Annotated in this window: 216 protein-coding genes, 5 tRNA genes, 3 rRNA genes and 2 pseudogenes (2 of these 226 only partly in view); 97 read left to right on the forward strand and 129 right to left on the reverse strand. The window is 69.2% G+C overall.

Features of this window, described 5'->3' with window-relative positions; translation table 11 throughout:
- A protein-coding gene (locus QMG86_RS24735) for a helicase HerA-like domain-containing protein (RefSeq protein WP_281875061.1) crosses the window boundary here: on the reverse strand, nt 1–690 show its beginning. 1,005 nt of this gene lie to the left of the window's left edge; the window shows 690 of its 1,695 coding nt (coding positions 1–690); its start codon is at nt 688–690; its stop codon lies off the left edge, out of view.
- A 201-nt stretch (nt 691–891) separates the two neighbouring features.
- On the opposite strand from QMG86_RS24735, the gene orn reads away from it, so the two are divergent.
- The 3 genes from orn (at nt 892) to QMG86_RS24750 (ending at nt 2,106) form a co-directional block, all read left to right on the forward strand.
- On the forward strand, nt 892–1,530 hold the full coding sequence (gene orn, locus QMG86_RS24740) for an oligoribonuclease (protein ID WP_434085652.1): 639 nt from the start codon (nt 892–894) through the stop codon (nt 1,528–1,530).
- A gap of 54 nt (nt 1,531–1,584) precedes the next feature.
- Nucleotides 1,585–1,660: transfer RNA gene (locus QMG86_RS24745), tRNA-His, on the forward strand.
- Between the two features lie 194 nt (nt 1,661–1,854).
- Nucleotides 1,855–2,106 (forward strand): hypothetical protein, encoded by a 252-nt coding sequence (locus QMG86_RS24750; protein WP_281875063.1) that lies wholly within the window; start codon nt 1,855–1,857, stop codon nt 2,104–2,106.
- A gap of 66 nt (nt 2,107–2,172) precedes the next feature.
- Here the strand turns inward: QMG86_RS24750 and QMG86_RS24755 are convergent, their stop codons facing one another.
- On the reverse strand, nt 2,173–3,408 hold the full coding sequence (locus QMG86_RS24755; protein WP_281875064.1) for a L,D-transpeptidase: 1,236 nt from the start codon (nt 3,406–3,408) through the stop codon (nt 2,173–2,175).
- A 274-nt stretch (nt 3,409–3,682) separates the two neighbouring features.
- On the opposite strand from QMG86_RS24755, the gene QMG86_RS24760 reads away from it, so the two are divergent.
- From QMG86_RS24760 to QMG86_RS24775, 4 genes are all read left to right on the forward strand, one after another.
- Nucleotides 3,683–3,755: transfer RNA gene (locus QMG86_RS24760), tRNA-Lys, on the forward strand.
- Nucleotides 3,756–4,458: 703 nt separating this feature from the next.
- Nucleotides 4,459–5,097, forward strand: a complete 639-nt coding sequence (locus QMG86_RS24765) for a transglycosylase SLT domain-containing protein (protein ID WP_281875065.1) — start codon at nt 4,459–4,461, stop codon at nt 5,095–5,097.
- A gap of 178 nt (nt 5,098–5,275) precedes the next feature.
- Nucleotides 5,276–5,590, forward strand: coding sequence for a hypothetical protein (locus tag QMG86_RS24770; protein ID WP_281875066.1), 315 nt, complete (start codon nt 5,276–5,278; stop codon nt 5,588–5,590).
- Nucleotides 5,591–5,682: 92 nt separating this feature from the next.
- Nucleotides 5,683–6,216, forward strand: coding sequence for a DnaJ family domain-containing protein (locus QMG86_RS24775; RefSeq protein WP_357440756.1), 534 nt, complete (start codon nt 5,683–5,685; stop codon nt 6,214–6,216).
- A 19-nt stretch (nt 6,217–6,235) separates the two neighbouring features.
- Here the strand turns inward: QMG86_RS24775 and QMG86_RS24780 are convergent, their stop codons facing one another.
- Complete coding sequence (locus QMG86_RS24780) at nt 6,236–6,700, reverse strand: MarR family winged helix-turn-helix transcriptional regulator (RefSeq protein ID WP_195084787.1); 465 nt, start codon at nt 6,698–6,700, stop codon at nt 6,236–6,238.
- 58 nt (nt 6,701–6,758) lie between these two features.
- Between QMG86_RS24780 and QMG86_RS24785 the strand changes: the two genes are divergently transcribed.
- Nucleotides 6,759–7,736, forward strand: a complete 978-nt coding sequence (locus QMG86_RS24785) for a pirin family protein (protein WP_281875068.1) — start codon at nt 6,759–6,761, stop codon at nt 7,734–7,736.
- A gap of 135 nt (nt 7,737–7,871) precedes the next feature.
- Nucleotides 7,872–8,168, forward strand: coding sequence for an excalibur calcium-binding domain-containing protein (locus QMG86_RS24790; protein ID WP_195077436.1), 297 nt, complete (start codon nt 7,872–7,874; stop codon nt 8,166–8,168).
- A gap of 63 nt (nt 8,169–8,231) precedes the next feature.
- Here QMG86_RS24790 and QMG86_RS24795 read toward each other — a convergent pair whose 3' ends face one another.
- A complete protein-coding gene (locus tag QMG86_RS24795; protein WP_040865367.1) occupies nt 8,232–8,453 on the reverse strand; it encodes a DUF3618 domain-containing protein in 222 nt (73 codons plus the stop codon).
- A 165-nt stretch (nt 8,454–8,618) separates the two neighbouring features.
- Here QMG86_RS24795 and bcp point away from each other — a divergent pair, with 165 nt between their 5' ends.
- Nucleotides 8,619–9,092: a thioredoxin-dependent thiol peroxidase gene (gene bcp / locus QMG86_RS24800; RefSeq protein ID WP_281875070.1), complete on the forward strand. Its 474-nt coding sequence runs from the start codon at nt 8,619–8,621 to the stop codon at nt 9,090–9,092.
- A 62-nt stretch (nt 9,093–9,154) separates the two neighbouring features.
- Here the strand turns inward: bcp and QMG86_RS24805 are convergent, their stop codons facing one another.
- Nucleotides 9,155–10,375 carry a hypothetical protein gene (locus QMG86_RS24805; RefSeq protein ID WP_281875071.1) on the reverse strand — a complete coding sequence of 407 codons (1,221 nt, stop codon included), beginning with the start codon at nt 10,373–10,375 and terminating at the stop codon, nt 9,155–9,157.
- A gap of 297 nt (nt 10,376–10,672) precedes the next feature.
- On the opposite strand from QMG86_RS24805, the gene QMG86_RS24810 reads away from it, so the two are divergent.
- Complete coding sequence (locus QMG86_RS24810) at nt 10,673–11,293, forward strand: TetR/AcrR family transcriptional regulator (RefSeq protein WP_223522150.1); 621 nt, start codon at nt 10,673–10,675, stop codon at nt 11,291–11,293.
- Nucleotides 11,294–11,329: 36 nt separating this feature from the next.
- Here QMG86_RS24810 and acpS read toward each other — a convergent pair whose 3' ends face one another.
- Together acpS and QMG86_RS24820 are read right to left on the reverse strand one after the other, a co-directional pair.
- Complete coding sequence (acpS, locus tag QMG86_RS24815; protein ID WP_043688517.1) at nt 11,330–11,767, reverse strand: holo-ACP synthase AcpS; 438 nt, start codon at nt 11,765–11,767, stop codon at nt 11,330–11,332.
- A 76-nt stretch (nt 11,768–11,843) separates the two neighbouring features.
- Entirely contained in the window at nt 11,844–21,161 is a 9,318-nt protein-coding gene (locus tag QMG86_RS24820; protein ID WP_281875072.1) for a type I polyketide synthase, read from the reverse strand.
- 386 nt (nt 21,162–21,547) lie between these two features.
- Here QMG86_RS24820 and QMG86_RS24825 point away from each other — a divergent pair.
- Together QMG86_RS24825 and QMG86_RS24830 are read left to right on the forward strand one after the other, a co-directional pair.
- Nucleotides 21,548–21,629 (forward strand) — tRNA-Leu (locus QMG86_RS24825).
- Between the two features lie 543 nt (nt 21,630–22,172).
- The gene (locus QMG86_RS24830) at nt 22,173–22,685 is read left to right on the forward strand and encodes a Dps family protein (RefSeq protein ID WP_281875073.1); all 513 of its coding nucleotides are present in this window, start codon (nt 22,173–22,175) and stop codon (nt 22,683–22,685) included.
- Between the two features lie 78 nt (nt 22,686–22,763).
- Here the strand turns inward: QMG86_RS24830 and QMG86_RS24835 are convergent, their stop codons facing one another.
- Nucleotides 22,764–23,960 carry a phosphotransferase gene (locus QMG86_RS24835; RefSeq protein WP_281875074.1) on the reverse strand — a complete coding sequence of 399 codons (1,197 nt, stop codon included), beginning with the start codon at nt 23,958–23,960 and terminating at the stop codon, nt 22,764–22,766.
- 178 nt (nt 23,961–24,138) lie between these two features.
- On the opposite strand from QMG86_RS24835, the gene QMG86_RS24840 reads away from it, so the two are divergent.
- Nucleotides 24,139–26,955, forward strand: a complete 2,817-nt coding sequence (locus QMG86_RS24840; protein ID WP_281875075.1) for a helix-turn-helix transcriptional regulator — start codon at nt 24,139–24,141, stop codon at nt 26,953–26,955.
- A gap of 31 nt (nt 26,956–26,986) precedes the next feature.
- On the opposite strand, the gene QMG86_RS24845 is transcribed toward QMG86_RS24840, so the two are convergent.
- From QMG86_RS24845 to QMG86_RS24860, 4 genes are all read right to left on the reverse strand, one after another.
- The gene (locus QMG86_RS24845) at nt 26,987–28,357 is read right to left on the reverse strand and encodes an ABC1 kinase family protein (protein ID WP_281875076.1); all 1,371 of its coding nucleotides are present in this window, start codon (nt 28,355–28,357) and stop codon (nt 26,987–26,989) included.
- A 94-nt stretch (nt 28,358–28,451) separates the two neighbouring features.
- Complete coding sequence (locus QMG86_RS24850; protein WP_281875077.1) at nt 28,452–29,696, reverse strand: PucR family transcriptional regulator; 1,245 nt, start codon at nt 29,694–29,696, stop codon at nt 28,452–28,454.
- A gap of 272 nt (nt 29,697–29,968) precedes the next feature.
- On the reverse strand, nt 29,969–30,598 hold the full coding sequence (locus tag QMG86_RS24855) for a TetR/AcrR family transcriptional regulator (protein ID WP_281875078.1): 630 nt from the start codon (nt 30,596–30,598) through the stop codon (nt 29,969–29,971).
- Between the two features lie 206 nt (nt 30,599–30,804).
- On the reverse strand, nt 30,805–31,308 hold the full coding sequence (locus QMG86_RS24860; RefSeq protein ID WP_281875079.1) for an SPW repeat protein: 504 nt from the start codon (nt 31,306–31,308) through the stop codon (nt 30,805–30,807).
- A 127-nt stretch (nt 31,309–31,435) separates the two neighbouring features.
- Here QMG86_RS24860 and QMG86_RS24865 point away from each other — a divergent pair, with 127 nt between their 5' ends.
- Nucleotides 31,436–31,882: a MarR family winged helix-turn-helix transcriptional regulator gene (locus QMG86_RS24865; RefSeq protein ID WP_281875080.1), complete on the forward strand. Its 447-nt coding sequence runs from the start codon at nt 31,436–31,438 to the stop codon at nt 31,880–31,882.
- Here the strand turns inward: QMG86_RS24865 and QMG86_RS24870 are convergent.
- Nucleotides 31,784–33,088 carry an MFS transporter gene (locus tag QMG86_RS24870; RefSeq protein ID WP_281875081.1) on the reverse strand — a complete coding sequence of 435 codons (1,305 nt, stop codon included), beginning with the start codon at nt 33,086–33,088 and terminating at the stop codon, nt 31,784–31,786. The genes QMG86_RS24865 and QMG86_RS24870 overlap by 99 nt on opposite strands.
- 211 nt (nt 33,089–33,299) lie before the next feature.
- Between QMG86_RS24870 and QMG86_RS24875 the strand changes: the two genes are divergently transcribed.
- The 3 genes from QMG86_RS24875 to QMG86_RS24885 all read left to right on the forward strand — a co-directional run bounded on the left by QMG86_RS24875 (nt 33,300) and on the right by QMG86_RS24885 (nt 34,663).
- Nucleotides 33,300–33,470, forward strand: coding sequence for a CopG family transcriptional regulator (locus QMG86_RS24875; RefSeq protein WP_281875082.1), 171 nt, complete (start codon nt 33,300–33,302; stop codon nt 33,468–33,470).
- Nucleotides 33,467–33,808 carry a VOC family protein gene (locus QMG86_RS24880; RefSeq protein ID WP_281875083.1) on the forward strand — a complete coding sequence of 114 codons (342 nt, stop codon included), beginning with the start codon at nt 33,467–33,469 and terminating at the stop codon, nt 33,806–33,808. Before QMG86_RS24875 ends, QMG86_RS24880 begins: the two co-directional genes overlap by 4 nt.
- A 63-nt stretch (nt 33,809–33,871) precedes the next feature.
- Nucleotides 33,872–34,663, forward strand: a complete 792-nt coding sequence (locus tag QMG86_RS24885; RefSeq protein WP_281881116.1) for a class I SAM-dependent methyltransferase — start codon at nt 33,872–33,874, stop codon at nt 34,661–34,663.
- 18 nt (nt 34,664–34,681) lie between these two features.
- Here QMG86_RS24885 and QMG86_RS24890 read toward each other — a convergent pair whose 3' ends face one another.
- The gene (locus QMG86_RS24890) at nt 34,682–34,873 is read right to left on the reverse strand and encodes a DUF6011 domain-containing protein (RefSeq protein ID WP_281875084.1); all 192 of its coding nucleotides are present in this window, start codon (nt 34,871–34,873) and stop codon (nt 34,682–34,684) included.
- Nucleotides 34,874–35,025: 152 nt separating this feature from the next.
- On the opposite strand from QMG86_RS24890, the gene QMG86_RS24895 reads away from it, so the two are divergent.
- The 3 genes from QMG86_RS24895 to QMG86_RS24905 all read left to right on the forward strand — a co-directional run bounded on the left by QMG86_RS24895 (nt 35,026) and on the right by QMG86_RS24905 (nt 37,052).
- Entirely contained in the window at nt 35,026–35,442 is a 417-nt protein-coding gene (locus tag QMG86_RS24895) for a hypothetical protein (RefSeq protein ID WP_281875085.1), read from the forward strand.
- Between the two features lie 172 nt (nt 35,443–35,614).
- Nucleotides 35,615–36,571: a serine/threonine-protein kinase gene (locus tag QMG86_RS24900; protein WP_281875086.1), complete on the forward strand. Its 957-nt coding sequence runs from the start codon at nt 35,615–35,617 to the stop codon at nt 36,569–36,571.
- A gap of 58 nt (nt 36,572–36,629) precedes the next feature.
- Entirely contained in the window at nt 36,630–37,052 is a 423-nt protein-coding gene (locus tag QMG86_RS24905; protein WP_281875087.1) for a hypothetical protein, read from the forward strand.
- 31 nt (nt 37,053–37,083) lie between these two features.
- On the opposite strand, the gene QMG86_RS24910 is transcribed toward QMG86_RS24905, so the two are convergent.
- On the reverse strand, nt 37,084–37,809 hold the full coding sequence (locus QMG86_RS24910) for an NPCBM/NEW2 domain-containing protein (protein WP_281875088.1): 726 nt from the start codon (nt 37,807–37,809) through the stop codon (nt 37,084–37,086).
- A 397-nt stretch (nt 37,810–38,206) separates the two neighbouring features.
- Here QMG86_RS24910 and QMG86_RS24915 point away from each other — a divergent pair, with 397 nt between their 5' ends.
- A complete protein-coding gene (locus QMG86_RS24915) occupies nt 38,207–39,271 on the forward strand; it encodes an SEFIR domain-containing protein (RefSeq protein ID WP_281875089.1) in 1,065 nt (354 codons plus the stop codon).
- A gap of 38 nt (nt 39,272–39,309) precedes the next feature.
- Here the strand turns inward: QMG86_RS24915 and QMG86_RS24920 are convergent, their stop codons facing one another.
- From QMG86_RS24920 to QMG86_RS24930, 3 genes are read right to left on the reverse strand one after another with little or no spacing between them, the layout of a single operon-like run.
- Nucleotides 39,310–40,056: a B3/B4 domain-containing protein gene (locus QMG86_RS24920; RefSeq protein ID WP_281875090.1), complete on the reverse strand. Its 747-nt coding sequence runs from the start codon at nt 40,054–40,056 to the stop codon at nt 39,310–39,312.
- Complete coding sequence (locus QMG86_RS24925) at nt 40,053–40,403, reverse strand: Rieske (2Fe-2S) protein (RefSeq protein WP_281875091.1); 351 nt, start codon at nt 40,401–40,403, stop codon at nt 40,053–40,055. Before QMG86_RS24925 ends, QMG86_RS24920 begins: the two co-directional genes overlap by 4 nt.
- Nucleotides 40,400–41,485, reverse strand: coding sequence for a 3-methyl-L-tyrosine peroxygenase-related protein (locus QMG86_RS24930; RefSeq protein WP_281875092.1), 1,086 nt, complete (start codon nt 41,483–41,485; stop codon nt 40,400–40,402). The genes QMG86_RS24925 and QMG86_RS24930 overlap by 4 nt, the downstream gene beginning before the upstream one ends.
- Nucleotides 41,486–41,811: 326 nt before the next feature.
- Here QMG86_RS24930 and QMG86_RS24935 point away from each other — a divergent pair, with 326 nt between their 5' ends.
- On the forward strand, nt 41,812–44,064 hold the full coding sequence (locus tag QMG86_RS24935; protein ID WP_281875093.1) for a helix-turn-helix domain-containing protein: 2,253 nt from the start codon (nt 41,812–41,814) through the stop codon (nt 44,062–44,064).
- Between the two features lie 32 nt (nt 44,065–44,096).
- On the opposite strand, the gene QMG86_RS24940 is transcribed toward QMG86_RS24935, so the two are convergent.
- Nucleotides 44,097–45,020, reverse strand: a complete 924-nt coding sequence (locus QMG86_RS24940) for an SDR family NAD(P)-dependent oxidoreductase (RefSeq protein WP_281875094.1) — start codon at nt 45,018–45,020, stop codon at nt 44,097–44,099.
- A 135-nt stretch (nt 45,021–45,155) separates the two neighbouring features.
- Between QMG86_RS24940 and QMG86_RS24945 the strand changes: the two genes are divergently transcribed.
- Complete coding sequence (locus QMG86_RS24945; RefSeq protein ID WP_281875095.1) at nt 45,156–46,019, forward strand: helix-turn-helix transcriptional regulator; 864 nt, start codon at nt 45,156–45,158, stop codon at nt 46,017–46,019.
- Nucleotides 46,020–46,082: 63 nt separating this feature from the next.
- Here the strand turns inward: QMG86_RS24945 and QMG86_RS24950 are convergent, their stop codons facing one another.
- Nucleotides 46,083–46,694, reverse strand: coding sequence for a TetR/AcrR family transcriptional regulator (locus QMG86_RS24950; RefSeq protein WP_281875096.1), 612 nt, complete (start codon nt 46,692–46,694; stop codon nt 46,083–46,085).
- Between the two features lie 77 nt (nt 46,695–46,771).
- Here QMG86_RS24950 and QMG86_RS24955 point away from each other — a divergent pair, with 77 nt between their 5' ends.
- From QMG86_RS24955 to QMG86_RS24970, 4 genes are all read left to right on the forward strand, one after another.
- The gene (locus QMG86_RS24955; RefSeq protein WP_281875098.1) at nt 46,772–47,779 is read left to right on the forward strand and encodes a GlxA family transcriptional regulator; all 1,008 of its coding nucleotides are present in this window, start codon (nt 46,772–46,774) and stop codon (nt 47,777–47,779) included.
- A 224-nt stretch (nt 47,780–48,003) separates the two neighbouring features.
- Nucleotides 48,004–48,606 carry an alpha/beta hydrolase gene (locus tag QMG86_RS24960; RefSeq protein ID WP_281875099.1) on the forward strand — a complete coding sequence of 201 codons (603 nt, stop codon included), beginning with the start codon at nt 48,004–48,006 and terminating at the stop codon, nt 48,604–48,606.
- A 40-nt stretch (nt 48,607–48,646) separates the two neighbouring features.
- Complete coding sequence (locus QMG86_RS24965) at nt 48,647–49,612, forward strand: alpha/beta hydrolase (protein ID WP_281875100.1); 966 nt, start codon at nt 48,647–48,649, stop codon at nt 49,610–49,612.
- A gap of 37 nt (nt 49,613–49,649) precedes the next feature.
- A complete protein-coding gene (locus QMG86_RS24970) occupies nt 49,650–50,369 on the forward strand; it encodes an alpha/beta fold hydrolase (protein WP_281875101.1) in 720 nt (239 codons plus the stop codon).
- Between the two features lie 46 nt (nt 50,370–50,415).
- Here QMG86_RS24970 and QMG86_RS24975 read toward each other — a convergent pair whose 3' ends face one another.
- The 3 genes from QMG86_RS24975 to ilvD form a co-directional block, all read right to left on the reverse strand.
- Nucleotides 50,416–51,852 carry a hypothetical protein gene (locus tag QMG86_RS24975; protein WP_281875102.1) on the reverse strand — a complete coding sequence of 479 codons (1,437 nt, stop codon included), beginning with the start codon at nt 51,850–51,852 and terminating at the stop codon, nt 50,416–50,418.
- Nucleotides 51,849–52,472 carry a TetR/AcrR family transcriptional regulator gene (locus tag QMG86_RS24980; RefSeq protein ID WP_281875103.1) on the reverse strand — a complete coding sequence of 208 codons (624 nt, stop codon included), beginning with the start codon at nt 52,470–52,472 and terminating at the stop codon, nt 51,849–51,851. Before QMG86_RS24980 ends, QMG86_RS24975 begins: the two co-directional genes overlap by 4 nt.
- Before the next feature lie 101 nt (nt 52,473–52,573).
- Nucleotides 52,574–54,280, reverse strand: coding sequence for a dihydroxy-acid dehydratase (gene ilvD / locus QMG86_RS24985; protein ID WP_281875104.1), 1,707 nt, complete (start codon nt 54,278–54,280; stop codon nt 52,574–52,576).
- A 129-nt stretch (nt 54,281–54,409) separates the two neighbouring features.
- On the opposite strand from ilvD, the gene QMG86_RS24990 reads away from it, so the two are divergent.
- The gene (locus QMG86_RS24990; protein ID WP_281875105.1) at nt 54,410–54,790 is read left to right on the forward strand and encodes a helix-turn-helix domain-containing protein; all 381 of its coding nucleotides are present in this window, start codon (nt 54,410–54,412) and stop codon (nt 54,788–54,790) included.
- Here QMG86_RS24990 and QMG86_RS24995 read toward each other — a convergent pair.
- From QMG86_RS24995 to QMG86_RS25010, 4 genes are all read right to left on the reverse strand, one after another.
- A complete protein-coding gene (locus QMG86_RS24995; protein ID WP_159842512.1) occupies nt 54,787–55,380 on the reverse strand; it encodes a ClpP family protease in 594 nt (197 codons plus the stop codon). The two genes, QMG86_RS24990 and QMG86_RS24995, sit on opposite strands and share 4 nt — an antisense overlap.
- A 370-nt stretch (nt 55,381–55,750) precedes the next feature.
- On the reverse strand, nt 55,751–56,356 hold the full coding sequence (locus QMG86_RS25000; protein ID WP_159842514.1) for a ClpP family protease: 606 nt from the start codon (nt 56,354–56,356) through the stop codon (nt 55,751–55,753).
- 325 nt (nt 56,357–56,681) lie between these two features.
- A complete protein-coding gene (locus tag QMG86_RS25005) occupies nt 56,682–58,232 on the reverse strand; it encodes a hypothetical protein (RefSeq protein ID WP_281875106.1) in 1,551 nt (516 codons plus the stop codon).
- 388 nt (nt 58,233–58,620) lie between these two features.
- Complete coding sequence (locus QMG86_RS25010) at nt 58,621–59,223, reverse strand: TetR/AcrR family transcriptional regulator (RefSeq protein ID WP_281875107.1); 603 nt, start codon at nt 59,221–59,223, stop codon at nt 58,621–58,623.
- Between the two features lie 90 nt (nt 59,224–59,313).
- Here QMG86_RS25010 and QMG86_RS25015 point away from each other — a divergent pair, with 90 nt between their 5' ends.
- From QMG86_RS25015 to QMG86_RS25025, 3 genes are all read left to right on the forward strand, one after another.
- Nucleotides 59,314–60,522 carry an acyl-CoA dehydrogenase family protein gene (locus tag QMG86_RS25015; RefSeq protein ID WP_281875109.1) on the forward strand — a complete coding sequence of 403 codons (1,209 nt, stop codon included), beginning with the start codon at nt 59,314–59,316 and terminating at the stop codon, nt 60,520–60,522.
- Nucleotides 60,519–61,574, forward strand: coding sequence for a phosphotransferase family protein (locus tag QMG86_RS25020; protein ID WP_281875110.1), 1,056 nt, complete (start codon nt 60,519–60,521; stop codon nt 61,572–61,574). The genes QMG86_RS25015 and QMG86_RS25020 overlap by 4 nt, the downstream gene beginning before the upstream one ends.
- An 82-nt stretch (nt 61,575–61,656) precedes the next feature.
- On the forward strand, nt 61,657–61,863 hold the full coding sequence (locus tag QMG86_RS25025; RefSeq protein ID WP_281875111.1) for a DUF397 domain-containing protein: 207 nt from the start codon (nt 61,657–61,659) through the stop codon (nt 61,861–61,863).
- Between the two features lie 26 nt (nt 61,864–61,889).
- On the opposite strand, the gene QMG86_RS25030 is transcribed toward QMG86_RS25025, so the two are convergent.
- Together QMG86_RS25030 and QMG86_RS25035 are read right to left on the reverse strand one after the other, a co-directional pair.
- Nucleotides 61,890–63,158 carry a lipase family protein gene (locus QMG86_RS25030; RefSeq protein WP_281875112.1) on the reverse strand — a complete coding sequence of 423 codons (1,269 nt, stop codon included), beginning with the start codon at nt 63,156–63,158 and terminating at the stop codon, nt 61,890–61,892.
- Nucleotides 63,159–63,273: 115 nt separating this feature from the next.
- Nucleotides 63,274–63,942 carry a DUF8176 domain-containing protein gene (locus QMG86_RS25035; RefSeq protein ID WP_281875113.1) on the reverse strand — a complete coding sequence of 223 codons (669 nt, stop codon included), beginning with the start codon at nt 63,940–63,942 and terminating at the stop codon, nt 63,274–63,276.
- A gap of 168 nt (nt 63,943–64,110) precedes the next feature.
- On the opposite strand from QMG86_RS25035, the gene QMG86_RS25040 reads away from it, so the two are divergent.
- On the forward strand, nt 64,111–64,257 hold the full coding sequence (locus tag QMG86_RS25040; protein ID WP_281875114.1) for a heavy metal-binding domain-containing protein: 147 nt from the start codon (nt 64,111–64,113) through the stop codon (nt 64,255–64,257).
- Here the strand turns inward: QMG86_RS25040 and QMG86_RS25045 are convergent.
- Nucleotides 64,254–65,063 (reverse strand): APH(3'') family aminoglycoside O-phosphotransferase, encoded by an 810-nt coding sequence (locus tag QMG86_RS25045; protein ID WP_281875116.1) that lies wholly within the window; start codon nt 65,061–65,063, stop codon nt 64,254–64,256. The genes QMG86_RS25040 and QMG86_RS25045 overlap by 4 nt on opposite strands.
- Before the next feature lie 136 nt (nt 65,064–65,199).
- On the opposite strand from QMG86_RS25045, the gene QMG86_RS25050 reads away from it, so the two are divergent.
- Nucleotides 65,200–65,697: a MarR family winged helix-turn-helix transcriptional regulator gene (locus tag QMG86_RS25050; RefSeq protein WP_281875117.1), complete on the forward strand. Its 498-nt coding sequence runs from the start codon at nt 65,200–65,202 to the stop codon at nt 65,695–65,697.
- Between the two features lie 9 nt (nt 65,698–65,706).
- On the forward strand, nt 65,707–68,274 hold the full coding sequence (locus tag QMG86_RS25055) for an MFS transporter (RefSeq protein ID WP_281875118.1): 2,568 nt from the start codon (nt 65,707–65,709) through the stop codon (nt 68,272–68,274).
- A gap of 298 nt (nt 68,275–68,572) precedes the next feature.
- Here the strand turns inward: QMG86_RS25055 and QMG86_RS25060 are convergent, their stop codons facing one another.
- Nucleotides 68,573–69,592 carry a crotonase/enoyl-CoA hydratase family protein gene (locus QMG86_RS25060; RefSeq protein WP_281875119.1) on the reverse strand — a complete coding sequence of 340 codons (1,020 nt, stop codon included), beginning with the start codon at nt 69,590–69,592 and terminating at the stop codon, nt 68,573–68,575.
- Between the two features lie 109 nt (nt 69,593–69,701).
- On the opposite strand from QMG86_RS25060, the gene QMG86_RS25065 reads away from it, so the two are divergent.
- A complete protein-coding gene (locus tag QMG86_RS25065) occupies nt 69,702–70,301 on the forward strand; it encodes a TetR/AcrR family transcriptional regulator (RefSeq protein ID WP_281875120.1) in 600 nt (199 codons plus the stop codon).
- A 220-nt stretch (nt 70,302–70,521) separates the two neighbouring features.
- Nucleotides 70,522–71,427 (forward strand): cutinase family protein, encoded by a 906-nt coding sequence (locus tag QMG86_RS25070; protein ID WP_434085498.1) that lies wholly within the window; start codon nt 70,522–70,524, stop codon nt 71,425–71,427.
- 272 nt (nt 71,428–71,699) lie between these two features.
- Here QMG86_RS25070 and QMG86_RS25075 read toward each other — a convergent pair whose 3' ends face one another.
- Nucleotides 71,700–72,224: an Rv3235 family protein gene (locus tag QMG86_RS25075; protein ID WP_281875121.1), complete on the reverse strand. Its 525-nt coding sequence runs from the start codon at nt 72,222–72,224 to the stop codon at nt 71,700–71,702.
- Between the two features lie 207 nt (nt 72,225–72,431).
- Here QMG86_RS25075 and QMG86_RS25080 point away from each other — a divergent pair, with 207 nt between their 5' ends.
- From QMG86_RS25080 to QMG86_RS25095, 4 genes are all read left to right on the forward strand, one after another.
- Complete coding sequence (locus QMG86_RS25080) at nt 72,432–73,655, forward strand: alpha/beta hydrolase (RefSeq protein ID WP_281875122.1); 1,224 nt, start codon at nt 72,432–72,434, stop codon at nt 73,653–73,655.
- A gap of 102 nt (nt 73,656–73,757) precedes the next feature.
- On the forward strand, nt 73,758–74,852 hold the full coding sequence (locus QMG86_RS25085; RefSeq protein WP_281875123.1) for an LLM class flavin-dependent oxidoreductase: 1,095 nt from the start codon (nt 73,758–73,760) through the stop codon (nt 74,850–74,852).
- Complete coding sequence (locus tag QMG86_RS25090; protein ID WP_281875124.1) at nt 74,849–75,454, forward strand: FMN reductase; 606 nt, start codon at nt 74,849–74,851, stop codon at nt 75,452–75,454. The genes QMG86_RS25085 and QMG86_RS25090 overlap by 4 nt, the downstream gene beginning before the upstream one ends.
- Nucleotides 75,455–75,525: 71 nt before the next feature.
- A complete protein-coding gene (locus QMG86_RS25095; RefSeq protein WP_281875125.1) occupies nt 75,526–76,074 on the forward strand; it encodes a YceI family protein in 549 nt (182 codons plus the stop codon).
- 45 nt (nt 76,075–76,119) lie between these two features.
- Here the strand turns inward: QMG86_RS25095 and QMG86_RS25100 are convergent, their stop codons facing one another.
- The 3 genes from QMG86_RS25100 to QMG86_RS25110 all read right to left on the reverse strand — a co-directional run bounded on the left by QMG86_RS25100 (nt 76,120) and on the right by QMG86_RS25110 (nt 79,353).
- A complete protein-coding gene (locus QMG86_RS25100; RefSeq protein WP_281875126.1) occupies nt 76,120–76,935 on the reverse strand; it encodes a DUF72 domain-containing protein in 816 nt (271 codons plus the stop codon).
- An 87-nt stretch (nt 76,936–77,022) separates the two neighbouring features.
- Complete coding sequence (gene glpK / locus QMG86_RS25105; RefSeq protein ID WP_281875127.1) at nt 77,023–78,540, reverse strand: glycerol kinase GlpK; 1,518 nt, start codon at nt 78,538–78,540, stop codon at nt 77,023–77,025.
- Between the two features lie 48 nt (nt 78,541–78,588).
- The gene (locus tag QMG86_RS25110) at nt 78,589–79,353 is read right to left on the reverse strand and encodes an IclR family transcriptional regulator (RefSeq protein ID WP_281875128.1); all 765 of its coding nucleotides are present in this window, start codon (nt 79,351–79,353) and stop codon (nt 78,589–78,591) included.
- Nucleotides 79,354–79,609: 256 nt separating this feature from the next.
- On the opposite strand from QMG86_RS25110, the gene QMG86_RS25115 reads away from it, so the two are divergent.
- Genes QMG86_RS25115 through glpD form a run of 3 tightly spaced genes read left to right on the forward strand, consistent with a single transcriptional unit; the run spans nt 79,610 to nt 83,710 of the window.
- Nucleotides 79,610–80,419: an MIP/aquaporin family protein gene (locus tag QMG86_RS25115; RefSeq protein ID WP_281875129.1), complete on the forward strand. Its 810-nt coding sequence runs from the start codon at nt 79,610–79,612 to the stop codon at nt 80,417–80,419.
- 38 nt (nt 80,420–80,457) lie between these two features.
- Entirely contained in the window at nt 80,458–81,978 is a 1,521-nt protein-coding gene (gene glpK / locus QMG86_RS25120; protein WP_281875130.1) for a glycerol kinase GlpK, read from the forward strand.
- Nucleotides 81,979–82,030: 52 nt separating this feature from the next.
- Nucleotides 82,031–83,710, forward strand: coding sequence for a glycerol-3-phosphate dehydrogenase (glpD, locus tag QMG86_RS25125; protein ID WP_281875131.1), 1,680 nt, complete (start codon nt 82,031–82,033; stop codon nt 83,708–83,710).
- 49 nt (nt 83,711–83,759) lie between these two features.
- On the opposite strand, the gene QMG86_RS25130 is transcribed toward glpD, so the two are convergent.
- A complete protein-coding gene (locus tag QMG86_RS25130; protein WP_201298045.1) occupies nt 83,760–83,924 on the reverse strand; it encodes a hypothetical protein in 165 nt (54 codons plus the stop codon).
- A gap of 118 nt (nt 83,925–84,042) precedes the next feature.
- Here QMG86_RS25130 and QMG86_RS25135 point away from each other — a divergent pair, with 118 nt between their 5' ends.
- Complete coding sequence (locus tag QMG86_RS25135) at nt 84,043–84,717, forward strand: class I SAM-dependent methyltransferase (protein ID WP_281875132.1); 675 nt, start codon at nt 84,043–84,045, stop codon at nt 84,715–84,717.
- A gap of 10 nt (nt 84,718–84,727) precedes the next feature.
- Here QMG86_RS25135 and QMG86_RS25140 read toward each other — a convergent pair whose 3' ends face one another.
- From QMG86_RS25140 to QMG86_RS25150, 3 genes are read right to left on the reverse strand one after another with little or no spacing between them, the layout of a single operon-like run.
- On the reverse strand, nt 84,728–85,990 hold the full coding sequence (locus QMG86_RS25140; RefSeq protein ID WP_281875133.1) for an acyl-CoA dehydrogenase family protein: 1,263 nt from the start codon (nt 85,988–85,990) through the stop codon (nt 84,728–84,730).
- A gap of 8 nt (nt 85,991–85,998) precedes the next feature.
- Nucleotides 85,999–86,997, reverse strand: a complete 999-nt coding sequence (locus QMG86_RS25145; protein ID WP_281875134.1) for a phosphotransferase family protein — start codon at nt 86,995–86,997, stop codon at nt 85,999–86,001.
- Nucleotides 86,994–87,290, reverse strand: a complete 297-nt coding sequence (locus tag QMG86_RS25150) for a DUF6285 domain-containing protein (RefSeq protein WP_281875135.1) — start codon at nt 87,288–87,290, stop codon at nt 86,994–86,996. Before QMG86_RS25150 ends, QMG86_RS25145 begins: the two co-directional genes overlap by 4 nt.
- A gap of 328 nt (nt 87,291–87,618) precedes the next feature.
- On the opposite strand from QMG86_RS25150, the gene QMG86_RS25155 reads away from it, so the two are divergent.
- Nucleotides 87,619–88,791: a L,D-transpeptidase gene (locus QMG86_RS25155; protein WP_281881120.1), complete on the forward strand. Its 1,173-nt coding sequence runs from the start codon at nt 87,619–87,621 to the stop codon at nt 88,789–88,791.
- Between the two features lie 625 nt (nt 88,792–89,416).
- Here QMG86_RS25155 and QMG86_RS25160 read toward each other — a convergent pair.
- Nucleotides 89,417–89,887 (reverse strand): winged helix-turn-helix transcriptional regulator, encoded by a 471-nt coding sequence (locus QMG86_RS25160; protein WP_281875136.1) that lies wholly within the window; start codon nt 89,885–89,887, stop codon nt 89,417–89,419.
- Between the two features lie 101 nt (nt 89,888–89,988).
- Between QMG86_RS25160 and QMG86_RS25165 the strand changes: the two genes are divergently transcribed.
- Entirely contained in the window at nt 89,989–91,242 is a 1,254-nt protein-coding gene (locus QMG86_RS25165; protein WP_281875137.1) for a cytochrome P450, read from the forward strand.
- A 397-nt stretch (nt 91,243–91,639) separates the two neighbouring features.
- Here QMG86_RS25165 and QMG86_RS25170 read toward each other — a convergent pair whose 3' ends face one another.
- From QMG86_RS25170 to QMG86_RS33645, 3 genes and pseudogenes are all read right to left on the reverse strand, one after another.
- A complete protein-coding gene (locus QMG86_RS25170) occupies nt 91,640–92,293 on the reverse strand; it encodes an SDR family NAD(P)-dependent oxidoreductase (RefSeq protein ID WP_281875138.1) in 654 nt (217 codons plus the stop codon).
- A gap of 37 nt (nt 92,294–92,330) precedes the next feature.
- Nucleotides 92,331–92,783 carry an SRPBCC family protein gene (locus QMG86_RS33640; RefSeq protein ID WP_350356417.1) on the reverse strand — a complete coding sequence of 151 codons (453 nt, stop codon included), beginning with the start codon at nt 92,781–92,783 and terminating at the stop codon, nt 92,331–92,333.
- Nucleotides 92,784–93,230: 447 nt separating this feature from the next.
- Nucleotides 93,231–94,292: pseudogene (locus tag QMG86_RS33645) on the reverse strand (FUSC family protein); the annotation flags it as partial.
- A gap of 229 nt (nt 94,293–94,521) precedes the next feature.
- On the opposite strand from QMG86_RS33645, the gene QMG86_RS25180 reads away from it, so the two are divergent.
- Both QMG86_RS25180 and QMG86_RS25185 read left to right on the forward strand, forming a co-directional pair.
- Nucleotides 94,522–95,940: an amidase gene (locus tag QMG86_RS25180; RefSeq protein WP_281875140.1), complete on the forward strand. Its 1,419-nt coding sequence runs from the start codon at nt 94,522–94,524 to the stop codon at nt 95,938–95,940.
- 86 nt (nt 95,941–96,026) lie between these two features.
- Nucleotides 96,027–96,836, forward strand: a complete 810-nt coding sequence (locus tag QMG86_RS25185; protein ID WP_281875141.1) for a class I SAM-dependent methyltransferase — start codon at nt 96,027–96,029, stop codon at nt 96,834–96,836.
- A gap of 1 nt (nt 96,837) precedes the next feature.
- Here QMG86_RS25185 and QMG86_RS25190 read toward each other — a convergent pair whose 3' ends face one another.
- The 7 genes from QMG86_RS25190 to QMG86_RS25220 form a co-directional block, all read right to left on the reverse strand.
- Nucleotides 96,838–97,845, reverse strand: coding sequence for a cation diffusion facilitator family transporter (locus tag QMG86_RS25190; protein WP_281875142.1), 1,008 nt, complete (start codon nt 97,843–97,845; stop codon nt 96,838–96,840).
- 133 nt (nt 97,846–97,978) lie between these two features.
- Nucleotides 97,979–98,347 (reverse strand): fluoride efflux transporter CrcB, encoded by a 369-nt coding sequence (gene crcB / locus QMG86_RS25195; protein ID WP_281875143.1) that lies wholly within the window; start codon nt 98,345–98,347, stop codon nt 97,979–97,981.
- Nucleotides 98,344–98,826 (reverse strand): fluoride efflux transporter FluC, encoded by a 483-nt coding sequence (locus QMG86_RS25200; RefSeq protein ID WP_281875144.1) that lies wholly within the window; start codon nt 98,824–98,826, stop codon nt 98,344–98,346. Before QMG86_RS25200 ends, crcB begins: the two co-directional genes overlap by 4 nt.
- A gap of 59 nt (nt 98,827–98,885) precedes the next feature.
- Complete coding sequence (locus tag QMG86_RS25205) at nt 98,886–99,335, reverse strand: universal stress protein (RefSeq protein WP_281875146.1); 450 nt, start codon at nt 99,333–99,335, stop codon at nt 98,886–98,888.
- A gap of 58 nt (nt 99,336–99,393) precedes the next feature.
- Nucleotides 99,394–100,746, reverse strand: coding sequence for a flavin monoamine oxidase family protein (locus tag QMG86_RS25210; RefSeq protein ID WP_281875147.1), 1,353 nt, complete (start codon nt 100,744–100,746; stop codon nt 99,394–99,396).
- An 86-nt stretch (nt 100,747–100,832) separates the two neighbouring features.
- Nucleotides 100,833–101,414 carry a TetR/AcrR family transcriptional regulator gene (locus QMG86_RS25215; RefSeq protein WP_281875148.1) on the reverse strand — a complete coding sequence of 194 codons (582 nt, stop codon included), beginning with the start codon at nt 101,412–101,414 and terminating at the stop codon, nt 100,833–100,835.
- A 6-nt stretch (nt 101,415–101,420) separates the two neighbouring features.
- A complete protein-coding gene (locus QMG86_RS25220) occupies nt 101,421–102,107 on the reverse strand; it encodes a crotonase/enoyl-CoA hydratase family protein (protein ID WP_281875149.1) in 687 nt (228 codons plus the stop codon).
- A 227-nt stretch (nt 102,108–102,334) separates the two neighbouring features.
- Here QMG86_RS25220 and QMG86_RS25225 point away from each other — a divergent pair, with 227 nt between their 5' ends.
- Nucleotides 102,335–103,570 (forward strand): phthiocerol/phthiodiolone dimycocerosyl transferase family protein, encoded by a 1,236-nt coding sequence (locus QMG86_RS25225; RefSeq protein ID WP_281875150.1) that lies wholly within the window; start codon nt 102,335–102,337, stop codon nt 103,568–103,570.
- Nucleotides 103,571–103,655: 85 nt separating this feature from the next.
- On the opposite strand, the gene QMG86_RS25230 is transcribed toward QMG86_RS25225, so the two are convergent.
- From QMG86_RS25230 to QMG86_RS25245, 4 genes are all read right to left on the reverse strand, one after another.
- A complete protein-coding gene (locus QMG86_RS25230; protein WP_281875151.1) occupies nt 103,656–104,864 on the reverse strand; it encodes an ROK family transcriptional regulator in 1,209 nt (402 codons plus the stop codon).
- 29 nt (nt 104,865–104,893) lie between these two features.
- On the reverse strand, nt 104,894–106,129 hold the full coding sequence (locus QMG86_RS25235) for a sugar ABC transporter permease (protein ID WP_281875152.1): 1,236 nt from the start codon (nt 106,127–106,129) through the stop codon (nt 104,894–104,896).
- On the reverse strand, nt 106,126–106,899 hold the full coding sequence (locus QMG86_RS25240; protein WP_281875153.1) for an ATP-binding cassette domain-containing protein: 774 nt from the start codon (nt 106,897–106,899) through the stop codon (nt 106,126–106,128). The genes QMG86_RS25235 and QMG86_RS25240 overlap by 4 nt, the downstream gene beginning before the upstream one ends.
- A gap of 72 nt (nt 106,900–106,971) precedes the next feature.
- Entirely contained in the window at nt 106,972–108,051 is a 1,080-nt protein-coding gene (locus QMG86_RS25245) for a sugar ABC transporter substrate-binding protein (RefSeq protein ID WP_281875155.1), read from the reverse strand.
- A gap of 406 nt (nt 108,052–108,457) precedes the next feature.
- Between QMG86_RS25245 and QMG86_RS25250 the strand changes: the two genes are divergently transcribed.
- From QMG86_RS25250 to QMG86_RS25260, 3 genes are read left to right on the forward strand one after another with little or no spacing between them, the layout of a single operon-like run.
- Nucleotides 108,458–108,781 carry a hypothetical protein gene (locus QMG86_RS25250; RefSeq protein WP_281875156.1) on the forward strand — a complete coding sequence of 108 codons (324 nt, stop codon included), beginning with the start codon at nt 108,458–108,460 and terminating at the stop codon, nt 108,779–108,781.
- A complete protein-coding gene (locus QMG86_RS25255; RefSeq protein ID WP_281875157.1) occupies nt 108,778–110,100 on the forward strand; it encodes a hypothetical protein in 1,323 nt (440 codons plus the stop codon). The genes QMG86_RS25250 and QMG86_RS25255 overlap by 4 nt, the downstream gene beginning before the upstream one ends.
- Entirely contained in the window at nt 110,087–111,079 is a 993-nt protein-coding gene (locus QMG86_RS25260) for a DUF8176 domain-containing protein (protein ID WP_281875158.1), read from the forward strand. Before QMG86_RS25255 ends, QMG86_RS25260 begins: the two co-directional genes overlap by 14 nt.
- A gap of 324 nt (nt 111,080–111,403) precedes the next feature.
- Here the strand turns inward: QMG86_RS25260 and QMG86_RS25265 are convergent, their stop codons facing one another.
- Complete coding sequence (locus tag QMG86_RS25265; protein WP_281875159.1) at nt 111,404–111,814, reverse strand: nitroreductase family deazaflavin-dependent oxidoreductase; 411 nt, start codon at nt 111,812–111,814, stop codon at nt 111,404–111,406.
- Between the two features lie 114 nt (nt 111,815–111,928).
- Here QMG86_RS25265 and QMG86_RS25270 point away from each other — a divergent pair, with 114 nt between their 5' ends.
- Both QMG86_RS25270 and QMG86_RS25275 read left to right on the forward strand, forming a co-directional pair.
- The gene (locus tag QMG86_RS25270; RefSeq protein WP_281875160.1) at nt 111,929–112,585 is read left to right on the forward strand and encodes a response regulator transcription factor; all 657 of its coding nucleotides are present in this window, start codon (nt 111,929–111,931) and stop codon (nt 112,583–112,585) included.
- Nucleotides 112,582–113,745 carry a sensor histidine kinase gene (locus QMG86_RS25275; protein ID WP_281875161.1) on the forward strand — a complete coding sequence of 388 codons (1,164 nt, stop codon included), beginning with the start codon at nt 112,582–112,584 and terminating at the stop codon, nt 113,743–113,745. The genes QMG86_RS25270 and QMG86_RS25275 overlap by 4 nt, the downstream gene beginning before the upstream one ends.
- 51 nt (nt 113,746–113,796) lie before the next feature.
- Here QMG86_RS25275 and QMG86_RS25280 read toward each other — a convergent pair whose 3' ends face one another.
- Nucleotides 113,797–114,174, reverse strand: a complete 378-nt coding sequence (locus tag QMG86_RS25280; RefSeq protein ID WP_281875162.1) for a hemophore-related protein — start codon at nt 114,172–114,174, stop codon at nt 113,797–113,799.
- A gap of 166 nt (nt 114,175–114,340) precedes the next feature.
- On the opposite strand from QMG86_RS25280, the gene QMG86_RS25285 reads away from it, so the two are divergent.
- Nucleotides 114,341–115,153 (forward strand): DUF1460 domain-containing protein, encoded by an 813-nt coding sequence (locus tag QMG86_RS25285; RefSeq protein WP_281875164.1) that lies wholly within the window; start codon nt 114,341–114,343, stop codon nt 115,151–115,153.
- A 33-nt stretch (nt 115,154–115,186) separates the two neighbouring features.
- Here the strand turns inward: QMG86_RS25285 and QMG86_RS25290 are convergent, their stop codons facing one another.
- Nucleotides 115,187–116,692 (reverse strand): flavin-containing monooxygenase, encoded by a 1,506-nt coding sequence (locus tag QMG86_RS25290; protein WP_281875165.1) that lies wholly within the window; start codon nt 116,690–116,692, stop codon nt 115,187–115,189.
- 69 nt (nt 116,693–116,761) lie between these two features.
- On the opposite strand from QMG86_RS25290, the gene QMG86_RS25295 reads away from it, so the two are divergent.
- Together QMG86_RS25295 and QMG86_RS25300 are read left to right on the forward strand one after the other, a co-directional pair.
- Nucleotides 116,762–117,799, forward strand: coding sequence for an AraC family transcriptional regulator (locus QMG86_RS25295; RefSeq protein ID WP_281875166.1), 1,038 nt, complete (start codon nt 116,762–116,764; stop codon nt 117,797–117,799).
- A 136-nt stretch (nt 117,800–117,935) separates the two neighbouring features.
- Nucleotides 117,936–119,870, forward strand: coding sequence for a UvrD-helicase domain-containing protein (locus QMG86_RS25300; protein WP_281875167.1), 1,935 nt, complete (start codon nt 117,936–117,938; stop codon nt 119,868–119,870).
- 9 nt (nt 119,871–119,879) lie between these two features.
- On the opposite strand, the gene QMG86_RS25305 is transcribed toward QMG86_RS25300, so the two are convergent.
- Nucleotides 119,880–120,854, reverse strand: a complete 975-nt coding sequence (locus QMG86_RS25305; RefSeq protein WP_281875168.1) for an RNA polymerase subunit sigma-70 — start codon at nt 120,852–120,854, stop codon at nt 119,880–119,882.
- A gap of 156 nt (nt 120,855–121,010) precedes the next feature.
- Here QMG86_RS25305 and QMG86_RS25310 point away from each other — a divergent pair, with 156 nt between their 5' ends.
- The 3 genes from QMG86_RS25310 to QMG86_RS25320 all read left to right on the forward strand — a co-directional run bounded on the left by QMG86_RS25310 (nt 121,011) and on the right by QMG86_RS25320 (nt 122,622).
- On the forward strand, nt 121,011–121,400 hold the full coding sequence (locus QMG86_RS25310) for a PPOX class F420-dependent oxidoreductase (RefSeq protein WP_281875169.1): 390 nt from the start codon (nt 121,011–121,013) through the stop codon (nt 121,398–121,400).
- Between the two features lie 62 nt (nt 121,401–121,462).
- On the forward strand, nt 121,463–121,837 hold the full coding sequence (locus tag QMG86_RS25315) for a hypothetical protein (protein WP_281875170.1): 375 nt from the start codon (nt 121,463–121,465) through the stop codon (nt 121,835–121,837).
- Nucleotides 121,838–121,893: 56 nt separating this feature from the next.
- Nucleotides 121,894–122,622, forward strand: coding sequence for a VIT1/CCC1 transporter family protein (locus QMG86_RS25320; protein ID WP_281875171.1), 729 nt, complete (start codon nt 121,894–121,896; stop codon nt 122,620–122,622).
- A 74-nt stretch (nt 122,623–122,696) separates the two neighbouring features.
- Here the strand turns inward: QMG86_RS25320 and QMG86_RS25325 are convergent, their stop codons facing one another.
- Genes QMG86_RS25325 through QMG86_RS25335 form a run of 3 tightly spaced genes read right to left on the reverse strand, consistent with a single transcriptional unit; the run spans nt 122,697 to nt 123,496 of the window.
- Entirely contained in the window at nt 122,697–122,870 is a 174-nt protein-coding gene (locus QMG86_RS25325; RefSeq protein ID WP_281875172.1) for a CsbD family protein, read from the reverse strand.
- Between the two features lie 9 nt (nt 122,871–122,879).
- Nucleotides 122,880–123,035 carry a DUF6131 family protein gene (locus QMG86_RS25330; RefSeq protein WP_169813002.1) on the reverse strand — a complete coding sequence of 52 codons (156 nt, stop codon included), beginning with the start codon at nt 123,033–123,035 and terminating at the stop codon, nt 122,880–122,882.
- 23 nt (nt 123,036–123,058) lie between these two features.
- A complete protein-coding gene (locus tag QMG86_RS25335; protein WP_281875173.1) occupies nt 123,059–123,496 on the reverse strand; it encodes a hypothetical protein in 438 nt (145 codons plus the stop codon).
- Nucleotides 123,497–123,609: 113 nt separating this feature from the next.
- Between QMG86_RS25335 and QMG86_RS25340 the strand changes: the two genes are divergently transcribed.
- The 4 genes from QMG86_RS25340 to QMG86_RS25355 all read left to right on the forward strand — a co-directional run bounded on the left by QMG86_RS25340 (nt 123,610) and on the right by QMG86_RS25355 (nt 125,145).
- On the forward strand, nt 123,610–123,804 hold the full coding sequence (locus tag QMG86_RS25340; RefSeq protein ID WP_159842630.1) for a hypothetical protein: 195 nt from the start codon (nt 123,610–123,612) through the stop codon (nt 123,802–123,804).
- Between the two features lie 117 nt (nt 123,805–123,921).
- Nucleotides 123,922–124,206, forward strand: a complete 285-nt coding sequence (locus QMG86_RS25345; protein WP_281875175.1) for a hypothetical protein — start codon at nt 123,922–123,924, stop codon at nt 124,204–124,206.
- Between the two features lie 70 nt (nt 124,207–124,276).
- Nucleotides 124,277–124,546 (forward strand): cytochrome P450 family protein, encoded by a 270-nt coding sequence (locus tag QMG86_RS25350; protein ID WP_281875176.1) that lies wholly within the window; start codon nt 124,277–124,279, stop codon nt 124,544–124,546.
- Between the two features lie 164 nt (nt 124,547–124,710).
- Nucleotides 124,711–125,145 (forward strand): hypothetical protein, encoded by a 435-nt coding sequence (locus QMG86_RS25355; RefSeq protein ID WP_281875177.1) that lies wholly within the window; start codon nt 124,711–124,713, stop codon nt 125,143–125,145.
- 140 nt (nt 125,146–125,285) lie between these two features.
- Here the strand turns inward: QMG86_RS25355 and QMG86_RS25360 are convergent, their stop codons facing one another.
- On the reverse strand, nt 125,286–126,287 hold the full coding sequence (locus QMG86_RS25360; protein WP_281875178.1) for a DUF418 domain-containing protein: 1,002 nt from the start codon (nt 126,285–126,287) through the stop codon (nt 125,286–125,288).
- Nucleotides 126,288–126,404: 117 nt separating this feature from the next.
- Here QMG86_RS25360 and QMG86_RS25365 point away from each other — a divergent pair, with 117 nt between their 5' ends.
- Nucleotides 126,405–126,896 carry a MarR family winged helix-turn-helix transcriptional regulator gene (locus QMG86_RS25365; protein ID WP_281875179.1) on the forward strand — a complete coding sequence of 164 codons (492 nt, stop codon included), beginning with the start codon at nt 126,405–126,407 and terminating at the stop codon, nt 126,894–126,896.
- On the forward strand, nt 126,893–127,273 hold the full coding sequence (locus QMG86_RS25370; RefSeq protein ID WP_281875181.1) for a DUF5313 family protein: 381 nt from the start codon (nt 126,893–126,895) through the stop codon (nt 127,271–127,273). Before QMG86_RS25365 ends, QMG86_RS25370 begins: the two co-directional genes overlap by 4 nt.
- A gap of 221 nt (nt 127,274–127,494) precedes the next feature.
- Here the strand turns inward: QMG86_RS25370 and QMG86_RS25375 are convergent, their stop codons facing one another.
- Nucleotides 127,495–128,583, reverse strand: a complete 1,089-nt coding sequence (locus QMG86_RS25375; protein WP_434085497.1) for a calcium:cation antiporter — start codon at nt 128,581–128,583, stop codon at nt 127,495–127,497.
- Between the two features lie 71 nt (nt 128,584–128,654).
- On the reverse strand, nt 128,655–129,050 hold the full coding sequence (locus tag QMG86_RS25380; protein WP_281875182.1) for a nitroreductase/quinone reductase family protein: 396 nt from the start codon (nt 129,048–129,050) through the stop codon (nt 128,655–128,657).
- Between the two features lie 507 nt (nt 129,051–129,557).
- Between QMG86_RS25380 and QMG86_RS25385 the strand changes: the two genes are divergently transcribed.
- Nucleotides 129,558–130,238: a phosphate signaling complex PhoU family protein gene (locus QMG86_RS25385; protein WP_281875183.1), complete on the forward strand. Its 681-nt coding sequence runs from the start codon at nt 129,558–129,560 to the stop codon at nt 130,236–130,238.
- Between the two features lie 48 nt (nt 130,239–130,286).
- Nucleotides 130,287–131,201, forward strand: coding sequence for a homocysteine S-methyltransferase (gene mmuM / locus QMG86_RS25390; RefSeq protein ID WP_281881122.1), 915 nt, complete (start codon nt 130,287–130,289; stop codon nt 131,199–131,201).
- A 74-nt stretch (nt 131,202–131,275) separates the two neighbouring features.
- Here the strand turns inward: mmuM and QMG86_RS25395 are convergent, their stop codons facing one another.
- Together QMG86_RS25395 and QMG86_RS25400 are read right to left on the reverse strand one after the other, a co-directional pair.
- Nucleotides 131,276–132,136 (reverse strand): RNA polymerase sigma factor, encoded by an 861-nt coding sequence (locus QMG86_RS25395; RefSeq protein ID WP_281875184.1) that lies wholly within the window; start codon nt 132,134–132,136, stop codon nt 131,276–131,278.
- A 64-nt stretch (nt 132,137–132,200) separates the two neighbouring features.
- Complete coding sequence (locus tag QMG86_RS25400) at nt 132,201–133,073, reverse strand: haloalkane dehalogenase (protein WP_281875185.1); 873 nt, start codon at nt 133,071–133,073, stop codon at nt 132,201–132,203.
- A 686-nt stretch (nt 133,074–133,759) separates the two neighbouring features.
- On the opposite strand from QMG86_RS25400, the gene QMG86_RS25405 reads away from it, so the two are divergent.
- Complete coding sequence (locus QMG86_RS25405) at nt 133,760–134,482, forward strand: HNH endonuclease family protein (protein ID WP_281875186.1); 723 nt, start codon at nt 133,760–133,762, stop codon at nt 134,480–134,482.
- A gap of 2 nt (nt 134,483–134,484) precedes the next feature.
- On the opposite strand, the gene QMG86_RS25410 is transcribed toward QMG86_RS25405, so the two are convergent.
- Entirely contained in the window at nt 134,485–135,501 is a 1,017-nt protein-coding gene (locus QMG86_RS25410) for a zinc-dependent alcohol dehydrogenase family protein (protein ID WP_281881124.1), read from the reverse strand.
- The gene (locus QMG86_RS25415) at nt 135,501–135,944 is read right to left on the reverse strand and encodes a hypothetical protein (RefSeq protein ID WP_281875187.1); all 444 of its coding nucleotides are present in this window, start codon (nt 135,942–135,944) and stop codon (nt 135,501–135,503) included. The genes QMG86_RS25410 and QMG86_RS25415 overlap by 1 nt, the downstream gene beginning before the upstream one ends.
- A gap of 86 nt (nt 135,945–136,030) precedes the next feature.
- On the opposite strand from QMG86_RS25415, the gene QMG86_RS25420 reads away from it, so the two are divergent.
- Nucleotides 136,031–136,822: a helix-turn-helix domain-containing protein gene (locus QMG86_RS25420; protein WP_281875188.1), complete on the forward strand. Its 792-nt coding sequence runs from the start codon at nt 136,031–136,033 to the stop codon at nt 136,820–136,822.
- A gap of 55 nt (nt 136,823–136,877) precedes the next feature.
- Here the strand turns inward: QMG86_RS25420 and QMG86_RS25425 are convergent, their stop codons facing one another.
- The 4 genes from QMG86_RS25425 to QMG86_RS25440 form a co-directional block, all read right to left on the reverse strand.
- Nucleotides 136,878–138,080 (reverse strand): FAD-dependent oxidoreductase, encoded by a 1,203-nt coding sequence (locus QMG86_RS25425; protein WP_281875189.1) that lies wholly within the window; start codon nt 138,078–138,080, stop codon nt 136,878–136,880.
- A gap of 180 nt (nt 138,081–138,260) precedes the next feature.
- Entirely contained in the window at nt 138,261–138,905 is a 645-nt protein-coding gene (locus QMG86_RS25430) for a PadR family transcriptional regulator (protein WP_281875190.1), read from the reverse strand.
- Nucleotides 138,906–138,966: 61 nt separating this feature from the next.
- Nucleotides 138,967–140,997: an MDR family MFS transporter gene (locus tag QMG86_RS25435; RefSeq protein WP_350356347.1), complete on the reverse strand. Its 2,031-nt coding sequence runs from the start codon at nt 140,995–140,997 to the stop codon at nt 138,967–138,969.
- A 75-nt stretch (nt 140,998–141,072) separates the two neighbouring features.
- Nucleotides 141,073–141,714: a TetR/AcrR family transcriptional regulator gene (locus QMG86_RS25440; RefSeq protein ID WP_281875191.1), complete on the reverse strand. Its 642-nt coding sequence runs from the start codon at nt 141,712–141,714 to the stop codon at nt 141,073–141,075.
- A 131-nt stretch (nt 141,715–141,845) separates the two neighbouring features.
- On the opposite strand from QMG86_RS25440, the pseudogene QMG86_RS33770 reads away from it, so the two are divergent.
- From QMG86_RS33770 to QMG86_RS25460, 5 genes and pseudogenes are all read left to right on the forward strand, one after another.
- A pseudogene (locus QMG86_RS33770) lies at nt 141,846–141,911 on the forward strand (hypothetical protein); the annotation flags it as partial.
- Between the two features lie 85 nt (nt 141,912–141,996).
- The gene (locus QMG86_RS33775; RefSeq protein WP_434086123.1) at nt 141,997–142,569 is read left to right on the forward strand and encodes a lipase family protein; all 573 of its coding nucleotides are present in this window, start codon (nt 141,997–141,999) and stop codon (nt 142,567–142,569) included.
- Nucleotides 142,500–143,348: an SDR family NAD(P)-dependent oxidoreductase gene (locus tag QMG86_RS25450; RefSeq protein WP_434086214.1), complete on the forward strand. Its 849-nt coding sequence runs from the start codon at nt 142,500–142,502 to the stop codon at nt 143,346–143,348. Before QMG86_RS33775 ends, QMG86_RS25450 begins: the two co-directional genes overlap by 70 nt.
- A 154-nt stretch (nt 143,349–143,502) precedes the next feature.
- Nucleotides 143,503–143,973, forward strand: coding sequence for a transcriptional regulator (locus QMG86_RS25455; RefSeq protein ID WP_281875194.1), 471 nt, complete (start codon nt 143,503–143,505; stop codon nt 143,971–143,973).
- Nucleotides 143,970–144,335 carry a DUF3817 domain-containing protein gene (locus tag QMG86_RS25460; RefSeq protein ID WP_159842672.1) on the forward strand — a complete coding sequence of 122 codons (366 nt, stop codon included), beginning with the start codon at nt 143,970–143,972 and terminating at the stop codon, nt 144,333–144,335. Before QMG86_RS25455 ends, QMG86_RS25460 begins: the two co-directional genes overlap by 4 nt.
- A gap of 10 nt (nt 144,336–144,345) precedes the next feature.
- Here QMG86_RS25460 and rdgB read toward each other — a convergent pair whose 3' ends face one another.
- From rdgB to clpS, 10 genes are all read right to left on the reverse strand, one after another.
- Nucleotides 144,346–144,957, reverse strand: a complete 612-nt coding sequence (rdgB, locus tag QMG86_RS25465) for an RdgB/HAM1 family non-canonical purine NTP pyrophosphatase (protein WP_281875195.1) — start codon at nt 144,955–144,957, stop codon at nt 144,346–144,348.
- A complete protein-coding gene (rph, locus tag QMG86_RS25470) occupies nt 144,957–145,727 on the reverse strand; it encodes a ribonuclease PH (RefSeq protein WP_281875196.1) in 771 nt (256 codons plus the stop codon). Before rph ends, rdgB begins: the two co-directional genes overlap by 1 nt.
- A 597-nt stretch (nt 145,728–146,324) precedes the next feature.
- Entirely contained in the window at nt 146,325–147,089 is a 765-nt protein-coding gene (locus QMG86_RS25475) for a cyclic nucleotide-degrading phosphodiesterase (RefSeq protein WP_281875197.1), read from the reverse strand.
- A gap of 68 nt (nt 147,090–147,157) precedes the next feature.
- Entirely contained in the window at nt 147,158–147,883 is a 726-nt protein-coding gene (locus tag QMG86_RS25480; RefSeq protein ID WP_281875198.1) for a rhomboid family intramembrane serine protease, read from the reverse strand.
- A gap of 65 nt (nt 147,884–147,948) precedes the next feature.
- A complete protein-coding gene (locus tag QMG86_RS25485) occupies nt 147,949–148,911 on the reverse strand; it encodes a cysteine synthase (RefSeq protein WP_281875199.1) in 963 nt (320 codons plus the stop codon).
- Between the two features lie 8 nt (nt 148,912–148,919).
- Entirely contained in the window at nt 148,920–149,192 is a 273-nt protein-coding gene (locus tag QMG86_RS25490; RefSeq protein ID WP_063051456.1) for a MoaD/ThiS family protein, read from the reverse strand.
- Between the two features lie 33 nt (nt 149,193–149,225).
- Complete coding sequence (locus tag QMG86_RS25495; RefSeq protein WP_159842684.1) at nt 149,226–149,645, reverse strand: M67 family metallopeptidase; 420 nt, start codon at nt 149,643–149,645, stop codon at nt 149,226–149,228.
- A gap of 502 nt (nt 149,646–150,147) precedes the next feature.
- Nucleotides 150,148–151,209, reverse strand: a complete 1,062-nt coding sequence (locus QMG86_RS25500; RefSeq protein WP_281875200.1) for a P1 family peptidase — start codon at nt 151,207–151,209, stop codon at nt 150,148–150,150.
- A 60-nt stretch (nt 151,210–151,269) separates the two neighbouring features.
- Nucleotides 151,270–151,839, reverse strand: a complete 570-nt coding sequence (aosR, locus tag QMG86_RS25505; RefSeq protein WP_281875201.1) for an oxidative stress transcriptional regulator AosR — start codon at nt 151,837–151,839, stop codon at nt 151,270–151,272.
- A 22-nt stretch (nt 151,840–151,861) separates the two neighbouring features.
- A complete protein-coding gene (gene clpS / locus QMG86_RS25510) occupies nt 151,862–152,212 on the reverse strand; it encodes an ATP-dependent Clp protease adapter ClpS (protein ID WP_281875202.1) in 351 nt (116 codons plus the stop codon).
- Between the two features lie 183 nt (nt 152,213–152,395).
- On the opposite strand from clpS, the gene QMG86_RS25515 reads away from it, so the two are divergent.
- Complete coding sequence (locus QMG86_RS25515) at nt 152,396–153,646, forward strand: nicotinate phosphoribosyltransferase (protein ID WP_434086215.1); 1,251 nt, start codon at nt 152,396–152,398, stop codon at nt 153,644–153,646.
- Nucleotides 153,647–153,648: 2 nt separating this feature from the next.
- Here QMG86_RS25515 and QMG86_RS25520 read toward each other — a convergent pair whose 3' ends face one another.
- A complete protein-coding gene (locus QMG86_RS25520) occupies nt 153,649–153,840 on the reverse strand; it encodes a hypothetical protein (RefSeq protein WP_281875204.1) in 192 nt (63 codons plus the stop codon).
- A gap of 150 nt (nt 153,841–153,990) precedes the next feature.
- On the opposite strand from QMG86_RS25520, the gene QMG86_RS25525 reads away from it, so the two are divergent.
- The gene (locus tag QMG86_RS25525; protein WP_281875205.1) at nt 153,991–154,557 is read left to right on the forward strand and encodes an isochorismatase family protein; all 567 of its coding nucleotides are present in this window, start codon (nt 153,991–153,993) and stop codon (nt 154,555–154,557) included.
- Between the two features lie 57 nt (nt 154,558–154,614).
- Entirely contained in the window at nt 154,615–156,663 is a 2,049-nt protein-coding gene (locus QMG86_RS25530; RefSeq protein WP_281875206.1) for an ATP-dependent DNA helicase, read from the forward strand.
- Nucleotides 156,664–156,824: 161 nt separating this feature from the next.
- Here QMG86_RS25530 and QMG86_RS25535 read toward each other — a convergent pair whose 3' ends face one another.
- The 4 genes from QMG86_RS25535 to glgP all read right to left on the reverse strand — a co-directional run bounded on the left by QMG86_RS25535 (nt 156,825) and on the right by glgP (nt 162,094).
- Nucleotides 156,825–157,220, reverse strand: coding sequence for a RidA family protein (locus tag QMG86_RS25535; protein ID WP_281875208.1), 396 nt, complete (start codon nt 157,218–157,220; stop codon nt 156,825–156,827).
- Nucleotides 157,221–157,356: 136 nt separating this feature from the next.
- Nucleotides 157,357–157,890, reverse strand: a complete 534-nt coding sequence (locus tag QMG86_RS25540; RefSeq protein ID WP_281875209.1) for a DoxX family protein — start codon at nt 157,888–157,890, stop codon at nt 157,357–157,359.
- A gap of 161 nt (nt 157,891–158,051) precedes the next feature.
- Nucleotides 158,052–159,413: an NCS2 family permease gene (locus QMG86_RS25545; RefSeq protein WP_281875210.1), complete on the reverse strand. Its 1,362-nt coding sequence runs from the start codon at nt 159,411–159,413 to the stop codon at nt 158,052–158,054.
- Nucleotides 159,414–159,520: 107 nt separating this feature from the next.
- Nucleotides 159,521–162,094 carry an alpha-glucan family phosphorylase gene (gene glgP / locus QMG86_RS25550; RefSeq protein WP_281875211.1) on the reverse strand — a complete coding sequence of 858 codons (2,574 nt, stop codon included), beginning with the start codon at nt 162,092–162,094 and terminating at the stop codon, nt 159,521–159,523.
- A gap of 423 nt (nt 162,095–162,517) precedes the next feature.
- On the opposite strand from glgP, the gene QMG86_RS25555 reads away from it, so the two are divergent.
- The 4 genes from QMG86_RS25555 (at nt 162,518) to glgB (ending at nt 167,874) form a co-directional block, all read left to right on the forward strand.
- Nucleotides 162,518–162,829, forward strand: coding sequence for a hypothetical protein (locus tag QMG86_RS25555; RefSeq protein ID WP_281875212.1), 312 nt, complete (start codon nt 162,518–162,520; stop codon nt 162,827–162,829).
- Between the two features lie 150 nt (nt 162,830–162,979).
- Nucleotides 162,980–163,621 (forward strand): LysE family translocator, encoded by a 642-nt coding sequence (locus QMG86_RS25560; RefSeq protein WP_281875213.1) that lies wholly within the window; start codon nt 162,980–162,982, stop codon nt 163,619–163,621.
- Between the two features lie 99 nt (nt 163,622–163,720).
- Nucleotides 163,721–165,724, forward strand: coding sequence for an alpha-1,4-glucan--maltose-1-phosphate maltosyltransferase (locus QMG86_RS25565; RefSeq protein ID WP_281875214.1), 2,004 nt, complete (start codon nt 163,721–163,723; stop codon nt 165,722–165,724).
- Nucleotides 165,721–167,874, forward strand: a complete 2,154-nt coding sequence (glgB, locus tag QMG86_RS25570; protein ID WP_281875215.1) for a 1,4-alpha-glucan branching protein GlgB — start codon at nt 165,721–165,723, stop codon at nt 167,872–167,874. The genes QMG86_RS25565 and glgB overlap by 4 nt, the downstream gene beginning before the upstream one ends.
- Nucleotides 167,875–167,896: 22 nt before the next feature.
- Here the strand turns inward: glgB and QMG86_RS25575 are convergent, their stop codons facing one another.
- From QMG86_RS25575 to QMG86_RS25585, 3 genes are all read right to left on the reverse strand, one after another.
- Entirely contained in the window at nt 167,897–168,745 is an 849-nt protein-coding gene (locus QMG86_RS25575; protein WP_281881126.1) for a tetratricopeptide repeat protein, read from the reverse strand.
- Between the two features lie 61 nt (nt 168,746–168,806).
- Nucleotides 168,807–169,175: a DUF3817 domain-containing protein gene (locus tag QMG86_RS25580; RefSeq protein WP_281875217.1), complete on the reverse strand. Its 369-nt coding sequence runs from the start codon at nt 169,173–169,175 to the stop codon at nt 168,807–168,809.
- Between the two features lie 599 nt (nt 169,176–169,774).
- Nucleotides 169,775–170,953, reverse strand: a complete 1,179-nt coding sequence (locus QMG86_RS25585) for an acetyl-CoA C-acetyltransferase (protein ID WP_281875218.1) — start codon at nt 170,951–170,953, stop codon at nt 169,775–169,777.
- A 129-nt stretch (nt 170,954–171,082) separates the two neighbouring features.
- On the opposite strand from QMG86_RS25585, the gene mce reads away from it, so the two are divergent.
- A complete protein-coding gene (mce, locus tag QMG86_RS25590) occupies nt 171,083–171,556 on the forward strand; it encodes a methylmalonyl-CoA epimerase (protein ID WP_281875219.1) in 474 nt (157 codons plus the stop codon).
- Between the two features lie 86 nt (nt 171,557–171,642).
- Nucleotides 171,643–172,644, forward strand: coding sequence for a coiled-coil domain-containing protein (locus tag QMG86_RS25595; RefSeq protein WP_281875220.1), 1,002 nt, complete (start codon nt 171,643–171,645; stop codon nt 172,642–172,644).
- 473 nt (nt 172,645–173,117) lie between these two features.
- Here QMG86_RS25595 and QMG86_RS25600 read toward each other — a convergent pair whose 3' ends face one another.
- The 29 genes from QMG86_RS25600 to argS all read right to left on the reverse strand — a co-directional run bounded on the left by QMG86_RS25600 (nt 173,118) and on the right by argS (nt 205,878).
- Nucleotides 173,118–173,426 (reverse strand): Rv1322 family protein, encoded by a 309-nt coding sequence (locus tag QMG86_RS25600; protein ID WP_281875221.1) that lies wholly within the window; start codon nt 173,424–173,426, stop codon nt 173,118–173,120.
- A gap of 46 nt (nt 173,427–173,472) precedes the next feature.
- Nucleotides 173,473–174,162 carry an endonuclease NucS gene (gene nucS / locus QMG86_RS25605; RefSeq protein WP_159842722.1) on the reverse strand — a complete coding sequence of 230 codons (690 nt, stop codon included), beginning with the start codon at nt 174,160–174,162 and terminating at the stop codon, nt 173,473–173,475.
- 37 nt (nt 174,163–174,199) lie between these two features.
- Complete coding sequence (locus tag QMG86_RS25610; protein WP_281875222.1) at nt 174,200–174,931, reverse strand: rhomboid-like protein; 732 nt, start codon at nt 174,929–174,931, stop codon at nt 174,200–174,202.
- Between the two features lie 162 nt (nt 174,932–175,093).
- Nucleotides 175,094–175,210 (reverse strand): 5S ribosomal RNA (rrf, locus tag QMG86_RS25615).
- Between the two features lie 127 nt (nt 175,211–175,337).
- Nucleotides 175,338–178,452 (reverse strand): 23S ribosomal RNA (locus tag QMG86_RS25620).
- A gap of 321 nt (nt 178,453–178,773) precedes the next feature.
- A 16S ribosomal RNA gene (locus QMG86_RS25625) occupies nt 178,774–180,292 on the reverse strand.
- The 16S, 23S and 5S rRNA genes sit together here, the layout of an rRNA operon.
- A gap of 508 nt (nt 180,293–180,800) precedes the next feature.
- Nucleotides 180,801–182,060 carry a UDP-N-acetylglucosamine 1-carboxyvinyltransferase gene (murA, locus tag QMG86_RS25630; RefSeq protein WP_159839192.1) on the reverse strand — a complete coding sequence of 420 codons (1,260 nt, stop codon included), beginning with the start codon at nt 182,058–182,060 and terminating at the stop codon, nt 180,801–180,803.
- A 216-nt stretch (nt 182,061–182,276) separates the two neighbouring features.
- A complete protein-coding gene (locus tag QMG86_RS25635; RefSeq protein ID WP_281875223.1) occupies nt 182,277–182,858 on the reverse strand; it encodes a cob(I)yrinic acid a,c-diamide adenosyltransferase in 582 nt (193 codons plus the stop codon).
- 50 nt (nt 182,859–182,908) lie between these two features.
- On the reverse strand, nt 182,909–183,331 hold the full coding sequence (locus tag QMG86_RS25640; protein WP_195088340.1) for a DUF2550 domain-containing protein: 423 nt from the start codon (nt 183,329–183,331) through the stop codon (nt 182,909–182,911).
- A gap of 247 nt (nt 183,332–183,578) precedes the next feature.
- A complete protein-coding gene (locus tag QMG86_RS25645) occupies nt 183,579–183,956 on the reverse strand; it encodes a F0F1 ATP synthase subunit epsilon (protein ID WP_159839198.1) in 378 nt (125 codons plus the stop codon).
- A gap of 6 nt (nt 183,957–183,962) precedes the next feature.
- Entirely contained in the window at nt 183,963–185,411 is a 1,449-nt protein-coding gene (gene atpD, locus QMG86_RS25650; RefSeq protein WP_281875224.1) for a F0F1 ATP synthase subunit beta, read from the reverse strand.
- 76 nt (nt 185,412–185,487) lie between these two features.
- Nucleotides 185,488–186,459 carry a F0F1 ATP synthase subunit gamma gene (locus QMG86_RS25655; protein ID WP_063022903.1) on the reverse strand — a complete coding sequence of 324 codons (972 nt, stop codon included), beginning with the start codon at nt 186,457–186,459 and terminating at the stop codon, nt 185,488–185,490.
- A 132-nt stretch (nt 186,460–186,591) separates the two neighbouring features.
- Nucleotides 186,592–188,229 (reverse strand): F0F1 ATP synthase subunit alpha, encoded by a 1,638-nt coding sequence (gene atpA, locus QMG86_RS25660; RefSeq protein ID WP_281875225.1) that lies wholly within the window; start codon nt 188,227–188,229, stop codon nt 186,592–186,594.
- 53 nt (nt 188,230–188,282) lie between these two features.
- On the reverse strand, nt 188,283–189,092 hold the full coding sequence (locus QMG86_RS25665; protein ID WP_281875226.1) for a F0F1 ATP synthase subunit delta: 810 nt from the start codon (nt 189,090–189,092) through the stop codon (nt 188,283–188,285).
- Between the two features lie 19 nt (nt 189,093–189,111).
- Nucleotides 189,112–189,672 carry a F0F1 ATP synthase subunit B gene (locus QMG86_RS25670; protein ID WP_195088333.1) on the reverse strand — a complete coding sequence of 187 codons (561 nt, stop codon included), beginning with the start codon at nt 189,670–189,672 and terminating at the stop codon, nt 189,112–189,114.
- 5 nt (nt 189,673–189,677) lie between these two features.
- Nucleotides 189,678–189,926, reverse strand: a complete 249-nt coding sequence (locus tag QMG86_RS25675) for an ATP synthase F0 subunit C (protein WP_039796339.1) — start codon at nt 189,924–189,926, stop codon at nt 189,678–189,680.
- Nucleotides 189,927–190,004: 78 nt separating this feature from the next.
- Nucleotides 190,005–190,832: a F0F1 ATP synthase subunit A gene (atpB, locus tag QMG86_RS25680; protein ID WP_159839362.1), complete on the reverse strand. Its 828-nt coding sequence runs from the start codon at nt 190,830–190,832 to the stop codon at nt 190,005–190,007.
- A gap of 289 nt (nt 190,833–191,121) precedes the next feature.
- The gene (locus tag QMG86_RS25685; protein WP_281875227.1) at nt 191,122–191,577 is read right to left on the reverse strand and encodes a Cg1360 family ATP-synthase-associated protein; all 456 of its coding nucleotides are present in this window, start codon (nt 191,575–191,577) and stop codon (nt 191,122–191,124) included.
- Between the two features lie 11 nt (nt 191,578–191,588).
- Complete coding sequence (locus tag QMG86_RS25690; RefSeq protein ID WP_063022915.1) at nt 191,589–192,746, reverse strand: glycosyltransferase family 4 protein; 1,158 nt, start codon at nt 192,744–192,746, stop codon at nt 191,589–191,591.
- The gene (locus QMG86_RS25695; protein WP_281875228.1) at nt 192,743–193,411 is read right to left on the reverse strand and encodes an L-threonylcarbamoyladenylate synthase; all 669 of its coding nucleotides are present in this window, start codon (nt 193,409–193,411) and stop codon (nt 192,743–192,745) included. The genes QMG86_RS25690 and QMG86_RS25695 overlap by 4 nt, the downstream gene beginning before the upstream one ends.
- A 555-nt stretch (nt 193,412–193,966) precedes the next feature.
- A complete protein-coding gene (gene prmC / locus QMG86_RS25700; protein WP_281875229.1) occupies nt 193,967–194,845 on the reverse strand; it encodes a peptide chain release factor N(5)-glutamine methyltransferase in 879 nt (292 codons plus the stop codon).
- 25 nt (nt 194,846–194,870) lie between these two features.
- Nucleotides 194,871–195,941 (reverse strand): peptide chain release factor 1, encoded by a 1,071-nt coding sequence (gene prfA, locus QMG86_RS25705; protein WP_281875230.1) that lies wholly within the window; start codon nt 195,939–195,941, stop codon nt 194,871–194,873.
- Between the two features lie 81 nt (nt 195,942–196,022).
- A complete protein-coding gene (gene rpmE, locus QMG86_RS25710) occupies nt 196,023–196,253 on the reverse strand; it encodes a 50S ribosomal protein L31 (RefSeq protein ID WP_039796334.1) in 231 nt (76 codons plus the stop codon).
- 633 nt (nt 196,254–196,886) lie between these two features.
- On the reverse strand, nt 196,887–198,848 hold the full coding sequence (gene rho / locus QMG86_RS25715) for a transcription termination factor Rho (RefSeq protein WP_281875231.1): 1,962 nt from the start codon (nt 198,846–198,848) through the stop codon (nt 196,887–196,889).
- Nucleotides 198,849–199,263: 415 nt separating this feature from the next.
- Entirely contained in the window at nt 199,264–200,217 is a 954-nt protein-coding gene (thrB, locus tag QMG86_RS25720; RefSeq protein ID WP_281875232.1) for a homoserine kinase, read from the reverse strand.
- A 25-nt stretch (nt 200,218–200,242) separates the two neighbouring features.
- Complete coding sequence (gene thrC, locus QMG86_RS25725) at nt 200,243–201,364, reverse strand: threonine synthase (protein ID WP_281881127.1); 1,122 nt, start codon at nt 201,362–201,364, stop codon at nt 200,243–200,245.
- Between the two features lie 23 nt (nt 201,365–201,387).
- On the reverse strand, nt 201,388–202,677 hold the full coding sequence (locus QMG86_RS25730; protein ID WP_281881128.1) for a homoserine dehydrogenase: 1,290 nt from the start codon (nt 202,675–202,677) through the stop codon (nt 201,388–201,390).
- Between the two features lie 62 nt (nt 202,678–202,739).
- Nucleotides 202,740–204,161, reverse strand: a complete 1,422-nt coding sequence (gene lysA, locus QMG86_RS25735) for a diaminopimelate decarboxylase (protein WP_281875234.1) — start codon at nt 204,159–204,161, stop codon at nt 202,740–202,742.
- Between the two features lie 58 nt (nt 204,162–204,219).
- The gene (gene argS / locus QMG86_RS25740; RefSeq protein ID WP_281875235.1) at nt 204,220–205,878 is read right to left on the reverse strand and encodes an arginine--tRNA ligase; all 1,659 of its coding nucleotides are present in this window, start codon (nt 205,876–205,878) and stop codon (nt 204,220–204,222) included.
- Between the two features lie 93 nt (nt 205,879–205,971).
- On the opposite strand from argS, the gene QMG86_RS25745 reads away from it, so the two are divergent.
- The 3 genes from QMG86_RS25745 to QMG86_RS25755 all read left to right on the forward strand — a co-directional run bounded on the left by QMG86_RS25745 (nt 205,972) and on the right by QMG86_RS25755 (nt 208,308).
- Nucleotides 205,972–206,892, forward strand: a complete 921-nt coding sequence (locus QMG86_RS25745; protein WP_281875236.1) for a thioredoxin-like domain-containing protein — start codon at nt 205,972–205,974, stop codon at nt 206,890–206,892.
- Between the two features lie 629 nt (nt 206,893–207,521).
- A complete protein-coding gene (locus QMG86_RS25750; RefSeq protein WP_350356418.1) occupies nt 207,522–208,130 on the forward strand; it encodes a DUF305 domain-containing protein in 609 nt (202 codons plus the stop codon).
- Between the two features lie 105 nt (nt 208,131–208,235).
- Nucleotides 208,236–208,308 (forward strand) — tRNA-Arg (locus QMG86_RS25755).
- 69 nt (nt 208,309–208,377) lie between these two features.
- On the opposite strand, the gene QMG86_RS25760 is transcribed toward QMG86_RS25755, so the two are convergent.
- The 3 genes from QMG86_RS25760 to QMG86_RS25770 form a co-directional block, all read right to left on the reverse strand.
- Nucleotides 208,378–208,662 carry a hypothetical protein gene (locus QMG86_RS25760; protein ID WP_281875237.1) on the reverse strand — a complete coding sequence of 95 codons (285 nt, stop codon included), beginning with the start codon at nt 208,660–208,662 and terminating at the stop codon, nt 208,378–208,380.
- Nucleotides 208,663–208,854: 192 nt separating this feature from the next.
- Nucleotides 208,855–209,232 carry a hypothetical protein gene (locus QMG86_RS25765; protein ID WP_281875238.1) on the reverse strand — a complete coding sequence of 126 codons (378 nt, stop codon included), beginning with the start codon at nt 209,230–209,232 and terminating at the stop codon, nt 208,855–208,857.
- Between the two features lie 70 nt (nt 209,233–209,302).
- Entirely contained in the window at nt 209,303–209,677 is a 375-nt protein-coding gene (locus tag QMG86_RS25770; protein ID WP_281875239.1) for a hypothetical protein, read from the reverse strand.
- Nucleotides 209,678–210,190: 513 nt separating this feature from the next.
- Here QMG86_RS25770 and QMG86_RS25775 point away from each other — a divergent pair.
- Nucleotides 210,191–210,844: a L,D-transpeptidase family protein gene (locus tag QMG86_RS25775; RefSeq protein WP_281875240.1), complete on the forward strand. Its 654-nt coding sequence runs from the start codon at nt 210,191–210,193 to the stop codon at nt 210,842–210,844.
- 245 nt (nt 210,845–211,089) lie between these two features.
- On the opposite strand, the gene QMG86_RS25780 is transcribed toward QMG86_RS25775, so the two are convergent.
- Both QMG86_RS25780 and QMG86_RS25785 read right to left on the reverse strand, forming a co-directional pair.
- Nucleotides 211,090–211,773 (reverse strand): hypothetical protein, encoded by a 684-nt coding sequence (locus QMG86_RS25780; protein ID WP_281875241.1) that lies wholly within the window; start codon nt 211,771–211,773, stop codon nt 211,090–211,092.
- Nucleotides 211,774–212,252: 479 nt separating this feature from the next.
- Nucleotides 212,253–212,627 (reverse strand): hypothetical protein, encoded by a 375-nt coding sequence (locus QMG86_RS25785; RefSeq protein WP_281875242.1) that lies wholly within the window; start codon nt 212,625–212,627, stop codon nt 212,253–212,255.
- 140 nt (nt 212,628–212,767) lie between these two features.
- Between QMG86_RS25785 and QMG86_RS25790 the strand changes: the two genes are divergently transcribed.
- From QMG86_RS25790 to QMG86_RS25815, 6 genes are all read left to right on the forward strand, one after another.
- The gene (locus tag QMG86_RS25790) at nt 212,768–213,169 is read left to right on the forward strand and encodes a nuclear transport factor 2 family protein (protein WP_281875243.1); all 402 of its coding nucleotides are present in this window, start codon (nt 212,768–212,770) and stop codon (nt 213,167–213,169) included.
- Between the two features lie 143 nt (nt 213,170–213,312).
- Nucleotides 213,313–213,924, forward strand: a complete 612-nt coding sequence (locus tag QMG86_RS25795) for an Rv0361 family membrane protein (protein WP_281875244.1) — start codon at nt 213,313–213,315, stop codon at nt 213,922–213,924.
- Nucleotides 213,925–213,928: 4 nt separating this feature from the next.
- Nucleotides 213,929–215,350, forward strand: coding sequence for a metallophosphoesterase (locus tag QMG86_RS25800; protein ID WP_281875245.1), 1,422 nt, complete (start codon nt 213,929–213,931; stop codon nt 215,348–215,350).
- 107 nt (nt 215,351–215,457) lie between these two features.
- Nucleotides 215,458–216,480, forward strand: a complete 1,023-nt coding sequence (locus QMG86_RS25805; protein ID WP_281875246.1) for an iron ABC transporter substrate-binding protein — start codon at nt 215,458–215,460, stop codon at nt 216,478–216,480.
- 2 nt (nt 216,481–216,482) lie between these two features.
- Nucleotides 216,483–218,036: an ABC transporter permease gene (locus QMG86_RS25810; RefSeq protein WP_434085496.1), complete on the forward strand. Its 1,554-nt coding sequence runs from the start codon at nt 216,483–216,485 to the stop codon at nt 218,034–218,036.
- Complete coding sequence (locus QMG86_RS25815) at nt 218,033–219,085, forward strand: ABC transporter ATP-binding protein (RefSeq protein ID WP_281875247.1); 1,053 nt, start codon at nt 218,033–218,035, stop codon at nt 219,083–219,085. The genes QMG86_RS25810 and QMG86_RS25815 overlap by 4 nt, the downstream gene beginning before the upstream one ends.
- 73 nt (nt 219,086–219,158) lie before the next feature.
- Here the strand turns inward: QMG86_RS25815 and QMG86_RS25820 are convergent.
- Nucleotides 219,159–219,233, reverse strand: a tRNA-Cys gene (locus QMG86_RS25820).
- Between the two features lie 114 nt (nt 219,234–219,347).
- Between QMG86_RS25820 and QMG86_RS25825 the strand changes: the two genes are divergently transcribed.
- The gene (locus QMG86_RS25825) at nt 219,348–219,899 is read left to right on the forward strand and encodes a MarR family winged helix-turn-helix transcriptional regulator (protein WP_281875248.1); all 552 of its coding nucleotides are present in this window, start codon (nt 219,348–219,350) and stop codon (nt 219,897–219,899) included.
- Nucleotides 219,900–220,024: 125 nt separating this feature from the next.
- Complete coding sequence (locus QMG86_RS25830; protein WP_281875250.1) at nt 220,025–221,071, forward strand: Hsp70 family protein; 1,047 nt, start codon at nt 220,025–220,027, stop codon at nt 221,069–221,071.
- Between the two features lie 37 nt (nt 221,072–221,108).
- Here the strand turns inward: QMG86_RS25830 and QMG86_RS25835 are convergent, their stop codons facing one another.
- From QMG86_RS25835 to QMG86_RS25850, 4 genes are all read right to left on the reverse strand, one after another.
- Nucleotides 221,109–221,936: an enoyl-CoA hydratase gene (locus QMG86_RS25835; protein ID WP_281875251.1), complete on the reverse strand. Its 828-nt coding sequence runs from the start codon at nt 221,934–221,936 to the stop codon at nt 221,109–221,111.
- Nucleotides 221,933–222,832, reverse strand: coding sequence for a 3-hydroxyisobutyrate dehydrogenase (gene mmsB / locus QMG86_RS25840; protein WP_281875252.1), 900 nt, complete (start codon nt 222,830–222,832; stop codon nt 221,933–221,935). The genes QMG86_RS25835 and mmsB overlap by 4 nt, the downstream gene beginning before the upstream one ends.
- The gene (locus tag QMG86_RS25845) at nt 222,832–223,890 is read right to left on the reverse strand and encodes an enoyl-CoA hydratase/isomerase family protein (RefSeq protein WP_281875253.1); all 1,059 of its coding nucleotides are present in this window, start codon (nt 223,888–223,890) and stop codon (nt 222,832–222,834) included. Before QMG86_RS25845 ends, mmsB begins: the two co-directional genes overlap by 1 nt.
- Nucleotides 223,891–224,185: 295 nt before the next feature.
- Nucleotides 224,186–224,554, reverse strand: the end of a protein-coding gene (locus QMG86_RS25850) for an acyl-CoA dehydrogenase family protein (RefSeq protein WP_281875254.1). It continues 771 nt past the right edge of the window; the window shows 369 of its 1,140 coding nt (coding positions 772–1,140); its start codon lies off the right edge, out of view — the gene reads right to left on this strand; the stop codon is at nt 224,186–224,188.

Raw genomic sequence — 224,554 nt, forward strand, 5'->3', positions numbered from 1 at the left:
CAGGTCCAGCAGCGCGAGCCCGTTGCGGTCGGCCCAGTGGAAGATCAAGCCGAGGGTCGACTCCTGCGTCTCGTTCAGCTCGAGCACCTTGCTCAGCAGCACCGGGCCGAAGGAGCTGATCGTCGCGCGGACCGGAAGTCCCGTCCCGGTGGTACCCAGCGAGACGAACTCGGTCGGGAAACCGGTCGGCGCCCAGTCCGCGGCGCCGGTCTCCGCGCATCGCGCCGCGAGTCTCTCGTCCGACCGCCCCGGTTCGGCCAGCCCCGACAGGTCGCCTTTGATATCGGCCAGCACCACCGGAACCCCGGCGCTCGACAGCTGCTCCGCGATGCCCTGGAGGGTTTTCGTCTTCCCCGTGCCGGTTGCTCCGGCCACCAGACCGTGCCGGTTCATCATCCGCAGGGGAATGCGCACGCGCGCATCCGGATCCACCGTCCCATCGACCACGACGGCGCCCAGTTCCAGCGCAGCGCCCTCGAAGGCGTACCCCGCGGCGATCGCCTGCGCGGCGGACGCCTCTTCTCCGTCGATGGACGGTTCGTCTCGTGCTGCCGAACCGGCTCCGGTAGCGGTCCGCTCGGCCAGCTCGCGTTCCGCGGCCTCCGCGGCCGCGGCCGCCTCCGCCGCGATGCGCGCCGCTTCGTCGGCCGCCTTGCGCGCCGCGGCCGCCTTCTCCTGAGGAGTGGTCATCGCGCGTCCTCCGTCCTGGCTCCGCCGGAACTGCGTTACCCGATGTTTGCTGCTGCACCTAAAACACCGGGTGCCGATCTGGGAGAACTGTATCCCCGCCGGTCGGCTTCGGGGCGAGATCAGCTGCCACACGGTTGCCGCGCCGTACCGCAGGCGCCGGTCCCACGCCCGGATAATGTTGCACGGGTGTCCGACAAATACATGGTGTGGATGGATTGCGAGATGACCGGCTTGCGCTTGGACAGCGACAAGCTGATCGAGGTGGCCGCACTCGTGACCGACAGCGATCTCAACATCCTCGGCGAGGGCGTGGACATCGTCATCCACGCCGACGACGACGCGCTGGCCGCGATGCCCGCGGTGGTCGCCGAGATGCACGCGCGCTCCGGGCTGACCGACGAGGTCCGCCGCTCCACCGTCACCCTCGAAGAGGCCGAGCAGCGCGTGCTCGACTACATCCGCGAGTACATCCCCACCCCGCGCACCGTGCCGCTGGCCGGTAACTCGATCGCCACCGACCGCGGTTTCATCGCCAGGGACATGCCCCTGCTCGATGCCCACCTGCACTACCGGATGGTCGACGTGAGCTCGATCAAGGAACTGTGCCGCCGCTGGTACCCGCGCATCTACTTCGGCCAGCCGGAGAAGGGCCTGAGCCATCGCGCGCTGGCCGACATCCAGGAGTCCATCCGGGAACTGGAGTACTACCGGCGAACCGTGTTCGTCGCGCCGCCCGGTCCGTCCACCACCGAAATCGCCGCAGTCGCCGCCGAGGTCTCCGAGAGCGCCGCACAACGGACCGAATCGGCGCAGGTCAACGGCTCGCCAGACGCCGATTAGGGAGTGGGCGGGTTGACACGCTAATATCTAGCCCGCCGGTTCTTACCGGCGATGGTGAGCGTAGTTCAGTTGGTAGAGCACCAGGTTGTGATCCTGGCTGTCGCGGGTTCGAGTCCCGTCGCTCACCCCACGAGCCCGGGTGGCTCCGAGAGATCGGAGTCACCCGGGCTTTTTCGTTGCGCCACAATCCCTTCGCCGCTCCCGCGCCGGCACAATGTGAAACGAATACCCTCCAGAATCTGCCCCGCCTCCGTAGACTGCGGTGCACAGGGGACGGCGTCGCTGGGGCGCTCTCCCGGTTCGACCAGAAAGACACACCTCGTGATGCGTTCTGCGGTGATCGCGGCCTTCGTCGGCGCCACCCTCCTCACCGGATCCAGCGGAACCGCCGTCGCGGGCATCGGGCTACCCCCGCTGCCCGAGTCCGGTTCGGCGTCGAGCGGCTCGGCCGGCGGCCTGGCCACCACGGGCTCCGCCGGCAGCGGTTCGGCGGGCAGCAAGCTGCTGTGCGCCGCCACGGGCAGCGCGATCGCGATCCTGGGCGACGCTCAGTTGGGCTGCGACATGCTGCCCTGACGCCCCCGAAACGCCGAACGGGCCACCGGATTCGCTCCGGTGGCCCGTTGGTTGTTCCGCTGTGGCTCAGCGATTGTCGTCCGCGTTGCCCGCCTTCCAGACCGGCCACGGGATGTTCCAGTCACCCAAGCCGTCCACGCCGGACAGGGTGCCGCCCACGGTGTTCTTCACGATCGTGATGTCACCGCGTTTGGCGTTCTGGAAGACCCACTGCGCATTCGCCGGGCTGAGGTTCAGGCAGCCGTGACTGGTGTTGCTGTAGCCCTGCGCACCGACCGACCACGGCGCCGAGTGGAAGAAGATACCGCTGTAGGACAGTCGCGTCGCGAAGTCCACCGGCGTCTTGTACCCGTCCGGCGAGTTGACCGCCACGCCGTAGGTCGAGGAATCCATGATGATCTTCTCGTGCCGGTCGGCGACGATGTAGATGCCGTTGTCGGTGGGCGTGCTGTCCTTGCCCATCGAGGTCGGCATGGTGCGGATCACCTGACCGTTCTGCTCGACCGTCACCTGCTTGGTGTTGTCGTCGGCGGTGAAGATCACGGCGTCGCCGATGGTGAAGAACGAGTGGATGTTGTCCTGCCCGAACAGACCGTTGCCGAGATCACGCCCATAGACGTTCACGTCGATGGTGACCTTCGTCCCCGGCGCCCAGAAATGCTCCGGCCGCCATCGCACCTCGCGATTGTTCACCCAGTAGAACGCGCCCTCCACCGGCGGCTCCGTGGTGATCTTGATCGCCGACTGCGCGGCCTTCCGATCGGGGATGTTCTCGTCGAACTGGACGGCCACCGGCTGGCCGATACCGACCACCTCGCCCTCGCCCGGGACCAGGTAGGGCTTGGTCTGATTACCGGGAGAACTGGTGGTGAAGCTCAGCGTCGCCGAGTTCGCGCCGCCGAGCCCGATCGCGTCGGCCTTCAATCGGTAGGTCTTGCCGTAGCCGAGCACCTCGGTGGTCTCCCACGACCGCCCGTCGGCGGCGAGCTTGCCCTCCACCGCCTTGCCCTGCGGGCTGACCAAGGTCACGTTGGTGAATTTGCCATCCTCCACCTTGAACGCCAGCGGGACGCCCGGCGAGACGCCGACCTCCCCGTCCTTCACCGGCGACAGCAGCTTGGGCTTGATCAGTTCCGTGATGGGGTTGCGGTCGATGGCCACCTGCGCCGCATCCTTGGCGTCGGACGCCGAACATCCCGTCGATGCCAGTGCGGCGACCGCGACGACGATCACCGGTCCCGCGATAGTGCGCAACCAACGTGCGGCCGGCTTGCGCTTGTGCCGACCTGGACCAACACTCATTTCAACCCCGTTTCAAAGTCTCCCGACCGCCACGCCGCTCACCCCGCCGCGTACGCGGGCGGTCGGAACCACAATCGGACATTCTGCCAGTGCGTCACGTTCGCGCCAATGTGAACACCTTGTCCGTCACTGCAGCGTTACCACCTGTAGATCACCCTGGCGATCCCCCGCGTTACCGGCGCGGGAGCGCATCGCATCACCGCCGGTCAGGGCACGATTTCACTTCTGCGGCCCTGGCCTGTTAAGGTTTGTCCCGCACCGGAACACGGAGCACGCGCCATTAGCTCAATTGGCAGAGCAGCTGACTCTTAATCAGCGGGTTCGGGGTTCGAGTCCCTGATGGCGCACAACACGAGAACCGTGCCCTTGCCGTATTCGTCGGCAAGGGCACGGTTTTTTCATCCCCGCGCGCCCAGCCGCCGTGACATGACCGTGACCTGGGCTTTTTCCCAGAAGCCCCAGTGGTCTCAATTCGGACAGCGGTACGCCCCCGAGGCGGCCGAAATCCAGCTATTCGGCCGAAAAGTTCTGTGATGTACAGCACAAGAGGTTTAGCAGCAAACTCCCAGCTTGGATAACGATTCGGCTACCGCGTCCTGGGCTTTCCAAGATCGACAGCATCTGCCATTCAAGATTCGTTCACCCTCTGTTAACCAAGCGTGACCATTCTGCAATCAGGTCACAAAGCGACCTGAAGTTTGGTCAGCCCGAGGAGTTGTAGACACCGATTCGGTAACGATCACACGGCAGGCAGTTGCCCGCCAGTGATCAGCGGAGCGGAATCCGGCAACGGACCCGCGAACCTACTTCCGCCCGTCTCTTCGCATCGAGGTGCGAAGTCCCGCGCGACACCGCGGCCGAGCCCCAGCGAGGGCGATCCGGCGCCGCACGAACCGCGTCGCGTTCCGGGGACGTGAACGTCCCCCACAACAAAACCACACAACAGCACATGGCCGTTTTCGGCGCGCGTCCACGAGCGTACGCCGCAGGATCCGTGCTGCCCAACTGCGGCCGGATCGAGTAAGTCCCCGATCAAGGAACCGATTCGCAATGCCTGACAGACGCCTTTCCACCCTTCGCCGCCCCTCGTTCCGCGAAACCGTCACCGTCGCGGTCGCCGCCGCCGGTGTCGTTGCCGTGGCCGCCTGCTCCGCGGCGTCCGTTGCCGATGACAGCGTCCCGTCTCGCATCGCCATGGTGGCCGAGCAGCAGCCGGAGGCCGCGCCCGCTCCGGTCGCCGAGCAGGCCGCCGCACCGGTCGCGGAGGCGATCCCGGCGCCGTTGCCCGCTCCGGCTCCGGCTCCGGCTCCGGCTCCCGCCCCCGAGCCGGTCCCGGCCCCGATGCCCGCCCCGGCCCCGCCGGTCTACGCGAACAACCTGGACGGCTGGATCCGCCAGGCGCTGGACATCATGCAGGCTAACGGCATCCCCGGCACCTACGAGGGCATCCACCGCAACATCATGCGTGAGTCGACCGGCAACCCCCAGGCCATCAACCTGTGGGACTCCAACGCCGCCATGGGCATCCCGTCCAAGGGCCTGCTGCAGGTGATCGACCCCACCTTCGCCGCCTACCACGTCGCGGGCACGCCCTTCGACATCTGGGATCCGGTGGCCAACATCGTCGCCGCCTGCAACTACGCGGCGCACCGCTACGGCTCGATGGACAACGTCAACAGCGCGTACTGAGCCACAACCGCCACGCAGCCTCCCCATCCACGGATGGGGAGGCTGCCGGCGTATTCCGGCCCTTCCGGCCCGGCGGCCGGGCGCAGCTCCGTGCTCCTCGGCCAGGCGCAGGCCGTCGACGGACGACGTCCGGCCGCGTCCGTTATGGTCGAGGCACCTGCGACCCCGTGGACATCCCGTGACCGACTACGCACACAACGACGCGGCGGCCAAGAGCCGCGCCGAGAAAGCGCGACGGCTGGCGAGCTATCTCTGGCACCGCGGCATCACCGGTCCCGAGGTGCTCGCGATGCCCGCGCCCGTCCGGCGCAAACTGGCCAGGGCCGCCGCGACGAATCCGCCGAGCACCGACGAGACCTGGACAACGGTGGCGCGGCTGCTGGCGGAGAAGGACGACTGGGCCGCCCGCCATCCGGGGCATCCCGCTGCCCGGCGCGAGCACACCGACGAGAAGCTGCTCTGGGTGAAGCCGCCGATCCGGCCGTGGTCCTGATTGTTTCTAAAATAGTTGCGACACAATACTTTCCACGTCTACTACAAACTTCCGTAGAGTGGTGCCATGCACCCGCCGCCCCGGCCGTCACGATGACCGAGCGCAAGCCGCCGAAGCAGACCTTCGAATCGTGGGTCGACAAGCAGATCCGCGAGGCGGCCGAGCGCGGCGAATTCGACAACCTCCCTGGCACCGGCAAACCGATCCCCGGGGCGGGCACGGCTTACGACGAGGACTGGTGGCTGCGCGGATATCTGCGCCGCGAAGGCGTCGGCAGCGAGGCGCTGCTGCCACCGTCGCTGCTGCTGCGACGGGATATCGAGCACCTGCCCGACGAGGTGCGCGACGCGACCAGCGAACGCCAGGTGCGGGCGGCCGTGAGCGAGCTCAACAAACGTATCGTGGACTGGCTGCGGATGCCGGAAGGACCGTTCGTGCCGATCGCTCCGGTGAACGCGGACGAGATCGTCGAGCAGTGGCGGAACGCGCGCGGGGCCGCGCGGCCGAGGCGCGAGCAGTCGAGCAGCCGGAGCGCAGCGCCTTCCCCAGCGCAGGCCGACGAGGTGACAGTTCGTCCCCGCCGCCGGTGGTGGCGGCGGCGAAGAAACGGCACCGACGCCGGGTAGCTCGGCGCCATCCCGCCGCTCACGCGCCGAGTTCGGTCACTTGCTCCACCTCGGCGATCACCTTGTCCGCCAGCGCGCGCAGCACCTGAGCCTCGTCCGCCGTCATCGGCTCCACGAAGACGCGACGGACCAGATCGACATGATTCGGGGCGGCTCGCTCCAGCGCCACCCGCCCTTCCGGCGTGAGCTGAACGATGATGCCGCGCGCATCCTCCTCGGCGGGCCGCCGCTCGACCAGGCCGCGCGCATCCATCCTGGCCAGATGCTTGGACAACCGGCTCTTCTCCCAGCACACCTCCGCGGCCAGTTCCTTGGCGCGCAGACAGCCGTTCGGGGCGGCGGACAACGCCACCATCAACTCGTAGTCCGCCAGGGACAGGCCGTCCTCGGCCAGCCCGGCGGAAATCGCCCCGTCCAAACGCTGGCGCAGCCGCACATAGGCCTGCCAAGTCGCCTGCTCGTCGTCACTCAACCACCGGACCATGGGAATGAAGTGTAGTCGCGGTTGGTTGACATGGACACCAACTCCTCAGGAGGTTCCGATGCCCGCCGTGACCGTTCCCGACATCATGGTTCTGCCCCGCCTGCCCCGCCCCGACGCGACCCTGCGCGAGCGGCCGGTCCGAAGCGTGGTCACCGCGCACACCCAACGTGAGGGCGCGGGATTCGAGGTGCGCAGGCCGTTCCCCAGCATGGATCTGCGCACGGCCGATCCCTTCATCCTGCTCGACCAGATGGGCCCGGTCGCCTACGAACCGCACGAGGCGAAAGGCGCGCCCTGGCATCCACACCGGGGCTTCGAGACGGTCACCTACATGCTCGACGGCACCATGGTGCACCACGACTCGCACGGCGGCGGCGGCGTCATCGGCGAAGGCGACACCCAGTGGATGACCGCGGGCTCCGGCATCCTGCACGACGAGGTGCCGCCGGAGGCGATGGTCGCCTCGGGCGGGTGGTTCCACGGCATCCAGCTGTGGGTGAACCTGCCGCGCGCGCTCAAGTTCGCCACGCCGCGCTATCAAGATCTGCGCGCACGCGAACTGACCCTGGTGAGTTCGCACGACGGCGGCGCGCTGGTGCGGCTCATCGCCGGGGAGGTCGGCGGATTCACCGGTCCCGGATCGACCTACACCCCGATCGCCTACGCCCACGCGTCGATCACGCCCGGTGGGATCCTCGAAACACCGTGGCCGCAAGAGTTTACGGCGATGGCGTACGTGCTGTCCGGCAGCGGTGGCGTCGGCGCGGAACGCAGGCCGCTGCGCGAAGGACAGCTGGCGGTCTTCGGACGCGGCGACGCGATCAGCGTGACAGCCGATGCGCGCCAAGACAATCGGACCGGAGCGCTGGAAGTGTTGCTGCTCGGCGGACAGCCGATCCGGGAACCGGTGGTGCAGTACGGGCCGTTCGTGATGAACACTCGCGCCGAGATCATCGAAGCGATGGAGGACTACCAGGCCGGACGCATGGGAAACATCCCCGCGGAGCACATCCGCGGCGCCGGGACCACCGCCTGAGCGACGACGATGGGCGCGATCCCCTAATGCCCTAGTTCCATCCCCCCGAGGTTGACAAGAGAGCGGCCCGTCACAACAGTGGATGCGGCGTCCGGTCGGACGCCCATCCACCGCAGCAACCACACAGAGGAATACATGAACGTTCGCCGGCTCTCCGTCAGCGCGGCCGTCGCGGGATTGACCTTTCTCGCGGCTCCCGCCGCCCTAGCCGCCCCTCCGTCCGGATCCGCCGGAACCGGCTCCTCGGCCGTCGACACCGGCTCCGCCGCGACCGGCTCGGCCGGTCTGTCGCAGACCGGTTCGGCCGGTGGCGCCTTCGCCAACTGCGACGACGCCCGTGCCGCCGGCCGTGCGCCGCTGTTCCGCGGCGAACCCGGCTTCGGGCCGCATCTGGATCCCGACGGCGACGGCTTCGCCTGCCCGACGGTCTGAACCGACCGCGAAACGACGACACCCGGTGGGCGATGCCACACCGGGTGTCGTCGTATTTCCAGCTCAGCGGAAGATCTTGAGCAGCACCAGCCCGACCACCAGTGCGGCGGCGCCGATCAGGCTGTACTTCACCTTCGGCTCGTTCAGCTTCCCGACCACGATCTGCTTGGTGTCGTCCGCGATGCGATGCGGGTCCGCGCGTACCGCGAGTTCGTCGAGCGTGCTCGCCAGCCGAGTGCGGGCGGCCTCGATCTCCTGCTCGATCCGCTCGGTATCCCTTGCCACGTTCCACCCTCCTGTTGTCGATTGCCGCACCCGGTGCACGATCACGCCGCATGTCCGGCCGTCCGTGCGGCACCCGGGGCTCGCGGACGAGTCTATCCGCCGCCACGCCGCGCCAACCGGCCGCGCGAGGATCTCCGGTCACCGCCTTCGGATACCGTGCTGGAGGTGACCACCAACCAACGACTCTCCCCGGGCGACACCGCCCCCGGCTTCACGCTCCCCGACGCCGACGGCAAGAACGTCTCGCTGTCGGACTACCGCGGTCGCAAGGTGATCGTGTACTTCTACCCCGCCGCGAGCACGCCCGGCTGCACCAAGCAAGCCTGCGACTTCCGCGACAATCTGGCCGACCTGGACGGCGCGGGCATCGACGTGGTGGGCATCTCGCCGGACAAGCCCGCCAAGCTGGCCAAGTTCCGCGACGCGGAACAGCTCACCTTCCCGCTGCTGTCGGATCCCGACCGCACCGTGCTCACCGCCTGGGGCGCGTACGGCGAGAAGACCATGTACGGCAAGACGGTCGTCGGCGTCATCCGCTCGACCTTCCTGGTGGACGAAGCGGGCAAGATCGCCGTCGCGCAGTACAACGTCCGCGCCACCGGGCACGTCGCCAAGTTGCGTCGCGACCTGTCGGTGTAGCGCGGACGACGAAAAGCCCGGCGCCGCAGGGACACCGGGCCGAGGTCGTCCTGCGGCTCGGTTCAGGCCTGCCAGACCTGCTGGGCGGCCCATTGCGCCATCAGACGGAGATGCTCGTCCCACCAGTCGGCGGCTTCCGGGGTGAACGCGGCGGGCGGCGGCGCCTCACCGGGGAACAGCAGCGCGCCGTCGGGCGCGCCCACCTTGCGATCGGACGGGAGCCCGGTACCCGGTACCAGCGGCTCAGTGCCCTCCGCCTCCGCCGCCGGCCCGTCCGTGGCGTCGGCCGCGACCAACGGCAGCGGAAGACTCCGCGGGGCAGCACCCCAGCCGTGCTGGGGCAGCTGCGCCCCAGCCGTGGAGGCGGAGCCGACCGACCCGTCCGCCTCGGTGTCCGCGAGCGGCACCGGCTCGGTCGCGTGGCCCGCACCGGTGCCCTCGATCCGGGCGTCCGCCGCGACGACGGTCGGCAACGGCTGTGCGGAATCGTTCAGCAGGTAGCTCCCGCCGACGACCATTCCGCTGGCCAGCACACCGGCCGCGGCGAACACCGCCACCCCGCCGCGCCCCCGCTGCGGCTCGCTCACCGGTCCGGCGTAACCGTCCTGCTCCAGCCGCGCGCTCAACGCCGCACCGGCGGCCGACGCGAAAGCCCCCACGGTGCAGGGGATCACCGGCACCCCGAACGTCTCGACCGCCGTCAGCACCGCCGACCCGGCGCCCGCCGAACCGATCAGCGCCACCGCGTCGGGTCGCGCGGCGGCCGCCTCCAGTTGCTCCCCCGTGGCCGCGACGCTCACACCGAGCGACCGCGGCGTCGCCCGGCCCGCCTGCCCCACCGCGGCGAGCACCCGGCGGCGGCCGCGATCGACCAGGGTGAACGCGTGGTACCCAGGCACCACCTCGCAGATCAGCAGGTTGTCGTAGGCGTCGAGCCAGGTCATCATGCTCGCCACGCTCAGGTGGGCCGATTTCACCGACACCATCGAGGCGCTGTGCCACGGACCGGCCGCCAGCCGGGTCACGATGGCGCGCCGCTCCGCGGGGTCCCGGTAGGCGACCGCCACGCCGCCGACCTCCCGCTCCGCGCCGAGCCCGGCGGTCAGCGCGCTGAGCGCCGTCTCCACCGCCGCGGCCACCTCCGCCTTGCCGTCCCCGTCCGTTCGCACCACCCGGCGCAGCAGCACCCGGTCGGCCAGCTTCTTGCCGTCGGCCAGCGCCACCGCGTGCACGGCACCGCGTTCGGTCGAAACGCCGAGAGTCACCACAGATTCAGCCACCACTGATCACGCCTTCCCTCTGTGCATTGACCGAGCTCACGGGCTTGCCGAAAGCCATGAGCCCCATGGATTCCCCTGCTCGGAACACACGTCGCGATGCACGCGCGCTCGGTAAGTGTTCGGCACCACATCGGTTACGGATGGGTAGCGGAAATCGAGTCGCCGGGACGCGAACGGCGGATGCGCGTATCGCACGCTTGTCCCTACCGTTAGCCTGGATGCGTGGAAGTACGCGCGGAGGCCAGGTCGAAGCACCGTCTGGACCCTGCGTTGGAGCTGCAGGACGACCCACAGGAGCTCATGCCGCGACGCCGGCCGACGCAGGAACGCAGCAAACGAAAGTTCGACGCCTTACTCCAGGCGTCCAGGGAACTGCTCGTCGAGGTCGGGTTCGAGTCCTTCACCTGTGAAGAGGTGGCGGCCAGGGCGGAGGTGCCGATCGGCACGCTGTATCAGTTCTTCGCCAACAAGTACGTCATCGTCTGTGAGCTGAACCGCCAAGACCTGGTTGCCGTTTCCCAGGAGCTGGCCGACTTCCACGGCGAGATCCCGTCCTTGGACTGGCTGCGGCACATGAACCAGTTCGTCGACCACCTGGCCAACCTCTGGATGACCGACCCGTCCCGGCGGGAAGTGTGGCTCGCCATGCAGTCCACGCCGTCCACCCGGGCCACGGGCGCTATCCACGAGAAGCAGTTCGCCGAGGTCGTGTCGCAGATGCTGCGACCGCTCACCCCGCGCACCCCGCGGGCGCGGCGCACGATGATGGCCGAAGTGCTGGTGCACGTGGTCTATTCGATGCTCAACTTCTCGGTGCAGGACGAGCAGAGCAGCGCGGAAGCGGTCGCCGAACTGAAGCGGCTGATGGTCGCCTACCTGCTCGTCGCGGAGAAGGAATCGCGCACCGGCAGCGAACGATGACGGTGGTCCCGGCGGGAACCGGGACCACCGCGCGGCTCACCCGGCGTTGTCGCGGCCTTCGATGAGGTCGGCCAACTCGCCCGGGTCCTCGAGCACCACCATCGCGGCGGCCGTGTCGCCGTCGTGGGTCAGCGACAGGTGAACCCGTACCCGGGGCAGGAATTCGGCGGCCAGGCCGTGCAGCTTGATGCTCGGCCTGCCCCACGCGTCGTTGACCACTTCGATCAGCGGATAGGGGTTGTCCCCGATCTGCGGGCGGCGGGCGAACCGAGACGATGCCCAGGCTTTGAGCACCGCCTCTTTCGCCGCCCACCGCGCCGCGTAGCTGCGCGCCGGGTCGGTCCCTTTGCTCTGGCAGTAGCGCCGCTCTCCCGCGGTGAAACTTTCCCGGAGCATGGTTGTTCCAGCGCGTTCGAGCTGTTCGGCGAACTCGGAGATGGTCACCAAGTCCAAGCCGATACCGAGGATCGTCATAGGCGGGCAGCCTACGACGTGCTCGACGAGCCCGCGCGCGGACCCGGCGCGGCGAGTTGCCCCGCCGCCCTTCCGGTTACGCGCATCCGATGCCCTTGGCCCGGTAGGCGCCGTCCTGCGCCAGGCGCGCGTCCGGCGAGAGCAGCACGTCGGCCTCCAGCTCGCGCGCCCGCTTGGCCGGGGTGCCGTCCCCGCCGAGCCTGCGATCCGCGGGACGCTCGTACAGCGGCGCGCCGCCGCACATCGCCTCCACGAACCGCTGGCGCCCGGACAGCTGCCGCTCCTGCGCCTTACGCTGGTACTCCTCCCGCTTCTCCGGCGCGATGGCCTGGATGAACGCCTCCGGGTGCACGACCGCCAGCAGACCGTTCACATGGCCGAACCCGAGCGAGGTGACCAGACCGGCCTTGAGCGGAAGGCGATCGCCCAGCCGCAACGGCTCGCGCAGCCACACCAGGTGCGGGAAGGCCAGCATCTTCTCGTCCACGCAGTCGAGGCTGCGGTTCGGCGGGATCACGCCCTGCTCCAGCACCTGGCACAGGCCGATGAGCTGGAAGGCGGCCGCGCCGCCCTTCGCGTGCCCGGTGAGGGTCTTCTGCGAGACGACGAACAGCGGAGCTCCGTCCGAGCGTCCGATGGCCGTGGCGAGGCGCTCGTGCAGCTCGGACTCGTTCGGGTCGTTGGCGGCCGTCGAGGTGTCGTGCTTGGACACCACGGCGATCTCGTCCGGGGTCACGCCCAGCTTGCGCAGCTCGGTCGCCAGCCTGGACTCACTCCCGCCGCGACCGGCGCCCAGCGCGCCCAGGCCGGGAGCCGGGATGGAGGTGTGCACGCCGTCCGCGAAGGACTGCGCGTAGGCGACCACGCCCAGCACCGGCAGGCCCATCTCCAGCGCGACGCTGCCGCGCGCCAGCAGGACCGTTCCGCCACCCTGCGATTCGATGAAACCACCGCGGCGGCGGTCGTTCGCGCGGGAGAAGTACCGGTCGCTGATGCCCTTGGCGCTCATGGCCGCGGAATCCGCGGTGGCCGACATGTCACCGAAGCCGACGATGCCTTCGATGCCGAGGTCGTCGTACCCGCCGGCCACGACCAGATCGGCCTTGCCGAGCCGGATCTTGTCGACACCCTCCTCGACCGACACCGCGGCGGTGGCGCAGGCCGCCACCGGGTGCACCATCGCGCCGTAGCTGCCGACGTAGGACTGCACCACGTGCGCCAGCGCCACGTTCGGCAGCGCCTCCTGCAGGATGTCGTTCGGGCGCGACTCGCCGAGCAGATTGTCGATGTACAGCGAGCGCATCGAGGACATGCCGCCCATGCCGGTGCCCTGCGTGTTGGCGACCAGCGAAGGATGCACCCAGCTCAGCAGCTCGGCGGGGCTGAACCCGGAGCCGACGAACGCGTCCACCGTGCAGACGATGTTCCACAGCGCGACCCGGTCCACCGAAGCGGCCATGTCGGGCGAGATGCCCCAGATGGTGGGGTCCCAGCCGGTGGGGATCTGGCCGCCGACGGTGCGCGAGAGCTTGGCCCGGCGCGGCACGCGGATCTCGGTGCCTGCCTTGCGCGTCACGGTCCAGTCACCGGAGCCCTCGACCGGCGTGATCACCGTGTGCTCCGGATCGGCGGCATGGAAGGCGCGCGCCTCGGCCTCACCGCCCACCGTGAACGACAGGTCCTGGTCGAGGAAGACCGAGGTCATCAAGGGGGCCGAATTGTCGGTCATGGCGCCGTCGTCTTCGTAGCGGCGCACACCGCAGCGGGCGACCACGGCGTCGTGATAGCGCTCGGCCAGCTCGTGCTCGGGCACGTAGTCACCGGACGCGGCGTCATACCAGCCCGGCTTCGGGTCGTTCTCCCAGGTGACCATGCCGGTGGTCCAGGCCAGCTCCAGCACGCCCGCGGCCGACAGCTCGTCGGAGACCTCCATCTCGAAGCGGGTGCGCGCCGAGCCGTAGGGGCCCAGCTCCCCCGCGCCGACGATGACCACCATGTCGGCCGGATCCGCGGTCACCTCGCCCCACTCGGGCACCGGCAGCGCGGAGGTCACGGTCGGCGGCGCGGGCAGCGCGGCGATGGTGCGGCCCGGGTCGGCGTCGGTCTCCTCCTCCGCCTGCTCCGCGGCCTGCTTGGCCAGCGCGGGCAGATCCAGCTTGGCCCTGGCCAGTCCACCGGTCAGGTCGATCTGCTGCGGGCCGGTCACGGTGACCTGACGGGCCCGCGAGGTGCACCACTTGAGCAGTTCGTCGGCCATCTCGGCGGTGGACCAGGTCTGCACGCCCGCCTTCTCGACCGCCTCGACCATCGGGTCGTTGTGACCCATCAGACCGGTGCCGCGCACCCAGCCGATCAGCGCGTGCACCAGGGTGACCCGGGCCGACCACGACTTCTCGGCCCGCCACTTGGCGACCACCGCGTCCAGCGCCGCCTTCGACTCGCCGTAGGCGCCGTCGCCGCCGAACATGCCGCGGTTGGGCGAACCGGGCAGCACGACATGCAGTTTCCCGTCCACATCGTGCTCGGCGCCCAGCTTCGACAGACCGCCGATCAGCCGTTCGACCGACCAGAGCAGCACGCGCATCTCCATCTCGGCGCGCGCGCCCGCGTCGGCGAGATCACCGGCCACCCGCGGCGCCGCGAAGGGCAGCAGCAGGGTGGGCGTCATCGCGTCCTTGATCTTGATCTTCGCGCCGCCCGCGCTGTCGACCTGCTCGGAGCCGATCCAGTCGATCAGGGCGTCGATGTCCTGGTAGGACGCCATGTTCGCGGGCACCACCCACAGCGCCGCGCCGTGGCGGGCGTTGTCGCGGTACAGCTTGCGGTAGAAGGCGAGGCGCTCGTCGTTCAGCGTCGAGGTGGTCACCACCACCGTGGCGCCGCCGCCGAGCAGCCTGCCGGTCACCGCCGCGGCGATGGATCCCTTGCTGGCGCCGGTGATCACCGCGATGTCCGAGGACCACAGGCCCGGCTCTTCGGTGCTCAGCGCCGCCTCGGCGATGCGCTCGTACAGCCCGGCGAGCACCGAACGCGCCTCGTGCTTCGCGCGCTCGCGCCACCAGTTGGCCTGTGCCGCAACGGCTTCGCCCGCTCCCAGGAATCCGGTGACCGGTCCGTTCGCGCTGCCCGAGTCGTCGGCCAGCCACAGCCGGGCCAGATCCTCGCGCGCCGTGGCCCAGCGGTCGTCCAGCAGGACCGCCTTGCGGGCGTCGAACGCGGGCGCGACCAGACGCGGCCAGTCCGAACCGAGTTCGGCCGACACCAGGTCGACCAGCGAGTCGTCGGTCGCCTCGGGCGCCGAGACCCGCTCGGACAGGCCGAGCTGTTCGAGCACGACGCGCGCGGCCGTGGCCAGCACGCCGTCACGCCCGGTGATCTGCTCGGTGAACTCACCCAGCGCGGCGGCGTCGACGGTCGCACCGCCACCGCCGCCCGCCGACGGCAGCGACACCGCGACACCGCGGCGGGCCGCGACGGCCTGCACGGCCGCGTCGATGGCCGCGTCGACCGAGGCGGCGTCGCTCAGCGCACCGGAGACCAGTCCGCCCAGGTCGCCGCCGCGCACGCTGGTGCCTTCCCTGGTGCCCAGCGACACCTCGGCGGTCACGTGGCTGGCCCACCCGTCACCGAGTTCCCAGACCTTCGTGACCCGCTCGGCGATGGCGGCCGGACGCTTGCCGGACGGGCCGAACACCTTGCGCAGATGGTCGCCGATGGCGTCGGTGAGCACCGTGCCGAAGGGACGATAAGTGCGGGCGAGCCGCTCCACCGTCGCGGACAGCGCGCCCATGTCGGCGTCGGCCGCGCCGTCGATCGCACCGAGCGAGAGCTCGGAGCCGAGGTCGACCAGCAGCTGGTTGCGCCGCGACGACACGCCGTCGCACAGGCCCTCGATGGTGTCCACCGGGCCGATCTGGTCCAGCCGCAGCTTGGTCCACAGCGCGATCAGCACGCGGGTGGCGTCAGCGGCGGTGAACGCGATGTCGTCCGGACGCGGGCCGCCCGAGCTCGGGGCGGGCGCGGCCACGGGGGCGGCGGCGACGGCCGCTGCCGGAGCCGCGGCGGCCGCGACCTCTTCGACCGGCTCGTCCACCGGCGCGGGGTCGGTGTCGGTCGCGTAGACGATGGCCGCCTCGCGCTCGATGTTGAGCACCTCGACGGTGGCGCCGCCGAACGCGGGCAGCTTCAGCGTCTGGGAGGCCAGGTTGGCCACCGTGGGCGTGGCGCCGAGACCGATCTCGACGAACCGCTCGATGCCGAGGCCGCCCTGGGCGGGATCGGTGAACAGCAAGTCCTGGGTCTCGATCCAGCGCACCGGGCTGGCGAACTGCCAGGCGAGCAACTCGATCAGCACCACGCGGCACAGCTCGGTCGGACGGGCGGCCCAGCTGTCGAAGTCGGCCAGCACCTGCGCGAGCGGTTCGGACGGCACCAGGTCCGCGATCTCCTGAACGAACGCCCGCTCGAGCGAGAACAGCCTCGGCACCAGGTTCGGGATGTAGCGGCCGACCAGGGTCTCCGGGCGCAGATCCACCGGCAACAGCTGCTCGAGCTTCTGCCGGAACTCCGGAACGCCCTTGCGCAGCACGGTCGAGTGGAACGGCACGTCGATGCCGGGGACCAGGATGAACGCCCGCTTGCCGCCGAATTCGGCACGGCGGCGGTCGATCTCCTCCTCCAGCGCGTCGAGTCCGGCCACCGTGCCCGCGATCGCGTACTGCGACCCGCGCAGGTTCAGGTTGACTACCTCGAGGAACTCCCCGACCCGCTCGCCCACTTCCTTGACGAAGCCGACGACCTCCGCGTCGGGCAGACCGATCTGCGAGGGCCGGATCGCGGCCATCCGGTAGTCGCTGCGTCCCTGCGCGTCCCGCGGCACCAGCTCGTGCATCGCGGACCCGCGCTGGAACACCACCTCGAGCACCGCCTCCAGCGGCAGCACTCCGGCGACGGCGGCGAGCGCGTTGTACTCACCGACCGAGTGGCCCGCGAGCAGCGCGTCCTCGACGAACGCGCCGGCCTCGCGCAGCTCCGCCACCTGGGCGACACCGAGCGTGGCCATGGCGACCTGGGTGAACTGGGTCAGGTGCAGCACGCCGTCCGGGTGCCGGTGCTCGACGCCACGCGCCTTCAGGTAGGTCGGGTTGTCGCGCACCACGGCCAGGATCGAGAAGCCGAGTGCGGCACGCGTGTGCTTGTCGGCGCGGTCCCAGATCTCCTTGGCGGCCTTCGACCGGGAGCGGGCGTCCAGCCCCATCCCCTTGCGCTGGATGCCCTGCCCGGGGAAGGCGTAGACGGTCTTCGGCGCAGCGGTGCGACCGGTCGCGGTCATCACCAGTTCGCCTTCGGCCCGGCAGGAGACCTCGACGATCTCGCTGCCCGCGTCGACGGCGACCCGCTCGACGCGCACATCGATCTGCGCACCGGGGCGGACCATGCCGAGGAAGCGGGTGGTCCACGCGGTCAGCGTCCGCGCGGGCACCGAAGCGGCCGGATCCACCGCCGACACGACGTGCTGCGCGGCGGCCGACAGCCACATGCCGTGCACGATCGGGCTGCCGAGCCCGGCGAGCTTCGCGGCGGCATCGCTGGTGTGAATCGGGTTGTGGTCGCCGGAGACAGCGGCGAAGGCGTGCATCGTGCGCGGCGCCACGATCGTCACGTCGCGACGGCGCCTGCGCGGGGTGTCGGTGGCCGCGTCGGACACCGTGCCCGCCGCGCGCGGCGGATCGGTGAGTTCACCCGCGCCGGTACGCCCCCGGATCGCGAAGCGTTCGGTGAGGGTGGCCAGCACCGGCATCGACATCCCGGTCTCGGGCTTGTCCAGCATGGCGGTGATCCGCACGTGCACCTCGACGACGCGGCCGAGGTCGGTGTCCAGGGTCTCCCCGGCCTCCGCGCGCACCGCCAGCACGCTGGTCTCGGCGGGCAGTTCACCGGCGAGGTGCACCTGGTGATCCAGGTGGACCAGGTCGAGCATGCCCTCGATGACGCTCTCGCCCTGCGCGGTGCGGGTCGCGCCGAGCACCGCGAACACGGCGGGCCAGCAGGCGCCGACCAGCACGTCGGGCACGGTGCGGCCGAGCGTGCTCAGCGTGGCGGGCAGGCCGGAGCCGGTCACCCCGGCGTGGTCGGCGATCAGATCCGGCGTCCAGGCCAGGTTCACATGCGCGACCTTGCCCTTGACCTCGGGCAGATCCTGGCCCGCGGCGAGCGCGAGCAGCGCGGACATGGCCTCGTCGGCGTCTGCTTCGGTGACCACCGGAGCGCCGCCGTTGTAGATCGAGGTCGGCACGGTGATCCGGATGCGCACCGCGTTGCCCGCCAGCAGCGGAACGGTCAGCTCCAGGTACGCGTGCTCCGGCTCGGGGCCGGTGGTCTCGGCCAGCGTCGCGCCGCTGGGCGGGTGCACCGCGCCCTTGCCGTCGACGACCCATTCGGACAGGTCGCCGAGCCGGTGCACCGGGCTGATCGTGGTGCGTCCGGCCCACTGCACGTCGGGGGCGGCGAGCACGGCGTCGATCGGGCCGCTGGTGACGCCCGCCGTACGGCGCGCGTCCACCGGGGCGGGCGTCACGCCGGCGCGCACCAGGGAGTAGGCGGTGTCCTGCTCGAAGCGATCGAGCAGCTCACCGACCGGCTCGTCGACCCGGGTGATGCCCGCGACGGAAACGGTGCCGGGAATGACGCACACCTGATCGGCCGAGTAGCGCGGATCGTGCGCCTGCCACAGCGAATCCGAGCGCCACCAGCGGCGCACGTCGGCGTCCACCACCGGCACGAAGTTCACCGGCTTGCCCGGGGTCTTGCACAGCGCGATGAAGAACGGGACGTCGGCCGGGTGCAGCAGGGTCTGCGCCGTGGCGGGGTAGGCGTCCTTCAGGGCGCACAGCGCCGCTACCGGGTCCTCGAAGTCGTCGTCGCTCGCGAACAGCGTCGGGATCTCGCCGCGATCGGCCGGATGCAGCCGGGATTCGGTGCGGCGCACCATCTCCGCGAACCGGTCGCGCCAGGTGATGTCCAGCCACACCGAGCGGGTGGCCTCCGCGATCGCGTCGCCCAGGTCGCTGCCGCAGTCGAAGTCCTTGCGGCGGTCCAGTCCGACCGCGAGCTCGACGTAGCGCTCCAGCCAGTCCTGGTAGGTCATGGTGGCCAGGTCGCCGAAGTACGGCTTGGCGGTGGAGTTCAGCGCCGTGATGATCTCGTCGCGGCGTGCGGCGACCGCGTCGGCGTCGCCCGCGACCTCGTCGAGCAGGCGGCCGGTGCGCGAGGCGGCGTTGTCGATCTCGTGGATGTCGGCGCCCAGCTGACTGCGGCCCGAGGCCATGCCGCCGGACGCGGTGCCCGCACCGACCCAGTCCGGGGTGCCGGGGGTGTCCACCAGCAGTTGCTTGACCTCCGGCGCGGTGGTGGCCTCCAGCGTCGCCATGGCCGCCGTGCCGACCAGCACGCCGTCCAGCGGCATCACCGGATAACCGTGCCGCTCCGCCCACTGGCCGGTGAGGTACTCCGTCGCCCGCTCGGGCGTGCCGATGCCGCCACCGACGCAGACCACCACGTTGGCGCGGTTGCGCAGTTCGGCGTAGGTGTCCAGCAGCAGGTCGTCGAGGTCCTCCCAGGAGTGGTGGCCACCGGCCTTGCCGCCCTCGATGTGCATGATCACCGGGTAGTCCGGAACCTCGTCGGCGATCCGCAGCACGGCCCGGATCTGGGCGACCGTGCCCGGCTTGAAGGCGACGTGCGCGATGCCCGCTTCGGTGAGCTCGTGGATCAGCGCGACCGCTTCCTCCAGCTCCGGAATGCCCGCGGTCACGATGACGCCGTCGAACGGGGCGCCCGCCGCACGCGAGCGCTGCACCAGCCGCTTGCCGCCCAGCTGCAATTTCCACAGGTACGGATCGAGGAACAAGGAGTTGAACTGCACCGAGCGACCCGGGTGCAGCAGCTTCTTCAGCTCGGCCACCCGGTCGGCGAAGATCTGCTCGGTCACCTGGCCGCCGCCGGCCAGCTCCGCCCAGTGGCCCGCGTTCGCCGCGGCCGCGACGATCTTCGCGTCGACCGTCGTGGGGGTCATGCCAGCGAGCAGGATCGGCGAGCGGCCGGTCAGTTTGGTGAAGGCGGTCTCGACCACGATGCGCCCGTTGGGCAGCCGCACCGGGCGCGGCGCGAACGCCGACCACGGGGCCGCAGGCTCCGGCGCGGCGCCGGGAGTGAGCAGGCTGCGCTGCCCGGCGCGGGTGGCGGCCGCGACGATGCCGAGGCCGGTGCCCTTCAACGTGCCCGCGGTGACGCGGGACAGCAGGTCGCCCGGACCCAGGTCCAGAATCCATTGCGCGCCCGCGGCGATCACGCCCTCCACGGCCTCCACCCAGTCGATCGGATCGACCAGGATCTGCCGCGCCAACCGGCCCGCCAGCTCGGTGTCCAGCCCGCACTGGGCGGCCCAGCTGCTCACCAGGTCGACGGTGTCGGCCAGCGCCGGGTGGTGGAACGCCACGTCGACGGCCACGTCCTCGAAGACCGGCGCGAACACCGAGCCACCGCGCACCTTGGCGTCACGCTCGCGCGCCTGCTCGTCGTGGATCTGCGCGCACCGCTGGCGCACCCGCTCGAGTTGCGCGGGCGGCCCGGAGAGCACCGCGCGCCGACGTCCGTTGCGGATCGAGACCACCACGCTCGCGGCGGGATCGGCTCCCTCGCACACCTCGGCCACCACGGTGCGCAGCTGCTCGGGATCGACATTGGACACCGCGACCATCGGCGAGCGCTCGCCCACCGGCATCAGCCCACGTCGCCGCGCCACCAAACCGGCTGCTGCGCCGATCATCTGGGCCACCGCGAGCAGCTCGGCGTCCCGCGCGCCACCGGCTTCGACCGCCGCGGCGGCGAGCAGGCCCTGCGAGTGCCCGACGATCGCGACGGGCGCGTGCTCGGCCGGATCCAGACCTTGCAGCCGCAGCGCCCGCACGGCCGCCACCTGGGTCAGCAGCACGCCAGGCATGGACACCGCGGCCGATCGCAGCACCGGCTCGGCCGGAGCGGCGGAGGTCTCGCCCTCCTCGGTGTCGGCGAGCTCGTTCTCCAGCATCCAGCCGATCGGATCGAAGCCGACCGGACGCACCACCAGCAACTGCGCCGCCACCGGCTCGAGCAGCGTGGCCGCCTCGTTGACCAGCGCGGTCAGCTCCGGCTCCAGCGCGCTGTCGCGCCCGATCTCCTCCAGCTCACTCAGCCACTGGGCACCCTGTCCCCCGAAGGCGAGCGCGTACGGCACGCCGCCGAGCAGACGATCCAACAGCGGCGACCGCGCCCCGCCCGACGCGGCCTTCCCGGCGGCGGCAACCACCTTCGTGCTCTGTCCGGATTCGGTCTTGGTGCTCTCGTTGATCGTCAAGACGCTTCGACTTCCTTCTCCATGCGACATGCCTCGGCGACACGCCGGTCCCTACCGGTTCACGAGTGATCGCGGGTGATCGGCCTGATACGGGCGAGGATGGCACAGAATCATGAGGAAATCCTCACGTTTGCCCCCGGGCGTGGCCGCTACTTAGGAGTATTGCGGTACGTATGTACCAGAATAGTGGTGAACATGACTCTGCCTCATGTTTGAAGCCGCTGGTCCATCGGGTTACCAACGCGTACGAAACATGAGTGCCCCTCATATTGACGTTTGCCAAATCGTTATAATCCCAGGTGGGGTTACTGGCCAGTACGCCACGCCAACCCAATGCTTCGCTATGACCGATTGGCCCGGTAGAGTTTGGACGGTCGTACCATCAAGCGCGAGTGGCGAAATTGGCAGACGCGCCAGATTTAGGTTCTGGTGTCCACGGACGTAGGGGTTCAAGTCCCCTCTCGCGCACCTATTCCCGTCAGTCGTGACACTTTTTCGTGCCGCGTGTTGGAGCACACTCGCACACACGGAGGCCATCAGTGAAACACACTCTGACCTGGACCGATTGCTGACACGTCTGCCAGATCGCGACACATCGCCGCCTGCGAAAGGTTTGCTGGCGCGGGTGATCAGCGGTGATCGCGCCGGTCATCCCACCGCAGTCGCCGTTGCAGGAATTCATTTACGGACCGCAGGTCACGAACCGCGCGGTTCGTACCGCTGCCGTCAGCCAGCGTGGGCACGCAGCTGTGCCCACGCTGCGAGGTTGGAGCGCAGGCCGCGTCGGCCAATGCTGCGTCACGTAGTAGATCGCACCGAAAGCAGCCAGGAAGAACAGCGAGATTCGCACCCGGGAACGCGCGATTGCGGCACCGTAGAGCAGCGACGGACCACCGCCCGGCGGAGCGGGTCATACAGGTGCTGGGAGTGACCCAGGCTACAGTGAAATCTGGAATGATTCCAATCTAAGTCGTGGTTCTACCCACCGAAGGATTCGAAAGGAGTGCAACCATGACCGCAGCACCTCGGGCTCAGCAGCGGACCAACCGGCGTCTAGCCGACGATGTCCGGAACTTCACCGGCTCGTCCCGGCTGGCGGGCAGTCTGCAGCGCGTGCTCGTCGATCTCATCGAACTGCACTTGCAAGGCAAGCAGGCGCACTGGAACGTCGTCGGAAGCAACTTCCGTGACCTGCATCTGCAGCTCGACGAGCTCGTCGACGCGGCCCGCGAGAGCAGCGACACCATCGCCGAGCGGATGCGCGCGCTCGACCTCGTGCCCGACGGGCGCTCCGACACCATCGCCGCGACGACGAGCCTCCCGCCGTTCCCCGCCCAAGAGGTGAACAGCGCCGACGTCGTCGATTTGATCACCACACGGACCTACGCGGCGATCGACACCATCCGCGACGTGCACGACGACGTGGACGCCGAGGACCCCAGCACCAGCGATCTGCTGCACCAGATCATCGAGTCGCTGGAGAAGCTGGCGTGGATGATCAAGTCGGAGAACCGCAAGGTCTGAGCGCGGGTCACGCACGCCCACGCCCGCCGTCACCGTGTGTTCGAACGTGCGGCAGCGGCTACTGGCGATTTGCGCGGCTTACCCCTCCTCCAGGGCGTTCACGGCGTCGAGGTCCAGTACCGCGTTGGCGGTGCGCTCGATGATGCCGAGGCTGATCTCGTCCGGTTGGTATTTCGGCTGAATGGCGCTGTGGCCGATAGTCGCCAACCAGATGAAATACGGATACAGGGCCTGCTGCCGATAGGCCAGCCACGCCGCGTCGAAATCGGGCGCCGGTGCGCCGCAGTCCGCGAGGCGGTCGAGATAGACGGCCAGCAGCTCGCGCTCCCAGGCCCGCCGGTCGGGCACGGCGAGACCGGAGCCGATCACATAGGCGACGTCATATGCCCAGCTGCCTCGCAAAACGACCTGCCAATCGGTGAATCCCATCCGGCCGCTGGAAGTCATGTAGGTATTGCCGATGTGGCTGTCGCCGTGCAAGAAAGTCTGCGCACCGGTGCCCGCGATCTCCAGGGATCGTTGCAGCGCGCGATAGAGCCGATCGTGGTCGCCGGCCAGTGTTTCCGGTAGCACCGTCGCTGCCCGCCGGGCTCCCACGCGTGCGCGTTTCGACATGCCGATCAGCCGGTCGAGATTGGCGAAATGCGCCTGCGGTGGCTTCAGCCACCGATGCCGCGCCAATTCGGCGTCGTTCCAGTAGCGGGCGTGCCAGGTCGCCATCGTGCACAACAGATCAGCCATCTGGGCATGGTCGATCGGTGTCCGCGGTGTGCAGAACAGCGCGCCTTTGGTGCTGCCGATGTCCTCGAGCAACGAGATCGACCGGCCCGAGCGATAGTCGACGGCACTGTGGTAGCCCCGGGGCGCCTCGATGTCCAGGGCCGACCGTAGGTGGGTGAAGAATCCCGGCTCGCCGCCGATGATTCCAGCCAGGTCCAAGGTGAGGCGCTGCTTGAAGTCCGCGGTGGTCTTGGCGAACAAACGCTCCGGCAGGTTCGCCGCGCGGCCCGCGGCGTTGTAGGCCACGCCGAGCTTCCAGCGGGTGGACGTGCCCGCGCTCACGTCCTGGGTCTCGAACGATTCGACTTCCGCGCGGGGGTGATTCGCGCACAGCACGGCGGTCAGCCATTCGACGGTCACCTCACGGGCGGTCACCGGGATATCGCTCGCCGTCCGGGCCCGACGCCGCGACAGCGTCTCCTTGGTGACGTGACCACCGATGCGGGCGATCCCCCGCAGGATCTCCAGTACCGGAGTGGAAGCTGTGGACGCCAACGCGTATCTCCTCTGCTTGCCGGATGATGCTGCGCCCGCCCGAGCGTCGTCGGGCACGCCCTCGGGACGGTATGGCAGCTGGACTCCGAGAACATCCGTCGAACCGGGAAGAAATATCCGTACGGTCGTTCCCGGCAGCGCCGCCGCTCCCGGCCGGGAAATGCTTAAGCTCACCCACATGCAGAAGTCCGCCGCGACAGTGTTCCTCGGTCGGGACGCCGAGCTGGAGCACTTGGTGGCATCGGCCCGTCGAGTTGCGATGGGACAGGGCGCGGTGGTGCTCGTGGAGGGCGAGCCAGGCATCGGGAAGACGGCACTGCTGGACGCGGCCGCGACCCGATTCGCGGAAGCGGGCCTGCGAGTGCGCACCGGCGCCGCCAGGGAACTGCAGCGCGACGTGCCGTTCGCCGCGGTGCGCTCCTGGCTCGCCGTCGAGGGCACCGCGCCGTGCGGCGGTCCGGATCCGAGTCGCCCGCTGCGGCACAGCGCGGATCGCGCGGGCGACGCCGCGGCGACCCACGAGTTCGCCGTCACCGAGGCCATTGTGGAGCGCGTGGACGCTTGGTGCGCCGTCGCTCCGGTGGCGCTGATCGTGGACGACATCCATTGGGCGGACACGTCGAGCCTGTCGGTACTGCGGCGGCTCTGTGCCCTCGTCGACGCGCAACCGCTCCTGCTGGTACTCGCGTCCCGGCCGCTGCCGCCGGATCCGGGGTTCGCCGCGTTGACGGCCGAACTCGAGGAACGCCAGGCCCCGACGATCCGGCTGGGCGCGCTGCCCGGCCCGGCTGCGGCGGGGCTGGTGCGGCACTTGGTCGGCGCTTCCCCCGGCCCGGCGCTGCTACGCATGGTGGCCGGTGCGCGCGGAAATCCGCTTCACATCACCGAAGTGGTGGCCGCACTGCTGCGTGCGGAGGCGATCGGGGTGATCGCCGAAATCGCCGCTCCGGCGGTGCCGGACGCCGGCGAACCCGCGTCCGCCTCGCTGGCGGAGGCGATCATCCAGCGGCTGGAACTGCTGTCGGGTCGCACTCGGGACGTGCTGCCGATGGCGGCTGCCCTGGGACCCGTCGTCAATGTGGGGGAACTGGCGGCGGTACTGGACACCCCACTTCTCGACGTCTGGCGGGCGGTCACCGAGGCGGTGGACGGCGGGCTGCTCACACGGATGAATTCCGAGCTGGTGTTTCGCCACGACCTGGTGCGTACTGCGCTGGCAGACCAGTTACCCGCTTCACTGCGTTCGGATCTGCTGCGCAAGGCCGGGCAGGCCCTGCAAGTTACCGACGCGCCGATCGAACGAGTCGCGTACTACCTGTCGGCGAGCGGCCACGAGCTGGACCGGAGGAGTTCGGAGTGGCTGGTGGCCGTCGCGGGCAAGCTGATTGTGCGGGCACCCGAGCTGGCGGTGCAACTGCTGAGCCGAGCCGCGGCCGCGACCGAACTCGACGGCGCCGGCCGCAACCTCCTGATCCGCTGGCAGACGCGGGCGCTGCTGTGGAACGGCCGCGCCGCCGAGGCCGAAGCCGTGGTCCGCACCGCGCTGCGCGCTCGACCGGAAGACGACCGCGATGCCGAACTGACCTGGCTGCTGGTCCAGGCCTGCCAGTCCCAGGGCCGGTTGGCCGACGCCGTCGCGGTTGCCGAGACGGCGCTGTCCACCACGAATCTCCGCGCCGAGGACGCAGGCCGGCTCCTGGGCATGTGCGGACTGGACAACTTCTTCCTCGAGCGTTTCGAGGCGGCGGAGGCCGCCGGCCTTCGGGCCGTGTCGATGGGGCGGAGCACCGGTAACCCGCTCGCGACCGGATACGGCCTCATGGCGCTGGGCGCGGTGCGCTACACCCAGGGCTTTCTGGACGAGGCGCTGGATCTGAGCACCCGGATCCGCACGATCTTCGAAGACGGCACCGGATCGGACCAGTTCGATCCGTACGTGCTGTACGCGCACTGCTTGATCGAACTCGATCGGCTCGCCGACGCCGAAGAGACGCTGAAGACTGCCATCGGGCACAACCGCCGGATGCACGGCGTCTACCTGTCCGCCAACTTGCTCGCGAAAGCGCGGCTGTACCTGCTCGACGGCCGCTGGGACGACGCGCTGGCCGAGTGCGCGGCGAGCGTGGAAGCGCCCGACGTCCTCGGGTACGCGCCCGTCGCGCACTGCCTGGCGGCATTGATCGGCATCCACCGCGGCACGTGCCTGCCGGACCCCGCGGACATTCCCGTGCCGGACGACCGCTTGGGCAGCACCGGCTACGCCCAGCTGCGTCCCTGGGTCGAGGCGTTGACGCAGGAGGCCCGCGGCCACCCGGAGCGAGCGCTGGACCTACTCGTCGACGCCCATCATCGGCTGGCCGACGGTCTGACCGCGTCCACCCTGCACTACATCTTCCCGGACATCGCTCGGCTGGCCGCGGAGGTCGGGGACGACGCCGCGGCGCGCACGGTGGTCGCCGGCGCGGACGAGTTGCTGGCGCGGCAGAAGACCGCCGGACGCACCGGAACCGCCCTGCTCTGCCGAGGTCTGGCGGCAGCCGATCCGGTAACCCTGGTCGCGGCCGCCGACGCGTTCCAGCAGTCCGGATGGCCGCTGTACGAAGCGCAGGCGCACGAGAACGCCGCCGTGCTGCTCGCCGCTTCGGGACGAGAGGCCGAGGCTCGCCGCGCGCTGGCGACGGCGATCGGGATCTACGGTCGACTGGGCGCGTCGTGGGACAGCGCCCGTGCGGCCGCGCGCGTGCGCCCACACGGTATCCGGCTGGGGGTGCGCGGTCCACGCAACCGCCCGAAAACCGGCTGGGCCGCACTGACCGAGACCGAGCGCAAGGTCGCCGCGCTGGTGACCGAGGGTTGCTCCAATTCGGATATCGCAGCGCAGATGTTCTTGTCGCGCCGCACGATCCAGTCCCATGTGTCCAGCATCCTGACCAAACTCGGCCTACGCTCGCGGCGCGAGGTCGCCGCCGCCATGCCACGTTCGGTGTTGCCGTGACCGTGGTGGGTGTCCTGCGACGACAAGGGGTTCACCGGTGCTCGCGCCACTCGGCTATCGCCTGGCCGATCTCGGTGGCCGGGGGCTCGTGGTAGAGCCACTCACGAGCGAGGCGATGCCAATTGTTGGTCACTCGCAATCGGCCGAGCACGGCGAAGGTGAACAGGTCCGCGCGGCGGGAGAAGACGTGCTCCGGCGGCAGCGATTGATGCCGCATACCGCGGAATTCGGCGGCTCGCGGGTCGATCGCGAGGATCACGGCTCCGGTCGCGACGTCGGGCGTGATGGTGATCTGCTCGTCCAGCAAATGCCAGCCCGCCGCGGCCCACACGTAGTCGAGGCATTCCTGTGTGCTGACGCCCGCCTCCGGATCGATGATGCCGCGGCCCACCCACGCCTCGTACAGGTCCTCGGCGCGGTGTTCCCCGGCCGCCCGCAGGCACGCGCGCTCGAAATCGACATGCACGGGATCCATGCGGTCGTAGAGTCCGAAATCGACGAACGCCAGCCGGCCGTCGTCCGCGAGCAGAATATTTCCGGGATGCGGATCACCGCAGAACTCGTTGTCGCGGAACAGCGAACTGATGTAGAAGCGGTAGATCAACTCGCCGAACCGATCGCGCTCCGCCTCGGGCAGAGCCTGGATCTGCTGGAACGTCCTGCCCTCGACGAACTCCGTCACCAGAACGTGTCTCGTGCAGTGCTCCTGGATGCTGTCGGGCACCATGATGAACGGATGGTCGCGGTAGCGCGAAGCCACCCGGTGCTGGGTCCTGGCTTCGCGCGGGTAGTCGAGTTCGTTTCCGATGTTGCGGGCGATCTCCTCCAGCACGGCGCTGTCCGCCGCGCTCGGGAGGATGGATTTCCACAGCCTGCTGAGCACTTCCAGATTGCGCATGTCCGCGTGGATGGCCTCCTCCACGCCGGGGTACTGGACCTTGACCGCCACCGCGCGTCCGTTGTGCAGCCGTGCCCGGTATACCTGCCCGATCGACGCCGCGGCGATCGGTGTCTCGTCGAAATCGGCGAAGATCCGCGCCGGTGGCCCGAGATCGTCCTCGATGACCTTCAGCATCGCCGCGAACGGCACCACCGGGGCCCGGTCGCACAATTCGGCGAGCTTGGTCCGGAACAGTTCGCGATGGGCCGGCGGAATGAGGTCGACGTCCAGCACCGACAACATCTGGCCCAGCTTCATCGCCGCGCCTTTCATGCTGCCGAGCACCGTGACGAGCTGCTGCGCCGTTGTCAGCGTGGAACGTTGGGCGAGTACCCGTCGGGCTTCCTCGGTTCTGCCGACCATCGACAACCGGTTTCCGACACCACGAACGGCTTGTCCCGCGGCCAGCCGGCCCAGCCGGCCACCTCGGGCCAAACGTCCTTTGGGCACTCGATCTGTCACCGCATGCACCTCCATGAGCGTCCGCGGCGTATGTCACACGAGCGGAGATTGTTCGCACTGCGACGTCAGTTGTCGAGTGCCGAGCGGCTGGGCACTAGCGCGCGGCCATTCGCCGAGTCTCGGCCTGTGGACGTTCCGCGCCGCCGTTGGTCCAGACGATCAGTGCCGAGTGCAGGTACCACAGTCCTCGTGCGTCGGAGGGGTCCAGGCCGGTGAGTTCCGCGATTCGTCGTAGCCGGTAATCGACGGTGTTCGGATGGACATTCAGCCGCCGAGCCGTGCGCTGCCGATTCAATTCGTTGCCGATGTGAATCCGGAGCGTCTCCACCAAGTCCGGATAATCCATCAGCGGCGCGAGCTGGGTGCCGAGTACGTCGCGGCCGATGCCGGGGCGGGTCAGCTGATACTGGAGCGCCAGCTCGGTGAACCGGTGCAGGCCGGGTCCGCGTCCGAGTTGCTCGACCGTGTCGAGCAACTCGTGGGCTTGCACAGCGGCGGCGGCGACCTGGTGCGGTTCGGCGGGGACGACGGTGGCCGTGATCGGCACGCGCGCCGCGTGCGAGAGTTTGCCGACCACGGCGTCCAGGTCGGGGGCGACGGACCGGGTGGCGGGAATGAGGATCGTTCCTCCGTCCACCGAGAGCAGCGACAGGGCTTGGCCGTCGAACAGATCGGCGAGGCTGGACTGCAGGCGGCGGAGTTTGCGCCGCGCGACGACTTGGCCGTCGAGCTGGGGAAGGCTTTCGTCGGGATGAGCCGGTACCGCCACGGCGAGCACCATGTAGGTATCCGCGATCGGTATGCCGCATTCGCGCGCCATCGCCGAGGTCGCATGGCCGCCCAGCAGCGCGGAGGTCAATGTGAGTACCGCGGTTCGGTCTTCGGCCGCACCGGCTTTGCATTCCCGCACATAGGCTTTGCTGATGGTGGCGGTGATCAGACTCAGCAATTCGAGCGTGGTGGCAGTGCCGGAGACTATGTCGACGCGGTCCGAGGCGCCCTTCTCGGCGAACAGCATCTCCAGCCCGAACTCGAATCCCACATGGACCGCGTGCAGGATCGCGTCGATGGAGATCCCTTGCCGAGCCCACCCCGCTGCCGCGGTCAGCAGCCCCTCGGTGCGGTCGGCCGAAGCCTGCGCGCTCACCCGCTGACCCGCCCACTCCAGGCACATCCGGACCACCACGGGGATCGTCGCGTCGGCTGGGCCGCCCGGTAGCACGGCGGAATCCTTCAGGTGCCCGACAATCTTTTTCGTCCATGCGTCGGTGTCGCGCAAAGGTGACCGCACCGGCCGCGCTGTAGCCGGTTCGAAGTGGGCGATTCTGCCGATCGTCACGGGTGACCTCCTCGTCGCCGTCGAGCCACGGTGGCGTCGGATTCGCCGCTCGATACGGAGAAGCGCCGACCTCCAGCGTCCGCAGCACCACTGCTATCCGCTCCGTCACAAACGGTAAACCGCAGGACAACTCAGCTGCTACTCCCCTTCGGACACCCTCCGTACGCCCGCGAGAAAGGGCTCGGACCAGGAAAGATAGTGAGCTGCTCGCCGATTCGGAAAGCTCCCGCCCCCACATACATGGTCAGGTGCTCACTTTTGCCGCGGGCACTTCACACGGCCGCGGCGCCTACCTCGGCCTCCATCCATGCCCCGATCATGCGCCCGGTCATCTCGATCGCCTCCCTGCGCGCACCACTGTCTACCTCGATTGCCGACGCGCGCAGCACTGCCGCGAAGCCGGTGTTGATGATGACGAACGTCATCACGTCGTAGCGGTGATCGTCGCCCGGACCGAGCACCTGGATCAGCAACACCTTGACCAGCAGGCGAAGCCGCGGCTCGAACTCGGGGATCCCGCTGCTGTAGAAGTGCACGCCCGCGACCAGCGCGCGCACCAACTTCGCATTGGCCACCAACTCCTCGCTGATGACCTCCAGGATGTCGGTGACGATCCGCGGGACGGGTTTGCCCGACAGGTCGAACACGCGCTGGGTGAAGCGCCGCTCCACCGTTTCGAGCAACCGCTCGAGCAGCTCGTCCACCAGAACCGCCCGATCCGCGAAGTACCGGTAGACCGTGCCGATGCTGACACCGGCCTCCGCCGCGATCCGGTTCGTCGAGGTGTTGGCGATACCGCGCTCCCCGAACAACCGCGCGGCCGTATCCAGAATGTGCTCCCTCGTCGCCTTCGCCCGCTCCTGAGTCGGACGACGACGTTGGCCGACAGCCTTCGGCGGCACCACACCTCCCGCCCCGCAACCAAAACTGAGCGTCGCTCATCTTAGCGGGAGCGAACGGCGTCCCGATATAGGAACTTTCGGTTACGGGCGATTTCGTTCGCCGTGCCGGTCGCCGCGTCCTTGCACATCGCCGCGCCCGGTCAGGGCTTCATCGGCCGGGCGAGCGGCTGCACGCCACGCCCGGCCGATGCCGGTACGACTTCCTCTCACCGCGTGGAAGATTCCGGCCCCAGTCCGGACGGTCGCCGGATCCGAGTGTCGTCCGCGCGAGGCGCCTCGCCGGTGAGCCGCCCGGTGCGGCTCATCCCGAGGACCATCGAGCCCAGGCCCAGCAGCAGCGCGAGCGCGCCGGCGACGACGTTGTTCCAGATCGTCGATGTGGTGTCGACGTTCCCGCTGACCACCCACGGGGACACGATCAACCAGAGGCCGATCAGTGGCGCGGCCCAGACGATGCCGTGCGTCCGCCCGTACACCGAGGCGAATCCCAGGGCCAGCATCGCCAAAGCGATACCGCAGACGAGATTGTTGACGGTCAAGGTCGAGAACCCGTTGAACCCGACAACCCACGGCGAGATCGCGATATATAGCCCGGTCAAGAACAGCAGCCCGGTGACCGCCTGCGCGTCCGGCGCTTCCGAAGCGCGCTCGTACTTCTCCCGCAACTCCACGATGTCGGGATGCCGACTCATCATGGTTTCACTACTCATGTTCTCCACCACCTTCGGACGTAGTGGCGAATCGAGGCTCTCGAGCCGGACGGCCTGCGCTCGGTCGCGGAACACGGCCCGGGTAGTCGCCACTCACTCGTATATCATGCCGTGATACTATCACCCCATGATGGAAGGGTCGATGCCCTCGCCTGCCCACCCCACCGACCAGGAGTACGCGCGGCTGCTGGCGCTCCGGAGCGGGCTTCGGCAGCACCTGCGCTGGAGTGAGCGCCGGGCAGCCGAAGTCGGGCTCACCGACACCCAGCATCAGCTGCTGCTGGCGATCCGAGGGCACGCGGGTCCGGACGGGCCCAGCGTCGGAGAGATCGCCGGATACCTGTGCGCCCGCCACCACAGCGTGGTGCAACTGATCGATCGCACCGAGCAGCTCGGCCTCGTCGCCCGCACGCGTGGGCAGGGCAACGACCGCCGCGTCGTCCATCTCACGCTCACCGAGGCGGGCAAGGAAACGCTAGCCCTCCTCGGCGCCACGCATCTGGAGGAGTTGCGGCGACTGACCCCGCTCATCAGTGCGCTGGACGATCCCGCTGCCCTCCCGCAAGCCGGATGAGCGCTCGGCGGGACGCCGCGGCAGCAGGAGCGGCGTGGCGAGGAGCAGGAGCCCGGCCAGGGCGATCGACCCACGCGGGCCGGTGAGTTGGGCCAGGAGGCCCCACGACACGGTGAGTACGGCGATGCCGATGGAGCTGGTGATCGACCAGGCGGCGAGCACCCGGGCGTGGCGGTCGGCATCGGTGTTGCGCAACCGGTAGGCGGCGAAGACGGAATTGAAGAGGCTCACGCAGAGGATCAGCCCGAATTCGGCGACCATCACGATCACGAGCCCGGTCACGCCCGGCTGGACGAACGCGAGGCCGAGGGGCCAGCAGACTCGGAGCGTGCCACAGACGCGCAGCACCGCCTGCTCGCCGTAGCGGGAGACGACCCGTCGGGCGAGTCGCGACCCGATGAGGCCGCCGATACAGGGAACCGCGAACGCCAGCCCGTACTCCCAGACCGGGAACCGCAGCTCCGCGAGCATCAGCACCGACAGCAGCGGCTCCGCGGCCATGATCAGGCCGTTGACCAGGACGGTGTTGAAGAACAGTCGCCGCAGCGTGTGGTGGGTCAGGATGTAGCGCCATCCCTCGACGATGTCGCCCCACCGGCGCGTCCGGGTGGTCGGCGGATTCGGGAGCCGCTCGGGCTCCCGGATGACGGTCAGGGCGAGCGCCGAGAGGAGGTAGCTCGCAGCGTCCACGGCAACGGTCGCCACCGGCCCCAGCAGCCCGATAGCGGCGCCGCCCACGGGCGGTCCGACGACGGTGGCCGACCAGGTGGTGGACTCGAATCGGCTGGTGGCCAGTAGCAGCCGTTCGGCGGGGACGACGGTTTTCAGGTAGGCGCCACTGGCGGCGGTGAACGCGATCTTCGCCGCCGCGGTGACGATGGCGACCAGCAGAAGCTGCGCGAAGGTCAGCACACCCAGCCAGTAGCCGAGCGGTACGGACGCCAGTGCCGCGAACCGGACGACGTCCATGGCGATCATGATCGGCCGCTTGGCCCGGAACTCCATCCACGGCCCGAGCGGAACCGCCAGCAGCGCCCCGATCGCCAGCCCGGCGGACGACAGCACCGCCACCTGCGCCGAGCCTGCGTTCAGCACCGTGATGGCGACGACCGTGAACGCTCCGAACCCGAGCCCGGTCCCGTAGGCGCTGACGGCGTAGGCCGCCCACAACCATCCGAACGACCTTCCGAGGTTCGCACCGCACATATCCGACACCTGCTCTCCCGCCTGAACCACGTTGTGTGGTCAGGGGATTGAAGCCGATCGGTGGGCGCGGACACCAACAACGGATCAACCGCGGGACACAACAATTAGTTGTGGAAGCTGGTCCCTTCCCTTTCCCCCTACGTACCGAGTCCGGCCGGTCGCTCACAGTGAGACCCTGGTGGCTAGCATGCTAACTTGCTAGCATTGCCCGGTGGGCGAGGAAGTCAAGCAGTTCAACGTCTACCTGCCGATCGAACTGATCAAGCAGGTCAAATTTCGGGCGATCGAGTCGGAGATGTCGTTGTCGGCGCTGGTGACCGCCGCGCTGCGCGCCTACCTGGACGACCAACCGAACCCACCGTCAGGAGAGGATCGACAATGACCACCGAGGGCATCGAGGCCGTGTTCCTGGAGACCCATAACTGGGGCCGGATGGCGAAGTTCCTGCAGGGATTGGGATTCACGGTCGAGTTCGAGACCGACCACCACTCCGGCCAGTTCCGCAACGGCGACGGCCCCTATGTCTTCGTCGCCGAGGTCCCGGCGACGCAGCCCGCACGCAGCCGGCTGGTGCTGAAGGTGGCGAGCGCCGAGGAACGTCCGGGCGCGGGCGTCGAGATCGTCACCGGCTTCGAGCCGACCCATTACGGGACCCAGGAGATGACCGTCCGAGACCCGGACGGACGGACGTGGAGCCTGCAGGCACCGGGCAAGGAGTAAGCAGTGGCACACGAGACCATCGCCCCGGACAGCACCGCGGTCCGGGTAGCACTGTGGCGCGCGATGCACGTCCTGGACGACGCGCCCCCGCACGTGTTCGACGACCACGTCGGCCTGCGCCTGGCCGCGCCGGAGGACGGCTGGCGGGAGCGCCCGGACATGGAGCCGCGCAGCACCGCACCGATGCGCGCCGGAATAGTCGCACGCGCACGGTTTCTCGAGGATCTCCTCGCCGACCAGGCCGAGCGCGGCGTGGATCAGTACGTCGTACTCGGCGCTGGGCTGGACACCTTCGCGCAGCGCAGGCCCGAGTTCGCCGCTCGATTCACCATTTTCGAGGTCGATCAGCCCGACCCGCAGGCATGGAAACGGCGGCGGCTCACCGAACTCGGGTTCGGCATACCGCCGTGGCTGCGGTTGGTGCCGGTCGACTTCGAGGTGGACGCATGGTGGCAGCGGCTGATCGAAGCAGGGTTCGACCCCACTCGCCCGGCGTTGGTCGCCTCCGCCGGTGTCTCGATGTACCTGACCCGCGAGGCGAACATCGCGACGCTGCGGCGACTGTCGACACTCGCGCCGGGCTCCACCCTGGCCACCACGTTCCTGCTGCCGCTCGAACTCGTCGACCACGATGAGCAGCGCATGCGCCGGTTCGCCGAAGAGGGCGCCCGCCGATCCGGCACGCCGTTCCTCAGCTTCTTCCGGCCCGGCGAAATGGTGCGGCTGGCCCGAGACGCCGGGTTCGCCGCCACCCGGCACATCTCCTCCGCCGAGCTGACCGCCCGCTACTTCGCCGAGCGCACCGACGGCCTGCGCCCGGCCGAATCAGAGCAGATCCTCGTGGCGACAACCTGATTCACCGCAGCAGTCGGTTCACGCCGCGACGTCGAACAAGGTCAACTCGCGCGGCTGCCGTGCGGATTCGGCGCGCAGCTCCGCGCGCTCCCGAATCGCGCACGTCGGTCCGATCCCCTCCGCGACCGATTGCGGGGACAGCAGCCAACCGTGACAACGACGGCAATGCGCGACCAGTCTCACCTCGGGGCGGTCATCAATGGCGGCCACTTCGTTCTCCTCTGGCCAGGCGACTACATCGTCAGTTTGGCACGAGGCACCGACAGAATTCGTCGCCGAAGACGACGCGAGCAGCGGACGCGCCCACCGGTTTTTCGCAGCCGCATGCGTTCTCGCGGGCGTGCTGAGGAAAGATGATGCCCATGACCGCATCTCGACTGTTTCGTTCGTTGGTGGGTACCGTGCCCGCGGTGCTCGCCGTCGTCAGCTTCACCGCGGCCGGAGGGGTCTCGACGGCCCAGGCCGCACCCGGCATTCCCGGGGTTCCCGGCGTGGTGCAACGCCTGCAGATCGCTCCGGGCCAGAACAGCACCGAAGCCACCGGCAACGTCGCGCAGGGCAAGTCCGACAGCTACTCCATCGCCACGGCGCCGGGACAGCGCCTGAGCTTCGACGTGAGCGGCAACGCCCGCGTCTCGGTGGCTCCGCTGATCGGGCCGCAGGTCGCGAACGAGGTTCCGCACGCCGACCTCGTCGCCGACGGCAACGACTACCAGATCGTCGTCTCCTCCGCCGACGGCGGGGCGGCCGGTTACACCTTGAAGGTCACCCTCGTCTGACGCTCGACCGATTCCGCCCGCCGGCCTGACGGGTCACGACCGTCAGGCCGACGGGCTGCCCGTCATCGAACGGCGGGCGCCATCCGGTAACTCCCCCGACGACGCAGTGCCGTTGGGCACAACGAAAGCGAACAGCGGCGTACGGCCGAGGTCGGCGCACTATGGTGGGGCGGTGCCGCTCGAACCAGGTGACCAGTTTGCGGGATTCGTCGTGCGAGCCCGGCTGGGACACGGGGGCAGCAGCGAGGTGTACCTGGCCGAGGACCCGGAGTGGTCGCGACCGGTGTCGCTGAAGATCCTGGGACCGGAGGACAGCCGGTCGCCCGAGGCCCGCGCTCGATTCGTGCACGAGTTCGACATCTTGTCGGCGCTGCGGCACCCCGACATCGTGCGGATGTACACGCACGGCGAAACCGACGGCAGGTTGTGGTCGGCCCACGAGTACGTGGCAGGCGCGACGGTGTCGACCTTGGTGCCGTCGCCGCGTCGGCGCCCGGACCTGCGGCAGGTGCTCCACGTGCTGACCCACGTCGCGGCGGGGTTGGACTTCGCGCACGCCAACGGAGTGGTCCATCTCGACGTGAAACCGGCGAACGTTCTGGTCGGCACGGACGAACCGGCGACGGTGAAGATCTCCGATTTCGATTCGGCCCGATGGTTGCACCGGCCCGAGCCGCCGTTGGCCAGCCACGGGTTCGTCGTCGTGTCCGTGCCCTACGCCGCGCCGGAACTGCTGCTTGCGGACACGGTGTCCCCCGCGACCGACCAGTACGCGCTGGCTTGTTCGGCCGTCGAGTTGCTCACCGGCCACACGCCGTTCTCCCGGGCGAACCTCATGGCCACCGCCGAGGCGCAGCTGCACGAACCGCCCCCTCGGCTGGCCGCCCGCCACCGCTGGATCCCGCCCGAAGTCGACGTGATCCTGCATCGGTCGCTCGCGAAGGACCCCGGTGAGCGCTACGACTCGTGCGCCGAGCCCATCCGCCTGCTCACCGAGGTTCTCGACGGCGTCGACCCGCGCCCCCTCGCTCCCGTGCTGAGCCGATGGAAGGCGGCCCGATCGCACCTGCGGAACTCCGCCCTCGGACGGATCGGCGGCAAAGCGACCTTCGGCTCCGCCCCGAGGTAGCACGCATGATTTGCCGGTTTTCTTGCGAGGAGCCGGTGCCGCGGTCACGCTGAAAGGTATGCGGACCCGCGATATCGAGGTCGGGTGCACCTATATGGTGCTGGTCCCGCAGCGCCTGCCACGCAGTCGGTACCCCGACTGCGACCAGCCGGGCTCCCTCACTTGGGCATGGTCCTGGCTGCGCGGCGGCCGGTTCCGGCTCACCGTCACCGGCATCGATCACACCAGCGATCCGATCACCGTCGAAGGCTTGCGGATCACCGCGAACTCGCGCATCGCGGTGGTGCTGACCCCCGAACAAGCCCAGGATCTCGGTTTGCCGGTCGGTATGTTCCGAGTGCGCGGGACCTTGTTCGACGGCGAGGACCGGCCGGTGCGCCTGCCCGAGGTGGAACCACTCCGAGTCCCTGCCCGCTGGCTGCGACCGGTCGAGCAGCCGTGCTTCACGCACCGCGATATCGACTGCTTCCCCTACCTCTGAGACGGGTGGCGAACGTCCGCGCCGGGACGAACTAGCGTTTCCGCCCGGGCGGTGCGGAGCAATGGACCCGCGGACGGCCCCACGCGTTCTTCGCGTCCTGCGAGCGCCGAGCGTCGAACAGGGTCAGGCGGATCTTCCCCGAGATGTCGAGATTCACTTCTTCGGCCGGATCGGTCATCGACTTCTCGGTGGTGAACGCGTCCTGGTCGTCGACCCGCACGACGAATCGCCCGACCCCGGTGGACGACGGTGAATCAGAATCCTTGCCGATCCAGACCGAGAACCGATCGCACTGCCCGCCGATCGTCCACGTGGCCCGATTCATCGGATCGGAAGCGCTGGAAGGGTAGTACCCCACGATGCTGCTCGGAAAGGACATTGCGCCGATCCGGATGGGATCGACCGGGTCGAATCCGTTCGCCCAGCTGACCGATTGATACTCCACCAAGTCGTACCACCCGTCGCTGGAGGGAGCAAAGGCGGCCGACGTCGCCGACGGGGACGGCCGGACGGTGGAGGTCGAGGTCGCCGCGGCCGACGACGTGGTCGACGTGGGCTGCGGGGTATTCGTCGCCGATGGTGCGATCGCGGGCACCCGAGGCGTTGTCGTGGTGGCCGGTGGCAGCGCGGACGGTTCATCACCGCGGATCCGGTCGACGAACGACAACGCGCCGTCGAGATTGGCGAGCCCGACTACCACGAGGGCGACGACACCGAATACGGCAACCCACACGGGCTTTTCTTTGACGAAGTTCACGAAGACTCCAGCTTTGTCGACTGAACGGGGAGCAGCCGAAAAGCGCTCGCCGGGGCAAATCATAGAGCGACGCGGACCGATCCTCATCATTTCGCATTTTTAGATTTCTGAACAAACGATGGATACCGCTTCGAAGTCGATTGTGTTCCACGTGGTCACCCGGGTATCGACCCGCCTTTGTCGCCCCTTTCCGGCAAAAAATTCGCTAGACGAAGCACATCCGGAGCGGTCTGTTTATTTCCGGGGTATGGTCTGCGTGGAAATACCGCCCCGGCGCCGCCGGGCACGGCCGTCCCGAGTTATTCTCGTCGAGCGCGGACACGCCCTATCGCCGGGCCGCGATTCCGCGGGCACGAGTTCGGGTCGCGCGCAGGAACTTCGATGAGGAGGTGCTCGGATGAGCACGGACGGCCAGGCGGTCGATACCGCGCCCGACGGCGACCCGGCCGCACCCCGGGTGTTCGTTTCCTATTCACACGATTCGGACGAGCACAAAGAGTCGGTGCGACAGTTCTGCACATTCCTCCGCGAAACGGCCGGCGTGGACGCACACCTGGACGTCTGGTATGACGACGGGCGGCGCGATTGGTCACTGTGGGCCATCGACCAGCTCACCGGAGCCGACTTCATTCTGATCATCGCCTCACCCGAATACAAACGTCGCGCGGACGGCGCGGCACCGGCCGACGAAGGGCGCGGAGCCCAGTTCGAGGCCGCTATCATCCGGGACAATCTCACCAGGAACTTACGGAAAGAAACCAGGCGCGTGCTCCCGGTGGTGTTGCCGGGACGATCCGTGGAGGAAATTCCCACCTTTCTGGCCGCGCATTCGACCACTCGATACGAAGTGGACGAGTTCACGCTCGAGGGCATCGCCGATCTGCTGATCGCGTTCACCGGAATACCGAAGCACCCGATGCCGCCGCGCGCCCGGTTCGTCGGCTCGCCTTTCGCGAGCCGGACGCGGGCACCGAGCGCGTCCACCACCACCACCTCGTCTCCCCCGAGGAAGCGACTGCTCACCGCCGCCCTGCAGCCGGTCACCCGCGGGCCCGACCTCTATTTCGGCAGCGCGGACTTGAACGGCGAACACTACGGCGCCAGCATCGTGCACCGCTGCTCGATGTTCTGCGGTGATCCACGCAGCGCGATCGAGTACAACCTGGGCCGGGAATTCCGCTTCTTCGAGGCGACGGTCGGCGTCCTCGATGATGCCGAGGACGCAGGCCAGATCGGCTACTTCCAGGTCTTCCTCGACGACGACCCGCAGAAGCAGGTCCGGGCGACGCACGGCGACCCGAGCCACATCCGGTACGAAGTGACCGGCGTCCTCCGGTTGCGGCTCCTCGCGTATCGGCCCGATACCGTGGCCGGCCCGATGCTGGCGGGCGCGATGCTCGTCGGCGGCCGCCGCGCAAAGTTGCCCGCTCTCGCGTGGGGCGATCCGGCCCTGTTCCGCTGACGCCGGAACCGCGATACCGGCGCCTCCCACGGCGACGGTCAGAAGGTCAGCGTGGTCGATCTGTGGGTCGCGTCGAGCAGATCGATCGCCACCTGGCCGCCGGCGTATTCGGCGACCAGTTTCGCCAGTTCGACCGCGATCGCCATCGCGTCCACGTCCGGCAGATCCGGCAGGACATCCACGTTGTAGAGCAGATTCCGCGAATCCGGCTTGATCGCCGTGTGCTCCGACTGCCGCCACACCCAGCGGCGCGTGAGGACCGTGTTGCCCTCGGCGAGGATCACCTCCCCGGCGATCGGCCGCTCCGAGGACGTCGAACCGAAGGCGGAGAAGGTCTCGCCGCCGGTCGCGAGACGCAGCATGATGTCGCCGTCGACGTCGTCGAGCGCATGGCCGCCGATGGGAACGAGATGACGCAGGCTGATGACGGTCCCGATGTCGATGAGGCGGCCGAGGGACGACAGCGAGCCGCGGATCGCCCGGCGGGCCAGCGCCTCCACCGACGGCCGGAAGTCGCTCGGCCGAGCTCCGAAGGCACGGAATGCCTCTCGCCAGGGATGGATGCGGTGATCGGCCGCGACGGCGGTGATATCGATGGATTCCCGCAGGTCCGCGCAGGCTCGCTGCAACGCCGCGACCAGCGGTGGCTGGGACTCGCCGTTGCGGACGTTGCGGGCGACGAGGACGCCGACCCGGTAGGACGGATGCCGCTCGAACACGGCGTCGTCGACGGCATAGCGGATGGTCTTGCCGAGGAAGTGCGGCGTCGGATTCTCGGTGTTCACGTGGTTTCCTCCAGATCTGTTGCGGTGGGCAGGGTCGGGTCCACCGGGAATACCGGGAGGACCTCGCAGGTATCGGCTCTCGTGCACCCGCCGTCGGAGAGCCGGTAGGCATGCGCATGGGCCAGGCAGGTGACGACGCCGAGGCCGAAATCCGGCAGGCCGCGGCGGGCGAGGTCGGCACCCTTGTGCGGGCAGAACCGCGCGACGGCGAAGGACTTCCCGCCGCTACGGAAGATGGCGTACTGGCGTCCGTTCACGGTCGCCTGGAACGTGTCGTGCCAGACCGATCGAGGTGCGCGGCGAACGGAATCAGGATCGAACTCGAGGGGCTCACCGGAGGCGTTCACGCTTCGTACTCCCGGTTCGCCCTGCGCTGTTCGGCGAGGTCACGGAGCACCTCCACGGCGGGCACCAAGTCCACGTGACTCGGCAGCTCGGCGCGATTCGCGTGCGAGAGCAACGAGGGTTCGGTTCCCCCGACCTTGGCGGCCGCGATGAGGATGTGGTGTTCGACGTCCTGGATCTCGATTTCGGTGAATACGGCGTGCGCGGCCCGCACCACCGTCGATTCGCGAACCGGCGTAGCGGCCAGCGCGATGCGCAAGCCATCGATCGCCCGGCGCAGCCGGTGGTAGTCCAGGTTCTGCGTGCCGGAGAAGCCGGTCTCGCGTCCACTGAGCACGGCCATCGAGGGGCGGACGTGCCGCAGATAGAGCTCCGCGGGAAAGGCGCCGGCGAACCACATCGCGGCAGTGGTCGCCCGCAAGTAGCGCGCGGCGGCCAGAAGGGCATCGGCGGTCGCGCCGTCGTCCCCGGCCACCGCACGCGCTTGCGCACGCTGAATCTCCGCGAGACAGAAGACAGTCGACAGGTTGAACAGGTGATGCCCGATGATCCAGCGGTATTCCGCTCGCACCTCGACGGAGGCATCGGCGAACGGCTTGCCCGCGACGCGGGACGCCGTCTCGCGCACGGCCACCGACGTGGTCGCGCACCACCCCAGCATCTCGCCGATCGCGTCGAGCGCGCTGATGCTCTCGTCCAGGGCGATCGGGGCGGTGGACATCTCGGCCAGCACCGCCGCGCCGGTGACCACGATCTGCGCGGCCAGCACGTCGCGAGGCAATTCGGCCACCCGCACGAATCCGAAGTAGTGGTCGTAGTCGATGCTTCCCTCGACTTCGGATGTGGTCTCCACCTGGGCGACCACCGGAACGCCGGCCGGCATCAGCGCGCCCAGCTCGGCTCCGGCGGCGGCCAATTCCGCCGAGACGGCGGACGGAGTGGGCATCTGCTCGCGCAGCCGTCGCGTGAGCGCGCGCAGTCGCGCGGCGACCGGCGACAGCGCGGGATTGCGCGGCCGGACGATGCCCGTCGCGGGCTCCGGCAGCACCGACGTGAGCGGCAGGACGAGGGAAGGGCACGACAAGCTCTGATAGTTGCCGTCGGTATCATCCCGTGTCGTCGTATCGTGCCGACGGCGAATGGTCATTATCTGGGGCACCGGTTCTCTCGCCTTCGTCTCTTGGCTGCGGCAGCGCGGTTCGCGACAATTGATGCGCCTGGCGTTTGCCAGTTTCCAGTCGGCTGATCCGATAAGGGAGGGGTTGCGTGATGGCGGTCGGATCGCAACCCGCAACCCCGCCGAACCACCCGCCACACCGCGGTCCGCGAGAGGCAGCCGACGCAGCGGGCCCGGCCGCGAGCAGACGAGCCTTCGGCCGGGAACTCCGGCGGTGGCGCGAGTTTCGCGGCATGTCGCAGGCCGAGCTCGGCAATCTCGTTCATTGCGACAAGTCGGTGATCAGCCGCATCGAGGCCGGACAGCGACCGGTCTCCCCGAATTTCATCGCCTCCTGTGAGCGCGAACTGGCCACCGGCGGTGCCCTGCTCGCGCAAGCGCCCGCGCCGAAGGCGCACAGCGCGGCACAGCCCGTGTCACTGGCCGAGCTGGGCTTGCCGCCCGCGCCCAGGCTCGTCGGCCGCGCGTCGCAGCTCGCCGAGATGCTCGCGGTGCTCGCGGGGGACGAGGCGCACCGGAATTCCGCGCGGATCTGCCTGATTCGGGGTATGGCCGGGGTCGGCAAGACCGCACTCGCATTGCACGCCGCCCACCAGCTGATGCCCGTCTTCACGGACGGATGCGTCTACCGCGATCTGGGCGGAGACACGACCGGTGTCAGCCCGACGCGCCCGGAGGACCTGCTGGAATGGCTGCTGCGGCATCTGCGGGTCGACGCCAAGGCGATGCCGGTGGGGCTCGCGGATCGGGCCGCACTGTATCGCGGGCGCACCCGGGGCAAACGCATCCTGCTGGTGCTGGACAACGTGCGGCACAGTGATCAGGTCATGTCCGTGCTTCCGTCCGAGGCCGGCTGCGCGGTGATCGTCAACACGCGCCATCGGCTCGCCTCCGTCGATGCCGCGGTCCATATCGACCTGGATCCGCTGCCCCGTGCCGACGCCCGAGACCTGTTGCGGCAGACCGCCACGCCGAACGCCGTACCCGACGACGACCCTGTCCCCGTCGAGGAGGTCGAGCAGATCGTCGAACGATGCGGCGATCTGCCCCTGGCCATTCACATCGCGGCGAGTATGTACCGCCGCAAACCGCACCTCGGGTTCCGCGGCGTGCTCGAGCATCTCACCGCCCATGCCGAAGGCATCGACACCTTCTCCGACGGGGACCGCAGTGTCGCCACGGTTCTGCGTACGGCACTGGCGGAACTCGGTGAATCGGAGCGCCACTTGTTCCGGCTGCTGTCGGTGCACCCGGGCCGGCGGTACACCCCCGAAGTAGCCGCCGCGCTGGCGGGCACATCCGTACGCCAGGGCAGGCAACAGCTCGACGCCCTCTGGGACCGGCATCTTCTCGTCGCCGGAGACGGCGAGGGCTACGGCATCCACGATCTGCTGCGCGAGTTGTCCGCCGACGAAGCCACCGCACTCTCCGACGCCGAACGCGGCGCGGCGTTACGGCGGGTCCTCGCGCTCTACCTCCGAACCGCCGACGCCGCCGACGCGCTGATCGCACCGCATCGCAACCGGGTGCCACTGCCCGGAGAGATCGGCGACGAGGTCGCCGCGCGGTTCACCGACCCCGCCGCTGCGCTGGAATGGCTCGACGCCGAAGAGACCACCCTGGTCGCCCTCGCCCGTGCCGCCCGGGCGCATCGACATGACGAATACGCATGCCACCTGGCGCACATCCTGCGCGGCTACTTCTTCCACACCCGCCGCTGCGACCCCTGGATAGCGACCCATGAGGACGCGCTCGAGTGCGCTCGCCGCTCGCACGACCGCTGGTGGGAGGCGACCACCTCCAACAATCTCGGTCTGGCCTTCGCCATGCGCCACGACCTCGACGACGCCTCCCGGCACTATCGGCACGCGCTGGCCCTGCTCACCGAATTGGGCGACGACATCGGCGCCAGTCATACGCGGGGACACCAAGCCTGGATCCATTACTTGCGCGGGCAGTACAGCGAGGCGGTCGAGCAGGCACGCGCCGCGCTGGCGGTCTATCGGCGGCACGGCATGCGCCGCAACGCCGCCATCATGATGCGTGAGATCGGCTGCTCGCTGGCCGCGCTGAACCAGGCCGAGGAAGCCGCCGAGCACCTCGAACCCGCGATCGCCGAATTCGACGCGCTCGGTCTGGACCTCGACATGAGCATGGCGCTCAACTGCCTCGGCGAGCTACATCTGCGCAGCGATCCGGCCGACGCGTCGGCGCGGTTCGGCGCGGCGCGGCGAACGGCACGGGCTTGCGGCAGCCGCATCGAGGAAGCACGGGCCTTACGCGGTCTGGGTAGCGCGGCGGCACTGCTCGGACGTTCGAAACCCGCACGCGCGTATTGGTCGTCCGCGTTGACGCTGATGGAGCAGTTCCGGCTTCCGGGCTCGGACGACGTGCGCCGGCTCATCGCGGACCACGCGGCCGGTTCCGCCCACGCGGGATCGAGCAAAGGGGGTCCCATGGACGCCCACGTGAATCCGCCGCGCTGAAAGCCTGTCTGCGCAGCGCGGCGCTCCCCCGATCAGAGGGCGTAGGGCGCGATGAAACGCTCGAGGGCGTCCCAGAGTCCGGCTTCGCGCCGCGGGTCGTACGACTCCTCCGACGAGCGGTCCACCCGGCCGCGGTCGACGTAGGCGCCGGTCGGCGCGGCGGTGGCGCCGACGACGACGTCGGCGAGGTAGCGCCCGGCGGCCGCGCGGCTGGTCGCGAACGGCGTGAGGGTGAGCACCGGCAGGATGCGGCGCATCGCGAACCGGGACGCCGGACCCGCGTTGCGGGCGAGGCCGGTGCCGGGGACGAACCCCGGGTTGAAGCCGATGACCTCGATCCCGGACCGCAGGCGGCGTGCGTACTCGTGCACGAGGTAGATGGCGGCGAGTTTGCTCGTCGAGTACGCGGTGCGTCCGGCGGCGGTGGTACGCGGCTCGGGAAACGCGCCTGGGCGAGCGAGGACGTCCGGGGGCTGCCAGACCGGGCCGGGCACCATACCCAAGTTGTGCCGCAAGTCGCCGAAGTGGGTGTCGCTCACGGTGATCACGATCCGGGCCGGGGCGTCGAAGCGATCCTCGAGCAGGCGGATGAACAGATGGTTGGCGAGCACGTTGACGGCGAAGGTGGACTCGAATCCGCCGGGCCCCTCGGTGAGCGCGTTCGTGTACTGCATTCCCGCGTTGCCCACGAAACCGCGCAGCGGCGGCAGCTCGTCCCGGTCGAGCCTGCCGCGGATCTCGGCCACGGCCGAACGCACGCTGTCCGGTGCGCCGAGGTCGACCTCGACGTGCGACACCCGCTGCCCCCCGGCGCCCAGTTCGGCGGCCAGTCGTGCGCCGGTGGAGCCGCGGGCGGCGACGACGAGATGCGCCTGCGGTGACGCGCGGAGGATGCGCTCCGCGGCGACGCGGCCGATCCCGCGACTCGCCCCCGTCATCACGATGGTCGACGGCATGGAACCTCCTGCACTGTGGGCCCGATCGGTCGTCTTCGATGGTCGTCGCCCTGGCTGTGGGCTGCCAGTGCCGTGCCCGTCACCAGGACTGCCGGTACCCAGGCTGCCGCGACGCGCGGCAGACAGAATGGAGGCGTGGCTCGTTCTCGTTCCGATTTCGGCGCGCTGCTGCACGCCTGGCGCGACCGCCTGTCGCCCGTCGACGCCGGTTTCCCGGTGACGGCCGGCCGGCGTGCCCCGGGACTGCGCCGTGAGGAGCTCGCGCAGCTCGCCGGGCTGTCGGTCGACTACATCCTGCGCTTGGAGCAAGGTCGCGCCCGCAATCCGTCGGCGCAGGTGGTCGGCGCGCTCGCGCGGGCTCTGCAGCTGTCCCGGAGCGAGCGCGACGAGCTGTACCGCAAGGCCGGTCTGCTGCCGCCGCAGGACGGAACGATCGGCACGCACGTGCCCCCTGGCGTCCAACGGCTCACCGCGCGTCTCGGCGACGTCCCGATCGGGGTGTTCGCCGCCGACTGGACACTCGTGTGGTGGAACGGCATGTGGAGCGCCCTGCACGGCGACCCCTCGACGGTCCCCGCCACCGAGCGCAACCTCGCGCGTGCCGTTTTCGGCACCGGCGCGGCGCGGGCTTCGGTCCGTCCCTTCCGGTCCGACCGCGCGGAAGGCGCGTTCGCGGCGTCGATCGTCGCCGATCTGAAGGACGCGGTGTCCCGGTATCCCGCCGACGCCGGGCTCGATCGCCTCGTGCGGGATCTTCGCACCGCGTCCGGCGCTTTCGCGCAGCTCTGGACGACGGCGACCGCGTCCAAGCACACGTCCGACCGGAAGACGATCCGGCACCCCGAGGTCGGCGACATCACCCTCGACTGCGACGTCCTCGTCGTTCCAGGCGCCGACCTTCGCATGGTCACCTACACGGCGGCGGACGGAAGCGACGACGCGGGGAAGCTCGACCTGCTCCGCGTCACGAACGACCGCGCGGCCGGTACGCCGCCCTGACCCGCGACGTTGGCACGGTGCGCGTACCGGCGTGCGCGTCGGTGGTCGGCGCCCTGGACCCGGTCAGCGCACAGGCTGATCGGCCCAAGCCTGCGGCAGTGCCGCACAAGACACGTCGGCGATCTCGTGCAAGCGCTGCGGGGGAAAACCCAAACGGCTCAATTGGATCAGGCCCTGGGCGACCATCACGACATTGGCGCTGACGGCCGAGAGCGTGGCTTCGTCGCCGGCTCCGGCGTCGTGCATGGCGGGGCGCAGCCGGTCGGCGACGCCCTGCTCCATGGCCGTGGTGGTCCGGGTCCCGATGGTGGCGACCTCGGGGATCCGGGTGGCGAGCTGGGCGATGCTGTTGATCATCAGACACCCGCGCCGATCCGGCTGCGCGGCACAGTCTTCGATGATCGCCTGGTACAGCGCGCGCACCGCGGAGCGCGCCGAACCGCCCGCCGAACCGATGGCCTCGCGGACCAGACGCGCGCGGCGCTCGCAATAGCGTTCGAACGCCACCAAGAACAGGCCGCGCTTGCTGCCGTAGGCGGCGTAGATGCTCCCGTTCCCGACGCCGGTCGCCAGCGAGACGTCTTCCACCGACGTGCTGTCGAAACCCTTCGACCAGAACAGCTCGGTCGCGGCGTCGAGCAGGCTCGATTCGTCGAACTGTCGCGGCCGTCCCATGCGCTCACCGTACCAATCGGTGTGCGAGGTCCGGCACATCACTTGTTCTGGAGGCTCGCCTCCACAATACTGTTGACATGTCCCACAACTTCGCCGCCTCGCCCAGCAAACGGGTGGGCATTCTGGTCTTCGACGGCGTGAAGATGCTCGACTTCGTGGGGCCCGCGGAGGTGTTCGTAGAGGCGAATCAATCGGTGGCGGGGTACGAGGTGGTCCTGGTCTCGGCCGATGGCAAGGACGCCCAGACCTCGATCGGCGCGCGGGTCGAGGTGAGCTGCGCGGCCGCCGAGGCGGGCCGTTTCGACACGGTGGTGATCCCGGGAAGCGAGCTGCCGCCGGGCAAATTCGTGACGCCGGCGGTGCTGGCGGCCGCACGGCACCTGTCCTGCAACACGCGGCGGTTGGCATCCATCTGCAGTGGCGCGTTCGTGCTGGCCGAACTGGGCCTGTTCGACGGCAGACGCGCGAGCACGCACTGGAAATTCGCGGCCGACCTCGCGCGGCGCTACCCGTCCATCGAGGTGGACCCCGACGCCATCTTCGTGCGGGACGGCAACCTCTACAGCTCGGCCGGGGTCGCGGCGGGCGTCGATCTCGCACTGGCCCTCGTCGAAGAGGACCACGGCGCCGACGTCGCGCGGAACGTGGCGCAGGCGCTGGTGGTCTACATGCAGCGCGCGGGAGGGCAATCCCAGTTCTCCGCGTCGCTGAGCGGACCCGTGCCGCGCAGCCCGCTGGTGCGCGGAGTCGTGGACTTGATCTGCGCGGATCCGGCCTACCCGCACACCGTGCAGACCCTCGCCGCGCACGCGCGGGTCAGCGTCCGGCATCTGACCCGGCTGTTCCGGGCGGAACTCGAACGCTCCCCCGCGGAGTACGTCGCGTTCATCCGCTTCGGCACGGCCCGGGACATGCTGCACGCCGGGTACAGCGTGACGGAGACCGCGATGGCCGCGGGATACGGCACCAGCGAGGCGTTGCGCCGCGCGTTCGTGGCGCGCCTGGGCGTCTCCCCGAGCAAATACCAGCAACGCTTCCGGTCGACCGCCAGGGCGGAGCCGGTGATGGAGCAGGCCGTGTCCTGATCAGAGGCATTTGTGGCCCGTGCGGAGGGGCGCGCGCATGGGTGTCCGGCCGAGACTGGGTCGGCCACAGCGCCACTCGTCGTGCGCTGGAGAAAGGAACGCTATGTCCGCCCCGGCAAGTCCGACCATCGTCCTGGTGCACGGCGCTTTCGCCGATGCCTCGAGCTGGTCCCCGGTCACCGAACGGCTGCTCGGCCAGGGGCCATCGCGTCCTGGTTCCTCCGGTGTTCAATCGCAGCCTCGCGGCGGACGCGGCCTACATCAGGTCGTTCGTGGAGCGGATCGACGGCCCCGTGCTGCTGGCCGGGCACTCCTACGGCGGGGCCGTCATCACCGTCGCTGGCGTCGCCGACAACGTCGTGGGCTTGGTCTACGTGTCCGGCTACGCCCTCGAGGAGGGCGAGAGCCTCGGTCAGCTGCAGGGCGGGTTCCCGGACTCCGACCTGGCGGCCAACCTCGTCTACGCGCCGTACCCGATCGAGGGCGCCGAGCCCGGCACGGACGTCTCGGTCGAGATCAGCGCCTTCCCGGAGGTTTTCGCCGCGGGCCTCGACGCGGCGAAGGCCGCGGTGCTCGCGGTCTCGCAACGGCCGTTGTCCGCCATCGCGTTCAACGAGCCCGCCTCGGCGGCCGCGTGGAAGACCAAACCGGCCTGGGGCATCGTGTCCAGCGCCGACCGAACCATCAATCCCGAGGTCGAGCGATTCGGCTATCGGCGAGCCGGATTCCGCGCGGTCGTGGAGATCGATGGACCACACCTGGTCATGCAGACCCACCCCGGCGAAGTCGCGGCCGTCATCACCGACGCGATCGCCGCGTCGGCCTGAGCCACCGCAGTTCCCACACCCCTATCAGAGAGGCACGATCATGTCAGGAAACCCGCTGGGCATCTCGCTCGAACCCGCGGCGCAGGAGTTCGTCGACGCGACCGCACAGCCGCCGTTCCTCTACCAGCTCCCGCCCGAAGAGGGCCGCAAAGCGGTGGACGGCGTGCAGGACTCGCCGATCTTCAAGCCCGAGATCGACGAGGAGTGGATCACCGTCGAGGGCGGGCCGACCGGCTCGGTGCGGGTTCGGATCGTCAAGCCGCAGGGCGCTACCGGGACATTGCCGGTGATCGTCTACACCCACGGCGCGGGATGGGTGTTCGGCGACGCGCACACGCACGACCGCCTGGTGCGCGATCTCGCCGTCGGCACGAACGCGGCCGTCGTGTTCCCCGAGTACGACCGGTCTCCGGACGTGCGCTACCCGGTGGCCAACGAGCAGTCCTACCGCGTCGCCCAATGGGTCACCACCCATGGCGCCGAGAAGGGCCTCGATTCGTCCCGCATCGCGATCGCGGGCGACTCGGTCGGCGGCAACATGGCCATCGCGCTGACCCTGATGGCCAAGGAACGCGGCGATGTCTCCTTCGTTCAGCAGGTGCTGTTCTACCCGGTGACCGACGCCAATTTCGACACGGGCTCCTACGAGCAGTTCGCCGAGGGGTACTTCCTCACCCGCGAGGGCATGAAGTGGTTCTGGGATCAGTACACCACCAGTGCGGACGAGCGCGCGCAGATCACGGTGTCCCCGCTGCGCGCGACCACCGCGCAGCTGGCCGGGCTGCCGCCCGCGCTGGTCATCACCGCCGAGGCCGATGTGCTGCGCGACGAGGGCGAAGCCTTCGCGGGCAAGTTGCGCGCCGCGGGCGTGCCGGTCACCCAGGTGCGCTACGGCGGGATCGTGCACGACTTCGTGATGGTCAACTCGCTGCACGACACCCATGCCGCCAAGGCGGCGGTGGCGCAGGCCGTCGCGACTTTGCGGTCCGCCCTGTACCCCGCCTGAGCCGTACCCGACGATCCGATTCGGAGGAATCACACTCGTGAGCACCGAGCCCACCAGCCCGACCATCGTGCTTGTCCACGGCGCGTTCGCCGACTCCTCCAGCTGGAACGGGGTCATCGAACGGTTGCGCGCACAAGGACATTCCGTCATCGCGGCCGCCAATCCGTTGCGCGGCCTCGACAGTGACGCCGCCTATGTTGCCTCGGTCCTCGACACCGTGGAAGGGCCGTGCGTTCTGGTCGGCCATTCCTACGGCGGGAGCGTCATCACGGTTGCCGCCGCCGGGAAGAGCAATGTCGAAGCGCTCGTCTACATCGCCGCTTTCATTCCCGACGAAGGCGAGAGCGCGCTGCAATTGACCGACAAGTTCCCCGGATCGACGCTCGGGCCGACCACCCGGGCCGCGGCCTACCCGCTTCCGGGCGGGGGCACCGGCACCGAGCTCTACATCCGGCAGGAGGAATTCCACCGGCAGTTCGCCGCCGACGTGCCCGCCGCCACCGGCGAGCTGATGGCCGCGACCCAGCGGCCGGTCGCCCTCGACGCCCTGCAACAGCCCGCCACCGCAACCGCGTGGCGGGATATCCGGTCGTTCGCGCTGCTCACCAGCGAGGACAAGAACATTCCGGTGGAAGCGCAGCGGTTCATGGCGCAGCGGGCGGGCGCCGATGTCGTCGAGGTCTCGGCCTCGCACGCGGTCTCGGTGTCGGCTCCCGACGTGGTCTGCGAGTTGATCGCCCGAGCCGCCGCGAAGTAGCTCCGAGCGGTCCGCGCGGCGCGATCGCGCCGCGCGGATCGCTGCCTCAGAAATCGATGACAGCGGTGGCGAAGCCGTCGATCGCCACAACGGGCTCGCCGAGCGGTGCGGCTCGCAAACCATCGAACCCCACCTGCTCGACAGAAATCGGTACGGACGTCGCGATGGTGACCGTCAGGGGTGCGTCGAACTTATTGACCAGCAGAAGCTTTCGTCTGCCGGAAGCGGTGACGAAAGCTCGTGCGTGAAAGCGTGGATCGGGGTAGGCGGTGCTGGTCGCGGCCAGCTGATCGCCCGGGCCGAAATGCCGCAGCAATAAGGCCAGGGCTTCGTAACGCAGGTTCGGGGCGCCGGTCTCCCAGTCGATCAGCGATGTGCCGGGGATCATGCCGGGGTAGTCCATGAATTCGGCGATGCCGACCAAGTCGACCCCGAGCGCGACCAGCTCGGCCCAGAGGTAGGACTGCACCGCGGCGCTGAGTGCCCAGTAATCATCGGGAATCTCCGGGCTCGGATTCATGAGGTCGGCCGGGAACGTGCCGATCTCGTTGATGAACGTCGCCGCGTCCGGCGCGAGCCTGCGCCGGATACCTTCGATGAACCGTGCCTGGTCCAGGAAACCATCCGCTCGCGCGAAGAAGATGTCGCGCAAGTGCGCGGCCGGCGCGTTGCCCTCCGGCCCGAACGGATTGACGATGTCCGGCTGGGCGTAGAAGTGGTAGGAGAAAGCGTCGACCGGAACGCCGGGACGATGATTGGCCGGATCCAGGAAATTCCAGTAGTACTCGGGATTGCGGTGGATGTGGCTCAGCGACAATCCGACGAATTTCATCTCGGGATCCAGCGGGCGAAGACGTTCCACGACCGCGTCATAGAGTCTCGTGTAGGCCTCCGGTCCGATCCGGTGCCCGAGGTCCGGCTCGCACAGGACTTCCCAATATGCGAAGCGGTAATGATGCCCCGACTCGTGGCGACGCCCCAGTTCGTCGGTGAACCCACCCGCGATATACCAACTGGCGACACGGTAGAAGTAATCCGCCACCTCGGTGAAGGTGGGATCGCGGAATTCGGTGCCCCGCTCGTAGTCCCAATGGATCTCGTCGCGGTTCTCCGCTACGGCCACGGGCTCGTCGGTGCGGAACATCCAGGCCGGAATGGTCGCGAAATTCGCGACGACCGGCCGGCCTTCCGCGGCGTCCATGAAGTCCTCGACCAGGGGATCGAGCAGCTGGAAATCCCAGAATGTCTCGGTCGCCGTGGGCGGGGTCAGCTCGGCGACCGAGATGCGCGGGTGGGAATACCACGGCAGGAACCGAACGAGGTCGGCGTCGAGCGCGCGCAGCGCGGCGAAGGCTTTGTCGTGGATCGGCGAATTCCGGCGCAGCGGCGGAGCGGTCCACACGTGCGTTGTCAGTGTGGTGCGCGAGGTGCCGGTGGTGGCGGTCCAGTCGATGCGAACCGGATTCGCGGGTGCGCTTGTCATTTCGTTGTGCTCTTCTGTTGTGGAGGCGGGAATCCGAGTGCAGGCAAGAGAGCTTGATCGACGATGGCCGCCCGGACGCGCTCGTCGGGCCACCGTCCGGTGTCGATCTGATGCTTGATCACCAGCGCCTCGCCGATATCGCTCACGATCGGTGTGATCAGCGCGGAGTCGATCTGCCCCAGTGACGCGTAATGGTCGAGCACCGTCCGGGTGAATCGGCCGCCACGCAGGTCGAAGACATTGTGGTAGAGCGCCTCGACCAGGTCGGGCCGCCGCTGCCGTTCCGCGAGGACGGCAGCGGCGGCTGCTCCGGTCGGCGCGGACAGCCACTGCGTCAACTGCTCCAGTGCGCGCAGCAGGTCGCCGCGCAGGTTGCCGCCCGTGGGGGACGGAACTTCGACCGGATACGCCTGCGCCAGGGCCTCGATCAGCAAGTCCTCGACTGTCGGCCAATGCCGGTAGAGCGAGGTCTTGGCCACACCCGCGCGACGCGCGACTCCCTCCATCGCCAACCGCGCCACCCCCGCCTCGGCGGCCTCGGCGATGACGGCCGCATGACAGTCGGCGCGTAACTCGCGCTGGGTCCGGCGCCCCTTCTCAACGGGCTTTCTTGCGTTCACAACGCAAATATAGATACGGCAAAGTAGCTAGTCAATTGTAGCTACAAAAATATAGCTTAGCGACCTCGTTGTGCGGTTGTGACCGCAGAGTCGCGCGGGCGTCAGCCGCAGACGGCACCGATCGAGGCCGAGCCGACCAGTTTCGTGTACTTGGCCAAGACGCCGCGCGTGTAGCGAGGCGGCAGTGGTGCCCAGCCGTCCCGGCGGCGCGCGAGTTCGTCGGCGTCGACCAGCAGGTCGAGAGTGCCCGCGGCGACGTCGAGCCGGATGGGGTCACCGTCGCGCACGAAGGCGATCGGTCCGCCGTCCACGGCCTCCGGGGCGACATGCCCGACACACAGGCCGGTGGTGCCGCCGGAGAACCGTCCGTCGGTGAGCAGCAGGACGTCCTTGCCCAGGCCCGCGCCCTTGATGGCCGCGGTGATGGCGAGCATCTCGCGCATTCCGGGACCGCCTTTCGGTCCCTCGTACCGGATGACGACCACGTCGCCCGCCGCGATCGTGCCGTCTTCCAGCGCGTCCATCGCCGCGCGTTCCCGGTCGAAAACCCGTGCCGTGCCGGCGAATACGTCGGAATCGAAGCCCGCCGACTTGACGACGGCGCCGTCCGGAGCGAGCGAACCGGACAGGATGGTGATGCCACCGGTCGGATGGATCGGTGCCGCCATCGCGCGGATCACCTTGCCGTCGGGGTCCGGCGGGGTGATGTCGGCCAGGTTCTCCGCCACCGTCCGTCCCGTCACCGTCAGGCAGTCGCCGTGCAACAACCCGGCGTCGAGCAGAGCCTTCATCATCACCGGCACGCCGCCGATCCGGTCCACATCGGTCATCACGTGCTTGCCGAAGGGTTTGACGTCGGCGAGGTGCGGAACGCGGCGGCCGATGCGCGCGAAGTCGTCCAGCGAGAGATCGACGTTCGCCTCGTGCGCGATGGCCAGTAGATGCAGCACGGCGTTGGTGGACCCGCCGAACGCCATGACGACCGCGATCGCGTTCTCGAAAGCCGGTTTGGTGAGGATGTCGGCGGGCGTGATCCCCTGCCGGATCAACTCGATCACGGCCTCGCCGCTGCGGCGGGCGTAACCGTCGCGGCGGCGGTCGGTCGCTGGCGGGGCCGCGCTGCCGGGCAGCGACATGCCCAGCGCCTCCGCCGCGCTGGCCATGGTGTTGGCGGTGTACATGCCACCGCACGCCCCTTCGCCCGGGCAGATCGCCCGCTCGATGGCGGCGACGTCCTCGCGGCTCATCAGCCCCCGGGCGCAGGCGCCGACAGCTTCGAAGGCGTCGATGATCGTCACCTCGCGCTCGCTGCCGTCGGAGAGCTTGGCGATCCCGGGCAGGATCGACCCCGCGTACAAGAACACGCTCGCCAGGTTCAGCCGGGCCGCGGCCATCAGCATCCCGGGCAGCGACTTGTCGCACCCGGCCAGCAGCACCGAACCGTCGAGCCGCTCGGCTTGCATCACCGTCTCGACGCTGTCGGCGATCACCTCCCGCGAAACCAAGGAGAAGTGCATCCCCTCGTGGCCCATGGAGATGCCGTCGGACACCGAGATGGTGCCGAACTGCATGGGAAAGCCGCCGCCGGAGAAGACGCCGTCCTTACAGCCCTGGGCGAGCCGGTCCAGGGACAGATTGCAGGGAGTGATCTCGTTCCACGAGGAGGCGACGCCGATCTGCGGCTTCTCCCAGTCCGCGTCGCCCATGCCGACCGCGCGCAGCATCCCGCGTGCGGCGGTCTTCTCCAGACCGTCGGTGACGTCGCGGCTGCGCGGCTTGAGATCGGGAACCTTCGAATTGTCGGGCATGGTTTCCCATCATGCTCGGTCCGCTCCGATCGCAGTGGCGACCACGCCGAATCCACGCACACCGCCATGTTCGTACGCCCAGAGCGTAATGCCGGGCAGACCAGCGATCCGGGACCGTACGCTCTGCTCATGAGCGAGCACCCGAGACTGCACTCGATTCCCGGTGGACGCGACGACCGGCAGCAGGACATGCGGACACCGCCGGAACCCTTGTGGCGCGAGGTGCTCGGCGAACAGTTGCGCACGCTGCGGCAGGACCGCAGCGAGACGCTGGTCGAAACCGCTCGCCGGGCGGGCATTTCCCCGCAGTATCTGTCGGAGGTGGAAAGAGGGCGCAAAGAGCCCTCGAGCGAGATGATCGCCGCCTTGGCCGGCTCCCTCGGCACCACACTGGGCGAACTCACCGGCCAGGTGGCCGACCAGCTGCGGGCCCGGCGCCGGATAGCACTCTTGCGACGGCCTGCGCCACGTTCCGGCACCGGGCCCACGCTGATGGCCCTGGCGGCCTAGTCCCGCCGCCCCAGGACCTGGTCGACGAGGCCGTACTCGACCGCGGCCGACGCGGTGAAGACCCGGTCGCGATCGGTGTCGCGCCGTAGCCGCTCCACCGTTTGCCCGGTGTGCTTGGACAGGATCGACTCGATCTCCGCCCGCATGCGCACCAGTTCGTCGGCCTGCAGGATCAAATCGGGAATCGTGCCCTGCCCGCGCGCGGCGGGTTGGTGCAGCACCACCCTGGCGTGCGGGAGCATGGCGCGGCGGCCGGGTTCGCCGCCCGCCAGCAGCACCGCGCCCACCGCGATCGCCTGCCCGACGCAGGTGGTCTGCACGGGCGACTGAATGTGCTGCATCGTGTCGTACACGGCGAGCATGGACGACAGATCCCCGCCCTCACAGTTGATGTAGAGGTTGATCTCCTGCTCCGGGCTTTCCGACTCCAGGTGCAGCAGCTGCGCGATGAGCGCGTTGGCGACGCCCGAGTCGATCGGCGTGCCGAGGTAGACGATGCGCTCGGCGAGCAGGTGGGAGTAGATGTCGGTGATCCGCTCGCCGCCGCGCGGATGCTGCGCGATCACATTGGGAATGGTGTAGGTACTCATGCTGTGTCCTTTCCGGCATGAGCGGGGCCCTGCGTGGTTACGCTGCGCTGCCGCCTCCGGGCCTGACCGCTCATGCTGTATCCGATTCCGGCATGAGCGGGGCCCTGCGTGGTTACGCTGCGCTGCCGCCTCCGGGCCTGACCGCTCATGCTGTATCCGATTCCGGCATGAGCAGGGCCCTGCGTGGTTACGCTGCGCTGCCGCCTCCGGGCCTGACCGCTCATGCTGCGTCCGATTCCGGCATGAGCAGGGCCCTGCGTGGTCACGCTGCGCTGCCGCCTCCGGGCCTGACCGCTCATGCTGCGTCCGATTCCGGCATGAGCAGGGCCCTGCGTGGTCACGCTGCGCTGCCGCCTCCGGGCCTGACCGCTCATGCCGAGATCCCGATTCGCTGGCGTTGGGGGACGATCTGCCCGAACGAGTCGACGATGTGGTCGACGAAGCCGTACTCCTTGGCCTGCGCCGCGGTGAACCAGCGGTCGTGCAGCGAATCCTCGTAGATTCGGTCGAACGGCTGGCCGGTGTCCTCGGCGATGATTCCGAGCACCGTGTCGACGGTGTAGCGCAGATCGTCGGCTTGGACCTCGACGTCCACGGCGGTGCCGCCGATGCCCGCTGATCCCTGGTGCATCAGCACCCGCGCGTGCGGCAATGCGAAACGCTTGCCTTTGCTCCCTGACGACAAGAGGAATTGCCCCGCACTGCAAGCCAATCCGAGCGCGAGCGTGGAGACCTCGCACGGCACCAGCCGCATCACGTCGCGGATGGCGAGCATCGAGGGAACCGATCCGCCCGGCGAATGGATCCACAGCGAGATACCCGCCTCGGGGTCCTCGGCGGCGAGCGTGAGCAGCTGGGTCATCAGCAGCGTGCCGTTGTCGTCATCGAGCGCGCCGTCGAGCACGACGATGCGGCGGCTGAGCAGTTGCTCGCGCGCCCGCCAGCTGAACATCGGGGTCTTGTCATCGTGAGCCATGGCTCCACGGTGCCGCACCAGCGGCACGAAACCGGCTGTCTGCTGCCGTGGGCAGATCCGCTCTCAGCAGCCGGGCGACCGACGAGCCGGTGCGGCGAGAAGACCGCGCAGCCGCGCCGAATCGCGCCGGGACTGGTGCACTATGCGCATCACGGTAGAAGCCGCGGTGCGGCTCTACGACGCGCTCGCCGACTGGGCGGAATGGGCCGGAACGGCGCCGCTGTCCGAGCCGAAATCCTGAAGCGCCCGGACGATCCGGCCCGAAGAACGACGATGCCCGTCGGCGCGGGGTGCGCTGACGGGCATCGTCGCCGGGAACTGGGCGCTAGGACTCGCGGCCGGCTGTCGAGGCGGAACGCTGCCTGCTGGTGCGGGCGCGGCGGCGTTCGGCCTGCAACTCGGCGAGTTCCTGCTCGAGGATGTCGGCGACGCGGAACGAACCGGTGTCGTAGATGTCCGGCGTGCGGGCCGTCGGCGGCTGCGCGATATCGGGCTTGGGGGCGTCCTTGTCGTTCTTGGGCTCCGGCGTCGGGCTGTCGCTCTTGGCTTCCGCCTGCGGGCGGCGCGTGGCCACCGGGATCTCCGCCGTCGCGACCTCGGTCTCGGCGACCGTGGTGCGGGGCTTGGCCGGGGGCGTCTGCCGGACGACCACCTTCGCTGCGGCGGGCTCGTCGGCGGGCACCCGCGCGGCCGGACGGTCCTCGGACCTGGCGGCCGCGACCGATGCGGGCTCGCTCGCGACGAGCTTCTTCCCGTTGGCCGACGGCGCACTGCCGTTGACGACGCTGTCTTCGACCCGCGTCGACGCGCTGAAGACTTCCATCGCGTCGAGGTCCTCGATCGACTCGGGCAGCAACGGCTTCCGCGGTGCCTCGACCGGCGCCCATTGGGTCTCGGCCTTCGCCACGGCCACGGGCTGCTCCTCGGAAACCTCCGGAGCGCTGTCGGTTTCGACGACCTCGACGGCCTCCTGCTCGACGACCTCCACCGGGGGCGCGGCCACCACGGGCCGCGGTTCGGGGTTCACCTGCTCGTGCGGGATGCCCGGCGCCTCGGGCGCGGCGGGCATCCGGTACCTGGGCAGCGTGAGCCGGATCTGCTCGGCCGGGTCGGGCAGGTCGCGGACCTGCTCGGTGGCCCTGGCGATGGCGAGGCCGTAGCGGGCGCTCGCGGCGTCGTGGATGAGCAGCGCGACGCCGATCATCACCGGCGCGATGGCGTGCACGGCCGCGTCGTACCACGCGCCCGCGCGCAGATAGGGGTAGGTGTTGAGGCTGACGGTCAAGGTCAGCAGGGCCATTTCGGCGGCCGCGACCTGACGGCGGTTGTCCACCACACCCCACTCGGCGACCTTGTTGGTGCCGATCATGATGATGATCAGGCAGACGCTGATCATGCCTTCGAGCAGGTAGCTGAACCAGTACAGCGGATCGGTCGCGCCACCGGGAGCGATGTTGTGCTGGACGTTGACCGCCGACCACAACATGCCAGCCGCGACGACGCCCGCCAGCGCGCGCAGCGACCAGGACCGATGCCGGTAGAGCGAGGCCAGCTTCGCGTGCGGGCTGGATTCGCGCCGTTGCGCGGCAATCGCCTTGCGGGCGAGCAAAAGGTCTCGCATGTCGGCCTTCTCGATCGCTTCGGTGGTCTGCCTGGCGCGGTCGGACGCCGCGGCGGCCGCCTGCGCCTCTTTCCAGCGCTGTCCACGCTCCTGGGTGCGAATCCGTTCGGCGAGCTCACGTTCGGCATACAGTTCGTCCTCCGACAGCGCCTCGGTGAGCGCGGGATCGAACTGGTAGGCGAGCCGTCCACGGGCCTTCTCGACCCGCCTCGCCAGCTGTGTAACCTCGTCCTCGATGGGATGTTCGATGACCATCAGCGCTCCCCGCACGGGAGAGTCGATGGCAGACAAGTGATCACGAATGGCAACGGCACGTCTCATTCATAGTCGATCCACCGCTACTGGCGAAACTGTTCATTTGCCATCTCGCAAAACTATTCGGCGCGCCGCGGACGACACACGCGCCGCGAGGTGATTCCCCGCGCGTCGCAGGCATTTCCCCTCCTACCGCGCAGCAGACCATTGATCGCTCTATGCTGGAGTGGCGCGCTCTCCCTTCGCGGCGGCGCGTGCGCTCCCGCAGCGCGTTCGGATACGCCGGTGCTGTCGAGATTCGCCCCTCGGCGGCACCGGGCCCGCCCACACCCCCGGGCCGCGATCATCGCGGCGTGCCGCGCCGGATCCGCGAACAGCTCTCCGTCACTCACCGGTGCCCGGCCGCGCGTTCGGCGTCCACCGAGTCGAGCACCCGGGACAACATGTCGAACAGCAGCCGGTCCAGCCCGTCCTGGTCGACGTCGTCGCGGGACAGCCACTGCACGGTGAGGTCCTCGGCCATCGCCCACCACGAACGCACCACCAGGCGCTCGGCGGTCGAGCGCGCGGGCCGGCCCAGAGCGGCGAACACCCGATCGGTCAGTTCGTCGTGCATCCGCTCCATGATCGACTCGAGCACCGGGTCCTGCCCCGCGGCGCGGAGCAGCCCCACCAGTGGTCCGCTGCGCCTGCGCATGTAGCCCACGAAGTTGGCGATCATCGACGCGAGCGGGTCCGCCGCGTCCGGATCGGGGCCGGTGGCGCGCAGGAATCGCTGCGACGCGGCGTGCACGAGTTGCGCGTAGTAGTCCTGCTTGGTCGGGAAGTAGTGGAACAGCAACCCGCGCGAGATGCCCGCCTCCTGCGCGACCGCGTCGACGGTGATCTGGTGCCAGGGGCGATCGATCAGCATGCCCAGACCGATGCCGATCAGTTGTCTGCGCCGGTCGTCCGCCGAGCGGCGGCCGCCCGCCACGGCAACCTCGGTCATCCACCCTCCTCTATTGAGCAATGCTCAACAATATGCTACCAATGACCCGACCGGAAGTTGAGCAATGCTCAGCGAGCCTCGAGGATGGGTATGGACTTCACACATTCCGACCGAGCCGTCCGTCTCACCGATCAGGTGCGGCAGTTCGTGCGCGACGAGATCGAGCCGCGCGACGAGGAGCACGCGGCTGCCTTGCGGGAATCGCCCTGGGCGGTCCCCCCGGTGGTCGAAGAGCTCAAGCAGAAGGCGCGGGCGGCGGGTCTGTGGAACCTCTTCCTCCCCGATCCCGAGCTCGGCGCGGGGCTGAGCAACGTCGACTACGCCCCGATGGCCGAGGCGATGGGCGGCTCCGGATGGGCGCCGGAAGTGTTCAACTGCAACGCGCCCGACACCGGCAACGCCGAGGTGCTGCTGCACTACGGCAGCACCGAGCAGCGGCAGCAGTGGCTGCGGCCGCTGCTGGACGGCACGATCCGCTCGGCCTTCTGCATGACCGAACCCGAGGTCGCCTCCTCGGACGCGACCAACATGGCCGCGACCGCCGTGGTGGACGGCGAGGAGATCGTGCTCAACGGCCGCAAGTGGTGGAGCACCGGCATCGGCCATCCGAACTGCAAGTTCGTCATCTTCATGGGCCTGACCGCCCCGGAGGCACACCCCTATCAGCGGCACTCCATGGTGCTGGTCCCGCTGGACACGCCCGGCGTGCGGATCGAACGGATGCTCACCACCTTCGGCTACCTGGACGAACCCTTCGGCCACGGCGAGGTCACCTTCACCGACGTGCGCCTTCCGCTGGACGCCGTGATCGCCGGGCCGGGACGCGGCTTCGAGATCGCCCAGGGCCGCCTCGGCCCCGGCCGCATCCATCACTGCATGCGTGCCATCGGCCTGGCCGAGCGGGCACTGGAACTGGCCTGCCGTCGCGCCCTGTCCCGCACGGCGTTCGGCAAGCCGCTGGCCAATCTCGGCGGGAACCGCGAGCGCATCGCCAACGCGCGCGTCGCGATCGATCAGGCGCGGTTGCTCGTCCTGCACACCGCCTGGTTGCTGGACACCAAGGGCCTCGCCGGCGCGCGCAGCGAGGTCTCCCAGATCAAGGCGGTCGTGCCGAGGATGACCCAAGAAGTGCTCGACATGGCGATCCAATTGCACGGCGGCGCCGGGCTTTCCGACGATTTCCCGTTGGCGCGCGCGTTCGCCGGCATTCGCTCGCTGCGCTTCGCCGACGGCCCCGACGAGGTGCACCTGGGCGTGATCGCCCGCCAGGAGCTGCGCAAATACGGAACCGACCGGTGAACGCTCCGGACGCCGCCGCGGTCCGCGCGGAGGACGCCTTCGACGTCGCCGCGATGCACGCCTGGCTCGCCGAGCGGGTACCGGGTCTGAGCGAGCCGCCCGAGGTGCGCCAGTTCTCCGGAGGTGCGTCGAATCTGACGTATCTGCTGCGCTACCCGGATCGCGACCTGATCCTGCGCCGCCCGCCGGGTGGCACCAAAGCGGCATCCGCGCACGACATGGGCCGGGAGTTCCTGGTGCAGCAGCGGCTGCGTCCGCACTATCGCTACGTGCCGCGGATGGTGGCCCGGTGCGCCGATCCGGAGGTGATCGGCAGCGAGTTCTACGTGATGGAACGGGTGGCGGGCACGATCCTGCGGGGCGATCTGCCCGAGGGCACCAGCCTGTCCCCGGACCAGGCGCGACGCCTGTCCACCGCGGCGTTCGACTGCCTGATCGAATTGCACCAGGTGGACCCCGTCGCCGCCGGGCTCACCGAGATCGGGCGGGGCGCGGGCTATGTGGGCCGTCAGGTCGCGGGCTGGTCGCGGCGCTTCGTGAACGCCCGCACCGACAACGTGGGCGATTTCGCCGCGGTGATGACCTGGCTGGACGCCAACCAGCCCGCGGACGTCGCCACCACCGTCATCCACAACGACTTCCGTCTGGACAATCTGGTGCTGGACCCGTCGGGCTCGGGCGCGATCGTCGGCGTGCTCGATTGGGAGATGGCGACGCTGGGCGATCCGCTGATGGATCTCGGTGGTGCGCTGGCCTACTGGGTGCAGGCGGACGACGACGAGGTCATGCGGGCCTCCCGCCGTCAGCCCAGTCACCTGCCCGGCATGCTGACCCGCGCGCAGATCGTCGAACACTATTGCGCGCGCACCGGACGTTCGGCCGAGAACTGGCCGTTCTATGAGGTCTTCGGGTTGTTCCGCCTCGCCGTCATCGCCCAGCAGATCTACTACCGCTACCACCACGGACAGACCACGAATCCGGCGTTCAAGGACTTCTGGATGCTGATCAACTATTTGGAGTGGCGCTGCCGGAAGGTCGCCGGGCTGACCTGAGATTCGTTCTGGATACGCCGCCGGATTTCCTCCACCGACCGCTGGCCGGTGGACCGTTCACCCTGCTGAGTTTCGATGAGCAGTGGAGGCTGATCTTTCCGACGCCAGGTGGTACAAGAGCAGCCATAGCGGCGGCGGCAACGACTGTGTGGAGGTCGCGCACCTCGACGGGGAAATGACCGGCGTGCGGGACTCCAAGAACCCGACATGTGCGGCGCTGGTCTGCACGCCCGGCCAGTGGGATGCGTTCACCGCCGTTGTCGCGGATGGCGCGTTCGACCGCCCGTAGTCGCGTAGCCCGGCATCGACCGCTTGTCATCGCCCGAGCGCGATGGAACCGACGTCGGTCGTGGTGCAGTGGTTCTGCACCGGCACTCCGGCGAACCGTTCGCGCAGCCAGGCGATCACGCTGCTCTCGGCGAGCGTATTGAGAGTCAGGTGTTCGCTCGAATGGTCGCGGATATAGGTGACTCGGGCGGATGGGTCCCGGCAGTAGGCGGAGGCGAGCGCGTCGGCCGGGCCGATGGGGACGAGCCAGTCGGCGGCCGCGTGGTAGAGGAAGACCGGGGCGTCGGGGACCGACTTGCCCATCCTGGTGCGGTCGAAAACCGCGCGCAGCACCGGCGTGTGCAGTAGGCCGCCCTGCACCAGGCTGTCGATGTCGAGGAAGGGTTCCGTGACGGCTTGATGCAGCACGCAGCTGCGGTCCTTCGCGGCCAGCAACTGACGGCCGCGCGGTGTCGCGTTCGCCCGCAGGTAAGCGTCGAGTTCCGGCTCCTCCCGCGCGAGGCCGATGACAGCGGCCGCGACCAGCCCAGCGCCCGGGCCCCGGTTCGCCTCGCGCGACAGGACCTCGAGGTCGACGTCGGTGCCGCCGGAGACCACGCCGACGACGTTCAGCTCCGGCGCGTAGGCGCTGCGCAGTTCCGCGCCGTGCAGTGTGGGAATCGAGCCCCCGGAATATCCCCACATCGCCACCTCGGTGTCGGCTCCCGGCAGTTGCAGCGGACCGAAGCGCTCCGCGGCGCGAATGCCGTCCAGCGCGATCCGTGCGGCCAGCGGGCCATGGGCGAACGCCGCGTTCGGCCCTTGATGATCCGGCACCACGACCGTCCAGCCCTGCGCCAACAGCGCCGGGGCACTGCGCAGCGGATCGATCTGCCCGTCGAGCACACCGGCCTGCACCGACCGGCGCACCGTGTAGGACGGTGCGCAGAACAGTCCGGTGGAATCCTCAGCGGCGTGCAGGGATACCAATTTGCTGTTCGAGGCAGCGGGTTTCAGCAGCGTCGCGACGGCGGCGAGGGGCTGGTCGGCGCTGTCGCCGGACCGGTAGGAGAGCTGCCAGGCCTCGGCGTCCAGCGCCGCGAGCTGATTCGCGATGACGACCGGCCGCGCGGCAAGGATCTCGCCGGGCCGCTTGGCGGCGACCAGCTCGGCGGGCGGCCGGTAGAAGGGGTCCTGCTCGGGCGGCAGGGGCTCCCCCGCCGCCGGAATCTCCGGCTCGGCCGGAGCAGGCGCGCACGGCATGAGCAGCACCGAAAGAGCCGTTGCGACAACCACGCAGCCCCGTGCGAACACCACCGACGACCTCCCCTGGAATCGACCGCTTATGCAGAGCATTTCGCGCCGATCGACCGCCCCGGCAGTGGCATCGTAGCGAAAGTCCGGGCGCCCGAGCGGCGAGTTCGGCGCTCCTTCAGTTCGGTGGGGCGATCTTGACGATGGCGGCTTCGTCGTCGGTGGTGGCCACGGTGACGAACTGGCGGTAGGTGCGATTGGCGGAATCGGGGCGCAGCTCGGTGATGACCACGTCGTAGCGTCCGTCGAGCATGGGGGTGATCATGACGCAGTGTTGCGTCCCCGTGGGGACGGAGGCGATGCCCGCGTCGATCACCGCGACCGGCGGCACCGCGGCGTCCGGCACCGTCAGCGACCGCGCGACCGCGCCCGACCGGGTCACGTAGTAGGCGTGCTGGAAGGCCAGGATCACGTCCGGCCCCGAGGCGGTCGAACCGGTTCCGTTGCCGCGCACCAGCTGTGCGCCGCGCGTCGGCTCGCAGCCGGGACCGCCGCCCAGCACCGGGTCCGCCACCGTGGCCGATTGCCGCGGCGCCGAGGCCGCGTCCGTGTAGACCAGCACCAGCGCGGCGGCGGCGAGCGAGGCGGCCAGCCCGGCGCCCCCGACCAGCCATGCCCGGCGTGCGCCGCGCCGGGCGCGACGCCGAGCGCGGACCGCGCGATGCCGGTCCCGTGGTGGCGGCGGGTCCTGGGCGGAGATCATCCCCGGCCAGGTGGGCACGCGTCCGACCCGGACCTGGCCCCGGCGGGCGCGTCGGCCGCCGGGCTCGGACGTGTTCGACGACATGATCTCGCCGCACCCCCTTTTACCGGTGCCTACTCGGCCACCGTGGGTTCCCTCTCAATGCCGTTGCGCAATAACAACATTGCATATCTCACCGGATTCTGTCGGTCGAATGCTCAACAGGCAAGGCCGAACCCCGGCGCGGCGACGCCAGGAGCACGGGTTAGCGGCGTGTCCGGACCGGGTGGTCGGTGCGGTTCCGGGCCGGCCGCGCTCATCGCGATGCGCTTCGACTGCAACGAGATCGCGGGCACCATGAGCGAGGTGGCGGCCTACGGCACCGCCGGGCTGATCAAACCTGTGACGCAGCCGAGCTAGCCCCAGGTGAGCGGATCCAGATGGAGGAAGAACCGCTGACGCGCGGCGTCCAGCTCGATGCCGTATCGATCGGCGAAGACGCGGTCGGCGTCTTCGGCGCGCCGCTCGTCCTGCCATGATTCCCTGGCATTGGCCAGCAGCAGCGCGATATCGGCGTACGGGTCGGCGACGCCGAGACGCCCGAGGTCGACGAATCCGGCGACAGTGTGCGTGTCCGGATCGAGAATGATGTTGGGCAGGCACAGATCGCCGTGGCACACCACGGCTTCGGCGGATTCCTGCGTCATCCGCTGTCCCAATTCGGTGGCCAGCCGGGTGAGCAAGACAGTGGGCGGAGTGTCCTGCTGTTCCTCCGGGAGGAACTCGGTGTGGACCGCGCCGCGCACCACCACGTCCTGGGCGATCGCGAACATCCGCGCCAGGCCGCGGTCGAACGGGCATTCCTCGGCGGGCAGATCGTGCAGGCGGCGCACCGTGTCCGCGATGGACGCCCATGCACCGGAAAGTGTCCGCACGGGAACAGCGTCCGCGGCGACGCCCGGGACGGCGCTGGTGACCAAGCAGGCGCCGCCGGCGTCGGTCCGCCAGTCCAGCACGCGGGGGCCGGGGATATCGTGGCCGTCCAGCCAGGCCACCTTGTCCCGTTCCAGCGCGAGGTCGGCGGCCTGGCCGGGGTCGACACACTTGGCGTAGCGCGAACCGTCGGCAGACCGGAACACCTCGGCGCCGGACTCCCCGGTGCCGACCGGTTCCCATCGGCAGTCGTTCGGCAGGGCGGCGTGGAAGCGAACAAGCGACTCGGACACGCCATCGACGGTAGCAACGCAACCCGCGCGCGACCCACCGTTGCAGACCGCGGGCAACCCGGATGTATAGTTGCCAAAAGCAACTAGTTGTACTTGCTAATCAAATCTGCCGGTGGGGAACGTCGAGGTGAGTGTCATGTCCGCAACCGCTCGCGAGCGCCAGGTCACCGCGACCGAACTCGCGGCCGCCGACGCACTCGGTCAGCGGCTGGTCCGGTTCATGCGCGCGGTCAACCGGGCGAAGTGGCTGCCGGCCCGGCCCGGTCCACACGGACTGGAGCGACTCGCCTACTCCGTGCTGTTCTGCCTGGTGCACGAGGGGCCGCAGCGCGCGGGCAGGCTCGCCGAATTGCTGCACGCCGAGGCGTCCACCATCAGCAGACAGAGCAGATCCCTTGTGGCGCACGGCCTGGTGGAACGCCGGACCGACCCGGTCGACGGCCGCGCGTGCGTGCTGGCGGCCACCGCGGAAGGCGTACGCGTCTTCGAGGAGAACCGGGCGCTGCGCAACCGGTGGCTGGCCGACATCCTGGCCGACTGGCCCGCATCGGACCGCGACACCCTCACCACACTGCTCGACCGGCTCACCGCAGGAATAGAGACCACTCCCCGACACCCAGCCGATCCGAAATAGGGCTCATCCATGACGACTTCCACCACCCGGGCTCCGCGGAACCCGGACGCAGGCGCGGACACGTCACTGTCGCACCGGCAGATCCTGACCATCCTGTCCGGCCTGCTGCTCGGCATGTTCCTGGCCGCGCTCGACCAGAACATCGTCAGCGTCGCGATTGTCAAGATCGCCAACAGCTTGCACGGCTTCGACGAACAGGCATGGGCGACCACCGCTTACCTGATCACCGCGACGATCACCACGCCGCTGTACGGCAAGCTGGCCGACATCTACGGCCGTAAGCCGTTCTACCTCACGGCGATCGGCCTGTTCGTCATCGGCTCGGTGGCGTGCACGTTCGCGGGCTCGATGTATCAGCTCGCCGCCTTCCGCGCCTTCCAGGGTCTGGGCGCGGGCGGGCTGATGTCGTTGGCGTTCACCATCATCGGTGACATCGTCCCGGTCCGGGAACGGGTGCGGTACCAGGGCTATTTCATGATGGTGTTCGGCACCGCGACGGTGCTCGGCCCGGTGCTGGGCGGCTTCTTCTCCGACTACGAAGAACTCGGCGGCATCGAAGGCTGGCGGTGGGTGTTCCTGGTGAACGTCCCGGTCGGCCTACTGGCCCTGCTCGTGGTGGCCAAGGTGCTCAACGTGCCGCACCAGCGCCAGCAGCACCGCATCGACTGGTTCGGCGCGCTGACGCTGACGATCTGCGTGGTGCCGCTGCTGATCGTCGCCGAACAGGGACGCCACTGGGGCTGGTCGTCGGACAAGTCGCTGCTCTGCTACGGCATCGGCGCGGCGGGCCTGGTGCTGTTCGTGCTGGTCGAGTTCCTGATGAAGGACTCCGCGCTGATTCCCCTGCGGCTGTTCAAGAACTCGACCTTCAGCGTCACCATCGCGGGCGGCTTCATCGTCGGTGTGGCGATGTTCGGCGCGATCACCATGGTTCCGCAGTACTTCCAGGTCGTGCGCGGCTACTCCCCGACGAAGGCAGGCCTGCTCATGTTGCCGCTGGTGCTGGGCATCACGGTCGGCTCGCAGGCGGCCGGGCGGATCACCAAGCGGACGGGACGCTACAAGATCCTGCCGGTGGCGGGCACGTTCATCGTCGCCGTCGGCGCGGCCCTGTACGCGCAGGTGGAATACGACAGCCCGCTGTGGCAGCCGCTGGCGATCGGCGCGGTGATCGGTCTCGGGCTCGGCTGTTGCATGCAGACGCTGATCATCGCCGCGCAGAACGCCGGACCGCGCTCGGACATGGGCGTTTCCACCGCGTCGGCCACGTTCTTCCGGCAGATGGGCGGCACGCTGGGCGTCGCGGTGTTCCTGACCATCCTGTTCAACCTGCTACCGCACCGGATCATCGACGCGTTCGGCGGCGCGCTGCCGCCCGGGTTCGGCGCCGACCAGCTCAGCGGCATGCAGTCGAACACCAGCGGCATCGCCGCGCTCCCCGACGCGCTGAAGGTGCCGATCCTCACCGGCTTCACCGACTCCATGCACGGCGTCTTCTACGCGGCGGCCGGGGTCGCGCTGCTGGCCTGCGTGGTGCTCATGTTCATGAAGGAGATTCCGCTACAGGACGTTCCGGCGCCCACCGCGCAGGCGCCGGTCGACGAGACCGAAGCCGCCGAGTCGCACTGGGAGGCGGATCAGGTCTGGGAGGGCGCCGCGCAGGCGCTCTCGGAGCCGGAACCGGTACTCGCCGCGGCCGCGGGCGGTTACGCCTCGAGCGATCCCGCAGGTAACGGCGCCTACCGGCGCGAGCCCCGGGCGAGCTTCGACGGCGCCGAGCACGACGGCCGTTCCCTCGGCGGCTACGTGCACCGCGAGGACGGCAGGCCCGTGCCCGCCGCCGCGCTGACGCTGATCGACCAGCATGGGCGGCAAGCCGCGCGGACCAGCGGCGGCGCGGACGGCGGTTATCTCGTCACCGCGCCCGACGCGGGCAATTACGTGCTGATCGTGTCGGCCGCGGGCCATCAGCCCGCCGCGGTCAACGTGACCGTGGGCGACCGGCCGCAGCAATTCGACGTCACCCTGCTCGGCTCCGGCGAAGTGTCCGGCGTGGTCCGATCGAGCACCCTCGGCGAGCCGCTGCCCGGCGCCACCGTCACGCTGACCGACCTGGACGGCGAGGTCGTCGGATCCGCGACCGCGGCGGCCGACGGCGCCTACGTATGCCACGGCGTGGTGCCGGGCACGTACACGGTCGTGGCGGTCGCCGAGCACATGCGTCCCAGCGCGGCCGCGCTCACCGTGCCGGACAGCGGGCTGCTGCGGCACGACATCGAGCTCACGCCGATGGCGGTGCTGGCCGGGTCGGCGTGGTCGGACGGCGGCCGGGCGATCGCGGACGTGCAGATCAGTGTGCTCGACGCGGCGGGCGCTCTGACGGCCACCACGCGCACCGACGAGAACGGCCGTTACGTCGTCGCGGATCTCGCCGAAGGCGACTACACGGTCGTGGCGCGCGGCTACCCGGCGGTGACCAGCCGGGTCACGGTGAGCGGGGGCGAGGTCGCCCACGACGTGCGGCTGAGCTACGAACTCTCGGACGAGGCGACCGAGAACATTCCGCCGACCCGCTGACGGGTCCCGGAACGCTCGCCAGGGGCGGTGGTGCGAACACCACCGCCCCTGGCCGTTTCCCGGCCACGGCTGATCGACGGAATGCGCGACGGCGCAATCCACGCCACAGGAACGCGAACGGTGACGTCGGCCCGGTCGGCGACACACCCGCATGCCGAATGCCCCCGTGAGGCGCAGTCGCTCCGCAGCCCGAGCCCACCCCAGAGCTGCGGTGTGTCCGTTGGCTCCTGCGCGGACCCTGACCCATCGGCAGTCCTCGCGAGGTCGTGGACAATTCCCCGCGCCCCTCAACCGTGGTTCACTCCTCCGCCCGAGGTCGCTTGTGATCGCCGAACGGTTCGTCGCGCTCCCGGACTGCCTCGCGGAAACCCGCGGTGGCGGCTCGCGTCTGGAAGTCGTAGCCCTCTCGGGTGTGCCGGGCGATGCCGTCGAAAACCGTGCTGATCATGCCCGAGTTGGCCACGCCCTGGGCGTACAGCGCCGAGTTGAGCGCCAGCTTCGCCATCATCAGCTGGTTGACCGGCATGCGCGCGATCCGCGCGACGAATTCCTCGGTGCGGGCATCGAGTTCGTCGGCGGGCCACGATTCGATCGCCAGTCCCCATTCCACCGCCTGCTTTCCGGTGAGACAGTCGCCGGTGAACAGCAGGCGCTTGGCGCGCTGGTCACCGAGGCGATGCGCCCACATGCCCGCCGCGGGGACACCCCAGACCCGGGTGGGCGGGTAGCCGATCTTGGTGTCGTCGGCGCAGATGATCTGGTCGGCGAACAGGGCGATGTCGCTGCCGCCCGCAACGGCGAAACCGTGCAGTTTGGCCACGGTGGGCTTGTTCGCCTGCATCAGGCTGGCGAAACCCCGGTTGAACCGGCTCATCATCGCGTAGTCGATCATCGGGTCCCAGGTCCGCGCCGGATCGTGATTGCGGCCTTGCACCACCGGATCGATGACCGTCCCCGCCACGTCGCCGGAGCCGCCCGCGACCGCGAAACTCTGCTCGGCGAACATGCTCAGGTCGTATCCGCCGCAGAAGCCCTTGCCGCGCCCGGACAACAGGATCACGTGCACGCGCGGATCCAGGTCCGCGCGTTCGACCGCGTGCGCCAGATCGAGCGGGGTGTCGGGGGTGATCGCGTTGCCCTTCTCCGGCCGGTCGAAGGTGATGCGCGCGATGCGGCCGTCCCGCTCGTAGGTCAGTGTCCGGTACTCGCGCGTGTCGTCCGGGGCGGGGCGTCCGGTCCACGGTGAGTCCGGCGTCTCGGTCCACCCGCGATACCACGCGCCCGCGCCGCCACCGGCCTGGATGTCACTGTCGGTCATCGCTTTCCCTTCGACGCTGGTCCGGAACCCGGTCTCCGCAGTCTGGCGCACCGACCATTTGACAGTCAATATTGACTGTGAAAATGTGGCGCCGACGGGAGGAGCCGGAATGGCCGGAGTGCGCGAGGAGCGGAAACGAGCGACCCGTGTCCGCATTCTCGACGCCGCCGCCGATCTGCTGGCCGAACACGGCTACCGCGAGCTGTCGACCCTGTCGGTGCAGCGCGCGGCGGGTGTCAGCCGGGGGGCGCTGTTGCATCACTTCCCGACACTGGGCGCGTTGATCGGCGAACTGGTCGGGCATCTGGTAGCACGCAACGAGGCGGCCGTCCGCGAGGCCGCCGCCGGGCTCGACCACGGAGCCGATCCCGTGCTGCGCGCCCTGACCGCCCTCTACGAGTCGATGGCGCGACCGGCGGCGCAAGCCGAGTTCGAGTTGTGGGCGGCGGCGCGGACCGATCCGGCGCTCGCCGAGGCGTTGCGGACGGCCGAACGAAACGCCGGGCGGGACCTGCGGCGCGTGGTGGACGCGCTGTTCGGTCCGGACGTCGTCGCCCATCCGCGCTATCCGGACGTCCGCGACCTCACCATCGCGATACTGCGCGGCACCGCGATATCGCGCCCGCTGCGAAGCTCCGAACGCGCCGCTACGGCAACCATCGACCGATGGGCGGAGGCCATGACAGTTCTTCTCGCGCAGAACTCCTAGCAATCGACAGGCGTCGGCGTAGCCGAATCGACTGTGATACGTGTCACTTCCATCGCAGATTGTGCCGTCTCCCACACTGTCGTTATCCTGGCTGCACTTTGAGACCATCGAGTCTCAATGCAGCCTTCGACGGGGCCGGGTTCGACCACCGCACGGCGCCGGCGGAGGCCGATCCTGCCGGGGAGCGCCTGCGGCGCCTGTATCACCAGGAGCAAACGCCATGCGATCGAAGTGGATCTCTGCGGCCATCGGTTTCACGGCGATGGCGCTGTCATGCGTAGGACCGGGCAGCGGGCCCGCCGTCGCCGCACCGGATTGCCCGAGCATGTACGTCGTGGCGATCCCAGGAACATGGGAGACCACCGACCGGCCGGACGAGCGCCCCGGCCCCGGAATGCTGGCCGGAGTCACCAGCGGACTGCCGTCCTCGGTCCGGGTGGACTACGTCAGCTACGCGGCCACGGCCTTCCCGTGGGAGAGCGAAGTTTACGGCGCCTCGAAGCGGGAGGCCGTGGACAACGCGCGCGGCATGATCGGCGCGATGGCCAGGGAGTGCGGCGCGACCAAGATCGCACTGCTCGGCTACAGCCAGGGCGCGGACGCCGCCGGTGATCTCGCCGCCGAGATCGGCACCGGGATCGGCGTCGTGCCGCCGCACCGGATCGCCGCGGTCGGGCTCATCTCCGACCCGCGCCGCTCCCCCACCGACGCGCTCGTCGGTCCGGCGGTGGGCGGCGCGGGCGCGGGCGGTCCCCGCATCGGCGGCTTCGGCTTCGTCACCCCGCAGACCCGCACCATCTGCGCGATCGGCGATCTGTACTGCTCCACGGCCTCCGACGATTTCATCACCCGCTTCGCCGGTTTCCTGGCCCAGACCTCCCACCCCGACCCGGCCAATCTCTGGCGCTACCAGCTCGAAATGGGCGCCATCGTCGGCGATCTGATGTCCAACGGCGGCATCCCCGTGTTGCAGAGCCAGCTGTCGGAATCGGCCAACCAGGAACGGGCCCGGCTGCTGGACGAGTTCTACCGCTCCGAAGCGCACACCGCCTACGGCAGCTATCCCGTCGGCGGCGGAGCGACCGCGCTGTCGTGGATGCGCGACTGGCTGGCGTCACTGGCCTGAGTCGGCCACCCCCAACCCGTGCCGCTCACCTCGCACGACTGGACGCGGGCGAGGATGACCTCAACGCGCTGCGCACGGTCCTCGGCCAGTCCGGCATCGGGGCGCGCCAGTCCAAGCAGCTGGGTTCGTCCGCCGCGCCCCGGCGCACCGTCCCCGAGCATGGGCGGCCGACCCGAGCCCGTCGCAGCAGCCCGGCAGTCGGGACAGTCGGCGAGATGACTGGCACCGACCTGAGCGGTATACCGCCTGCGCCGAAGACAGCACGCACCGCGTCACCGGAGGCGCAGCGCCGTCAGCCGCCAGCCCGCCGAGCGGGTTCGCACGATGCGTGCCGCCAACGCGAAACGGCGCGCGCCCCGGCCGTAGGTGGCGAAGACCTCGGCGGTCTTGTCGTCCACCAGGACCACGCTCACCCGGATCGGCGCCGCGACGCCGAGAGTGCGGCCGGGCACGAGATCGGCCCCGATCAACGTGCGCACCGCGGCGACGACCGTGGCGTCGGCCACAGTCGCCAGGTGCGGCAGGGGTCTCCTGCGGTCGAGCACTTCGAGGACGATCCGCACCGCCGACTCGGCGAACCGGCGCGCCGCGGAGCGTGTTTCGTCCCCCGCGGGTGCGGTGGATGGATGACTGCGACGTACCACGCCGCGTATCCCGGCACTCGACCGGCCGGAAGCCGCGTGCGGCCGGGTGCGGCACGGCAACGCCCGAGCGGGTGCCGGATCGGCGCGCCTGCGGCTGTCCAACGGCGGCTCCGGATTCGGCGCAGGCGTCAACCAATCCTGATAACCAGTCATGCACATCCCTTCGAAATCCGGTGGCCAGAGCCCTGTGCTGACCGATTCTGCGGACGCGCCGCCGGAAGTCGCGGGTAGTCGGCTACCTGATTCCGTCCGGACGTGCCGCCACCGGAATCGGGCGGGCACGAAGTCCGACCTATGTTGGAGGCGGCGAGCTTCGGCCGGGCAGCGGAGACCTGGATGACCGACGAGCGAGGAGCGGATATGACCGTGCCCGGAAAGTCCGCGACCCCGCGTCGCGTCGCCCGCGCCGGGCTGCTCGCGCTCGCCGGCGCGCTCGCCGCGTATCTCGCCCTCGGCCAACTGCTCGCGGTCCTGCCGGTTTCCTGGACGATGCCGTTGCTGCGCAACGCGTTCGTCCAGTCGGCCGTGCTCTTGCTCGGCGCGGTCCGGGACGCGCTCGGCTCGTGGAACATGGTGCTGGCGGTGATCGCGACCGGGCTCGCGGTGACGGCGTTGCGCTCGGGGAAGCGTGGACGGCGCTCGGCGGGCGCGGTGACCGGCGTGTCCGCCGCCGGTCTGGTCCTGTCCGTCGTGACCAGCGCGACGCTGGTGTTCGCGGGGCGCGACGCGGCGGGCGTCTGGATTCCGTTCGCCCCGGCCGTCCCGTTCAGCACCGTCGGCGATGCTCCTGCCGAGACCGTCACCTACGCGACCGTCGACGGGCAACCCATCCAGGCGGATCTGTACCTGCCCGCGCCGGGGCCGGTACCGGCGCCGCTGGTGGTGAGCATCCACGGCGGCGCGTTCGTCGGGGGCAGTCGCGGCACCGACGCCTACACGAGCTGGCTGGCCGGCAACGGATACGCCGTGCTCGACGTGGACTACCGCCTCTCCGGCGCGGCCGACCACCGCTGGGACACCGCGGACGCCGACATCGCGTGCGCGCTGACCTGGGCCGCCGCGAACGCGCAGCGGTACCACTGGGATATGCGCCGGGTCGCCACGTTCGGCGAATCGGCGGGCGGCAATCTGGCCGTCAACGTCGCGAACAAGAGCAACGCGGGCGCCCTGCGGCCCAGCTGCGGCAGCGCCGCGGAGCTGCCGAAAGTGCGCGCGGCGATCGCGCTGTACCCGGCGGTGGACCTGGCCGCGTCGGGCACGGAGACCGCGCTCGGCGTCGACGCGGCCCGGCAATACCTCGGCGGAACGCCCGAACAGTATCCCGCCCGCTACGCCGCGACGAGCTCCGCTCCGCACGTCACCGTCGACTCCCCGCCCACCTTGCTGGTCCAGGGAGCGAGTGATCACCTCGTGCTCGCCGAGCACACCGCGGCCTACGCCACCGCGCTCGAGACCGCGGGCGTCCCGCAGCGCTACGTCGAGCTGCCCTTCCTGGAGCACGCCTTCGGCACCACCGAATTGGACACCGGCGCGCAGGTCACCCGCGAACTCACCCGCACCTGGCTGGCGGAGTACCTGACGTAACCGACGCCACATCGCCGCGCCGGGAATACCCGCGTGCCCCATCCCGTTCCTTTGGTTGCCATATCCACCAAATTGAGTCAGACTGAGAACGAAGGAGGCGTCGTGCAGTTCGGAATCTTCACGGTCGGCGATGTGACGACCGACCCCACGACCGGCCGGACGCCGAGTGAGCACGAGCGCATCAAGGCGATGGTGACGATCGCGCGCAAGGCCGAGGAAGTCGGGCTGGACGTGTTCGCCACGGGCGAGCACCACAACCGGCCGTTCGTGCCGTCGTCGCCGACGACGATGCTCGGCTACATCGCGGCGCAGACCGAGCGGCTCCAGCTCTCCACCGCGACGACGCTGATCACCACGAACGATCCGGTGAAGATCGCCGAGGACTTCGCCATGCTGCAGCACCTGGCCGACGGGCGGGTGGACCTGATGCTCGGCCGCGGCAACACCGGGCCGGTCTACCCCTGGTTCGGCAAGGACATCCGCGACGGCATCCCGCTGGCGATCGAGAACTACCACCTGCTGCACCGGCTCTGGCGCGAAGACGTGGTCGACTGGGAGGGCAAGTTCCGCACGCCGCTGCAGTCGTTCACCTCGACGCCGCGCCCGCTGGACGACGTGCCGCCGTTCGTCTGGCACGGCTCGATCCGCAGCCCCGAGATCGCCGAGCAGGCCGCCTACTACGGCGACGGATTCTTCGCCAACAACATCTTCTGGCCGAAGGAGCACTTCCAGCGACTGATCGCACTGTATCGGCAGCGCTACGAGCACTACGGTCACGGCTCCGCCGACCAGGCGATCGTCGGCCTGGGCGGACAGGTGTTCATTCGCAAGAACTCCCAGGACGCGGTGCGCGAATTCCGGCCCTACTTCGACAACGCGCCGGTGTACGGGCACGGCCCGTCGCTGGAGGAGTTCACCGAACAGACGCCGCTCACCGTGGGCAGTCCGCAGGAGGTCATCGACAAGACGCTCACCTTCCGCGAGTCCTTCGGCGACTACCAGCGCCAGCTGTTCCTGATGGATCACGCCGGGCTTCCGCTGAAGACCGTGCTCGAGCAACTGGATCTGCTCGGCGAGGAAGTGGTCCCGGTGCTGCGCAAGGAGTTCGCGGCCGGACGCCCGGCGCAGGTGCCGGACGCGCCCACGCACGCGAGCCTGGTCGCCGCCCGCGACGCCGCCCTGGAGGCGACCCGATGACCCGCATCGCCGTCGTCTCCGCGGGCCTGTCGCAGCCGTCGTCGACCCGGCTGCTGGCCGACCGGCTCGCCGCCGCCACCGGCACGGCACTGTCCACGCACGCCGGGGACGTGACATTCGACGTGGTGGAAGTGCGCGAGCACGCCCGCGATCTGGCCGACAACCTGCTGACCGGATTCGCGCCGGGCGGCCTGCGCGCGACGATCGACAGCGTGACCGGCGCCGACGGTCTGATCGCCGTCACGCCGATCTTCAACGCCTCCTACAGCGGCCTGTTCAAGACGTTCTTCGACGTGCTGGAACCGGAGTCGCTGGCCGGGATGCCGGTGCTGCTCGGTGCGACCGGCGGCTCGGCGCGCCATTCCCTCGCGCTGGAGCACGCCTTGCGCCCGATGTTCAGCTACCTGCGCGCGGTGGCGGCGCCCACCGCCGTCTACGCGGCGTCGGAAGACTGGGCATCCGCGACGGCAGAGGGTCTCAGCGTCCGGATCGACCGCGCGGCAACGGAATTCGCCGCCATGCTGACCAACACACCGCGCCCGCGTGCCGCTGATCCGTACGACGACCCGGTACCGTTCGCACAGCTACTCGGCACCCACTGATCTCCCCACAACCGAACCCCTTCCACACCAACACCCAATTAGTTCAAATCTCAACTATCTAGGAGATATCCATGTCGACCCGAACCACCAACGCGCTGACCGCGGGCACCTGGGCCATCGACCCCGCCCACTCCACCCTCGGTTTCTCCGTACGCCACCTGATGGTCAGCAAGGTGCGCGGCCGCTTCACCGACTTCTCCGGCAAGCTGGTCATCGGCGAGGACGGCAGCGCCTCGGCCGAGGCCGAGATCCGGGTCGACTCGGTCACCACCGACAACGAACAGCGCGACGCGCACCTGCGCACCGCCGACTTCTTCCAGGCCGAGCAGTTCCCGGTGGCCACGTTCAAGTCCACCGGTTTCCGGGTGAACGGCGACGACTTCGTGGTGGACGGCGAATTCACCATCCGCGGCGTCACCAAGCCGGTCTCGCTGGAGGTGGAGTTCCTCGGCGTCAACCCCGGCATGGGCCAGGGGCCGGTCGCGGGCTTCGAGGCCAAGACCGTGATCAACCGCCGCGACTTCGGCATCACCATCGACATGCCGCTGCCCGACGGCGGCGCGGTGATCGGCGACAAGATCACCCTCACCCTGGAGGTCGAGGTCGGCCTGCAGTCCTGAGCGATCCGGTCCCGTAGGAGCCGAGGGTTCCTGCGGGACCGGCGGTCAGAAGAGGGTCATCGGCTCGGCCGCGGCGGGCTCGGGCAGCGGGTCGAGTTCGGGCAGCCGGGCACGGACCTCGTCGTGGAAGCGGCGGGCCAGTTCCAGCGAGCCCGCATTGTCCGGCGTGTGCAGGAACACCGTCGGCGACCGGCCTTCCCGCAGCCATCCGGCCACCGTGCCGACCCACGGCTGCCAGCCCTCGACGGTCCGCCGGACGTCGTCGCGGCCGTGGTATCGCACGATGGGGTATTCGGTCAGCGCGCGCATCCTGCGCCGCACCCGGGGCTTCTTCGCCGCCGCCTCCTGTTCCGCCGCGCTGGTGGGCGGACCGTCGAAAAGAACGGTGGTGTCGAAGGGGACCCATTCGGCTTCTACCCTCGACAGCACGTATTCCAAGCTGCGCGCCGCCTGCTCGTCGGCGAAGAACGCGGGATGCCGGACCTCGACGGCGATCCGGTGGGCGCGCGGCGCCTGCCGCAGGAACCCGGCCAGCGCACCGAGATCGGTGGGTCCGAACGAGCCGGGCAACTGCACCCACAGCGCGTGGACGCGTTCCCCGAGCGGCTCCATCGCGGCGAGAAAAGCTCGCAGTTCCTCCTCCGCGCCGGTCAGCCTGCGTTCGTGGGTGATCGGCCTGGGCAGCTTGAGCACGAACCGGAACGCGGGATCGCATTGCGCCGCCCACGATTCCACCGTGCGCCGCGACGGCGTCGCGTAGAACGTCGTGTTGCCTTCGACCGCGTTGCACCACGTGGCGTACCAGCGCAGCCGCTCCCCCGGCGGGAGCTGCCGTTCCTGCCAAGCCGCGTGCGTCCACATCGCACATCCCACGTGAAGCCGCATACTTCCGACGCTAACCCACCCTCCCGACACGACTGTCCGGCGGCACGTGCCCGCCACCCGGGCTCACCGGCGCGCCCGTTTCCGCGACCGAACCCAGCCGAAGGTCAGCTCGACGGCGCGCTTCCAGTTGTCGTACTCGTCCTCTCGCAGCTCGGGATCCATCCGCGGAACCCATTGCGCCGCAAGGCGCCAATTGTTCCGCAGCCCCTCGAGATCGGGCCAGTAACCCACGGCGAGGCCCGCGGCGTACGCGGCGCCGAGCGAGACCGTCTCGGCGACGAACGGACGCGACACCGGAACGTCCAGCACATCGGCCACGATCTGCATCAGCAGGTTGTTCGAGGTCATCCCGCCGTCCACGCGCAGGGCCGCGGTGCGGAGGCCGGAGTCGGCGTTCATCGCCTCCACCACGTCGCGGGTCTGCCAGGCGGTGGCCTCCAGCACGGCGCGGGCGATGTGGCCCTTGGTGACGTAGGAGGTGAGCCCGGCGATGAGCCCGCGCGCGTCGCTGCGCCAATGCGGCGCGTACAGGCCGGAGAACGCGGGCACCACGTAACAGCCGCCGTTGTCTTCCACCGTGCGCGCGAGGGTTTCGATCTCCGGCGCGCTGGTGACCAGCCCGATGTTGTCGCGTACCCACTGCACGAGCGAGCCGGTGACCGCGATCGGGCCCTCCAGCGCGTAGACCGGCTCCGGGCCGATCTGGTAGCCGATCGTGGTGAGCAGACCGTGCTCGGAGCGCACCAGCTCGCGTCCGGTGTTCATCATGAGGAAGCCGCCGGTGCCGTAGGTGCACTTGGTCTCCCCGCGCGCGAAACAGGTCTGGCCGAACAACGCCGCGTGCTGGTCGCCGAGCGCGGCGGCGATCGGGATGCCGGGCACCACCCGGCGCGTGCTGCCGTAGGACGCGGTCGACCGCTGGATCCGCGGCAGCATACGGGCGGGGATGCCGAAGAACTCCAGCAGTTCGGCGTCCCAGGTGAGGGTGCGCAAGTTCAGCAACAGAGTGCGGCTTGCGTTGGTGACGTCGGTGAAATGCAGCCCGCCGTCGGGGCCTCCGGTGAGGTTCCAGATCAGCCAGGTCTCCATGGTGCCGAACAGCACCTCGCCCCGCTCCGCGCGGTCGCGCAGACCGGGCACCGAGTCCAGCATCCAGCGCAACCGCGGCGCGGCGAAATAGCTGGCCAGCGGCAGGCCGCACAGCTCACGAATGCGGCCGGAGCCCGGCGCGCTCTCCAGTTCCCGGACCAGTTCCTCGGTCCGGACGTCCTGCCAGACGATCGCGCGGCCGATCGGCGTGCCGGTGCGGCGGTCCCACACCACGGTGGTCTCGCGCTGGTTCGCGATGCCGAGCGCGGCGATGCGGTCGGCGGTCACGCCGGAATCCCGCAGCGCCTGCGGGACGATGCGCTCGACATTGCGCCAGATCTCCAGCGCGTCCTGTTCGGCCCATCCCGGCCGCGGATAGTGCTGCCGGTGCGGGCGCTGGGCGACACCGACGAGCCGGGCGCGCTGGTCGAACAGGATGCACCGCGTCGAGGTGGTGCCCTGGTCGATGGCCAGCACGTAACGCTGCTTCATGCTCGGCTGCTCCTGCTCGACATCGGCTGGTCACCGGCGGGGCGAAAGTCAGTGCCCCGCACCGAGATCACGCGACACCGCCCGTGCGGCGTCGAGCACCTGGCCGACCAGCGCGGGCCGGTGCCGCAACTGGGCGTCGCAGAGCCGGTCCACCGCGCCGGTGATGCCGATGGCGCCGACCACGAGTCCACCGGGCGCCCGGATCGGCGCGGCGATCCCCGCCTCGCCCGTGCGGAATTCCTCGGTATCGCCCGCCCAGCCGGCCTGCCGCACGCCGCCCAGCGCCCGGGCGAGCGCGGTGCGGTCGACGAGGGTCCGGTGGGTGAGTGGGGCGAGCTCGGCGCGGCGCATCGTGGCGGCCAGGTCGGCGTCGTAGGCGAGCAGGACCTTGCCCAGCGCGGTGGCGTGCGGCGGCAGCAGTTCGCCGAGTTCGAGCGCCTGCTGGGTGTTGTCCGGCCGGAACACGTGATGCACCACGACCACCGCTCCGTCCATCGGCGCGCCGATCCGCACCGACTCGCCTGTGCGCGCCGCCAGCGCGTCGGCCCAATTGATCGCGCGCGAACGCAACTCGTTCGCGTCGAGGTAGCTGGTGCCCAGGTGCAGCAGCGCCGCACCGAGTTGGTACTTGCCGGTGGCCGGGTCCTGTTCGACGAAGCCGACGCCCTGGAGAGTGCGCAGGATGCCGTGCGCGGTCGGCTTGGGCAGGTCGAGCGCGCCCGCGATGTCGCCGACGCCGAGCCGCCCGGAACCACGGGCCAGCAGCCGCAGCACGGCCGCCGCCCGCTCGATCGATTGGATCGCACCCGGCATGTCGGAAAACCTACTCGCGTCGTGATTCGACATTGTCGAACGGTTGGTAATACCCGGGCAACATCAGTGAAACCGGGTGTGAGCTGCGCCATACATCCTCCTCGCGCGTCGGACGGTAGTGGCGCCGCCTTCCGGCAACCAGTCGAGGCGTTCGACATTGTCGAACGGCAGCGGTATCCGGCTCGCTCGTCCCGCCGTAACTTCCGTTGCACGCACGATCGCGTCCGCGACGTGCGGGGCGAACGGAGGCTCAACGATGAACTTCGGCTCGATCTTCCTCAGCGAAGCGCTCGGCACAGGCGTGCTGGTGCTGCTCGGGGTCGGTGTGGTCGCGAACGTATTGCTGGCGAAGTCCAAAGGGTTGGACGGCGGCTGGCTGCTGATCAACGTGGGATGGGGGTTCGCCGTGCTGGCCGGCGTTTACGTCGCCTACAAGACCGGCGGCCATCTGAACCCCGCGGTCACCGTCGGCATCCTGTTCAGCGGCGCCGACGAGTTCGCCCCCGGCATCGCGGTCTCCGGCTCCGCGACACTCGCGTATCTGAGCGGCCAATTCGCCGGCGCGTTCCTCGGCGCGACCGTCGCCTACCTGGCCTACAAGCGCCACTTCGACGCCGAGACCGACGAGGAGAAGAAGCTCGCGGTATTCGCCACCGGCCCCGCGATCCGCGCCCTGCGCTGGAACTTCGTCACCGAAGTGATCGGCACGTTCACCCTCGTCCTGGTGATCCTCACCTTCGGCCACACGCCGAGCGGGCTCGGCCCGGCCGCCGCCGCGCTGTTGGTCGTCGGCATCGGCGCCTCGCTGGGCGGTCCGACCGGCTACGCCATCAACCCCGCTCGCGATCTCGGCCCCCGCATCGCGCACGCCCTGCTGCCGGTGAGCAAATCCGTCCCCGCCGACGCGGTCCTGGTCCCGGTGGGCGCGGGCGCTCCCGCACCGGCCGGATCGCCCGACGCCGCGCCGCGCGGCAAGGACTCCGACTGGGGTTACGCCTGGGTGCCGGTACTCGGTCCGCTGCTCGGCGGCGCGCTGGCCGGGCTCGCCGCACAGTTCCTGTTCTGAATCCTTCTCTCCCGCAGTAGTTTCCCGAAAGGACCGCGATGAGCCAGTACGTCGGCGCCATCGACCAGGGCACCACGAGCACTCGCTTCATGGTGTTCGACCACGGTGGCAACGAGGTCGCCCGCCACCAGCTCGAGCACGAGCAGATCCTGCCGCGCCCCGGCTGGGTGGAGCACAATCCGACCGAGATCTGGGAGCGCACCCGCGCGGTCATCCAGACCACCCTGACCAAGGCCGATCTCGTCGCGAGCGACCTGGCCGCGGTCGGCGTCACCAACCAGCGGGAGACCACGGTGGTGTGGAACCGCAAGACCGGGCGGCCGTACTGCAACGCGATCGTCTGGCAGGACACCCGCACCGATCGCATCGCCGCCGAACTGGAACGGGCCGGCCACGGCGACACCATCCGGCGCAAGGCGGGCCTGCCGCCCGCCACCTACTTCTCCGGCGGCAAGCTGCGCTGGATCCTGGACAACGTCCCGGGGGTGGCCGAGGACGCCGAACGCGGCGACGCGCTGTTCGGCACCACCGACACCTGGCTGCTGTGGCAGCTGACCGGCGGCGTGGACGGCGGCGTGCACGTCACCGACCCGACCAACGCCAGCCGCACGATGCTGATGGACCTGGAGACCCTGGACTGGGACGACGAACTGCTGTCGGTGTTCGGCGTGCCGCGTGCGATGCTGCCCACGATCGCGCCCTCGGCCAACCCGGACCTGTTCGGCACCACCCGGGCCGACGGACCGTTCGGCGGCGTCGTGCCGCTGGCCGGTGTGCTCGGCGACCAGCAGGCCGCCACGGTCGGACAGGTCTGCTTCCGTCCCGGCGAGGCCAAGAACACCTACGGCACCGGCAACTTCCTGCTGCTCAACACCGGCACCGAGATCGTGCGCTCCCAGCACGGCCTGCTGACCACGGTGGCCTACCAGTTCGGCGCGCAGAAGCCGGTGTACGCGCTGGAAGGCTCGATCGCGGTGACCGGCTCGGCGGTGCAGTGGCTGCGCGACCAGCTGGGCATCATCTCCGGCGCGGCGCAGAGCGAATCGCTGGCCCGGCAGGCCGAGGACAACGGCGGGGTGTATTTCGTGCCCGCGTTCTCCGGCTTGTTCGCGCCGTACTGGCGCTCGGACGCGCGGGGCGCGATCGTCGGCCTGTCCCGCTACAGCACCAACGCCCATCTGGCGCGGGCGACGCTGGAATCGATCTGCTACCAGACCCGCGACGTGGTCGAGGCGATGCAGGCCGACTCCGGCGTCCAGCTGGACGTGCTGCGGGTGGACGGCGGCGTCACCGCCAACGAGCTGTGCATGCAGTTGCAGGCCGATTTCCTCGGCGTGCCGGTGTCGCGCCCGGTGGTCGCCGAGACCACCGCGCTCGGCGCCGCCTACGCGGCCGGGCTGGCGGTCGGCTTCTGGAACGACACCGACGAGCTGGAACAGAACTGGAACGAAGCCAAGCGCTGGAACCCGACCTGGTCGGCGGAGCAGCGCGAGCGTGGCTACGCGCGCTGGAAGAAGGCCGTCGCCCGCACCCTGGACTGGATCGACGTCGACGAATGAGGGGCGACGCCATCCTCCCCGAATAACCCCGAAAACAAGGAGAGATACCGCTGTGTCCGCACGATTGGACGCCAAGTACCGCGCCCGCGCGGTGAACGCACTCGGCGACACCGAGATCGACGTACTCGTCATCGGCGGCGGCGTGGTCGGCGCGGGCGCCGCCCTCGACGCCGCCTCCCGCGGCCTGACCGTGACCCTGGTGGAGGCCAGGGACTTCGCGGCGGGCACCTCCAGCCGCTCCAGCAAGCTCATCCACGGTGGGCTGCGCTACCTGGAGCAGCTGGACTTCTGGCTGGTCCGGGAGGCGCTGAAGGAACGCGGCCTGCTGCTGCACCGGCTGGCCCCGCACCTGGTGCGGCCCGTGTCGTTCCTGCTGCCCTTGCGGCACCGCGTCTGGGAGCGCGCCTACATCGGCGCGGGGGTCGCCCTGTACGACACCATCGGCGGCGCCCGCGCGCTGCCGATGCACCGGCACCTGTCGCGCACCCGCGCGCTGGAACTCGCGCCCGCGCTGCGCGAGGACGCGCTCACCGGCGCGATCCGGTACTTCGACGCGCAGGTCGACGACGCCAGGCACACGATGATGATCGCGCGCACGGCCGCGCAGCACGGCGCGACCGTGCTCACCCGCACCAAGGTGACGGCGCTGCTGCGCGACGGTGAACGCGTCGTCGGCGCGGAGGTCATCGACCGGGAGACCGGCCGGGTGCACACCGTCCGCGCGCGCCGGGTGATCAGCGCCACCGGAGTGTGGACCGACGAGATGAACCGGATGACCGGCGTCGATTTCCCCTTCCACGTCCGGATGTCCAAGGGCGTGCACATCCTGGTGCCGCGCCATCGCCTGCACCTGGACACCGGCCTGATCATGCGCACCGAGAAGAGCGTGCTGTTCGTCATCCCGTGGCACCGGCACTGGATCATCGGCACCACCGACACGGACTGGTCGCTGGACAAGGACCATCCGGCGGCCAGCGACGCCGACGTGCGGTACCTGCTCGACCACGTCAACCGGGTGCTGCGCGAACCGCTCACCCGCGACGACGTCGTCGGGACCTACGCGGGGCTGCGGCCGCTGCTGTCCGGAGCGTCGGCCGACACCGCGACGCTCTCGCGGGAGCACGCGGTGGCCGAACCGGCGCCCGGCCTGTTCGTGATCGCGGGCGGCAAGTACACCACCTACCGGGTGATGGCCGCCGACGTCGTGGACGCGGCGGTGGCGGGGTTCGGCCGCGCGGTCGCCCCGTCGGTGACCGAGCACCTGCCGATCCTCGGCGCGGTGGGCTACCAGGAACTCGCCGCCGACCTGGACAGCCTCGCCCAGCGCGCGGGTCTGCCGCGGGCGACGGTCGAGCGTCTGCTCGGCCGGTACGGTTCGGCGATCACCGACCTGTTCGACCTGATCGCCCGCGAGCCCGCGTTGGGCGACCCGCTCACCGGCGCACCCGAGTACCTGGGCGCGGAGGCGGTGTACGCGGTGACGCACGAGGGCGCTCTGCACTTGGACGACGTGCTCACCCGCCGCACCCGGGTCTCCATCGAAGCGCCCGACCGCGGTCTGGCCGCCGCGGCCGAGGTGGCCTGGCTGATCGGCGCGCACCTCGAGTGGGACGCCGAGACCACCGAGCGCGAGATCGCCCGCTACCGCGAGCGGGTGCACGCGGAACTGGCCGCCAATCAGGCGGCCGACGACGAGTCCGCGAACGCGGCCCGCCTGGTCACGGTCGCCTGAGCCCGGTTCGTGGCACGGTTCCCGGCGCGGATCCGTGCCACGCCCGTGCTCACTGATCCATGCCGCTGTGCCCGCTCGGTGTCGACTCGTCGGTCTCGACGTCCGCGCCGGCCGGGTGTTCGTCAGCGTGCGTCGGCTTGGTGTGCTCGTCGGCGAAATCCGCGTCCTGCTGCATCGACTCCGCCGTCGTCGGATCGACATTCGGTGTGCTCATAACCCGCGCGTACCCAGCCCTGCCGCCCTGACGCACACCGGGCAGCCGGCCCGGCGAGGCGCCTCGCCGGGCGTGGCGGGTTGACCTCGAGCGCGGTTGAGGATGGACCATGGTCTGCATGACTCGTCCAGCTGATTTCTGGAACACCGTCTACGACAACGACACCGCACCCTGGGTGATCGGCGAGCCGCAACCGGCCATCGTCGCGCTCGAGCGCGACGGCGGCATCGCCGGACGCGTGCTCGACCCCGGCTGCGGCGCGGGTGAGCACACCATCCTGCTGACCAGGCTCGGATACGACGTGCGCGGCATAGACATGTCGCCGAGCGCGGTGGCGTACGCGCGCGCCAACGCGGCCGAGCAGGGCGTGCCGTCCGCCGCGTTCGAGGTGGCCGACGCGCTCGCGCTCGGCGAACGGCCCGACTTCGCCGGTGACCCGCCCGGCTCCGCGCCCGCGTTCGACACCGTGGTCGACAGCGCGCTGTTCCACGTCTTCGGGACCGAGGACGAGGCGCGCGCCGCCTATGTCCGCAGCCTGCACGCGGTCTGCAAGCCGGGCGGCACGGTCTACGTTCTCGCGCTCTCCGACGTCGAGCCGGGTTTCGGCCCGCGCATCAGCGACACGTTGATCCGGGAGTCGTTCGGCGACGGCTGGACGGTCGAGGACCTCCGCCCGGCCAAGTACCGGGGGCGAGTCACCGACCTGGTCGCCCAAGAGGCCGCGGACCTGGAGATCTCCGAGTCGGGCCAGGTCGACGCCGCGGCGTGGCTGGCCCGGATCCGTCGCCTGTGAACCGTCCTGCTCACACCCCCTTGGGCGCTCCGCTGCCCATGAACCCGAAAAGATAGCCCGCGACCCGCCGCATCTGGATCTCTTCGGCGCCCTCGGTGATCCGATAGCGCCGGTGGTGGCGGTAGATGTGCTCGAACGGCTTGTGCCGGGAGTAGCCGAGGCCGCCGTGCACCTGCATGGCGCGGTCGGCGGCCTCGCAGCACAACCGGTTGGCCCAGTAGTTGCACATCGAGACCTGCTCGGAGACGGCGAACGTGCCGTAGGTGTCCATCGACCACGCGGTCTTGTGGATGAGGGCGCGCAGCATCTCGCACTGGGTGTGCAACTCCACCAGGGGGAACTGGATCGCCTGGTTGGTGGCCAGCGGCTTGCCGAAGGGCTTGCGCTGTTTGGCGTAGGCCACCGACTCGTCGATGCAGTACTGCGCCGCGCCCAGGCTGGACGCGGCCTGGCGGATCCGGTTCTCGTTGAAGAAGTGCTGCACCACCGCCAAGCCGCGTCCCTCGCCGCCGAAGACGGCGGTGTCCGGTACCCGGACCCTGTCCAGCGCGACGCGAGCGTGGTCGGTGGGCATGTTGAAGGTCCAGAGGTATTCCTCCACGACGAATCCGGGCGCGTCGGTGGGCACCAGGAACGCGGTGATGCCCGCGGCGTCGCCCGGCCCGCCCGAGGTGCGCGCGAAGATCAGGTCGGCGTCGGCGATATGCACGCCGGTGTTCCAGGTCTTGCGCCCGGTGATCACCCAGTCGTCCCCGTCGGGCACCGCCGTGGTCTCCATGTGGGTCGCGTCGGAGCCGTGCTCGGGCTCGGTGATGCCGAAGGCGAAGAATTTCGTCCCCGAGGCCAGCCCGTCCACCCACTCCGCCCGCTGGGCGGGTGTGCCGTACTCGAGCATGAGCAGCAAGCCGACGTTGTTGGCGACGATAGCGTGCTCGTTCTGCAGGTCGCAGTGCAGTCCGAGGCCGCGCCGGGCCAAGTGCTCGCGGATCACGGCCATGCCGAGATTGGTGCCGTCCCGGCCGCCGTACTGCGCGGGAAACGCGTACCGCAGGTGACCGGCGGCGTCGGCGCGCCTGCGCACCTCGGCCAGCAACTCCTCCCAGCGCGCGTTCGGCAGGCCGCCGCGATCCCAGTCGGTGCGGGCGTCCTCGCGGCGGTGGTCGAAGAAGCGGATGTTGTCGTCGATCTGCTCGAGCGGCGTGATCTCCCGATCGATGAACGCGTCGAGTTCGGCCAGGTAGTCGACCAGTTCCGCGGGTAGCTCGAAATCCATCGGAGCAGTCAGCCTTTCGCAGTGGGTCGGATCTGCATCAGCAGGTCCCATTCGATTTCCGAGACGCGGCGCCCGCTGGCCGCCATCACGATGTCCCGCACACTGCCGTCCAGATGGGCCGCGGCCTGCCCGGCCAGCCCGACGCCCCAGGCGAGCGTGCACATCACCTTCCACCAGCGAAACCGGTCTTCGTCGAAATCGCCGCCGCCGCGCTGGTAGCCGCGCACGAACGCGGCGCGGCCCGCGAGTCCGCCGAATTCCCGGTCGTCCGCGCGGAAGCGCCACATGCGCAGCGCGGGCCAGGCCACGTCGCGCATCGGATCGCCATGGCGCTGCGCGCCTTCCCAGTCCAGCACAGCCCGCAGGCCGTCCGGGCCGACGACGATGTTGCCGTTGCGCAGGTCGGTGTGCAGCAGCGCGGTGCGGGGCGGCGCGGGCGGGCAGCGGCGTTCCAGCCAGCGCAGGGCGAGGGCGAACACCGGCCGGTCCGGCAAGAGCGCGCGCACGTGCTCGGCCGCCTCGGTCAGCTGACGTCCGGGATCGGCGGCCGCCTCCGGCAGCCGGGTGGGCGCGGTCGACGGATCGATGGCATGCAGGCGGCCCATGGCTTCACCGAGCTGCTCGGCGACTCGTTCGCCGAGACACGCGGCCTCGGTCAGTCGTAAGACTTTGCGGGGCACGGTCTCACCGTCCACCCGTTCGGAGACCACGAACGGCCCTCCGACATACGCGCTATCGGTGCAGATCGCCACCACGGGGGGCACCGGCACGCCATTGGTCCGCGCCAGTTCCCGGACGGCGGCCTCCACGTCGACGGGAACCAGCTCGATCGCGCTCGGCACGATGGTCGCGACCAAGCGCCGTGTCCCACCGCCCAGGTCGGCTTCGAAGGCGACGTTACGGCGGCGAGCCCCGGCGGACAGATATTCGACATTCGACACCGTCACCGCTCGGCCGCCGCCCGACTCGAGGAACGCGGCCAAGCCGCGGGCCAGGTCGGCGCTCACTCGCCCGCCCAGGCGTCGTACCCCGGCTTGGCGATGTCCAGATCGGCCCGCACGACGGAGACCAGCGCTTCCCAGAGTCGCTCGTCATCGCCCTCGGCCACCGCCGCGAGCAACTCACGCTCCCGCTCGGCCGCACCCGGGCCCGATTCGAGCTCCCTGCGCACGATCCTGGCGAGGTTGGCCCCCACCCGTGCCTTGTGCTGCAATCCCGCGGGAAGGGCGGGCAGCAGCGTCTCCTCGAGCAGTTCGGCGAGCGATTCCAGCAACTCCGCTGCCGATGGGCGATTCTGCATTCGTTCCCCTCGGTCGGTTCCGGCCCTCAGCATGGCACGCACCTGGGCCGTCCCGATCGGTACTTTCGGCCGTCGGCCGCGGCCGCGCTCGCGACGGACCCGCCGACCGGAAGCGGCAGGCTTGGAGATGGATGCACCGCTTCCTGTGTGGCCGCTGGGAATCCACCGTGGGTCTTCTTCGCGCGAGGTCGGGCAGGCGAACGGTCGGTAAACTGCGAGGGGGGCAGTAGGCGCGGAGGCGCCATTCGGTGCGCGGGGCGAACACAGGAGAAACGCATTGGCGAGCAGTCGCGTCCGGTCCGGCGTCGTCGCGGGGTTCGCCCTCGTCATGGCGGTGCTCCTGGCGGCGTGCTCGTCTTCGTCCGAACCGGGCGGCGCACCGGGGCCCGCGGGCCCTGCGCCCGCGCCCATCGCCATCGCACCCGCATCCGGCGCCCGCGATGTCGATCCCCTCGCACCGGTCCAGGTGAGCACCGCCGACGGCCAGCTGACGTCGGTCACCATGACCAACGAGCAGGGCAAGGTCGTCGAGGGGATCCTGACGCCGGACAAGACGGCCTGGAAACCCACCGAGCCGCTCGGCTACGGCCGCACCTACACGGTGACGGCGGAAGGACTGACCGTCACCGGCCGAACCGGCCCCACCACCTCGACGTTCGCCACGCTGAGCCCGAACAACCAGACGAAGGTCGCGCTGACCACCACGGGCGGCACGCCGCTGTCCGACGGCGGCACGTTCGGCGTGGGCACCGTGGTGGTGGCCCATTTCGACGAGGACATTCCCGACCGCGCCGCCGCCGAGAAGCATCTGGCCGTCACCACCGACCCGCCCGTCGAGGGCTCGTGGTACTGGCTGGACGATCGCAACGCGCACTGGCGCCCGAAGGAGTACTACGCGCCCGGCACCAAGGTGAGCGTGGCGGCGAACATCTACGGCCAGGAACTCGGCCGAGGGCTCTACGGCCAAGAGGACACCAAGACCACGTTCACCATCGGCGCGTCGCACGTCTCGATCGCCGACGACAACACCAAGCAGATCCAGGTCTTCGAGAACGGCAGGCTGATCCGTACCATGCCGACCTCGATGGGCATGGGCGGCAGCGAGGTCGTCGCGGGCAAGACGATCACCTTCTGGACCCAGCCCGGGATCTACACGGTGATGGACAAGGCCAATCCGGTGATCATGGATTCGTCCACCTACGGCCTGCCGATCAACTCGCGCCTCGGCTACAAGGAGGCCATCGGCTGGGCGACCCGGATCAGCACCGACGGCATCTACCTGCACCAGCTCGACTCCACCGTCTGGGCGCAGGGCAACACCGACGTGTCCCATGGCTGTCTCAACCTCAGCGGCGAGAACGCCCAGTGGTTCTTCGCTTTCGCCGTCCCCGGTGACGTGGTGGAGATCCGCAACACCGGCGGCGCACCGCTCGAGGTCTGGCAGAACGGCGACTGGGGCCTGCCGTGGGATCAGTGGGTGCAGGGCAGCGCGCTGCGGTAGCGGCCGTCCAGCCGACACGCTGACCGGTCTTGCCGAGGGCGGGAAGCTGCACTACATTCCTGCTCTCGCGAGACCACTCGGTCTCCAATCCCCGCGCGACGCCCCCAGGGCGGCGCCGCGTGGGACCCGCGTTGACGATCGGAGCCGGCTCGATGGCGATGCTGTTGTACTACCTGCTACTACCGCTGTATCTGGCCGAGTCGTTCGTCCGCTTACTGGACTGAGCGCCGATCCGCCCAGCTCTCCGGGTTCGTCCGCTCCTGCTTCCGACGTGGCGCTCGCCTCGCCGCCCCTCGCTCCCGGCGCATCGGCGGCTCGGGCTGCCCGCCGCCAAAGCGCTCTCGGCGCAGCAGCAGCGCCCGATGACCACTCTCGAGCGCGGCGCCCCGGGAGATCGAGGCACATCAGGCCCGACTGCATCCATCGGGTGACAAACACTTTGCGCACTCCTCGGCCGTCTGCCCGGCATAAAGCCGTTCGACGACCACGTCCGCGACCGGACGTCTCGCCGAGGCGTCGACTCCGACCAGGGAAAAGCCGCCAGCCGGTCGCGTGACCATGGCCGCACCGGTCCCGTAGTGAGCCTCCGGCGATGCGCCGGCCGACTGCCGCACCCGCGTCCCACTCACCCGGCTTGCTCGGCCCCCGGCGGCTGGTGGAAGCCGGGACCGGCCTTGGGTTCGACGTCGCGCGGGTCGATCTGCTCGCGGCAGTGGTCGCAGACCAGCATGGGCGAGGTCTCCTGCCCGCAGCCGCGGTGTTCCAGGACGATCGGAGGGCCCTCCGGCCCGGCCAGGTGGTGATCGCCCCAGACCATCATCGCCGTGACGATCGGATACAGCTCGCGGCCCGCGGCGGTGAGGTGATAGTCGACGCGCCCGCCGCCGTGATCGGTGCGGGTGAAGATGCCCGCGTCGATCAGCATGCGCAGGCGGCTGGTGAGCAGGTTGCGATTGGTGATGCCGATGTTGCGGGCGAAATCGCTGAAACGGTGCACCCCGAAGAACGCCTCGGCGATGAGCAGGATGGTCCACCGGTCGCCGAGCAGTTCGACCACGCGGGTGACCGAATCGTCGACCGGGCGCCGCAATGTCATGGCGCTATTTTCGCATCCTGGATCGGTATTGCTTTCCTACCATCGGTATCACGATAATACCAACAGACCGTGCCCCTCCGGGCCGACAGCTGGGAGTGTCGATGACGACCACGAACCACCCGACCGACGACTACGTGCGCCTGCTCGACCCCGCGGTGCGGCCGGACCCGTATCCCCTCTTCGCGCGGTTGCGCGAGTCCGGCGCGTTCCGGATCGGCACGGCTCCGGCGGTCGTGCTGACCCGCTATGCCGACTGCGCCGCCGTGCTGCGCGATCCCCGGGCGAGCGTCGACCGGTCACTGGCCCGCTTGCAACTCGGGTCGATGCCGATCTACGACGGCACGCGCCACGACGGCGCGGCCCGGGCGAAACCCTCGTTCCTGTTCCTGGACCCGCCCGACCACACGCGCCTGCGCCGCCTGGTGTCCAAGGCGTTCACCCCGCGCGTCGTGCGGCGACTGGAACCCCGGATCACCGAGATCGTCGACGACCTGCTCGACCAGCGCGCCCGCGAGGGGCGATTCGACGCCGTCGACCACTTCGCCTACCCGCTGCCGGTCACCGTCATCTGCGAACTGCTCGGCGTGCCGCTCGCCGACGAAGCCCGGCTGAGCGCCTGGTCCGCGCTGCTGTCGCGCACCCTCGATCCGACCTCCCGCGCCGCCGCCCAGTTCCGCGCCGACCCGGCGCAGATCCAGCGCGCCGGGACCGAGTTGCACGCCTACTTCGAAGAACTCACCGATCGCCGCCGCCGCGCCCCCGGACCGGATCTGCTGTCCGAACTCATCGCCGCCGAAGACGCCGGGGACGCGCTCACCCACGCGGAACTGATCTCGACCTGCGCACTGCTGCTGGTCGCCGGACACGAGACCACCGTCAACCTGATCGCCAACGCGACCCTCGCCCTGCTGCGCAGGCCGGACGAACTCGCCGCCCTCCGCGCGGATCCGGACCGGGCGGCGGGCGTGGTCGAGGAGACGCTGCGCTTCGACCCGCCGGTCCAGTTGATCCCGCGCATCGCCGCCGACGACATGACCGTCGGCGACACAGACATCCAGCGCGGCGATCTGGTGGTGCTGCTGATCGCCGCCGCGCACCGCGACGCCTCGACGTTCGCCGACCCCGACCGCTTCGACCCGGCGCGGGACAACCGCCACCTGGCTTTCGGCCTAGGGGCGCACTTCTGCGTCGGCGCTCCCTTGGCCCGCTTGGAGGCGCGCGTGGCGCTGACCCGGTTCGCGCAACGAGTGGAATCGCCTTCCCTGCTGATGGACCCGCCGCCCTACCGGGAGCACGTCAACCTGCGCGGACCCGCGCACTTGCCCATCGAGTTCGCGGCGATCCGTCCCCGCTAGCGACGGGGTCAGCCGTCGTAAGAGCAGGCGGCCGCCGCGCGCAGCCCCGACCCCACACAGCCGCACGTGCACGCGCCCTCGCCGGGCACCCAGCGTCGAGCGATCGCACTCCGTTAGCGGACGCGACGCGCGGCGTCCAGCCATCAGCGCAGCGGGGGGCCACCGCGTGCGGCCCGACCTTACAGCTGCGCGGAGCGCGCCCTCGCCGAGCACTCCGTGTCGCAGCGATCCAGCCCCGCTAGCGACGCGGGCCAGCCGTCGTACGAGACATGCGGCCTCCATCCCCCGGCGAGGCGGGTCGCCGCCGCGTGCAACGCCGCCGCCACACAGTCCCACATGACCGCGCCCGCACCGAGCACCCGCGTTCGCGGCGATCCGACCCCGCTATCGACGCGGCTCAGCCGTCGTACGCGACGTGCGGCGTCCATTCTTCGGCGGGGCGGGTGGCCGCGGCGTGCAGCGCCGCCGCCACACGGTCGCGTGTGAACGCGCCCTCGCCGAGCACTCCGTTGATCTGCACCGCGACGGCCCGGATGCCCTCGGGCGCGAGGGTGGCGTCCAAGCTGGTCACCAAGTTGCGCACCGCCGCCTTCTGGACGCCGAGCGAAGCGGCCCGATGCCACGGCTTGTCCGCGGCCGCGCTGCCGGTGACCAGCACGCGGGCGCCCTCGGACAGGAAGGGCCGCGCCGCTTGCACGGCGGGCAGCAGCGCCGCCGCGCCGACGGTGAAGTCCTCGATCAACTCCGGCACGGAGAGCCGTAACGGATCGGCTTCCCGGAAGACGCTGGGGTTGAAGTGCAATACGTCGATCCGGCCGTGGCGTTCGCCCACCCCGGCGACCACCCGGGTCACGTCGGCGGGATCGCGCAGATCCACCCCCACGCCCTCGGCGTCGAAGCCTTGCTCGCGCAATTCCTTCGTCAACGGCTCGGCCTCCTCGGGCAACCGGCAGGCCAGCACCGCGGTGTAACCGTCGGCGGCGAACAGGCGGGCCACCGACAACCCGACACCGGGCCCGGCGCCGAGCACGAGAAGCACGGGCGCGGTCATGATCGCTCCGCCCCGGCCCGGCGGCTGTGTCTCGCGATCATTCGACGACAGCCTTGATCCGGTTCAGCGTCTCGCGCATCCCCTCGACGTTGGTCTTGCCGCGCGTCCACCCGGCCAGCAACCAGTACAGCCGCAGCACCGGGTTGCTGTGCAGCTGGAACGATTCGGTGACGTCGGTGCCGCCGTCGACCGGTTCGAAGACATAGCGCCAGGTGTTGATCGGCATGCCCCGCGGTCCGAGCACGGTGAACGCGAACTCCCGGCCCGGCTCGCAGGCGACGATGCGGCACACCGTCGCGTACTTCAGCCCCCAGCCGTTGCGGTTGACGTGACCGCGGAACTTCACGCCGACCGCCGGGCCGGTGGCGCCGCCGAGCCACTCCGCGGCGAACGTCTCGGGACTGAACCGCCCGGTGTTCTCGATGTCACTGACCAGTGCCCAGATCTCGTCGGCGGGCGCGGCCATCCGGACCGTCACGCTGTCATGCATGCGCCGAACGCTAGCAGGCGGCCCGGCCGTCGCCTCCGGCTCGAACCGGGCCGCCGCCGAGCGGGCCGCCCAGCCGTCCACGTCCGGCAGCCACCCGCCGGGTGGCAGCACCCAGCACGCGGCGAGCAGGTCGTGACCGAAGTGCGCGAGCGCCGCGTGTTCGGGCCAGTGCTCGCGGGTCCACTCCGGGTCGTCGGTCGCCGAGTCGATGCCGCTGCGGACGACGCCGACCAGCTCGAATTGCAGATGCTGGACCAGCACCCAGGCCACGGCGTCCATCGGCTTGTGCCGCAGGCGGTCGAGCAGGACGTCGGCGGCGGCGCGCACCCGGTGCTCCATCCAGCGGAAGGTGCGCCGGTGGGCGCGGGGCGCGACGCCGTACAGCGCGAGCACCGCGACGGCGACGCCGAGCACGGTCTCCCACAACCGGTCGCGCAGCACCGGTCCGATCGGTCCGCCCGTGGTGGCGACCCCACCCGCGATGAGCGCCACCGGCGTGATGAAGACGACGGCCAGCGCGTAGTTGCGCGGCACGAACAGCTCGATGCAGAACTGCAGCGCGGCGATCAGGACGATCAGCGCGTAGCCGGTCGGCCCCACTTGGTAGATGAGCGCGAAGAGGCCGAGTCCAGCGATGGTGCCGACGAACCGGTGGATGGCCCGCACCTGCCCACGCACGCGATCGGGCCCGGCTTGCAGCACGATGAGGGCGCTGAGCACCGCCCAGTGCGGACGGTCCAGACCGAGCAGCGCGCTCAGCGCGCCCGCGCCGAGGCAGCCCGCTGCGACCCGCAGCGCGCTGATCGCCGCGTGCGAGGAGAACGACAGCGAACGCGCCAGCCGGAAGCCGATGGCCGGGCGGGCGAACGAGACCAGAGGATCGACCAGGAGATCGTCGGTGTCGTCGTCGGGAGCGTGCCCGGCGAGCCCGCGGCGCGCGCCCTGCAAGGTGGCCAGCAACTCGGCTTCGCCCGGGTCGGAGGGCAGGCCCGCGTCGTAGACCGCGGCCCACGCGTCGGCCATCGCGGCGCCCGCCCGGTGGCGCAGGTCGATGGCGGGCGTCCCCGCCTCCCGCGCCGCGACGTAGGCGTCGACCGCGCGGACCGCCGCCGCGACCGCCGTCCGTTCCGGTTTGCGGCGATCACGCAGCACCCCGGCCATCGACACGGCGAGCGCCGCCGCGACACCGCAGGCGGCGCCGAACAACAGCGTCGCCACCGCGGTGCCGGTCTCGGCCGCTTTCATCGCGCCCGCGCAGACCAGCGCGAAGAACAGCGCGCCCGGCGGACCCAGCCGCAGCGCATCGATGACGAACACGGCCACGACCGCGATCGCCGTCACCACGACGACCATCAGCAGCGATGAACCGAAGCCCGCGTCCAGCAGGCCGCCGATCGCAGCGCCGACGCCGCAGGAAGCCAGCAACGCCGAGCCGGCCGCGAGGACGACCCAGCCGCGCACCCGGTACGGCCGCCCCTCGCCGTAGAGCACGGCGAAGGCGCCGAACATGACGAACACCGCCACGTCCGGATGGCCGAGGCCGGTGATGATCGCGGCCGGGACGGCGAATGCCAGCGCGGCGCGCAACGCCACGCTCCACCGCCGTCCCGCGGGCGAGAGGGCGAACAACAGCGAGCCCACCCGGCCCTTCGGTGGCACCGGATCCGGGTATGTCGCTGCCACCTGCTGTCCTTTCTGGTCTGGACGAACTGCCTGGTGCACACATTAGATTCGAGGCATGACCGCCGACGCTCATCTTCCGCTACCCACGCGCGTCCACGCCTTCGGCGACGACGCGCTCGGTGATCACGACGCCGTCGCCTTGGCCACGCTGGTGCGCGACGGTGCGGTCGCGCCACACGAACTCGCCGCCGCCGCGGTGGCGCGCGCGGAGCGGGTCGAGGAGCTGGCGGCGGTCGCCTACTCCAGCTATGCCGAACCGCTGCTGCCCGCCGAACGGACCGGCGCCTTGTACGGCGTGCCCAGTTTCGTGAAGGACAACACCGACGTGGCGGGCATGCCGACGAATCAGGGCACGGCCGCGTTCCGCGCGCGGCCCGCTCGCGCGCACAGCGGCTACACCCGCCAGTTCCTCAGCACCGGTCTCACCGTCCTCGGCAAGAGCGCCATGCCGGAATTCGGTTTCAACGCCAGCAGCGAGACACCGCACCTCGCGCCCACCCGCAATCCGTGGCACACCGGGTATTCCGTGGGCGGTTCGTCGGGCGGGGCCGCCGCGCTGGTGGCGGCGGGTGTCGTCCCGATCGCGCACGGCAACGACGGCGGCGGATCGATCCGGATTCCGGCGGCGTGCGCCGGACTGGTCGGCTTGAAGCCGACGCGGGGACGGCACGTGGTGTCCGGGCTGGCGCGTTCGCTGCCGGTCGACATCGTCAGCGAAGGCGTGCTGACCAGGACGGTGCGCGACACGGCGGCGTATACCGCGGCGGTCGAACGCTATCGGCGCAATCCGGCGCTGCCGCCGATCGGCCGCGTCGACGGTCCACCGGGACGGCGCATGCGGATCGCCCTCGTGCTCGACAACCTCGCGGGGCCGGTGCCCGCCGGTCCGACCCGGGATGCCGTCGAAAGCGTCGCCCGCACGCTCGAGGCCTGCGGCCATTCGGTCGAGCCGGTGCCGTTGCCGTTCGACGCCACGATCGAAAGCGCCTTCCTGCACTATTGGGGGCTGCTCGCGGCCGCGATCACCACGACCGGACGGTTTCTCGACCGCCGGTTCGACGCGCGCCGCGTGGACGACCTCACCGCGGGCCTTCGTGCCTTCTTCCTGCACCGGGCCTTGCGCGCCCCGCTCACGCTCTACCGGCTACGCGCGGCGGCGGCCACCTATGAGCAGGCGCTCGGGCCCTACGACGCGGTGCTGCTGCCCACGCTCGGTCACACCACGCCGCCCCTCGGCCATCTCAGCCCGACCGTGCCGTTCGACGAACTCCTCGACCGGTTGCGCGCCTACGTCTGCTTCACACCGATCAACAACATCACCGGGACGCCGGCCATCACCGTTCCGGCGGGCCTGACCGACGCCGGGCTGCCCATCGGAGTGCAGTTCGCCGCCACCCGCGGCAACGAGCGCACCCTGCTGGAGCTGGCGTATCTGATCGAGTCCGAGCGGCCCTTCCCCCGCGTCGATCGCTGACCCGCACTCTCGGAATTAGGGTAGGCTAAGTTCGCTCAGCGCAAGGATCGGGGCGGACACGGCCGCAGGCCGGAGAGGACGAAACCATGGGCACGCGCGTCGAATTGACCGGAGTCCCGGAGACCATGCTGTGGACGCTCTACAACCGGGCCGCGGAAGCGAAACGCCCGGACGGCATCCTGCGCGACCCGGACTGTGTCCGAATCTTCGACGCGCTCGACTACGACTACGAGCGGGCGTTCGGCGCTCCCGATGGCACGCACGCGGTGCGATCGCTGCGTTTCGACCAGGCGGTACGGCCCTGGCTCACAGCGCATCCGGGCGGTACCGTCGTCGAACTCGCCGCCGGATTGGAGACCCAGTTCCAACGGTGCGACGACGGGCGCGTGCGGTGGCTGTGCGTGGACGTGCCCGAGGGCATCACGCTGCGCGAACGGTTCCTGCCGCCGAGCGAGCGCTGCCGGCATCTGCCGATCAGCGCGCTCGACACGGCGTGGCTGGACGAGGTCGACGCCGAACGCGGTGTCTTCGTCACGGCCCAAGGCCTTTTCATGTACTTCGAGCCGGACGAGGTGCGGCGCCTGTGCGCCACGATCTTCGAGCGGCTACCCGGGGTGGAGCTGATGTTCGACATCATCCCGCCGTGGTTTTCCCGTAAGACGATGCGGGGCTACGCCAAGACAGCGCACTACACCGCGCCGCCGATGCCGTGGGGGGTCAAACGCAGCCACGCGGCACGGCTGCTGCGTGAATGGAGCCCCCGAGTGGCGGAGGTGACGGTGTCGTCCTTCAGCCCATCCCGGGGTCCGCTCGCGGTGAGCCTTCCCCTGTTCGAGCGCCTTCCGGCACTGCGCGACATCCCGCCCGGCATCGTCCACGCGCGTGGCGCCCGGTAGGTCAGGGCGCCACGGCATTCGCGGCGGACGACGGGCGATCGCGGTGCACCGGGCCGTGGGCGTCGTCGCAGTGGTCCTCCAGCATCGGCAGCAGGCGCTGCCTATCCGCCGCAGCCGAGGAGGCGACGGCATGGGTGTGGTCGACCTGCAAAGTGGTGTGGGTGATGCCGTAGTCGTGATCGAGCAGGTGTTCGATCCGCTGACGCAGCCCGTGGCAGTCCGCCCCCGCGCGGACCAGCACATGCGCCGACAGGGCGATGTCACCGGAGGTGATCTGCCAGACGTGCAGGTCGTGCACCTCGTCGACGCCATCGATGTCCACCAGCCTGCGCCCGAGCGCGTCCGGATCGACACCCGCGGGCGCCGCCTCCAGGAAGATCCGGCCCGATTCGCGCACCAGCCCCAGCCCCGCCTTGACCATCAGCGCGACGACGATCAGCGTGGCGATCGCGTCCGCCCTGGCGAAACCGGTGGTCAGCACGAGGAGCCCGGCCACGGCGGTGGCGATGAATCCGTACAGATCGTTGAGCACGTGCTGGAACGCGCCCTCGACGTTCAGGCTGGAGCGGTTGGCCTTGCTGATCGCCCAGGTGGCCGCGATGTTGACCACCACACCGGCCAGCGCGGTGGCCAGCACGAGGCCGCCGGTGACCTCCGGCGGCTCCAGCAGGCGGCGCACGGCCTCGTAGGTGAGCCAGCCCGCGAGCACGAGCAGCGTGACGCCGTTGGCCTGCGCGGAGAGGATCTCGGCGCGCTTGTAGCCGTAGGTGTACTTGCCGTTCGCGGGCCGGGCCGCGAGGCGGATCGCGATGAGCGCCAGGACAATGGACGCGGCGTCGGTGAGCATGTGCGCCGCGTCCGACAGCAGTGCCAGCGAGTTGGCCAGCACGCCGATCACGACCTCGACCGACATGAAGCCGACGATGAGGGCCAGCGCGATGGTCAGCCACCGGCGGTCGGCCTCACCGGACACCCCGTGCCCGTGCGCGTGACCGTGTTCGTGTCCCATCGGCCCTGCCCCTTTCATCATCACATGTATGCGCATATCTGCATCTGTTCCGTCAGCTTAACCCAACCCCCGCAGCGCGCGACAGGCCAGCGCAGTGAGCTGGATCACGTCGCATACCGATCGGCTGTCCCGGTCAGCCGACCAGGGCGTGCACCGCCGCATAGGTCGACACGGTGGCGATCAGCCCTGCGACGACACTGCCGACCACGTTCATCGCCGCGAACAAGTAGGCGCCGCGTTCGGCCAGCCGCACGGTTTCGTAACCGAAGGTGCTGTAGGTGGTCAGCGCCCCACAGAATCCGGTACCGAGCATGGCGAACAGCGGCGACGACAGCGCCGACCCGGCGCCGCTCAGCGCGCCGAGCACCAGGCAGCCGATCAGGTTGACGGAGAAGGTGCCCCAGGGAAACAGACTGTCGCGGCGGTCCTGCACCGCGCGGTCGAGCAGATACCGCAGCGGCGCGCCGATCGCCCCGCCCACGAGGACCAGCAGCACGGTCATCGCGTCCCCTTTCGCGCGCGTCGCAGGCGTTCGTACCCCGCCCTGGTGAGCCACATGGCGGCGAAGGTGGCCGAGAGAGCGCAGAGCAAGGTGCCCGCCAGATAGGCGGCCGCGACGACGATCGTCCCCGGCGCCAGCAGCTGGCGGACTTCGTTGGCGTAGGTCGAGAAGGTGGTGAACCCGCCCAGGACGCCGACTCCGAGAAAGGGGCGCAGCAACCGATGAGCAGCCCAGATCTCGGTCACCGCGACCATGAGCACTCCGATCGCGAAGCACCCCGCGACATTGGTGATGAAGGTGGCGAGCGGGAAGTGCCAGGGGCGCCCGGGCAGCCCCTGGGCGAGACCGTAGCGCGCGAGCGCGCCGAGCGCCCCGCCGAGGGCAACGACCGCGACGGCCGAGCCATTGGCACGCCAGAAGTCCCGACGCCGCGCGCGTTCGGCGATGCCGGTCGGCTCCTCGGTCAGTTCATCGGCCACGCAGCACTCTTACCGAACCGTCCGCGACGGCGTCCCGGCGGGTCACCACGCCGCCGCGCTCAACGGTCCCCGGCCTCGCCGTCTCCGTCGTGCGCGACCAGAACCGAGCAGCCGACGTGCCGCGCGGCTTTCTCCGCGGTGCTGCCGATGAACCGGCCCCAGATGCCCGAATGCCCGCTGCGCCCGAGCACGAGCAGGTCGGCGTGGTGATCGGCGGCCGCGGTGGCCAGTTCGCGCGCCGCCTGACCGGCGCGGATCTCGGCCCGCACCGCGATGCCGTGCTGTTCGGCGGCTTCTGCGGCGGTGGTGAGCCAGCGATGGCAGGCCTGTTGCCCGATCGAGCGTTCGTCCTCGATCTCGCCGACCACCGGACCGTAGTGCGGCAGATACTCTTCGACCGCGACGACCGTGAGCGTGGCGTGGTGCACCGTCGCCAAGTCGAGCGCCATCGTCAACGCGGCCCTGGCGCCGGGCGAGTCGTCGTAGCCCACCACGATCCGCTGGAACACCTTTCCATTGTGATCCCTGGGATGGGCCGGAGCCAGCGTTACGGCAACCCTGGGGCAATCAGACCGGCGCCGCGGCGTGATCCGCCGCGAGCACTTCGGCTGCCGCGTGCTCGCCCGAGCGGATCGCTCCCTCGATGTAGCCCGACCACTCGGTGGCGGTTTCGCTTCCGGCCCAGTGGATCGCGCCGACCGGGTGACGCAGGGCCGACCCGAGAGTGGTCAGAACACCCGGCGGGAAGAACGAGTTGTAGCCGCCGCGGGCGTAGGGATCGTCGGCCCAAACCTTCTCGTGCCACTCGACCGGCTCCCGGGCGACATGCCCGAAGGCGCGGACGAGCGAACCGACGATCATGGCGCGGCGCTCGGCCGGGGGAAGCGCGGCCAGGCGTTGCGCGGCCCGGCCGGGCACCAGCGCGCCGAGCACACCGGGACCGCCGGGGCGGGAGGCGTCGAAGGTGACGGGCACCGGATCGTGCAGGTTCAGCGACTGACCGGTGAGCAGGTCGTCGCGCCAGAACGGCCGCTCGTAGACGGCGAACGCTTTCAGGACCGAGCCCATCGGCATGCGCTGGGTCAACTGGTCGCGCGCGGCGGGCAGCGGCGGGTCGTAGGCGATGCGTCCGGCGAGCGTGGGCGGCACCGCCACGATCACGTGCCCTGCCTGCACGGCACCGGCGTCCCCGCTCACCCGCACACCGTCCGCGCCCTGCCGGATCTCCGTGACCGGAGCGCCGAGGCGCACCGCGTCCCCCAGTTCGGCCGCGACGGCCAGCGCGGGCCCGTCGGCGCCGTCGACGAACAGGCGGGTCACCGTCTCGGCGGTGATCCCGGACTCGACCCCGCCCGCGGAACGGATCGTGGTCAGCAGGCCGAGCATCGAGATGCTGCCGACGTCGACGCACAGTTCCTCGCCGATCATCACCTCGGCGAGGTTCCGCGCGCGCCGCTCGGGCACGTTCCGGCGCAACCAGGTCGCCGCGGTCATCGCGTCCAGCCGGTCAGCGCCCGGCGTGGTCCACGGGCGCGCGAGGTCGACGCGGGCGGCCATCCGTTCCAGTCGCCACATCGCTTGGACGAGCACGAGCAGGACGAACGTCGGCAGTGGCGGGCGGGCGCCGCTGAACGGCCGCCGGACCACTCCCTCGACCAGCAGGTCGACCCCCTCGGGAGGTGCGAAGGTCGCCGCGCCGTACTCCTCGGCCAGCGCCGCGAAACGCGTGTGCGCACCGGAGATCCACTGCCCGCCGAGGTCGACGGCCCAGCCGTCGCCGACCCGCGCGGTCAGGGTGCGACCGCCGACCCGGTCGTTCGCTTCCAGGACGACGACCTCCCGGCCCGCCGCTCGCAGCGTCCGCGCCGCGCTCAGCCCGGCATATCCCGCACCGACGACAACGACGTCCGTACGGTCCATGGTGGCCTCCCGTCGCCGCACCGTAACTCGACAACCACTGTTGATCACCCCGGGACGATCCGCAACCGGCGTGGGAATCGACAGTGCTAGCGCGGCAGGGTGGCGAGGGCGGCGACGGCGGCCTCCTGCAAGGTGGCGGTCAGCGAACGCGGCGGCGCCGTGACCCGTCCGCGCACCCATTGCCTGCAGTACTCCTGTGCCGGTCCGATACAGATCGCGTGGGCCAGCGGATAGCCTTCGCCGCCCTCGTCCGCCACACCGAGCAGTTCCCCGTACCAGCGCTCCAGCGCCTCGAAGAAGGCTCGATTGTGCTGTGCCAGTTCCGGCTCCGCGACCCGCGCCACCTCGTCCGGCAACGTGGCGAACAGGAACCGGGCCAAGTCGCGATGGTCTTCCACCCAGCCGAGATGGGCTGCCAGCATCGCGCGGATCGCCTGCTCGGGACCGGCGCCGGGCGCGTCGAGGCGGGCCAGCACCGTCCGCTGGTAGTCGAGCATCCCGGAAACGTAGACCGCGGCCGCCAATTCGGCTTTCGAGCCGAACGCGTGGAACATGCTGCCGCTGGACAAGCCGAGCCGATCGCGCACGCCTGCCACCGTGAACGACGGATAGCCCTTGGCCGACAGCTGTCGCGTCGCTTCGGCCAGGATCCGCTCGCGGGTGCGCACGACCGGCTACGCGCCGAACTCGGCGTCGATGCCGGAGCGGACCGCGGCTAGCACCTGAGCGCGCACTCGCAGTTTCGTCCCGGTGTGCGCGGCGAAGTCGATCCCGGTCAACCGGTGCGCTTCGGCCGTGGCGCGCGTGCGCAAGTCGTCCTCGTCGGCGGCGAGCACGTCGAGAAAGCCCAGTGCCCTGGCCTCCTCGGGTCCGACCAGGATCCCGGTGTTCGCCGCCCGGTCGAAGCCCGGCGCGGTGAGGCGGTGCCGCGCCACCTCCACACCGTAATGCGGAATGGTGAGCCCGATCGCGACCTCGTTGAGGCCCAGTTTGAAATCCCCGGTGACGCCGAAGCGCACGTCCGCGGCCAGCAGCGTGAACGCGCCCTGCGCGATGGCGTGGCCCGGGCAGGCCGCCACGACGGGATACGGGAACCCGAGCAGCCGGTGGACCAGGTCGCCGCCCGCCCGCAGTGTGCGGCGGATGTCGTCGAGCGAACGGGAGAACGTCGCCAGGTCGTAGCCGGCGGAGAACATGCGCGAACGCCCGGTCAACAGGACGACCGCCCGGTCGGCTTCGGCACGGTCCAGGGCACCGGCGATGGCACCGATCATGTTCTCGGACATCACATTCGCCTTGCCGTCGTCCAGCGTGATCGTGGCGATCCCGCCGTCGAGCCGATAGGTGACGAGTTCGGTCATCCCAGCCTCCTCTAGAGCAGGACTCTAGAGTAACACTCTAACGACTCGACAGCTAACGTCGAGCCGCCGGTCGCGGCACCGGTCGCGGGCAAGGTGTCGATGTGGCAACGACGCGAAACAGCGGTCCATGAACGTCCGATACGAGAAGCAGATGATGCTGCCGAAAAAGCCTGGCGCGTCCGGGCTTCGGACTAGCCTCGGGGACAGGCTCAGGTGAAGGAAGCGACATGACCGCAGCAACCGTCATCCGCCCGCTGGCGCCGAGCGAGGGGATCTTCGCCAACAGCGAAGTGCTCGTCGGCTATTCGCTTCGGGTCGCGGGCCGGTTGGATCTCGCCGCGCTGTCGGCGGCGTTCGAAGCCGTGGCCCGCTCCCGTCCGATCCTCGGCGCCCACCTGGAACCGGACGGGCACGGCGGGCATCTCCTGCTCGAATCCGCCGGCGCCACACCCGAGATGACGGTCGCGGACGGTGATCCGGAACAGCTGCTCACCGGCGCCCGGCTGGATCAGCGCACCGCGCTCGCCGCGCTGTGCGTGGTCCGCGACGGCGCCACGGCGGGTGTCACCTTGGTGACCCACCACAGTGTCGCGGATGCCTATCATTCGCTGGCTGTGTTCGCCGAGCTGTGGTCCTGCTACACCGACCTCGTCCGGTCCAGGCCGCTCGAACTGCCGCCACCGGGCTTCCCGCGCTCGGTGGAAGACCTGCTGCACGAGCGTGGCGTGCGCAAGATCGAGACAGCCGCCGCACCGCCGCGCCCCGCCGCGCGGGCCTACTGCGGCCCGGAGGATCCCGAATACCTCGTGCCCCGAACCGCACGCTGCAGGCTCACCCGGACGCAGACCGCCGCGCTCGTCGAGCTCGGGCACCGGGAGAACACCACGATCAACGGCCTCGCCTCCGCCGCGATCCTGCTCACCGAGGCGGAGCTGCGCGGGCTGCCGCTCACCGACCTGCTCTACACCTACTCGGTCGACCTGCGCACCCGGGTGACGCCGCCGATCGGGATGACCGAGGGCACCAACGTACTCGGCTTCGCGAACTTCGTTCCCGCGCGAACCGGCGCGACGCTCGTCGATCTGGCCCGCGGCGTCAGCGACACGCTGCGCGCCGAACTCGACGCGGGCCTCGTGCAACAGACTCCGCTGCAGATACCCGAGATCACCGCCGGGCCTCCGCCGCGCGCGCCCGGCATCGTGCTGGCCACCAACTGGGGACGCGTACGCCGGCCCCGCGTGCCGGAAGAGCTGTGTATCACGGATTTCCGATCGATCATGCTGGGCAAGCCGGACAAGACGGGCTACCGGCTCCAGCAGCCGAGCGGCACCATCATCGTCAGCACCTTCGACGATCGGCTGAGCATCGAGATCCACCATCCCGAGGAAACCACCGAGGAGCAACGCGTGCGCGTGCGGCTGCTCACCGCTCACCTGTCGGAGTTGAGCGCGGCGGGCGCCTGAACCCGGCGGTTCCGGACCGAAGCACGGCGACCGGCACGCGATCCGCGCACCGACGACGACGCGGCGAACTCGGCGGAGCTTTCCGTCAAGTGCGCGCCGCCGACGTGCGCGTCAGCGTCTGCAGCGGATCGGTGAGCACATCGGTGAAAGCCAGTTCCGCGGCGCCGATCAAGGTCGCGTCGCCGCCGAGCGCGCTGGTGCGCAACCGGACCTGTTCGCGAACGGCTTGCAGACCGTTCACGGCCACGCGGCTGCGCACCTGCGCCGCGGACGCCAGATAGATCTCCCGCAGCACGCCGCCGAACACCACCATCGACGGATTGAAGATGTTCACCAGATTGGCCACGCCGTAGCCGAGCCATTCGCCGACCTGGTGCAGCGCGTCGCGGGCCACGGCGTCGCCGCGGGCGGCGGACTCGACGATCGCGTCGACCGCCGCCTGCCCCGGAGGATCGGAGCGCCCCGCCGCCGCGATCAATCCGAGCTCGCCCGCCTCGGCCTCGAGGCAGCCCCGGGAGCCGCAGGCGCAGGGCCGACCACCCGGGTGGACGATCATGTGCCCGACTTCCCCGCCGTAACCGCCCTCCCCGCCGAGCAACTCGCCGTTCATGATGATGCCGCCGCCGATGCCGACGTCGCCGTGCAGATAGATCAGATTCGCCAGGCCCGCGCCCGCGCCGCGTTCGCGTTCGGCCAGCGCGCCGAGATTGGCGTTGTTGCCGACCGCGACGCGCGTCCCGAGATCGAGTTCCCTGGTCAGCTCCGCGCCGAACGCGACATCCACCCAGCCGAGATTCGGCCCGTAGCGCACCACGCCGTCCTCCTCGCGGACCATGCCGCAGAACGCGACCCCCACGCCCACGCATCGAGCGTCCGGTGCCGCCGCGGCGATCATCGCCCCGGCCATGCCCGTCAGCGCGGCGATCACGTCGTCCGGGTCGAACGCGCGGCCGGGACGGGCGGTCTCGGTGCGATCGAGCACCGAGCCGCCCAGCCCGACCCGCGCGGCGGCCAGACGATCCGCCCCGACGTCCAGCGCGACGACGTAGACCCGGTCGGCCCGCGGACGCACCACCAGCGACGGCCTGCCCGCCCGCCCGGTCTGGCCGGGCAATTCCTCGCTCACCAGGCCCGCCGCGGCCAGGTCGGTGGTGAGCGCGAGAATGGTGCTGCGGTTCAATCCCATTCGCTCGGCGAGCGCGGCACGCGACACCGCCCCGTCACGGTGCACGTGCCGCAGCAGCGCGGCGAGGTTGCGCGTGCGGATCTCCTCGGGCGAAGGTGCTGCTCGCATTCACCGGGCTTTCGTCACGGGGCTGGGATTCATCGTTGCGGGAGCGCTCGCTTACGGGACAGGGCGTCCACTCCGGCCGCCAAGAGCAGCACGAATCCTGTCACAACGAATTTCGTGCCCGCGCTGTAGCCCATCAGCCCCATCCCGTTGTTGATCACCGCGACCACCGCCGCGCCGAGCACCGCGTCCAGCATCCGCCCGCGACCGCCGAACAGGCTGGTGCCGCCGATCACCGCCGCGCCGACCGCCGTCAGCAGCACGTCGCTGCCGCCGGTGTTCGGATCGACGGAGTTCGCGCGCGAGGCCGCGATGAGCCCGCCGACCGCCGCCATCGTGGAACACAGCACGAAGGCGGTGATCTTCACGCGATCCACCGCGATGCCTGCGCGCCGGGCGGCCTCGGCGTTGCCGCCCACGGCGTAGATGTGCCTGCCGAACGCGGTGCGGTCGAGCACGAACGTCCACAGCAGCAACAGCGCCACGATCAGCGGCACGACAATGGGCATCCCCGCCAGCGAGTGCACCGCGGGATTGCGGCTGCGCTCGCCGTTGAGCACCAGCACCGCCGCGCCCGCCACGACGGCCAGCAGCACGACCCGCAGCGCCACCGCCCGCGCCGTCGTGCCGGTGAGCCCGAGTTTCGTGCGCGCCCGCCACTTCCGGTACTGGATCAGTGCGAAACCGGCGATCAGCAGCGCGTACAGCGCCCAGCCGATCGGCGGCGGCACGTTCTTGTTCGCGATCGCGACGATCGTCTCGTCGCGGATGGCGATGTTGCGGCCGTTGTCCATGATCTTCAACGCCACGCCTTGCAGCGCGAGGAACGCCGCCAGCGTCACCACGAACGACGGGATCCCGATCTTCACCACGACCGTGCCGATCGCGAGTCCGATCGCCACGCCGGTGAGCAGCGAGACCAGCACCGCCGCGTACCACGGCCATCCTTCGTCGGTGAGCAGCACGGCGAGCACGGCGGCGCAGACCCCGCTGGTGAATCCGGCCGACAGGTCGATCTCGCCGAGCAGCAGCACGAAGATCAGCCCCATCGCGATCACCGCGATGGCCGCGCCCTGCGTGAACAGGTTGGCGAAGTTCGCCTCGGACATGAAGACCGGGCGCGCCGCCCAGAAGACGGCCGAGAGGACGACGAGCGCGAGCACCGAGGGCAACGCCCCCATGTCGCCGCCGCGCACCCGGCCGACGTAGCCGCTCATCAGGTCGGTCACCGGCGCCGCCGGTCGCCGCTCGGTGGTCACCGCGGTCATCGGGTCGCTCCGCTCGCCTCGAGGCCGAGCGCGCCGCTGCGGCCTGCCGTGATCAATTCGACGACCTGCGCGTGCGTCACGTCGGAGGTCCGTACCTGGGCGGCCATCCGGCCGAGGTAGAGCGCCGCGATCCGGTCGGACACCGCGAAGACGTCGTTCATGTTGTGCGAGATCAGCACCACCGCGAGACCTTGGTCGGCGAGCCTGCGGACCAGCTCGAGCACCTGCTGGGTCTGCGCGACGCCCAGCGCGGCCGTCGGCTCGTCCAGGATCACCACTTTGCTGTTCCACAGCACGGCTTTCGCGATGGCCACCGTCTGGCGCTGCCCACCGGACAGGCTGGCGACCTGCTGCCGCACCGACTTGACGGTACGCACCGACAGGCTCGCCAGCGTCTTTCCGGCGAGTTCCTCCATCGCGTATTCGTCGAGCACGAGACCGCGCCTGCGTTCCCGGCCGAGGAACATGTTCTGGACGATGTCGAGGTTGTCGCAGAGCGCGAGGTCCTGGTAGACGATCTCGATGCCGAGCGCGGCCGCGTCACGCGGACTGTGCACCTGCACCGGAGCGCCATCGAAGAGGAACTCGCCCGCGTCGATCGGGTGGGTGCCGCCGATGCATTTGACCAGCGTGGATTTGCCCGCGCCGTTATCGCCGACGAGGGCGGTCACCTCGCCGGGATAGGCGCTGAACGCGACTTCGTGCAGGACGTGGACGGGGCCGAAACTCTTCTCTACTCCGCGTAATTCGATGACCGGCAGTTCGGACATGGGTTAGCTCCTCCGCAGGGATGGAGCCCCTTCCGCAATCCCCTCATCGAACCGCGGAAGGGGCGGGCGATATCAGATCCCGTTGTCCGCGCAGAGTTTCGCGAACTCACCGGTGCACAACTCGGCTTTGGTGACGTAGCCGTCGGCCACCACGTCCTTGACGTCGCGCGGATAGATCGGCTTGGGCTCCAGCAGCACCGACGGCACGTCGGCGTTCGACTCCGGGTCGCGCACCGCGCCGTTGGTCGCGCCCTGCTCCCCCTTCACCAGCGCCACCGCGAGTTTCGCGGTTGCCTCGGCTTCCTTCTGGATCGCCTTGTAGACGGTCATGCACTGGTCGCCTGCCAGCACGTTCTGCAGGCCCTGCACCGTGGCGTCCTGTCCGCTGACCGGCACCTGACCGTTCAGCTTCTGCTTCTTCAGCACCGCGATGGCGGCATTGGCCAAGCCGTCGTTGGCCGCGACGACACCCCCGATGTCCGGCCTGCCGGTGAGCATCTGCTCGAAGATGGTGCCCGCCTTGGTGTTGTCCCACTCGGGGACGGCCTGATCGGGACCCTTGACGTACTGGCCCGCCTCGAACCGGGGCTTCAGCACCCCGTCGTAGCCGGTCTTCAGCAGGGTCGCGTTGTTGTCGGTGGGTCCGCCGTTCAGGTACGCGACCACCGGGCGCACCGCGTTGCGATCGGTCAGGCACTGCGCGACACCCGCACCGAGCAGGCTGCCGACCTTCACGTTGTCGAAGGAGACGTAGTACTGGGCGCCGCCGCCGAGGGTGAGCCGGTCGTAGTCGATCACGGTGACGCCCTGCGACTTCGCCTTCTGGATCACCGCTTTGCCGGTGCCGCTGTCCAGGTTGGTCATCACCAGCACCGAGGCTCCGTTGGTGATCATCTGGTCGGCGATGGTCTGGAAGGCGTTCTTGTCGCCCTGGGCGTTCTGGATATCGGCCTTGACACCCGCCGCCTCGAACGCCTGCCGCAGGTACTTGCGATCCGCCGTCTCCCAGCGCGCGGATGTCTTGCTGTCCGGGAGGATCACGCCGATCTGGGTTCTGCCGCCGGGGTCCGCGGAGTCGTCGCCGCACGCGGTGAGCGTGGCGGCCAGCAGCGCGAACGACAGCGCGGCAGCGCTGAACATGCCCTTACGCATGAGTGGGCCTTTCATCACCGGCCGAAGACGTTGTCCCGGCCGGCCGGAGTGGAACGAATGTTGTTCACAGCAACATATGGGACTGTGACGCAGGGCACAACCACTAATTTGTTGTTCCGAATAACAATCTCGACACGCCAGCGTGGCTCGCAGGGACGCCATCGCGGCCGGACAGGTAAGCGGCTCAGGAGGGCTGGTGAACAGGGGCATCGGCCCGCGCCCGGCACAACGCGTGCGGAGGCGGCGGGTACGCACTTCGCACTGCGGCGGAGATCGGAAACCCGGAAGGGCGGCATTCGCACGGAACAGACCACCCAGGATCGGGCGCATGGCGGCCCTGCGGCACAGTACCCTTGGCGGTGAATCATGGCGCGGTAGCGACAGACTGGGATCCGGGAGGGGAACAGTGGACACGCTCAGGCTCGACCCGGCGGCGGTGGCCGCCTACACCGCGATCGCGGACGCGGTGTCCAAACAATTGGCGTCGGCGGCCACGGTCGCCTCCGGCGCGGTGGATCCGGACCGGCTGGCCGCCGATCTCGGGCTCGTCGGCGCGGAGTTCGCGGCCCGCTTCTCCGCGGCCGTCGCCGAACACGCGGAAGCGTTGTCGACCGCCGGGCAGCTGGTCGGCGCCTACGGCCGCGTCCTGCGCGAGTACCGCGAGAACGCGCAGGACGTCGACGCCGCGACGGCGGCCGCGATCACCCGGTCCGGGGAGGCACTGGCATGAGAAGCCTGATGGGACTGCGGAAACGGGCGCACGCCACCCAGCCCGCCGCCGAGGCCACCCGGCCGCCGAGCACCGCGCCCGGCGTCGATCCGCCGATCATCGCCGCGCTGGTGAAACCGCTGCTGACGCTGCGCTCCTCGCTCGGCACCGGAGTCGGCGTGCCGAGCGCGGCGGCGACCGGGGCGCTCTCGGCCGCCTCCACCCAGGCGGCGGACACGGAAGGCCCGCACCGCGAAGGTCTGCACGCGCTGGAGTCGAGCTGGACCTCCCGTGCCGCCGACAACGCCGTGCCCGCGCTACGCACGACGCAGACCCAGATCGGTGACATCTCCGATCGAGGGCCCGCGTATCTGTCCGTGCTCGCCGACGCGCACGCCACCTCCGGGCGCGCGGCGCGGCGCGTCGACCAGATCATCGCCGACTTCCGGCGTGACGCGCGGGAGATCCTGGACAACGCGACCTCGGCGCCGGAGACCGACGCCGTCATCGCGCGCGCCACCCTCGCGCTGCGCGACGCGCTCACCACCGTGACGGCCGCGCGCACCGAAATGGACGACCACACCAGGCGACTCGACGAGATGGGACCGCTCACGGTCACCGCACCGTCCGGCGTCAGCCAAGGCCAGGCCGCCGCCGGTCAGGGTGGCACCGCACAAGTCGTGCCCGGCACCACCGCGCCCGGCGCCACCGCGCCCGCGACCACGCAACCCATGGACCCGGCCCTCGCCGCGCAGCTCCAATTGCAGCAGGCGCTCATCTCCGCAGGAGTGGATCTCGGCACCACGGCCATCAACGCGGGCGTCGACATCGGCACGCACATCATCGACAAGATCGCCGAAGTCGGCATCCACGGCATCGACACCGTCGCGGCGGCCGCGGACAAGGCGATCCCGGAACTGATCAACCCGGGCTCCTCCACCAACTCCGGCACGAACGGCGACGACTCGAAGAATTCCTCGAAGCTGTTCGACTTCGGCGGGTCCCCGGAGCACAAGCCGTCGACCACCGGGCCCGGTTCGGTGATCCCGCCCGGCAACTCGGCGCCGGCCGCGCGGGCGGACGTACCGAGGCCGGAGAGCAGGCCCGCGCCCGCGGTCACGCCACCCAGCGTCGACAGCGCGCCGCCCGCGCCCGCGAGCAGCCCCGACCACCCCGCGCATCCCGGCCCCACCGGGGGCATGGTGGTGCCGCCCGCCCCGCCGCCGGGCGGTGCGGACCAGGAGCACAAGCCGCGCGACGGACAGCTCGGCGTAACCATCCCGTCCGCGGTGACCGCGGTCGTACCGGTGCTGGGCGAATTCGACGATGACGCCCCCTGACCGGGAGCATCCCAGTCAGAGCGCAGGCCAGAGCAATCCGTTCGACACGGGTCTGCCGATGCTGCGCATTCCCGCGGGCAAGCCGTCGAAGCGTCGCCGGTCGCCCGGCCGTCGCAAGCAGATTCGTCGCCGGGAACCGGAATACCAGGCCGCGGAACCATCGCGCCCGCCGGAGCGGCCGACAGTCCGCCCGCGACTCGGCGAGTGGGAGCAATGGCTCGAACCCGCGCCACCGGCGGCGCGACCGCCGCAACCGGTGGCCGCGCCGCAGCGCAGCGCGCCCGCCGAGCCGGAGCCGGTCAAGGCCGAGGACAGCCGCGGCACCGCACCCGCCATCGTCAACCGATCCGGCATCCAGCCCGGCACCCCGGTGCGCCGTCCGCGCCGCACCGATCAACAGCGAAGCAATCGCTCCCTGACCGTGTTGATCGTGCTTGGCATCGTGGTCGCCACCATCTCGATCGGCCTGGCCATGATCTACGGTTCCGAGGCGAATTCGCGCAAAGCGGCGGCGACCTCGCCGCCGCGCGCGGCCGGACCCGCGCCGACCACCGCGCCATCCACCTCACGGGTCAAGCCCCCGTGGGCCATCGCCACACCGGGATGTGAGCAGAAGCGCACCGCAGACGTCATTTCCGGCACCGACCCGGGCGGCACCGGTAACGGCCCCGACGCCATCTTCGCCTTCGAGTACGCCTACTACGCCGAACGGTCGGGGTACCGGGCCCGCGCGGTGGTGGCCCCCGACGCGGCGGTGTCACCCGCCGATCAGATCCAGCGCGGCATCAATCAGGTGCCGGTGGGCACCCGCTACTGCGTGCAGATCTCCCGGGCCGGAGACGGTCCCGACGGTCAGGCGCGGTGGGAAGTCCGTTTGACGCAGCAGTTCCCCGGCGAAGAGTCGAACACCTTCACCCAGTTCATCACCACACGTACCGGTACGGATCAAACGCTGATCACCGGAATCACCGCAGGCTGAGATCCGCGATAGGTCCGACCGTTGAGTCGTCTGATCCGGATAACACTCGCCATCGCCACCCTCCTAGCGGGCCTCACCGTGCCTTTCCTCTCCACGCCACCGGCGTTCGCGGCGCCGACGGTGCGCTGGGAAAACCGCGTCAGTGACCGGATTCTCGACATCGGGGTGTCCTCGCCCAACCTGGAGGGCCCGGAATGCGCGACGCCCTGCCCATGCTGCTGTCCTCGGTGGGGGCAGGGTGATCAACGCTCCCGGCTATTGCGCGCCGCCGCGACGCGGTTTCCTTGTCGAACCGTCTCGGCGCGGTAGGCACACCGGCTCCGCTCAGCGCGGCGTCAGCTTGACGACCGGAATCACCCGGTCGGTCTTCTCCTGGTATTCGGCGAAGCCCGGCATCACCTCGACCATCGCGGCGTAGAGGCGGTCGCGCTCCGGGCCTTCCGTGATCGGAGTCGCGGTCGCCTCCAGGGTCTCGGTGCCGATTTCGAGCGTCACCGAGGGGTTGGCGCGCACGTTGTGGAACCAGTCGGGATTGGTGGGCGCGCCCGCTTTGGAGGCGACGACCACGATGTCGCCACCGTCGCGGATGAACGCGAGCGGATTGGTGCGCGGGCGCCCCGACTTGGCCCCGATGCTGGTGAGCAGCAGCAATTCGCGGCCGGCGAAGGGGCCGCCGACCTTGCCTTGGTTGGCGCGGAATTCTTCGATGATCTGAGTGTTCCAGTCGCCTGCCATGGCTTGTCTCTCCTGGTGAGTCGGGTGCGCCGGGTCGTGCGCGAGCCTACCCAGACCTGCCCGCCGAAGCCGAACTAACGTCCGCCCAACAACGGGAGGGGGCACGATGACGAGATGCGGGTGCTTGTGGTCGAGGACGAGACATTGCTGGCCGACGCGATCGCCGACGGACTGCGCCGGCGTGCCATGGCGGTCGACGTGGTGTACGACGGCGCGGCGGCGCTGGAGCGCACCGGCGTGAACGACTACGACGTGGTGGTACTCGATCGGGACCTGCCCGGCGTCTCCGGCGACGTGGTGTGCGGCACGCTCATCGAGTCGGGCGGCTCGGCCCGAATTCTGATGCTGACGGCCGCGAGCGCCGTGGCCGAGCGGGTGGCGGGTCTGGGCCTGGGCGCGGACGACTATCTGACGAAGCCGTTCGCGTTCGCCGAGCTGGTCGCCCGTATCCAGGCGCTCGGACGACGGGCGCGCACCGCCGCTCCCCCGGTGCTGGAACGGTCCGGCATCCGGCTCGACCCGCACCGGTTCGCCGTGACCAGGAACGGCGAGCCGGTCACGCTGTCGCGCAAGGAGTTCGCGGTGCTGGCCGAACTGCTGCGCGCGGACGGCGGCGTGGTCTCGGCCGAGCAATTGCTGGAGAAGGCGTGGGACGAGCACATCGACCCGTTCACCAGCGTCGTGCGGTACACGATCATGAACGTGCGGCGGAAACTGGGCGACCCGCGGCTGATCGAGACCGAGCCCGGCGTGGGGTACCGCATCCGATGAGTGGACGCACCATTCGGCTGCGGCTGACGCTGCTGTACGCGACGGCGTTCTTCCTGGCCGGCGCGGTCTTGGTCGCGTTGATGTACTTCTACTTGAACCAGTCGCTGGAGCGACGGCCCGGCGGCGGCGCGCAGCAAGTGGTACGGGCGTATCTCATCGAGCGGGCGGAGCGGAACCGGACCCCGGTCTCCACGGAGCTGTTCAAAGCACTGACCGAGCAGGCCCAACGCAACCGGCGGGACACCTTGCGCGCCATGCTGGTGTGGTCACTGGTATCCCTCGGCGCGGTGGGAATCGCCGCCGGCGGGTTCGGCTGGCTGCTGGCCGGGCGCGCTTTGCAGCCATTGCAGCGGATCACCGCGACCGCACGGCGGGTGGCCGATACGAGCCTGCACGAGCGCATTGCCCTCGACGGCCCACAAGACGAGATCAAAGACCTGGCCGACACCTTCGACGCGATGCTGGAGCGCTTGGACCGGGCGTTCGACGGACAGCGCCGATTCGTGGCGAACGCCTCGCACGAGCTGCGCACACCGCTGACCATCAACCGGACGCTGATCGAGGTGGCGCTGGAGGACCCCGCCGTCCCCGAGTCCACCCGCAGACTCGGGGCCACGCTGCTGGAGGTCAACCGCCGTCACGAACGACTCATCGACGGCCTCTTGGTGCTGGCCACCACCGAACAGCGGCTGACCGAGCACTGCCGGGCCGACCTCGCCGACATCGCCGCCGACGCGGCCGGCACGTGGGCCGGGCGACCCGGAGCCGAGATCACCACTGATCTCGAATCCGCTCCCGTGTTGGGGGATCCGCTGCTGCTGGAACGCCTGGTCCACAATTTGCTGGACAACGCCCTGCGCTACAACGTCCCCGAGAACGGCTGGGTGGTCATCCGATCGCGGACGAGTGGTGACCGCGCCGTCCTCACCGTCGAGAACAGTGGCCCGCCGATACCCGTGTTCGAAGTCGACAGTCTGTTCGAACCGTTCCGCAGACTGTCCAGCGCAGAACGCTTGGCCGATTCCGAGACCCGCGGCGCCGGGCTCGGCTTGTCGATCGTGCGTTCCGTCGCACAGGCCCACGGCGGCACGGTGCGAGCGGCGGCGCGACCGGACGGCGGTCTGGCGATCACCGTCGACCTCCCGGGCGCCCGGGGCTAGCCGGGCCGCACGCCGGTTGCGGGCGAGTCCGACACCTCGCCCGCGACGTGCTCAGTAGTTGTGGCAGGTGTCGGCGAGGACGCGCAGCTTCTCGCGGTGCTGCTGAGCCCGCGGCGAGTCGCGATGCTCCTCGAACTTGCGCTTGGCCTCGGGGTGGTTGTCCAGGAACTCCTTGGCGCGCTGCTTGCGCTGTTCGACCGGGAGACTCAGCAGTTCCTGGAGTTTCGCCTTGCGGTCGGGATGCGCGTCGAGCCGGGCGGCGGCGTCGGGGAACTGGGCGTGGACGGCGGCGTCGATCTGCGCGAAGCTGCATGTCGTCTCCAGGAGTCCGCCCGGTTGCGGCTGCGCGGAGGCGGTCGCCGGAACCAGCAGCGCCCCCGCGGCGAGCAGGCCGCCGAGAGCCAGGGTGGCTCGAACGATTCTCGTCATGTCGGAAAACCCTTTCGGTCGGAACGTGGGGCCACCGCGTCGTGACCCGGCGTTCAGTCCACCAGCGAGGGTGTTTGGACGGCGCTAGGTCTTGCCGATGCCGTCGCCGGGTTACCGTGGTAGCGCTGTTGTGTACCGATCGGCCGATCCTTCCGCTGGAGGCGTCTTGCGCATCATCGCCCGGGTACTGCTCGTCCTCGCGGCCCTCGTCTGCTGCGCTGTGTCGATTCCGCCCTCGGCACTCGGCGCGCCGGAGGGCGCGCACCTCGACGACGTCACCGCCGGAAAGCTCGACGAACTGCTGGCGTTGCGCGCCAAGGCGCCCGTCTCGGCGAGCAAGGCGGAGCTGATCGAGCTGCTGTCGCGCCCCTTCCTCGGCACGCCCTATGGCGCGAACATGCTCGTCGGGTCGGCGACCGAGCCCGAACGACTGGTCATCGACTTTCGCCGCGTGGACTGCTTCACCTACCTCGACTATGTCCACGCACTCACCGGATCGACCGACCGCGACCAGTTCACGACGAACCTGATCCGGACGCGCTACGCCGGTGGCCGAGTCGATTTCCAGCAGCGCAAGCACTTCTTCACCGACTGGTCGCAGGTCGCCGAAGCCGCGGCCACCGACATCACGGCGACGTTGAGCGCCGCGGCCGTGACCGTCACCAAGCACCTCAACGCCGAAGCCGACGGCGGCACGTATCTGCCCGGACTCCCCGTGGTCGATCGCGCCGTCACCTACATTCCGAGCGCCGCTGTCGGCCCGGACGTCGTCAGCGGGCTGCGCACCGGCGACTACATCGGCGCGTACGCGGACCAACCGGGCCTGGACGTGACCCACGTCGGCATCTTCGTCATGACCGACGCGGGTCCGGTCTTCCGCAATGCGTCCTCGCTCGCGGGCAATCAGAAGGTGGTCGACTCGCCGTTCGCCGATTACGTCCGGTCGACCCCGGGCATCGTCGTGCTCCGGGCCCGCTGACCGCGGACTCGGCCGCGCGATCGTTCGTCCGGGCTACGCGACCGGCGCCGGCCGCCGCAGTGCCGATTTCGGCGTCCCGGTGAGCGTCTTGTCCAAGTCCGTGCGCAGGGTCGTGGCGGAGTCGAGCAGGTAGTTCTGCCGCACCTTCCACGGATGACGGTCGCCCTGGCGGGGAAAGTCGCCGATGGAGCGCTGGATGTAACCAGAGGCCAGATCCAGCAGCGGATGTTCCGCGAGTTCGCCCTGCGGCTCGGGCACGACGGCGGCGTAACCTCGGCGATCCATGTGATTGAGCACCTTGCAGACCAGCCGGGAAGTGAGGTCGGCGCGCAACGTCCAGGACGCGTTGGTGTACCCGATGCACACGGCGAAGTTGGGGACGCCGGTGAGCATGGCCCCTTGCCAGACGAACTGCTCGGACAATCCGACCGGCGCGCCGTCGACGCTGGGCGCGATCCCGCCGAAGGCGAGCAGCTGCAGCCCCGTCGCGGTGATCACGACGTCCGCCTCCAGCACCCGGCCGGACCGCAACCGGATGCCCTCCGGCACGAAGGTGTCGATGTGATCGGTGACGACCTCGGCCCTGCCCTTCCGCATCGCCTTGAAGAAGTCCGCGTCCGGAACCGCGCACAGCCGCTGGTCCCACGGGTTGTAGCTGGGCGTGAAGTGCTCGGCGACGGCCTGCTCGTCCTTCAGGATGCGGGTGGTGAGGCCGGTCAGCAGTTTGCGCGCCGCTTCCGGACGCCGTCGGCAGTACTGGTAGAAGCCGATGCCGAACAGGATGTTCTTGGTGCGAATCACGCGATGCGCCAGCCGGGGCGGCAGCAGGTCGCGGATCTTGTCGGCCACTTTGTCCCGGCCGGGAACCGCGCTGATCCAGGTCGGGGAGCGTTGCAGCATCGTCACCAGCTGCGCCTGCTCCGCCATGGCAGGCACCAGGGTGACCGCGGTCGCGCCGCTGCCGATCACGACGACGCGCTTGCCGCGATAGTCGAAGTCCTCGGGCCAGAACTGCGGGTGCACCACCTGTCCGGCGAACGACGAGAGGCCGGGGATCTCCGGCGCGTACGGCTGGTCGTAGTCGTAGTACCCGGCGCAGGCGTAGAGAAAGCCGCAGGTCAACGTGTGCGTCTCGGTGGCGCCCGAGGCATCGCGCCGCGCGAGCGTCAACGTCCAGCGGGCGGCCGAGCTGTCCCAGTCGGCGGCGACCACCTTGGTGCGATAGCGGATGTGCCGGTCGATGCCGTACTCCGTCGCGGTCTCGGTGATGTAGCGCAGGATCGACGGACCGTCCGCGATCGACTTGGCGTCGCGCCACGGCTTGAACGGGTAGCCGAGGGTGAACATGTCGGAGTCGGAGCGGATACCGGGATATTTGAACAGATCCCAGGTGCCGCCGAGCGCGTCGCGGGCTTCCAGGATGGCGTAGGTCTTGCCCCGGCACTCGGTCTGCAGCCGGTAGGCCGCGCCGATTCCGGATAGTCCCGCGCCGACGATCACGACATCGAGGTGTTCCGGTGCTGCGGCGGTCTCGGTCATGCCTCCAGTGTGCGAGCCGAGCGTCCCCCATTCTTGACTTTGCGCGACAACTATTTGATTCTCTACGACATGTCGGTGATTCGATCGGCCGGGCTGCGCGGCTTCCGCGCGACCGTGGCCGAACTGGGCGGAGACGCCGAGGGCCTCGCGACGGCCTGCGGCCTGCCGGTGGCCGCCTTGGACACCGACGACCTGCTCGTACCCGACGAGCGCGTCGCGGCCGTCCTGGAATTGGCCGCGCACCAGCTGCGCTGCCCCGATCTGGGCCTGCGGATCGCGCAACGGCAGGACCTGGACATGCTCGGCCCCCTCGCGCTGGCCATCCGCAATTCGCCGTCGCTGGCCGACGTGCTCGAGTGCTCCGCGCGGTATCTGTTCCTGCACGCGCGGTCACTCAGCTTGACGCTGGAGCCGGACCCCTACGGCGATCGCGGCGTGCTCGCGCTGCGCTACGGCGTGCGGCCGGGGCTTCCGGCCCCGGTCCAAGGCACCGACCTCGGACTGGCATTCGTGCACCGGACCATTCAGCGCCTGGTGGACGACCGCTACGGGCTGCGTTCGGTCGAGCTGCCCTATCGGCCGGCAGCGGCGGTCGCCGGGTACGAGGAGTTCTTCGGCGCGCCGGTGCGGGTCGAGCGGCCGTTCGCGGCCCTGCGGTTGCCGAGCAGCCTGGCGAGCAGGCCGCTCACCGGAGGCGACGAGAATTTGCACCGGCTGGCCATGGCGTTCCTCGCCGAGCAGTCCGGCGACGCGACGGCGGCGATCGCCCCGCAGGTGCGCGCCGCCGTCCGGCAGCTGCTGGGCACCTCCGCGCCCGAGATCGGCGCGGTGGCACGGCTGTTGACCGTGCATCCGCGCACCCTGCAACGACGGCTCGCCGCCGAACGCACCTCGTTCGCCGCGATCCTGGACGAGGTCCGCAGGGACGCGGCGCGGCGGTATCTGACCACGACGGACATGCCGATGAGTCAGGTCGCCTCGCTGATCGGGTTGTCCGAGCAGGCGACGTTCACCCGATGCGCCCGAAGATGGTGGGGCACAACGCCTACCGGACTGCGTCGCACCGAAGCACAGGGAAGGACGCAGGGGCACAACACTTTCGGGTGACAGATCGACAACAGTCCGGCGTCCGGAAAGTCCCATTCGATAACGGTTGTCCCCGAAAGCTCTCCGCCCATTCCCTCCTCGACGCCGCGTCTTTACCGTCGAAGACGGGGTAGGTGTGCACCGGAAGGGGGACTCCATGAACGCCTGGCTTTCGCGGGTCACGGACACGCTCACTCGCATCCCCGGTTGCAGCTCGGATCAGCGCGCGTTTCTCACCGAGGCGCTGACCGAGCCGGGGCGCTACCTGCTCGTCCACCGGAATCCCGTGCCCGCCGACCATGCCCACGCGCTGCTGGTCTGCGGCACCGGGCTTTTCGCGTTGCGGTTCGCCGAGGACGTGCCCGCCGAGCTCGACGGGATCCGCCGCTACGTCGAGGCGCGGTTCGGCAGATTGCAATTCGGGCGGGAGAAGGTTGTCGCCCACGATGGGCAGATCGTCCTGCTCGTGCCCGGCGAGATCGGGTTGCGCGGCGACGGCAGGTTCGCCGTCGCCCGGCCGGGCGAGCTCGATCGGGTGATCCGCGCACGGCACCGGCAGCTGAAGCCCACCCGCGTCCAGGCCGTCGCGCACACCGTCGCGCACCAGGCGGCCCGGGAGTACGAGCTGCTGGAGATCGAGGAACCGGCGCCGGAGGTACCGGATCTCGCCTTGCTCGATCGGTCGGAAGTCCTCGCGCCGCAGCGGGAGGCGGCGCTGGGACGGCCGTTCCAGCACTGGATGACCTTCCTGGATCCCGAACAGGAACTCCTGGTCTCGCGCACGTACACCGGCCCCGCCCGGCTGACCGGCCCGGCGGGCACGGGTAAGACCGTCGTAGCGCTGCACCGTATGGCCAGGCAGGCGAAGCGATCCACCGGTCGTCAGCTGTACACGACGTTCGTCAAGACGCTCGCGAACTGCCAGGAGACCTACTTCCGGCAGCTCGCGCCGGGAACCGAGGGACGCGTCCAGTTCGCCGGGCTGCATTCCTGGGCTTTGGATTTCCTCGCGCAGCGAATCGCGGCCCCGAAACTCGACCCGCACGGCGCCGACCGCGTGTTTCACCGGGTTTGGGAGCGGGCGCGAGCCGACTTCGAGGACATCGAGCCGCGCGAGAGCTACTGGCGCGAGGAGATCGACCGGGTGATCAAGGGCCGGGAGATCGACGATCTCGACGTCTATCAGCGCGCGGAACGCTACGGGCGCAACGGCATCGGCCTTGATGACGACCGGCGTGCCGAGGTGTGGCGCAAGCTGTACGTGCCCTACGTGAGCGAGATGCGCGAGCGGGGCATCTCCGACTACAGCGACGTCATCGCCATCGCGCTGGCCGAGATCCGCAACGAACCGCTCCCGGAGCCCTATGACGCGGTCGTCGTCGACGAGGTGCAGGACATCACCCTGGCCGGGCTGCGGCTCGCCCATGCCATCGCGGGCGGCAACGGATCGAGTCCGCTGCTGCTGCTCGGCGACGGCCAGCAGCAGGTGTACGCCGGGGGCTGGCGCATGGCCGACGCGGGCATCGATCTGCGCGGCCGCGGCGCGATCCTGCGGGTCAACTACCGCAACCGCCGCCGCGTCTGGGAGAACGCCGCCGGGATCGACGCGGTGAACGAGCTCGGCGATTTCGACGACGCGCCCGGCGTGCTGTTGCGCGACGCCGACGTCGTCCTGCCCGACGGCGTGGTGCGTATCTGGCGCGGGCCGGACCACTACTTGGAGGCGGCGCTGGTCGACGGCATCCGCGGATGCGGAAAACCGTTGTCCGACATGGCCGTGCTCACCCGGACGCGGCAGGAGGCGGCCCGGCTCGCCGGGGCGCTCGACGCCGTGGGCATCGCGACGCTGCCGTTGGAGGACTACGACGGGACGCCGCAGGCGGCGGTCAAGGTCGGCACCGTGCACCGCGCCAAGGGCCTCGATTTCGCGGCTGTGTTCCATCCGGCCTGGTCCGGCGGATCCCGATCGCGCACCGGCGCGGACCGGGAGCGCGCGGAACTCGCCGACCGGCAGAAGCTCGTCGCGATCACCCGGGCGCGGGACTACGCGTGGATCGGTGTGCGGGACGACCGCCCGGAATTCCAGCGGTGAACCGCTCCCTCACCCCAGAACCGGCGCGAATCCGAACGCGGTGACCAGCTCCGGATCGCCGAACGCGGTGATCCGGATGATCGCGTCCTTCGTCGTGGTGAGCACCGCCACGCCGAATGCCCGGTACACGCAATCGGATTGCCGGTGATAGGCGACCGCGGCGAGCTGCCCGTTCGCCGGTGCCGGGAACATCAGCCACTCGCCGGGCGTGCCGAGGACCTGTGCGGCCAGATAGGCGGCGCAGGTCCGCTTGCCCGCGAACCAGGTGCCCGACGGCGGCATCTCCAGCACGGCGTCGCGGTGCAGCAGGCGTTCGATGGCGGCCGGATCGGCGCGGCGGAACGCGGTCATGTACTCCTCGAGCAGCGCGCGCCGGCCCGGCTCGCCCGGTGGCACCGCCTGCTCGGCGGCCGCCGCGACCTCCGTGAGCCGGGCCCGGGCGCGCTGCAACGTGCTCTTCACCGCCGCGGTGCTGGTGTCGAGCATCTCGGCGACTTCCGTCGCGGGCATGCCGAGCACGTCGCGCAGCAGCAGCACGGCGCGCTGTCTGCCGTTCAGGTGCTGCAGGCACGCGATGAGCGCCAGACGCAGGCTGTCGCGGGCCACCACCACACCGGCCGGGTCCGGCGCGACCAGGGCGTCCGGCATCGGCTGGAGCCACCGGACACCCGCGGCGGCAGCCACTGGCGGCGCCGAGGGATCCGTGCCAGGAGCGCCGAGACCCGACGGCAGCACGCGCCGCCCATGGTGCTCGAGCGCGGTCAAGCACACATTCGTGGCGATCCGATACAGCCAGGTCCGCACCGAGGAGCGGCCCTCGAAGGCGCCGAAGGAACGCCAAGCGCGCAGATAGGTCTCCTGCACCGAGTCTTCGGCGTCGTGCGGCGAGCCGAGCATGCGGTAACAATGCGCCAGCAATTCCCGGCGATACGGCTGGGTGCGGCGGGTGAATTCGGCGTCGGGAAGCGCGCTGGTCGAGGTCATCCACAGGTCCTTTCCCGGTCCACGGAGTGTGAGCCGTCGCAGATATGACCGGATGGGACGCGAAAAAGAATCGCTTCCCGCGATTCCTCCGGACCGGCGCGGCAGTCCGCATTACGGGGATCACCGTGATGCCCGAACCGACCGAGGAGACTTCCGATGCCACTCGACGACACCGTGCGCACCCTGATCGACGGCCCCCACGCCGCCGTCCTGGCCACCGCCAACGCGGACGGCCGCCCGCAGTCCTCGGTGATCTTCGTCGACCACGACGGCGACACCCTGGTGTTCAGCACGATCAAAGGGCGGCTGAAGACCCGCAACATGCTGCGCGATCCACGGGTGAGCCTGCTGGTGCTCAGCCGAGCCGACGGCCGGTACGCGGAGGTGCGCGGCCGGGCCGAGATCACCGACGACCCGGACAAGACGCTGCTCATGGCGATGTACGCGAAGTACATGGGCGGCGCGACTCCCCCGCCGGAACCGGAGGCGCAGCGGCTGATCGTGCGGATCGTGCCGGAGCGCGTGTACGTCTTCCCACCCGCTTGAATCGTCACTGGGAAGGCGCGATTCGGCCGCTAGACTCTCCGATCGACTGGGAAGGGGGCCGCATGGACGCGGTTATCAAGGAGGTCGCCGAGGAGGGCAAGCGGCTGATCGACCGGGCCTGGCTCGGCGAGCTCAGCCGCGACCAGGCGGTGCACATGTTCGTCCAGGTCGGCGACGGGATGGTGCGCTACGAGACAGCGCTGACCATCATCGACGACGGTGTGCAACGCCTGTCCGCCAACGCCAGGCGGCTGCGGATCCTGCGCTGGTGCGCGGTGCTGGAGGTTCCGGTGTTCGGCGCGTTCGCCGTGCTGGCGGTGCTGGTCGGGGATGTCACCACCGCCGGGCTTTCGCTGCTGTTCCTGCTGATCCTGCAGATCATCCACCGCACGATGCTTCCGCATCCGCCGGCCGTTCCCCGCCCACCCCTTCCGTAGCGGACCGGCCTGTCGCGGCTCCCGCCCGCGCGGCGCCGAGTGATTAGGGTGCGTTCATGGCTCGCACGACCGACGCCTCCGGCGCACACCCGCACGAACCCCACGGCAACGGCTTCGCGTCCAAGCTCAACTGGCTGCGCGCCGGCGTGCTGGGCGCGAACGACGGCATCGTGTCCACGGCGGGGCTGGTCGTCGGTGTGGCGGCGGCGACCACCGACACACCGGCGTTGTTCACCGCGGGCATCGCGGGGCTTTCCGCGGGGGCGATCTCGATGGCGGTGGGCGAATACGTCTCGGTCAGCACTCAGCGCGATTCGGAGCGGGCCTTGCTGGCGAAGGAACGCAAAGAACTGCGCGACGAGCCGGACTACGAGCTGGCCGAGCTCACGGCGATCTACCAGGCCAAGGGATTGACGCCGGAAACGGCGCGCAAGGTGGCCGAAGAACTCACCGCGCACGACGCGTTCACCGCGCACGCGGAGGCCGAACTGGGCCTGAACCCCGCGGAGCTGACCAATCCCTGGCAGGCGGCGTTCTCCTCGGCGGTGGCCTTCACGCTCGGCGCGCTGCTGCCGCTGCTGGCCATCCTGCTGCCCCCGGTCACCGCGCGCATCCCGGTGACGTTCGCGGCCGTGCTCGCCGCGCTCGCGCTCACCGGGTCGGTCAGCGCGCGCCTGGGCGGAAGCCCGCGGGGCCGGGCCGTGGTGCGGGTGGTGCTCGGCGGCGCGCTGGCGATGGCCGTCACCTATGGCATCGGGCAGCTCACCGACGTGGCCGGGATCTGACGGCTCGGTCTCGGAACACGACGATGCCGGGCGGAGGCTGTCGGCCTTCGCCCGGCACGGTCGATCGTGCGCGGTCAGCGCTTGAACGCGTCCCGCAGTTTGTCCGCGGCGCGCTTGACGTTGCCGAGGGTCTGGTCACGCCGCCCCTCGGCCTCCAGCCGGGAGTTGCCGGTCGCTTTGCCGAGGAATTTCTTCATGCTGCCCCTGGTCGCTTGCACTTGGTGCGCGAGGCGATCTTCGAACTTCATGAGCAATTCCTAGTAATACCAGCGACGGCCACCCACCGGACGGCCCACCGAGCCGGCCACCAGCAGCACGAGCCCGATGATCAGCACGATGATGCCCGCGGTGGTCAGCAGCGGAATCGAGAGCAGCCAGCCCAGGACCAAGAGGATGAGGCCGAGAATGATCATTGTCGTATTCCTTTTCTTCTCAACTATTTCGCGGTCACGGGTTTCGAGGTCGGCACCGTCGCGCCGCGATCGGTCCGGGCGGTACCGGAACCGGGTGCGCGCAGCCACCGCCGCCAGGCCGGCTCCTGGGGAGCCCGCGCCGCCGGTGCGGAAGTGTCTGCCGCCAGATCACGCCGTACCGCCGCCATCTCGCGACGGGACTGCGCGAGTTCACGACGCGCGACCATGCCGCGGCGGGTGACCCGCCACGCGCCGGACAGCACGAGGGCTAGTCCGAACATCCCGATCGCACCGAGCACGACGCCGTAACCGAACAGCGCTCCGGTGGAACCGTGGAAGTGATAGTCGAATACCGAGAAATCGCTCGTCAGTTGCTGAGCGGGGCCGGTGTTGCCCACTACGGCGGCAACTCCGATAATCACGGCCGCGATCAAGGCGACGAGCCCGATGATGATGATCATGGCAATCCCTGTTGCGTCGATTCGTTTGACAACTCCGCTATTCCCGGGGTCTTCGCGATCAAACGGGACAAAAGGGAAAGTTTGAGTGAGCGGAATCCGTCAATGCGATTCGCATGACGTACACAGTTACATTGCACAACGTGACCCGGGAGTCCGCGTCGGCCGTCGAATCGGCGCTGCGCGGCGTGAACGGCATCGACTCCGTCGACATCGACGTACCGTCCGAACGCGCGATCGTGAACTCGACGACGCTGACCTACGGCGAGGTGCTCGACGCGATCCGGCAGACCGGAGCCGCCGCCTCCTGATGGGGCTCGGCGCGACGCGTGGCCATCCGGCCGCGTGGAGGCCGGAACCCGCACGCAGCCCGCGCCGACGACCTGCACACCAGCGGGGACCGACCGGCAGTGCGAGATGATGACCGGGTGACGGATGTGTTCGACGCCCGGTTCGCCCGAAATCCGTGGCCCACGCTCGAGCGGCTGCGTACCACGGGGGACGGCATACATCGCGTCCGCACGCCCGACGGACCGCCGGCCTGGTTGGTGACGCGATACCACGACGTGCGGGCCGGTCTGCTGGACCGTCGGCTGTCGACCCAGGCCCGGTACGCGAAAGGCGACGACTACCGGGCTTCGCGGTGCCGCCACCGCTGGACGCGATGCTCGCGGCCGCTCCGGCCGACCACGCACGCCTGCGCGGTATGGTGACCGCCGAATTGTCCCCGCGCCGACTGGACGGAACTCGCTCCCGCACTGGTCGATTCACTTCCGCCCGAGCATGCCGACCTCGGCCGACCACGATCCCGAAATCTTCCATCAGCCGGGCGAACCGGACCTCGGGCGCGATCCCGGCGCGCAGCTCGCGCTCGGCCACGGCACACACGCCTGCCTGGGCAACGCGCTGGTGCGCACCGCCACCGCGGCCGCCATCGATCACGTCCTCACCCGATGGCCGGATTCCGCGCTCGCGGTGGACGAGCGAGAGATCGTGTGGCGCTCCGGCTTCCGGCATCGGGGACCACTCACGTTGCCGGTGGAACTGCGATGAGATGGGGCGAGCGACGATGATCGCCCCACCTGCTGCCGCTCTCGGGTACCGGACCTTTCGTGGTCACCCACCCCTTCGGGGCGACCACACCGGCATACGCCGGCGGAGCACGGACGAGTATGATCTACGCCACATGTCCTGTCAACCACAGGAGACACGCTGATATGGGGGAGGACTTACACCCGTTCACCCGGGCGCTCAACACCCTGATCAACGGAATGCATCCGCCCGCGCGCAAAGACGTTCGGCCGCAGGAGATCACACATCGAGCGCTGGCCGAGGACATCCACCGCACCACCGGGACGCGCCTGTCCGCCAACTACCTCTGGAAACTGCGCACCGGCCAGGCGGTGAACCCGTCCTACGAGACGCTGGAGCTGTTCCGCGGTTACTTCGGGCTCGACAGCCTGGACCCGTTCACCGACCCGCAGCTGGCGGCGGCGCGCGGCAGCGAGCTGGCATTGATCAACGCGCTCAAGGGGAACGCCGAGCACGACGTGCTGGAGCTCGTGCTGCGGGATGGGCTGCGACAGGGTACGGTCCGCGCCGAGTCGGTGCTGGCGATGCTGGATATCCTGCGCCGCATCGAGAACGAGTGATCGAGATCCGGGACCGTCGCGGCTGCGACCGCCGGGAGCGGGCTCGGGCAGAATCGCGATCCAGTTGGACACCGCGCGGCTGCTCCCCATGCCGTCGGCCGCTCTGGAGACCACGGGCGATCCTTCGGCTCCGCGCCGACTCAGTACCTACGGCTCGGCACCCGCACGCGCCGGATCGGCACCACCGTCCACCAGGTGACGCACCGCCACCACCATTCCAGCGGTCCGTACTCGAACAGCCGCAACCACACGGCGCTGAATACCGCCTGCACCGCGATGATTGCGACCGCCAATCCCAGCACTGTCGCGTAGTCGTCGGAGCCCGGCAGGCCCAAACGCGGCGCGGCCGACAGAATCAGGGCGGTGGCGCCGACGTAGTTGGTCAGCGCCATGCGGCCCAGCGGCCGCAACACCTCCGCCAGCACCTGACCGGGCTCGATGCGCAGCAACAGCAGCAACCCAGTGACGTAGGCCAGCGCGCCCAGCAGGCCCGCAACGGCCATGGCAGGGGTGGACCACAGCTCCAGATACGGTGTGCGGTATTCCCACCGCCCTGCCGCAATCGCGGCGGGCAGGGCGAGGGCGAAGACCACACCGATCTGCCAGCCCCGTTCCTCGAGGGTGTCCACGACTCCGGCCCGCACGGTGGCCAGGCCGAGCAGGAAAAGCCCTGGCGCCAAAGCCAGTCCGCCACCCAGGGCGAGCGCGACGCCGAAGGTGCCGACCAGGCCCGCCAGGAACACCGCCCAGGTGGGCAGCGCCGAGGCGGGCAACAGGATCACCAATCCGGCCAGCGCGTACGGCAGCAACGCCTCACCCGGCTGGAACTGCTGGTGCACCAGGCCGATCAGCCCGAGCGCCAGCAAGCGGCGCACCAGCACCAGCCGCGGGCGCTCGCTGCGCTGCGCGGCACCGTCCAGCAGCAACGCGAAGCCGATCCCGAACAGAAACGAGAAGATCGGGAAGAACCGTCCCTCGAAGAGCACCGACAGCACATGGCGGACCGGAAACACCGCACCCGATCCGTCCGTGGCAGGCATGTCGGTGATCCGCCAGATGTCCACCACCAGGATCCCGCACAGCGCGAAACCACGGACCGCGTCCAGTTCCTCGATGCGGAGTGGACGCGCGTCGTAGTGCATGGATTCACGGTAACCAGCGACCGCCCCGGAGCCGGGATCTCGCGGCGAGATGTCGCGCACATTACTTAACGCACTAACTATTAATGCGCTAACTTGGAGCGCGGACAAGGAGGGCCGATGGAGACCGAGATCGACGATCCGCTGCGTTTGGACCGGCAGGTGTGCTTCGCGCTGGCCGTGGCCAATCGTGCGGTGCTGAGCGTCTACCGTCCGCTCCTGGAGCCGCTCGGGCTCACCCACCCGCAGTATCTGGTGATGCTCGCGCTCTGGGGCGAGGCGCCGATGTCGGTCAAGGCCATCGCCGAGGCGATCCAACTCGACTCCCCCACACTGTCCCCGCTGCTCAAACGCCTGGAAGCCGCCGGGCTGATCAGCCGCGAGCGCGACAGCCGGGACGAACGCAACCTCGTCGTGAAGCTGACCGAGGCCGGGGCCGCACTGCGCGCGCAGGCCGAGCGGATCCCGCCCGCCGTCGTGCAACGCCTGGGCGTGACCCTCGCCGACCTCGAGCAGTTGCGCGACGTCCTCACCAGGGTGAACGAGGCGGCCCGCCGTGCGGCGGCCGCCGAGCCCGACGCCCCGACCCCGTCCCGAGGAGCCCGGCCATGACCCGAGAGCGACGGCGGCCCGGTCCCCTCCAGTGGATCGGCTACGCCTTCGGACGACGCCTGCCCGATTCCATGCTCGAGTGGGTACGCGACGACCTGACCGGCAGGTTCGCCGCCACCCGGCACGTCCTGCGCGGGATGGTGCCGTTCACGCCGCTGTTCGCGGCGTTCCTGCTGTTCCCCGGCGAGCTGTGGCTGCGCGGCGCGATGATCCTGCTGGCGCTGCTGCTGGCCCTGTTCTACACGGTCGCGTACATGCCGATGAACCGGGCGCACCGGCTCGCGAAGCACGGGTTGCCCGCGGATCTGGAGAATCCGCGACGAACCGAGCGCCGAGCGCGGGAACGCGCCAGATACGCCGCCCAGCATCCGCACTGAGTGGCGGCGACCCTGGCGGCGGTGCGCGCCCGATACCGTTCCTTCGCGGTGGCCGTGCCGCAGGAGATAGACCGGTCCCCGGCGGGAACCCAACTCGCGTCAGCGGCGACAGCTCATCGGAACCGCCGTGGAACGGACGCGAGACAGTAGAGCGTCCGCGGGTGCCGAAGCTGCTGTTGTGGCCCGGCCACGCACGTGGATCGATCGAAGCGTTCGCGCCCTCAGGGACTGGCGGCGAGACCGACGAAGGCCGCGAACACGGCCAGGTGGACGCCGCCCTGCAGCAACGTCGCCCGTCCCGGAACGATGGTGAGGCCTCCCACCACGACGGTCAGGGCCAGCAGCACCATCTGGGTCGCCCCGAGGCCGAGTACCAGCGGGCCGTCCAGCCAGATGCTCGCCACCGCGATCGCCGGGATGGTCAGGCCGATGCTCGCCATGGCCGAACCCAGCGCCAGATTGAGCCCGATCTGCACTTGGTCACGGCGTGCCGCCCGCACCGCGGCGATCGTCTCGGGCAGCAGCACCAGCAGAGCGATCACCACGCCGACCGCCGACTGCGGCAGCCCCGCCGACTGGACCGCCGACTCGACGGCCGGCGAGACCACCTTCGCCAGCCCCACCACGCAGATCAGGGCGACCAGCAGCAGGGCGAGGGCGGCCAGCGCGGCGCGCCCGCTGGGCGCCTCGGCGTGCTCGTCGCCGGTGACGACGCCGTCCGCCTCGACCGGCAGGAAGTCGTCCGGGTGACGCACCGTCTGCACCATCACGAACAACCCGTACAGCGCGAGCGAGGCCACCGCCGCGAAAGCCAGCTGCGCGGGCGAGAACTCCGGACCGGGCTTGCTCGTGGTGAAGGTCGGCAGCACGAGACTGAGCGTGGCCAGCGTGGCGACGGTGGCCAGCGCCGCGCCGGTGCCTTCCGCGTTGAACACCGCCACGCGCCTGCGTAGAGCTCCCACCAGCAGGCAGAGCCCGAAGATTCCGTTGCAGGTGATCATCGCGGCGGCGAAGACCGTGTCGCGGGCCAGGGTCGCGGTCTTGTCGCCGCCCTGGGTCATCAGCGTGAGGATGAGCGCGACCTCGATCACGGTGACCGCGACGGCGAGCACCAGCGAGCCGAACGGCTCGCCGACGCGCTGCGCCACCACCTCCGCGTGATGGACCGCGGACAGCACCGCCCCCACCAACGCCACCACCACGACCGTCACCGCGACACCGGGCAGACTTCGGCCCCACGTGGCCGCGAGGGCGGCAACGGCGAGCAGTGGCACGAGCACGGTCCAGCGGGCGAGCAACACACGAAGCATGCCCACCATGCTCCCAGCAAATTGCCCGCATCCCGGTCAGGCGACCAACGTCCCCCGCACCGAGCCGGGGCTCAGTCCTCCAGATCGATGCGCAAAGTAAGCAAGTCGGTACCGACGAGCCGGACAGCCGCGCTGTTCGCACGCGGCAGCGCCGACAGACGGGCACGCGCGTCATCCTCGGGCAGCAGATGCGCGGTGCCCGCATGCCATCGTCCGTGCAGTCGCAGCCGGACCCGGTTGTCGGCCTTGATGTTCCGGACATACTGGGAACGCTCGCCGAACTCGGAGACCAGCCAGAATTCCTGCCCGACCCGCCGTCCGCCGATCGGGGTGATCCGGGGCTGCCCGCTGACCCGGCCGGTGGTCTCCAGGAGGGTCTGCCCGGGAAGCGTGCTGAGGATCGGATTGCCTACCCGGCGCTGGAACGCCGTCACCACCCGATGCTGGATGTCGCGCAAGTTCGGCATGCCGCGACGGTAACACCGGTCACAGCCGTCGGCAGGCTTCGCCGCGACCCCGATTCGGGCGCTGAACAGGGCAGGGGCCAGGGGTGAATGCGGCGGCGCACCGGCAGGTACCGCGGCGCAAACAGTCATCCAGCGCAACGCGCAGGACCGACCCTTCGCCCCGCCGCACCGAACCATCGAGGGCACGCCGTGAGCAATCGAGCGAGTTGCCCCGTATCCCAACCTGTTCTGTGATGCGCAACACAAAATCCTCGATATAGCAATATCTCTCCGCCACTCCGTACACCCGCGCGGCGCCCGAGCACGGTTCACCCGCACACCGCGACCGCCGTCACCGCCGGTACACGACCGCGCTTGCGGAGCACGAAAAAACGTCAGCACCTGCGTCTTCCACTCGACCACCACACGCGGCGAGCGCGTTCTTCTGCGCGGCGGGCACCGGCCGGCCTGCCGAGGCGATGTCGTTACCGATGAACATCCGGCGAGGAATCGACCACGCCCCTGTCGATGGGTGAGAATTTGGCGGTGCGCACCCAGTTCACTGCCGAGCTCATCGCGTTGACGAATGATCTGACGCTGATGTGCACGCTCGCCCACGACGCCGTCGAACGTGTCACCGACGCGCTCGTCGCCGCCGACCTCACCGCGACCTACGAAGTCTTCGCGCTCGACGAACAGCTGCAGAAGATGTACGGCGCGTGCGAGGCGCGCACCGTGGTGCTGCTGGCATTGCAGGCGCCGGTGGCCCGCGACCTGCGGCACGTGGTGACCGCGATCCAGATCGCCGGGGAACTGTCGCGCATCGGCTGGCTGGTCAGCCGGATCGCCGACAAGGTGTACCAGAGTCATCCCGGGCACGCTGCGGAGCCGCCGCTCCTGGACATCCTCGCCGCGATGGGTGAGCTGGCTGCCGAGCGCACGGCGTTGGCAGCGCGCGCGGTCGCGGGTCACCAACCGCTGCCCGAGGAGCAGACACCCGCCGGGCGCCCGATGGAAACGCTGCACCAGCAGTTGCATTCCGCGCTGCGCGACTCCGCGTCCCGGCCTTCCACCGAGGTGGCGATCGACATCGCCCTGCTGGGGCACCATTTGGAGCGCTGTGTCGACCACACCGCACGCATCGAACGGCTCATCCGGTTCCTCGACACCGGGGTCCCCCCGACCGCCCAGCCCACCGACGACGAGTAAGTCGCGTCCTACAGTGGAATCGTGCTGTTCGACGCGGCGGCGGGGGCACTGATCTCGGACGGCGGATTGGCCACCGAGCTGGAGGCGCGCGGCCACGACCTGTCCGGCGCGCTGTGGTCGGCACGTCTGCTCCTGGACCGTCCCGCCGCCATCCAGGCCGTGCACGCGGCCTACTTCCGCGCGGGCGCCGACATCGCCACCACCGCCACCTATCAGGCTTCCTACGAGGGTTTCGCCGCGCGCGGACTGACCAGAGCGGAGTCCGCGCGGCTGTGGCGGCGCGGCGTGGCGCTGGCCCGTGCGGCGCGCGACGCCTGCGCCGACGAGCAGGTCCGATGGGTCGCCGCCTCGATCGGCCCCTACGGCGCCGCGTGCGCCGACGGATCGGAATACCGTGGCCGCTACGGGCGCACCGTGGCCGAACTGCGGACCTGGCATCGGCCGCGCATCGAGGTGCTCGCGGAGGCGGGCGCCGATCTGCTGGCCCTGGAGACCGTGCCCGATATCGATGAGGCCGAGGCGCTGGTTGACTTGGTGAACGACATCGGGGTGCCCGCGTGGCTCAGCTACACCATCGACGGCAGCCGCACGCGTGCCGGGCAACCGCTCGCCGACGCGTTCGCGGTGGCCGCCGGCTCGGACTCGATCGTCGCGATCGGCGTGAACTGCTGCGCGCCCGCCGATGTCGCGGACGCGGTCGAACTGGCCGCCCGCACCGGCAAACCCGTGATCGCCTACCCGAACAGCGGCGAAGACTGGGATGCGGCGCGCCACCGCTGGACGGGCCCCGCGCAGTTCGCCCCGCGGCAGGCGCGGGGCTGGCTCGCGCGTGGCGCGCGGATCGTCGGCGGATGCTGCCGTGTCGGCCCCGCTCAGATAGCCCGGCTCGCACGAGAAGTCCGAGGAACTGCGACCTGCGACGGCCCTCTCGCCGGTTCAGCCGACCCCGGAATGCCCGGCTGAACGCCCGGCGGCGACCGCGCCCGTCTGCGGGACGTGCCCCCATCGCCGGGCGCCGTCGCCGTCGTCCGGGCGGATCACGTCTCCTCGAGCAGGGGGAAACGACCCGAACCGAGCAGCCCGGCGATCGCGTCCATCTTCGCCTGCGGCGCGGCGTAGTCCGGATGGGCGCGCAGGACCGACGCCGCGTCGTGCAACCGGATCATCTGCCGTTCGGCCTCGGCGGCGGTGCGCCCGCCCGCGCTGACCGGATGGCGGGCGTACACCGGACGGCCGCGGTCGATCCGTCCGAGCGCGAGCGCTTTGTCCACCCGTCGTGAGCAGCGGCAGAACGCCGCCGGATCGACCAGGCCGCAGGTCGCGTTCAGGAAGTTGCCGAGCCGTTTTTTGGCGCGCTCCAAGCGCTTTCGGTAGGCGGCGGGGGTGATGTCGAGGATCCAGGCGGCCTCGGTGGAACTCAGCTCGAACACGTCACCGAGCACGAAGGCGATCCGTTCGTCGCGGGCCAGGCACTGCAACATGCCTTGACTGCAGGTGAGCCGCACCTCGGCGGTCAGCAGCACGGCTTCCGGGCCGCGATGGTCGGCCTCCGACAAACCGTCGGCCAGTCCCTCCCGGAAGGCGTCCAAGCTCAGGTGCGCCGCCTCCTGCGGGCTCTGGCGCCGCAGATTCAGCAGGTGATTGACGCCGATGCGATAGGCCCAGGTGAGCAGCCGCGCCTCCGCGCGCCAGGTGTGCAGATGGTCCAGGAGGCGCACCATGATCTCCTGCGTCGCGTCCTCGGCCTCCGCGGGCCGCCACACCATGCGCAGGGCGAGCCGATACAGCGGGTCCTGCAGCGAGCGCACGACCTGGGCGACGGCGTCCCGGTCGCCCGCGACCGCGCGGGCGACCATGGCCTGCTCCTGCGCCGAGACTGCGTCGTGCTCCGTGCTCATCCGGCCATCATTCGGCCTGCGCCGCGGTCGGCGCAAGCACTGCCGGGTCACACCGGGGCCGGGGTCACGGGCGAGCGGGAGCCCCGGCCAGCGCGTGCCGGTCGAGCCACTCGGCCACCGCCAGGCCGATCTCGTCCGGCCGATCCTCCGGCGCGTGGTGGCCCGCGGGCCCGATCGGCGCGACCTCGGCGCTCGCGAAGGTGTTCGCGGCCCACTCGATCACCTCCGCCGACCCCAAGCCGACACCGTTCTCCAGCGCCATCAGCAGCTTGGGCACCTCGGGTGTCGCGGCCGCCCAGACGCCGTAGCCGCGCACCAGGGCGACCACGTCCGCGGGCTCGCCGTCCAGCGGGAACTCGCGCGGCCACACCAGCAGCGGCTTGCGCGACGCCGGTGTGGGGAACGGCGCGCGGTACACGTCGTGGTCCTCGGCCGCCAGGTCGGCGACGCCCTTCGGCAGGTTGAACTCGATGAAGGTGTTCTCCTCCAGGATCATTCGCTCCCCTTCCGCGGAGCGGAACTTCCGGAACAGCTCGGCGCCGAGCGGGGGCAACTCGTCCCAGCGCATCGGCCGCAGGAACGTTTCGATCAGCGCGATACCGCGCACGCGACCGGGATGCCGCGCGGCCCAGTCCATGGCCAGGGCGCCGCCCCAGTCGTGCCCGACCAGCACCACCTGGTCCAGCCCCAGGGCGTCGAACCAGGCGTCCAGGTAGGCGGCGTGATCGGTGAGACGGTAGCCGATGTCGGGCTTGCCCGACTCCCCCATCCCGATCAGGTCCGGGGCCAGTGCCCTGGTCCGGTCTGCCACGTGGGGGATCACCTTGCGCCACAGATGCGAGGAGGTGGGATTGCCGTGCAGGAACACCACCGGGGTCTCCTCCGCGCCGGTGTCGCGGTAGTGGATGAAGGAATCGAGGACGTCGACGGTGGGCATGATGTGGTCCTTTCGGGTCCGGCTCTTTCGCCTGCACCCGTTTGGACACACGAATCCGCCCACCTGTGACCGACCTCGGAGTGAGCCTGGTCACAGCCCCGCCGGTCGAGCCAGGCCGGGTTCGTCAGCGGTGGGAAATCCGTACTCATGCAGTAGATATATGGTCGAAACTGAAGATAGGCTGAGAAACTTTTCGAACCCTCAGAACGAACTTGCCAATCCGCGCGAGATTTATCTACTGTCTTGATACGTAGAACCAAGCGCGATCGGAGACGGAGCGGAAGCGTGCTGGCACCAACCGGATAGTGACTCCCCGCGCACCGGCACCCGCCGGAGCCCGATCACCCCCTGATCATCACGAGTGAGTCCGGAGCAAGCGCGGCTCGACACCTCGGGACCTCCCCCTCATCAGCCCCGTGGTGTCGTCCCAGTGCGGTCTTCGGAGTGGACAACCAATCCGCACAACCGCGCGGCTCCCCAGGGCTCCTCGTGATAACCGCCCCCGAATCGGCGCCGGCACGGCGATTCGGGGGCGGGCCCATTCTTCGGTCCGGTCGCGTCGGCGCACGGCCGGTTATCGGCCGGCTGTGCCGAATCTCATACGCGCCATTCGGTTGTGCGAACCGCGCCACTGGATACTTTGACGCCGGTTACAGTTTCAAGTGGATTCGGCGTTAGGAAGTTCGATGAAGTCCACAGCGCAGCGGCTGGCCCTGCTCGGCATCATGGTCGCGACTTCCGTCGGACTGATCTCCTGTTCCTCGGTACGGCCCAGCGAGTCGACCGCAGCGGGCTGCGGGACCGGCGGCCGGGTCTGCGCCGACGCGCCCGCACCGATTCCCGCTCGCGACGCCCTCGCCCTGTTGAACGCCCTGCGCGTGGCGGAGCGCGCGCCCAAAACCGGTTACAGTCGAGACGAATTCGGGCCGCCCTGGTCGGACAACGTCACGGTGCCCGGTGGCGGCAACGGCTGCGACACGCGCAACGACATCCTCCAGCGCGACATGACCGACGTGACTTTCAAGTCGGGCAAGTGCATCGTCGCGACCGGTACGCTCGCCGACCCCTACACCGGCAAGACCATCAACTTCAAGCGGGGCACGAAGTCCTCCGACGACGTCCAGATCGATCACGTCGTCGCGCTCTCGGACGCCTGGCAGAAAGGCGCGCAGCAACTTTCCGCCGAACGCCGCCGCGATCTGGCCAACGACCCGCTCAATCTACAGGCCGTCGACGGCCCGACCAACCAGTCCAAGAGCGACTCCGACGCGGCCGAATGGCTACCGCCGAGCAAGGGCTACCACTGCGCCTACCTGACCAGGCAGATCCAGGTGAAGACGGCCTATCAGCTCTGGGTCACCCCGGCCGAGAAGGACGCCATGGCGCGAGTCCTGAGCGCCTGCCCCTGAGCCTAGGGAAACTCGATCACCACCTTCCCGAACGGATCACCGGTGCGGAAATACCGGTAGGCCGCTTCGGCTTCCTCGAACGGAAACACGCGGTCGACGACCGGACGCGTCCGATGGGCGGCGATCGCTCGATTCATCGCCTCGAAATCCGTTCGGCTGCCCACCGCGATACGGCGAATGGACAGATACGACGACCCGAACGGGTTGCCCACGGGCACGTCACCGGCGGGCATCGCGCCGATCATCGTGATCCGCGCGTTGTACGCGCCCGCCCGCACGGATTTCGCGAGCGTCGGCATGCCCACCGCGTCGAGGACGTGATCCACGCCGTCCCCGCCCGTGCGCTCCAGCACGGCGAGTTCCCACTCCGGGGTCCGGCTCCGATCGATCACCTCGTCGGCCCCGAGCGCACGCAGCCGCTCGGCTTTGCGCGCGTTCGAGGTGATCGAGATGACTTCAGCGCCGTACGTTTTCGCGTGCTGCACCCCGAACAGCGCCACCGATCCGCTGCCTACCGTCAAGACGGTCTCGCCCGGGCGCACCGGCAGCGGCGTGCTCAGCGCGGCCCACGCCACCACTCCGGCGCAGGTCAACGTCGCGGCCTCCGCGTCCGAGAGGTGGCCCGGCACGTGCACCACCGAATCCTCCTCCAGCACCGCGTAAGTGGCGAGCATGCCGGGATAGGTCGCGCCGTACTGCTCGACGACGTGCGCCTGACGCTGGGGGCCGTCGGCCCACCGGACGAAGTAGGTGGCGGTCACCCGGTCGCCCACCGCGGCGCGCGTCACGGCGTCACCCACGGCGATCACCTCACCGACGCCGTCGCTGAGCGGCACGACGCCCGGGATAGCGGGCAGCGGGTACGTCCCGTCCATCAGCATCAGGTCGCGACGATTCAGCGATGCCGCCCGCACCCGGATCACCACTTGCCGTGGGCCGGGCTCGGGCAACTGCTGCGGCGCGGCGGTCAGCCCGTCCGCCCCGCGCGCGGGATCCAGATGGTAGGCGACGGCCTGCATCACGCGACGCCGATGTACTGGTGATCCCACCGGATCCGGCCCTCGTCGTCGAGCGCGACGACGTCGTATCCACCACCCACCACGGCCCCGTCGGCCTTCGTCACCATGTGCCAGCTCAGGCCGATCAAGTTCACGGAGAGACGCACCGCAGGCCCTCCGGAGACGAACACGTGCTCACCCGGAGCGACGAACTCGTCGTACGCGCGATCGACCCGCCGGTCCAACGCTTCGTAGCCGCGAATCTCCACCGTCGGGATCGGGAAGGACAATCGGCCAAGCGCCTCCCGCATCGCCTGCGGCGGATCCACCAGCACCTGCGCCCCGTCCTCGGCCCACAGCTGCCGGATCCGCTTGCGCCTCGCTTCGGCATCGGATTCGTTCCACAGCGCGATATACCGTTCGGCGAACCGGGAAAGTTCCTGCTCATCCAGTTTCTTGCTCATGCGGCGAAGTCTTGCCGTCGACCGGCGCCTGTGCGATTCCCCGCAAGGTATGGCGAGCCCGTCGTTCAGCGCCGGATACTGCTGCTATGACGACGGCGGCCCAGTCCACCGGGTTCGCCCGGCAGCTCAAGCACTGGCGCACGCTGCGACGGGTCAGTCAGCTGGATCTCGCGATCCGCGCCGACACCACGCAGCGTCATCTCAGCTTCCTGGAGCAGGGCCGCTCGCGCCCCGGACGCACCATGGTGGTGCGGCTGGCCGAATCGCTGGAGCTGTCGCTGCGCGAGCGCAACGGATTGCTGCTCGCCGCGGGTTACGCGCCGATCTTTCCCGAATCGGAACTCCACACAGTGGAATTGGCACCGGTGCTGGAGGCGTTGCGCGCCATTCTGGACGGCCATCTGCCCTACCCGGCGCTGGTGGTCCGGCCCTATGGCATCCTGCTCGCCGCCAACGCCGCCTTCGACGTGCTCACCGAGGGCGCCGCCCCATGGCTGCTGGAGCCGCCGGTCAACGTGCTGCGGCTCGCGCTGCACCCGGACGGCTTGGCCGCCCGCGTGGTCAACCTGCCGGACTGGGGAAGGCACGTCACCGAGGCGCTGCGCAACCGGATGGACCGCAGTCCCGATCCCGTCCTGGACGAGCTGGTCGAGGAACTGGAGACCTATCTGCCGTCCACCGAGCCGGGGCCGGAGCATCTGGGTTTCGCGGTGCCGCTGCGTCTGCGCTGCGCCGAAGGGGAGCTGCGTTTGATCACCACCCTCACTTCGTTCGCCACGGCGGTGGACGTCACGCTCGCCGAATTGCAACTGGAGGCGTTCCTGCCGGGCGACGAGCAGACCGCGCAGATCCTGCGCGGCCGCGCCGCACGACGCTGAGCGAGGTGCCCCAGCGAGGTCCCGCAGGCCGCTCCTGCGGGACCTCGCCATCGACTCACACCGACGCGAGTTCGTGCTCGGCCGGGGCTTCCCAATCGATCCGGTAGCGCTGCTCGGGGCCCATGGTCTTCTCCGGCTTCATCACCGTCTTGGCCATGAGCGGCATGAGCAGCTGCATGACCTTGCGCCCCACGGGCCCCGGCGTCTTGCTGTGGTTGATCTTCGCCGCGCGCGCCGCGACGCCTTCCACACGCTCGCGCCGCAACCGCTCGTAAACCGCGAACGCCTCGGGAACGGGCAGATCACGCAGGCAGCGCGCCAGCTGCACAGCGCTCTCGATCGCCAGCGACGCACCCTGGCCGGAACTATTGGACGGCGCGTGCACCGCGTCGCCCACCAGCACCATCCGCCCGCGATGCCAGTGCGGCACCGGCGGCATGATGTGCAGCGCACCGACCACTTCCAGCTGGTCCTCGGTGGTGCGACGAGCGAGTTCGCCGCCAGGGGTGTCGTCGCCGTAGGTCTCGCGCAGGGTCCGCAACCACTGCGCGCTCGGCACCGCCCGCGCCGCGGTGAGCGACAGATACTCCTTGTGCGGCAGGTTCGCTCCCCACGCCACCCGCCCGTCGCCGAGCGGCCAGTACAGGTAGTACGCCCGCTTGCCGAACGCGAAGGTCATGGTGTCGGCCGGGAGGTCGGCGTCGCACTCGGTGGTCGCGCCGAAGCCGAGCATGCCGGTGTAGTCCGGGCCGGGCGCCTCCGGGTCGATCAGCGTGCGCACCCGCGAGCGGATGCCGTCCGCGCCGATCAGCACGTCGGCGGTGGCCGTGCTGCCGTCGGCGAACCGGGCGGTGATCCCCGACTCGTCCTCGTGCACGTCGACCAGGCGTTTCTCGTACTCGAACGGGACCCCCGCTGCGGTCGCGTGCCGGTGCAACGCCTGGTGCAACTCGCTGCGATCGACCAGTTGCAGCGGCGGCACATCGGAGAGGCCGGGCAGGTCGAGAACCTTGTTCCCGACGGCCATCCGCATCTTGCTCACCGGCAGCGCGATGGCGCGGACCGGGTCGCCCGCCCCGATGATGTCGAGAGCGGCGATGCCGTTGGGCGCGAGGGCGAGTCCGCTGCCGATGCCGTAGGAAGGGCCGGGATAGGCCTCGTAGACGCGGGCGTCGATGCCCGCTTTGCGCAGGGCCGTCGCGACGACGGGTCCGGCGATGCCGCCACCGATCACCAGGGCGGTACGTGTTGTGGACATGGGTGTCTCCAGGATTCGTGCGATACGGGTTTCGGTTCCCGGACCGACGCACGCGCCACCCACCCGGTTATCCTGTGGTTGCCAGCCTTGTAGCCGGGTGCGCGTTCGCGGGCGCGGTTCGAGACTGTTCGATCGGGCCCGGCGGCGGTGTTGCCGCACCTCGCCGGGTCCGGTTCTCGGCTAGTTCTCGGCAATCCCCCTCTCCACCAGCTCGGCGACCTCGGACGGCAGCGCGCCGCGCTCGTGCCATGCACGCCATTGCGCCAGTCCAGGGAAGGTGCCCTCGGTCAGCTCGTCGCGCAGCGAACGCGTCCACGCCGCTTCGGCTTCCAGCATCGCCAGTCCGAACTCGGATTCGATGATGAACAGCCGCGGCAGCGCGCACGCGAGTTCGCCGAGTTCGCGGCGCATGGTGCCGATGGTCCGCTCCAGCGCTTCGATGCGCGCGCCGAGCAGTTCGATCACCTCGGCGGGCGGAAGCACCGCGAGAATGGACAGCCCCGCGACGAACCGGTGGTGTTCCGGCTCCGGAGTCGACAGCAGCTCCCTGGTCCAATCGGTCATCTCGGCGCGGCCCGCGTCGGTGATCCGGTAGATCACCCGCTCCGGCCGCGCGCCCGCGCGCTCACTGCCGACCACCTCGAGGAAGCCGACCTTGGCCATGTTCTGCACGACCGTGTAGAGCGAGCCCCACTTGATCGCCATGTCGTGGTCTTTGCCCCGATCGCGCAGGGTCTGGGCGATCTCGTACCGGTGCATCGGGCGTTCGACGATCACGGACAGCACCGCGAGCGCGAGCAGGTTGTCGACCTTGCGTTTCTTCATCGCGGCACCTCCTTACTCGTGTACGAATATACGTCCACGAGTAATGGTGCCGCAAGCGCTGTCAAGCGGGCACCGTCTCCTGTTCTCGCGCCTGGTCTTCCAGTAACTTCGTGGCGATGTTCGTCAGCGCCTGGTCCAGCAGCGCGCGATCGGCGGGATCGGCCTCGCTCCAATCATCGAGCCTGCTGTCGAGCCAGCGCCGCCAAGCCGCCTTGATCCGGTCCATCTCGGCCGCGCCGGAATCGGTGAGCCGCAACCGTCGCCCCTCGCGCATCAGATACCCTTCCGCGCCCACCTGGTCGTAGATCGGCTCGATGACCTCTTCGGGGAGCCGGTGTTCTCTGGCTATCTCCGCCAGCGTGGCGTGGCCACGCACCCGGTCGCGCAGATACACCTGGCCGAGCGCCCAGGCCTCACCGCGTGTGAGATCGCTGTCCGCGTCGGCGAGGATGCGTGCGCCGATCGGATCCTCCGCCCCCGCTCCGCGCATGGTGCCCGCGATAGCTCGTTCCAGTTGCACCAGCCGATCGGGCGAATCCGGCACCGAGAACCCTTCGCCCACATCACCCGCACCCGCCCGCGCACTGTCGCGCAGCGGCACCTCGGGCAAGAACCACGCGATCACGAATCCGGCCAGCGCGATCGGAACGACCCAGAAGAACACGTGACCGATCGAGTCCGCGTACGCGTCGATGATGGGAGCCGACTGTTCGGCGGGCAGTGCGCGCAACGACTGCGGATCCGCCGCGACAGCGGGCGGCACACGCACGCCGGCCAGGGCCGCCGCCAGATCGGGCCCGATCTCGTTGCTGTAGAGGGTGCCGAAAATCGCCGTGCCGAAGGCGCTGCCGAGCGTGCGGAAGAAGGTGACGCCGGAAGTCGCGGTACCCAGTTGGGCGTAGGGCACGGTGTTCTGCACGACGATGGTGAGCACCTGCATGGCCAGTCCGATGCCCATGCCAAGGATCAGCATGTACAGCGACTCCAGCCAAGTGCCGGTGGTCCGGCCCATCGTCGACATCAGGTACAGGCCGAGCGCCATGACCAGCGTGCCCCCGATCGGGAAGTACCGGTAGCGCCCGGTCTTGCCGACCACCTGCCCGGACAGGATCGAGGTGGCGAACAGACCGGCCACCAGCGGTAGCGTGCGCACGCCCGACATGGTGGCCGAGACGCCGTCGACGTATTGCAGGTACGCGGGCAGGTAGGTCATCGAGCCGAGCATCGCGAAGCCGACGATGAAACTGAGGATCGAGCACACCGTGAACACCCGGCTGCGGAACAACGCCATCGGCAGCATGGGTTCGGCGGCCCGCAACTCCACCGCGACGAACGTGGCCAGCAGGAACACCGCTCCGGCGAACAGGCCGACGATCGTCGGCGAGCCCCACGCGTATTGCTGGCCGCCCCATTCCAGGCCCAGGATCAGACAGGACACGCCCAGCGCCACCAGCCCGATTCCGGCGTAGTCGATGATCGGCTTGGCCGCGGCCCGCACCCGCGGGATCGTCCGCGCCGCCAACGCGATCATGACCACGGCGACCGGAACGTTGACGTAGAAGCACCAGCGCCAGCTGGCATGGTCGGTGAACAGACCGCCCAGCGTTGGACCGATCACGGTGGTCACCCCGAACACCGCGCCCAGCGCGCCCTGATACTTGCCGCGCTGCCGCAGCGGAATGATGTCGGCGATCAGCGCCATCGAGGTGACCATCAGCCCGCCCGCGCCGAAGCCCTGGACGCCGCGGGCGAGGACCAGCAACAGCATGCCGTTGGCCAGGCCCGCGACCATCGAGCCGACGATGAAGATCACGGCACTGACCTGGAACACCAGCTTGCGGCCGAACAGGTCACCGAGCTTGCCCGCCAGCGCCGTCGCCACCGCCTCGGCGAGCAGGTACGAGGTGACCACCCACGCCATGTGCCCGGCCCCGCCGAGGTCGGCGACGATGGTCGGCAGCGCGGTGGACACGATGGTCTGGTCCAGCGCCGCCATCAGCATGCCGAGCACGATGGTGCCGAACACGATATTGGTCTTGGCCCGGCCCATCGGGGCAACAGGGTCCGCGGCGACAGCAACCGAACCGGCCATCAGCCCAGTATGGGACTTCGCCGCTTCGATGGATATCCAGCGACACGGCAGCGAATCCGCTGCCCGTGCGTGCGGCTAGCTCTCGCCGGGCCGCTCGATGAGCGACATCGCGATCGGGACCAGCAGATCGACGAGTTCGGCCACCGTCGGGCGCGGGTCGGCGAGCACCCATTCGTGCGCGAGGCCGTTGATCGCGCCGATCAAGGCGCTCGCGCCCCATCCGGGCGCGCCGCGCACCCGCGAACCGGGGGCGACCACCGGCACCACACGAGTTTCCAGCACGGACGCCCACGCGTGCCTGCGTTCACGACGATGCCGCTCCATCCGGTCGCTCACCCCGACCACTTCGATGAACGCGACTTTCGCGCGGTAGGGGTCGGAGCCGATCGACGCCAGATAAGCCGCTACCACGGCGGTCATCGCCGCGGGCAGGTCGAATCGGGGGTCGAGGTCCCCGAGGCGCGCCAGCACGGCGGCGGCGGCCTCGTCCTGGATCCGGTCGTAGGCCGCGACCAGCACGTCCTCCCTGGCCTGGAACTCCTCGTAGAACTGCCGCTTGGACAATCCCGCGGCGGCGCACACGTCGGCCAGCGAGCAATTCGTGTAGCCGCGCTCGGCGAAGATCCGGGTGGCCGCGTCGAGGAACCGCTGACGCCGCTCGGCTTTCCGCTCCACGACGGCACGCCCGCCGTATTGCCTGCCCACTGTCGCCGTCATATCTCTCACCGTAGCGAAATCGCGGCGACCGGGAACATCCGTCGGGCCGAGATTTCCAGGACGTTCCTTCTTGTGATCCGCGTCGGGACACCGCATACTCGTGGCCAGTCTGAAACCGATGGGGCTCACATATGGGGCCGCTGGCCCAGGGCTGGGCCGCGGTGATCCCCGATCACCAGGGCCCGGACTCGGCCTACGCCGCGGGCCCGCCGGCCGGGCGCATCACGCTCGACGGCATTCGCGCCGATGCAACTGTCCGGGACCAGGACCAGGGTCGGGATGATGGGCTACTCCGGCGGGGCGATCGCCACCGGCTGGGCCGCCGAACCGAAGCGCGACTACGCGCCCGAACTGAACGTGGTCGGCACCGCGGAGGGCGGCATCCCCGCCGATCTGTCGGCCGCGTTGCGGATGGCCAACGGCAACCTGTCGGCCGGGCTGATCTTCGCGGGCGCGCTCGGCGTCTCGCGCGAGTATCCCGAACTGCGCAGATTCCTCGACGACAACGCGAACGGCCTGGGCAGGCAACGCTGGACCCCGCGACGTGGCAGGTGTGGGGCGAGATGGTGGGCGCGGTGCTCGCCGCGGCATTCCAGCAACCCATCGGCAGCGGCCGCTGACCAACTCGCCCGGAGCTCGTGTCGCGGTCGTCTTCCGGGACACGAGCTCTCGCGTCTGAGACGATCGATGGCGAAAATCTTCCCCCGTAACTTACTCCAGAGTAAGGTTGACGCATGGCGTGGAAACCAGCTGAGATCCCGGACCAGACGGGACGCACCTTTGTCATCACCGGCGCGAACGGCGGTCTGGGCGCCGTCACCACGAAAGTCCTGGCGTCCAAGGGCGCGACCGTGATCATGGCCTGCCGCAACGCGGTCAAGGCGAAAGAGGTCGCCGGCGGCATCGACGGTGACGTCCGCGTGGCCGAACTGGACCTCGCGGACCTGGCCTCGATCCGTAAGTTCGCCGACGAGATCGGCGGATTCGACGTCCTGATCAACAACGCGGGCCTGATGAACATCCCGTTCTCGCGCACCAAAGACGGTTTCGAAACCCAGTGGGGAGTCAACCACCTCGGACACTTCGCGCTCACCGGCCTGCTGCTGGACCGGATCGGCGATCGGGTGGTCACCCTCTCCAGCATCGCCCACAAGCAGACCCCGAAGCTCTGGATCGACGACCTGGACTACGAAAAGCGTCGTTACCAGCGCAATCTCGCCTACGCGCAGGCCAAGCTGTGCAACCTGATGTTCGCCCGCGAACTGCAGCGCAGGCTGCGCGAATCCGGCTCGGCCAAGCGTTCCTACGGCGTGCACCCCGGTGTCTCGGCCACCGACCTCTTCGCCCACACCGAGACGCCGCTCGATTACGTCGCCAAGCCGTTCATCCGTCTGATCGGGCACTCGCCTGCCAAGGCCGCGCACTCGACTCTGTTCGCCGCGACCATGCCCGACGCCGATCCCGAGACCTACTGGGGCCCGACCAGGCTCTTCGGCAGCCAGGGACCGGTGAAACCCTCGTCGTCCACCCGCCTGTCGCAGAACAGGGATCTGTGGCAGCGGCTGTGGGAGGAGTCCGAGCGCAAGACCGGCGTCACCTACTCGTTCCGAGCCGGACGAACGCCCGCGCAGTAACCAGACCGCTCGTCACGCCCGAAGCCACGGAACCGATCGCATACGGGCACTCCGTCCGGCACCGCTCCATACCACGATGATCGTGGTCACAGCGCGCGCCGGACGGCGTACCTGGCTCTACGGCCCGCGTAGTAGAACGGGTACCGTAGAAGCCGTGTCCGCCTCACCCCGCCGCTCGGCACACAACCGCCCGGCCCTCATCGCGCTGGTGATCGTCGCCGCGCTGGGCTGCCTGGCGCTGGCCTGGTGGCAGTGGGAGCGGTACGAGTCCGCCAGCGGCACCGGCCAGAACCTCGGGTACGCGTTGCAGTGGCCCCTGTTCGCGGGCTTCGCCGTCTTCGCCTACTTCCGGTACGTCCGGCTCGAGCGCGAGGCAGGCGAAACCGAGGAGAAGGACGCGTCCACCGCGGCCCGTGGGCGCGCTTCCGCAGTTCGGCGCACCGCCGGTCCGGTCGCACCCACCGAGCTCCCGGCGGGTCTGTTGCCGGAGCGACCCAAGGCCGTCCGCGATGACGACCCGGTGCTCGCCGAGTACAACCGGTACCTCGCCGCGCTGCACGCCAACGACATCGACGAGCAGGTCCGCGCGGCAGGCCTGCACACCCGCGAGAGGAGCGCCGGTTGACCACCAGCGAGAATTCCACCGAGACCACCGCCGCCCCGGCCCCGGCCCGGAACGCCGCCAAGATCGGCCCGGCGCTGCTGCGCTACCGGGCGCTGGCCTGGATCACCGGCCTCTGGCTGCTGCTGCTCACCGGTGAGATGATCGCCAAGTACGGCTTCGACGTGCATACCCCCAGCTGGATCGCCGTCGTGCACGGCTGGGTGTACTTCGTCTATCTGCTGGTCACCGCCGACCTCGCGGTCAAGGTCCGCTGGCCGGTCCTGCGCACCGTCGGCACGCTGCTCGCGGGCACCATCCCGCTGCTGTCGTTCTTCGTCGAGCACGTCAACGCCAAGCAGGTCAAGCAGACCTTCGGCGTCTGACCCGGCCGCGTCAGTCCGCGGCGAGCGCCGCCAGCGCGGGCGTCAGCTGGGCCAGCGCCCGCCCGCGATGCGACACCGCGTCCTTCTGGGCGGGCGTCAGCTGGGCAGCGGTGATCTCGCCGCCCGCCGGGATGAACAGCGGGTCGTAGCCGAAACCGCCGTCGCCCACCGGCTTCCGGCCGATCGAACCGGGCCATTCCCCACGCACCACCGTCTCCGCGCCGCCGGGCACCACCAGCGCACAGGTCGAGACGAACCGCCCGCCCCGGCGCTCGTCCGGCACATCCGACAGCTGCGCCAGCAACAGCGCGTTGTTGGCCGCGTCGTCGCCGTGCCTGCCCGACCAGCGCGCCGACAGCACACCCGGCATCCCGTTCAACGCGTCCACCTCGATGCCGGAATCGTCGGCGACACACGGCAAACCGGTGGCCGCGGCGCCGTCGCGCGCCTTGGCGAGCGCGTTCTCCTCGAACGTCGCGCCGGTCTCGGGAGCCTCATGGTACGGGGGGACGTCGTCCAACCCGACGATCTCGATCCCGGCGATCCCCGCCTCGTCGAGGATGCGGCGCAGTTCGTTCAGTTTCTTGGCATTGCGGCTGGCCACCAGCAGACGACGGGTCATCACTTCTTCCTCGCGTCGGCCTGCTCCGGAAGCACGCCGGGATACGGCAGTGCCAGCGCTTCCTTCTGCACGACGAACAGTTGCTCGCAACCGGCCAGCGCGGCATCGAGCAACTTGTCCAGCGTGGAGCGCGGGAAAGTCGCGCCCTCACCGGTGCCCTGGATCTCCACCAGCGTCCCGGTATCGGTGGCGACCACGTTCATGTCGACCTCGGCGCGCGAATCCTCCTCGTACGGCAGATCCAAGCGCACCCGGCCGTCGACCACGCCGACGCTCACCGCGGCGATCGCGCACGAGATCGGCTGCGGGTCGGCCAGCGCGCCCGCCGCGCCGAGATAGGTCACGGCATCCGCCAGCGCCACATAGGCGCCGGTGATCGCGGCCGTCCTGGTACCGCCGTCGGCCTGCAGCACATCGCAGTCGATCGCGATGGTGTTCTCGCCGATCGCGGCCAGATCGATGCAGGCGCGCAGCGAACGGCCGACCAGGCGGCTGATCTCCTGGGTCCGTCCGCCGATGCGGCCCTTCACCGACTCACGCCCGCTGCGGGTATGCGTCGCGGCGGGCAGCATCGCGTATTCGGCGGTGAGCCAGCCCAATCCGGAGTCGCGCCGCCACGCGGGCACCCCCTCCGTGACGCTCGCGGTGCACATCACCCGCGTCTGCCCGAACTCCACCAGCACCGAACCCGCTGGATGCGTGGTGAAACCACGGGTGATCCGGACCTCGCGGAGCTCATCGTCCGCCCTGCCATCGGCTCGTCTCGACACGGCCACAGCCTACTGGGTCTTCTGGCCGCGACTTCGTCGCGGCGTGTTCGCGGCCCATGCTCGGTCTCGCTTCGCTCGAAAGACGTGGTGGCGGTGCGCTGGGCGCGTTGGTTTCATCCCCCGGCGTGAGGCGCGCCGTTCCCACTGGCCGACAGGCCGACCCACCGGCGACCGTTGGCCGAGAGGCGGACCTACGCGCGGCCGTCTCGATGCGAGAGCAGCCCGGCCAACCGCGCCTGCTCGATCCCCGCTCGGCGCGAAAAACGCAGTCCAGATGCGCTGGGCGCGCCGGTTTGCCACCCCGGCACAACAGCGCGCAACTCCCACTGGCCGACAGGCGGACCCACTCGCGACCGGGTGCAATCCCAGCGCGGCCCGGCGCATGCTTCATCTGGCTCGAGGGACGCGGTCGGGGTGCGCTGGCGTGTTGGTAGCGAATTCTGGATATAGGGCGCGGGCGAGTTCCGAACCGCACGGCGCTACGGATTTCGGGGATCGGTTCGTCGGACCGGTGGGTTGTGGCGCTGCGCATCGGACGTCCGGATTCATCGTTCCGTTCGATGAGTAGGCGCCGGTCCAGCCGTGACCCGGATTCGGTCAGAGATCGAAGGTTTCGCCTGGGGCCACCGCGTGGACCGGCCCGGTGAACTGTTCCTTCGCTTCGGCGATCACGTCTTCGCGTGAGGTCCACGGGGGGATGTGGGTGAGCAGGAGTTCCTTCACGCCGGCCTCGGCGGCGATCTGGCCGGCCTCGGTGCCCGAAAGGTGAATGCCGGGCGGCCGATTCGCCGGGTCATGGGTCCAGGAGGCCTCCGCCATCAGGACGTCGGCGCCCTGCGCGAGTTCGTGGACCTGGGGGCAGAGCGCGGTGTCGCCGGTGTAGACGAAGGTGCGTCCGGCCGCGGTGACGATCCGCAGACCGTAGGACTCCGGTGGGTGGTACATCCGGCGCGCGGTGACGGTGTGACCCGCGCCGAACGCGACGGGCTCGCCCTCGACCCAGGGCCGCATGTCGATCACGTCGGACCAGTCGTCGCATTCGCCGCCGACCTCGGCGGACGCGTTGCCGATGCGCAGCGAGGTGTCCGACGGGCCGCGCACGATCGCCTGCCCCGCCGGGGGCGTCGGGTGGTAGCGGCGCCACACCAGCAAACCGGGCAGGTCCAGGCAGTGGTCGGCGTGCAGATGGGTCAGGAAGATGTCGACCTCACCGGGATCGGCATGGCGCTGCAACGCGCCGAGCACTCCCGGACCGAAATCGATGACCGTCGGCCGCATGTCCGGGCCGGTCAGCAGGTACCCCGACGCGGGAGAGTCCGGGCCGGACACACTGCCCGAGCACCCGAGGACGGTAAGGCGCATTCCCCCATGCTGCCACGCGGAATTCTCACTCAAGAAAGGATCCCCCACATTTCCGGCGGGCCGCCCGCTCACCGCGGCGACGCACCGGCTCCGGCTCGGTCCCCGCGGCGGCTTCGTCGTGCATCTCCAGAGAGTACCCAGCCGGCCAGCAATCCACTCAACGCGCCGAATAGATGCCCCTGCCAAGAGATTCCGGGCTGTCCGGGCAGGACGCCCCACAGCAGCGACCCGTACAGGGCCAGCACCACGAGGCCGAGCACGATCTGCCCGACGTTGCGGGCGAACCAGCCCCGGCAGATGAGGAAGGTCAACCAGCCGAATACCAGCGACGACGCGCCGATGTGCACGCTGCCCGTCGCTCCGGTGAGCCAGACGCCTAGCCCGGCCAGCAGCCAGATGATCGCGGTCGCGGCCAGCCCGCGTCCGATGCCGCTCACCAACACCAGGAAGCCGAGAACCAGCACCGGGAGCGTGTTACCGACCAGATGCCCCCAGTTGTCGTGCAGCAACGGCGCGAACAGGATGCCGGACAGTCCCTCGGCCCGGCGGGGCTCGATACCCGCGCTCTCCAGGTTTCCGTGGACGGCGGCGTCGACCCCTTCGACCCCGTAGAGCACACCCACGAATCCGGCGATCAGCACACCGGCCCGCAGCCACAGCTGCTTGATCGCGGGGACGCCCCTGGGCGCGGACGGTGTGGACGGCCGCGGCGCACCGACGGGCTCGCCCAGCTGCGCACGGATCGCCGCGATCCGATCCGGGTCGAACGACGGCCCGAGTCCCGCGCCTGCCATGGCCACCTCCTCGCCGCGGCGGGGTCGTCGCCCCGCCTCACCGAGGGTACCGGCGCGGCCGGTGATCAGGCCCAGAGCTGGCCGTCGAGCCGCTCCTCCGCCTCTTCGAGGGTGCCGTCGTAGGCGCCGGTCGACAGGTACTTCCACCCGCCGTCGGCGACCACGAACGCGATGTCGGCGCGCGTGCCCGCCTTCGCCGCCTTACGGGCGACGCCCAGCGCGGCGTGCAGGATGGCGCCGGTGGAGATCCCGGCGAAGATGCCTTCCTCGAGCACCAGTTCGCGGGTGCGCTTCACCGCGTCGTAGGGGCCGACCGAGAAACGCGTGGTCAGCACGCTCTCGTCGTACAGCTCGGGGATGAATCCCTCATCGATGTTGCGCAGGCCGTAGACCAGTTCGCCGTACCGCGGCTCGGCGGCCACGATCTCGATGCCGGGCACCTTCTCGCGCAGGAAACGGCCGGTCCCCATCAGCGTGCCCGTGGTGCCGAGACCCGCGACGAAATGCGTGATCTCGGGCAGATCGGCCAGGATCTCCGGGCCGGTGGTCTCGTAGTGCGCCGACGCGTTCGCCGGGTTGCCGTACTGGTAGAGCATCACCCAGTCCGGATTCTCCGCCGCGATCTGCTTGGCCAGCGCGACGGCCTGGTTGGAGCCGCCCGCCGCCGGGGAATCGATGATCCGCGCCCCGAACATGGTGAGCAGCTGCCGCCGCTCCACCGAGGTGTTCTCGGGCATCACGCAGATCAGCTGATAGCCCTTCAGCTTCGCGGCCATGGCCAGCGAGATGCCGGTGTTGCCGCTGGTCGGCTCCAGAATCGTGCAGCCGGGCCGCAGCAGCCCGTCGGCCTCGGCCTGCTCGATCATCCGCAGGGCGGGCCGATCCTTGATCGAGCCGGTGGGGTTGCGATCCTCCAGCTTCGCCCACAGCCGCACGTGGTCGTCCCCGTCCCACTGCGGGGACAGCGTGCGCAGGCCGACCAGCGGAGTGTTGCCGAGGGTCGCGATCAGCGATTCGTAACGCGCCACGGGAACGGTCAGCCTCCGGCCACGGCGGGGAGGATCGTGACGCTGGCGTCCTGGGGCACCTCGGCGGCGAGCCCGCCGGCGAAGCGCACGTCCTCGTCGTCGACGTAGATGTTGACGTAGCGGTTCAGCTTGCCGTCCTTCAGCAGGCGCTCGGCGAGCCCGGGGTGGTTGGCCTCGAGGTCGTCGATCAGCGCCGACAGCGTGGCGCCTTCGGCCTGCACGCGCTTCTCACCTCCGGTGAGGCCGCGCATGATGGTCGGGATGGAGACGGTTACCGGCATGGGTACTCCTCGGTTTCGCGAACAGGCATCGGTCTAGTTCTCGTACGCGTCGACGATCCGCACCGGCTCCTCGGTGACCTCGCCGTCGACGATCCGGTAGCTGCGCAGCTCGTGCTGCTCGGGATCGCGGGTGGAGATCAGCACATAGTGCGCGAAGGGCTCGGAGGCGTACGACACGTCGGTGCGGCTGGGATAGGCCTCGGTGGCGGTGTGCGAGTGGTAGATGACGACGGGCGTCTCGTCGGCGTCGTCCATCTCGCGCCACACCTTCAACTGCTCGCCGGAGTCGAAGCGGTAGAACGTGGGCGACCGCTCGGCATTGACCATGGCGATGAAGCGCTCCGGACGATCCGAGCCCTCCGGCCCCGCGATCACACCGCAGGCCTCGTCCGGGTGATCGGCGCGCGCGTGCGCCACCATCGCCTCCACAAGGTCGGCCCTGATCACCAGCACGAGTCGCACACCTTTCCACAACGCCGACCCATCGCAGTCGACAACGAGCCAGGATATTCGGCTATTCCCTCCCCGAGGTCGCCCGGCCCCCGGTTCCGCGCCCAGGCGCACAACCGACACTTACGGCACACGACAACGGCGCACTTCGACGCCGGTCACCGCCCCGCCCAACTCCCGGTCTCCAGCACAGCACCACCGAGCATGCGCCGTTCGCGGCCCGGCTCGCCTCCGAGCGACCGCCGGGTACACGAGGAAGAAGAGCAGCGACCAATCGGCACCACAACCTGGACTCTGCCCGCGCGCCCGAGTCCGGAGTTCCGATGCCATCGCGCCCGGCGCACCGCAACCACGTCTTCCGAGCGAAGCGAGACCGAGCATCCGCCGTTCGCGGCCCGGCTCGCGTTTGCGTGGCCGTCGCGTAGGCGACGAAGGAGCAAGCGGCGGTCGCGCAAACGCGAGCCACCAGTGGGCCGCGAACACCCCGCGCCGCAGGCGCTGGAAATCAGATACCGAACAGGTCACCGTAGGCCGGGATGCCCGCCACCGTGTGTGCCGAGCGGATCGCGTCGACGACGGCGCGTTCGACGCAGACCGCGGCTGCCGTGCAGATCTCGTCCAGGACAAGGAGATCGGCGGGGAAAGCTGGCGGAAGCGGCAGGTCCGTGCCCTCTTCCGCCGTTCCGGTGGCGAGCGCGAAGAGGGTGTCCCCGTCCAGCGGCGAGTGCGCGGGGCGGATCGCGCGGGCCAACCCGTCGTGCGCGGTGACGGCGACCCGCCTGCATCCGGCCGGGTCGAGCGGGGCGTCCGTGGCCACGACGCCGATCGTGGTGTTGAGCACGGTGCCCTTCACCGGCAGCGCGTTCGCCGCCGCCAGTTGCTCCGCGGTCGGCGGCCGCAGGTCGAAGAAGCCGGGCCCGTCGGTGCCGCATCCCCACGGCAACCCGGTGCGTGGATCGAACACCGAGCCGACGGGATTGGCCACGATCAGCGCCGCGACGGTGATGCCGGCCGCGGCGCCTTCGCCCAGCGCGATGCTCGCGGTCCCCACCCCGCCTTTGATCGATCCGGCGCGCGCGCCGACGCCCGCACCGACCGATCCGCGGGCGAAGTCGGCGCTCGCCGCCGCGGCGGCCCGGTAGCCGAACTCGGCGGTCGGACGGATGTCCCAGGCGCCGACCGGGAGATCGAAGATCACCGCCCCGGGAACGATGGGCACCACCCGGCTCGGGTCGGCCGGGTCCATCACGATGCCCGCACCGTTCTCCTCCAGCCAGCGCATCACCCCGTCGGCCGCGGCGAGGCCGAACGCACTGCCGCCGGTGAGCAGGATCGCGTCGATCTGACGGACGGTGTTCATCGGATCGAGCAGATCCGTCTCGCGGGTACCCGGGCCGCCGCCGCGCACGTCGACCGCCGCCACCGCGCCGCCCGGCACGCGCACCACCGTGCATCCCGTCGCCGCCCCGAAGCCGAGCGTGGCGTCCGAGTCGAGGACGTGGTGATGCCCGACCAGCACGCCGGGCACATCGGTGATCGAATTACGTTCTCCCGGGATGGCTTTCACCAGCTACTCCTCACGGCGCGGAACTCCTGACGTTCGGCGCCGATCTTCGCAGCACAGGGGTCAGGGAGCCAGCGCCTGGAGCAGCGAGTCCTGTATCCAGGTCAGCCAGTGGTACACGTCCAGGTGCGGAGCGCGCGGATCGTCGGGGTCGAGATGGTCGGGCGTGTCGGCGTCGATGTTCAGCACCGTCCCGAGCGCCAGCCGCACGTCGGTGAGCGCCGTCAACCACGCGTCGGCCTGCTCGGGAGTGAGGATGATCTTGCCGCCCGCGCTCGGCACGGTGTCCAGCACGACCGACCCCGCCGCCAGCTTGGCGTCGATGATGTCGGGCTCGTGCAGGCTGCGCAGCGCGCTGTTGAGGTCGGCGCGCTCGGCGTCGGGCGAGCCGGGCTCACTGCGGTGGAAGTCCGGGAGGAGTCTGCGCAGCCGCGGGTCCTCCGGCGGGACGGTGTTGCCGGATCGCAGTCCGGTGAGGGCGGCCAAGTCGTCCTCAGGGGCCGACCCGGCGCGTTCGGTGAGCAGCCCGGAGACCGCCCCGACCAGGGACCGAAGCACGTTGGCCTCCCGTGCGTCCATCTCGGATCGCAGTTTGAGACCGCTCAGCGAGTTCTTCCTGCTCCACTTGCGCACGGCGTCAGGGTAGTCGGCCTGGTCAGTCGTCCCGCTGCATGGTGGCCCAGAGTCCCGCGGCGTGCAGCCGCTGCACGTCGTGTTCCATCTTGTCCCGGGAACCCGACGAGACCACCGCCTTGCCCTCGTTGTGCACCTTCAACATCAGCTCGGTCGCCTTCGCTTTGCTGTAGCCGAACAGCTTCTGGAAGATATAGGTGACGTAGTGCATCAGATTGACCGGGTCGTCCCAGACCACGGTGACCCAGGGGCGGTCCTCCGCCTCCAGGATCTCGGTGTATTCGACCGCTTCGGGCGTCGCCTGTGCCGCCGACAATGTCGCGTTCGCGGCGTCCACAACGACGTCACCCCGGACTCTGTTGCGCAAGGCCATAAGGTCAAGGGTACGACTCGACTCCGGATAAACAACACCCACGCTGCCCCGATTCGCCTATTCGCCGGTTCACCGAGCCGATGCCGGACACCATGAGCCGACCGTTCTGTCTACAGTGACAGCGTGGACCTGCGTGACGGCCTCGCCAGCACGGCGCTGCTGACCGACCAGTACGAACTGACCATGCTCGCCGCGGCGCTGGCCGATGGATCGGCGCATCGGCAGTGCACGTTCGAGGTGTTCGCTAGACGTTTGCCGAACGGTCGTCGCTACGGCGTCGTTGGGGGTACCGGCCGGGTGCTCGACGCGCTGCGGCAGTTCCGGTTCGGCGCGGCGGAGCTGGCCGTGGCTGCCCCGTTCTCGGATCGGCGAACCCTCGACTGGTTGCGCGACTACCGGTTCACCGGCGACATCGACGGCTACGCCGAGGGCGAGCTGTACTTCCCCGGTTCCCCGATCCTGTCGGTGCGCGGCAGCTTCGCCGAATGCGTCGTCCTGGAGACGCTGATCCTGTCGATTCTCAATCACGACAGCGCGATCGCGGCCGCGGGCGCCCGGATGGTCAGCGCCGCCGGGGGCCGCAGGATGATCGAGATGGGGTCGCGGCGCGCCCACGAGCAGGCCGCCGCGGACTGTGCTCGCGCCGCGTACCTGGCCGGTTTCGACGCCACCTCGAACCTGGAGGCGGTGCGTCGCTACGGCATTCCGGGCGCGGGCACCAGCGCGCACGCCTTCGTCCTGCTGCACAGCGGCCCCGACGGGGCGCACGAGGCCGAAGCGTTCCGCAGCCAGGTGCAGACGCTCGGCGTGGGCACGACGCTGCTGGTGGACACCTTCGACATCAGCAGGGGCGTCGCGACGGCCATCGAGGTCGCGGGAACAGAGCTGGGCGGCGTGCGGATCGACTCCGGCGATCTCGGCGTCCTGGCCAGGCAGGTACGCGACCAGCTCGACGCGCTCGGCGCGACCCAGACCCGCATCGTGGTCTCCGGCGATCTCGACGAGTACGCCATCGCCGCGCTGCGCGCCGAGCCGGTCGACGTCTACGGCGTCGGCACCGCGCTGGTCACCGGCTCGGGCGCGCCGACCGCGGGAATGGTGTACAAGCTGGTCGAGGTCGAGGGCGTGCCGGTGGCGAAACGCAGCAGTCACAAGCAGTCCCGGGGTGGCACGAAGAAGGCCGTTCGCTTGGCCCGCGACACCGGGACGATCGTCGAGGAGATCGTCTATCCGGCATCCGGGCCGACGCCGCCGAGCAACGGCTTCGAAGCCCGTGAGCTACTCGTCCCGCTGATTCGCGAAGGCAAGCAGGTCGACGACCTGCCCACCCTCGCCGAGAGCCGCGACCTGGTGGCCCGCGGGTTGATCAGCCTGCCCTGGGAAGGCCTCAAGCTGTCGGCGGGCGAGCCCGCCGTGGTGACCACGTTCGTCTGAGGTCACCGCCCCCGCCGTTCGGCGCGGGGCACCAGCAGCAGTCCGGCGGCGAACAGCGCCGCGAACACCACGCCGGTGACTCCGAACCACACCCAGTCCGACGGCTCGGCGGGACGGGAGCCGAGCGAGTAGAAGACCACCAGGAAGACGGTGGTGCCGATGGTCACGCTGCGGAACAGTTTCGCAGTGCTCATGAGGTCTCCATGCGGAAAGGCGGCGAACCGGCCGCCGGGTGAAAGGGGCATCCGGTAATCACCGTGGGCGGCGGCCGCGTTTACAACCCAAGCGTCCGACCGAGCGGCAGAATCGGAACTGCCATCCAGCCGGACCGCGGGAGGATCGCCATGACCCGGGCACTGATCATCGTCGATGTCCAGAACGATTTCTGTGAGGGCGGTGCGCTGGCGGTCGCCGGCGGGGCCGCCGTGGCGGCCCGGATCAGCGAACACCTCGCGGCGGCGGACTACGGCGCGATCGTGGCGACCCGCGACCACCACATCGATCCCGGCGCGCACTTCTCCGAGGAGCCCGACTACATCGACAGCTGGCCGCCGCACTGCCGGGTCGGCACGCCCGGCGCGGATTTCCACCCGGCCCTGGACATCGGCCCCGTTCAGGCGGTCTTCTCGAAGGGCGCGTACGCGGCGGCCTACTCCGGATTCGAGGGCACGACCGAGGACGGCACCGGGCTGGCCGACTGGCTGCACGACCGCGGCGTCGACGCCGTCGACGTGGTCGGCATCGCGACCGATCACTGCGTGCGCGCCACCGCCCTGGACGCGCGAATCGAGGGTTTCGACACCCGAGTCCTGCTCGACCTCACCGCGGGCGTCGCCCCGGAGACGGTCGCGGCCGCGCTGGATCGCATGCGCGGGGCCGGCGTCGACCTCGAAGGTGGCATCAGCCGATAGACCGTCCGGTCTCGGCGAGCGGGCGGTCCTGTCGGAGGCGCCGAGTAGGCTGCTCGCGTGCCCGAACTGCCCCCCGTTTCCGACCTTTTGGCCACCGCCGTGCAGGCGCTCGGCGGTAAGGAGCGCGCCGGGCAGGTGACGATGGCCGCGGCGGTGGACCACGCGATCGATACCAAGGAGCATCTCGCGGTGCAGGCCGGGACGGGCACCGGCAAGTCGCTGGCGTATCTGGTGCCGAGCCTGCGCCACGCCGTCCGCACCGGACGCACCGTGGTGGTCTCCACGGCGACGATCGCGCTGCAGCGTCAGCTGGTCGACCGCGATCTCCCCCGGCTGGCCGAGGCACTGAGCGGCCCGTTGGGCCGCACACCCCAGTTCGCGATCCTCAAGGGTCGCAACAACTATCTGTGCTTGAACAAGATCAACAGCGCGATCCCGGACGAGCCGGCGGAGGCGGAGCTGTTCGACGCCTTCGCGATCTCCCGCCTCGGTCGCGAAGTGCAACGGCTCAACGAGTGGGCCTCCGACACCGAGACCGGTGACCGCGACGAACTCGCTCCGGGGGTGAGCGATCGCGCCTGGCGGCAGGTCAGCGTGTCGTCGCGGGAGTGCCTCGGCAAATCGCGCTGCTCCTTCGGCCAGGATTGCTTCGCCGAGCGCGCCAGGACGGAGTCGGCGCAGGCCGACGTGGTGGTGACCAACCACGCTCTGCTGGCCATCGATGCGATCAGCGGCATCCAGGTGCTGCCCGAACACGACGTGGTGGTCATCGACGAAGCGCACGAACTGGTCGACCGGGTGACCGGCGTGGCCACCGCCGAACTGGCCGCTTCCGCGATCAGCGCGGCGGCCAGGCGCTGCGCCAAGCTCATCGACGAGCAGGAGGTGGACCGCCTGGAGGGCGCCGCCGAGGCATGGCACACCGTGCTGGACGAGCTGCCCGCCGCCCGGTGGGACACCTTGCCCGAGGGCGTCGCCCCGGTGCTGGCCCTGATCCGCGATACCGCGTGGAACGCGCGCACCGCGCTCGCGCCGCCGGGCAGCACCACCGCGCAGGGCGATCCGGAGAGTTCCGCCGCCCGCACCATGGCACTGGCCGCGCTCGACGAGGTGCACGACAGTGCGGTCCGCGCGCTGACGGCGTTCGACGAGCCCGATCCCGCCGCGCGCCGGGACGTCATCTGGCTGGCCGCCGACGAGATCCGGGGTGTGCAGCGCCGTTCGCTGCGCATGGCGCCGCTGTCGGTGGGCGGGCTGCTGCGCAGCAGGCTGTTCGGCACCGCGACCGTCGTGCTGACCTCGGCGACGTTGCAGATCGGCGGCTCGTTCGACGGGCTCGCGGTCACCTGGGGCCTGCCGGCGCAGTCGGGCAATCGCACCGACCCGGCCACCGCGAACGGCGCGCAGGCGCCGTCGGACACCGAGACCGTGCGCTGGAGTTCGCTCGATGTCGGCTCGCCGTTCGATCACGCCAAGTCCGGCATCCTCTACGTCGCCAAGCACCTGCCCGCGCCGGGCCGCGACGGGCTGGCCCCGGCCTACCTGGACGAGATCGAGCGGCTGATCACGGCCGCGGGCGGGCGCACCCTCGGCTTGTTCTCCTCGATGCGCGCCGCCCGCGCGGCCACCGACGCGCTGCGCGACCGGTTGCCGACCCCGGTGTTGTGCCAGGGCGAGGACGCGACCGGCGCGCTGGTCCGCAAGTTCGCCGACGACCCGGAGACGTCCCTGTTCGGCACGCTGTCGCTGTGGCAGGGCGTCGACGTGCCCGGACCGTCGCTCAGCCTGGTGATCCTCGACCGCATCCCTTTCCCGCGCCCGGACGATCCCCTGCTGGCGGCGAGGCAGCGGGCCGTGGAGATGCGCGGTGGAAACGGATTCATGACCGTGGCCGCCAATCACGCCGCCCTGCTGCTCGCGCAGGGCACGGGGCGGCTGCTGCGCAGCGTCGACGATCGCGGTGTGGTCGCCATCCTCGATTCCCGCCTCGCCACCGCCCGCTACGGCGGCTACCTACGCGCCTCGCTGCCGCCGTATTGGGAGACGGCCGATCCGGAGGTCGTGGTCAAAGCATTGCGGCGGTTGGCCGCCGCGGCGAAGGTGTGATACCGAACACACCGCCCGCAAGCTAATTCCAAACGGAAGTAGATTTGGGGGTCGATACGTCGGGTGACCCCCAATTCCCACTCCGAGGTATCGGCCGGTCCCCGCGCCAAGCCCTGCACGCGGCGCGGGGACATCACCAAACCCGCTGTGTGCAGCCGATCTCAGCCGCGCACGGCCACCGCGTCGACCTCGAAGAGCATGCCGGGCAGCGCGAGCGCCGCCACTCCGGTCAGCGTCTGCGCGGGCGGGCGGTCCCCCCAGATCGCGGCGATCTTCTTCCCGAGCACCGCCAGCTTGTCCAGATCGTGGTCGACGATATGCGTCCGCAACTGCGCCACGTCGGCGAAGTCCACTCCCGCCGAGCGTAAGGCGATGCCGAGGTTGGCGAACGCGTTGTCCACCTGAACCGCGAATTCCGTACTGGTCGTGTGCCCTTCGGCGTCCGAGTCGTACTGCCCGGCGATGAACACCAGTTCGCCGCGCGCCACCGCCACATGGCTGTAGCCGAACCCGGTCGGATCGTGCAATCCCTCGGGATTGCTGATTTCGACGCCCATCACTTCTCCTCGGTCGGTCAAAAGGCTGCGATAAGACGACGATCCCGCCGCCCGTTGTGTGACATGAACGGGCCCGCACCCGACCGCGGCGCGGCGACCGAGGTCACCGCGCCGCGAATCCGGCTGCGCCGCAGGGTCAGAGCGCCCACTTGAGAATCAGCGTGAACACGCCCGTCACGACCGCGAGGATCAGCGCGCCCACGCCCCACACGAATCCGTGCCGCGCCCACGGACGCCCGGCGTCCAAGGAGAACTTGCCGGGCCCGGTGAACGGCAGTGCCGCGCCGACCACCCCGAACAACACGCCCATTTCGTACCCGCCCAGCAGGCCGCCCGCCCACGTGGCGTTGATCGCGTTGATCATCGTGCCCAGCACGATCGCCCCCGCCAGCGGCGTCAGCAAGCCGAGCAGCAGGAGAAGACCGCCGCCGAGCTCGGTCAGGCCCGCCAGCGTCCCGAACACCTTGCCCGGGTTGTAACCCATCTGCTCGAAGCCGTCGGCGTTGGCCTGCAGACCCGGTCCGCCCCACCAGCCGAAGAGTTTCTGGGCGCCATGTGCCGCGAGCAGGCCGCCGAAGACGACGCGCACGATCAGCAAGCCGATGTCGGTGGCGATGCCGTCCAATTCGCTGTCGGTGCTGGTTCTGTCGAGTACGGATTTGATGGTCATGCTGGTCCTCATCCCTGCGCTGTCGTTTCGGACACGATCGTTACTTCGGCGAATAAACGGACTACGGTCCGATTATCTCACGAAAGGGCAAACTGCCCGATCTCTCCGTCTATTCCACGGGTAGGCGACAGGGACGGTTCAGCGCGACGACGAGCGGGGAATCACTCCGCGAGGAAGAAGAAGTAGCCGAGGAACACCAGCATCAGCGCCCACATCGCCGGATGCACCTCCTTGACCCGCCCTCGGGCCGCCATGACCACCGGATACAGCAGCATGCCCATGGCCAGGCCGTTGGCGATGGAGTACGTCAGCGGCATCATCACGATGGTGACGAACGCGGGCACCGAGTACTCCAGACGGTTCCAATCGATCTGGCCCAGCGCGCGGGCCATCAGGATGCCGACCACGATCAGCGCAGGCGCGGTCACCTCACCGGAACCGGCCACCACCGCGAAGATCGGATAGCAGAACATCGCGATGAGGAACCAGCCCGCCGTGGTGACGGCGGTCAAACCGGTCCGTCCGCCCGCCGAGACGCCCGCGGTGGATTCCACATAGGCGGTGGTGGTGGAGGTGCCGATGACCGCGCCGGCCATGGTGCCCACCGAGTCCGCCGCCAGCGCGCTCGCGGCGCGCGGCAGCTTGCCGTCCCGGTCCAGCAGACCGGCCTGGTTCGCGACGCCGATGAGCGTGCCGGAAGCGTCGAAGAAGTCGACGAACAGCATGGTCAGCACCACCACGGCCATCTGACCGGTGAACGCGTCGGGCAGATGGACGATCGCCTGGCCGAAGGTGTGCTCGAGCCCCTTCGGCGCGGCGAACACACCCTTGGGCAGATCGACCAGGCCGCTGACGATGCCGACGATCGTGGTGAGCACGATGCCGTAGAGCACCGCGCCGTGCCAGCCCCGCACCAGAAACACCACGGTCACCAGCAACCCGAACAGCGCGAGCAGCGTGGTGCCCTCGGTGAAGTCGCCGAGGGTGACCAGCGTCGCGTCGCTGTTCACGACGATCCCGGCGTTCTTCAGACCGAGAAAGGCAACGAACAACCCGATGCCCGCGCCCACGGCGAGCTTCAGCTGCATCGGGATCGCGTTGAGAATTCGTTCGCGAATGCGCGTCACGGCCAGGACGAAGAAGATGGCGCCGGACAGGAACGTGCCCGACAGCGCGACCTGCCACGGAATCCCCATGCCGAGCACCACCGTGTACGCGAAGAACGCGTTGAGCCCCATGCCCGGCGCGAGCGCGATCGGATACCGCGCCCACAGTCCCATGACGAGCGTGCCGAACACCGCGGCGACGGCGGTGGCGGTGAACACCGCCTGCATGGGAATGCCTCGGTCGCCCAGCGCTCCCTGGTCGCCGAGCACCGCGGGGTTCACCGCGAGGACGTACGACATGGCGAGGAACGTCACGGTTCCCGCCATGACTTCGCGCTTGACGGTCGAGCCGGTCGAGCGGACCCCGAAGTACCCGTCGAGGCGTCCTCGGGTCCGGTGCAGAACGTCGGTGACCATGGGTGACTCCAGTCGAGAACGGTGCGGGGCGGCCGAAGGCACGGTAGCCGACGGTTCACTGCCCGGGGCAACCCGCGGTGGCGCCACCGTGACCGGCGCCACCCTGGCTACGCGCTCGGCGCCGAGACCAACCCGAACTCGGCGTCGGAGGCCAGCAGATCGTTGTGCGGCAGCACGCGCACGGTGTAGCCGACCGCGCCGGACAGCGGCAGCGGGGTGTCGACCGTGAACAGCTCCGCGCCGGCATCGGACCCGCTGTGCGTCATCGGGACCGTCGTGGTGTCGGAGAGGTCGTCGGTCGCCGACACCCGGCCCAGCACCGCCTGCACCACCACGTCCGGCACGCTCAATCCACCCAGCTCGACCCGCGCGGTCAGCGACAGCCGCGCCCCGATGACCGGCGTGTCCGGCAATCCCGCGCTGTCCACCTGGATCACCTTGACCGAGGGCCACGCCGACTCGATCCGGTGGCGATACTCGGCGATGGCCCGAGCGACGGCGAAATCGTCGGCCGTCGCCCGCTGATAGGCCGCGGCGGCGGGAGCGTAGTACTCCACCGCGTAATCGCGGACCATCCGGGAAGCCAGGACCTGCGGTCCCAGGGTCTGCAGCGTGTGGCGGACCATCTCGACCCAGCGCACCGGCATCCCGGCCGCGTCGCGCTCGTAGAAGCGCGGCGCCACCGCGCGCTCGAACAGGTCGTAGAGCGCGGCGGCCTCCAGATCGTCGCGGCGGTGCTCGTCCCGGACGCCCTCCGCGGTCGGAATGGCCCAGCCGTTCTCGCCGTCGTACATCTCGTCCCACCAGCCGTCCCGGATGGACAGGTTGAGCCCGCCGTTGAGCGCGGACTTCATGCCGGAGGTGCCGCACGCCTCCAGCGGCCGCAGCGGGTTGTTCAGCCAGACATCACAGCCCCAGTACAGGTAGCGGGCCATCGACATGTCGTAGTCGGGCAGGAAGACGATCCGGTGCCGCACCTCGGGGTCGTCGGCGAAACGCACCACCTGCTGGATGAGCGCCTTGCCGCCGTCGTCGGCCGGGTGGCTCTTGCCCGCCACGACCAGCTGCATCGGCCGCCGCGGGTCCAGCAGCAGGGCGCGCAGCCGCTGCGGGTCGCGCAGCATGAGGGTGAGGCGCTTGTAGGTCGGCACCCGGCGCGCGAACCCGACGGTCAGCACGTTCGGGTCGAAGACGCCGTTCACCCAGCCGAGTTCGGCCTCCGCGGCGCCGCGCGCCAGCCAGGACGCGCGCAGCCTGCGGCGCACCTCGTCGACGAGGATGCCGCGCAGCGTGTTGCGGGTCGACCACAGCTCGGTGAGATCGACGTCGCGCAACCGTTCCCAGCCGCGCCCCTCCTCGACCAGTTCCGCGCCGATGTGCTCGCGCGCCTTGTCCACCCACTCCCGCGCCGCCCAGGTAGTGGCGTGCACGCCGTTGGTGACCGAGCCGATCGGCACCTCCGACGGGTCGAAACCCGGCCACAGCGAGGCGAACATCGACCGGCTCACCGCGCCGTGCAGCTTCGAGACGCCGTTGGCGCGCTGCGCGAGCCGCAGACCCATGTGCGCCATGTTGAAGACCGATGGATCGGCTTCCCGGCCGAGCGCCACGATCCGGTCCACGGAAAGGCCCGGCAGCAAGGCGGATTCGGATTCGCCGTGCGCACCGCCGAAGTAGCGCCGCACCATCGGCATCGGGAAACGGTCGATGCCCGCGGGGACCGGGGTATGCGTGGTGAACACCGTGCCCGCGCGCACGGCGGCGAGCGCGGAATCGAAATCCTGGCCGGCCGCGACGAATTCCCGGATGCGTTCGACACCGAGAAAACCCGCGTGGCCTTCGTTCATGTGGAACACGTCGGGATCGGGCAGCCCGGCGGACGCGGTGAACGCGCGCACCGCCCGCACACCGCCGATACCCGCGAGGATCTCCTGGCGGATGCGGTGTTCCTGGTCGCCGCCGTAGAGCCGGTCGGTGACCGCCCGCAGCTCAGGGTCGTTCTCGGCGATGTCCGAGTCGAGCAGCAACAGCGGAACCCGGCCGACCTGCGCGATCCACACCCGCGCACGCAACACCCTGCGGTCCGGCATCGCCACGTGAATGAGCACCGGCGAACCGTCGGAGGTGAGCGCCCGCAGCGGCAGGCCCTGCGGATCCAGCGCCGGATAGTGCTCGGCCTGCCAGCCGTCCGTCGTCAGGGACTGCCGGAAATACCCCGAGCGATACAGCAATCCCACGCCGATCAGCGGCAGGCCCAGATCGGAGGCTGCCTTCAGGTGGTCACCGGCCAGAATGCCCAGTCCACCCGAGTAGTTCGGCAGCACTTCGGTGACACCGAACTCCATCGAGAAGTAGGCGATGCCCCGCACGCCTTCCTCCCCCGCCCGGCGCTGGAACCAGCCCGGCGCCACCAGGTACTCGCGCAGGTCCGCCGCCGCGGCGTCGACACGGGCGACGTAGTCGGGGTCGGCGGCCAGTTCGTCCAGCCGCGCCGCGGGGACCTCGCCCAGCATCCGGACCGGATCGTGCCCCATTTCCTGCCACCGCCGCGGATCGAGCGCGGCGAACAGGTCCTGGGTCGGCGGATGCCACGACCAGCGCAGGTTCGTGGCGAGCTCACCCAGGGCCGCCAGGCGCTCGGGCAGATGGGCACGGACGGTGAAACGACGCAATGCCTTCATTCGGTAGAACCTACACGGCGCCTGGTGCCCTCGCCCTGCGCGACCACGCCCCGAACAACCTCCCGACCAGCGCGTTTCCGCACCGCGCGGGTCGAAGGAAGCACTTCATCCGAGCGCACGTAACGCTCTCTACCGTCACGGAACGGCCACGGCGGGCGCACCGGCGCCTTCGTCCCCGCTACCCGATCGAGACCCGCGCTCGCTTGTGAACTCCGGAACGCCGGGCAAACCCACAAGCTGTGCGGACCAACCGGCCGCACCAACCGAATCAGTACGGGAGTGATCGAGATGTGGATGACAGCACACCCAAATCGCGCCCGCGATCGGCGCTGGTCGCGCGCTGGAGCAGCGATCACAGGGTTCGGAGCTTTCGCGGCGGCATTCGTTCTCGTCGCCCCCACCGCCGGCGCGGCGGTAACGACGGTGACCGCGAGCCCGGCCCAAGGCATGAGCTTCGGAGTCGGGAACTACGGCACCAATTGCCAGTACCGGGTGACGGCGACGGTGGACAGTTCTTCGTCCGATCCCGTGCAGTTCGCCGATAGTGCGGGAGGCAGCTTCTCGCCGAATCCCGCGACGGTGGTCGGCAACCAGGCCACCACCGTCTGGATCCCCGGCGCGACCGGACAGCACACCATTTCCGCGACGCAAGGCGCCGGCCCCGCCTGGACCTCACCCGCGATGACGGTGGGCAACGGGATGAACCTCGGCTTCGCGTGCCTGGTCATGCCGTAAGCGGCATTTCGTGAATGCCGGGTCGAACGCCGGGCGGCCACCCAGCGCATCATGCCCCACGGCGGTGGCCGCCCGCGCGTCCCGGTCCCGCATCGGCCGCGGGCACGGAAATCGGTGGCCCGAGCGGGGACGAGGTGACAGCATCGGCTGATGCCGCACTGGGTTCACGTCCTCCCGCAGTTCCTGTTGGCCTGCCTGTTCATCGCCGCGCTGCCGGGGCCCGCGACCGCCCTGTTCCTGCAACGCGCCGTCCGGGACGGCCGTACCGCGGGTCTGGCGGCGGTGGCCGGGAACGAGATCGGCGTGCTCGGCTGGACGCTTGCGGGCGGGGCGGGGCTGTCCGTCCTGCTGGTCGCGAACCGGGCCATGCACACGGCCGTGCACGTCGTCGGCGCGCTGGTGCTGATCTGGCTCGGTGTGCAGGCATGGCGCGGCGCCCGCGGCGACGGCGAGTTCGGCAGTGCCATGACGCGTATGCTTCCCGCGGGCCGCACGCCCGCCGCCGCATTCCGCGCTTCGCTCATCTCGATCGCGGCCAATCCCAAGGCGGCGGTCTTCGGGCTCACCGTCCTTCCCCAATTCCTGCCGTCCGACGGTCCGGTGCTGCCGACCGTCGTGATCCTGGCGCTCATCCAATTGGTGGTCGACACCGCGTGGTGCGTCGGCGTGGTCCTGGCCGCCGACCGCGCGGGCGCCTGGCTGCGCCGCACCGGCATCAGGCAGCGAGTAGAGCGCGCCCTCGGCGCGGTGCTGGTAGCGCTCGGACTCGGCCTCGCCGCCGACGCCCGCTGAACCGTCAGCCCAGCTCAGCCCCCGCGACGAGCGGCCGGAACCGGGCTCGAAAATTCTGCGGATCGAGTCCGGAAGGCCGGTTACCGGTAGGTTGGTCCCGTGACCGGCCGCATCGCTATCGATGACACTGCCCCGTCCATCCCAGGCGGCCGGCCCGCCAAGGCGGTGGTCGGCGAGGTATTCCCGGTGCGCACCGTGGTGTGGCGCGAGGGGCACGACGCCGTCGCCGCCACCCTCGTCGTGCGTGCCCCTGGCGCCTCGCGAGTCACCCGCATCCGCATGACGCCGGACTACGAACCCGACGTCTTCAACGCGACCTTCACCCCGAATACGCCGGGCGCGTGGACCTACCGGATCGAAGGCTGGAGCGATCCCATCGCGACCTGGCGCTCGGCGGTCGAGGCGAAACTGGCCGTCGGGCAGAGCGCCGCCGATCTGGCCAACGACCTCGAGCTGGGCGCCCGCCTGTTCGAGCGCGCCGCGCAGGCCGTCCCCAAGAAACAGTTCCAGCGCCTGCGCGCGGTCGCGGCGGCGCTGCGCAGTGACGAACAACTGCCCGCGCGGGTGGCCCCGGCCTTCACCGAAGAAGTCGCCGGGATCCTGCGCGCCACACCGCTGCGCGACCTGGTCACTCGCGGACCCCAGCACACCGTCCAGGTCGAGCGGCACCGTGCGCTCTACGGCTCCTGGTACGAGTTCTTCCCGCGCTCGACCGGCGGCCGCGACGCCGCGGGCAAGCCGGTCCACGGCACCTTCGCCACGGCGGCCGAAGAACTTCCGCGCATCGCCGCCATGGGTTTCGACGTGGTCTACCTGCCGCCGATCCACCCGATCGGCGAAATCAACCGCAAGGGACGCAACAACGCGCTCACCGCGGAGCCGGGCGACGTCGGCTCGCCGTGGGCCATCGGCTCGAAGCACGGCGGTCACGACGCCGTCCACCCGGACTTGGGCACCGAAGCCGATTTCGCCGAATTCGTCCGGAGGGCACGAGAACTCGGCCTGGAGGTGGCCCTCGACCTCGCTTTGCAGTGCGCACCCGATCACCCGTGGGTGCGGGCGCATCCCGAGTGGTTCACCACGCTGCCAGACGGCACCATCGCCTTCGCGGAGAACCCGCCCAAGAAGTACCAGGACATCTACCCGGTCAACTTCGACAACGATCCCGACGGCCTCTACGCCGAAGTGCTGCGGGTGGTCCGGCACTGGATCGGCCTGGGCGTCACCCTCTTCCGCGTCGACAACCCGCACACCAAGCCCGCCGACTTCTGGGAGTGGCTGATCGCGAACGTGTGGCGCACCGACCCGGACGTCATCTTCCTGTCCGAGGCGTTCACCCGCCCCGCCCGGCTCTACGGCCTGGCCCGGCGCGGATTCAGCCAGTCCTACACGTATTTCACCTGGCGTGTGGCCAAATGGGAGCTGACCGAGTTCGGCAACGAACTGGCCGCGAAGGCCGACGAGGCCCGCCCGAACCTGTTCGTGAACACCCCGGACATCCTGCACGAAAGCCTCCAGCACGGCGGGCCCGGAATGTTCGCCATCCGCGCCGTCCTGGCCGCCACCCTCGCGCCGACCTGGGGCGTCTACTCCGGCTTCGAGCTGTTCGAGCATCAGGCAGTGCGCCCCGACAGCGAGGAGTACCTCGACTCGGAGAAGTACGAGCTGCGCCCGCGCCTGTTCGCCGAGGCGCTCGCGCGCGGCGAATCACTGGAACCGTGGCTCACCCGGCTCAACGAGATCCGCCGGGCGCACCCGGCCCTGCAACAGCTGCGCTGCCTGCATTTCCACCACGTGGACAACGACGCGCTGCTCGCCTACTCCAAGATCGACCCCGTCGGCGGCGACGCCGTGCTCGTCGTGGTGAACCTCAACCCCTTCGGCGCCGAGTGGGGCATGCTCTCGCTCGACCTGCCCGCGATCGGCCGCGAATGGCACGACCATCCGGTGGTGTACGACGAGGTCAGCGGCGAAGAGTATCACTGGGCGCAGACCAATTACGTGCGGTTGGACCCCGCCCGCGCCGTCGCGCACATCATCGCCCTTCCCCCCGTGTCGCAGCAGGCGCGCACCGAACTGGCCTACCGCAGGACGCTGCGATGAAGCGCCGCGACCTCATGCTGCTCGCGGCGGGCACCCACACCGACCCGCACACCGTGCTGGGCGCGCATCCCCATCCCGACGGCACGGCCGTGCGGGTACTGCGCCCGCACGCCGAAACCGTGTCGGTGCGCGTCGGCGGCGTCGACCACGCGCTGAAATCCGTGGGTCACGGCGTGTTCGCCGCGGTGCTGCCGTACCCGGAGGTCATGGACTACCGCGTCGTCACGACCTATCCCGGCGGCCAGACCATCGTCAGCGCCGACGGCTACCGCTTCCTGCCCACGCTCGGCGAACTCGACCTGCACCTGATCGGCGAAGGCCGCCACGAACGCTTGTGGGAGGTGCTCGGCGCCCACCCGCGCCGCTACACCACCCTCGACGGCGAGGTGACGGGCACGTCGTTCGCGGTATGGGCGCCGAACGCACGCGGCGTCACCGTCATCGGCGACTTCGACGGCTGGAGCGGCAACACCGCGCCGATGCGCACCTTGGGATCCTCCGGAATCTGGGAAGTCTTCGTCCCGGGTGTCGGGCCCGGGACCAAGTACAAGTACCGGGTGCACGGCGCCGACGGACGGACCGTCGACCACGCCGACCCGCTCGCCTTCGCCACCGAACAACCTCCGGCGACCGCATCGGTGGTCGCCGAGAGCCACCACGCGTGGCACGACCACGCCTGGCTCGAGCAGCGCGCCGCCACCGACCCCACCCGCGCGCCGATGAGTGTCTACGAGGTGCATCTCGGGTCGTGGCGGCCCGGACTCGGCTATCGCGAGCTGGCCGACCAGCTCGCGGAGTACGTAGCGGCGACCGGATACACCCACATCGAATTGCTTCCCATCGCCGAACATCCGTTCGGCGGCTCATGGGGTTACCAGGTCACCTCCTACTACGCGCCGACGGCACGCTTCGGGTCCCCCGACGACTTCCGCGCGTTCGTCGACCGGATGCACGCGGCGGGCATCGGCGTCCTGCTGGACTGGGTCCCCGCCCACTTCCCGCGCGACGAGTGGGCGCTGGCCCGTTTCGACGGCACCCCGCTCTACGAGCACGCCGACCCTCGCCGGGGCGAGCAACTCGACTGGGGCACTTACGTGTTCGACTTCGGCAGGCCCGAGGTGCGCAACTTCCTCATCGCCAACGCTCGCTACTGGATCGAGGAATTCCACGTCGACGGTCTGCGCGTCGACGCCGTCGCCTCCATGCTCTACCTCGACTACTCCCGCGGCGAAGGCCAGTGGGAGCCGAACGTGCACGGCGGGCGGGAGAATCTGGAGGCCGTCGACTTCCTACAGGAACTCAACGAGACCCTGCATCGGCAGCACCCCGGCGTCGTGACGATCGCCGAGGAGTCCACCACCTGGCCCGGCGTCACCCGCGGCACCGACGTGGGCGGTCTCGGTTTCACCATGAAATGGAACATGGGCTGGATGCACGACACCCTCGGGTTCCTCGGACGCGATCCGGTGCACCGCTCCTGGCACCACAACGAGATCACCTTCTCGCTGGTGTACGCCTGGAGCGAGAACTACGTGCTGCCGATCAGCCATGACGAGGTCGTGCACGGCAAAGGCACACTGTGGACCAGGATGCCGGGCGACGATTTCGCCAAAGCCGCCGGCGTGCGGGCGCTGCTGGCCTACATGTGGGCCCACCCGGGCAAACAGCTCCTGTTCATGGGCCAGGATTTCGGCCAATTCCGGGAGTGGTCGCACGATCGCGGCCTGGACTGGCACGAACGGGACAATCCGCTGCACCAGGGCATCACCACACTCGTGCGGGACATGAACGCCGTCTACCGCGCCCATCCCGCCCTGTGGAGCCGGGACACCACCCCGGGCGGCTACGCCTGGATCGAGGCCGACGACCGCACCAACAACGTGCTGGCGTTCCTGCGCTACGGCTCCGACGGCTCCGTGGTGGCCTGCGTCTACAACTTCTCCGGGTCGACCCATGACGCCTACCGGGTCGGCCTGCCGCACCCGGGACGCTGGCTCGAAATCCTCAACACCGACGCGGCGGACTACGGCGGCTCCGGCCTGGGCAACCTCGGCGAAGTGCTGGCGACCGACGAGCCCTGGCACGACCGTCCCGCCTCGGCCGCCGTGACGCTCGCGCCGCACGCCGCGGTCTGGCTGCGCCACCGCTAGGAGCCGCACCGGCCGCTGAGACTCAGTACAGTGCTGCGGCCAGCTTGCGGCGCGCGGCCACGACGAACGGCTCGGCCTGGTCGAACAACTCGAACAACTCGAGCAGACGGGTCCGCGCCCTGGTGCGGTCGTCGCCGGAAGTGCGCTTGACCACGCCGATCAGCCGATCGAAGGCCGCCTCCGGACGCTGCTGGAACAGTTCGAGATCGGCGGCTCGGATCGCGGCGTCGACATTCGACGGGTCCGTGTCCGCCTCCGCGACGGCCGACTCCGGCAGGTCCTGGGCTCGCGCCAGGAAGCGCAGCTGGCGCAACGCGCCCTTGGCCTCCTCGTTCGCCGGCTCGGCGTCGAGAATCGCTTGGTAGGCCGCCTCGGCGCCGGCCAGGTCACCCTGCTCCAGCGCCGCCTCGGCCGCCGCGAAACGCGGATCCTCGGCCGGCTGCTGCGGCTGCCCACCGCCTTCGAGCTTGCCCGCCACCGCGTCCACCACCGCGTTCAGCCACTGCCGCACCTGCGGCTCGGGCTGGGCGCCCTCGAAATCGGCCAGCGGTTGCCCGGCCGCGATCGCGATCACCGTGGGGATGCCCTGTACCCGCAACGCCTGCGCGATGCGCATATTGGCCTCGGCTTCGACCGTGGCCAGATCCCAGGTGCCGCCGTCGGCGGCCACCAGACGCTCCAATGTGCGGACCAGTTCGATGCTGCCCGGGCTGCGCTGCGAGTACAGCACCACCACCACGGGCACCTGCATGGACCGGCGCAGGACCTTGGTCTCGAAATCGGCCTCGGACACCGCGTGGCCGCCACCGGCCGCGGCGCCCGCGCCTCCCGCGGGCTGCTTCAGGCTGGACAGATCCACCGCTCCGGACATGGCGGCGGCGACAGCGGGCGAAGGACGGCGTGCGGCTGGTCGATTCACGACTTCCAGTTTGTCACGACGTGGCGGATACGGGTGCCCCGGACTCGGCCGAACCGGCGTTGCTCAGCTCACCCAACTGCCCCGAACGCACCGCCCACACTTCGAACAGCACGGTGCAGAACGGCGGGATGCTGGACAGCAGCGCCAGCACGGTGGTCTTGGCGCTCCACCCCAGCTCGCGCGCCGCCACGATCGCGGTGATCACGAACAGCACGAACACGATGCCGTGCGTCATGCCGAACACCTTGACCGGCCACAACACCGGCTCGGGAAGCCGTTTGAACACCATGCCGATGATCAGCAGCACCCAGGAGATCGCCTCGAGCACCGCGATGAAACGAAACCGCTTGGCCACCGTGCTCAGGTCGAAGACATTGCCCATGCGCCCATTCTGCCGGATGCACTACACACTGTCGTAGTGAGCTGTGTCTAATTTGCCGTGTTCGATTTGCGGCGCCTGCGGCGCCGCGTGTTCGCGGCCCCCTCTTGGCTCGCGTTCGCGCGACCGCCGCTTGCTCCTTCGTCGCCTACGCGGCGGCCGCGCGAACGCGAGCCGGGCCGCGAACGGCAATGCTCGGTCTCGCTTCGCTCGAAACCTGTAGTCGAGGCGAGCCGGGCACGACCGCGTGCGCACGCAGAACCAGAGGGCGCGACCAACAGACTTCGGTCCCGCCGTCACGCTCCCGGCCGCCGCGCCCCCTCTCGCAGCACACGGCGGACACCGCCCCTCCGCCTACGCGGATAGGCCACTCGGACGCGAGACGGGGCCCGCGAGCTCCGTCTCGCTTCGCTCGATACCCGTAGTCGAAGCGAGCCGGGCAAGACGGCATACAAACACAGAACCAGAACGCGCGACCGACACGCCACGAACTCAGTGGCCGCTCATCGCCGCCACCACGCGATGGCCGTGGAAAGACCGATGGCCGCCCACGTCGGGGCGGCCATCGGCACGACTCGGCGCGGGGCGTCGCCCCGCCGGGGTCAGACGCGGACGATCAGCGCGTCGCCCTGCCCGCCGCCGCCGCAGAGCGCGGCCGCGCCGACCCCGCCGCCGCGGCGCTTCAGTTCCAGCACCAGGTGCAGCAGGATGCGGGCGCCGGACATGCCCAGCGGGTGTCCGATGGCGATCGCGCCACCGTTGACGTTCACCTTCTCCGGGTCGATGCTCAGTTTGCGGGTGGACGCGACGCCGACCGCGGCGAACGCCTCGTTGATCTCCACCAGGTCCAGGTCGGCGGGCGAGATGCCCTCACGCGCGCAGGCTTTGGCGATCGCGTTCGCGGGCTGATCCTGCAGGGTCGAGTCCGGGCCCGCGACCACGCCCGCCGCGCCGATCTCGGCGATCCAGGACAACCCGAGCGACTGCGCCTTCTCCTTGCTCATCACCACAACCGCGGCGGCGCCGTCGGAGATCTGCGACGCGGTCCCCGCGGTGATGGTGCCGTCCTTACGGAACGCCGGACGCAGCTTGGCCAGCGACTCCACCGTGGTGTCGGCGCGAATGCCCTCGTCCGTGGTCACCAGCACCGGATCGCCCTTACGCTGCGGCACCGCGACCGGGACCACCTCGTCGTCGAAGACGCCGTTCTTCCAGGCCGCCGCCGCACGCTGGTGCGAAGCGGCCGCGAACGCGTCCTGATCCTCCCGGCTGATCCGGTCGGTCTCGTTGCGCTGCTCGGTGAGCGCGCCCATGGCCTGGTCGGTGAAGATGTCGTGCAGACCGTCGTAGGCCATGTGGTCGCGCAGCGTCACATCGCCGTACTTGAAGCCCTCCCTGCTCTTCTCCAGCAGGTGCGGTGCCTGGCTCATCGACTCCTGACCGCCCGCGACGACGATCTCGTACTCGCCCGCCCGGATCAGCTGATCGGCCAGCGCGATCGCGTTGATGCCGGACAGGCAGACCTTGTTCAGCGTCAGCGCGGGCACGTCCATCGGGATGCCCGCGGCCACCGCCGCCTGCCGGGCCGGGATCTGCCCCGCGCCCGCGGTGAGCACCTGACCCATGATCACGTAGTCGACCTGGTCGGGCGCGACGCCGCCCTTTTCCAGCGCCGCCTTGATCGCGAACCCGCCCAGATCGGAACCGCTGAAGTCCTTCAGACCTCCGAGCAGCCTGCCGACCGGGGTACGCGCACCGGAGACGATCACGGAAGTGGTCACGACGAGCCTCGCATTCGTAGATCGGACCTGCCCCGCGCCCGCATCGGGCCGCGCGAGAGCAGGTGTTCCTACCCAACGGTAGCGGGTGCGCCTCGCGCGCCCAGTGCCAGGTCGCGCTACTTTCGAAGGGTGAGCAACGTTATCGAACAGTCATCTTTCATCCCGGCGGATTACGTCACCGCGGTCGATCACGTCGGCATCGCGGTGCCGGACCTGGACGCGGCGGTCGCCTGGTATGCCGAGAACCTCGGCATGGTCGAGACCCACCGCGAGGTCAACGAGGCTCAGGGCGTGCACGAGGCGATGCTGTCGCTGCCCGGCGCACCCGACCGCGCCACTGCCCTGCAGTTGCTGGCTCCGCTCAACGCGGAATCCACCATCGCGAAGTTCATCGACCGCAGCGGACCCGGCTTGCAGCAACTGGCCTACCGGGTGACCGACATCGAGGCCGTGTCGGCGCACCTGCGCGCCAAGGGTCTGCGTTTGCTGTACGAGGCGCCACGGCACGGAACGGCCGATTCCCGCATCAATTTCATCCACCCAAAGGATGCTGGAGGTGTGCTGATCGAGTTGGTCGAACCGAACGCGAATGTTACGCACTAGTATCGCCGTCAGGTCGGGAAAACTCGTTGGAATGACATTCGCAGTCGAGTCACCATCGGCTGCCCCCAGGCTGTAGTTTGTGTGCCATGTCGTCACCCGAGTCCGATCGCAATCGCTTCGTTGCACTGCCCTTCACCGTTGTGCGCAAGGGTTATGCGCAAGACGAGGTGCGTAATTACTTCGACCGCTTCGACGCGGAACTGAGAGTCACCGCCACCGACCGCGATGCGGCTGCGGCACAAGCACGTAACCTCGCGAGCCAGCTGGAAGACGCGCGCGACGAGATCGACGAACTCCGCAAGGAGGTCGACCGACTCTCGGTGCCGCCGACCACCGCGGAAGGCATGTCCGACCGCATCTCCCGTATGCTCCGGCTCGCCTCCGACGAGGCGTCCGAGGTCCGTGCCCTGGCCCAGGCCGAGGCCGCGGAGATGGTGTCGATCGCCGAGCAGCAGGCCACCGAGATGCGTGGCAAGTACGAGTCGCTGCTCGCGGAGACCAAGGAGAAGCGCGAGGCGCTCGAAATCGAGTTCGAGCAGACCCTCGCGAACGCACGCACCGAGTCCGCCAAGATCATCGAGGCCGCTCAGGCCGAGGCCGACCGCATCGCGAAGGAAGCCGACGCGAAGCGCAAGGCCACCCAGCAGGACTTCGAGGCCACCATGGCCGAGCGTCGCACCAAGCTCACCCGCGCCATGGAGGAGCTGGAAGCCACCAGCCGCGCCGAGGCCGCCCAGCGGATCAAGGACGCGACCGACGAGGCCAACCGCCTCATCACCTCCGCCACCCAGACCTCCGAGCGCAAGATCGCGCACGCGAAGGAACTGGCCGAGGAGATGCGCGTGCTGCGCGGCCGCGTGCTCGCCCAGCTGCTCGGTATCCGCGGTCAGCTCGACTCGGTGCCCGCGATGCTCGCCGCGGTCAACCGGGAAAGCGAATTGCTGGACGGCGTCCCGGATCAGCGCAAGTCGATCGGCGGCAACACCAAGTCGGTCACCGGTTCCCGGCAGAAGGCGATCCCCGAGGTCGCCACCGAGGACGAGGACATCGACTCGGAGGAACGCGAGAGCGCCGACATCAGCAACTGACGTCGGGCGCAACGGCGACAGTAGCGATATCTCAACCGAATTCACCGAAGGCCGCCCCTGCCAGGGCGGCCTTCCCTAATTCCAGCCTCGGCCGAACCCACACGGCCCCCATGCCATTCGACAGACGCGCGTGGCACTCGTCGAGCGGGTTCTGTGTCGGTCATCTCGTGCAGCCTCCAGGACGACAGCACGCCGCAACGCCAAAGAACGCGACCACCCGTTCGCGACGGCGACGAGCGGCAGCCCACTAAGCCGGTGATGATCAAGGCTCAGAAGGCCGGTGGCCGCGGTAAGGCCGGTGGTTGTCAAGTACGCCGCGCCCCCGGAGGACGCGCTCCCGCACGCGCATCCCCGGATTCCGCGTGCGCACAGCACAGTGGCCGCCGACACCATCCCCACGCGCTCGACACGCCGAGACGACGAGCGCGGGCTTGCGGCATACCTGACGCGGCCCACATGCCCGGCTGGACGAGTCAGGACCACCGACGAGTGATCCGGCGGGTCCGGCGGCCGTTCCAGCAGCCACGATGCCAATGCCGCCGATCGTCCTCTCCGCCGTACGCGGGCCAGGCGACGATGTGAGCGACCCCGGGCGGAATCTCATGGTCACAGCCGGGGCAGCGATAGGTCTTGGTCGCGCGGATGCCCGGGATGGCGCGGACCACATACGTCTCATCACCGTCAGGACCCGATTCGGTGCGTCCGAAAACATCCCCGAGCGGCGCGCCACCCGCTGGCCGGCGGGTGGCGTGGCGATCCGAACGCGGTTTCCGGCGGGGCATGCGACAAGCCTATTACCCGCCCGCGCACGCCCCGCATGCCCCGAACTCAGAACAGGCGGAATTCGTTGCTCTCCGTGCCGCGCAGGGCGTCGTAATCGAGTGTGAGGCAGCGGATACCGCGGTCCTCGGCGAGCGTGCGCGCCTGCGGCTTGATCTGCTGGGCGGCGAAGACGCCCGCGACCGGAGCGAGCAGTGGATCCCGGTTCAGCAACTCCAGGTAGCGGGTGAGTTGTTCGACGCCGTCGATTTCCCCGCGCCGTTTGATCTCCACCGCCACGGTGCCGCCGTCGGCGTCCCGGCACAGCAGGTCCACCGGACCGATGGCGGTCATGTACTCACGACGGATGAGCGAGAAACCGGCCCCGAGCGTATGCACGTGCTCGGCCAGCAGCTCTTGGAGATGAGCCTCCACTCCGTCCTTCACCAAGCCCGGGTCGACGCCGAGTTCGTGTGAAGAGTCGTGTTCGATGTCCTCGATGGTGATGCGGAGTTCCTCACCGGCCTTGTTGGTGACGACCCATAGTGCCTTCGCACCGTCCGGCAGCTGCGCGTCACCGTTGCGTTCTTCCAACCAGCACGGCGGGCTCATCCAGTTCAGCGGCTTGTACGAGCCGCCGTCGGAATGCACGAGCACCGAGCCGTCCGCTTTCATCAGCAGCAGTCTGCGGGCCATCGGCAGATGGGCGGTGAGTCGCCCCACGTAGTCGACCTGACAGCGAGCAATCACTAGGCGCACCCAAGCACTGTAGGCGAGCGGCTCGCGGCGGCCGCCGTCAGCCCATGAGCAGCGTCGCGGCGAGGATCGCGCTCGCCGCGAGCAAGGCGCTCTCGAGCCGGGTGAGCCGGTGCGCGGGGGTGGTGGACCTGGTCGTCATGAGAAAGCCGACCGCGGTCCCGATCATGAACGCCACCAGATGTCCGACGTGGGTGAACGTCTGCTCGATCAGCACGCCTTCGACCGCGACGATGAACCACAGCGTCGCCCAGGCGATGCGCCACCGGTGCGGCACCGCCGCCACCAGCGCGCCGATCAGCGCCATGGCGCCGTAGCTGACGCCGACGTCCTCGGCCCAGCGGATGCTGGCAGGCACCCACCCGGCTTGCACACCGACCCACAGGCCCGCCGCGACCAGCAGGGTCGCGCCGATGTGACCGGCCAGGAAGACGCGCACCGCCCGCAGCGCGCCGAAGCGCAGCTCGGCCAGGGCGAGCAGACAGGCCAGCAACGGAATGATGACCCACGACCCCACTACGTCGCCGATCACGAAGGCACTGGCCAGCAGTGTCCCGAGGCGGCCGCTCAGCAGGTTGTGCAGGTTGGTGCTCGCGTGCAGCACCATTCTGGTCTGCGCGGAGTCGCTCAGCACGGAGAAGACCGCCGAGACGACGATCAGTCCGGACAGATACACGGCCGTCGCGGGCAACCTCAGCCGCCGCCAGCGCGATCGCGGCGGAGCGGCGGGGTCGAGCGGCGCCGAATGGGCCGGCGTCGTCGCGACGATCATGCGTACCTCCGTTGTCCGCGCGGATACGACGATGCCATCCATGGTGCCTGGCCGCACGGTACGTACTCCAGGTATTCCCTGGAAATTTGCTGCAAAACACAGTTTTGCCCCGGAAATGGCGAAAGGCCCTCGACTGTGTCGAGGGCCTTTCGGGAAAGGATGTTCCGGCGGTGTCCTACTCTCCCACACCCTGTCGAGTGCAGTACCATCGGCGCTGGCAGGCTTAGCTTCCGGGTTCGGAATGGGACCGGGCGTTTCCCCACCGCTATGGCCGCCGTAACTCTATGAAACTATCCACACCACCAACTCCCGACCACACCACCCCGAACACGGGATCATGCCGTCGATCATCAGCAGTCTCTGTGTGTTGTTTCAGATACCGCACAGTGGACGCGTAGCAACCTTTGTTGGTAAGTCCTCGGCCGATTAGTACCGGTCACCTCCACACGTTACCGTGCTTCCAGTTCCGGCCTATCAACCCCATGGTCTATAGGGGGCCTTAACCACTCGAAGGTGGTGAGAAACCTCATCTTGGAACAGGCTTCCCGCTTAGATGCTTTCAGCGGTTATCCCTTCCGAACGTAGCCAACCAGCAGTGCCCTTGGCAGGACAACTGGCACACCAGAGGTTCGTCCGTCCCGGTCCTCTCGTACTAGGGACAGCCTTCCTCAAGTTTCTGACGCGCGCGGCGGATAGAGACCGAACTGTCTCACGACGTTCTAAACCCAGCTCGCGTGCCGCTTTAATGGGCGAACAGCCCAACCCTTGGGACCTACTCCAGCCCCAGGATGCGACGAGCCGACATCGAGGTGCCAAACCATCCCGTCGATATGGACTCTTGGGGAAGATCAGCCTGTTATCCCCGGGGTACCTTTTATCCGTTGAGCGACACCGCTTCCACATGCCGGTGCCGGATCACTAGTCCCGACTTTCGTCCCTGCTCGACCCGTCAGTCTCACAGTCAAGCTCCCTTGTGCACTTGCACTCGACACCTGATTGCCAACCAGGCTGAGGGAACCTTTGGGCGCCTCCGTTACATTTTGGGAGGCAACCGCCCCAGTTAAACTACCCACCAGGCACTGTCCCTGAACCCGATCAGGGTCCGAGGTTAGAAGTCCAATACGACCAGAGTGGTATTTCAACGACGACTCCACGAACACTGGCGTGCCCGCTTCACAGTCTCCCACCTATCCTACACAAACCGTACCGAACACCAATACCAAGCTATAGTGAAGGTCCCGGGGTCTTTTCGTCCTGCCGCGCGTAACGAGCATCTTTACTCGTAATGCAATTTCGCCGAGTCTGTGGTTGAGACAGCAGAGAAGTCGTTACGCCATTCGTGCAGGTCGGAACTTACCCGACAAGGAATTTCGCTACCTTAGGATGGTTATAGTTACCACCGCCGTTTACCGGGGCTTAAATTCTCAGCTTCGCCACCAAAAGTGGCTAACCGGTCCTCTTAACCTTCCGGCACCGGGCAGGCGTCAGTCCGTATACATCGTCTTACGACTTCGCACGGACCTGTGTTTTTAGTAAACAGTCGCTTCTCTCTGGTCTCTGCGACCACACCCAGCTCAGACCGCAAGGATCGTCACCAGACGTGGTCCCCCTTCTCCCGAAGTTACGGGGGCATTTTGCCGAGTTCCTTAACCACAGTTCTCTCGATCGCCTCGGTATTCTCTACCTGACCACCTGTGTCGGTTTGGGGTACGGGCCGTGTACCAACTCACTAGAGGCTTTTCTCGGCAGCATAGGATCACTGAATTCGCCTCAATCGGCTACGCATCACGTCTCAGGCACATGAGTGACGGATTTGCCTACCACTCGCCCTACACGCTTACACCAGGTACTCCATCACCTGGCCCAGCTACCTTCCTGCGTCACCCCATCGCTTGACTACTACAGCAGGGGTCGTGCGCAGCCGCTTCAAGCTTCCCGAAGGAAGTCCATCCACATTTGGGCACTTAGCACCACTGATTCGCCACTGGGCGCGGATACACGGGTACGGGAATATCAACCCGTTGTCCATCGACTACGCCTGTCGGCCTCGCCTTAGGTCCCGACTCACCCTGGGCGGATTAACCTGGCCCAGGAACCCTTGGTCATTCGGCGGACGAGTTTCTCACTCGTCTTTCGCTACTCATGCCTGCATTCTCACTCGCACAGCCTCCACCACTAGGTCACCCTGTGACTTCCACGGCTGCACGACGCTCCCCTACCCACCCCAACACCTGGCTCGAAAGCAGGCGCATGTTGGAGTGCCGCGGCTTCGGCGGTGTACTTGAGCCCCGCTACATTGTCGGCGCAGGATCACTTGACCAGTGAGCTATTACGCACTCTTTCAAGGGTGGCTGCTTCTAAGCCAACCTCCTGGTTGTCTTCGCGACCCCACATCCTTTTCCACTTAGTACACGCTTAGGGGCCTTAGCCGGCGATCTGGGCTGTTTCCCTCTCGACTACGAAGCTTATCCCCCGCAGTCTCACTGCCACGCTCTCACACACCGGCATTCGGAGTTTGGCTGACTTCGGTAAGCTTGTGGGCCCCCTAGGCCATCCAGTAGCTCTACCTCCGATGTGAAACACGTGACGCTGCACCTAAATGCATTTCGGGGAGAACCAGCTATCACGGAGTTTGATTGGCCTTTCACCCCTACCCACAGCTCATCCCCTCAGTTTTCAACCTAAGTGGGTTCGGGCCTCCACGACGTCTTACCGTCGCTTCACCCTGGCCATGGGTAGATCACTCCGCTTCGGGTCCATGACATGCGACTCAAAACGCCCTATTCGGACTCGCTTTCGCTACGGCTACCCCACACGGGTTAACCTCGCCACACACCGATGACTCGCAGGCTCATTCTTCAAAAGGCACGCCATCACCCCACCCCAAAGGGAAGGCTCTGACGGATTGTAAGCGTCCGGTTTCAGGTACTATTTCACTCCCCTCCCGGGGTACTTTTCACCTTTCCCTCACGGTACTAGTCCGCTATCGGTCACCAGGGAGTATTCAGGCTTACCGGGTGGTCCCGGCAGATTCACAGCAGATTTCACGGGCCCGCTGCTACTCGGGCACCCACTACAACAGAGCACGCATTTTCGCCTACGGGATTCTCACCCTCTACGACAGGCCGTTCCAGACCACTTCGACTAACACGCACTTTTCTGACTGTTGCCTACCACGGCAGTGATAGGAAAGTGAGCCCCACTACCCCACACGTGCAACACCTGCCGGCTATCACACACGCATGGTTTAGCCTCATCCGCTTTCGCTCGCCACTACTCACGGAATCACAATTGTTTTCTCTTCCTGTGGGTACTGAGATGTTTCACTTCCCCACGTTCCCTCCCAACCGCCTATATATTCAGCGGCAGGTGACACGACATCACTCGTGCCGGGTTTCCCCATTCGGAAATCCTCGGATCTCAGCTCGGTTGACAGCTCCCCGAGGCTTATCGCAGCCTCCTACGTCCTTCATCGGCTCCTGGTGCCAAGGCATCCACCGAACGCTCTTAAACACTTACAAACAAAGATGCTCGCGTCCACTGTGCAGTTCTCAAACAACACACCCACCCGAACCCTCACGCAAGACCAGCACCCTCCCAAGAAGGCCGGTATCAAGCAGATCCGAGCAGATCGTTATCTCTTGCCTGGAAAGAACGTCTGTTCTTTCAGGACCCAACAGTGTGTCGATATATCCCCGCCGACAACCACACAGGGCCGCCGTCGATGCGAAGAAGTTGTCAGCGTTCCACCCATGAGCTCCGCAGTCCCACATTCGAGGACATGAACGGCTCTGGCACAGCCACACTCGACTGTTCGAGGCGACCGAGCAGATGCTCCTTAGAAAGGAGGTGATCCAGCCGCACCTTCCGGTACGGCTACCTTGTTACGACTTCGTCCCAATCGCCGATCCCACCTTCGACGGCTCCCTCCCACAAGGGGTTAGGCCACCGGCTTCGGGTGTTACCGACTTTCATGACGTGACGGGCGGTGTGTACAAGGCCCGGGAACGTATTCACCGCAGCGTTGCTGATCTGCGATTACTAGCGACTCCAACTTCACGGGGTCGAGTTGCAGACCCCGATCCGAACTGAGACCGGCTTTAAGGGATTCGCTCCACCTCACGGTATCGCAGCCCTCTGTACCGGCCATTGTAGCATGTGTGAAGCCCTGGACATAAGGGGCATGATGACTTGACGTCGTCCCCACCTTCCTCCGAGTTGACCCCGGCAGTCTCCTGCGAGTCCCCGGCATAATCCGCTGGCAACACAGGACAAGGGTTGCGCTCGTTGCGGGACTTAACCCAACATCTCACGACACGAGCTGACGACAGCCATGCACCACCTGTACACCGACCACAAGGGGGCCTACATCTCTGCAGGTTTCCGGTGTATGTCAAACCCAGGTAAGGTTCTTCGCGTTGCATCGAATTAATCCACATGCTCCGCCGCTTGTGCGGGCCCCCGTCAATTCCTTTGAGTTTTAGCCTTGCGGCCGTACTCCCCAGGCGGGGCGCTTAATGCGTTAGCTACGGCACGGATCCCGTGGAAGGAAACCCACACCTAGCGCCCACCGTTTACGGCGTGGACTACCAGGGTATCTAATCCTGTTCGCTACCCACGCTTTCGCTTCTCAGCGTCAGTTACTGCCCAGAGACCCGCCTTCGCCACCGGTGTTCCTCCTGATATCTGCGCATTTCACCGCTACACCAGGAATTCCAGTCTCCCCTGCAGTACTCAAGTCTGCCCGTATCGCCTGCAAGCTCACAGTTGAGCTGTGAGTTTTCACAGACGACGCGACAAACCGCCTACAAGCTCTTTACGCCCAGTAATTCCGGACAACGCTCGCACCCTACGTATTACCGCGGCTGCTGGCACGTAGTTGGCCGGTGCTTCTTCTACAGGTACCGTCACTCACGCTTCGTCCCTGTCGAAAGAGGTTTACAACCCGAAGGCCGTCATCCCTCACGCGGCGTCGCTGCATCAGGCTTTCGCCCATTGTGCAATATTCCCCACTGCTGCCTCCCGTAGGAGTCTGGGCCGTGTCTCAGTCCCAGTGTGGCCGGTCGCCCTCTCAGGCCGGCTACCCGTCGTCGCCTTGGTAGGCCATTACCCCACCAACAAGCTGATAGGCCGCGGGCCCATCTCGCACCGATAAATCTTTCCACCACCAACCATGCGACCAGTGGTCATATCCGGTATTAGACCCAGTTTCCCAGGCTTATCCCGAAGTGCGAGGCAGATCACCCACGTGTTACTCACCCGTTCGCCGCTCGTGTACCCCGAAGGGCCTTACCGCTCGACTTGCATGTGTTAAGCACGCCGCCAGCGTTCGTCCTGAGCCAGGATCAAACTCTCCGTTGAAGACTCACGAAACACCCCCGAAGAGGTGAATCAGAAATATCTAAACTAGAGTCCGAAAACCCAGCAAAACAATCGCCAGCCGGAAAATTAGCTGACAAAAAATGCCCGACCCTCCACACGGGGAGCGGAAGAGCCGGAACCAAAAAACATTTGGCACTGACATTCATCGACACACTATTGAGTTCTCAAAGAACACACGCACACACCATCGCCCGGTTTGAGCCGATTGATCGGTGAAGCAACTTTTCCAGCTTAGCTCAGCCGCGATCCCAGTTGCAAACCAGGGTCTCGTTCGAGCTAGTGTGATCGTCAGGCGCTCCTCGTCCTACCTCGTTTCCCTGGCCTCTCACTCAGCGTTTCCGCTCAGCTCCTGGGCCCCGGGTCGGTGTCCGTGTCGCTCTGACTTGGAATAAGTTACGTGTCTGCGTGCATCATGTCAAATCGCCTGGTCAGCACGCGTTTTCACGAACACGTTTGTTACCTGCCGCCGACAGGAACGCGGCGGCACTCAATCCGTCACGCCGACGCGCGTGACATCGCCACCCAGCGCCTGCAACTGCTCGACGAAATTCGGGTACCCGCGGTCGATATGGAAGACGTCGTGCACTTCGGTGGTCCCGTCGGCAACCAGGCCCGCGAGGACCAGGCCCGCGCCGGCGCGGATGTCCGACGACCACACCGGAGCGCTCGACAACCGCGGAATACCGCGCACCACCGCATGGTGGCCGTCGGTGCGCGCGTCGGCGCCGAGCCGGATCATCTCCTCCACGAATCGGAAGCGCGCCTCGAAGATGTTCTCGGTGATCATCGAGGTGCCGTCCGCGATGGACGCGAGCCCGATGGCCATCGGCTGCAGGTCGGTCGGGAAGCCGGGGAACGGCAGGGTCGAGAAGTTCACCGCGCGCGGGCGCTCGGCCTGGACCACCCGGAAGCCGTCCTGCTCGAACGAGATGCGCGCGCCGGCCGACCGCAATTTGTCCAGCACCAGCGACAGATGCTTGGGGTTCACGCCCGTGACGCGGATGTCCCCGAGGGTCATCGCCGCGGCGATGCCCCATGTCGCGGCGACGATGCGATCGCCGATCACACGGTGCGTGGTCGGCGCGAGGCGCTCGACCCCCTGGATGGTGAGCACGGACGTGCCCGCACCACTGATCCGCGCGCCCATCCGGACGAGCATGTTGCACAGGTCGACGATGTCGGGTTCGCGCGCGGCGTTGTCGATCACCGTCTCGCCCTCGGCGAGCACCGCAGCCATGAGGATGTTCTCGGTCGCGCCGACCGAGGGGAAGTCGAGGCGGATCCGGGCGCCCTGCAGCTCGTCGGCCCTGGCCACCACGCAACCGTGCTCGATCTCGCTGGTCGCACCGAGCAGGCGCAGACCGGCTTGGTGCATGTCGAGCGGACGGGAACCGATGGCGTCACCACCGGGCAGCGCGACGACGGCGCGCTTGCACCGCGCCATCAGCGGACCCAGCACGCATACCGACGCGCGGAACTGCGTCACCGCGGGGAAGTCCGCGTGGTACTTCGGTTCGGCGGGCGTGGTGATGCTGACCACCCCGCCGTCGATGGCCACGTCGCAGCCGAGGCCGCGCAGTACATCGCCCATCAGCGGCACGTCGAGGATGTCCGGGCAGTTCGTGATCGTGGTGGTGCCCTCGGCGAGCAGCGCAGCGGCCATCAGTTTGAGGACGCTGTTCTTGGCGCCCCCCACCGTGACCTCACCGACGAGTCGATTTCCGCCGGTAACCAAAAACCGTTCCATGCCGCCTCTCCGCGTATTCGGCGCACTGTTGGTGCAAGGATAGTTGGGGCGGCGCACTACGGTGCCGCCTCTCCACGACTCCCCTCGCCGCCGGACGTATTCGCCGTTGGAGCGAGTGCCGCGAGATGGGCGTTCTGCGGTGAACGAGGTGACCTCGCCACCCTGCTGGGCCATACCCCGTGATCGCTCGGGTACTCGCCCGGCACTGCCGGGCGTTCAGGCGTCCGGCCGTCCCCCGCCGGGTTTCCACAGGATATCGCCGCCGGGGTTGGCCACCCGGCTCAGGATGAACAGCAGGTCGGACAGGCGATTGAGGTACTTGGCCGGCAGAACCTCGGTGTCGTCCGGATGCGCCTCGATCGCGGCCCATGCCGAACGCTCCGCGCGACGAGCGACCGTACGGGCGGTGTGCAGCAATGCCGCCAGCGGCGTACCGCCGGGGAGGATGAACGAATCGAGCGCGGGCAGGCCTGCGTTGAACTCGTCGCACCATGCCTCGAGACGATCGATGTAAGGCTGAGTGACTCGCAGCGGCGGGTACTTGGGCTCGGCCACCACGGGTGTGGAGAGGTCGGCGCCGGCGTCGAACAGATCGTTCTGTATCTGCCGCAGCACGGCGAGCAGCGATTCGTCCGGCCCGCCGAGCGCGATCGCGACACCGATGGCGGCGTTCGTCTCATCGCAGTCGGCGTAGGCGACCAAGCGTGGGTCGGTCTTCGCGACCCGGGAGAAGTCGCTCAATCCCGTGGTCCCGTCATCGCCGGTCCGGGTGTAGATCCGGGTCAAATGCACGCTCACAGCACAACCCTAGCGGGCGCGGCCGGGCGAGCCGTCGGCCCAGGTGCCTGCTACAGGCCGGGCATCCGGCGGGTGCGGTCGGACGGGCGGGATTCCACCCAGGAGAGAAAGGCGGTCAAGGAGTCGCGATCGAGCGCCAATTCGAAGTCGCCCGCCCGGTCCGACACCGCGATCACGGCGATGTCGTCGGTCATGATGTCGTACTCGTCGCCGCGCGGGCCGCGGCGATCCCCGATCTCGATGCCCTGGCGCCGAATGGTGGAGTCCGGGCCGAGTTTCAGGCTCGTGAGCTTGAAGAATACGAGACGATCCTCGTCGTAACGCATCAATCCGTGCCGCCACCCCTGGCCGCCGCGAGCGGGGAGGACACGCAGGAGCGCGGCAGTTCCGCCGCGCCGCAGCATGATCAGGCGATACGTCGAGGCGAGCGCGAGGAACACGAGCGTGAGCACCAGAATGATCAGCAGAACCATCCCGGTTTGCAATGCCGTACGTCCCTTCGCTCCGCCGCCGTGTCGTGCACACGGCAATCGATCGGCGATGTGGACAGGCTTTTCGGCTTTGCGCCTCCGAGCCCGATGCTCACATCGCGTGCGGCCATTCAATCACGGCCCCGAGTTTACAAATGGCCCGGCCGTGTCCGACTCGCCTGAAAGACGCTGTCGGCGGTGAAGAAGGCTTCACCGCCGACAGCAGTTGTTCTCGATGACAGGTTGTTGCTTACGCGTTCGCGGTCTGCTCGACCGCGCGCACCCGAGCCTGAGCGGCCCGCTGCTGCTCCTCGCTGGCGTCGGAGTCGGCCAGCACCCGGCGGGCCTCCTCGACGTCCACCTCGTCGGCGAATTCCGCCGACTCGGCCAGCACCCGAACCGAGTTCGCGGTGACCGAGAAGAAGCCGCCGTGCACCGCGGCGACGACGCGCTGACCGTCGGTATCCACGATCGTCACTGTGCCGCCCTCGACCAGCTGGCCAAGCAACGGCTCGTGACCGGCCATGATGCCGATCTGGCCCTCGGTGGTCTGCGCGCTGACGAACGTTGCCTGGCCGGACCAGAGCAGTCGTTCGACCGCGACGAGATCGACTGACATTTCCGCCATCGGTGACTACTTCCCGAGGATCTTCTTGGCGGCCTTCTCGACGTCGTCGAGACCACCGCAGCTGTTGAAGGCCTGCTCCGGGTAGCTGTCGAACTCGCCCTTGCAGACCCGGTCGAAGTCGTCGATGGTCTGTTCCAGCGGCACGACCGAACCCACCTGACCGGTGAACTTCTCGGCCACGATGAAGTTCTGGCCGAGGAACTTCTCCAGACGACGGGCGCGGCCGACGAGGACCTTGTCCTCTTCCGACAGCTCGTCCATACCGAGGATGGCGATGATGTCCTGCAGTTCCTTGTACTTCTGCAGGATCCGCTTGACCTCGTTGGCCACCCGGAAGTGCCGGTCGCCGACGATCGAGGCCTCCAGGATGCGGGAGGTCGAGGTCAGCGGGTCGACGGCCGGGTAGATGCCCTTCTGCGAGATCGGGCGGGAGAGCTCGGTCGTCGCGTCGAGGTGGGCGAAGGTGGTCGCCGGAGCCGGGTCGGTGTAGTCGTCGGCGGGCACGTAGATGGCCTGCAGCGAGGTGATGGACCGACCACGGGTCGAAGTGATGCGCTCCTGCAGCTCACCCATCTCGTCGGCCAGCGTGGGCTGGTAACCGACGGCGGAGGGCATGCGGCCGAGCAGGGTCGACACCTCGGAACCGGCCTGGGTGAACCGGAAGATGTTGTCGATGAACAGCAGCACGTCCTGGTGCTGCACGTCGCGGAAGTACTCGGCCATGGTCAGCGCCGAGAGGGCGACGCGCATACGGGTGCCCGGCGGCTCGTCCATCTGGCCGAAGACGAGGGCGGTGTCCGGGAGGACGCCCATCTCCTCCATCTCCAGGCGCAGGTCGGTGCCCTCACGGGTGCGCTCGCCGACGCCGGCGAACACCGAGGTACCGGAGAACTCCCGCGCGATACGGGTGATCATCTCCTGGATCAGAACGGTCTTGCCGACGCCTGCGCCACCGAACAGACCGATCTTTCCACCCTTCACGTACGGGGTGAGCAGGTCGATGACCTTGATGCCCGTCTCCAGGATCTCGGTCTTGCCCTCGAGCTGGTCGAACGACGGCGGCTTGCGGTGGATGCCCCACTGCTCGCCCTCGCGGCCGAGGCCGGGGGTGTCCAGGCAGTCGCCCAGCGCGTTGAAGACGTGCCCCTTGACGACGTCACCGACCGGCACCGAGATCGGCTTGCCGGTGTCGGTGACGGTGGCGCCGCGGACCAGGCCGTCGGTCGGCTGCATCGAGATGGTGCGCACGATGTTGTCGCCGAGGTGCTGGGCGACCTCGAGGGTCAGGGTCTTGGCCACCGAGGTCAGGGTGATCTCGGCGTGCAGAGCGTTGAACAGCTCGGGGATGGCTCCGCGCGGGAACTCGACGTCCACGACGGGGCCGATGACCCGGACGACGCGGCCTGCGGCGCCGCCGGTCCGGCTCGTGTTGTCTTGAGTGACAGCTGCGGTCATTGGTGTTGGTTCTCTCCGTGTCGATGTGCGGCCTTCGAGGGGCCCTTCGTGCCCGTCGCTCCGGCCGCGTGGCGCTTTAGTCGCGGTCCGAGCTCGACGCCAGCGCGTTCACGCCGCCGACGATTTCGCTGATTTCCTGCGTGATCTGGGCCTGACGCACCGAGTTCGCCTCGCGCTGGAGCACGCTCGCGAGCTCGTTGGCGTTGTCGGTGGCGGCCTTCATTGCGGTGCGCCGAGCCGCTGACTCGGATGCCGCTGCCTCGAGCAACGACGCGTAGATGCGCGTGTTGACGTACTTCGGCAGCAGCGCCGCCAGCAGCACATCGGCGTCGGGCTCGAATTCGTACTGCGCGTGGACGTCCGCGGTCGGTGAATCCGACACGATGTCCTCACCCAGGTCGAAGTTCTCGTCGACGTAGCTCACCTGGATCGGCGCCAACCGGCGCACCTCCGGGGTCTGCGTCAGCATCGAGACGAAGCGGGTGTACACGACGTGCAGCTCATCGACACCGGCGATGTCACCCGTCCCGTTCGGCGCGGGGACCGCTCCGTCGGAGCCTGCCATGAAGGCGTCGACCAGGTGGTGGCAGGCGGACGAAGCATCGGTGTACTTCGGCTGCTGCGAGAACCCGGTCCAGGCCGACACGTAGGAGCGGTTGCGGAACGCGTAGTACGTCAGGCCCTTGTTGCCCATGACGTAGAGCACCGGCTCCTTGCCCTCGTCACGGAGGGTGGTCATCAGCTCTTCGGCGCGCTTGAGCACGTTCGAGTTGTAGCCACCGCACATGCCGCTGTCACTGGTGATCACCAGCACGGCCGCCCGGCGCGGGTTGGGGCGCTCGGTCAGCAGCGGGTGCGACAGGTTCTTCGACGCGCTCGCCAGCTCGCTGAGGACCTTGGTGATCTCCTCCGCGTACGGCTTCGCGGCCGCGACCCTGGCCTGGGCCTTGGAGATGCGCGAGGTCGCGATCAGCTCTTGGGCCTTGGTGATCTTCTTGATCGAATTCACACCACGAATGCGGGAGCGCAATTCACGCAAGCTTGCCATCAGCGGTTCACACTCCCTTCATTCGCTGCGTGGAATGGGCGGCATCCGCGGGGCACGAGGAGGTCGCGCACGCGTCCTCCTTCGTGCCCGGCGCGGATACCGCGGATCGAATAGCGCATTTGCCGGCTCGCGTTACTTCTCGACGTGCTTGCGGGTCACCGACAGCGACTCGACCTCTTCGTGGTCGAGCTGGCCCGCCTCGGCCTCGTTCACCACGGGGGTGCCGTCGGAGGTGAGGAAGGTCCCCAGGAACTTCTTGGTGGCCGCCTCGACCTGCTCGGCCGCCTCGCCGTCGAGCACCTTGCCGCCCTCGATCGCCTTGAACGCGTCGGCGGCGCTGCGGTGCAGCTCCTCGAGCAGTTCGGCGTTGAAGCGGCGGATGTCGGCGACCGGAATCGAGTCGAAGTGGCCACGATCGACCAGGTAGATCGAGATGATCTGGTCCTCCACCGGCACCGGCGAGTACTGGTCCTGCTTGAGCAGCTCGACCCAGCGGGCGCCGCGCTCGAGCTGGGCCAGCGAGGCCGCGTCCAGGTCGGAGGCGAACGCGGAGAACGCCTCCAGCTCGCGGTACTGCGCCAGCTCCAGGCGCAGCGAACCGGCCACCTTCTTCATGCCCTTGGTCTGGGCGGCGCCACCGACGCGGGAGACCGAGGTACCGACGTTGATCGCCGGACGGACGCCCTTGTTGAACAGGTCGGACTCGAGGAAGACCTGGCCGTCGGTGATGGAGATGACGTTGGTGGGGATGAACGCCGAGATGTCGTTGGCCTTGGTCTCGATGATCGGCAGACCGGTCATCGAGCCGGCGCCCAGCTCGTCGGACAGCTTGGCGCAACGCTCCAGCAGCCGGGAGTGCAGGTAGAAGACGTCACCGGGGTAGGCCTCGCGGCCCGGCGGGCGACGCAGCAGCAGCGAGATGGCGCGGTAGGCCTCGGCCTGCTTGGTCAGGTCGTCGAACACGATGAGCACGTGCTTGCCCTGGTACATCCAGTGCTGGCCGATGGCCGAACCGGTGTAGGGGGCCAGCCACTTGAAGCCGGCGGAGTCGGAGGCCGGGGCGGCGACGATGGTGGTGTACTCCAGCGCGCCGTGCTGCTCAAGCGCGGCCTTCACGCCCGCGATGGTGGAGCCCTTCTGGCCGATGGCGACGTAGATGCAGCGCACCTGCTTGGTCGGGTCGCCGGTCTCCCAGTTGGCCTTCTGGTTCAGGATCGCGTCGATGCAGACCGCGGTCTTGCCGGTCTTGCGGTCGCCGATGATCAGCTGACGCTGGCCGCGGCCGATGGCGGTCAGCGCGTCGATCGCGGTGATGCCGGTGGCCAGCGGCTCCTCGACCGGCTGGCGCTCCAGCACGGTCGCGGCCTGCAGCTCGAGCACGCGCTGTTCTTCGGACTCGATCTCGCCGAGGCCGTCGATCGGCTGGCCCAGCGGGTTCACCACGCGGCCGAGGAACTTGTCGCCGACCGGAACCGAGAGCACGTCACCGGTCCGGCGGACCTCCTGGCCCTCCTCGATCTCGGCGAACTCGCCGAGGATGACCGCACCGATCTCACGGTCCTCGAGGTTCAGCGCCACGCCGAGCACGCCGCCCGGGAACTCGAGCAGCTCGTTGGCCATCGCCGAAGGCAGGCCGCTGACGTGCGCGATGCCGTCACTGGTGTCGGTGACCACACCGACTTCTTCGATGGAGGTCTCGGGGGTGTAGCTCTTGGTGTAGCTCTCGATCGCGCTACGGATCTCGTCGGAGGAGATCGTCAGCTCCGCCATGTTCTTCCTGCTCTCGCTGTCTGGGTCTGAATGTCGGGTGTGGTGGAAGCGCGCTAGGTGAGGGCCCGGCGCATCTTCTCCAGTCGGCCGATGGCGCTGCCGTCGATCACGTCGTCACCGACGCGCACCACGACTCCGCTCAGCAAACTCGGGTCGACCTGGATGTGCACCGTGGTCGCCTTGCCGTAGATGCGCCGCAGCGAGGCGGCCAGCCGGTCGCGCTGCTGCTCGGTGAGCCCGATCGCGGCGCGCACGTGCGCGACGATCTGATCGCGGCGCGCCGCCGCGAGGTCGGACAGCTCGTCGAAGGCGGCGCTGATGCCCGACCGCTGCCTGGCCACCACCTGCTCCGCGAGCGTCGAGGTGATGGGCTCCGTCTTGCCCGCGAGCAGCCGTTGGATCAGTTCGCTCTTGGCCGAAGCCTGCTGCGAACGATCCGACAGCGCCTGCTCCAAGTCGGGGTTGTCGCCGATGATCCGGCCGAGCCGGAACAGCTCGTCCTCGACCGCCTCGATCCGGCCACGCTGGGCCGCCGACTCCAGCAACGCCTCTTGACCGAGCAGCACCAGGGTGTCCACCAGATCGGAAGTGCGCGACCAGTTCTCGGCCACCGCGGTGGTCAGCACTGCCAGCGTGGCAGCGCTGACCTTGCCGCCGAAGACCCGCTCGCAGAGTTCCGCGCGCGCGGAACCCGGCACCGACACGTCCGCGAGCGCGACACGCAGCGAACGCTGGTCGTCCAGCACGGCGACAACGGCGAACAGTTCCGAGCCCGTCGTGGCCGCAGCACTGTCGCTTCCGGTCAGAGCGGCCCGAAGCGCCTCCCGAGACCGGGCACTGGCCTCGCGGCTCGCTGCGTACATGCTTCTCACTTTCGCGTCGTTACCTTCCGACCCCGATGCCTGCGTCGGTCTGGTCGAGCTCGTCGAGGAACCGGTCGATCGAGGCCGCCTGCTTGGCCTCGTCGGACACCGACTGCCCGATGATCTTCTCGGCCAGGTCGACGGCCGTGCGGCCGACTTCGTGGCGCAGCTCGGTCAGGATCTGCTGGCGCTGGGCTTCCAGCTGGGTGTGGCCCGCCGCGATGATGCGGTCGGCCTCGGCCTGGGCCTCCGAGCGCATCTGGGCGAGGATCTCCTGGCCCTGGGTGCGCGCGTCCTCACGGATACGCGCCGCCTCGAGCCGGGCGTCGGCCAGTTGCTGCTGGTACTGCTGCAGGGTGAGCTGAGCTTCTTCCTGCGCGGCTTCCGCGCGAGCGATGCCGCCTTCGATCTTCTCGGAACGCTCGTCGAGCGTCTTCATCAAGCGCGGGATCACGTACTTGTAGAACAAGAACCCGATGATGACGACGCAGACGATCGACCAGACGATGTCGTACGTTTCGGGGACGAGAGGATTCACTTCCTCTCCCTCCGCCGCCGCGAGCAAAACTGACTCGTACATCGGAATCAGAAAATGAAGCCGGCGACGAGACCGATGAGGGCCAGCGCCTCGGTGAACGCGATACCGAGGAACATGTTGGTCCGGATGGTGCCCTGCAGCTCAGGCTGACGCGCGATGCCCTCGATGGCCTTACCGACGACGATGCCGACGCCGATGCCGGGGCCGATCGCGGCGAGACCGTAGCCGACGGCGCCCAGGCCCTTGAAGGTGCTCTCGTTCGTGGCGGCTTCCTGGGCCAGGTAAGCGAGGCTCATGAGTCTTCCATTCCCTTTCTGTTGCTCACCCGCCGGTCGGCGTGGTGTAGCAGGTTTCCGGTATTTGTGTCGGTCAGGTCAGTGATCGGCCGCGTGCTGTGCGAGTCCGATGTATACGGCGGTCAGCAGCGCAAACACGTAGGCCTGCAGGAAGATGACCAACAGCTCGAAGAGCGTGAAACCGAGTCCCGCGAGCAGCGAGAACGGCGAGAACACCTTCATCCACGCGGCGGCGTCGAACAGGAAGAACCAGGTCGCGCTGAAGAACAGCACCAGCATGATGTGGCCGGCCAGCATGTTCGCCATGAGTCGGACGGTCAGCGTGAACGGGCGCAGGATGAAGGTGGAGACGAACTCGATCGGAATCAGCAGCACGTGCAGTGCGGCGGGAACGTTCGGAACGACGATGCTGCTGCGCATGTAGTTGAGGAATCCGTACTTCCGGATACCGACGTAGTTGAACGTCAGGTACGCGATGACGGCCAGCACCAGCGGCATGCCGATTCGGGCGTTCGAGGAGATGTTCAACCCCGGAACGACACCCGAGAAGTTCAGAAAGAGGACCGTGAAGAAGATCGTCGCGATCAGCGGGAAGAACTTCCGTCCCGATTCCTTCCCGAGGACCTCGTCACAGATCTGCTCCTTGACGAAGACCAGGCCGATTTCGGCGACATTCTGCAGGCCGCGCGGAACGATCCGCGGCGAGCGGAATGCCAGCACCATCACGACGGCGAGAACGGCCGTCATCAGAATCCGGATCAGCATCAATCGATCGAGTTCGAACGGCGTTCCCTCGAACAGCACAGCTGGAGGGAAGAAGTCGGTAAGCGACGGCGCATGGAACTCGGCCGCCAGAGTGGTGACGCTCAGCGTTCTCTCCCGTGTTCGGGCCGCGGGTACGGTCATTCCCGCGGTTCGATCGGACATTGACGATCAATTTGGGTCGACTCAGGTCGGCTCGAAGTTCGTCAGCAGCTGTGCGGTGGTTCGCATCCACCCGGCGTCTGTACGTGTGTCGGCGACATTCGTCGACATGCAGAACCGGAACACCCCTCGGAGCCCGGCACGGCAGTAAGCATAGCGGCCCATGCAGGGGATCTCGGCGGTGACCCCTCACTGATCCCCGACTTGGTCGCTTGCTTACCAATACTTTACCAAGTCATCTACGACAGCGTGTAGGGGGTGGGGGTTTTCGTTACTCCCGAGTACCGGAGGCGGACTCCGAGTCCGTCGTCGTCACGTACGGAACCTTCTGGCGGACAACGCCGTACGTCTCCGCGCCGAGCACGATGATCAAGGCACCGACCACGGTCAGGAACAACACGACCCGGTCGTAGAAGTCGAATCGCTGGAGGACCGCCACGACGATCAGCGCCACCAGGATCTTGAGCACCCAGCTGACCAGCATGACCAGACCAGCCGTGCTCGGCGGCAGTTTCGCGCCGAACAGCACCACGGCGGCGGTGGTCAAGATGAAGCCGCCGCCGATCGCGGCGCCCAGCACCGCACCCCATACGCCGGCGACACCCGAGACGGCGGCGCCGAGCGCGACGGCCAGGACCACCAGCACGCCCAAGCCGATCAGTCCGTAGCGCAGCGCGGCGCGCAACGGCGCGTCGGGGCCGGGAACGGGTCGGGGTGTGAAGCTCACAGCCGCCGACTTTACCCGGACGCCGATCCGTCGCCCGCCGGGTCCCCACGCCGCAGCCCCGGAATGGCGGTGATCACCAACGCGAAAACCAGTCCGCCCGCCATCAGCAAGACGACCAGCCTGCGATCCATCAGCGACGTGCCGACCGCGCCGAAGGCGAGCACACCGACCCACAAATAGATCAGCAACACCACGCGGCGGTGGGAATGACCGATCTGCAGCAAACGGTGGTGCAAGTGCATCTTGTCCGGCGTCGAGAAACTCACGCCCGCGCGAACCCGGCGCACGATGGCGAGCAACAGGTCGAGCACCGGAATGAACATCACCGCACCGACCAGCAGCAACGGGGAAAGCAGACCGACGATGTCGCGCGGGCCGTAGCCCTGCAGCGGGATTCGCCCCGACGCGCCGGTCGACACCGCCGCGAGCATCAAGCCGATCAGCATCGAGCCCGAGTCGCCCATGAATATGCGCGCCGGCTGGAAATTGTGCGGCAGGAATCCGAGGCATCCGCCGGCCAGCGCGGCGGCCAGCAACGCGGGCGGATAGGTGTCCACCGAGCCGCCTTGCTCGTTCATCAGGCCCAGGCAGAACACGAAGACGGCCAGCGCCGCGATCAAGCCCAGTCCCGCCGCGAGGCCGTCGAGACCGTCGACGAAATTCATGGCGTTGACCAAGGTGACGGTGACCGCGACCGTGACCAGTCCGCCCTGCAATCCGTCCAGCACGACCGTGGTGTTGCTGAACGGGTTGTAGATGACGTACCAGCCCAATCCCATGACGGCCATCACCCCCGCCGCCGTCACCTGGCCCGCGAACTTCGTCAGCGCGTCGAGGCCCCAGCGATCGTCCACGATCCCGACCAGCACGATGACCGTGGCGGCCACCAGCACGGCGATCGGGATGTTGGGTTTGTAGTCGAAGCCGCTGCGCAGCGCGGGCAGCTGATGGGCGAACAGCACCGCGGCGACCACGCCGATGTACATGCCGACGCCGCCCATCCGCGGAATCGGTTTGACGTGCACGTCCCGGTCACGCGGCACGGCGACCGCGCCGAAGCCGATCGCCAGTACCCGCACCCCGCCGGTGGCCAGGAACGTCACCACCGCGGAGATGAGCAGCACGACGAGCAGCTCCCGGAGCGGGACGACAGCGCTCGAACCCATCATCCGAGCTGCGCGGCGCCGCTGAGCGCTTCCGGCGACATGCCGAGCACCTCGGCGATGTCGGCGACGGGCACCGCGCCCACGCGCAGGATGCGCGGCTGGTCGGCGGTGAGGTCGACGATGGTGGAGGCCACCGCGTGCTCGGCCGGGCCGCCGTCGAGGTACACGCTCACCAGCTCGCCGAGCTGGTCACGGGCCTCGGCCGCGGTCTTCGCGGGCGGCTGCCCGGACACGTTGGCGCTGGACACCGCCAGCGGACCCACCTCACGCAACAATTCGAGGGCGACCGGGTGCAGCGGCATCCGCAGCATCACCGTCCCGCGGGTGTCGCCGAGATCCCAGGCGAGCGAAGGCGCTTGCTGGACAACGAGACTCAGACCGCCGGGCCAGAACGCCTGGATCAGCTCGCGCGCCTGCGGGCGCACCGAGAACACCAGGCCGTCGATGGTGTGCCAGGAACCGACGAGCACCGGCACCGGCATGTCCCGGCCGCGGCGCTTGGCCGCGAGCAGCGCACTCACCGCGGTCGAATCGAACGCGTCGGCGCCCAGCCCGTACAGGGTGTCGGTGGGCAGCACGACCAGTCGTCCGGATTTCAGGGCGCTGGTGGCTGCGGACAGTCCGGCGGCGCGCGAGTCGGGATCCGCGCAGTCGTAGACGGTACTCACGGCAACCATCCTGGCATGCTGGGCCGCCTCCCCGAGAACTCAGGCCGTACTAGTGGGGTGAAACGAGAGTTGCGTTCAGGTCTTGCGTCGGGTGCCGAGCGAGTTCTGGGCGTGCCCGGCGAGTTACCCATGTGCTTACGAAATCAGTCGTCACGTGGGATGCGGCGGCTGTCGCCGCGCATCGGGAGCATTCTCGATGCGATCTTCAGCTCGGAACCATGCCGGAATCCGCACTCCGCCGCACCGCACGCCCTCGTTTTCGAGCAGGCCCCGCCGTTGTTCAGTTGCACAGTGCCGCGCGGAGGCCGCGCCTACGCGGTGCGCCTGTTTCTGGCACAGCGACCGGTCGCGACAAGTTTCGCGCACGCAGTTCAGGCGGTGCCGCACAGGACAGCCTCGTAGTCCGGCAGGCATCCTCGTGTCGCTGCATCCGGCGGCGCGGTCGTCCGAGGACGCCGCAGTCGGAGGAATGGACGTGGGCGGCAGCACATGCGCCGGGAAGGACCGCACGGATTCGTGCGCCATGGCGAGAGACCGCGCGAAAAAACACTCCGCTCACGTGTGGGTGGCGGCGACGAAGCGTGGTTTGCCTGCCAGGTCGGGGTGTTCGACGACGTCGGTGAAGGCGCCGGTGGCGGTGAGGAGGGCGGCTACGCCGGAGCCGTTGGTGTCGTCGTGCTCGATGGCGGTGGCGCCGCCGGGGCGCAGCAGTCTGGTGATGTTCGGGATCATCTCGCGGATGACGGACAGGCCGTCGGGGCCGCCGAACAGGGCGACGGACGGGTCGTGCTCGGCCACCTCGGGGTCGAGGCGCGCCCCCTCCGGGATGTAGGGCGGGTTGGACACCACTACGTCCACCCGGCCGTTCAGATCGGTGAGCAGCGCGGGATCGGTGGCGTCGTCGGCATAGAGCGTGATGGGAGTATCGCCCGCGGCGATCCGGTCGTCGGCGTTGCGCCGCGCCCAGACCAGGGCGGCGGCATCGAGTTCGACCGCGTGCACCTCGGCGTCGGGGCGCGCATGGGCCAGAGCGAGGGCGAGCGCCCCCGACCCGGTGCACAGATCGACGACGATCGGCGCGTGATCGTGCGGCAGCGCTTCCAACTGCGCCAGCGCCCACGCGTACAGCAACTCGGTCTCCGGGCGCGGCACGAAGACGCCGGGGCCGACCGCGAGGTCGAGCGCGCCCATCACGGCCGTTCCGGTCAAGTGCTGCAACGGTATCCGCCGCGCCCGGCGGTCGACCAGCGCGCGGAACTCGTCCAGCTCGTCCGGCGACACGAGCGGGCTCAGCGCCAGCCGGGTCCGCTCCACGCCGAGAACGTGCGCGGCCAAGTGCTCGGCGTCGGCGCGGGGACTGTGCACTCCGGCGGTCCGTAGCGTCTCGATGGCGTCGTTGAGGACGGGGCGCAGCGCGACTCGGGTCGTAGACATGACAGCGACTCTGCCCGAAAGGTGATCACTCCGCGGCCATACGCGCTTCGCGATCCGCCTTCCCCAGTGCGTCCAGCAGCGCGTCGAGATCCCCGTCGAGCACGGCGTCGAGGTTGTGCGCCTTGAAACCGATCCGGTGGTCGGTGATGCGGTTCTCCGGGAAGTTGTAGGTGCGAATCCGCTCGGAGCGGTCCACCGTGCGGATCTGGCTGGCGCGGCCCGCCGCCGCCTCCTGATCGGCCTGTTCTTCCGCCAGCGCCTGCAACCGGGCCGCGAGCACCTGCATGGCGCGGGCCTTGTTCTGCAGCTGGGAACGCTCGTTCTGGCAGGTCACCACGATGCCGGAGGGCAGATGGGTGATGCGCACCGCGGAGTCGGTGGTGTTGACGCCCTGCCCACCCTTGCCGGAGGAGCGGTAGACATCGATGCGCAGATCGGACTCGTCGATCTGCACCTCTTCGATCTCGTCGGGCTCCGGGTAGATCAGCACGCCGGCCGCCGAGGTGTGGATGCGGCCCTGCGATTCGGTCACCGGAACACGCTGCACCCGGTGCACGCCGCCCTCGAACTTGAAGCGCGACCAGACACCGTCGCGCGCCGCGTCGCGGCTCTTGATCGACAGCGTCGCCTCTTTGTAGCCGCCCAGGTCCGACAGAGCGGCGTCGAGGATCTCGACCTTCCAGCCGTGGCGCTCGGCGTACCGCACGTACATGCGGGCCAGGTCGGCGGCGAACAGCGCGGACTCCTCGCCGCCCTCACCGGACTTCACTTCCAGCACGACGTCGTCGCCGTCGTGCGGGTCGCGGGGGGCCAGCAGGTCGGCGAGGGCCTGTTCCAGCTCCTCGACCTGGCTTTTCAGCTCCGGGATCTCCGCGGCGAAGGTGGCGTCGTCAGCGGCGAGTTCCTCGGCGGCGGACAGGTCGTCGCGCGCCGTCTCGAGCTTGCGGTAGGTGGCCATGACCGGGGCCAGCTCGGCGAACCGCTTGCCGACCCGGCGCGCGGCGCCCGCATCGTTGTGCAGCGACGGATCGGCCAGCTGCGTCTCCAGGCCCGCGTACTCGGCCAGAATGTCGTCGATGGCGGACGGTTGCGTCACGGTGCTTCCTTCTCCTGGTCCCTGTCCATACAAAACACCGACGCCCGGCCTGCGCAGCAGGACCGGGCGTCGGCGAGGAAGCTACTTGGCGTCGGCCTTCTTGCCGGCACGCTTGCCGTAGCGGGCCTCGAAGCGGGCCACGCGGCCACCGGTGTCGAGGATCTTCTGCTTGCCGGTGTAGAACGGGTGGCACTGCGAGCAGACCTCGACGGTGATGTGTCCCGACTCCTTGGTGCTGCGAGTCTGGAAGGTGTTGCCGCAACCACAGACGACCGTGGTGTCGACATACGTCGGGTGAATTCCTGCCTTCATGGATGTCCTCTCGATTGTGGTCGCCGGGTCGCCCGCGCGAACGCGCGAAGCGTGAACCGGAACCGACTAGGCGGGAGCTCTGCTCACCTGAGCAGACGCAACGACCGATCAGTATGCCAGAACGGCCGTTACGCTCCCAAAACGCCCCCGGCGCGCGGTTTGTTCCCGCCCCGCGTAATCCCCGCCGTTCGCGCCCCTGGAAGTCCGGGCACGCGAATCCGCGCCGCCTCCGGGACGCTGAAGTCGGGTAGTCCGCTACTCAGGAATGCGAACAAATTCGTTCATAGAGTTGCGTACCTGGTGCACATCGGCGTGCCGAGACAGGAAGGAGACCCCGTGAACATCCGGATCGCGTCCGCGATTCTCGTTCTGCTGACTCTCGCGGTCGCTGTCGGTTTGTCCGCCCTCCCCGCAGACGCGCACTATCCGGCGCCGGCGAACGCCGTGTACATCCAGACTCCGGAACCCGCCCCCGATCCCGATCCCAGGCCGTGCGCGCTCATCCTCGGTGTCCTGATCTGTGGCGCCGCGACGATAGGAAACGCTTTCTTCGCCCCACGAACGCCGAAAGGGTCCCGCTACGGCGGGACCCTTTCGGCCGTTGGCACTCCGGAGAGGCAGACGAGCCAAACCCTATTCGTCGAGCGCACCCGGCGCGGTCTTGCTCACCTGCATCAAGAACTCGAGGTTGTTCTTGGACTTCTTCAGACGGTCGATCAGCAGATCGATCGCCTGGTGCGAGTCCAGGCCGGACAGTACGCGGCGCAGTTTGTGCAGTACCGCCGCCTCGTCGGGGCTGAGCAGTAGCTCGTCCTTGCGGGTACCGGACGGGTTGACGTCCACCGCGGGGAACACCCGGCGCTCCGCGATCTTGCGGTCCAGCTTGAGCTCGGCGTTGCCGGTGCCCTTGAACTCCTCGAAGATCACCGTGTCACCGGTCGAACCCGTCTCGACCATCGCGGTGGCGATGATCGTCAGCGAGCCGCCGTTCTCGATGTTGCGCGCCGCGCCGAGGAACCGCTTGGGCGGGTACAGCGCGGTGGAATCCACACCACCGGAAAGGATTCGGCCCGAAGCGGGCGAGGAGTTGTTGTACGCGCGCCCGAGGCGGGTGATCGAGTCGAGCAGCACGACGACATCCTTGCCCATCTCCACCAGGCGCTTGGCGCGCTCGATGGCGAGTTCGGCGACCGAGGTGTGGTCCGACGGCGGCCGGTCGAAGGTCGAGGAGATGACCTCGCCCCGTACCGAACGCTGCATGTCGGTGACCTCTTCGGGACGCTCGTCGACCAGCACCACCATGAGGTAGACCTCGGGGTTGTTGGTCGCGATCGCGTTCGCGATGTCCTGCAGGATCGTGGTCTTACCGGCCTTCGGCGGCGACACGATCAGGGCGCGCTGGCCCTTGCCGATCGGCATGATCAGGTCGATCACCCGGGTGGTCAGCTTGTTCGGCTGGGTTTCCAGCCGCAGGCGCTGGTTCGGGTACAGCGGAGTGAGCTTGCCGAACTCGGGACGCCGCTTGGCCGCCTCGACGTCGCCGCCGTTGACCGTGTCCAGCCGCACCAGCGGATCGAACTTCTGGCGCTGGTTGGACTGTTCGCCGTCCCGCGGCGCGCGCACCGCGCCGGTGATCGCGTCACCGCGGCGCAGGCCGTTCTTGCGGACCAGGTTCATCGACACGTAGACGTCGTTCGGCCCGGCCAGGTAGCCCGACGTGCGGACGAAGGCGTAGTTGTCCAGCACGTCGAGGATGCCCGCGACCGGCTGGAGCACGTCGTCCTCGCGGATCTCCAGCTCGCGGGACTCGCCGCCGCCGGTCTCGCGGTCACGCCCACGACGACGCTCCCGGAAGCGGCGTCCACGCCGTCCGCGACCGCCTTCTTCGTCGTCGCCGCCGCGGCCGCCCGCGCTGCCGTTCTGGTTCTGGCCCTGGCCACGCTCACCCTGGCCACGCTCACTCTGCCGATCGCCCTGGCCACGCTCACTCTGCCGATCGCCCTGGCCACGCTCACTCTGCCGTTCGCCCTGGCCACGCTCGCGGCGGCGCTCGCCGCCCTGTTCGGCGTCCTGCTTCGGCTCGTCGGCACGGGTTTCGGCGGGCGCGGTGTCGGTCGCCGATCGCGCCTGGTCACGGCCGCGCCGCTGCCGGCCGCGGCCACGCTGGCCGCTCTCCCGGCCGGACTCCTCGGTGGTCTCGGCGGCCTGCGCCGACGCCGACTCGGGCGCGTTCGCGGGCGCGGAATCGGCGGGGGCCGTCTTCGCCGGGGCGGGAGCCTCGCCGGGCGCGGCCGAAGCCGCGGGCGTCACGTCGAGGGTCGCCTGCTCGGCCTTGGCCGGCGCCGGCTGCGCCGCAGCGGCGGCCTTCGCGGGGGCATCGGCCTTGGCGGTTACCGCGGACTTGGCCTCGCCCTTGGCGGGCTTCTCCACCTTCGCCGCCTTTCCGGCGGCCTGATTTTCCTTGATGGCGGCGATCAGATCGCCCTTGCGCATTCCGGAGGTGCCTCGGATACCGAGCTCCCCCGCAAGCGCGCGCAACTGCGGCAACAACATTCCAGTCAGCCCCGATCGTGCGACGTCGGTGTGTTCGCTCATCTTCGAAATCTGTCCGGATTCACTTTCGCGGTCGCCCGTCGGGTTCGATTCCACGCCGGGTGTCGCGAGCAGGTCCGTATCTGTCACGGAAATCCTTTCCTTCCCTCGATCGCCGTGTGCTGTTTCGAGGGTTCGTCCCGCAGCCCGGGCATTCTGCCGGACTGGGATGCGTCCGTCCGGGCGCTGTGTGCCGTATCACCTGCCCCGCCGGACCGGCGGCTTCTCCACCAATGGTGAAAGGTGGGGAGAGATCATTCCAGTTGCGCAGCTACGCAGCACCCCCATGGCCTGGAGGCTCGAGCCTGGAGCCTGCTGGAGCGATTGCCCTGATGAAGCACCGGCGTCTGATGCGCACGATGTACGGACTTGCCCAGAATAGCTGTCCATTGCGAATCTCGGCAAGACAGACTCGCCGTCAGTCGACCAGGACGCCCTCCGCGATTCCCGGCTCCACCACCCGCAGGCCGTCGGCCGCCGCCAGTTCACGGAGTTCTGCCGGGAATTCGCTGGTACCGAGGGCCAGGATGGTCGGTCCCGCCCCGGAGACGGTGGCCGCGATGCCCGCCGTGCGCAGGCGGGTGATCCACGCGGTGGTCAACGGTAGCGCGGGGGCACGCTGGCCCTGATGCAAGCGGTCCGCGGTGGCGGGCAGCAGCAGGTCGGGGCGCTGGGTGAGCGCCACCACGGCCAGCGCGGCGCGGCTGACGTTGAACGCGGCGTCGCCGTGCGGCACGACGTCGGGCAGCAGGCCGCGGGTGTGCGCGGTGGAGGAGCGCACCTCGGGGATCAGCACCACCGGGCGCAGCGTGGGATGCGCGTCGAGCCGCACCGCGCGGTAGACGCGGCCGTGATACTCCGTGGCCGGAGCCTCGTCGGCGGGGCGATCGCTCTCGGTCCACGACACCACGATCCCGCCGAGGACACTGGCGGCCGCGTTGTCCGGATGACCTTCGAATTCGGCCGCCAGCTGGACCATTCGGTCGGCCGAGGTGGCCAGCGCCGGGTCCAGCTTCGCGGCGAGGGCACACCCCGCGGCCAGTCCGCCGACCGCCGCGGAGGCCGAGGAGCCGAGCCCACGAGAATGCGGAATCACGTTGCGGCACACCACATCCAGGCCGTCGGCCCACACCCCGGCCGACTCCAGGCCGCGCTCGATCGCGCGGACCACGAGATGCGAAGGGCCCCAAGGGACATCGTCGGCGCCCTCACCCTCGACCCGGATGGTGAGCCCGGAATCGGTGGTGCGCACCTCGATCTCGTCGTAGATCCCCAATGCCATGCCGAGCGAATCGAACCCGGGACCGAGGTTCGCGGTGGACGCGGGTACCCGCACGGTCACGGTCAGACCGGCGGGCAGCGTCGCGCTCATGAGCTGGCCGTCGCGCGAGCTCAACTCAGGCCAGTTCGAGTTCGGCGGCGACCGCGACCGGGTCGACGGAGATCGGCTGCACCTGCGGCATGCCCGACAGCGCGGTGTCGGGATCCTTGAGACCGTTGCCGGTCACCGTGCACACCACGGTGAGCCCGGCATCCAGCCAGCCCTCCTTACGGGCGGCGAGCACGCCGGCCACGCTGGCCGCCGACGCGGGCTCCACGAATACGCCCTCGGTCGCGGCGACCAGGCGATACGCGTCGAGGATCTCCTCGTCGGTGGCGGCGCGGAACGCGCCACCGGACTGTTCCTTGGCCTCGACGGCCCCGTTCCAGGAGGCAGGCGCGCCGATCCGGATCGCGGTGGCGATGGTCTCGGGATCCTTCACCGGGGCGCCGTTGACCAGCGGGGCGGCGCCCGCGGCCTGCACGCCGAGCATGCGCGGCAGCGCGCCGGTGACGCCGTCGGCGTAGTACTCGCGGTAGCCACGCCAGTACGCGGTGATGTTGCCCGCGTTGCCGACGGGAAGGGCGTGCACGTCAGGCGCCTTGCCGAGCACGTCGCAGATCTCGAAGGCGGCGGTCTTCTGACCCTCGATGCGCGCCGGGTTCACCGAGTTGACCAGGCCGATGCTGGGAAAATCGGCGGTGACCTTGCGGGCGAGCTCGAGGCAGTCGTCGAAGTTGCCCTGCACCTGGATGATCTTCGCGCCGAGCATGACGGCCTGGGCCAGCTTGCCCATCGCGATCTTGCCCTGCGGAATCAGCACGGCGCAGCTCATGCCCGCGCGGGTGGCGTACGCCGCCGCGGAGGCCGAGGTGTTGCCGGTGGACGCGCACAGCACCGCTTGCTGGCCGCGGTACTTGGCGTCGGTCATCGCCATCGTCATACCGCGGTCCTTGAACGAGCCGGTCGGGTTCAGGCCCTCGACCTTCAAGTACACCTCGCAACCGGTGATCTCGGACAGGTGCGCCGCGGGCACCAGCGGCGTACCGCCCTCGTACAGCGTGACCGGCTCCCAGTCGGCCGCGCCCGCGAGCCGGTCGCGGTAGGCCGCGATCAGGCCCGGCCAGCGGGAGTGCACTCCCGCCTGGGGCGCGACGCCCGCCGTATGCCCCTCCGGCTCCCGGCCGCCGCCCCTCATGGAGTCGCTGCGCGACGCTGTGGTCATTCTTCGGTGCCTTCCAATCTCAGAACGCTGGTCACAGATGTGACGGATGCCATTTCCGCCAGGGCGGCCACGGTGTCCGCGAGCGCCGACTCCACGGCGTGGTGGGTCACCACGACCAGGCGCGCACCCGAGCCGTGCCCTTCTTGACGGACGGTCGAGATGCTTACCCCATGTGCGGCGAATTCGCCCGCCACCGCGGCCAGGACTCCAGGACGGTCCTCGACCTGCAAGTTCACGTGATAGCGGGTGGGCGTATCGCCGATCGGCGCGATCGGTAGCTCAGCATAAACCGATTCGCCCGGAGCGCGACCCCCGTAGAACTTGTTCCGGGCCGCCATCACCAGATCGCCGAGGACGGCCGACGCGGTCGGCGCACCACCCGCGCCCTGCCCGTAGAACATCAGCCGCCCGGCGTTCTCCGCCTCGACGACCACCGCGTTGAACGCCCCGGTCACCGCGGCCAGCGGATGCTTGCGGGGAATGAGCGCCGGGTAGACGCGCACCGAGACGCGCTCCTTGCCGCCGTCCTCCGGGCCCGGCTCGCCGGGACCCGCGTCCACGCGCTCACAGATGGCCAGCAGCTTGACCGTGCAGTCGAGCGCCGAGGCGGTCTCCAGATCCTCGGCGGAAATGCGCGAGATGCCCTCGCGGTACACGTCGGCGGCGGTGACCCGGGTGTGGAACGCCAGCGAGGCCAGGATCGCGGCCTTGGCCGCGGCGTCGTAACCCTCCACGTCGGCGGTGGGATCGGCTTCGGCGTAGCCCAGCCGGGTGGCCTCGGCCAGCGTCTGCGAGTAATCGGCGCCGGTCTCGTCCATCGCGGAGAGGATGAAGTTGGTGGTGCCGTTGACGATGCCGACGACCCGGTTCACCCGGTCGCCCGCCAGCGACTGGATCAGCGGGCGCACCACGGGGATCGCGCCCGCGACGGCGGCCTCGAAGTACAGATCGGCGCGGCTGCGTTCGGCGGCGGCGGCGAGTTCACCGGTGTAGTCGGCCAGCAGCGCCTTGTTCGCGGTCACCACGGATTTGCCCGCGTTCAGCGCGGCCAGGATCAAGCGGCGCGGCGGATCGATGCCGCCGATCACCTCGACCACCAGGTCCACGTCGTCGCGGGCGACCAGGGCGTCGGCGTCGGTGGTCAGCAGATCCGCGGGGATGCCGCGGTCGGTGTCGAGGCTGCGCACGGCCACCCCGCGTAGCACCACCGGTGCGCCGACGCGGGAACGCAGGTCCTCGGCGTGCTCGCGCAGGATGCGCACCACCTCGGTGCCGACATTGCCCATGCCGAGGACCGCGACCCCGATCGGGCGATCGGTCCCCCACACGCCGTTCTTCGCGTTGGCCGTCACGCTTCCACCTCCAAGCTGAGCAGGTCCGCCACCGTTTCCCGGCGCAGGATCAGGCGCGGCTGTCCGTCCCGCACCGCGACGACCGCGGGGCGGGTCAACTGGTTGTACCGGCTGGACATCGAGTAGCAGTACGCGCCGGTGGCGGCGACGGCGACCAGGTCACCGGGGCCGACGTCGGCGGGCATCCAGGTGTCCCGGATGACGATGTCGCCGCTCTCACAATGCTTTCCGACGACGCGCGCGACCACCGGCCCGGCCTGCGACGACCGCGAGACCAGGCGGCAGTCGTAGTCGGCCTGGTACAGCGCGGGCCGGATGTTGTCGCTCATGCCGCCGTCGACGCTCACGTAGCGGCGGCGCAGACCGCCGTCGAGCGAGACGTCCTTGATGGTGCCCACCTCGTAGAGCGTCACCGTGCCCGGACCGGCGATGGCGCGGCCGGGCTCCACCGCGATCGTGGGCGTGGGCAGGCCCGCGCGTTCGGCTTCGGCCGCCACCAGTTCGCGCAGGTTCGCCGCGAACTGGTCCAGCGGCGGCGGGTCGTCCGACGGCAGATACGAAATGCCGAGTCCGCCACCGAGATCCAGCGTCGCGATCTGGGCGGTGCGCTCGATGCCGAACTTGTCGATGGCCTCGCGGAGCAGGCCGAGCATGCGCCGCGCGGCGATCTCGAAGCCGTCGATCTCGAAAATCTGCGAGCCGATGTGGCTGTGCAGGCCGACCAGGCGCAGATTGTCCGCGTCGAAGACGCGCGCGAGCGCCTCCATCGCGTCGCCGCCCGCGATCGAGAAGCCGAACTTCTGGTCCTCGTGCGCGGTCGAAATGTATTCGTGGGTGTGGGCTTCGACGCCGACGGTGACCCGGACCAGGACGTCCTGCACCACGCCGGCACGGCTCGCGACAGCCTCCAGGCGCTCGATCTCGATGAGCGAGTCGACCACGACGTGACCGACGCCCGCGGACACCGCGGCTTCCAGCTCCGCGACCGATTTGTTGTTGCCGTGCAATGCGATTCGCTCGGCCGGGAAGCCCGCGTGCAACGCGATGGCGAGTTCGCCGCCCGAGCACACGTCCAGCGAGAGGCCCTCGTCCCGGATCCAGCGGGCGACCTCGCCGCACAGGAAAGCCTTCGACGCGTAGTGCACGCGCGCGTTCGCGCCGAAAGCACGAACCATGTCGCGGCAGCGGGAGCGGAAATCGTCCTCGTCGACCACGAACAGCGGGGTGCCGAACCGCTCGGCCAGCTCGTACACTGGCACGCCCGCGAAGTGGACCACGCCCGCGTCGTCGCGCGTGGCATTGCGCGGCCACACGTTCGCGGGCAAATCGATCATCTGCTGCGGGTCGCTCGGACGCTCCGGCAGATTCGGCGCGTGCGGGATCTCGGCGTGCCGGGGACCGGCGGGATGCGCGCTCATTTTTGCCTCTCGCTGCGCTCGCTCACTGTCGTTTCCTTCCCTCCGGTCGACCGGCCGGTCACATGCGCTCCGGGGCGCTGACACCGAGCAGGCCCAAGCCGTTGGCCAACACCTGGCGCGTGGCGTTGACCAGAGCGAGCCGGGCGGCGTTCGTCGGGGAGACCGGGTCGTCACCCAGCGGCAGGACGCGCAGGTTCTTGTTGGTCTGGAAACGGTGGTACGCGCCTGCCAGCTCCTCCAGGTAGCGGGCCACCCGGTGCGGTTCGCGCAGGCTCGCCGCGCTCGCCACCACGCGCGGGTATTCGCCGAGGGTGCGAATCAGCTCGCCTTCCTCCTCGGCCGACAGCAACGCGAGATCGGCTGCGACGGAACCGTATTCGAACTCGGCGGCATTGCGCGCGATGGACGCGGTCCGCGCGTGCGCGTACTGCACGTAGTAGACCGGGTTCTCGTTGCTCTGGCTGGCCCACAGGTTCAGATCGATGTCGATGCTCGAGTTCACCGACGAACGCACCAGCGAGTACCGCGCCGCGTCCACGCCGATCGCCTCGACCAGGTCATCGAGCGTCACCACGGTGCCCGCGCGCTTGCTCATCTTCACCGCCACGCCGTCGCGCAGCAGGTTCACCATCTGCCCGATCAGCACTTCGACGGTCGCCGGGTCGTCGCCGAAGGCGGCCGCGGCGGCCTTCAGCCTGCCGATGTAGCCGTGGTGGTCGGCGCCGAGCATGTAGATGCACAGATCGAAGCCGCGGGCCCGCTTGTCCTGGAAATAGGCGATGTCGCCCGCGATGTAGGCGGCTTTGCCGTCGCTCTTGATGACAACCCGGTCCTGGTCGTCACCGTATTCCGAGCTCGCGATCCACCAGGCGCCGTCCTTCTCGTACAGGTCGCCGGAGTTCTTCAGCCGCTCCACGGCTTGCTCCACCGCGCCGGAAGCGAACAGCGAGCTCTCGTTGAAGTAGACGTCGAAATCGGTGCCGAACTCGTGCAGCGACTCCTTGATGTGCGCGAACATCAGCTCGACGCCTTCGGCCCGGAACAGCTCGAGGCGCTCGGCCTCCGGCTTGCTCAGCACATCCGGGTGCGCGGCCACGATCTTGTCGGCGATCTCGCCGATGTAGGCGCCCGCGTAGCCGTTCTCCGGGGTCGGCGCGCCGGTGGCGGCCGCGGCCAGCGAGGCGGCGAACCGATCGATCTGCGCGCCGTGGTCGTTGAAGTAGTACTCGCGCACCACGTCGGCGCCCTGCGCGGCCAGGATGCGGCCCAGCGCGTCGCCGACCGAAGCCCACCGGGTACCGCCCAGGTGCACCGGACCGGTCGGGTTGGCCGAGACGAACTCCAGGTTGATCCGGGTGCCCCGCAGCGTCTCGGCGGTGCCGTACGCGGCGCCGGCGGCGAGCACCCGCTCGATGATCGCGCCCTGCGCGGAAGCCGCGAGGCGGATGTTCAGGAATCCGGGCCCGGCGACCTCCGCGGCGGCGATGCCGTCGGCGGCGGCGAGCGCGTCGGCCAGCCAGGTGGCCAGGTCACGCGGCTTGGTCCCGGCGCGCTTGGCCACCTGCATCGCGACGTTCGTGGCATAGTCGCCGTGTTCGGGGTTCCTGGGACGCTCCACGGTGACCTCGTCGGGCAGGACCGCGGGGTCCAGTCCACGTTCGACAAGCACCTTCGCCGCGGTCGAGCGAAGGAGATCTGCAAGGTCAGCTGGAGTCACGAGTCTCTATCCTATGGTCTTGGCGGGTGTACACCTCGGGGTGGGCACTGCGCAGCCAGCGGATCCATCAACGTCGAAAGAGCACACTGAGCGATGCCTAGCAGTCCCAGCGCCAAATCGGCCAAGGCCGCCAAGGCCGCGGCGAAGTTGTCCGCTCCCCGCAAGCGGGGCAGACAAGGACAGCTTCCGAAGAAGAACCGGCAGATCCCCTGGCTGGCCATCGGCGCGGCCGTAGTAATCATCGCATTGATCGGCGCCCTGGCTTACAACCTGGTCCCCAAGTACCGGGAAAAGGCCGACCTGGACAAGTACACCCCGAGCGCGCAGAAGAAGGACCCGTCCGACGGGATCCCGGGCGTGGTGAAGAAGGAATACCCCGCTGGGCTGCACATCGGCTCGAACCAGCGGGTGGCCTACGACCAGGCGCCGCCGTTCGGCGGCCCGCACGACCAGTCCTGGGCGACCTGCACCGGCGTGGTCTACAACAAGCCGATCCGGGTGGAGAACGCGGTGCACTCCCTCGAGCACGGCGCGGTGTGGATCGCCTACAACCCGGACAAGGTGAACGCCGACGGCATCGCGACGCTGAAGGCGAAGGTCGAGGGCAAGCCGTACACGATGATGTCGCCCTACCCGGGCCTCGACTCCCCGGTGTCGCTGCAGTCCTGGGGTCATCAGTTGAAGCTGGACAGCGCGGACGACAAGCGCGTCGGCCAGTTCATCACCGCGCTGCGGCTGAACAACTACACCTACCCCGAGGTCGGCGCGGACTGCTCGACCATCGTCTTCGACACCGACAACCCGCCGCCGTTCGACCCCACGCCGCCCGGACCCGACGCGGTGCCGATGGACGGCAGGGGCCTGCAGCCGGACCAGTCCGAACTCGGTGGCGCGCCCGGCGGGCTGCCCGGTGTGCCGGGCGTTCCCGGTCTTCCGGGGCTCCCCGGTATGCCCGGCGCTCCGGTGCCCGCGCAGCCCGCGCCTGCCCAGCCCGCACCCGGCGCGGGGCAGTAGTGGCCGGCGAGCGGGGCGGCGCGGAATCCGCCGGACGCGAAGCATCGGCTGGTTCCAGCGATCGCGAAGTCACTGATTCCGACGATCGAGCGGAGTCCGACGAGTCCCGCACTCGGACCGCAGGCGGCGGTCACCCAGCCGGCGGGTCCGGCGATGGCGCAACCCCGGCCGGTTCCGGCGCGCCTGGAGTCATCGGGTCGGCCGGTCATGGCCCCACCGGGGCGGGTGACAGCGCAACTTCGGCGGGAGCAGGCACTTCTGCGGCCACCAACTCCGTTGGTCGCAGCGCCACCGGGGCCGACGCTTCCGAAGCGACCGGCCCTGCTGGTCGCGGCACCCTCGGGATCGACGAGCGCGCAGCCACCGCCCCGTCCAGCACTGACGTCACCAGGTCCGGCAGTCGGGAAGCCTTCGGATCCAGCGAGCACCGAGCCGCCGGATTCGATCGAGAACCAGGCACCGGAGCCGACAGCCGCGAAAAATCCGCGGGGTCCACGCGCGCAGTAGCTGCCGGATCCAGCGATTCCGGAGCCACCGGAGCCGAGGGCGAAGCGTCAGGCGATTCCGGCATCGGTGGGCAGTTGCGCCGCCAGCGCACGGCGCTGCTGGCCCTCGGAATCATCGGCGCCATGCTCATCGGCTTCGCGATCGGCGTGCTCGCCCGGATTCCGCTGGACGGCGCGAAGGAGCCGGAGCCGGGCCCGGTCGACACAGGGTTCAGCCAGGACATGTCGGCCCATCATGCGCAAGCCGTCGAGATGGCGGGCGTGGTGCTGGTTCGTTCCACCGACACCGAGGTACGGCGGCTGGCCTACGACATCCTCACCACCCAGCAGAGCCAGATCGGGCGCATGCAGGGCTGGTTGCAGTTGTGGGGCGAGCCCGCGCAGGGCGTGGACGGGTTCATGGGCTGGATGAGCGAGCCGATGGATGGCCACGACCATTCCGGAGCCGATATGCCGCACCACTCCGGGCCGGTGTCCACCATGCCCGGCATGGCCACGCCCGCCGAACTGGCCGCGCTGCGCCAAGCCACCAGCCCCAAGCTGGACACGATGTTCCTGCAGCTCATGCTGCGCCACCACCGAGGCGGCCTGCCGATGATCGACTACGCCGCCCAGCACGCCGACACCACAGCGGTGCGCACCCTCGCCGAAACCATGGCCACGACCCAGCGCGGCGAGTCCGACCTGATGACCACCATGCTCACCGCCCGCGGGGCCGCCCCCCTCCCCTGACCCGAACCCCGCCGCCGTCCGCCCTTTTTGGCGGACGGCCGCCGATACGATAGGCTGACCCAGCCCGATCGGACCGCCTCCCAGGCCCCGACCGAGCCCTATCCCGCCCTCGTAGCTCAGGGGATAGAGCGTCTGCCTCCGGAGCAGAAGGCCGCAGGTTCGAATCCTGCCGAGGGCACGCGACACGATGGCTCCCGACCAGATTCTTCTGGTCGGGAGCCATTGTCGTTCCTGCCTTCGGCCGCGCTCAGCTGCTGCCGAACACGCCATTCGGCAGAACGCCGTGGAGCAGGCGCCAGAGCGGATCATTGCCGCGACCGTTGTCGTGATCCCCCGGCCAATCTTTGCCCCGGAAGTCGGGGCGGTCGTCCCAGCCGTCGTGCCCGATTTCCGTGCCGACCGCAGCGGACGTCGCCGGAGCGGCCGAGGCCGGAATCGTCGATATCGTCAGGGGAACAGCGACGATTGCTCCAGCGACGATTGCGCGTGCCGAAATCCGACGCGCAGCGGTGGATGTGGTTGCCGAAAACACCGGCAGATCCTTTCTAGCGACAGCAAAGCGTGCACCCATCCGCCTCGATCGAGGCGGATGGAGCAGGCCGGAGATCGACAGCGCCAGGTACGGGTGTCGAGTCACCGGCCCGGATCGACCGTACCCCGATGTTGTTACGGAGGAACCGTACGGACGAAACACCCACTCCCCGGCCATGCCCTCGATGCCGCGTCAGTCCAGTAGGCGGTGACAGACGCTCGCGTCCGCGCCGCGACCGTATGCCCGTTCGAAGTCCGCGTAGTCCGGATCTATTTTGTCGTCCAGGTAGTACGGGACGAGAGCCGCCTCGACGCTGTTGCACACCCATGTCTCACCCGATCCACTGTTTCGCATCTGGAAGGTGATCCAGTGGTGGCCGGTCAGGGGAGCGCCCGCCGAGGCCGTGCATTCGCGGCCTTTGACGGAGCCGAAGTGCGGTAGGTCGATCGTGTAACCGCAGGTATAGGTCGGCAGAGTTTGGGCCTCCGCGGCGGGGGCGGCCACCAGGCCGGTGGTAGCGGCCAGCAGGAGTATCGGCAGCCCGAGTCGGACTGTACGGGTTGTGTTCATCGCGGTTCCTGTTCGAAATAGAAATCAATACTTCTCGGCAGTCGAAAGCCGTTGTCGCGCGCAGCACGGGTCAGATCGGGCGACAATTGCTCGCGTCCACACCGGCGTTGAGCACCGCCTCGGCCTCGTAAGATCCCATTTCCGGATGGATGGGCTTGCCGAGGTACGGGAACGCGCCACCGCATTCCCATTTCTCACCGGTGACGCTGTTCTCCATCCGGACCGGATAGAAGTAATTGCCGTCCAGCGGAGCGCCCGGTGACGCGGCGCATTTGCGCGCTCGCATCGAGCTGAACACCACGAGGTAGTCGGTGATGGGCGTGTACTTGCAGGTGTAGGTCGGCAGCGGGGGCTGCGCCACGGCAGTGGGAGCCGTGGCCAGACCGGCGGTCGCGGCCAGCACGAGCACGGGAAGTCCCAGGAGGGTCAGACGGGTTGCGATCATCAAGGCTCCTGCGCAAAAAGGAAACACTGTCGCGCGACCCTCGCCGATCGGTCTAAAGGAATCCTTAACGACTGGTAGGCACGGGCGACCGGGCGGGCTTCCACACCTGGCCTGTCCTGCCGGAATGTCCAGACCGGCGGCACCTACATCAACCGAACGGAGAAAGCCGGCGCACTGATCGCTGACGTCGCCGCGCTGCGGTATCCGCCGCAGGTCGAGGTGCCCGTTGGCGAAGTTGCCGTAGTCCCATGCCCGCTCGAACCCGCCACGCACCGCGCCGGTGGTGAAGGTGTCCCATTCGCCCTAGCCCCACATCGATACGCGAGTGGCACACCACGGAGAGGTTCACTCGACGTTCGCCGCAGCCATGTGCCGCTCAACGACACGTCTGCTGGGGGCGGTGGTGAATACGATGGCTCGGCACTGTGTGAGATGGCGGGGCGTCTGATACGCGGAGGAGCGTGAACAGGATTGGCTGACGCTGGGAACCGGCGCGGGTGGGTGCGCTGGGGCGTGACAGGGGTTTTGGTGGCGGTCGCGGTGGTCGGGATCGTCGTGGTGACCGGGAGTAGGCCGCCGTTCGATCCGGACGCGGTGCCGGGCACGCAAGTCGTCTGGGTGACCGCCCCCGCGGGAGCCGATCGGGGGACGTTGGAATTGTGGCAGCGGAACCGGATGCGGCGGTGGGAGCGGACGTTGGCGGTGCCCGCCTGGGTGGGCAAGGCGGGGATTTCCCGGGAGGCGAGGGAGGGGGCGGCGTATACGCCGGAGGGCACGTTCGCGTTGACCGAGGGCTTCGGCCGGTTACCGCACGCGGGCGCGAAGCTTCCCTACCTGTCGGTGGACCCGTCGAATACCTGGTGGTGGGTGTCGGACACGGAGAGCCCGCTGTACAACCAGAAATTTCGATGCGCCGAGGGCGAGTGCCCGTTCGACACCACCGTCAGTGAGAATCTCGGCCGGACCGACCCGCAATACAACTACGCGCTGGTCATCGACTACAACCGGTTTCCGGTCGTGCCGAAGCGGGGCTCGGCCTTCTTCGTCCACGTCGAGGCAGGCAGGCCGACCGCAGGGTGCGTCGCGGTGGGCGATGACGTGATGCGCACGCTGCTGGCCACGCTCGAGCCGTCGAGGAAGCCGGTGATCGGCATGTACGCGATCTGAATCCGCTGTTCTCCGGTCGGCTTCGCGGCGAAGCGCAGTGACTCGGCCGAACGGAGCGATGTCCGGTCGCGCTGCACGGCCACCGACCGCATCGAAGTCGGCCGACCGTCGAATCCGGCGATCGACGAGCCGATGGCGCTGGGACGTGGACAAGGGATTTCTCGAATGCCGCCGTCATATGAGCGAAGGGCTCCGGAAGCCGGAGCCCTTCTCGAATGGGTTGGGTGTCGCGTGCGATCAGAGGGTCACGGCAGGGGTTCGGTGGGCTTGTCGGTCGAGCTGAGCACGCCCGCCTTGGTGAGGTAGGTGAAGGCGGGGGCCGTGAAGCCGGGCTGGAGGAAGTAGAAGTGGGCCTTGGTGACGGAGCCGTTCTCGGTGGCATCGCACAGGGCGTGCAGGGCGGTGGGATCGACGGTGAGCGCGGTGAGCTTGCCCGCCTCGTAGTCCATCTCCACCCACTTCGCGTGGATGGCGGCGCTCATGACGCTGCCGGTGAAGTCCTCCCGGCTGGAGGCGGCGCTGAGGCCGAGCTCCAGGCCGTCGTCCAGGTCGGTCGGCGTGTGTTGCCAGCGGCCGAACTCCCACCAGCGCACGAAGCTCACCGGGCCTTCGACGCCGGCGGGCAGCTTCGTCGTCGGTTCCACCGAGCGCACCCAGGCAGGCGCGGCGGACAGCGGATCGTAGGAGGTCCCGGCGACCTCGTTGTCCTCGTCCCTGCCGAATAGCAGCGCACGGTCGCCGGGATATCTGACCAGCGAGTACCAATTGCCCTCGCCGTCGTCGTTGATCAGCCGGCCGCCTTCCACTCCGGCCGTCTGCCCGATCTCCTGTCCGCTCGCGGCCCGATCGGTGTGGGTAGCGGCGGTGATCACGTCCAAGACGGTCACGCGCGCCCACAGCACCTCGGGATGCGGCAACTGAAATCCCATGCCGGGCAACGTATCACCGGCCCCCCACCGCGACAACCGATCGGCAACCGGCCGGACAACCCGCCGCGCCACGCCTGCCCGCCATGGCAAACCAGGGTGGAAGGGCTCCTCACAGGGGTCTCGCAGATGCATGCACAAACGGCAAATGCGCAGCAATGAGACTCGGCCCGGCGCAGTGTTCCACCTGCCGGATTTTGCGCAACAGACCCGGTCGAGAGTCCGGGAGTCAGCGCGACAACGACTCCGGCCGCATACGGCACGCCTGAGCGGTGGACTGCCGACCAGATCGGTCCGGTCCGAAGCGCTCGCACGCCGGGCCGCCACGCGGGAACACCGAGCCTGGGCGGCGAACCACCGACCAGGCCGCCACGCGAAGAACACCCAGCCAGGGCGGCGGACCGCCGAGAGGGTCGGATCGCTCGACGCGACGCGAACGCAGCCAGAAGGCCCGAGCCCGGTAGGCGCGGGCGGATCGCCCATCAGGTCGACTCCGGTTCGGTTTGCTCGGTGCGACGCGGGCGCAGGGCGTAGGCCGGGACGAGCTGGTCGCGCACGTGCAGGTCGGGGCGCCCGTCGGCGAACTGGATACTGTAGGTCACCCGTCCCATCCAGTCCCCGTCGACCGTGGGCAACCAATGCGTCAAGGTTCCGGGGCGCTCGCCGCGCATGATGACTCCCGCGCCGTTCACATGGCGTGGCGTCCCCGGGTCGCGGACCAGGATCGCGTCCAGGCGCACCCAGACGGGCCGCGGCGGGTAGGTCAGGGTGCGGTAGTAGTGGCCGGTCCGGTTCGGGTAGACCAGCTCGGGTTCCGTTCCTTCGGTTCGCGGCGTTTCATCGCTGATCGAACCCATGTTCGAATGTTAGCCGGACATATGCGGCAAGCACCAGGCAACCCGGCCGCGAATCGGACGGCATGACGACGACCACACTGCCCGAGCGTGCCTAGATCTAGTATGTTCGTTCTAGAACGTTCGTATTAGAAGGAGTGGACATGTCCGCGAAGTTCGAGGTTGTCAAGGGTTTCTATGCCGCGACACAGGCCGGTGACGGGCCCGGGATCCTGGCCCTGCTGCATCCGGAGTTCGAAGCGCGCACCGCGCCGGGCCTGCCGTGCGGCGCGGGAGGCGTCTTCCACGGCCCGCTCACGGTGATGGCGCGCGTCTGGGGCGCGGTCGCCCGCGAGTTCGACACCGCGCCGTACGACGAGACCTGGCAGGAGACCACCGACGGCACCATCGTGGTGACCGGTCACTATCGCGGCGCGGCCCGCGCCACCGGCCGCGAGTACGACGCCGAATTCGTGCACTTGTGGCAGGTCGACGACGACGGCCGCATCACGCGGCTACACCAGTTCACCGACACCGCACGCTGGCACGCCGCATTGGCGGCCTGAAGACCGTCCGCCACGGCTGGAGGGCACGCGCTCCCTCGGCGGCATCACCCGGCGCGACCATCCGGCCTGGTTTGGTTTCCGGTCACCCGGGCACGCCTTTGCCGTAAACGATCCTGGCACCCGGGGGTAGACCGGAGGACGAGATGGCTTATCCGCCGGGCGGGCAACCGCCGGATGACCGACCGCAGTACCCGCAACAGCCGTCGCCTGGCTACCCCGGACCCGGACAGCCCGCGCCACCGCCGGGCCAGGGTTATCCGGCACCCGGCTACCCGCCCTGGGGCTATCCGCCACCGCCCAGGAAAAGCAACACCGGCTTGATCGTCGGCCTGGTGGTGATCGTGGCCCTGGTGATCGCGGGCGCGGTGATCGCCGGATTCTTCCTGACCTCGCAGGGACGGGGTCCGCTCGCCTCCGACGAGAAGCGGATCGAACTGGCGATCCGCGACTTCTACGAGACGTTGGACTCGCGCGGCTTCCGCGCGGCGGCCGAACTGGCGTGCACGCGCGAACGCGCCACCTTCGAGGCGATGACCGAGCAGGAGAAGAGCGAATTCGACAGCACCTCGGTGTCGGTCACGATCGATAGGATCGAGGACATCGTCGTCATCGATGACACGGCGACCGCGAAGGTCACCGGCAAGCTCACCGTCGAGGTGCCCGGCCGGCAACCCGATACCGAGACCAGCACGACCGAGCATCTGAAGAAGGAAGACGGCAAGTGGAAGATCTGCTCCGCGGAGGGCACGCGCTGATCGCATGCACCCGCGCATGAGCTGCTGCGGACCGAGCCGCAGAACCGTTCTCGGGGCACTCGCCCTCGCCACCCTCCTCCCCTTCGCCGGCCGCACCGAAAAATCGTCGGCACAACCGAACACGATCGTCGCGACCGATCTGGAAGTGGTGACGATCACCGATACCTCGGTGATCCTCACGTGGACCACGCTCGCGCCCGACCCGAGCGGACGGCTGATCCCCGTCGGCGCCGACACCCAGGTGCGGATAAGTCCCGCCGATTCCGCGCGCGCACCGCTGCTGGTCTTCGCCGACGACCGTCCCACTCCGTTCCACTACGCCGAGATCGGCGGACTCGAACCGGGCCGCGCCTACCGTTTCGAAGCGTGGTCGGCGGGGCTGCGCGCCACGCCTGCGCTGTCGCTCACCACCGCCGACCCCGCCGCGCCGGAAGCGCGCGGCGAGTTCACCACCCTCGTTCCGCCGCCGGGCCGCAAGCTGCACACCTTGGCGCTGGCCAACGACGTGCACTACGGCGAGCAGGTCAGCGGGCTGATCGCAGGCGACCTGCCGCCCGGCGTCCGGCAGGGCCCCGGTCTCGCGCCCTATCCCGAGGTGATGCTGACGGCGGTGCTGGACGACCTGCGCCGCCCCGACCGCGCGGCCGAACTCCTGTTGCTCGCCGGGGACCTGACCGCCGAAGCCTCCGCCTCCGACACCCGCGCGGTGCGGGCCCGCCTCGACGCGTGGGGCGCGCTCGGCCACGACTACCTGGCCGTGCGCGGCAACCACGACCGCCCGCACCTGGGCGGCGAGTACGCCGGTTGCGCACCCGCGCCCGCCGACCATCACGACTGCTGGGCCGATGTCTTCTCCGCACGACAGGAACTGGTCGAACACGAGATCGGCGGCCTGCGGGTGCTGGGCGTGGACACCAGCAGGCTCGACGGCGCGGGCGGGTCCATCGAACGTCCCCAGTTCGATCACCTCGCCGAACGCCTGCGTGCCGACCCGGACCGCCCGACGCTGCTGTTCGGCCATCACCCGGTCACGGCCGAGTCCGGGTTCACCAACCTCGCGGGCCCGGGATTCGTGCTCGACGGACGCGACAGCGCCGAGTTGCAAGCGCTCTACACCCGCAGCCCCGGGGTCTTTTTGCAGCACAGCGGCCACACGCACCGCAATCGCCGCACCAGGCCGGATGCGCCGTGCGCGGTGGAGTTCCTCGAGGTCGCCGCCGTCAAGGAGTATCCGGGCGGCTACAGCCTGCTGCGCGTCTACGAGGGCGGCTACATGGTCAATTTCTACAAGACTCGCACCGAGGACGCGCGGCGCTGGAGCGCGCTCACCCGCGGCGAGTACTTCGGGCTGCTCCCCGACTACACGCTCGGCACCTGCGCGGACCGCAATCACGTTGTGCTGCGCGACTTCTCGGGGCTGCGGTAGCGAACGAACGGGTTCCGCACATCCGAGAAGGTTTGCGCACGTCGGACGCGGTATCTTCCTTAGGTAAGCCTCAACATAGGCATGCGAGACGCGTCGGAAGGACGAGGATGAAGCCGGTCAGATGGAAGACGATTGCCGCTGGATTGGTCCTCGCGATGACCGCGCTCGGCAGCACGGCGTGCTCGAATTCCTCGGACGACGCGAACGAGATCACCGTCTACAACGCGCAGCACGAGTCGCTCACCAAGGAATGGGCCGACGCGTTCACCAAGGAAACCGGCATCAAGGTGACCTTGCGCCAGGGCGGTGACACGGCGCTGGGCAACCAGTTGGTCGCCGAGGGCGCGGCCTCGCCCGCCGACGTCTTCCTCACCGAGAACTCCCCCGCGATGGCGCTGGTGGAGAACGCTGGCCTGTTCGCCGACGTCGAGGCCAAGACTTTGGAGCAGGTGCCCGCGCAGTTCCGCCCGTCCACCGGCAAGTGGACCGGCGTCGCCGCGCGTTCGACCGTCTTCGTCTACGACAAGGACAAGGTCCAGCCGGGTCAGCTGCCTGCCTCACTGCTGGATCTGGCGCAGCCGCAGTGGAAAGGACGCTGGGGCGCGGGCGTTTCCGGCGCCGACTTCCAGGCCATCGTGGCGGCCCTGCTCGCGCTGAAGGGTGAGGACGTCACCCGCGCCTGGCTGAAGGGCATGAAGGACAACGCGACACCCTTCCCGAACAACGTCGCCACCATGAAGGCGGTGAACTCCGGCAGCCCGGACGGCGGCGTCATCTACCACTACTACTGGTACCGCGACCAGGCGAACACCAAGGAGAGCAGCGCCGACACCGCCCTGCACTACTTCAAGAACCAGGACCCGGGCGCGTTCGTCAGCGTCTCCGGCGGTGGCGTGCTGAAGGCGAGCAAGAAGCAGGAGGCGGCGCAGAAGTTCCTGGCGTTCATCGTCGGCAAGACCGGACAAGATGTGCTGCGCGACGGCACGTCGCTGGAGTACCCGGTGGCCGCAGGCGTGGCCGCGAACCCGGCGCTGCCGCCGCTGGCCGACCTCCAGGCCCCTGCGGTCGACCCGTCGAAGCTGGACTCGAAGAAGGTCACGCAGCTGATGACCGAAGCGGGTCTGCTGTAGCCGTGGCACTGCGGACCGTTGTCGCCGCGCCCCGGGTCGGCAGACCGGGGCCGCTGGTCACGGGCGTCGCGCTGTTGCTGGTGGCGGCGACGTTCGTGCCGCTCGGATACATCGTCTCGACGGTCTTCTCCACGGGCTTCGAGGAAGCGACGGAGCTGGTGTTCCGGCCCAGGGTCGGTGAGCTGCTGGGCAACACGGCCGCTCTGGTGATGTGCACCGTCCCGATCTGCGTGGCGCTCGGTGTCGGGCTGGCCTGGGTGGTCGAACGCACCGACGTGCCCGGTAAGTCGTGGTGGGGGCCGGTTTTCGTGGCGCCGCTGGCAGTTCCGGCATTCGTCAACAGCTATGCCTGGGTCAGCGTCTTTCCGACCATGCACGGCCTGTGGGCGGGTGTGGTGATCTCCACGATGTCCTACTTCCCGCTGGTCTATCTGCCCGCGGCGGCCACGTTGCGCCGCTTGGACCCGGCGGTGGAGGAGTCGGCGCGGGCGCTGGGCTCGGGGCCGGTGGCGGTGTTCGCCCGGATCGTGCTGCCGCAGTTGCGCTTGGCGATTCTCGGGGGCGGGCTGCTCATCGGGCTGCATCTGCTCGCCGAGTACGGCGCCTTCGTGATGGTCCGGTTCGACACGTTCACCACGGCGATCTTCGAGCAGTACCAGTCCAGCTTCGCCGGTCCGGCGGGCAGCATGCTGGCCGGTGTGCTCGTCCTGTGCTGCCTGGCGCTGCTCGGCGCGGAAGCCGGGCTGCGCGGCCGGGCGCGCTACGCGCGGATCGGCAGCGGGGCGCCGCGCGCCGCGACCCGCATCCGATTGCGCCGCGCCACGATACCGGTGCTGGCCGCGCTCGTCGCAGTGACGGCGGGTGCTCTGGGCGTGCCGCTGTGGACCATCGGGCGCTGGCTGCGCGTCGGCGGAACGGCGGTGTGGGACCTCACCGACATCGGCAACGCGCTCGGGCAGACGGTGGGTCTGGCGGCCGTCGCCGCGCTGCTCACCACGCTGTGCGCGTTCCCGGTCGCCTGGATCGCGGTCCGTTCCACCTCCGCGTTCGCGCGGCTGGTCGAGGGCGCCAACTACATCACCAGTTCGTTGCCCGGCATCGTGATCGCGCTGGCCATGGTGACCGTGACCATCCGCTGGGCGCCCGCGCTCTACCAGACGGCGGGCATGGTGATCGCCGCCTATCTGCTGTTGTTCCTGCCCCGGGCACTGGTCAGCGTCCGGGCCGGGCTGGCTCAGGTGCCGGTGGGCCTGGAGGAGGCGTCCCGATCGCTGGGCAAATCGGCGCCCGCGACGTTCTTCCTGGTCACTTTGCGTCTCGCCGCGCCCGCCGCGGCGGCCGCGGCCGCACTGGTGTTCGTCGCCGTGGCGACCGAGCTGACCGCGACGCTGCTGCTGGCGCCCAACGGAACCCGCACGCTGGCGATGCGGTTCTGGGGCCTGTCCGGCGAACTGGACTACGCGGCCGCCGCGCCGTACGCCCTGATCATGATCGTCGCCGCGGTGCCGGTGACCTACCTGCTGTTCACCAACTCGCGGAAGGCGGCCGGGATATGAGTCGCGTTGTCGTCGCCGATGTGTCGAAGACCTTCGGGCACACCCGGGTTCTCGGCGGGATCAGCCTCGACGTGCCGGACCATACCGCGACCGCCGTGGTCGGATCGTCCGGGTGCGGCAAGACCACGCTGTTGCGCGTGATCGCCGGATTCGAGTCGCCGGATGCGGGATCGGTCTCGATCGGAACGGAAACCGTTGTCGGCGAGCGTATCTCGGTGCCACCGCAGCGCCGTAACATCGGTTACGTCGCCCAGGACGGTGCGCTGTTCCCCCATCTGACGGTCGGCCAGAACATCGCCTACGGCCTGCCCGGCTCGGGGCGCCGCAGCCGCGGGCGGGTGCGGGAGCTGCTGGAGATGGTGTCGCTGGACGCGTCCTACGCCGACCGCAGGCCGCATCAGCTCTCCGGCGGTCAGCAGCAACGCGTCGCGCTGGCCCGCGCACTGGCGCGCAAGCCGTCGGTGATGCTGCTGGACGAGCCGTTCAGCGCGCTGGACGCGGGCCTGCGCGCGACGACCAGACAGGCGGTGGCCGACACACTGCGCGAGGCGGGCATGACCAGCATCCTGGTGACGCACGACCAGGAGGAGGCGCTGAGTTTCGCCGCGCAGGTGGCGGTGATGCGGGAGGGGCGCTTCACCCAGGTCGGGACGCCGAAGGAGGTGTACGCGACGCCGAAGGACCTGTTCACCGCCCGGTTCCTCGGCGATTGCGTCCTGCTGGACGCGGTGGTGGAGGCCGACGTGGCCAAGTGCGCGCTGGGCCGGATTCCGGTGCAGCGCGGCGCCGCGGGCGGACCGGCCACCGTCATGCTGCGCCCGGAACAGCTTGTCGCGCATATCGCTTCGGAGGACGAGTCGGAGACCGGCCGGGTCCGCGCCGTCGATTTCCGCGGCGCCGACGTCATCCTGACGATCGAGCTGGACGGTACGGCCACCCCCATCCGGGTACGCCGTGCCAGCGTCGCCGCCCCGGTGACCGGGCAGCGGGTGCGCCTCGAAGTGGTCGGCACGGCCGTGGCGTACGCCGAACCGAACGACGCCGCCTGAAGCGACGCTCGATGGTGTGCCTCGGAATGCCCGGCTCGGCGGTGGCGTACACCGAGCCGGACATCGAGACGCTTGGAGCGAGCGGCGGGAATCGAACCCGCGTTAACGGCTTTGCAGACCGTTGCCTAAACCACTCAGCCACGCCCGCCTCGCCCTAGATAGTGCCCGCGACGGGTAGGCCCCGCCTACCATTGCGCTCACGGTGATCCGAAGGCTGGTCGGATGTCCCCGTCCGCCCGTGGTGACATGGAATGATCGGAACATGTCTCGGCCACGCCCGCTTCCGAACGACCCGATCGAGGAAGCCCACCGCCAGTGGGTCGGCCACGGCTGGGGCGATGTCGCCGACGGCATGGCCGCGGTGACGTCGCTGGTTCGGGCCCAGCAAATCGTGATGGCCCGGGTGGACGAGGCGCTCAAGCCGACCGGATTGACCTTCTCCCGCTACGAGTTGCTCATGCTGCTGAACTTCAGCAAGACCGGCGCGCTGCCGATGGCGAAGGCCAGCGCCCGCTTGCAGGTCCATCCCACCAGCGTCACCAACACCGTGGACCGGCTCGAAGCGGCGAAGCTCGTCGAGCGCGTGCCGCACCCCAGCGACCGGCGCGCTACCCTGATCGAAATCACCGACGCCGGACGCGAATTGGTGGCGAAGGCCACCGAGGAACTCAACGCGAAAGTCTTCGCGCTGCCCGGCCTCCCACCGGAGCGGCTGCATACACTCCTGCAACTGCTCGCCGAATTCCGACACGCCGCGGGCGACTTCGAGACGGCGGAGGGAACGGCGCGCTGGTCGGCCACGGCCACAGACTGATTCGGCGTACCGGTCGGTCGCATACCGCGCTCGACCGATCGGCGGGTGACATTCCGGCATCCATCCGGCGAATTGCCGGGCACGCCGTCTTGGCAGCGGAGGCGAAAAGGTCCACCATGGAGAACATGGTGCTGGTCTTGGGGGTATCGGCGGGCGCTGGCGGCGCCCACGCGATGCTGACACACTCCGATCAGCCACACCTACCCCCGATCGATCGCTGCGAAGTGCCGCGGCGGGCGGGCGGTGGCGTCGAGGAGTCGGTCTTCGAGGCGATCCGCCGGATGAACGGCGCCGCCGACCGGCGCGACGAGCTGATCTCGGGCACGGCGGTGACCTGCCGCTGTCCGCTGCACGCCGACGCCATCCGCGCGGGCGTGCGCGGCCGCGGCGTCACCATCGTCGACGAGCCGCTGGCCCAGCTGCGCTATCTGCGCTTCACCGGGCAACTGCCGGACAGCGGCTCGGTGATCCTCTACGACCTCGGCAGCTCGGGGCTCACCATCACCCATGCCGACTGCCGCACCGACACGATTCTGTCCAGCAAGCGCAGCACGGTGCTCGGCGGCGACGGCTACGACGCGCTGCTGCGCTGGCGGCTGGCCCGCGACGGCGTGTTCACCGACACTTCGACCATCCGCCGCCACCGCGAGGAATTGAGCGAGGCGAGGGTGGTCACGGCGATCGACGACGGCACCGGCGACCGGGCCGTGGTCACCCGCAGCGACCTGGCCGAACTGTGCGCGGCGGGCATCCACCACTCGGTGTCGTTCGTGCGGCAGGTCATCGACGAGACCGGAGTGCGACCGGAAGCCATGGTGCTGCTCGGCGGGTGCACCCGCAGTCCCAGCATTCGCGCCGAGCTGGCCGAGCTGATCGACCTGCCGATCGTCTACGACCCGGAACCCGAGATCGTCTCCGCGCGCGGCGCGGTGCTGCTGGCCGCCGAACGCCGGGGCGGCGACGTGCGGATGGCGCGGCTGCGCGCCGGAGCCACCCTGGTCCCGGCCGGCGTCGACCGGCGCAAGCTCATCGCGGCGGCCGCGGTCACCCTCGCTCTGGGCGCCACCATCGCCGGACTGCTCGCCACGAGCAAGGACGCGCCCAGACCGGAAGGCGACAAGGGGCCCCCGCCGGCGGAGATCGTCGTGCCCACGCCCGGAGCCTTCGGATAACCGCGACGATGCCGCCCGGCCGGGCGGCATCGCGAGGTCAGCGGTTGGTGAACTTCGCCGGACGCTTCTCGACGAAGGCGCTCATGCCTTCCTTCTGGTCCTCGATCGCGAACAGCGAGTGGAAGACCCGGCGTTCGAAGCGCAAGCCCTCGGCGAGGGTGGTCTCGAACGAGCGGTTCACCGCTTCCTTGGCGATCATGGCGACCGGCAGCGACATCGACGCGATGGTCTCGGCGACCTCGAGAGCGGTGTCCAGCAGTTCCGCGGCGGGCACGATCCGCGAGACCAACCCCGCCCGCTCGGCCTCCTCGGCATCCATGTTGCGGCCGGTGAGCACCAGGTCCATGGCCTTCGCCTTGCCGATCGCGCGGGTCAGGCGCTGCGAGCCGCCGATGCCGGGGATGACGCCCAGCTTGATCTCCGGCTGTCCGAACTTCGCGGTGTCGGCCGCGAGCAGGAGGTCGCAGATCATGGCCAGCTCACAGCCGCCGCCCAGCGCGTAGCCCGCCACCGCGGCGATGGTGGGCTTGCGGAACTGCGCCAGCCGGTCCCAGCGGGCGAAGTAGTCGTCCATGAACATGTCCATGTACGACTTGGGCTGCATCTCCTTGATGTCGGCGCCCGCCGCGAAGGCCCGCTCCGAGCCGGTGATCACGATGGCCCCGATCTCGTCGTCGTGCTCGAGCTCGTCGAGCGCGGCGATGACGTCGTCGAGGACCTGCGCGTTCAGTGCGTTCAGCGCCTTCGGGCGGTTCAGCGTGATCCAGCCGACCCGGCCCTTGCGTTCCAGCAGAATCGTCTCGAAGTCGGGCCCGCCCGTCGCCCGGCCCCCGCCTCCCACGGAATCGCTTTGCGATGCGCTCATTCTTCTGCACCCTCACGGTCGGAACGGTCACGGATATCGGTGACGATAGCGGAGAAGTCCCGCCCCGCGTCCGTCTGGTTGAAGCGGTCGTAGATCGTGGCGGCGAGCAATCCGAGCTGCCCGTCGACGTTGTTCTCGCGCAAGGCGTTCGCGGCGAGACCGAGGTCCTTCGACATCAGCGCCGTCGCGAAACCGGGCTGGTAGTCGTTGTTGGCCGGACTGGTCGGCACCGGGCCCGGGACCGGGCAGTAGCTGGTGAGCGCCCAGCTCTGGCCGGAAGCCGTCGAGACCACGTCGAAGAACGACTGATGGCTCAGCCCCAGCTTCTCACCCAGCACCAGCGACTCCGACAGCGCGATCATCGACACGCCCAGCAGCATGTTGTTGCAGATCTTCGCCGCCTGGCCGACGCCGGAACCACCGCAGTGCACCACCTTGCCGCCCATCACCTCGAGCACCGGCAGTGCGGCGGCGAAGTCCTCGGCGGCGCCGCCGACCATGAAGGTCAGCGTGCCCGCCGCCGCGCCGGCGACGCCGCCGGAAACCGGTGCGTCCAGTGCGCGGTGCCCGGCGGCGGTGGCGCGTTCGGCCGCGACCTTCGCGTCGGCCACGTCGATGGTGGAGCAGTCGATGAACAGCGTGCCCGGCGCGGCGGCCGGAAGCAGCTCGGCGTACACGTCGAGGACGAGTTTGCCGTTGGGCAGCATGGTGATCACGGTGTCGGCCTCGGCCGCCTCGGCGGCCGAACCGGCCACCGTCGCGCCGTCGCGCTCCGCCTGTTCCCGCGCCGCGGGCACCGGGTCGAAGGCGAGCACCTCGTAGCCCGCCCGCACCAGGTTGGCCGCCATCGGCCCGCCCATGTGGCCGAGGCCGAGGAATCCGATTCGCTTGCTCATCACGCCACCTCCGGGGTCACCAGACCCAGCTCTCGATCGCCCAGCTCGGCGAAGTATGCGTCCACCTGCGCGTCCGTCACCGCCTCGAGCGTCGCGGGCGACCATCGCGGATTGCGGTCCTTGTCGATCACCTGCGCGCGGATGCCCTCGATCAGATCATGCGACGACAGGGAGGCGATGGAGACCCGGTACTCCTCGTTCAGCACCGCCTCCAGGCTCGGCGCGGTCCGCGCCGCACGCAACGAGCGCAGCGTGACCTTCAGCGCGACCGGGGATTTCGCCAGGATCTCGGTGGCCGCCGCCCGCGCCTCGGGAGACTCGTGCGCCCGCAGCCGCGCGACGATCTCCTCGACGGAATCGGCTCCGTAGCACTCGTCGATCCAGCTCTGCCCGGCCGCGAGCGCGGATTCCGGTGCGTCCGTGGCGAACTTGGCGATCGCGATGTCGGCGCTCTCCGTGCGCAGCGTCTCCAGTAGGGCGGGCAGATCCTCCGATGCGACGAAGTAGTCGGCGAAGCCCGCCGCGATGGCGTCGCCCGCGCTCATGCGCGCGGTGGTCAGCGCGACGTGCGTGCCGATCTCGCCGGGCGTGCGGGCGAGCAGGTAGGTGCCGCCGACGTCCGGGACGAAGCCGATGCCGACCTCGGGCATGCCGATCTTGGACCGCTCGGTGACGATGCGGTGGCTGCCGTGCCCGGAGAGCCCGACGCCGCCGCCCATCACGATGCCGTCCATGATCACCACGTACGGCTTGGGGTAGCGGCCGATCAAGGCGTTGAGGACGTACTCGTCGCGCCAGAACCGCCCGGTAGCCGAATCCGCCGTGTTCGCACCGTTTTTCGCGTCGGCGTGGATCGCGACGATGTCGCCGCCCGCGCACAGGCCGCGCTCCCCCGCACCGGTGACCACGACGGTGCGCACCGAGTCGTCCTCGGCCCACTCGCGCAGCGCCCCGGTGATGGCCAGAGCCATCGAGTGATTCAGCGCGTTGATGGCCTTGGGCCGGTTCAGCGTGATCAGGCCGAGCCCGTCGCGCCGTTCGAGCAGAACGTCGTTCATGCTGTGTCCTTTCCGGCATGAGCGGGGCCCTGCGTGGTCACGCTGCGCTGCCGCCTCCGGGCCTGACCGCTCATGCCGTATCCGATTCCGGCATGAGCGGGGCCCTCCGTGGTCACGCTGCGCTGCCGCCTCCGGGCCTGACCGCTCATGCCGTGTCCGATTCCGGCATGAGCGGGGCCCTGCGTGGTCACGCTGCGCTGCCTCCTCCGGGCCTGACCGCTCATGCTGTGTCCGATTCCGGCATGAGCGGGGCCCTCCGTGGTCACGCTGCGCTGCCGCCTCCGGGCCTGACCGCTCATGCCGCTCCTACCAGTGCGCGGGCGACGACCACCCGCATGATCTCGTTGGTGCCTTCGAGGATCTGGTGCACGCGCAGATCCCGGACGATCTTCTCCAGGCCGTACTCGGCCAGGTAGCCGTAGCCGCCGTGCAGTTGCAGGGCCTTGTTGGCCACCTCGAAGCCCGCGTCGGTGGCGAAGCGCTTCGCCATCGCGCACAGCTCCACCTTGTCCGGCGCGTCGGCGTCCAGCGCCGCGGCGGCCCGCCACAACAGCGTGCGGGCGGCCTCCAATTCGATGCGCATGTCGGCGAGGTCGAATTGCAGCGCCTGATTGCGCAACAGCGGTTTGCCGAACGCGTGCCGCTCGGCGAGGTACGGCACCGT

Source organism: Nocardia sputorum (assembly GCF_027924405.1).
Classification (GTDB): domain Bacteria; phylum Actinomycetota; class Actinomycetes; order Mycobacteriales; family Mycobacteriaceae; genus Nocardia; species Nocardia sputorum.

What these genes read in the sequence shown, in the direction of transcription:
- orn (WP_434085652.1), top strand. Translation starts at nt 892, where the DNA reads ATGGTGTGGATGGATTGCGAGATGACCGGCTTGCGCTTGGACAGCGAC.
- QMG86_RS24750 (WP_281875063.1), top strand. Translation starts at nt 1,855, where the DNA reads ATGCGTTCTGCGGTGATCGCGGCCTTCGTCGGCGCCACCCTCCTCACC.
- QMG86_RS24755 (WP_281875064.1), bottom strand. Translation starts at nt 3,408, where the DNA reads ATGAGTGTTGGTCCAGGTCGGCACAAGCGCAAGCCGGCCGCACGTTGG.
- QMG86_RS24765 (WP_281875065.1), top strand. Translation starts at nt 4,459, where the DNA reads ATGCCTGACAGACGCCTTTCCACCCTTCGCCGCCCCTCGTTCCGCGAA.
- QMG86_RS24775 (WP_357440756.1), top strand. Translation starts at nt 5,683, where the DNA reads ATGACCGAGCGCAAGCCGCCGAAGCAGACCTTCGAATCGTGGGTCGAC.
- QMG86_RS24780 (WP_195084787.1), bottom strand. Translation starts at nt 6,700, where the DNA reads ATGGTCCGGTGGTTGAGTGACGACGAGCAGGCGACTTGGCAGGCCTAT.
- QMG86_RS24785 (WP_281875068.1), top strand. Translation starts at nt 6,759, where the DNA reads ATGCCCGCCGTGACCGTTCCCGACATCATGGTTCTGCCCCGCCTGCCC.
- QMG86_RS24790 (WP_195077436.1), top strand. Translation starts at nt 7,872, where the DNA reads ATGAACGTTCGCCGGCTCTCCGTCAGCGCGGCCGTCGCGGGATTGACC.
- QMG86_RS24810 (WP_223522150.1), top strand. Translation starts at nt 10,673, where the DNA reads ATGCCGCGACGCCGGCCGACGCAGGAACGCAGCAAACGAAAGTTCGAC.
- acpS (WP_043688517.1), bottom strand. Translation starts at nt 11,767, where the DNA reads ATGACGATCCTCGGTATCGGCTTGGACTTGGTGACCATCTCCGAGTTC.
- QMG86_RS24830 (WP_281875073.1), top strand. Translation starts at nt 22,173, where the DNA reads ATGACCGCAGCACCTCGGGCTCAGCAGCGGACCAACCGGCGTCTAGCC.
- QMG86_RS24840 (WP_281875075.1), top strand. Translation starts at nt 24,139, where the DNA reads ATGCAGAAGTCCGCCGCGACAGTGTTCCTCGGTCGGGACGCCGAGCTG.
- QMG86_RS24860 (WP_281875079.1), bottom strand. Translation starts at nt 31,308, where the DNA reads ATGAGTAGTGAAACCATGATGAGTCGGCATCCCGACATCGTGGAGTTG.
- QMG86_RS24865 (WP_281875080.1), top strand. Translation starts at nt 31,436, where the DNA reads ATGATGGAAGGGTCGATGCCCTCGCCTGCCCACCCCACCGACCAGGAG.
- QMG86_RS24870 (WP_281875081.1), bottom strand. Translation starts at nt 33,088, where the DNA reads ATGTGCGGTGCGAACCTCGGAAGGTCGTTCGGATGGTTGTGGGCGGCC.
- QMG86_RS24880 (WP_281875083.1), top strand. Translation starts at nt 33,467, where the DNA reads ATGACCACCGAGGGCATCGAGGCCGTGTTCCTGGAGACCCATAACTGG.
- QMG86_RS24885 (WP_281881116.1), top strand. Translation starts at nt 33,872, where the DNA reads ATGCACGTCCTGGACGACGCGCCCCCGCACGTGTTCGACGACCACGTC.
- QMG86_RS24895 (WP_281875085.1), top strand. Translation starts at nt 35,026, where the DNA reads ATGACCGCATCTCGACTGTTTCGTTCGTTGGTGGGTACCGTGCCCGCG.
- QMG86_RS24905 (WP_281875087.1), top strand. Translation starts at nt 36,630, where the DNA reads ATGCGGACCCGCGATATCGAGGTCGGGTGCACCTATATGGTGCTGGTC.
- QMG86_RS24915 (WP_281875089.1), top strand. Translation starts at nt 38,207, where the DNA reads ATGAGCACGGACGGCCAGGCGGTCGATACCGCGCCCGACGGCGACCCG.
- QMG86_RS24935 (WP_281875093.1), top strand. Translation starts at nt 41,812, where the DNA reads ATGTCGCAGGCCGAGCTCGGCAATCTCGTTCATTGCGACAAGTCGGTG.
- QMG86_RS24940 (WP_281875094.1), bottom strand. Translation starts at nt 45,020, where the DNA reads ATGCCGTCGACCATCGTGATGACGGGGGCGAGTCGCGGGATCGGCCGC.
- QMG86_RS24950 (WP_281875096.1), bottom strand. Translation starts at nt 46,694, where the DNA reads ATGGGACGGCCGCGACAGTTCGACGAATCGAGCCTGCTCGACGCCGCG.
- QMG86_RS24955 (WP_281875098.1), top strand. Translation starts at nt 46,772, where the DNA reads ATGTCCCACAACTTCGCCGCCTCGCCCAGCAAACGGGTGGGCATTCTG.
- QMG86_RS24965 (WP_281875100.1), top strand. Translation starts at nt 48,647, where the DNA reads ATGTCAGGAAACCCGCTGGGCATCTCGCTCGAACCCGCGGCGCAGGAG.
- QMG86_RS24975 (WP_281875102.1), bottom strand. Translation starts at nt 51,852, where the DNA reads ATGACAAGCGCACCCGCGAATCCGGTTCGCATCGACTGGACCGCCACC.
- ilvD (WP_281875104.1), bottom strand. Translation starts at nt 54,280, where the DNA reads ATGCCCGACAATTCGAAGGTTCCCGATCTCAAGCCGCGCAGCCGCGAC.
- QMG86_RS24990 (WP_281875105.1), top strand. Translation starts at nt 54,410, where the DNA reads ATGAGCGAGCACCCGAGACTGCACTCGATTCCCGGTGGACGCGACGAC.
- QMG86_RS24995 (WP_159842512.1), bottom strand. Translation starts at nt 55,380, where the DNA reads ATGAGTACCTACACCATTCCCAATGTGATCGCGCAGCATCCGCGCGGC.
- QMG86_RS25000 (WP_159842514.1), bottom strand. Translation starts at nt 56,356, where the DNA reads ATGGCTCACGATGACAAGACCCCGATGTTCAGCTGGCGGGCGCGCGAG.
- QMG86_RS25005 (WP_281875106.1), bottom strand. Translation starts at nt 58,232, where the DNA reads ATGGTCATCGAACATCCCATCGAGGACGAGGTTACACAGCTGGCGAGG.
- QMG86_RS25010 (WP_281875107.1), bottom strand. Translation starts at nt 59,223, where the DNA reads ATGACCGAGGTTGCCGTGGCGGGCGGCCGCCGCTCGGCGGACGACCGG.
- QMG86_RS25015 (WP_281875109.1), top strand. Translation starts at nt 59,314, where the DNA reads ATGGACTTCACACATTCCGACCGAGCCGTCCGTCTCACCGATCAGGTG.
- QMG86_RS25035 (WP_281875113.1), bottom strand. Translation starts at nt 63,942, where the DNA reads ATGTCGTCGAACACGTCCGAGCCCGGCGGCCGACGCGCCCGCCGGGGC.
- QMG86_RS25050 (WP_281875117.1), top strand. Translation starts at nt 65,200, where the DNA reads ATGTCCGCAACCGCTCGCGAGCGCCAGGTCACCGCGACCGAACTCGCG.
- QMG86_RS25055 (WP_281875118.1), top strand. Translation starts at nt 65,707, where the DNA reads ATGACGACTTCCACCACCCGGGCTCCGCGGAACCCGGACGCAGGCGCG.
- QMG86_RS25060 (WP_281875119.1), bottom strand. Translation starts at nt 69,592, where the DNA reads ATGACCGACAGTGACATCCAGGCCGGTGGCGGCGCGGGCGCGTGGTAT.
- QMG86_RS25065 (WP_281875120.1), top strand. Translation starts at nt 69,702, where the DNA reads ATGGCCGGAGTGCGCGAGGAGCGGAAACGAGCGACCCGTGTCCGCATT.
- QMG86_RS25070 (WP_434085498.1), top strand. Translation starts at nt 70,522, where the DNA reads ATGCGATCGAAGTGGATCTCTGCGGCCATCGGTTTCACGGCGATGGCG.
- QMG86_RS25075 (WP_281875121.1), bottom strand. Translation starts at nt 72,224, where the DNA reads ATGACTGGTTATCAGGATTGGTTGACGCCTGCGCCGAATCCGGAGCCG.
- QMG86_RS25080 (WP_281875122.1), top strand. Translation starts at nt 72,432, where the DNA reads ATGACCGTGCCCGGAAAGTCCGCGACCCCGCGTCGCGTCGCCCGCGCC.
- QMG86_RS25090 (WP_281875124.1), top strand. Translation starts at nt 74,849, where the DNA reads ATGACCCGCATCGCCGTCGTCTCCGCGGGCCTGTCGCAGCCGTCGTCG.
- QMG86_RS25095 (WP_281875125.1), top strand. Translation starts at nt 75,526, where the DNA reads ATGTCGACCCGAACCACCAACGCGCTGACCGCGGGCACCTGGGCCATC.
- QMG86_RS25100 (WP_281875126.1), bottom strand. Translation starts at nt 76,935, where the DNA reads ATGTGGACGCACGCGGCTTGGCAGGAACGGCAGCTCCCGCCGGGGGAG.
- glpK (WP_281875127.1), bottom strand. Translation starts at nt 78,540, where the DNA reads ATGAAGCAGCGTTACGTGCTGGCCATCGACCAGGGCACCACCTCGACG.
- QMG86_RS25110 (WP_281875128.1), bottom strand. Translation starts at nt 79,353, where the DNA reads ATGCCGGGTGCGATCCAATCGATCGAGCGGGCGGCGGCCGTGCTGCGG.
- QMG86_RS25115 (WP_281875129.1), top strand. Translation starts at nt 79,610, where the DNA reads ATGAACTTCGGCTCGATCTTCCTCAGCGAAGCGCTCGGCACAGGCGTG.
- glpK (WP_281875130.1), top strand. Translation starts at nt 80,458, where the DNA reads ATGAGCCAGTACGTCGGCGCCATCGACCAGGGCACCACGAGCACTCGC.
- QMG86_RS25130 (WP_201298045.1), bottom strand. Translation starts at nt 83,924, where the DNA reads ATGAGCACACCGAATGTCGATCCGACGACGGCGGAGTCGATGCAGCAG.
- QMG86_RS25135 (WP_281875132.1), top strand. Translation starts at nt 84,043, where the DNA reads ATGACTCGTCCAGCTGATTTCTGGAACACCGTCTACGACAACGACACC.
- QMG86_RS25140 (WP_281875133.1), bottom strand. Translation starts at nt 85,990, where the DNA reads ATGGATTTCGAGCTACCCGCGGAACTGGTCGACTACCTGGCCGAACTC.
- QMG86_RS25150 (WP_281875135.1), bottom strand. Translation starts at nt 87,290, where the DNA reads ATGCAGAATCGCCCATCGGCAGCGGAGTTGCTGGAATCGCTCGCCGAA.
- QMG86_RS25155 (WP_281881120.1), top strand. Translation starts at nt 87,619, where the DNA reads ATGGCGGTGCTCCTGGCGGCGTGCTCGTCTTCGTCCGAACCGGGCGGC.
- QMG86_RS25160 (WP_281875136.1), bottom strand. Translation starts at nt 89,887, where the DNA reads ATGACATTGCGGCGCCCGGTCGACGATTCGGTCACCCGCGTGGTCGAA.
- QMG86_RS25165 (WP_281875137.1), top strand. Translation starts at nt 89,989, where the DNA reads ATGACGACCACGAACCACCCGACCGACGACTACGTGCGCCTGCTCGAC.
- QMG86_RS25170 (WP_281875138.1), bottom strand. Translation starts at nt 92,293, where the DNA reads ATGACCGCGCCCGTGCTTCTCGTGCTCGGCGCCGGGCCCGGTGTCGGG.
- QMG86_RS33640 (WP_350356417.1), bottom strand. Translation starts at nt 92,783, where the DNA reads ATGCATGACAGCGTGACGGTCCGGATGGCCGCGCCCGCCGACGAGATC.
- QMG86_RS25180 (WP_281875140.1), top strand. Translation starts at nt 94,522, where the DNA reads ATGACCGCCGACGCTCATCTTCCGCTACCCACGCGCGTCCACGCCTTC.
- QMG86_RS25185 (WP_281875141.1), top strand. Translation starts at nt 96,027, where the DNA reads ATGGGCACGCGCGTCGAATTGACCGGAGTCCCGGAGACCATGCTGTGG.
- QMG86_RS25190 (WP_281875142.1), bottom strand. Translation starts at nt 97,845, where the DNA reads ATGGGACACGAACACGGTCACGCGCACGGGCACGGGGTGTCCGGTGAG.
- crcB (WP_281875143.1), bottom strand. Translation starts at nt 98,347, where the DNA reads ATGACCGTGCTGCTGGTCCTCGTGGGCGGGGCGATCGGCGCGCCGCTG.
- QMG86_RS25210 (WP_281875147.1), bottom strand. Translation starts at nt 100,746, where the DNA reads ATGGACCGTACGGACGTCGTTGTCGTCGGTGCGGGATATGCCGGGCTG.
- QMG86_RS25220 (WP_281875149.1), bottom strand. Translation starts at nt 102,107, where the DNA reads ATGACCGAACTCGTCACCTATCGGCTCGACGGCGGGATCGCCACGATC.
- QMG86_RS25225 (WP_281875150.1), top strand. Translation starts at nt 102,335, where the DNA reads ATGACCGCAGCAACCGTCATCCGCCCGCTGGCGCCGAGCGAGGGGATC.
- QMG86_RS25230 (WP_281875151.1), bottom strand. Translation starts at nt 104,864, where the DNA reads ATGCGAGCAGCACCTTCGCCCGAGGAGATCCGCACGCGCAACCTCGCC.
- QMG86_RS25235 (WP_281875152.1), bottom strand. Translation starts at nt 106,129, where the DNA reads ATGACCGCGGTGACCACCGAGCGGCGACCGGCGGCGCCGGTGACCGAC.
- QMG86_RS25240 (WP_281875153.1), bottom strand. Translation starts at nt 106,899, where the DNA reads ATGTCCGAACTGCCGGTCATCGAATTACGCGGAGTAGAGAAGAGTTTC.
- QMG86_RS25245 (WP_281875155.1), bottom strand. Translation starts at nt 108,051, where the DNA reads ATGCGTAAGGGCATGTTCAGCGCTGCCGCGCTGTCGTTCGCGCTGCTG.
- QMG86_RS25255 (WP_281875157.1), top strand. Translation starts at nt 108,778, where the DNA reads ATGAGAAGCCTGATGGGACTGCGGAAACGGGCGCACGCCACCCAGCCC.
- QMG86_RS25260 (WP_281875158.1), top strand. Translation starts at nt 110,087, where the DNA reads ATGACGCCCCCTGACCGGGAGCATCCCAGTCAGAGCGCAGGCCAGAGC.
- QMG86_RS25265 (WP_281875159.1), bottom strand. Translation starts at nt 111,814, where the DNA reads ATGGCAGGCGACTGGAACACTCAGATCATCGAAGAATTCCGCGCCAAC.
- QMG86_RS25270 (WP_281875160.1), top strand. Translation starts at nt 111,929, where the DNA reads ATGCGGGTGCTTGTGGTCGAGGACGAGACATTGCTGGCCGACGCGATC.
- QMG86_RS25275 (WP_281875161.1), top strand. Translation starts at nt 112,582, where the DNA reads ATGAGTGGACGCACCATTCGGCTGCGGCTGACGCTGCTGTACGCGACG.
- QMG86_RS25280 (WP_281875162.1), bottom strand. Translation starts at nt 114,174, where the DNA reads ATGACGAGAATCGTTCGAGCCACCCTGGCTCTCGGCGGCCTGCTCGCC.
- QMG86_RS25290 (WP_281875165.1), bottom strand. Translation starts at nt 116,692, where the DNA reads ATGACCGAGACCGCCGCAGCACCGGAACACCTCGATGTCGTGATCGTC.
- QMG86_RS25295 (WP_281875166.1), top strand. Translation starts at nt 116,762, where the DNA reads ATGTCGGTGATTCGATCGGCCGGGCTGCGCGGCTTCCGCGCGACCGTG.
- QMG86_RS25300 (WP_281875167.1), top strand. Translation starts at nt 117,936, where the DNA reads ATGAACGCCTGGCTTTCGCGGGTCACGGACACGCTCACTCGCATCCCC.
- QMG86_RS25305 (WP_281875168.1), bottom strand. Translation starts at nt 120,854, where the DNA reads ATGACCTCGACCAGCGCGCTTCCCGACGCCGAATTCACCCGCCGCACC.
- QMG86_RS25310 (WP_281875169.1), top strand. Translation starts at nt 121,011, where the DNA reads ATGCCACTCGACGACACCGTGCGCACCCTGATCGACGGCCCCCACGCC.
- QMG86_RS25315 (WP_281875170.1), top strand. Translation starts at nt 121,463, where the DNA reads ATGGACGCGGTTATCAAGGAGGTCGCCGAGGAGGGCAAGCGGCTGATC.
- QMG86_RS25320 (WP_281875171.1), top strand. Translation starts at nt 121,894, where the DNA reads ATGGCTCGCACGACCGACGCCTCCGGCGCACACCCGCACGAACCCCAC.
- QMG86_RS25325 (WP_281875172.1), bottom strand. Translation starts at nt 122,870, where the DNA reads ATGAAGTTCGAAGATCGCCTCGCGCACCAAGTGCAAGCGACCAGGGGC.
- QMG86_RS25330 (WP_169813002.1), bottom strand. Translation starts at nt 123,035, where the DNA reads ATGATCATTCTCGGCCTCATCCTCTTGGTCCTGGGCTGGCTGCTCTCG.
- QMG86_RS25335 (WP_281875173.1), bottom strand. Translation starts at nt 123,496, where the DNA reads ATGATCATCATCATCGGGCTCGTCGCCTTGATCGCGGCCGTGATTATC.
- QMG86_RS25340 (WP_159842630.1), top strand. Translation starts at nt 123,610, where the DNA reads ATGACGTACACAGTTACATTGCACAACGTGACCCGGGAGTCCGCGTCG.
- QMG86_RS25350 (WP_281875176.1), top strand. Translation starts at nt 124,277, where the DNA reads ATGCCGACCTCGGCCGACCACGATCCCGAAATCTTCCATCAGCCGGGC.
- QMG86_RS25355 (WP_281875177.1), top strand. Translation starts at nt 124,711, where the DNA reads ATGGGGGAGGACTTACACCCGTTCACCCGGGCGCTCAACACCCTGATC.
- QMG86_RS25360 (WP_281875178.1), bottom strand. Translation starts at nt 126,287, where the DNA reads ATGCACTACGACGCGCGTCCACTCCGCATCGAGGAACTGGACGCGGTC.
- QMG86_RS25365 (WP_281875179.1), top strand. Translation starts at nt 126,405, where the DNA reads ATGGAGACCGAGATCGACGATCCGCTGCGTTTGGACCGGCAGGTGTGC.
- QMG86_RS25370 (WP_281875181.1), top strand. Translation starts at nt 126,893, where the DNA reads ATGACCCGAGAGCGACGGCGGCCCGGTCCCCTCCAGTGGATCGGCTAC.
- QMG86_RS25375 (WP_434085497.1), bottom strand. Translation starts at nt 128,583, where the DNA reads ATGCTTCGTGTGTTGCTCGCCCGCTGGACCGTGCTCGTGCCACTGCTC.
- QMG86_RS25380 (WP_281875182.1), bottom strand. Translation starts at nt 129,050, where the DNA reads ATGCCGAACTTGCGCGACATCCAGCATCGGGTGGTGACGGCGTTCCAG.
- QMG86_RS25385 (WP_281875183.1), top strand. Translation starts at nt 129,558, where the DNA reads ATGGGTGAGAATTTGGCGGTGCGCACCCAGTTCACTGCCGAGCTCATC.
- QMG86_RS25395 (WP_281875184.1), bottom strand. Translation starts at nt 132,136, where the DNA reads ATGAGCACGGAGCACGACGCAGTCTCGGCGCAGGAGCAGGCCATGGTC.
- QMG86_RS25400 (WP_281875185.1), bottom strand. Translation starts at nt 133,073, where the DNA reads ATGCCCACCGTCGACGTCCTCGATTCCTTCATCCACTACCGCGACACC.
- QMG86_RS25405 (WP_281875186.1), top strand. Translation starts at nt 133,760, where the DNA reads ATGAAGTCCACAGCGCAGCGGCTGGCCCTGCTCGGCATCATGGTCGCG.
- QMG86_RS25410 (WP_281881124.1), bottom strand. Translation starts at nt 135,501, where the DNA reads ATGCAGGCCGTCGCCTACCATCTGGATCCCGCGCGCGGGGCGGACGGG.
- QMG86_RS25415 (WP_281875187.1), bottom strand. Translation starts at nt 135,944, where the DNA reads ATGAGCAAGAAACTGGATGAGCAGGAACTTTCCCGGTTCGCCGAACGG.
- QMG86_RS25420 (WP_281875188.1), top strand. Translation starts at nt 136,031, where the DNA reads ATGACGACGGCGGCCCAGTCCACCGGGTTCGCCCGGCAGCTCAAGCAC.
- QMG86_RS25425 (WP_281875189.1), bottom strand. Translation starts at nt 138,080, where the DNA reads ATGTCCACAACACGTACCGCCCTGGTGATCGGTGGCGGCATCGCCGGA.
- QMG86_RS25430 (WP_281875190.1), bottom strand. Translation starts at nt 138,905, where the DNA reads ATGAAGAAACGCAAGGTCGACAACCTGCTCGCGCTCGCGGTGCTGTCC.
- QMG86_RS25435 (WP_350356347.1), bottom strand. Translation starts at nt 140,997, where the DNA reads ATGGCCGGTTCGGTTGCTGTCGCCGCGGACCCTGTTGCCCCGATGGGC.
- QMG86_RS25440 (WP_281875191.1), bottom strand. Translation starts at nt 141,714, where the DNA reads ATGACGGCGACAGTGGGCAGGCAATACGGCGGGCGTGCCGTCGTGGAG.
- QMG86_RS33775 (WP_434086123.1), top strand. Translation starts at nt 141,997, where the DNA reads ATGGGCTACTCCGGCGGGGCGATCGCCACCGGCTGGGCCGCCGAACCG.
- rdgB (WP_281875195.1), bottom strand. Translation starts at nt 144,957, where the DNA reads ATGACCCGTCGTCTGCTGGTGGCCAGCCGCAATGCCAAGAAACTGAAC.
- QMG86_RS25475 (WP_281875197.1), bottom strand. Translation starts at nt 147,089, where the DNA reads ATGCGCCTTACCGTCCTCGGGTGCTCGGGCAGTGTGTCCGGCCCGGAC.
- QMG86_RS25480 (WP_281875198.1), bottom strand. Translation starts at nt 147,883, where the DNA reads ATGGCAGGCGCGGGACTCGGGCCGTCGTTCGACCCGGATCGGATCGCG.
- QMG86_RS25490 (WP_063051456.1), bottom strand. Translation starts at nt 149,192, where the DNA reads ATGCCGGTAACCGTCTCCATCCCGACCATCATGCGCGGCCTCACCGGA.
- clpS (WP_281875202.1), bottom strand. Translation starts at nt 152,212, where the DNA reads ATGGCCTTGCGCAACAGAGTCCGGGGTGACGTCGTTGTGGACGCCGCG.
- QMG86_RS25515 (WP_434086215.1), top strand. Translation starts at nt 152,396, where the DNA reads ATGCTCGCCGCGGCGCTGGCCGATGGATCGGCGCATCGGCAGTGCACG.
- QMG86_RS25520 (WP_281875204.1), bottom strand. Translation starts at nt 153,840, where the DNA reads ATGAGCACTGCGAAACTGTTCCGCAGCGTGACCATCGGCACCACCGTC.
- QMG86_RS25525 (WP_281875205.1), top strand. Translation starts at nt 153,991, where the DNA reads ATGACCCGGGCACTGATCATCGTCGATGTCCAGAACGATTTCTGTGAG.
- QMG86_RS25535 (WP_281875208.1), bottom strand. Translation starts at nt 157,220, where the DNA reads ATGGGCGTCGAAATCAGCAATCCCGAGGGATTGCACGATCCGACCGGG.
- QMG86_RS25540 (WP_281875209.1), bottom strand. Translation starts at nt 157,890, where the DNA reads ATGACCATCAAATCCGTACTCGACAGAACCAGCACCGACAGCGAATTG.
- QMG86_RS25545 (WP_281875210.1), bottom strand. Translation starts at nt 159,413, where the DNA reads ATGGTCACCGACGTTCTGCACCGGACCCGAGGACGCCTCGACGGGTAC.
- glgP (WP_281875211.1), bottom strand. Translation starts at nt 162,094, where the DNA reads ATGAAGGCATTGCGTCGTTTCACCGTCCGTGCCCATCTGCCCGAGCGC.
- QMG86_RS25560 (WP_281875213.1), top strand. Translation starts at nt 162,980, where the DNA reads ATGCCGCACTGGGTTCACGTCCTCCCGCAGTTCCTGTTGGCCTGCCTG.
- glgB (WP_281875215.1), top strand. Translation starts at nt 165,721, where the DNA reads ATGAAGCGCCGCGACCTCATGCTGCTCGCGGCGGGCACCCACACCGAC.
- QMG86_RS25575 (WP_281881126.1), bottom strand. Translation starts at nt 168,745, where the DNA reads ATGTCCGGAGCGGTGGATCTGTCCAGCCTGAAGCAGCCCGCGGGAGGC.
- QMG86_RS25580 (WP_281875217.1), bottom strand. Translation starts at nt 169,175, where the DNA reads ATGGGCAATGTCTTCGACCTGAGCACGGTGGCCAAGCGGTTTCGTTTC.
- QMG86_RS25595 (WP_281875220.1), top strand. Translation starts at nt 171,643, where the DNA reads ATGTCGTCACCCGAGTCCGATCGCAATCGCTTCGTTGCACTGCCCTTC.
- QMG86_RS25600 (WP_281875221.1), bottom strand. Translation starts at nt 173,426, where the DNA reads ATGCCCCGCCGGAAACCGCGTTCGGATCGCCACGCCACCCGCCGGCCA.
- QMG86_RS25610 (WP_281875222.1), bottom strand. Translation starts at nt 174,931, where the DNA reads ATGATCGTCGCGACGACGCCGGCCCATTCGGCGCCGCTCGACCCCGCC.
- murA (WP_159839192.1), bottom strand. Translation starts at nt 182,060, where the DNA reads ATGGAACGGTTTTTGGTTACCGGCGGAAATCGACTCGTCGGTGAGGTC.
- QMG86_RS25640 (WP_195088340.1), bottom strand. Translation starts at nt 183,331, where the DNA reads ATGGTTCTGCTGATCATTCTGGTGCTCACGCTCGTGTTCCTCGCGCTC.
- QMG86_RS25645 (WP_159839198.1), bottom strand. Translation starts at nt 183,956, where the DNA reads ATGGCGGAAATGTCAGTCGATCTCGTCGCGGTCGAACGACTGCTCTGG.
- atpD (WP_281875224.1), bottom strand. Translation starts at nt 185,411, where the DNA reads ATGACCGCAGCTGTCACTCAAGACAACACGAGCCGGACCGGCGGCGCC.
- QMG86_RS25655 (WP_063022903.1), bottom strand. Translation starts at nt 186,459, where the DNA reads ATGGCAAGCTTGCGTGAATTGCGCTCCCGCATTCGTGGTGTGAATTCG.
- atpA (WP_281875225.1), bottom strand. Translation starts at nt 188,229, where the DNA reads ATGGCGGAGCTGACGATCTCCTCCGACGAGATCCGTAGCGCGATCGAG.
- QMG86_RS25665 (WP_281875226.1), bottom strand. Translation starts at nt 189,092, where the DNA reads ATGTACGCAGCGAGCCGCGAGGCCAGTGCCCGGTCTCGGGAGGCGCTT.
- QMG86_RS25670 (WP_195088333.1), bottom strand. Translation starts at nt 189,672, where the DNA reads ATGTACGAGTCAGTTTTGCTCGCGGCGGCGGAGGGAGAGGAAGTGAAT.
- QMG86_RS25675 (WP_039796339.1), bottom strand. Translation starts at nt 189,926, where the DNA reads ATGAGCCTCGCTTACCTGGCCCAGGAAGCCGCCACGAACGAGAGCACC.
- atpB (WP_159839362.1), bottom strand. Translation starts at nt 190,832, where the DNA reads ATGACCGTACCCGCGGCCCGAACACGGGAGAGAACGCTGAGCGTCACC.
- QMG86_RS25690 (WP_063022915.1), bottom strand. Translation starts at nt 192,746, where the DNA reads ATGATGGGTTCGAGCGCTGTCGTCCCGCTCCGGGAGCTGCTCGTCGTG.
- prmC (WP_281875229.1), bottom strand. Translation starts at nt 194,845, where the DNA reads ATGTCTACGACCCGAGTCGCGCTGCGCCCCGTCCTCAACGACGCCATC.
- rpmE (WP_039796334.1), bottom strand. Translation starts at nt 196,253, where the DNA reads ATGAAGGCAGGAATTCACCCGACGTATGTCGACACCACGGTCGTCTGT.
- rho (WP_281875231.1), bottom strand. Translation starts at nt 198,848, where the DNA reads ATGAGCGAACACACCGACGTCGCACGATCGGGGCTGACTGGAATGTTG.
- thrB (WP_281875232.1), bottom strand. Translation starts at nt 200,217, where the DNA reads ATGAGCGCGACGCTGCCCGCCGGTCTGACCGTGACCGTGCGGGTACCC.
- thrC (WP_281881127.1), bottom strand. Translation starts at nt 201,364, where the DNA reads ATGAGGGGCGGCGGCCGGGAGCCGGAGGGGCATACGGCGGGCGTCGCG.
- QMG86_RS25730 (WP_281881128.1), bottom strand. Translation starts at nt 202,677, where the DNA reads ATGGGCAATGTCGGCACCGAGGTGGTGCGCATCCTGCGCGAGCACGCC.
- lysA (WP_281875234.1), bottom strand. Translation starts at nt 204,161, where the DNA reads ATGAGCGCGCATCCCGCCGGTCCCCGGCACGCCGAGATCCCGCACGCG.
- QMG86_RS25745 (WP_281875236.1), top strand. Translation starts at nt 205,972, where the DNA reads ATGCCTAGCAGTCCCAGCGCCAAATCGGCCAAGGCCGCCAAGGCCGCG.
- QMG86_RS25750 (WP_350356418.1), top strand. Translation starts at nt 207,522, where the DNA reads ATGCTCATCGGCTTCGCGATCGGCGTGCTCGCCCGGATTCCGCTGGAC.
- QMG86_RS25765 (WP_281875238.1), bottom strand. Translation starts at nt 209,232, where the DNA reads ATGAACACAACCCGTACAGTCCGACTCGGGCTGCCGATACTCCTGCTG.
- QMG86_RS25770 (WP_281875239.1), bottom strand. Translation starts at nt 209,677, where the DNA reads ATGATCGCAACCCGTCTGACCCTCCTGGGACTTCCCGTGCTCGTGCTG.
- QMG86_RS25780 (WP_281875241.1), bottom strand. Translation starts at nt 211,773, where the DNA reads ATGGGATTTCAGTTGCCGCATCCCGAGGTGCTGTGGGCGCGCGTGACC.
- QMG86_RS25785 (WP_281875242.1), bottom strand. Translation starts at nt 212,627, where the DNA reads ATGGGTTCGATCAGCGATGAAACGCCGCGAACCGAAGGAACGGAACCC.
- QMG86_RS25790 (WP_281875243.1), top strand. Translation starts at nt 212,768, where the DNA reads ATGTCCGCGAAGTTCGAGGTTGTCAAGGGTTTCTATGCCGCGACACAG.
- QMG86_RS25795 (WP_281875244.1), top strand. Translation starts at nt 213,313, where the DNA reads ATGGCTTATCCGCCGGGCGGGCAACCGCCGGATGACCGACCGCAGTAC.
- QMG86_RS25800 (WP_281875245.1), top strand. Translation starts at nt 213,929, where the DNA reads ATGCACCCGCGCATGAGCTGCTGCGGACCGAGCCGCAGAACCGTTCTC.
- QMG86_RS25805 (WP_281875246.1), top strand. Translation starts at nt 215,458, where the DNA reads ATGAAGCCGGTCAGATGGAAGACGATTGCCGCTGGATTGGTCCTCGCG.
- QMG86_RS25815 (WP_281875247.1), top strand. Translation starts at nt 218,033, where the DNA reads ATGAGTCGCGTTGTCGTCGCCGATGTGTCGAAGACCTTCGGGCACACC.
- QMG86_RS25825 (WP_281875248.1), top strand. Translation starts at nt 219,348, where the DNA reads ATGTCTCGGCCACGCCCGCTTCCGAACGACCCGATCGAGGAAGCCCAC.
- QMG86_RS25830 (WP_281875250.1), top strand. Translation starts at nt 220,025, where the DNA reads ATGGTGCTGGTCTTGGGGGTATCGGCGGGCGCTGGCGGCGCCCACGCG.
- QMG86_RS25835 (WP_281875251.1), bottom strand. Translation starts at nt 221,936, where the DNA reads ATGAGCGCATCGCAAAGCGATTCCGTGGGAGGCGGGGGCCGGGCGACG.
- mmsB (WP_281875252.1), bottom strand. Translation starts at nt 222,832, where the DNA reads ATGAGCAAGCGAATCGGATTCCTCGGCCTCGGCCACATGGGCGGGCCG.
- QMG86_RS25845 (WP_281875253.1), bottom strand. Translation starts at nt 223,890, where the DNA reads ATGAACGACGTTCTGCTCGAACGGCGCGACGGGCTCGGCCTGATCACG.